Annotated in this window: 194 protein-coding genes and 1 tRNA gene (1 of these 195 cut by a window edge); 76 read left to right on the top strand and 119 right to left on the bottom strand. The window is 47.8% G+C overall.

What is annotated here, in order from left to right; all coding sequences use genetic code 11:
* Positions 1-260: 260 nt before the first annotated feature.
* Entirely contained in the window at positions 261-1547 is a 1287-nt protein-coding gene (serS, locus tag R0I52_RS05390; protein WP_317053484.1) for a serine--tRNA ligase, read from the bottom strand.
* Between the two features lie 583 nt (positions 1548-2130).
* Between serS and R0I52_RS05385 the strand changes: the two genes are divergently transcribed.
* Both R0I52_RS05385 and R0I52_RS05380 read left to right on the top strand, forming a co-directional pair.
* Positions 2131-2790 carry a YcxB family protein gene (locus R0I52_RS05385; protein WP_317053483.1) on the top strand — a complete coding sequence of 220 codons (660 nt, stop codon included), beginning with the start codon at positions 2131-2133 and terminating at the stop codon, positions 2788-2790.
* Between the two features lie 490 nt (positions 2791-3280).
* Positions 3281-3760 carry a Dps family protein gene (locus R0I52_RS05380; RefSeq protein WP_105243933.1) on the top strand — a complete coding sequence of 160 codons (480 nt, stop codon included), beginning with the start codon at positions 3281-3283 and terminating at the stop codon, positions 3758-3760.
* Between the two features lie 119 nt (positions 3761-3879).
* On the opposite strand, the gene R0I52_RS05375 is transcribed toward R0I52_RS05380, so the two are convergent.
* From R0I52_RS05375 to R0I52_RS05365, 3 genes are all read right to left on the bottom strand, one after another.
* On the bottom strand, positions 3880-4581 hold the full coding sequence (locus tag R0I52_RS05375; protein ID WP_317053482.1) for a DUF2057 family protein: 702 nt from the start codon (positions 4579-4581) through the stop codon (positions 3880-3882).
* A 191-nt stretch (positions 4582-4772) separates the two neighbouring features.
* Positions 4773-5576, bottom strand: a complete 804-nt coding sequence (gene hda, locus R0I52_RS05370; RefSeq protein WP_317053481.1) for a DnaA regulatory inactivator Hda — start codon at positions 5574-5576, stop codon at positions 4773-4775.
* A 314-nt stretch (positions 5577-5890) separates the two neighbouring features.
* Positions 5891-6997 carry an AI-2E family transporter gene (locus R0I52_RS05365; RefSeq protein ID WP_317053480.1) on the bottom strand — a complete coding sequence of 369 codons (1107 nt, stop codon included), beginning with the start codon at positions 6995-6997 and terminating at the stop codon, positions 5891-5893.
* Positions 6998-7391: 394 nt separating this feature from the next.
* Here R0I52_RS05365 and purM point away from each other — a divergent pair, with 394 nt between their 5' ends.
* Positions 7392-8453, top strand: coding sequence for a phosphoribosylformylglycinamidine cyclo-ligase (gene purM / locus R0I52_RS05360; protein WP_317053479.1), 1062 nt, complete (start codon positions 7392-7394; stop codon positions 8451-8453).
* On the top strand, positions 8453-9136 hold the full coding sequence (gene purN / locus R0I52_RS05355) for a phosphoribosylglycinamide formyltransferase (RefSeq protein WP_317053478.1): 684 nt from the start codon (positions 8453-8455) through the stop codon (positions 9134-9136). Before purM ends, purN begins: the two co-directional genes overlap by 1 nt.
* A 76-nt stretch (positions 9137-9212) precedes the next feature.
* Here purN and R0I52_RS05350 read toward each other — a convergent pair whose 3' ends face one another.
* On the bottom strand, positions 9213-10601 hold the full coding sequence (locus tag R0I52_RS05350; RefSeq protein ID WP_317053477.1) for an NAD-dependent succinate-semialdehyde dehydrogenase: 1389 nt from the start codon (positions 10599-10601) through the stop codon (positions 9213-9215).
* A gap of 398 nt (positions 10602-10999) precedes the next feature.
* Positions 11000-11989, bottom strand: a complete 990-nt coding sequence (locus R0I52_RS05345) for a LysR family transcriptional regulator (RefSeq protein WP_075100589.1) — start codon at positions 11987-11989, stop codon at positions 11000-11002.
* An 814-nt stretch (positions 11990-12803) separates the two neighbouring features.
* On the opposite strand from R0I52_RS05345, the gene R0I52_RS05340 reads away from it, so the two are divergent.
* Positions 12804-14390, top strand: a complete 1587-nt coding sequence (locus tag R0I52_RS05340) for an isocitrate lyase (protein WP_317053476.1) — start codon at positions 12804-12806, stop codon at positions 14388-14390.
* Positions 14391-14522: 132 nt separating this feature from the next.
* A complete protein-coding gene (locus R0I52_RS05335) occupies positions 14523-16154 on the top strand; it encodes a CYTH and CHAD domain-containing protein (RefSeq protein WP_317053475.1) in 1632 nt (543 codons plus the stop codon).
* 118 nt (positions 16155-16272) lie between these two features.
* On the opposite strand, the gene R0I52_RS05330 is transcribed toward R0I52_RS05335, so the two are convergent.
* Together R0I52_RS05330 and R0I52_RS05325 are read right to left on the bottom strand one after the other, a co-directional pair.
* Complete coding sequence (locus R0I52_RS05330) at positions 16273-16887, bottom strand: nitroreductase family protein (protein WP_100749795.1); 615 nt, start codon at positions 16885-16887, stop codon at positions 16273-16275.
* 225 nt (positions 16888-17112) lie between these two features.
* The gene (locus tag R0I52_RS05325; protein WP_317053474.1) at positions 17113-17640 is read right to left on the bottom strand and encodes a L,D-transpeptidase; all 528 of its coding nucleotides are present in this window, start codon (positions 17638-17640) and stop codon (positions 17113-17115) included.
* A gap of 146 nt (positions 17641-17786) precedes the next feature.
* Here R0I52_RS05325 and R0I52_RS05320 point away from each other — a divergent pair, with 146 nt between their 5' ends.
* Complete coding sequence (locus R0I52_RS05320; protein ID WP_317053473.1) at positions 17787-19049, top strand: hypothetical protein; 1263 nt, start codon at positions 17787-17789, stop codon at positions 19047-19049.
* 146 nt (positions 19050-19195) lie between these two features.
* Here R0I52_RS05320 and R0I52_RS05315 read toward each other — a convergent pair whose 3' ends face one another.
* Entirely contained in the window at positions 19196-20434 is a 1239-nt protein-coding gene (locus R0I52_RS05315) for an argininosuccinate synthase (RefSeq protein WP_075100583.1), read from the bottom strand.
* A 335-nt stretch (positions 20435-20769) separates the two neighbouring features.
* Here R0I52_RS05315 and pyrC point away from each other — a divergent pair, with 335 nt between their 5' ends.
* The 3 genes from pyrC (at position 20770) to R0I52_RS05300 (ending at position 23349) form a co-directional block, all read left to right on the top strand.
* Positions 20770-21840, top strand: a complete 1071-nt coding sequence (pyrC, locus tag R0I52_RS05310) for a dihydroorotase (protein ID WP_317053472.1) — start codon at positions 20770-20772, stop codon at positions 21838-21840.
* A gap of 186 nt (positions 21841-22026) precedes the next feature.
* Positions 22027-22785, top strand: a complete 759-nt coding sequence (gene rnt, locus R0I52_RS05305; protein WP_317053471.1) for a ribonuclease T — start codon at positions 22027-22029, stop codon at positions 22783-22785.
* A 488-nt stretch (positions 22786-23273) separates the two neighbouring features.
* Positions 23274-23349: transfer RNA gene (locus tag R0I52_RS05300), tRNA-Glu, on the top strand.
* 408 nt (positions 23350-23757) lie between these two features.
* Here R0I52_RS05300 and R0I52_RS05295 read toward each other — a convergent pair.
* From R0I52_RS05295 to R0I52_RS05245, 11 genes are all read right to left on the bottom strand, one after another.
* A complete protein-coding gene (locus R0I52_RS05295) occupies positions 23758-24381 on the bottom strand; it encodes a BLUF domain-containing protein (RefSeq protein WP_317053470.1) in 624 nt (207 codons plus the stop codon).
* Between the two features lie 375 nt (positions 24382-24756).
* Positions 24757-25470 (bottom strand): 2-C-methyl-D-erythritol 4-phosphate cytidylyltransferase, encoded by a 714-nt coding sequence (ispD, locus tag R0I52_RS05290; RefSeq protein WP_317053469.1) that lies wholly within the window; start codon positions 25468-25470, stop codon positions 24757-24759.
* A gap of 161 nt (positions 25471-25631) precedes the next feature.
* On the bottom strand, positions 25632-25940 hold the full coding sequence (locus tag R0I52_RS05285; RefSeq protein ID WP_100749800.1) for an FtsB family cell division protein: 309 nt from the start codon (positions 25938-25940) through the stop codon (positions 25632-25634).
* A gap of 119 nt (positions 25941-26059) precedes the next feature.
* On the bottom strand, positions 26060-27376 hold the full coding sequence (eno, locus tag R0I52_RS05280; protein WP_105243948.1) for a phosphopyruvate hydratase: 1317 nt from the start codon (positions 27374-27376) through the stop codon (positions 26060-26062).
* Between the two features lie 319 nt (positions 27377-27695).
* Entirely contained in the window at positions 27696-30044 is a 2349-nt protein-coding gene (locus tag R0I52_RS05275; protein WP_317053468.1) for a cation-translocating P-type ATPase, read from the bottom strand.
* 601 nt (positions 30045-30645) lie between these two features.
* Positions 30646-30870 (bottom strand): heavy-metal-associated domain-containing protein, encoded by a 225-nt coding sequence (locus tag R0I52_RS05270; RefSeq protein WP_100749802.1) that lies wholly within the window; start codon positions 30868-30870, stop codon positions 30646-30648.
* Positions 30871-31154: 284 nt separating this feature from the next.
* Positions 31155-31409, bottom strand: coding sequence for a heavy-metal-associated domain-containing protein (locus tag R0I52_RS05265; RefSeq protein ID WP_100749803.1), 255 nt, complete (start codon positions 31407-31409; stop codon positions 31155-31157).
* Positions 31410-31445: 36 nt separating this feature from the next.
* Positions 31446-32321 carry a 3-deoxy-8-phosphooctulonate synthase gene (gene kdsA, locus R0I52_RS05260; protein ID WP_317053467.1) on the bottom strand — a complete coding sequence of 292 codons (876 nt, stop codon included), beginning with the start codon at positions 32319-32321 and terminating at the stop codon, positions 31446-31448.
* Between the two features lie 314 nt (positions 32322-32635).
* The gene (locus R0I52_RS05255) at positions 32636-34270 is read right to left on the bottom strand and encodes a CTP synthase (protein WP_100749805.1); all 1635 of its coding nucleotides are present in this window, start codon (positions 34268-34270) and stop codon (positions 32636-32638) included.
* A gap of 187 nt (positions 34271-34457) precedes the next feature.
* Positions 34458-35519 carry a porin gene (locus R0I52_RS05250; protein WP_100749806.1) on the bottom strand — a complete coding sequence of 354 codons (1062 nt, stop codon included), beginning with the start codon at positions 35517-35519 and terminating at the stop codon, positions 34458-34460.
* A gap of 620 nt (positions 35520-36139) precedes the next feature.
* On the bottom strand, positions 36140-38338 hold the full coding sequence (locus R0I52_RS05245) for a malate synthase G (RefSeq protein WP_317053466.1): 2199 nt from the start codon (positions 38336-38338) through the stop codon (positions 36140-36142).
* 540 nt (positions 38339-38878) lie between these two features.
* On the opposite strand from R0I52_RS05245, the gene R0I52_RS05240 reads away from it, so the two are divergent.
* A complete protein-coding gene (locus R0I52_RS05240) occupies positions 38879-39580 on the top strand; it encodes a tRNA-(ms[2]io[6]A)-hydroxylase (RefSeq protein WP_410524041.1) in 702 nt (233 codons plus the stop codon).
* On the opposite strand, the gene R0I52_RS05235 is transcribed toward R0I52_RS05240, so the two are convergent.
* The 6 genes from R0I52_RS05235 to mtgA all read right to left on the bottom strand — a co-directional run bounded on the left by R0I52_RS05235 (position 39581) and on the right by mtgA (position 44280).
* Positions 39581-39811 (bottom strand): hypothetical protein, encoded by a 231-nt coding sequence (locus R0I52_RS05235; RefSeq protein ID WP_317053464.1) that lies wholly within the window; start codon positions 39809-39811, stop codon positions 39581-39583.
* A 71-nt stretch (positions 39812-39882) separates the two neighbouring features.
* Complete coding sequence (locus R0I52_RS05230) at positions 39883-40272, bottom strand: hypothetical protein (protein WP_317053463.1); 390 nt, start codon at positions 40270-40272, stop codon at positions 39883-39885.
* A 152-nt stretch (positions 40273-40424) separates the two neighbouring features.
* Complete coding sequence (locus R0I52_RS05225; protein WP_075100567.1) at positions 40425-40676, bottom strand: hypothetical protein; 252 nt, start codon at positions 40674-40676, stop codon at positions 40425-40427.
* Positions 40677-40922: 246 nt separating this feature from the next.
* Positions 40923-41111 carry a hypothetical protein gene (locus tag R0I52_RS05220; RefSeq protein WP_317053462.1) on the bottom strand — a complete coding sequence of 63 codons (189 nt, stop codon included), beginning with the start codon at positions 41109-41111 and terminating at the stop codon, positions 40923-40925.
* A gap of 233 nt (positions 41112-41344) precedes the next feature.
* The gene (gene ppk1, locus R0I52_RS05215; protein ID WP_317053778.1) at positions 41345-43504 is read right to left on the bottom strand and encodes a polyphosphate kinase 1; all 2160 of its coding nucleotides are present in this window, start codon (positions 43502-43504) and stop codon (positions 41345-41347) included.
* Between the two features lie 86 nt (positions 43505-43590).
* On the bottom strand, positions 43591-44280 hold the full coding sequence (gene mtgA / locus R0I52_RS05210) for a monofunctional biosynthetic peptidoglycan transglycosylase (protein WP_317053461.1): 690 nt from the start codon (positions 44278-44280) through the stop codon (positions 43591-43593).
* A gap of 260 nt (positions 44281-44540) precedes the next feature.
* Between mtgA and R0I52_RS05205 the strand changes: the two genes are divergently transcribed.
* From R0I52_RS05205 to R0I52_RS05190, 4 genes are all read left to right on the top strand, one after another.
* On the top strand, positions 44541-44879 hold the full coding sequence (locus R0I52_RS05205; protein WP_317053460.1) for a glutaredoxin family protein: 339 nt from the start codon (positions 44541-44543) through the stop codon (positions 44877-44879).
* Positions 44880-44953: 74 nt separating this feature from the next.
* Complete coding sequence (locus R0I52_RS05200; protein WP_317053459.1) at positions 44954-46135, top strand: alpha-hydroxy acid oxidase; 1182 nt, start codon at positions 44954-44956, stop codon at positions 46133-46135.
* Between the two features lie 154 nt (positions 46136-46289).
* Positions 46290-47162, top strand: a complete 873-nt coding sequence (locus R0I52_RS05195; protein WP_317053458.1) for a rhomboid family intramembrane serine protease — start codon at positions 46290-46292, stop codon at positions 47160-47162.
* A 151-nt stretch (positions 47163-47313) separates the two neighbouring features.
* Positions 47314-48126, top strand: a complete 813-nt coding sequence (locus tag R0I52_RS05190) for a MipA/OmpV family protein (protein WP_317053457.1) — start codon at positions 47314-47316, stop codon at positions 48124-48126.
* A gap of 169 nt (positions 48127-48295) precedes the next feature.
* On the opposite strand, the gene R0I52_RS05185 is transcribed toward R0I52_RS05190, so the two are convergent.
* Together R0I52_RS05185 and fumC are read right to left on the bottom strand one after the other, a co-directional pair.
* Complete coding sequence (locus tag R0I52_RS05185) at positions 48296-48970, bottom strand: DUF4145 domain-containing protein (protein WP_317053456.1); 675 nt, start codon at positions 48968-48970, stop codon at positions 48296-48298.
* A 266-nt stretch (positions 48971-49236) separates the two neighbouring features.
* Positions 49237-50640, bottom strand: coding sequence for a class II fumarate hydratase (fumC, locus tag R0I52_RS05180; protein ID WP_317053455.1), 1404 nt, complete (start codon positions 50638-50640; stop codon positions 49237-49239).
* A 230-nt stretch (positions 50641-50870) separates the two neighbouring features.
* Here fumC and R0I52_RS05175 point away from each other — a divergent pair, with 230 nt between their 5' ends.
* A complete protein-coding gene (locus R0I52_RS05175) occupies positions 50871-51761 on the top strand; it encodes a 5-formyltetrahydrofolate cyclo-ligase (RefSeq protein ID WP_317053454.1) in 891 nt (296 codons plus the stop codon).
* 118 nt (positions 51762-51879) lie between these two features.
* Here R0I52_RS05175 and R0I52_RS05170 read toward each other — a convergent pair whose 3' ends face one another.
* Entirely contained in the window at positions 51880-53241 is a 1362-nt protein-coding gene (locus R0I52_RS05170) for a Na+/H+ antiporter family protein (protein WP_317053453.1), read from the bottom strand.
* A 296-nt stretch (positions 53242-53537) separates the two neighbouring features.
* On the opposite strand from R0I52_RS05170, the gene lon reads away from it, so the two are divergent.
* Complete coding sequence (gene lon / locus R0I52_RS05165; protein WP_317053452.1) at positions 53538-56099, top strand: endopeptidase La; 2562 nt, start codon at positions 53538-53540, stop codon at positions 56097-56099.
* Positions 56100-56413: 314 nt separating this feature from the next.
* The gene (locus tag R0I52_RS05160) at positions 56414-56971 is read left to right on the top strand and encodes a superoxide dismutase family protein (RefSeq protein ID WP_317053451.1); all 558 of its coding nucleotides are present in this window, start codon (positions 56414-56416) and stop codon (positions 56969-56971) included.
* A gap of 197 nt (positions 56972-57168) precedes the next feature.
* Here the strand turns inward: R0I52_RS05160 and topA are convergent, their stop codons facing one another.
* The gene (topA, locus tag R0I52_RS05155) at positions 57169-59838 is read right to left on the bottom strand and encodes a type I DNA topoisomerase (protein WP_317053450.1); all 2670 of its coding nucleotides are present in this window, start codon (positions 59836-59838) and stop codon (positions 57169-57171) included.
* A 274-nt stretch (positions 59839-60112) separates the two neighbouring features.
* The gene (locus tag R0I52_RS05150; RefSeq protein ID WP_317053449.1) at positions 60113-60703 is read right to left on the bottom strand and encodes a hypothetical protein; all 591 of its coding nucleotides are present in this window, start codon (positions 60701-60703) and stop codon (positions 60113-60115) included.
* Between the two features lie 297 nt (positions 60704-61000).
* Here R0I52_RS05150 and R0I52_RS05145 point away from each other — a divergent pair, with 297 nt between their 5' ends.
* A complete protein-coding gene (locus tag R0I52_RS05145) occupies positions 61001-61573 on the top strand; it encodes a DUF2799 domain-containing protein (protein ID WP_317053448.1) in 573 nt (190 codons plus the stop codon).
* 209 nt (positions 61574-61782) lie between these two features.
* Here R0I52_RS05145 and R0I52_RS05140 read toward each other — a convergent pair whose 3' ends face one another.
* The 3 genes from R0I52_RS05140 to R0I52_RS05130 all read right to left on the bottom strand — a co-directional run bounded on the left by R0I52_RS05140 (position 61783) and on the right by R0I52_RS05130 (position 64039).
* Entirely contained in the window at positions 61783-62184 is a 402-nt protein-coding gene (locus R0I52_RS05140; protein ID WP_317053447.1) for a biopolymer transporter ExbD, read from the bottom strand.
* Between the two features lie 82 nt (positions 62185-62266).
* Positions 62267-62944 (bottom strand): MotA/TolQ/ExbB proton channel family protein, encoded by a 678-nt coding sequence (locus R0I52_RS05135; RefSeq protein ID WP_317053446.1) that lies wholly within the window; start codon positions 62942-62944, stop codon positions 62267-62269.
* 129 nt (positions 62945-63073) lie between these two features.
* Positions 63074-64039 (bottom strand): energy transducer TonB, encoded by a 966-nt coding sequence (locus tag R0I52_RS05130; protein WP_317053445.1) that lies wholly within the window; start codon positions 64037-64039, stop codon positions 63074-63076.
* 487 nt (positions 64040-64526) lie between these two features.
* On the opposite strand from R0I52_RS05130, the gene R0I52_RS05125 reads away from it, so the two are divergent.
* The 4 genes from R0I52_RS05125 (at position 64527) to R0I52_RS05110 (ending at position 68860) form a co-directional block, all read left to right on the top strand.
* Positions 64527-65579, top strand: coding sequence for a siderophore ABC transporter substrate-binding protein (locus R0I52_RS05125; RefSeq protein ID WP_317053444.1), 1053 nt, complete (start codon positions 64527-64529; stop codon positions 65577-65579).
* A gap of 219 nt (positions 65580-65798) precedes the next feature.
* Positions 65799-66740: an ABC transporter permease gene (locus tag R0I52_RS05120; RefSeq protein WP_156410090.1), complete on the top strand. Its 942-nt coding sequence runs from the start codon at positions 65799-65801 to the stop codon at positions 66738-66740.
* Positions 66741-67121: 381 nt separating this feature from the next.
* On the top strand, positions 67122-68018 hold the full coding sequence (locus tag R0I52_RS05115) for an iron chelate uptake ABC transporter family permease subunit (RefSeq protein WP_410524040.1): 897 nt from the start codon (positions 67122-67124) through the stop codon (positions 68016-68018).
* An 80-nt stretch (positions 68019-68098) separates the two neighbouring features.
* Positions 68099-68860: an ABC transporter ATP-binding protein gene (locus R0I52_RS05110; RefSeq protein WP_317053441.1), complete on the top strand. Its 762-nt coding sequence runs from the start codon at positions 68099-68101 to the stop codon at positions 68858-68860.
* A 163-nt stretch (positions 68861-69023) separates the two neighbouring features.
* Here R0I52_RS05110 and R0I52_RS05105 read toward each other — a convergent pair whose 3' ends face one another.
* A complete protein-coding gene (locus R0I52_RS05105; protein ID WP_317053440.1) occupies positions 69024-69779 on the bottom strand; it encodes a siderophore-interacting protein in 756 nt (251 codons plus the stop codon).
* 257 nt (positions 69780-70036) lie between these two features.
* Positions 70037-72100: a TonB-dependent receptor domain-containing protein gene (locus R0I52_RS05100; protein WP_317053439.1), complete on the bottom strand. Its 2064-nt coding sequence runs from the start codon at positions 72098-72100 to the stop codon at positions 70037-70039.
* Between the two features lie 428 nt (positions 72101-72528).
* Here R0I52_RS05100 and R0I52_RS05095 point away from each other — a divergent pair, with 428 nt between their 5' ends.
* From R0I52_RS05095 to R0I52_RS05080, 4 genes are all read left to right on the top strand, one after another.
* Positions 72529-72804, top strand: a complete 276-nt coding sequence (locus R0I52_RS05095; RefSeq protein WP_100749829.1) for a Trp family transcriptional regulator — start codon at positions 72529-72531, stop codon at positions 72802-72804.
* An 85-nt stretch (positions 72805-72889) separates the two neighbouring features.
* Positions 72890-74305 carry an anthranilate synthase component I family protein gene (locus tag R0I52_RS05090; protein WP_317053438.1) on the top strand — a complete coding sequence of 472 codons (1416 nt, stop codon included), beginning with the start codon at positions 72890-72892 and terminating at the stop codon, positions 74303-74305.
* A gap of 33 nt (positions 74306-74338) precedes the next feature.
* Positions 74339-74998: an aminodeoxychorismate/anthranilate synthase component II gene (locus R0I52_RS05085; protein ID WP_317053437.1), complete on the top strand. Its 660-nt coding sequence runs from the start codon at positions 74339-74341 to the stop codon at positions 74996-74998.
* Between the two features lie 318 nt (positions 74999-75316).
* Complete coding sequence (locus R0I52_RS05080) at positions 75317-76267, top strand: DMT family transporter (RefSeq protein WP_317053436.1); 951 nt, start codon at positions 75317-75319, stop codon at positions 76265-76267.
* Between the two features lie 150 nt (positions 76268-76417).
* On the opposite strand, the gene R0I52_RS05075 is transcribed toward R0I52_RS05080, so the two are convergent.
* The 4 genes from R0I52_RS05075 to R0I52_RS05060 form a co-directional block, all read right to left on the bottom strand.
* Positions 76418-77161, bottom strand: a complete 744-nt coding sequence (locus R0I52_RS05075) for an amino acid ABC transporter ATP-binding protein (RefSeq protein ID WP_317053435.1) — start codon at positions 77159-77161, stop codon at positions 76418-76420.
* 114 nt (positions 77162-77275) lie between these two features.
* Complete coding sequence (locus R0I52_RS05070; protein WP_025644029.1) at positions 77276-78013, bottom strand: amino acid ABC transporter permease; 738 nt, start codon at positions 78011-78013, stop codon at positions 77276-77278.
* Entirely contained in the window at positions 78013-78849 is an 837-nt protein-coding gene (locus R0I52_RS05065) for an amino acid ABC transporter substrate-binding protein (RefSeq protein WP_317053434.1), read from the bottom strand. Before R0I52_RS05065 ends, R0I52_RS05070 begins: the two co-directional genes overlap by 1 nt.
* Positions 78850-79234: 385 nt before the next feature.
* Entirely contained in the window at positions 79235-79999 is a 765-nt protein-coding gene (locus R0I52_RS05060) for a UTRA domain-containing protein (RefSeq protein ID WP_317053433.1), read from the bottom strand.
* 318 nt (positions 80000-80317) lie between these two features.
* Between R0I52_RS05060 and hutU the strand changes: the two genes are divergently transcribed.
* The 6 genes from hutU to R0I52_RS05030 all read left to right on the top strand — a co-directional run bounded on the left by hutU (position 80318) and on the right by R0I52_RS05030 (position 89046).
* Positions 80318-82051: a urocanate hydratase gene (gene hutU, locus R0I52_RS05055; RefSeq protein WP_317053432.1), complete on the top strand. Its 1734-nt coding sequence runs from the start codon at positions 80318-80320 to the stop codon at positions 82049-82051.
* A 67-nt stretch (positions 82052-82118) separates the two neighbouring features.
* A complete protein-coding gene (locus tag R0I52_RS05050) occupies positions 82119-83510 on the top strand; it encodes a YjiH family protein (RefSeq protein ID WP_317053431.1) in 1392 nt (463 codons plus the stop codon).
* A 100-nt stretch (positions 83511-83610) separates the two neighbouring features.
* Complete coding sequence (gene hutH, locus R0I52_RS05045; RefSeq protein ID WP_317053430.1) at positions 83611-85173, top strand: histidine ammonia-lyase; 1563 nt, start codon at positions 83611-83613, stop codon at positions 85171-85173.
* Positions 85174-85365: 192 nt separating this feature from the next.
* Positions 85366-86445, top strand: a complete 1080-nt coding sequence (gene hutG, locus R0I52_RS05040; protein WP_317053429.1) for a formimidoylglutamase — start codon at positions 85366-85368, stop codon at positions 86443-86445.
* Positions 86446-86735: 290 nt separating this feature from the next.
* Positions 86736-88088, top strand: a complete 1353-nt coding sequence (hutI, locus tag R0I52_RS05035) for an imidazolonepropionase (protein WP_317053428.1) — start codon at positions 86736-86738, stop codon at positions 88086-88088.
* 181 nt (positions 88089-88269) lie between these two features.
* Positions 88270-89046 carry a hypothetical protein gene (locus tag R0I52_RS05030; RefSeq protein ID WP_317053427.1) on the top strand — a complete coding sequence of 259 codons (777 nt, stop codon included), beginning with the start codon at positions 88270-88272 and terminating at the stop codon, positions 89044-89046.
* 84 nt (positions 89047-89130) lie between these two features.
* On the opposite strand, the gene R0I52_RS05025 is transcribed toward R0I52_RS05030, so the two are convergent.
* From R0I52_RS05025 to gdhA, 5 genes are all read right to left on the bottom strand, one after another.
* Positions 89131-90102 carry a glycosyltransferase gene (locus R0I52_RS05025; RefSeq protein WP_317053426.1) on the bottom strand — a complete coding sequence of 324 codons (972 nt, stop codon included), beginning with the start codon at positions 90100-90102 and terminating at the stop codon, positions 89131-89133.
* A gap of 42 nt (positions 90103-90144) precedes the next feature.
* The gene (locus R0I52_RS05020; protein WP_317053425.1) at positions 90145-91350 is read right to left on the bottom strand and encodes a hypothetical protein; all 1206 of its coding nucleotides are present in this window, start codon (positions 91348-91350) and stop codon (positions 90145-90147) included.
* A gap of 239 nt (positions 91351-91589) precedes the next feature.
* Positions 91590-92867 carry a glycosyltransferase gene (locus R0I52_RS05015; RefSeq protein ID WP_317053424.1) on the bottom strand — a complete coding sequence of 426 codons (1278 nt, stop codon included), beginning with the start codon at positions 92865-92867 and terminating at the stop codon, positions 91590-91592.
* A 30-nt stretch (positions 92868-92897) separates the two neighbouring features.
* Positions 92898-94880, bottom strand: a complete 1983-nt coding sequence (locus R0I52_RS05010) for a glycosyltransferase family 2 protein (protein ID WP_317053423.1) — start codon at positions 94878-94880, stop codon at positions 92898-92900.
* A 353-nt stretch (positions 94881-95233) separates the two neighbouring features.
* Positions 95234-96580 (bottom strand): NADP-specific glutamate dehydrogenase, encoded by a 1347-nt coding sequence (gdhA, locus tag R0I52_RS05005; protein ID WP_317053422.1) that lies wholly within the window; start codon positions 96578-96580, stop codon positions 95234-95236.
* A gap of 646 nt (positions 96581-97226) precedes the next feature.
* Here gdhA and R0I52_RS05000 point away from each other — a divergent pair.
* The 7 genes from R0I52_RS05000 (at position 97227) to R0I52_RS04970 (ending at position 102295) form a co-directional block, all read left to right on the top strand.
* Entirely contained in the window at positions 97227-97589 is a 363-nt protein-coding gene (locus R0I52_RS05000; RefSeq protein WP_105243989.1) for a roadblock/LC7 domain-containing protein, read from the top strand.
* A 74-nt stretch (positions 97590-97663) separates the two neighbouring features.
* Complete coding sequence (locus R0I52_RS04995; RefSeq protein ID WP_317053421.1) at positions 97664-98158, top strand: PAS domain-containing protein; 495 nt, start codon at positions 97664-97666, stop codon at positions 98156-98158.
* Between the two features lie 3 nt (positions 98159-98161).
* Positions 98162-98911, top strand: a complete 750-nt coding sequence (locus R0I52_RS04990; protein WP_317053420.1) for a PhnD/SsuA/transferrin family substrate-binding protein — start codon at positions 98162-98164, stop codon at positions 98909-98911.
* Between the two features lie 164 nt (positions 98912-99075).
* Entirely contained in the window at positions 99076-99699 is a 624-nt protein-coding gene (locus tag R0I52_RS04985; protein ID WP_317053419.1) for a hypothetical protein, read from the top strand.
* Between the two features lie 41 nt (positions 99700-99740).
* Positions 99741-100355 carry a hypothetical protein gene (locus R0I52_RS04980; protein WP_317053418.1) on the top strand — a complete coding sequence of 205 codons (615 nt, stop codon included), beginning with the start codon at positions 99741-99743 and terminating at the stop codon, positions 100353-100355.
* A 559-nt stretch (positions 100356-100914) separates the two neighbouring features.
* The gene (locus tag R0I52_RS04975; protein ID WP_317053417.1) at positions 100915-101568 is read left to right on the top strand and encodes a DsbA family oxidoreductase; all 654 of its coding nucleotides are present in this window, start codon (positions 100915-100917) and stop codon (positions 101566-101568) included.
* A gap of 31 nt (positions 101569-101599) precedes the next feature.
* The gene (locus tag R0I52_RS04970) at positions 101600-102295 is read left to right on the top strand and encodes a haloacid dehalogenase type II (protein ID WP_317053416.1); all 696 of its coding nucleotides are present in this window, start codon (positions 101600-101602) and stop codon (positions 102293-102295) included.
* A gap of 88 nt (positions 102296-102383) precedes the next feature.
* On the opposite strand, the gene R0I52_RS04965 is transcribed toward R0I52_RS04970, so the two are convergent.
* Positions 102384-103514, bottom strand: a complete 1131-nt coding sequence (locus R0I52_RS04965) for an S-(hydroxymethyl)glutathione dehydrogenase/class III alcohol dehydrogenase (RefSeq protein WP_317053415.1) — start codon at positions 103512-103514, stop codon at positions 102384-102386.
* Positions 103515-103714: 200 nt separating this feature from the next.
* Here R0I52_RS04965 and R0I52_RS04960 point away from each other — a divergent pair, with 200 nt between their 5' ends.
* On the top strand, positions 103715-104629 hold the full coding sequence (locus tag R0I52_RS04960) for a LysR family transcriptional regulator (RefSeq protein ID WP_317053414.1): 915 nt from the start codon (positions 103715-103717) through the stop codon (positions 104627-104629).
* A gap of 165 nt (positions 104630-104794) precedes the next feature.
* The gene (locus R0I52_RS04955) at positions 104795-105313 is read left to right on the top strand and encodes a DUF302 domain-containing protein (RefSeq protein WP_317053413.1); all 519 of its coding nucleotides are present in this window, start codon (positions 104795-104797) and stop codon (positions 105311-105313) included.
* 119 nt (positions 105314-105432) lie between these two features.
* Here R0I52_RS04955 and R0I52_RS04950 read toward each other — a convergent pair whose 3' ends face one another.
* The 8 genes from R0I52_RS04950 to epmB form a co-directional block, all read right to left on the bottom strand.
* Positions 105433-105720 (bottom strand): DUF4031 domain-containing protein, encoded by a 288-nt coding sequence (locus tag R0I52_RS04950; RefSeq protein ID WP_317053412.1) that lies wholly within the window; start codon positions 105718-105720, stop codon positions 105433-105435.
* A gap of 66 nt (positions 105721-105786) precedes the next feature.
* Complete coding sequence (locus R0I52_RS04945) at positions 105787-108102, bottom strand: DUF3488 and transglutaminase-like domain-containing protein (RefSeq protein ID WP_317053411.1); 2316 nt, start codon at positions 108100-108102, stop codon at positions 105787-105789.
* A complete protein-coding gene (locus R0I52_RS04940) occupies positions 108099-109160 on the bottom strand; it encodes a hypothetical protein (RefSeq protein WP_317053410.1) in 1062 nt (353 codons plus the stop codon). The genes R0I52_RS04945 and R0I52_RS04940 overlap by 4 nt, the downstream gene beginning before the upstream one ends.
* A gap of 84 nt (positions 109161-109244) precedes the next feature.
* Entirely contained in the window at positions 109245-110273 is a 1029-nt protein-coding gene (locus tag R0I52_RS04935; RefSeq protein WP_317053409.1) for a MoxR family ATPase, read from the bottom strand.
* 48 nt (positions 110274-110321) lie between these two features.
* The gene (locus R0I52_RS04930) at positions 110322-110780 is read right to left on the bottom strand and encodes a c-type cytochrome (RefSeq protein ID WP_317053408.1); all 459 of its coding nucleotides are present in this window, start codon (positions 110778-110780) and stop codon (positions 110322-110324) included.
* A 56-nt stretch (positions 110781-110836) separates the two neighbouring features.
* A complete protein-coding gene (locus R0I52_RS04925) occupies positions 110837-112921 on the bottom strand; it encodes an EAL domain-containing protein (RefSeq protein WP_317053407.1) in 2085 nt (694 codons plus the stop codon).
* Between the two features lie 294 nt (positions 112922-113215).
* Positions 113216-115009: a hypothetical protein gene (locus R0I52_RS04920; RefSeq protein ID WP_317053406.1), complete on the bottom strand. Its 1794-nt coding sequence runs from the start codon at positions 115007-115009 to the stop codon at positions 113216-113218.
* Between the two features lie 294 nt (positions 115010-115303).
* Positions 115304-116311 carry an EF-P beta-lysylation protein EpmB gene (epmB, locus tag R0I52_RS04915; protein WP_317053405.1) on the bottom strand — a complete coding sequence of 336 codons (1008 nt, stop codon included), beginning with the start codon at positions 116309-116311 and terminating at the stop codon, positions 115304-115306.
* Positions 116312-116505: 194 nt separating this feature from the next.
* Here epmB and efp point away from each other — a divergent pair, with 194 nt between their 5' ends.
* Complete coding sequence (gene efp / locus R0I52_RS04910; RefSeq protein ID WP_075100517.1) at positions 116506-117078, top strand: elongation factor P; 573 nt, start codon at positions 116506-116508, stop codon at positions 117076-117078.
* An 84-nt stretch (positions 117079-117162) separates the two neighbouring features.
* Here the strand turns inward: efp and R0I52_RS04905 are convergent, their stop codons facing one another.
* From R0I52_RS04905 to R0I52_RS04865, 9 genes are all read right to left on the bottom strand, one after another.
* Entirely contained in the window at positions 117163-118926 is a 1764-nt protein-coding gene (locus R0I52_RS04905; RefSeq protein ID WP_317053404.1) for a GAF domain-containing hybrid sensor histidine kinase/response regulator, read from the bottom strand.
* Positions 118927-118961: 35 nt separating this feature from the next.
* Positions 118962-119777, bottom strand: coding sequence for a tRNA threonylcarbamoyladenosine dehydratase (locus R0I52_RS04900; RefSeq protein WP_317053403.1), 816 nt, complete (start codon positions 119775-119777; stop codon positions 118962-118964).
* A 103-nt stretch (positions 119778-119880) separates the two neighbouring features.
* On the bottom strand, positions 119881-120888 hold the full coding sequence (locus tag R0I52_RS04895; RefSeq protein WP_317053402.1) for a TatD family hydrolase: 1008 nt from the start codon (positions 120886-120888) through the stop codon (positions 119881-119883).
* A 516-nt stretch (positions 120889-121404) separates the two neighbouring features.
* Positions 121405-123648, bottom strand: a complete 2244-nt coding sequence (gspD, locus tag R0I52_RS04890) for a type II secretion system secretin GspD (RefSeq protein WP_317053401.1) — start codon at positions 123646-123648, stop codon at positions 121405-121407.
* Between the two features lie 205 nt (positions 123649-123853).
* Positions 123854-124747 carry a type II secretion system protein N gene (locus R0I52_RS04885; protein ID WP_317053400.1) on the bottom strand — a complete coding sequence of 298 codons (894 nt, stop codon included), beginning with the start codon at positions 124745-124747 and terminating at the stop codon, positions 123854-123856.
* 9 nt (positions 124748-124756) lie between these two features.
* A complete protein-coding gene (gspN, locus tag R0I52_RS04880; protein WP_317053399.1) occupies positions 124757-125587 on the bottom strand; it encodes a type II secretion system protein N in 831 nt (276 codons plus the stop codon).
* A gap of 162 nt (positions 125588-125749) precedes the next feature.
* Positions 125750-126073: an H-NS family nucleoid-associated regulatory protein gene (locus R0I52_RS04875; protein ID WP_105244013.1), complete on the bottom strand. Its 324-nt coding sequence runs from the start codon at positions 126071-126073 to the stop codon at positions 125750-125752.
* A gap of 468 nt (positions 126074-126541) precedes the next feature.
* Positions 126542-127144 carry a single-stranded DNA-binding protein gene (gene ssb, locus R0I52_RS04870; protein WP_317053398.1) on the bottom strand — a complete coding sequence of 201 codons (603 nt, stop codon included), beginning with the start codon at positions 127142-127144 and terminating at the stop codon, positions 126542-126544.
* 138 nt (positions 127145-127282) lie between these two features.
* A complete protein-coding gene (locus R0I52_RS04865; RefSeq protein ID WP_317053397.1) occupies positions 127283-128647 on the bottom strand; it encodes an MFS transporter in 1365 nt (454 codons plus the stop codon).
* An 823-nt stretch (positions 128648-129470) separates the two neighbouring features.
* Here R0I52_RS04865 and uvrA point away from each other — a divergent pair.
* Positions 129471-132377 carry an excinuclease ABC subunit UvrA gene (gene uvrA / locus R0I52_RS04860; protein WP_317053396.1) on the top strand — a complete coding sequence of 969 codons (2907 nt, stop codon included), beginning with the start codon at positions 129471-129473 and terminating at the stop codon, positions 132375-132377.
* A 117-nt stretch (positions 132378-132494) separates the two neighbouring features.
* On the opposite strand, the gene R0I52_RS04855 is transcribed toward uvrA, so the two are convergent.
* Together R0I52_RS04855 and R0I52_RS04850 are read right to left on the bottom strand one after the other, a co-directional pair.
* The gene (locus R0I52_RS04855) at positions 132495-133349 is read right to left on the bottom strand and encodes a M48 family metallopeptidase (RefSeq protein WP_317053395.1); all 855 of its coding nucleotides are present in this window, start codon (positions 133347-133349) and stop codon (positions 132495-132497) included.
* 206 nt (positions 133350-133555) lie between these two features.
* On the bottom strand, positions 133556-133837 hold the full coding sequence (locus R0I52_RS04850; protein WP_317053394.1) for a DUF503 domain-containing protein: 282 nt from the start codon (positions 133835-133837) through the stop codon (positions 133556-133558).
* A gap of 158 nt (positions 133838-133995) precedes the next feature.
* Here R0I52_RS04850 and R0I52_RS04845 point away from each other — a divergent pair, with 158 nt between their 5' ends.
* From R0I52_RS04845 to gorA, 3 genes are all read left to right on the top strand, one after another.
* Positions 133996-134811, top strand: a complete 816-nt coding sequence (locus tag R0I52_RS04845; RefSeq protein ID WP_317053777.1) for a threonine/serine exporter ThrE family protein — start codon at positions 133996-133998, stop codon at positions 134809-134811.
* 1 nt (position 134812) lies between these two features.
* On the top strand, positions 134813-135265 hold the full coding sequence (locus R0I52_RS04840; RefSeq protein ID WP_075100506.1) for a threonine/serine exporter family protein: 453 nt from the start codon (positions 134813-134815) through the stop codon (positions 135263-135265).
* A gap of 142 nt (positions 135266-135407) precedes the next feature.
* The gene (gene gorA / locus R0I52_RS04835; protein WP_317053393.1) at positions 135408-136763 is read left to right on the top strand and encodes a glutathione-disulfide reductase; all 1356 of its coding nucleotides are present in this window, start codon (positions 135408-135410) and stop codon (positions 136761-136763) included.
* 104 nt (positions 136764-136867) lie between these two features.
* Here gorA and R0I52_RS04830 read toward each other — a convergent pair whose 3' ends face one another.
* The 4 genes from R0I52_RS04830 to R0I52_RS04815 all read right to left on the bottom strand — a co-directional run bounded on the left by R0I52_RS04830 (position 136868) and on the right by R0I52_RS04815 (position 140512).
* Positions 136868-137338: a DUF4870 domain-containing protein gene (locus R0I52_RS04830; protein WP_317053392.1), complete on the bottom strand. Its 471-nt coding sequence runs from the start codon at positions 137336-137338 to the stop codon at positions 136868-136870.
* 65 nt (positions 137339-137403) lie between these two features.
* Positions 137404-137772 carry a hypothetical protein gene (locus R0I52_RS04825; RefSeq protein ID WP_317053391.1) on the bottom strand — a complete coding sequence of 123 codons (369 nt, stop codon included), beginning with the start codon at positions 137770-137772 and terminating at the stop codon, positions 137404-137406.
* A gap of 413 nt (positions 137773-138185) precedes the next feature.
* Positions 138186-138782 (bottom strand): GNAT family N-acetyltransferase, encoded by a 597-nt coding sequence (locus tag R0I52_RS04820; protein ID WP_317053390.1) that lies wholly within the window; start codon positions 138780-138782, stop codon positions 138186-138188.
* A 92-nt stretch (positions 138783-138874) separates the two neighbouring features.
* Entirely contained in the window at positions 138875-140512 is a 1638-nt protein-coding gene (locus tag R0I52_RS04815; RefSeq protein WP_317053389.1) for an FAD-dependent oxidoreductase, read from the bottom strand.
* A gap of 362 nt (positions 140513-140874) precedes the next feature.
* Between R0I52_RS04815 and truD the strand changes: the two genes are divergently transcribed.
* The gene (gene truD, locus R0I52_RS04810; RefSeq protein ID WP_410524039.1) at positions 140875-142068 is read left to right on the top strand and encodes a tRNA pseudouridine(13) synthase TruD; all 1194 of its coding nucleotides are present in this window, start codon (positions 140875-140877) and stop codon (positions 142066-142068) included.
* On the opposite strand, the gene R0I52_RS04805 is transcribed toward truD, so the two are convergent.
* Both R0I52_RS04805 and R0I52_RS04800 read right to left on the bottom strand, forming a co-directional pair.
* Complete coding sequence (locus R0I52_RS04805; RefSeq protein ID WP_317053387.1) at positions 142065-143528, bottom strand: GGDEF domain-containing protein; 1464 nt, start codon at positions 143526-143528, stop codon at positions 142065-142067. The two genes, truD and R0I52_RS04805, sit on opposite strands and share 4 nt — an antisense overlap.
* A 289-nt stretch (positions 143529-143817) precedes the next feature.
* Positions 143818-144699 (bottom strand): PHP domain-containing protein, encoded by an 882-nt coding sequence (locus R0I52_RS04800; protein ID WP_317053386.1) that lies wholly within the window; start codon positions 144697-144699, stop codon positions 143818-143820.
* Positions 144700-144931: 232 nt separating this feature from the next.
* On the opposite strand from R0I52_RS04800, the gene ispZ reads away from it, so the two are divergent.
* The 6 genes from ispZ (at position 144932) to R0I52_RS04770 (ending at position 149826) form a co-directional block, all read left to right on the top strand.
* Positions 144932-145483 (top strand): septation protein IspZ, encoded by a 552-nt coding sequence (gene ispZ, locus R0I52_RS04795; RefSeq protein ID WP_317053385.1) that lies wholly within the window; start codon positions 144932-144934, stop codon positions 145481-145483.
* A gap of 191 nt (positions 145484-145674) precedes the next feature.
* Positions 145675-146001 carry a YciI family protein gene (locus R0I52_RS04790; RefSeq protein WP_317053384.1) on the top strand — a complete coding sequence of 109 codons (327 nt, stop codon included), beginning with the start codon at positions 145675-145677 and terminating at the stop codon, positions 145999-146001.
* On the top strand, positions 145998-146435 hold the full coding sequence (locus tag R0I52_RS04785) for a hypothetical protein (RefSeq protein WP_317053383.1): 438 nt from the start codon (positions 145998-146000) through the stop codon (positions 146433-146435). The genes R0I52_RS04790 and R0I52_RS04785 overlap by 4 nt, the downstream gene beginning before the upstream one ends.
* Positions 146436-146476: 41 nt before the next feature.
* Complete coding sequence (gene mnmC, locus R0I52_RS04780; RefSeq protein WP_317053382.1) at positions 146477-148564, top strand: FAD-dependent 5-carboxymethylaminomethyl-2-thiouridine(34) oxidoreductase MnmC; 2088 nt, start codon at positions 146477-146479, stop codon at positions 148562-148564.
* A 103-nt stretch (positions 148565-148667) separates the two neighbouring features.
* Positions 148668-149102 (top strand): secondary thiamine-phosphate synthase enzyme YjbQ, encoded by a 435-nt coding sequence (locus R0I52_RS04775; protein WP_317053381.1) that lies wholly within the window; start codon positions 148668-148670, stop codon positions 149100-149102.
* A gap of 82 nt (positions 149103-149184) precedes the next feature.
* Entirely contained in the window at positions 149185-149826 is a 642-nt protein-coding gene (locus R0I52_RS04770) for a hypothetical protein (RefSeq protein WP_317053380.1), read from the top strand.
* A gap of 139 nt (positions 149827-149965) precedes the next feature.
* On the opposite strand, the gene R0I52_RS04765 is transcribed toward R0I52_RS04770, so the two are convergent.
* From R0I52_RS04765 to ffh, 7 genes are all read right to left on the bottom strand, one after another.
* Positions 149966-150634: a DUF4112 domain-containing protein gene (locus tag R0I52_RS04765; protein ID WP_317053379.1), complete on the bottom strand. Its 669-nt coding sequence runs from the start codon at positions 150632-150634 to the stop codon at positions 149966-149968.
* Positions 150627-151544 (bottom strand): 4-hydroxybenzoate octaprenyltransferase, encoded by a 918-nt coding sequence (gene ubiA, locus R0I52_RS04760; RefSeq protein WP_317053378.1) that lies wholly within the window; start codon positions 151542-151544, stop codon positions 150627-150629. The genes R0I52_RS04765 and ubiA overlap by 8 nt, the downstream gene beginning before the upstream one ends.
* 104 nt (positions 151545-151648) lie before the next feature.
* Positions 151649-151843: a hypothetical protein gene (locus R0I52_RS04755; protein WP_317053377.1), complete on the bottom strand. Its 195-nt coding sequence runs from the start codon at positions 151841-151843 to the stop codon at positions 151649-151651.
* Positions 151844-151919: 76 nt separating this feature from the next.
* Positions 151920-152813, bottom strand: a complete 894-nt coding sequence (locus tag R0I52_RS04750; RefSeq protein WP_317053376.1) for a class I SAM-dependent methyltransferase — start codon at positions 152811-152813, stop codon at positions 151920-151922.
* A 51-nt stretch (positions 152814-152864) separates the two neighbouring features.
* A complete protein-coding gene (locus R0I52_RS04745) occupies positions 152865-153707 on the bottom strand; it encodes an undecaprenyl-diphosphate phosphatase (protein ID WP_317053375.1) in 843 nt (280 codons plus the stop codon).
* Positions 153708-153788: 81 nt separating this feature from the next.
* Complete coding sequence (gene tsaB / locus R0I52_RS04740; RefSeq protein ID WP_317053776.1) at positions 153789-154487, bottom strand: tRNA (adenosine(37)-N6)-threonylcarbamoyltransferase complex dimerization subunit type 1 TsaB; 699 nt, start codon at positions 154485-154487, stop codon at positions 153789-153791.
* Between the two features lie 239 nt (positions 154488-154726).
* Positions 154727-156265: a signal recognition particle protein gene (gene ffh / locus R0I52_RS04735; RefSeq protein WP_317053374.1), complete on the bottom strand. Its 1539-nt coding sequence runs from the start codon at positions 156263-156265 to the stop codon at positions 154727-154729.
* A 397-nt stretch (positions 156266-156662) separates the two neighbouring features.
* On the opposite strand from ffh, the gene R0I52_RS04730 reads away from it, so the two are divergent.
* The gene (locus R0I52_RS04730; protein ID WP_288996274.1) at positions 156663-157454 is read left to right on the top strand and encodes an inner membrane protein YpjD; all 792 of its coding nucleotides are present in this window, start codon (positions 156663-156665) and stop codon (positions 157452-157454) included.
* Positions 157455-157562: 108 nt separating this feature from the next.
* Here R0I52_RS04730 and purU read toward each other — a convergent pair whose 3' ends face one another.
* Both purU and R0I52_RS04720 read right to left on the bottom strand, forming a co-directional pair.
* Positions 157563-158528: a formyltetrahydrofolate deformylase gene (gene purU, locus R0I52_RS04725; protein WP_317053373.1), complete on the bottom strand. Its 966-nt coding sequence runs from the start codon at positions 158526-158528 to the stop codon at positions 157563-157565.
* A gap of 209 nt (positions 158529-158737) precedes the next feature.
* Complete coding sequence (locus R0I52_RS04720; protein WP_317053372.1) at positions 158738-161077, bottom strand: Ig-like domain-containing protein; 2340 nt, start codon at positions 161075-161077, stop codon at positions 158738-158740.
* 486 nt (positions 161078-161563) lie between these two features.
* Between R0I52_RS04720 and rpmB the strand changes: the two genes are divergently transcribed.
* Both rpmB and rpmG read left to right on the top strand, forming a co-directional pair.
* On the top strand, positions 161564-161800 hold the full coding sequence (gene rpmB, locus R0I52_RS04715; RefSeq protein WP_075100488.1) for a 50S ribosomal protein L28: 237 nt from the start codon (positions 161564-161566) through the stop codon (positions 161798-161800).
* Positions 161801-161838: 38 nt separating this feature from the next.
* Entirely contained in the window at positions 161839-161994 is a 156-nt protein-coding gene (gene rpmG, locus R0I52_RS04710; RefSeq protein ID WP_075100487.1) for a 50S ribosomal protein L33, read from the top strand.
* Positions 161995-162170: 176 nt separating this feature from the next.
* On the opposite strand, the gene R0I52_RS04705 is transcribed toward rpmG, so the two are convergent.
* The 12 genes from R0I52_RS04705 to ispH form a co-directional block, all read right to left on the bottom strand.
* Positions 162171-162488 carry a hypothetical protein gene (locus R0I52_RS04705; RefSeq protein WP_075100486.1) on the bottom strand — a complete coding sequence of 106 codons (318 nt, stop codon included), beginning with the start codon at positions 162486-162488 and terminating at the stop codon, positions 162171-162173.
* Positions 162489-162687: 199 nt separating this feature from the next.
* Positions 162688-162999 (bottom strand): hypothetical protein, encoded by a 312-nt coding sequence (locus tag R0I52_RS04700; protein WP_075100485.1) that lies wholly within the window; start codon positions 162997-162999, stop codon positions 162688-162690.
* 172 nt (positions 163000-163171) lie between these two features.
* Complete coding sequence (locus R0I52_RS04695) at positions 163172-163531, bottom strand: hypothetical protein (RefSeq protein WP_241900745.1); 360 nt, start codon at positions 163529-163531, stop codon at positions 163172-163174.
* Between the two features lie 66 nt (positions 163532-163597).
* Positions 163598-164290, bottom strand: coding sequence for a ribulose-phosphate 3-epimerase (rpe, locus tag R0I52_RS04690; RefSeq protein WP_075100483.1), 693 nt, complete (start codon positions 164288-164290; stop codon positions 163598-163600).
* Between the two features lie 54 nt (positions 164291-164344).
* A complete protein-coding gene (locus R0I52_RS04685) occupies positions 164345-164566 on the bottom strand; it encodes a TIGR03643 family protein (RefSeq protein WP_410524038.1) in 222 nt (73 codons plus the stop codon).
* A 330-nt stretch (positions 164567-164896) separates the two neighbouring features.
* The gene (gene fghA, locus R0I52_RS04680; protein WP_317053371.1) at positions 164897-165787 is read right to left on the bottom strand and encodes an S-formylglutathione hydrolase; all 891 of its coding nucleotides are present in this window, start codon (positions 165785-165787) and stop codon (positions 164897-164899) included.
* Between the two features lie 94 nt (positions 165788-165881).
* Positions 165882-167351, bottom strand: coding sequence for a C13 family peptidase (locus R0I52_RS04675; RefSeq protein ID WP_317053370.1), 1470 nt, complete (start codon positions 167349-167351; stop codon positions 165882-165884).
* 397 nt (positions 167352-167748) lie between these two features.
* A complete protein-coding gene (gene htpG, locus R0I52_RS04670) occupies positions 167749-169728 on the bottom strand; it encodes a molecular chaperone HtpG (RefSeq protein ID WP_317053369.1) in 1980 nt (659 codons plus the stop codon).
* A gap of 304 nt (positions 169729-170032) precedes the next feature.
* Positions 170033-171559: a catalase gene (locus tag R0I52_RS04665; RefSeq protein ID WP_274539914.1), complete on the bottom strand. Its 1527-nt coding sequence runs from the start codon at positions 171557-171559 to the stop codon at positions 170033-170035.
* A gap of 366 nt (positions 171560-171925) precedes the next feature.
* Positions 171926-172741 carry a thioesterase family protein gene (locus tag R0I52_RS04660; RefSeq protein WP_317053368.1) on the bottom strand — a complete coding sequence of 272 codons (816 nt, stop codon included), beginning with the start codon at positions 172739-172741 and terminating at the stop codon, positions 171926-171928.
* Positions 172742-172800: 59 nt separating this feature from the next.
* Positions 172801-173046 (bottom strand): hypothetical protein, encoded by a 246-nt coding sequence (locus R0I52_RS04655; protein WP_317053367.1) that lies wholly within the window; start codon positions 173044-173046, stop codon positions 172801-172803.
* A 50-nt stretch (positions 173047-173096) separates the two neighbouring features.
* Positions 173097-174053, bottom strand: a complete 957-nt coding sequence (gene ispH, locus R0I52_RS04650) for a 4-hydroxy-3-methylbut-2-enyl diphosphate reductase (RefSeq protein WP_317053366.1) — start codon at positions 174051-174053, stop codon at positions 173097-173099.
* A 328-nt stretch (positions 174054-174381) separates the two neighbouring features.
* Between ispH and gmk the strand changes: the two genes are divergently transcribed.
* The 8 genes from gmk (at position 174382) to R0I52_RS04610 (ending at position 185700) form a co-directional block, all read left to right on the top strand.
* Positions 174382-175005, top strand: a complete 624-nt coding sequence (gene gmk, locus R0I52_RS04645) for a guanylate kinase (protein ID WP_317053365.1) — start codon at positions 174382-174384, stop codon at positions 175003-175005.
* Positions 175006-175196: 191 nt separating this feature from the next.
* The gene (gene rpoZ, locus R0I52_RS04640) at positions 175197-175457 is read left to right on the top strand and encodes a DNA-directed RNA polymerase subunit omega (protein ID WP_068403827.1); all 261 of its coding nucleotides are present in this window, start codon (positions 175197-175199) and stop codon (positions 175455-175457) included.
* Between the two features lie 394 nt (positions 175458-175851).
* Positions 175852-178050 (top strand): RelA/SpoT family protein, encoded by a 2199-nt coding sequence (locus R0I52_RS04635; RefSeq protein ID WP_317053364.1) that lies wholly within the window; start codon positions 175852-175854, stop codon positions 178048-178050.
* Positions 178051-178331: 281 nt separating this feature from the next.
* Positions 178332-178712, top strand: coding sequence for a RidA family protein (locus tag R0I52_RS04630; protein ID WP_075100471.1), 381 nt, complete (start codon positions 178332-178334; stop codon positions 178710-178712).
* A 222-nt stretch (positions 178713-178934) separates the two neighbouring features.
* On the top strand, positions 178935-181211 hold the full coding sequence (locus tag R0I52_RS04625) for a primosomal protein N' (RefSeq protein WP_317053363.1): 2277 nt from the start codon (positions 178935-178937) through the stop codon (positions 181209-181211).
* A 310-nt stretch (positions 181212-181521) separates the two neighbouring features.
* Positions 181522-182691, top strand: a complete 1170-nt coding sequence (locus tag R0I52_RS04620) for a cation diffusion facilitator family transporter (RefSeq protein ID WP_317053362.1) — start codon at positions 181522-181524, stop codon at positions 182689-182691.
* A 344-nt stretch (positions 182692-183035) separates the two neighbouring features.
* Entirely contained in the window at positions 183036-183740 is a 705-nt protein-coding gene (locus tag R0I52_RS04615) for a hypothetical protein (protein WP_317053361.1), read from the top strand.
* 73 nt (positions 183741-183813) lie between these two features.
* The gene (locus tag R0I52_RS04610; RefSeq protein WP_317053360.1) at positions 183814-185700 is read left to right on the top strand and encodes a monovalent cation:proton antiporter-2 (CPA2) family protein; all 1887 of its coding nucleotides are present in this window, start codon (positions 183814-183816) and stop codon (positions 185698-185700) included.
* 110 nt (positions 185701-185810) lie between these two features.
* On the opposite strand, the gene R0I52_RS04605 is transcribed toward R0I52_RS04610, so the two are convergent.
* A complete protein-coding gene (locus tag R0I52_RS04605; RefSeq protein WP_317053359.1) occupies positions 185811-186740 on the bottom strand; it encodes a DUF2628 domain-containing protein in 930 nt (309 codons plus the stop codon).
* Positions 186741-187015: 275 nt separating this feature from the next.
* Here R0I52_RS04605 and trmB point away from each other — a divergent pair, with 275 nt between their 5' ends.
* The 3 genes from trmB to R0I52_RS04590 all read left to right on the top strand — a co-directional run bounded on the left by trmB (position 187016) and on the right by R0I52_RS04590 (position 191088).
* Complete coding sequence (gene trmB, locus R0I52_RS04600) at positions 187016-187849, top strand: tRNA (guanosine(46)-N7)-methyltransferase TrmB (protein ID WP_317053358.1); 834 nt, start codon at positions 187016-187018, stop codon at positions 187847-187849.
* 1097 nt (positions 187850-188946) lie between these two features.
* Positions 188947-190005, top strand: a complete 1059-nt coding sequence (gene recA / locus R0I52_RS04595; RefSeq protein WP_100749980.1) for a recombinase RecA — start codon at positions 188947-188949, stop codon at positions 190003-190005.
* A 30-nt stretch (positions 190006-190035) separates the two neighbouring features.
* Positions 190036-191088 (top strand): regulatory protein RecX, encoded by a 1053-nt coding sequence (locus R0I52_RS04590; protein WP_317053357.1) that lies wholly within the window; start codon positions 190036-190038, stop codon positions 191086-191088.
* 29 nt (positions 191089-191117) lie between these two features.
* Here R0I52_RS04590 and R0I52_RS04585 read toward each other — a convergent pair whose 3' ends face one another.
* From R0I52_RS04585 to R0I52_RS04555, 7 genes are all read right to left on the bottom strand, one after another.
* Entirely contained in the window at positions 191118-192575 is a 1458-nt protein-coding gene (locus tag R0I52_RS04585; RefSeq protein ID WP_317053356.1) for an anion permease, read from the bottom strand.
* Positions 192576-192802: 227 nt separating this feature from the next.
* Complete coding sequence (locus R0I52_RS04580; protein WP_317053355.1) at positions 192803-193513, bottom strand: YidB family protein; 711 nt, start codon at positions 193511-193513, stop codon at positions 192803-192805.
* Positions 193514-193788: 275 nt separating this feature from the next.
* Positions 193789-194247, bottom strand: a complete 459-nt coding sequence (locus R0I52_RS04575) for a hypothetical protein (RefSeq protein WP_317053354.1) — start codon at positions 194245-194247, stop codon at positions 193789-193791.
* A 37-nt stretch (positions 194248-194284) separates the two neighbouring features.
* Positions 194285-194575, bottom strand: coding sequence for a succinate dehydrogenase assembly factor 2 (locus tag R0I52_RS04570; RefSeq protein ID WP_317053353.1), 291 nt, complete (start codon positions 194573-194575; stop codon positions 194285-194287).
* A gap of 28 nt (positions 194576-194603) precedes the next feature.
* Positions 194604-195551 carry a dihydropteroate synthase gene (folP, locus tag R0I52_RS04565; RefSeq protein WP_317053352.1) on the bottom strand — a complete coding sequence of 316 codons (948 nt, stop codon included), beginning with the start codon at positions 195549-195551 and terminating at the stop codon, positions 194604-194606.
* A gap of 196 nt (positions 195552-195747) precedes the next feature.
* Entirely contained in the window at positions 195748-197643 is a 1896-nt protein-coding gene (ftsH, locus tag R0I52_RS04560; protein WP_317053351.1) for an ATP-dependent zinc metalloprotease FtsH, read from the bottom strand.
* 305 nt (positions 197644-197948) lie between these two features.
* The gene (locus tag R0I52_RS04555; RefSeq protein ID WP_317053350.1) at positions 197949-198581 is read right to left on the bottom strand and encodes an RlmE family RNA methyltransferase; all 633 of its coding nucleotides are present in this window, start codon (positions 198579-198581) and stop codon (positions 197949-197951) included.
* Between the two features lie 341 nt (positions 198582-198922).
* Between R0I52_RS04555 and R0I52_RS04550 the strand changes: the two genes are divergently transcribed.
* Positions 198923-199234, top strand: coding sequence for a YhbY family RNA-binding protein (locus tag R0I52_RS04550; protein WP_075100455.1), 312 nt, complete (start codon positions 198923-198925; stop codon positions 199232-199234).
* 297 nt (positions 199235-199531) lie between these two features.
* Entirely contained in the window at positions 199532-200221 is a 690-nt protein-coding gene (locus tag R0I52_RS04545) for a hypothetical protein (protein ID WP_317053349.1), read from the top strand.
* A gap of 124 nt (positions 200222-200345) precedes the next feature.
* Here the strand turns inward: R0I52_RS04545 and R0I52_RS04540 are convergent, their stop codons facing one another.
* Complete coding sequence (locus tag R0I52_RS04540; RefSeq protein WP_317053348.1) at positions 200346-201074, bottom strand: CHAP domain-containing protein; 729 nt, start codon at positions 201072-201074, stop codon at positions 200346-200348.
* Between the two features lie 240 nt (positions 201075-201314).
* Here R0I52_RS04540 and R0I52_RS04535 point away from each other — a divergent pair, with 240 nt between their 5' ends.
* A complete protein-coding gene (locus R0I52_RS04535; RefSeq protein WP_317053347.1) occupies positions 201315-201830 on the top strand; it encodes a DciA family protein in 516 nt (171 codons plus the stop codon).
* A gap of 298 nt (positions 201831-202128) precedes the next feature.
* Here the strand turns inward: R0I52_RS04535 and lpxC are convergent, their stop codons facing one another.
* From lpxC to R0I52_RS04475, 12 genes are all read right to left on the bottom strand, one after another.
* Entirely contained in the window at positions 202129-203046 is a 918-nt protein-coding gene (gene lpxC / locus R0I52_RS04530; protein ID WP_317053346.1) for a UDP-3-O-acyl-N-acetylglucosamine deacetylase, read from the bottom strand.
* Positions 203047-203344: 298 nt separating this feature from the next.
* Positions 203345-204544, bottom strand: a complete 1200-nt coding sequence (gene ftsZ, locus R0I52_RS04525; protein WP_075100743.1) for a cell division protein FtsZ — start codon at positions 204542-204544, stop codon at positions 203345-203347.
* Between the two features lie 280 nt (positions 204545-204824).
* Positions 204825-206117, bottom strand: a complete 1293-nt coding sequence (ftsA, locus tag R0I52_RS04520; protein ID WP_317053345.1) for a cell division protein FtsA — start codon at positions 206115-206117, stop codon at positions 204825-204827.
* A gap of 223 nt (positions 206118-206340) precedes the next feature.
* Positions 206341-207132, bottom strand: a complete 792-nt coding sequence (locus R0I52_RS04515) for a cell division protein FtsQ/DivIB (RefSeq protein ID WP_317053344.1) — start codon at positions 207130-207132, stop codon at positions 206341-206343.
* Between the two features lie 390 nt (positions 207133-207522).
* Positions 207523-208491, bottom strand: a complete 969-nt coding sequence (locus R0I52_RS04510; RefSeq protein ID WP_317053774.1) for a D-alanine--D-alanine ligase — start codon at positions 208489-208491, stop codon at positions 207523-207525.
* 168 nt (positions 208492-208659) lie between these two features.
* Positions 208660-210099, bottom strand: a complete 1440-nt coding sequence (murC, locus tag R0I52_RS04505) for a UDP-N-acetylmuramate--L-alanine ligase (RefSeq protein WP_317053343.1) — start codon at positions 210097-210099, stop codon at positions 208660-208662.
* A 100-nt stretch (positions 210100-210199) separates the two neighbouring features.
* Complete coding sequence (murG, locus tag R0I52_RS04500; protein ID WP_317053342.1) at positions 210200-211285, bottom strand: undecaprenyldiphospho-muramoylpentapeptide beta-N-acetylglucosaminyltransferase; 1086 nt, start codon at positions 211283-211285, stop codon at positions 210200-210202.
* Between the two features lie 292 nt (positions 211286-211577).
* A complete protein-coding gene (gene gshB, locus R0I52_RS04495) occupies positions 211578-212549 on the bottom strand; it encodes a glutathione synthase (RefSeq protein ID WP_317053341.1) in 972 nt (323 codons plus the stop codon).
* 112 nt (positions 212550-212661) lie between these two features.
* Complete coding sequence (pyrE, locus tag R0I52_RS04490) at positions 212662-213369, bottom strand: orotate phosphoribosyltransferase (RefSeq protein ID WP_075100446.1); 708 nt, start codon at positions 213367-213369, stop codon at positions 212662-212664.
* 58 nt (positions 213370-213427) lie between these two features.
* Positions 213428-214432 (bottom strand): hypothetical protein, encoded by a 1005-nt coding sequence (locus R0I52_RS04485; RefSeq protein WP_317053340.1) that lies wholly within the window; start codon positions 214430-214432, stop codon positions 213428-213430.
* Between the two features lie 105 nt (positions 214433-214537).
* A complete protein-coding gene (locus R0I52_RS04480; protein ID WP_317053339.1) occupies positions 214538-215374 on the bottom strand; it encodes an SDR family oxidoreductase in 837 nt (278 codons plus the stop codon).
* Positions 215375-215383: 9 nt separating this feature from the next.
* Complete coding sequence (locus R0I52_RS04475; protein ID WP_317053338.1) at positions 215384-217489, bottom strand: DUF4105 domain-containing protein; 2106 nt, start codon at positions 217487-217489, stop codon at positions 215384-215386.
* A gap of 142 nt (positions 217490-217631) precedes the next feature.
* Between R0I52_RS04475 and ampD the strand changes: the two genes are divergently transcribed.
* The 3 genes from ampD to R0I52_RS04460 all read left to right on the top strand — a co-directional run bounded on the left by ampD (position 217632) and on the right by R0I52_RS04460 (position 220664).
* A complete protein-coding gene (ampD, locus tag R0I52_RS04470; protein ID WP_317053337.1) occupies positions 217632-218231 on the top strand; it encodes a 1,6-anhydro-N-acetylmuramyl-L-alanine amidase AmpD in 600 nt (199 codons plus the stop codon).
* Between the two features lie 137 nt (positions 218232-218368).
* Positions 218369-219919, top strand: a complete 1551-nt coding sequence (murJ, locus tag R0I52_RS04465; protein ID WP_317053336.1) for a murein biosynthesis integral membrane protein MurJ — start codon at positions 218369-218371, stop codon at positions 219917-219919.
* A gap of 109 nt (positions 219920-220028) precedes the next feature.
* On the top strand, positions 220029-220664 hold the full coding sequence (locus tag R0I52_RS04460; protein WP_317053335.1) for a hypothetical protein: 636 nt from the start codon (positions 220029-220031) through the stop codon (positions 220662-220664).
* A 111-nt stretch (positions 220665-220775) separates the two neighbouring features.
* Here the strand turns inward: R0I52_RS04460 and R0I52_RS04455 are convergent, their stop codons facing one another.
* Positions 220776-221423, bottom strand: a complete 648-nt coding sequence (locus R0I52_RS04455; protein ID WP_317053334.1) for an N-acetyltransferase family protein — start codon at positions 221421-221423, stop codon at positions 220776-220778.
* Positions 221424-221725: 302 nt separating this feature from the next.
* Here R0I52_RS04455 and ribF point away from each other — a divergent pair, with 302 nt between their 5' ends.
* Complete coding sequence (gene ribF, locus R0I52_RS04450; RefSeq protein ID WP_317053333.1) at positions 221726-222766, top strand: riboflavin biosynthesis protein RibF; 1041 nt, start codon at positions 221726-221728, stop codon at positions 222764-222766.
* 393 nt (positions 222767-223159) lie between these two features.
* On the opposite strand, the gene R0I52_RS04445 is transcribed toward ribF, so the two are convergent.
* From R0I52_RS04445 to R0I52_RS04430, 4 genes are all read right to left on the bottom strand, one after another.
* On the bottom strand, positions 223160-223399 hold the full coding sequence (locus tag R0I52_RS04445; RefSeq protein ID WP_105244085.1) for a DUF2789 domain-containing protein: 240 nt from the start codon (positions 223397-223399) through the stop codon (positions 223160-223162).
* 222 nt (positions 223400-223621) lie between these two features.
* Positions 223622-224611, bottom strand: coding sequence for a malate dehydrogenase (locus R0I52_RS04440; protein ID WP_178379285.1), 990 nt, complete (start codon positions 224609-224611; stop codon positions 223622-223624).
* A gap of 407 nt (positions 224612-225018) precedes the next feature.
* Positions 225019-225645, bottom strand: coding sequence for a ribonuclease T2 (locus R0I52_RS04435; RefSeq protein ID WP_317053332.1), 627 nt, complete (start codon positions 225643-225645; stop codon positions 225019-225021).
* A 542-nt stretch (positions 225646-226187) separates the two neighbouring features.
* Positions 226188-228200, bottom strand: coding sequence for a transglycosylase SLT domain-containing protein (locus R0I52_RS04430; protein ID WP_410524037.1), 2013 nt, complete (start codon positions 228198-228200; stop codon positions 226188-226190).
* Positions 228201-228651: 451 nt separating this feature from the next.
* On the opposite strand from R0I52_RS04430, the gene miaB reads away from it, so the two are divergent.
* A complete protein-coding gene (gene miaB, locus R0I52_RS04425; protein ID WP_317053330.1) occupies positions 228652-230145 on the top strand; it encodes a tRNA (N6-isopentenyl adenosine(37)-C2)-methylthiotransferase MiaB in 1494 nt (497 codons plus the stop codon).
* Positions 230146-230271: 126 nt separating this feature from the next.
* On the opposite strand, the gene R0I52_RS04420 is transcribed toward miaB, so the two are convergent.
* Positions 230272-230686: the 3' portion of a LysE family translocator gene (locus R0I52_RS04420; protein ID WP_317053329.1), read on the bottom strand. 323 nt of this gene lie beyond the right edge of the window; only the last 415 of its 738 coding nucleotides appear in the window; the start codon falls outside the window, past its right edge; its stop codon occupies positions 230272-230274.

Here is a 230686-nt window from a genome sequence, read left to right as displayed (position 1 = left end):
CAGAAATGTGGAGCATAAGAGGAGAGTTTACTCGAGGATAGTCTGCCAAAAACGCCTAACGCATCATCGACAGACAGACGATAAAGTCAAAGTGCTATATTAACATATTTGCCATCAGGCACGCTAAAAATGCGCTGATAGAATCGTTTGTATTTAATCATCATTTGTATCAGTTTTTTCAAACCAACACGGATCAAAAAAAACCGCGAGTCCATTGATGACCCGCAGTTTAGATAGCAGCTTATAAAAACATCACTGTATTAAACCAAAATGGTCTCAGCTCCGCCCATATATGGACGCAGCACTTCTGGAATGCTAATACTGCCATCAGCATTTTGATGGTTTTCCATCACTGCCAGCAGCGTACGGCCAACAGCAAGGCCTGAACCGTTTAGCGTATGAGCAAGGCTGGTTTGTTTACCATCTTTGACTCGTGTGCCCATGCGGCGTGCCTGAAAGTCACCGCAGTTTGAGCAGCTAGAGATTTCGCGATAGGTGTCTTGGCTTGGTAGCCATACTTCGATATCGTAAGTTTTTTGAGCCGCAAAGCCCATATCACCTGTACATAGCTGTACCACGCGATAAGGTAGATTTAGCTGTTGCAAGATATCTTCGGCTTGACCTGTCATCGCCTCAAGCAAATCATCTGACTGCTCGCTAGTAGCGATATTGACCATTTCAACTTTTTCAAACTGATGCTGACGAATCAGACCACGGGTATCACGGCCATGCGAGCCAGCTTCACTACGGAAGCATGGCGTATGGGCAGTAAACTTCAATGGCAGCTCTTTGATATCCAAACGCTCGCCGCGTACCAAGTTGGTCATCGGCACTTCTGCAGTCGGAATCAAATAAAAGTCCATCTCATCGTTATTGGTATGATTGGTCAGTTTAAACAAGTCTTCTTCAAACTTTGGTAGCTGACCGGTGCCTTTTAGGCTCTCGCTATTGACGATATAAGGCAAATAAGTCTCAAGATAGCCGTACTTGACCGTATGGGTGTTCAGCATAAACTGAATCAAAGCGCGATGCATCTGCGCCAGCTGCCCTTTGAGCACATTAAAACGACTACCGGTCAGCTTGGTAGCCGCTTCAAAATCCAGCATGCCCAAGGTTTCACCGATATGGGTATGGTCTTTGATGTCAAAATCAAACTGACGCGGCGTCCCCCATTTGCGCACTTCGACATTATCATCTTCTGACGTCCCGACAGGCACATCTGCTGCTGGAATATTGGGGATTTGCATGGCCGCTTGTGTGATGCGCTCTTGCAGGGTGCGCAGCTCATCTTCTGCCGCCTTAATCTCACCACTGATGCTTTGCATTTGGGCCAGTAGCTCGCTGGCATCTTCGCCTGATTTTTTTAGCACGCCCACTTGCTTTGCCCCCGCATTACGGCGCGATTGTAGCTCTTCGGTTTTGACTTGTAGCGATTTACGCTCGGTTTCGATATTTTGCCAAAAAGCCATATCAAGCTCGTAGCCGCGAGTGGCTAGCTGCTGTTGTAAATCACTTAAATCGCCGCGCAAGAGTTTCGGATCAATCATAATAGTCGCCTGTAACGCTAAATGTGGGTAAAATTTTAATAGGGCGTATTGATAATCAGATCAGCCAATCAGAGCATTCTGTCAGGCCAATTTCGCTAAGATAATAGATTTACATGGCCTGTTAAAGGACCATCGCATTATCCTAAAATGGTTCTGATGATTGTCTTAATGACGCACTGATGGATATCAAGCCGCCTGATGTACCATGCTGGTTATAAGAATATATAATAGCCGCTATGATACCAAGACCCAGCAGATTTGACCATGTTTTGCCTATATTTTGGCGATGTTCTCAGTGATATTACGATAACGCCCTAACAAGACTTTTGTGGTGCCATATTCACGCCGTAGCGCTTGTTATGCTGGAGTGGTTTTTATTTTATATAAATACCACCTGCGCACAGCGCATCCATAGAAATATAAGACCAATCCCGCCATCGCACCGCTTATATGTTTCATTTAAGAGCGCTTTTCGGTAAGATAAGCGCATATCTTTTTTCTGTCTTTAGCCAAGTACGGCGACGCTGTCCTGCTTTGGCGATCGAAACCCAACGCTGTTAACACAAGTATCTGAGAAACCTCTATGGCCCTGTACCCTTACACGCTCCAACCCATCGCCTTAAACCTTACCGAAGCCGAATTTCATCAAGCACAGTATGAGCTGTTTGCCAGTGCGAGTCCCTCGTTTGGTCTATCCAGTTTTAAGACCAAAGAATGGGTCGTCATGGCCGTGGTCGTGATACTAGCGATTGCAGGTTTGGTGTTTGTCACGGGCTACTCTACGATTATCTTTTGGTTGATGCTAGTGGCCGTGGTGATTTATGTACTGGTGCGTACCCTTGGTTTTAAATGGTACGTCAAAAGAGAGTTTGAAAAACAAGTGGCCGATCAAGAAATGCCCGATGAGATGCGCCAGATGAAGCTGGGCGTACAAAAGCACGGATTGGTGATGGCCATGCCTGTCAATCAACCAGAGATGTTTAATAGCAATCAGATGCGCGGCATGCAGATGCGTGCAGGCCAAACCCAGCAGGCCGTCATTCCATGGTCTGCTGTCAAAAGCTGGGATGAAACCGACGATTACATTTTTATGATGTTTGAGGTCAAAGGCCAACAAGGCAGCCAGATCGTCCCAAAACGCCTACAAGCGCAAAAGTTTCCGATCGATACCGTGCGTCAGCATCTCCAAGAAGTGGTGCCCGTTAAAGGCTTAAACCCTGAAAGCTTGCAACCGCCTGCTTAATAATATTTTTTAGCAGCTTATGATACAAAAGCGCTCTATACCTCTAGGGCGCGCCTTAGTTATAGACAATCAATCATATAGTTAAAATTAATCAATTTAACCTATCCATGATGTTTTGCTATGATAGTCATCAGTAGAGGAAGGAAGGGTTTAGAAGTCACAAGAAAGTAGGTATGAGGATAATACCTACTTTTGATAGTAAATACCTTTGTTTATGATACTTGCCATCGGTAGCCTTATAGGCAACTGGCAGTTGGTTTGATGCGAGCATCGCCATATCATTTATATTGTTATTTTTTTTGGCAAAACGGCTATATTATATGAATGAGCATAGCTACGTAGCCCATGACTTGCTACACTCTTAGTCTTCTTTATTATCAAGCTTTTTAGTGATTTTTTTGGTCATCTTTTTGGTGACTAAAGATTACGTATGCTACTAGGCTTTTTAATACGACTTTTTATTGAACACTCAAACTATAAGGATAATATCATGAGTAATAATGCAACCAACCAGATTGGTCTAGAAAAAGCAGACATGAGCGAAGTCATCAGCAAGCTAAATGACTTACTATCAAGCTATCATATGTTTTATATCAACGTCCGTGGCTATCACTGGAACGTCAAGGGCGAGCACTTCTTTACTTTGCACCCACAGTTTGAAGAGCTATATACCAGCCTACAAGTAGAGATCGACGAGATCGCTGAGCGTATCTTGACATTAGGTGGTACGCCACTACATGCTTATAGCGACTTTGCTCAGCACACCAGCATCTCTGAAGACAAAAACGTCAAAGATGGTAACGCTTGTGTGAAAGGTGTGGTTACTGGTCTAAAAGCTTTGATCGAAGAGCAGCGCGACGTGTCATTAGTGGCCGAAAAAGCTGAAGACCAAGGCACAGCAGACTTGGTCGATGAATACGTACAACAGCAAGAAAAACTGATCTGGATGTATAATGCGTTTTTGGGCTAAGGCTATAAAATACGATGCCTATACTTATACATAAGCACTAAAAATATAAGTACGAAAAACATAAGCACTAAAAAAGCACCCAATGGGTGCTTTTTTTTGGTTCAAAACACTTAGGCTGCTTATTTTTGAATCCACTGACGGATTTTTTCGCGCTCCGCAGGGGTCGCCTGTAGCCATAGCTGCATAAAGCTATCAAGAGTATTACCAGTTTGCACAGCCGCTGGCATAGGTTGCGCGGTGCCTGTATCGACACTGCTCTGAGGCGACTGAGTCGCTGGCTGCTCTAAAGCGGCAATCGCTCGCTGGTTTTGTCGCTCGGCGTCACCTGCACCACCAAACACGCCGCCGATGGCTTTACCCAAGCCTGAGAACAGCCCGCCTTGTTGATTGCCGAGGCTTTGCTGGCTGGCGATCACGGTATTGTTTTGCTCTACAGCCAATGTCGGACGTTTGGCATACTCTCTCGCCGCTTCGTACGCTTCTGGCTGGCTTGGCATGGTCAGGCGATAGGTTTGATTGTCTGCTAATTGCGCGGTCACACTGACATTGCCTGAGCGCAAATAGTCGTGCTCATCACGGCGCAAGTTGTACAAACGGTCGTATTTGGCCGTAATCGCATGCGTACCAGGCTGCAACGTAAACTTCTTTATGAGCGGCTGAAAAGCACTCTGCTGCACTTCTTGACCATTGATGGCAGTGACCTTGATATGATCATCGACCAACAGCGTCACGGCCGCGTGCGATAGCATAGAGACAGAACCTGCCCCTATAAGCAAAGCACTGATAGTCAGTTTTTTTAACAAAGAAGCATTTGGTTTCATAAGTGAGTCCAGTAGTCATGTGGCGTTTTAGAGAATAAAGCGGGTTGGCAAACAGCTGGCAAACAATGGGTAAAAAACCGTTGTTTTCTGTATGACAGCGTATTGGGTTACTCATAACATACGCCGTTATTTATCGTGCAATCAAACTTAGAAGCAGTAATCAAACCCATTAGCAGTAAGAAACACACCGCCTAAAAGTCGAGTGGCATGGTATGTTGGTCTTGCTCTGCTGTGCTGTTATCTACTTGCGTTTCTTGAGCAATATCTGCCAGCTCAGCGGCCAGCGTTTGCTCATCGATGGTACGCAGCGCATCACTGATGACGGCTTTGGAGATATTGCTGCGGCCAAGATTGGAAAACATGGGCTGAATATAATTGAGCACGTCCATCATCGCACCGATACGGTGTGGCCCGTCAGTCAGCAAGTGATCGATGATACGGTCGTCAAACTGCCAGCCGCGGCGGCGCAAGATAGACTGCAGCAGCGCCTGACGGTCAGCGAAGTCATGGCCATTAGGAACCTTAAAGGTCGGCGATTGAGCCAAACGCGTCAGCAAGTCCCTCAGCCCAAACGGTAGCTCACTTGCAGGTTTGTCGGCGGCAAACAATAACTGGCGCTGCCCTTCTCGGCTACGATTGATCAGATGGAACAAAGCCTCTTGCCACTGGGTACTTTGCTCTAGCACCTCTAAGTCATCAATGGCGATTAAATCAAAGTTTTCTAACGACGAGAGGACATGGACATCTGTATGAATCAGCTCATTGAGCGACAAGCAGATAGCCGTCTTATCCATTTCTATATATGACTCACAAATAGCGGACAACAGATGAGACTTACCCGTCGCAGGGCTGCCAAATAGGTATAACTGACCGATCAGGCCGACATGTAGCTGCCTGACTGCATCAATAATCGACATCCAACCAGGACCTGCAAAATCGCTAAGACTTGCATCGTGCTTAATGTCCAGATTGAGACTTAGCTGTGCTTCTGCCATGAATCATCAACTCGGTTTGCGTAGCGCAATCACTAAAAAGGCTAAACGACTAATATTTTTAAACTGACTTGGGTAGCTTGTGCTTTTATGAACGCTAATCCAAGCCAACCTAGGAACGATAAATACCGTGAATACTGCGCCTATATATAACATATTTGTAAAATGACTGACAAGTCTTTTACCCTTTACCTTGCATCAATCGGCATTCACGCTCATACAATCCACGGTATAACTGTTATCACTCATCATTCGGGCGCATCCTCATTTTAAAATAGTGATGATAACGAGAGGAATAAAACCCTAAGACACATGGATCATTGATCCTTAAACAATGTCAGTTGCTTGTGGCCTTTATACAGATCGGTTGAGCGATAATAATCATACAAATGGCGAAATAACACATTCAGGACAGCTGACACAGGCAGTGCAATCAGCATCCCGACAAAGCCTAATAAGCTTGCCCCTGCCAATACCGCAAAGATGACCCATAACGGCGATAGACCAATCTTATCCCCCAACAACAGTGGCTGCAGGATATAACCCTCTGCTGCTTGCCCCACTAAAAACGCCCCTACAATCAATGCCAAATAGGTCCAGTCTAGCCCAAACTGAAACAAACAGGCGACAATGGCTGCAATAAAACCGATACCAAACCCCAAATAAGGCACAAAGCTTGCGATACCTGCCACCATCCCGATGATCAGACCCAGCTCAAGGCCGATAAGCTGCAACTGCACTGCATATATCGCGCCCAGCAATACCATGACCAACAGTTGACCTTTGATAAATGCCATCAATGCACGGTCGCACTCATGCGCCACCTGTATCACTTTTTTGCAATAGGGTGCTGGTATGGCCATCTTCCAAGTCTGCAACCGCTGATCCCAGTTGAATAAAAAATAAAAAGTCAAAATTGGCACCAGTACGATAAGACCTGCATTGTTGATAAAATTCATACTAGAGGCGATGATTTGACTCATCATCGTACTGGCATCTGCAAACTTATAGTTCGTCTGCATATAGTCGACCAACGTTTCAGAAAACCCTTTGGCTTCTAACTCAGGCAAACGAATACGGCTGTTATTAGCAAACCATTCACGCACGACTTGATTGTACCAATTTAGCACCTTTGGCAGATATTCCCAAGCCGCTTGCAACTGATGCCATAACGTCGGTACCAGCCACCAAAGCAGTAGCACCATGCCCAGCGTGATGGTGGCATAGACAATGAGAATCGCCACCCAACGCTTGATATATTTTGATAGGCGCTTGACCAGCGGATTAAACAAATACGCCAGTACAAAAGCAAAAGCAAACGGAATGATGACTGGCATCATCAAATACAATAAAAAAAGCGCCACCACCATCGACGCCACGATAAATAAGCGCCGGAAAAAAGGATCTATGGTTTGATTTATCATGGTGGGTAACCCTGCGATTGGTCAATAAAAATAGTGAACAGTGATTGACAATGATTTTGCGTTCTATTATCGCAAAGTACAGCAAAAAATCCGTCATTTTTTGTTTCTTATATGATTGTAAGTAGTAACATGCCAGCAAAACCATACGGAGCAATTACGGGCAACTGTCACTTTTAGTCGTTCACTATAGTCAGGATGCTTTATGGTTTAATCAGAGTTTTTTGGCAAGCGCTGACGATCTGGCGCAAACTGATGCAAATATAGCGAATAAGTGGCAAGTTGCTTTGCGAGTCAGGGCGGTTTTTGGGTATAATGCGCCCACGACCTTCAGAGTTATCACAACCAACTCGCTTTTTGACCCACCTTCATTCCTTATAAATTTTGTGAGATGACCATGAGTAACAAGCCTTCTTTAAGCTACAAAGATGCTGGCGTTGATATTGATGCTGGCGATGCGTTGGTTCAACGTATTAAATCAGTGGCAAAAGCCACCTCTCGCCCTGAGGTTGTGGGCGGACTTGGCGGCTTTGGAGCGCTTTGTCGTATTCCGACTGGTTACACCTCGCCTCTACTGGTATCAGGGACGGATGGTGTTGGCACCAAACTTAAATTAGCATTGCAGCTACAACGTCACGACACCATCGGTATCGATTTGGTCGCTATGTGCGTCAACGATTTGCTTGTATGCGGTGCTGAGCCATTGTTTTTCTTAGATTACTATGCGACAGGCAAGCTGGACGTCGATGTCGCGGCGACTGTGGTCACTGGTATTGGCGAGGGCTGCAAGCTGTCAAACTGTGCGCTTATCGGCGGGGAGACCGCTGAGATGCCTGGCATGTATCAAGACGATGATTATGACCTAGCGGGATTCTGCGTCGGTGTGGTCGAAGAAAGCGAAGTCATCACAGGCAAAAACGTCAGCGAAGGCGATGTATTGATTGCCCTTGCCTCTAGTGGCGCACACTCAAATGGCTACTCATTGGTACGTAAAGTCATCGACGTAAGCGGCGTGGATGTCACCACCAGCGACGAGATGCTTGACGGTCAGCCTATTCAAGATGCCTTGATGGCACCGACTCGTATCTATGTCAAAGCCATCAAGGCGTTGCAAGATACCCTTGGCAGCTCAGCCCTGCATGCCATGTCGCATATCACCGGCGGCGGCCTCACAGACAACCTACCCCGTGTGCTACCGGATGATCTGGCCGCTAGTATCGACACGGCAAGCTGGCAGTTCTCGGAGCTGTTTACTTGGCTTCAGACCCAAGGCAATATCGAGCAAAGCGAGATGTACCGCACCTTTAACTGCGGCGTTGGGTTTGTCATCGTGGTACCAAAAGACAAAGCGCAAGCAGCCATCGACACCTTAAATGCTGCCGGCGAAACCGCATGGCAATTGGGGGAAATGGTCAAACGCAGCACTGATGAGCAGGCAGACGCGGTGGTGTACCGTTAATGTCAGATAGCCATCATACAGCTCACCATCAGCCACTACGCGTGGCGGTACTGGTCTCTGGTAGCGGCAGTAACCTGCAGGTTTTGATAGACGCTATGCACGCAGGGACGCTACCGATTGAGATTGTCGGCGTCATCAGTAATCGCGAAGATGCCTACGCTGTCACACGCGCAAAAGACGCAGATATTCCTGTCACCGTGTTGTCACATGTGGCCAGCGGCAAGCGCATGGGCATCAAGACTTTCGAGGCTCATGCCAGCACGCAACTGAGCGCTTGGCAGCCAGACTTGATTGTATTGGCAGGCTTTATGCGGGTACTAAGCGCTGGGTTTATCGACCATGCGCCTGCGCCGATGATCAACCTGCACCCTTCGCTATTACCTGTTTACAAAGGCCTTGATACTCATCAGCGCGTCATACAAGCAGGCGATCGCCATCATGGCTGTAGTATCCATGTCGTCACCGCCGAGCTTGACGCAGGTTCGGTCTTAACCCAAGCACTGCTTAGCGTTACACCTCAGGACACCGCTGATGGCCTGCAAACAAGGGTACAACAGCTCGAGCATCAGCTGTTGCCTTGGACGATTCAGCTTATCGCAAAAGGCGTCATCGACCTTAATATAGCGCAGACCACCCCCTCTGTCTTACCTGCTCTACCCCTAAAACTTTGGCTAAATGACTAAATCAAGAATCCCCTCGTTACTCAAGTAACGAGGGGATCATAATAACAGTAATAAAAATTATGTAGAAGCTGAGGCTTTAAGCTGGTTTCTTATTGACCACATGCACAGCCTTAATATTCACAAACTCTTTAATACCAAAGCCACCATGCTCACGGCCATAGCCAGAATCTTTAACCCCACCAAATGGCAGTCCTGGATGGACTAGATTATAGCCATTGATATATACCATACCAGTATCGAAGTGATCTTGGGCAAGACTTATTGCTTTTTCTTCGTCTTTAGAAAAGATAGCACCCCCTAGCCCATAACGACTGTCATTAGCGATTCTAAACGCATCCTCTTGATCCTTGGCACGTATTAAAGAGGCAACTGGACCAAATAGCTCATCTTTATACGCTGGCTGATCTGGCTTGATATTCTCCAAAATCGTTGGTGGATAAAACGCGCCAGGTTTTTCTGGCACTTCACCCCCTAGAGTAATGGTTGCGCCCTTATTGACACTCTCTTGTACTTGTTCATGCAGGGTATCACGCTGTTTACTACTCGACATTGGACCGACGTCAGTAGATTCTTCCATTGGATCACCGACTTTGTAGGCCTTAAACTTTTCGATGACCAAATCACGGAACTTATCATAGACGCTATCAACGACCACAAAACGCTTGGCTGCGATACAAGTCTCACCATTGTTATAAAGACGAGCATGGGCACAGGTCGCCGCCGCAAGATCTAAGTCCGCATCCTCTAATACGATAAACGCATCATTAGAACCCAGTTCCATTACCGTCTTTTTGAGCACTTTGGCAGCCTGCTGTGCCACTACCCTACCGGCCGCATCACTACCCGTCAGCGTTACGCCACGTACTTTCTCATGCTCAATCACTTGCTCAGACTGATCGTGATTGATAATCAAAGCACGAAATAAGTCGTTTGGTAAGTCTGATTCATGCATGATTTTTTCAATAAGCAGGCCTGAGCCTGTGACGTTTGAAGCATGCTTTAGCAAGATACTGTTGCCCGCCATCAAGTTGGCAATGGTGTAGCGAAACACTTGATAAGCTGGAAAGTTCCAAGGCTGAATACCATAAATGATACCAATAGGGTCATAACTGATAAGGCCTTTTTTAATCCCTTCGATCTCACGCTCGTCATCGGCTAGAGCGGCAACACCCTCTTGCGCTGTAAAGTCACAAATGGCTTTACATAGATCGACTTCTGCTAAGCTGGCTTTGAGAGTTTTGCCTCGCTCCTCGGTCATCAGTTTCGCCAACTCATCTTTATACGTCATTAGCGTATCACCAATTGACTTGATGACTTTAGAGCGCTCTTCTGCGCTTACCAGACGCCAATCCATAAATGCTTTATGAGACGCTTCGATAATCTTATTGACTTCATCATTACTCATGTAGTTGTAGTCTTTGATGTTTTCGCCCGTTGCTGGGTTTACTGTCGTAATATCTGCCATGATATATATCCTTGTTGTTATAGATGATAATGGTCTATTTAAATCAATTTTAAAGTATTGATCGACTTATAATCGGCTCTGATGATGAAATAGAACCGTCTGTATAGTGTGATAAAAAACAGTGTTATAAAACTTAACAATAGCCTTGTTTTTTTATTATCTTTATTAAATCTCATTTATCATAGCAAAATGCTTGGTGAGTAGGTTTACAAGATATAAAGAAGTGTGCGTAAGATGTTAAGAGTATCACTGAGATATTGCCCCCTCTTATCTAATAGAGATTTAGGAGATGTGTGCTCACTTTCATCGGCGATCATCTATCGAGTTAAAAACAAAAAACCAGCCTTATGGCTGGTTTTGAGAGAGTAAGCTAATGAGTAGAGGCAAGATGTATTAAATCAGAACAAATGATTGATAACAGGTATGTTTTGTGGCGGGTTTTCTTCTTCAGCAACCACCTGACGCGCCACGTGCATGATCAGCTGACGCAGCCAGCGATGGGCTGGATGATGCTGGAGTAGTGGTGACCAAGCCATCGTCAGCTCAAATTCAGGAATGAAAAACGGTGGCTCTTCCATAATGATACTGTCGTTGTTGGCCTGCATACGAGCCACGCGCGTCGGCAAAGTAGCAATCAAGTCTTTATTTGCTGCAAGCATGGCTGGCATCTGATAATGGCGGGTAAAAACGCTGATTTGCCGTTTTTGACCCAAGCGCTGCAATGCTTGATCGATAGAACCAAGACCGCCAGACTTTTCAGGGTTGACCCCAAACCCGACCCCCATACCTGTTTTGGATACCCAAACGTGCTGAGCTTTTAGGTAGTTTTTTAGATTAAAGCGGTTGGCATAAGGGCTTTCAGAGGACAGCAGACAACTAAATGTATCACGCCAGACCAGCACTTGGTGAAAGCTTTGCGGTATCTCATTAAAGCGGTTTATCGCCAAATCCACACGGCCCTGCTCCATATCACGGTAGGAGACATCAGAGGGCGTCAAAAAGTCCAAAATCACATTGGGCGCCTCAGAGCGCAGCGCTTTGACCAGCTTTGGCACCAGCGTCGCCTCGGCGTAGTCTGAGGTCATGATACGAAACACGCGTGAGGTGCTATAAGGGCGGAATTCTGTGCGTGGTTCCAGCACTTGCGTCAAGTCAGCCAATATCTCACGAATACGTGGCTGCAGCTCTAATGCACGCTCCGTTGGTGTCATGCCCTCAGACGAGCGCACCAATAATGGGTCATTAAACAGCTTGCGCAACCGCCGCAAAATATTGCTCATGGCAGGCTGGGTAATGCCAAGCTGCTCGGCTGCCCGCGTAACGTTTTTTTCTCGTAACAACACATCTAAATGTACCAATAAATTTAAATCTACCCGCTGCAAATTCATATATATTTCTCTTGGCTTTTGAATAAACGCCTTTTATAAGCTTGGCATTTTTTGTGCAATTATGCTGACCATCAGCCTGTAACTGCATAATATCGCTATTTATTTTATATTTTGCGTTAGGGCCCACTGATGATAACGCGATTTACCAGTCGTAAGCCGCTGTTATCTATACATTATAACCCATAAAAATACTAAAGATAACTATCATAAATTAGATAAATCTTGGTAAGGCAGTTATAGTGAATCCCGTAGATGATTTGCAACACGGGCCACAACCATTCTGTTTGTGCGCTATTTATGTCGGTCTATCAGACTCTGATGAGCAGGTCGTACAAGCCGCCAAACCGTGTTGATAAAAGATACATTTATGAAAGTTATCGCTGCGACAACGTTATAAAAATTCCAATCGCAGGCCTGTTATCTAGAGGATAGCGGTCATGGATTGCAACCAAACCCAGCGATTACGGCATTGAATATTGTAACATCTCTTATCGCCAATAATGACACTGCTGTCTAATAATTTAGCGTAAGCCCCTGAGCGATATATGGATACGCCCCATTGTTATCGATATTTTACCCACCATCTGTCGACGACCAAGTTTAGTAGCTTACTTGTATTCGCGAGCAGGTTTGTTTAGGGTAATTAAGGCTTGAACAGATGCTCGAACGGATGACTGATGATGGTCTCTGCTCTGATAAGCCGCCGATAACACTCAAATAAAGCATCACGATGCGCTTATCTGGTCAGATGCCATTAGCGTTATTTTAACATGGAATTTTTCGTTTTTTTTACACCCCACCAAGGAGACTATAGATGTCAACTGCATATAAATCAGCGATCGACGTAGTACGTGAATTAAAGCAAAAGCACGGTAACTGGCAGAATATCAGCGAGACTGATGCGGCACGTATGATGATGCAAAACCGTTTTAAAACCGGTTTGGATATCGCCAAATATACTGCAAAAATCATGCGTCAAGACATGGAAGACTATGACAACGATACGTCTCAATACACACAGTCTTTAGGTGCTTGGCACGGTTTTGTCGCTCAGCAAACCATGTATGCAAAGAAAAAATACTTTGGTACTACGTCTAAAACCTACATCTACCTATCAGGCTGGATGGTAGCTGCCCTACGCTCTGAGTTTGGTCCACTGCCAGACCAATCAATGCACGAAAAAACCTCAGTGCCTAAGCTAATCGAAGAGATCTACACGTTCTTGCGTCAAGCCGATGCTAAAGTACTAAACGACTACTTCCGTGAGCTAAACGCAGCTGAAGAAGCGGGTCAAGATACCTCAGCTATCTTAGAGAAAATCGAGAACTTCGACTCGCATGTTGTGCCAATCATCGCCGATATCGATGCAGGTTTTGGTAACGAAGAAGCCACTTACTTGCTAACCAAGCAAATGATCGAAGCCGGTGCTTGTGCCATTCAGATCGAAAACCAAGTATCTGATGCCAAGCAATGTGGTCACCAAGCAGGTAAAGTCACTGTACCGCACGAAGACTACATCGCCAAAATCAATGCCATTCGTTACGCATTCTTAGAGCTTGGTGTCGAAGACGGTGTTATCGTTGCTCGTACTGACTCTGAAGGCGCATCTTTGACGCAAAAAATCCCAGTATCACAGGAGCCAGGCGACCTTGCTTCTAAATACATCGACTTCATCGACGTAGAAGAAATCGACATCGCTGATGCAAAAGAAAACGACGTCCTTCTGAAGCGTGACGGTAAGCTGGTTCGTCCAGTACGTCTGGCTAACGGTCTATACCAGTTCCGTGAAGAGACCAACATCGATCGCGTCGTACTTGACTGTGTGACTGCGCTTGAAAACGGTGCCGACCTACTTTGGATCGAAACACCAACGCCAGATGTTGCCCACATCAAATCAATGGTAGATCGCATCAAAGAGCAGCAGCCAAAAGCCAAGCTCGTATACAACAACAGCCCATCATTCAACTGGACGCTAAACTTCCGTAAGCAAGTAATCGCTCAGTGGGAAGAAGAAGGCAAAGACGTATCAAGCTATGACAAAGATAACTTGATGAGTAGCGATTACGACGGCACTGAGCTTGACGCTGCCGCTGACGTTGCTGCACAAAACTTCCAGCGTGATGCATCACGTGAAGCAGGTGTCTTCCATCACTTGATCACCTTGCCAACTTACCACACCACAGCGCTTAGCGTACATGAGCTTGCTAAAGGCTACTTTGGTGAAGAAGGCATGCTTGCTTATGCAGCTGGCGTACAGCGCAAAGAAATCCGCGAAGGTATCTCTTGTGTTAAGCACCAAGCCATGGCAGGTTCTGACTTAGGTGATGATCACAAAGAAATCTTCTCAGGTGACAACGCGCTAAAAGCTGGCGGCGAAAAGAACACCATGAACCAGTTCTAATCATCGACTACTTTTAAGTATAATTGATACAAAAAGCCGTCCTACATACTGTAGGGCGGCTTTTTTATTGTCCTATCATCACGCATAGGATGGTAGACTAATAAGCATTCGTCGTCATTATTAGGAGTCATTATGCAAGAGATCGAACTCAAGTTTTTGGTCCCAGAGGCACGGCTTAAAGGCTTGATGCGTCAAGCAAAAGTCAAATCCTCTCAAACCACACAAATGGCTGCCCACTACTATGACACCCCTGATCAGCAGTTGGCGCAAGCAGGAATTGGCCTACGCATTCGTAAAGAAGGCGATACATGGGTGCAAACCATCAAAGCTGGTGGCGATGGTCTGGCAGCTCGCCTAGAGCACAATGCCACCTTAGACCCTGAGCACGTACAAGCCATGCTCGCTAACAATGCGCTTATGCCTGATTTGAGTATATATAAAGACACCGCCATCGCCCCTGCTCTTGCGTCCTTTAAGCTCAAAAAACTCACCAAAAACCTCACTCAGCTGTATATCACTGATGTCGAGCGCACCACCCGCCTATTGGTAGAAGACAATGATGAAGGCGCAGACAATCAGCTGGAGATGGCCTATGACTATGGAGAGATTGTCCACGGTAATGATGATGCGCTGCGTGATCGTATTCAAGAAATTGAATTTGAGCTGGTGTCAGGCGATATTGATTTTTTATTTACGACAGCCAAAGTCTGGTGTAAGCGCTATAAGCTGTGCTTATCTACCATCACTAAAGCCGAGCGCGGTGGTCTATTGATTACAGGACAAGCGCATAACCCCGCTGTCACTGCTGCCACTCAGCTTTCTCATATCGACAACCATACCAGTATGCCTGCGTTTGTACGGGCGGCGGTACATCATTGCCTACTACATATGCTGCCTAATAGCAGCGCTATCGTCTCTGGGCGTTATGATAACGCGCATGTCTTGCAGCTAGCGATTGGTATCACTCGCCTGCACGCTGCTCTGCAAGCGTTTGCCAGCTTTTCTGATGAGATCAACCCTGATTGGTCTCCTATACTAGAGCAAACTCAAGCGTTACTCAGTGACTATCAGCACCTTACTCATCTGGCCTCTACTGTAGAGCCACATTTACAGCAATATGGCGCGCCTGCTATAGAATGGGCGGCTGATATTGACGCTATGAAGGTACGGCCTATGGACGCTGTCTGTGCCAATGACTTTCAATTAACCTTACTGGAGCTGATTGCCTTTGCGATGAGTGATCCAGCGCTTGAGCCGCACGCGGACAAAAGCGCAAAAGATGCGCTAACAGCCGTGCTCCTCAAGCAGCAAAAAGCGTTCTTGCAGGCCGAAGAGCGGCTTCAACATAAAATACATCCATGCTTAGATGGCGCTGAGTCAGAAGAGAGCGCTACCGACGATACCAAGAAAAACGGCGGCGCCCAAGACACGCAAGAGAGTCAGCAAGCCCTGCTAGCGTTAAACCAGCAGGTGACGACCTTATATCATGTCCATGAGTTTGCCGCGCCTTTTCTCAAGAAAGGCCACAAAAAAAAGAAAGTAAAAAAGAAGCTCAAGCGCCAGCGTAAGCACTTGCTCAAAGCAAAACAAGCACTGAGCCACTATGACGACGCCATGCGTTATGGCCAGCACTATCAGCAAAAATCAGCGACAGAGACACCTGCGCTATTTGGCGCAGGCTGGTTTGCTGCTACCCTAAAGACCCAATATAAACCTCTTCAAAAACGTTTGGCCAAAGTCAAAAAATCGCTGATATCAATCTAAACCATTATATTACATACAAAAAAGACAGCTCATGGTCGATGAGCTGTCTTTTTATCATTGATATTGGTAACACAAGGCCACGTTATCATCAGGTAGGCCTAAGGCGTGTCTGACTCTCTTATAGACCCAGTACTTTCATACGCTCACTGACCGGCTGATAGGTTTTTTCGCCAGCAGGGGCTTTGATATTACCAAATGGCATCTGTGCTATCAGCTCCCAACTGTCGGGAATAGCAAACGCTGCCGCGGCATCTTCATCTACTAGTGGATTATAATGCTGTAGGTTGGCACCGATATCCAGCGTACGCAGCTCTGTCCACATGGCATACTGGTGCATGGCTGAGGTTTGCTCTGCCCAAATAGGGAAACGCTCAGCATATAAAGCAAACTGCTCTTGCAATGACTTGGTCACGTTTCGGTCTTCATAAAACAACACGGTACCCGCCGCTGCTCGAAAGCCGTCCAGCTTTTGCTGACTGCCCGAAAAGTCACCGTCGCCGACCGCTGCACGCAGTTTTTCTTCAGCGATGTCCCACAGCTTTTGGTGCTCGTCACCAAACAACACCACCAGACGCGAAGACTGCGAGTTAAAGGCTGAAGGCGTATGCAAAAGCACACGCTCTGCCATGTTGATAATCGCTTGCGGCGCGACTGGTAATTCATTGCCCAATGCATATACCGAACGGCGCTCATCAAAAGCTTGTTGTAGCGTGACTAGACTTTCTTTAGACATTATCGTTATCCTTATCATAAAAGATGTCAAAAGTGAGCGGTATCTGGCACGACACGTTCACTTTTAGTAAGGCAATATTATATCAATACGCTAAATAATATCTAGCCTCTATAAAGTTGATTTTATCAATCACTCTATAAAGTTATTCTGCTTGATGTTGCAGTGTATCTGACACGCTTGCTTGGCTAAAGCCACTATCTGCCCTCAGATAGGCCACCTACCCATCTACGCTGCCACGATAGACACAGGCGTGCCTTCTTTGACTTGCGCAAATAACGCTACGATGTCGTCATTGCGCATACGCACGCAGCCATGCGAGCGCGCAACGCCCATCGGCTCGGTGTTAGGGGTGCCATGGATATAGATATAGCGCTGATAGGTATCACAGCCACCTTGGGCATTACAGCCTTTATTGTACCCTTCCTCGAGACCACTTAACCATAAAATGCGGCTTAGTATCCAATCTCGCTCAGGATACTGCTTTCCGAGCGCATCATCATAGATCTCCCCAGTTGGCACCCGCCCAACAAACACAGCATTGATCGGCGCATCGCCTCCTATTTTTTGAGCAATGACATGCTCGCCAAGCGGCGTACAGCCGCTATCTTGCTGACTGCCGATACCATTTTTTGCGGTAGATACGGCGTATTGCGCTATTTTTTTATCATATTGGTAGAGTGTTAAGGTTTGCTGAGCAATATTAATCACCAAATGCATATCAACGTTTTTATTAGCGTTTTCATTATTTTTCATAGGATATATCCAGCGGTCAGCCATCTAATTGACATCTGTGTCAACCGTGTTGTGAGTCAATGAATTGAATTTTTCTATTATTAAGGGATTGTGCCGAGACATTTGGCACCGTAATATAGGGGCACACTTTTTGATGCTAGCAGATTATGACGACTATTTCACCGACACGTGTGTCGATGTATGATTTTTTATATCATGATACCCAGCCGATGGTGTCGCTTTTGGCAGATGCCGCCCAGCTTTCGCTACCGCAGGCGCGCTTAGCGATGGATGCCAGCCTACAAGCTATTGTCAGTGCACTCCTTGCCTATCAGCAGCGCTATCAAGGACAGGCGGTCAGCAAAAAGCTATTTGGGCGCGGCGCGGTCAAAGAGCTACGCCAATACAACTCGATGAACTTTGCCACGTTAGGGGCGACTTTGTACCATCGCCACGACGCTGCTGATGCGATATTTAACGATAATGCCCGAGTCATCAAAGCCAGTGAGCGCATTGCTTCTCAGATAAAAGCCACCTCGCCACAAGTACAAGTTTTGCTCACGTCTTTGTGCGTGATTGCACTACGTGAGCTGGCTATCTTAGCAGATTATAGTCAGCTAGATAATGATGAGATCGATAAGTGGTTTGCGCTGCAGCCGCAGTTTTTAGCAGCTGAGCGTTTTGCGCAGGCTCGTACGCCCGAGACGGTCGCCGCACAAGAACCGAGCCAACATGATAGTATAGACACGCCGTCTACTGCGACAGAAGCGTCATCTGTAAGTGCCGCCGAGCGCCGTCTATTGAGTAGCGCGCAGCTATCTAGTACGCCCCCGATTTTTGACCCTTACTGGTATGAGCTGACTGGGTTTAGACCTGACAATCAAAGCCCTGTACAAGATATGCAGCTGGCCACTGGCAACTACCTTAAGGCCATCGGCCGCTCACCTGACAATGTCCAGCAAGGTCATCACAATGATATGCTGGTCTTTGCCCAAATGCCTGCCGTCGCGCTACCGCATCAGCGCTGGCTATTACAGCTGGCAAAGATATCTGATATCTATTTGAGCCGCAATCGCCTACGCATAACCTCTGAGCCTGCCAATCCACCAAAGCCGCCTTTGGTCAGCTTAGGGTTAATCGGCGGTAATAACGACAACACCCCAGCCACCATCAGCGAAAAACCAATTGAATATGACGCGGCCACGCCACTTTGGAAAAACCCCGTTATCCTTTTGATCGTCGCTGTGATCGGTGTCCTTGGCGCTCTTGCGATGCTCAAGTATCAAAACCAAAAGTCAGACGGTATGGTGCTGGCAACTGAGGAAGTCATAGAGCAAGACCGCCTAAAAGAGCGTCAACAGCAAGATGTCGCCATCGTTCGAGTAGACGATGACGAGACTACACCCGCAAATGACCAACAAACCAAATAGACAACCCTTTTTATGATCACCCTCATAACATCCTCATAACACCGTCATAAAAAAAACAAAGGCCGCTATCGATAGCGGCCTTTGTTGCATATTTTATATGATGACGTGCTTTTTGATGATCAAATTATCAAAAACAGCGTAAGCGCTTATTTTGATAAATCACGACCGCGGCTGGCTTCGATGGCCAAACGCAAGCCGTTTAGACGGATAAAGCCTTCTGCGTCTTTTTGATCATACGCGCCCGCATCATCTTCAAACGTGGCGATTTTTTCATCAAATAGTGAGTCATCCGACTTACGGCCAACCACGCTCACCGCGCCTTTATACAGCTTCACACGTACCGTCCCATTGACATACTCTTGTGATTTGTCAATCAATGCCTGTAGCATCATGCGCTCAGGGCTAAACCAGTAGCCGTTGTAGATGATTTTTGCATAGCGCGGCATCAGCTCATCTTTTAGATGCGCCGCTTCACGATCTAGGGTCAGCGACTCGATACCGCGATGCGCTTTTAGCATGATGGTACCTGCTGGCGTCTCGTAGCAGCCGCGTGACTTCATACCGACATAGCGGTTTTCGACGATATCCAAACGACCGATACCGTGCTTGCCGCCTAGCTCATTTAGCTTAATCATCACTTCATATGGCTTGAGGCGCTCACCATCAATCGCAACGATATCGCCTTTTTCATACTCTAGCTCTAGATACTGTGCCTCGTCTGGGGCATCTTCTGGGCTGACCGACCAGCGCCACATATCTTCTTCTGCCTCGGCGTATGGGTCTTCTAAGATACCGCCTTCATAAGAGATATGCAGTAGATTGGCATCCATTGAGTAAGGCGATTTTTTCTTATTGCCAGCATAGTCAATGGCAATATCATGCTCTTTAGCATACTGCATCAAGCTCTCACGGCTTGACAAGTCCCACTCACGCCACGGCGCAATGGTCACAACATCTGGCGATAACGCGACCGCACCAAGCTCAAAACGTACCTGATCGTTCCCTTTACCTGTCGCACCGTGACTAATGGCATCGGCGTTGTGCTCTTTAGCAATCTCAACCAAACGCTTGGCGATGAGCGGACGAGCAATAGACGTGCCGAGTAAGTACTCGCCTTCATAGATGGCGTTGGCACGGAACATCGGGAAGACATAGTCACGCGCAAACTCTTCGCGCAAATCTTCGATATAGATATTTTTGATACCCATGGCTTGGGCTTTGGCACGGGCCGGCTCAACCTCTTCGCCTTGACCGATATCAGCGGTAAAAGTAATCACCTCAGCATCATAGGTTTCTTGCAGCCATTTAGCGATGATGGAGGTATCAAGACCACCTGAATAAGCCAATACGATTTTATTAATATTTTTTGGATCAAGTTGAGCCATGAATAACTCCTATTATAAAGTTTTGATGATGAGAATTGAGTGGAGATAAAAGCGCTAATCGTAGACAAAAAAAATAAACCACCTGCTCAGTGTACATCATATTTACTATGGGCAAAAGTACCACTGCCCCGTGTGGCGCGCTTTTGCGTTAAATCTTAAATAAATATATTTTGGCGGCGGTTATTTGGCATGCCAGCTGGGTCATTGCCCGCCTGTCTCTTCTATTGACTATATCTGGTCACATATTTAGTCAAGTAGGCAAATCTGTTATGATAGTCGGGCAGTATCACTCCCTTTTATTTCCCGTATATGACGATATAGAGCGCGACGACCTTATGACTGATTCGATTAGAGAGTTGACCATTCTTCAGCCAGACGATTGGCACATTCATTTGCGCGATGGCAAGGCACTGGGCACGACCGTGCCACATGCTGCAGATAGCTTTAACCGTGTCATTTGTATGCCAAACCTTGTCCCCCCTGTCAAAACTGTCGATGATGCCCGCGCGTATCGTGAGCGTATCATGACGCACTTGCAAAACAGCGACATAAGCGCTGAGCGCATTGCAGCGTTTAACCCCCGCATGACGTTATACCTCACAGACAACACCACGCCGCAAGACATCGAGATGGCTGCAAAATCTGGTATCGTCCAAGCGGTCAAGCTTTATCCAGCAGGCGCCACGACCAACTCGGCTGATGGTGTCACTGACATCAGTGCGTGCGTCGATGTGTTTGAAGCGTTAGAAAAATACGACTTGCCTTTATTGTTACATGGTGAGGTGACGCAAGATCATGTGGATATTTTTGACCGCGAAAAGCGGTTTTTAGACGAGGTATTGGCACAAATCATCGTCAAATTTCCCACTCTAAAAATCGTCGTCGAGCACATTACCACCAGTGACGCCGCTGATTTTGTCTTGGCACAAGGCAACCATATAGCCGCGACCATTACCCCGCAGCATCTGATGTTTAACCGCAATCATTTGCTGGTCGGTGGCATCAAGCCGCACTTTTACTGCTTACCTATCTTAAAGCGTGAAAGCCATCAAAAAGTCCTGTTAGACGTGGCAACAAGTGGCAATCCAAAGTTCTTTTTGGGCACTGACTCCGCCCCGCACGCAACCGACAAAAAAGAAGCCACGTGCGGCTGTGCCGGCTGCTATAGCGCCTCTATCGCTTTGCCGTTATATGCCACCGCCTTTGACAGTGTCGGCAAGATAGACAAACTAGAAGGGTTCGCCAGTCGTTTTGGCGCGCAGTTTTATGGCTTACCTGTCAACCAAAGCACCATCACCCTTATAAACACACCAATGCAAGTGCCAAACGCTTACCCGTATTTTGACGGCACTTCATTGACACCGCTGCTAGCGGGCGAGACGCTCCCTTGGTCGATTAAAGACTAATTCGATTAAAGACGAAGCCAACTTAAGAGTAAGTGGCAGCGGACGCCAAAACCCGCGCTTTTATTTGCTATCCGACGATATCGACGCTACCTTGTTACCTAAAGCGTAGCTGAGATCGTAGGACGGTTTTTTAGTGATTATTTATTCAATATAACAGCACGACTGACAAAAGTGATTTAACGTGATATGACCATTCAAAACGATACCGCTTTACCCCGCAACCCTGAGCACACACCGGCGACTAGCGCAGATAGCACTGCAGGTTCGTCAGATGAGCAAGCACCACTGAGCCTAAAAGACCGGTTTCGTAAATTTTTGCCTGTCGTCGTCGATGTGGAGACAGCAGGGTTTAACGCGCAAACAGATGCGCTACTAGAGATCGCCTGTATCCCTATCTTACTCAATGAGCAGGGCGTGTTTTATCCAGGAGATGCGCTCAACGCCCATATCGAACCCTTTGAAGGGGCAAACCTAGAGCCAAGTGCGCTGGCATTTACTGGCATAGATCCCAAAAACCCTATGCGCAAAGCCATCGCCGAAGACGAAAAGACTGCTTTACGGCGTATCTTTAAAGGTTTAAAAGAAGTCAGACGTGCAGAGGACTGTCGTCAGTGCGTGCTCATCGGTCACAATGCCCATTTTGATTTAGCGTTTTTAAATGCCGCAGTGCTACGTACCAATAGCAAAAACCATAATCCTTTTCATAACTTTTCGGTATTTGACACCGTGACACTGTCGGCCCTTGCTTTTGGTCAGACGGTACTGGCACGAGCTTGTAAAGCGGCAGGGTTAGGGTTTGATGGTAAAGACGCACACTCAGCGCTGTACGATACGCAAAAAACTGCCGAGCTCTTTTGTCATATATTAAACAGCTACCCCATGCTCGCAAACGCTATGGCTACTGAGCCTACCGAAGCTGACACCGCTACGCAAACTGACAAATAAGCCTTTAATCACATATCCTATATTGTTATGCCCTCATAATAATGCTATTGGTAAGACTAGCTGACTTTACCCTCTTGGTGTTTCAGTCGAAAAGGATATGAGAATAAAAACAGTACGCTGACGAGCCATACCAGCCTACTGCTTAGTGGTCTTATCATCCTACAGATGGTCAAAGTCGCCCACACGTCCTTGCAGTATATGAGTCATCACTGCAAGGCTTGATAGGAGGGACTCTATTATGGATCCACAGCTTAAATTATGGTGCACCATCCTCGGTTATGTGCTACTAGCCCTGACCATTAGCGCTTGTACTTCTCTATGGATTCGGCATCACTTAAAGCGCAAAGACCTACATCCGCGCCGCGCCATCAAAAAAAGATATTTAATTTTAAAAAGACGAAGAAAAAGGCTTGACAGAAAACGTAGACGCCATTAAAATACGCACCACTTCAGCATAAATGGTGAAAGCAGCTGAGGTGTTGTTACTAGTCCCCATCGTCTAGAGGCCTAGGACACCGCCCTTTCACGGCGGTAACGGGGGTTCGAATCCCCCTGGGGACGCCACTATAAGGCGTCACTTATTAGCCCTTTTGCTTAGCATAGCTTTTACTTAGCATAAGATAAGACTGATAAGCGTACCACCGAAAAGCCCCACTCATAATATCTTATGAGTGGGGCTTTTTTTATGCTGGTTTTTTGACTCAATGACTTGGTTTAGCCAAGCAAACCACACCCTTCTCTGCTAATGAGTCACCCTTTTTCTAACTTTTAAGCTCTAGACTCTATTGACCTACTCCTGCCATCAAAATTAAACGCTATCTGTCTGATAGATAGCCACAAAAAAGCCAGCAATGAATGCTGGCCTTGCAAGTTTAAAGCTAACTACACACTGCTTATATTACGGTCAGATAAATAGGATATAGAGAGACTGGAATAAATGTTTTGCCGCACCTGTCGACGCAAGCGAACTTCCTACCAGATTTTATCTGATAGCATCACCCACAACAGCGCGATGACTATCATCGAGCCCAATACCGTTTGAATCAAAAAGAACGCTTGATGCTGACCGACTACTTTACTTAAGGTTACCCCTAAGGTGCTGTACTTAATCGGTTGGGTGTCAATATTACCTGTTCTGATTTGCTCTTCGTAGTAGCCTTGTAGTACATCCAAAAACCTACGCCACTCATCAGCATTCCAGTTATAGGGCTTAAATGGCATTAATTTTTTCAATGCAGGGTCTCTCGTCATCCAGCGTTCAAGCGTGATAGAGCGTAATGACCAGCTCGAAAAACGTCGCTTATCAATCGCTGAAAAGTCCAAGACATTCATGTCTTTATGCCGATCATCTACTAGCAAGCGATTTTTTAGATTGGTCAAATCCTGCTCTGACCCCTCTACACATTGCAAGAAATACCCGTTGCCATAGCAAAGAATACCAGTAATCTTATCAGTTTGGTTACGCTCAATCGCTACCTCTGAGATGTCATTGAGCGTACTAGGACTTGATAGACCAGTCGAAGTAATCCGGCTGATATATACCAGCTGGTAAAGATCTGTCGTTACTGGATTTGTCGAATCATTGATTATTGACAATCCGCTTCTCCCTATATTTAGGTTAATGTAGCTAAAACAACCATACTAACGTTGGAAAAAATCTAGAGACAAGACAATCAAAAGTCATCAACTGGCTTGTTATATTATTGATTTTATAAGTGTTTATATAAATTGTATTAAGTTAGTTACATAATAGGCTAGTTCAGTCATCAAAGCAACCTATGTTTACCTTATAAGTTTGATTATATATAAATAGACATATATTAGCGCACCTTTATATTTGATTAATCAAATATAAAAAGTACAATGCTTTGAATTTTTTGCAGCAATAATATACGGACATACCAAAAAAACAAGCGGTTTAATAAGCTGATGGTTCTAGCGTCTACGTAAAGGCTTGCCAGGTAAAAGCTACTAAGCTTGCAGACTCAAGATAGCAGAAAGCAAGACAGCATCATCAGGATACGTCAATTTGATGTTTTGGCGACTGCCAGCTACCAAACGAATAGGCAGCCTCAGAGACTCAAAAGCACTGGCTTCATCCGTGATTGCTATCTGCTGTTCACTGACATGCTGTAGGACTTTTCTTAACTGATCTAATCGAAAGACTTGCGGCGTTTGTGCTTGCCATATATTGCTGCGATCAAGCGTTTGCGCAACATAAGCAGGCAGCCCCGCGTCTTGCGTATAGGAGTGCTTGAGAGTATCAGCGACTGGCGTCGCTAAGATGGCGCCATACGGTTCATGCATCGCTGCCGTAATGACTTTATCAATATCACAGCTGGGCACCGCTGGGCGCGCAGCATCATGAATCAAGACCAAATCGGTGTCTGCAGCACCCGACTGCCGAATGGCCTCCACGCCCGCCTGCACCGACTGCCAACGCTCAGCACCGCCAGTGGCATATTGTACCGGCATGGTAAAATCGAGCGTTTGCGCGGTGGTGTCGTCTGCAGCGATGACCAACCAGCACTGCTCGATAAAGGCACTACAAGCGAGCCGCGCCACGCTATGCTGCAGCAATGTCTGGCCTTGAAACAAGGTATACTGCTTGGCCATAGAAGCACCAAAGCGACTGCCGCGACCAGCAGCAACGATCATGGCATGTATGCGAGGAGTGGTATTCATGAGCCAAGGCCTATCAAAGGAAAATCACGGCGAGCCATGATGTGTCGCTAAAAAAAAGAGAGGAAGATAAAAAAAGAAGGGGTTAAAAACTATCTATATGTCATCGTAATTATAATGAAAAGAACAAGGTATGGCCAAACGGCTGGCTTAATGCGCCCACCTTAATAACGACTGTGCGTCGTCGGCGCCGTGGACACCTGTACAAAGGTTTCATTGGGTTTGATAAGACCTAAGTCTAAACGAGCATGCTCTTCTACCGCCTCAAGACCATTTTTTAGGTCATGAACATCCGTACGCAATAAATTATTTGCTGATACTTGATTGTCATTTAAGCGCTGCTGCTCTTCGATTTGTGTCAGCAGTTTTTGATGCTCAAAATGACCATTTTCACCCAGCCAGTACTGATATTGCAGACCTAAAAGCACTGCAACGGCTAAGGCAAGTAGCATAAATTGGCTAAAGTATTTCATAAAGGGTTTGCGCCAAATAAGACAGAGAGAATCAACACAGCTCGGTATGCTGAACGATACCGCAAAAGCAGCCTATCGTCCAGCATACACTTACTTATCAGCTGTAACTATGAGAGCGTTTAGCCACGTAGGCCGATAAACTCTTCACGGCCACGGTAGCTGGCGCGTACTTGCTGCTCGATACGCAATAGCTGATTATACTTTGCCACACGATCCGAGCGACATAGTGAGCCTGTTTTGATTTGACCGGCGGCGGTACCGACTGCCAAGTCTGCAATGGTGCTGTCTTCTGTCTCACCTGAGCGATGCGAGATAATCGTCGCATAGCCATTTTTCTTCGCCAGATAAATGGCGTCTAGGGTTTCTGACAGCGTGCCGATTTGGTTAAATTTAATCAAAATCGCATTGGCAATGTGCTTGTCGATACCTTCTTGCAAGATAGCAGGGTTGGTCACAAACAAATCATCACCAACCAACTGAACTTTATCACCGATTTGCTCAGTTAAGTACTTCCAGCCGTCCCAATCTGACTCATCAAGGCCATCTTCGATAGAGATGATCGGATATTGACGCGTCAGGCCTACGAGGTAGTCTGAGAAGCCTTGACTATCAAAGGCTTTGTTGCCCTCACCTGCCAAGACATATTGTCCGTTTTTATAGAACTCACTAGCCGCACAATCTAACGCCAAATGAATCTCTTCACCAGCCTTATAGCCGACCTGCTCGATCGCTTGCATGATGACAGTGATGGCCTCTTCGTTGCTACGCAGGTTGGGTGCAAAACCCCCTTCATCGCCGACCGCAGTATTGAGGCCTTGTGATTTTAGGACAGACTTTAGGCTATGGAAAATCTCTGTACCCGCGCGCAGGGCTTCTGAGAAGCTGGTAAAACCAACTGGCTCAATCATAAACTCTTGGATATCAACGGTGTTGTCGGCATGCTCGCCGCCGTTTAGGATATTCATCATCGGTACCGGCATGGTCAATGATGTCTGATTGCGCAAGTTGGCAATGTATTGATGCAGTGGCAAGCTTTGTGACTTAGCAGCGGCTTTTGCCGTGGCAAGAGAGACTGCTAGCATGGCATTTGCGCCAAGGTTGTCTTTGTTTTCTGTGCCATCTAATGCAATCATCGCATCATCAATGGCTTGCTGCTCGGTGACGTCCTTGTCCATAAGCGCACTACGGATCTGGCTATTGACGTTGGCCACGGCTTTTTTGACACCTTTGCCCATGTAGCGATCTTTGTCGCCATCACGTAGCTCGAGGGCTTCACGTGAGCCAGTAGACGCGCCACTTGGTGCAGCAGCACGGCCGATAGTACCATCAGCCAAAATGACGTCAGCTTCGATGGTTGGGTTACCGCGCGAGTCTAAAATCTCACGGGCGCGAATGTCTTTAATTGCGGTGACGTTGGTGGTTTCTTCAGCGTACATAATGTCTGTTAATTCCTTTGGTCATGCCAAGTTTGTGGGGTAAATAACGGCAACTAGAATACAAAAAAGATAAAATAAAATATCGTATAGCGCAGACCCAAACCTGTCTTGCCTACTTAGTATAATCGGCTGGGTTTGGACAAAATCAAGCGTTTATTTACGGCTTTCATGAGCGGCTATCGTACGTGGCATCATAGCATAAATTTCGCCAAACTTCCCTTCTCTTACACCGACTGACGCTCATAAAGTCATACAAACGCTCGGTTATCCGCCTATCTGGCTCACGGCGATATCGGCTAAAGTGACTGCCCTAAAAGACTTATGCACTTGGCAAGCGCTTATCATCAGTGTGATGAGTAGAGACGGTATTATCTAGCTCAACTTCAGTGCGAAAACGGGTCAAACGCAGCGCGTTCATCAGGACAGAGATGGAACTCAACGCCATTGCCGCCGCGGCAATCATCGGGTTTAAAAACCCAAACGCTGCCAGCGGTATGCCCAGCGTATTATAAAGAAACGCAAAAAATAAGTTTTGCTTGATATTGCGCAGTGTGGAGTTGGCGATTTTTTGGGCCGCATCGATATGCATCAGCGACTCGCCCATCAAGCGAGCGGAGGCGCTATGCTGCGCGACATCAGTACCCTCAAACATGGCAAAGCTGGCATCGGCAGTGGCCATTGCTGGCGCATCATTGACGCCATCACCTGCCATGGCCACTTTATGGCCTGCAGTTTGCAACAGCGCGATTTGACTGGCTTTATCCCGCGGGCTCATTTGGCCATATGCCTTGTCGATGCCCAGCTGCCCTGCCACGTGATCGACCACAGACTGCTTATCACCACTCATCAAGATGACTTGGATGCCGCTCTCTTGTAACGCCGCTATCGCCTGCGGGGTGTCTGCCTTTAGATCATCTGCCAAAGCAAACGCCCCGATTGGTTCGTCATTAATACTAAGCGCCACGGTACTGGCAATTTGCCATACTTTTGGCATAAATTTGGGCAAAGTTAGATTGGCAAATTCTGCCGTGCCGACTTTTACCAGACCCAAGCCTTCGATATTGGCTTGGATACCCGCGCCTTTGATGACACTGATGTCAGTGACATTCATCAGTGGCAAATGACGCTCGGCCGCAGCATTGATCAAGGCGGTCGCTAAGGGGTGACTGGCATGCGCTTCAACGCTTGCCGCAATTTGTAGCACATCATCGACAGCGATAGAGTTGTCCACCATGACATGCTCGACGATAGACGGCTTACCGACAGTCAATGTGCCGGTTTTATCAAGCACGACCGTGTCGATATTGCCTGCCGCCTCGAGGCTTTGCGCGTCTTTAAACCAAACGCCATGGCGCGCGGCCACGCCCATGCCCGCCATGATAGCCGCAGGCGTGGCCAGACCGAGCGCACAAGGACACGCGATAACCAATACCGACACCGCATGCATCAAGGCGGTATCCACCATGCCGGTCAGCCACCACGTTAGCCCAAAAGTAGCCAAAGCGATGGTCACCACCACTGGTACAAAAACAGCCGTCACTCTATCGGCAAGCCTTGCCAAGTCAGCCTTTGAGCCTTGGGCGTCGCTAAGGGCTTTGACCATATCGCCAAGCTGGGTATCGCTGCCTTTGGCACTGACGCGATACAGCAAACTGCCGTTTTCAACCAATGCCCCTGCCAGCAGCTCGTCGCCTATTTGTTTTTTGAGGGGCACAGACTCGCCCGTCAGATGACTCTCCACGCACCAGCCGCCGCCATCTATGACCACCCCGTCGGTCGCCACACGGCTGCCTTGCTTGGCACGCAGGATGTCACCGACTTGCACCGCCTGCAATGCGACATTATGAAAGTCGCCGTTGGGCTGCTGCTGCTCTACTTCATCTGGCGTCAGTGACAACAATAAATCGATACTGTTTAGGCTGTGCTTTTTGGTGCGCTCCTCCAAATACTTACCCGTTCGCACAAAGGCGATAACCATCACCCCGGCTTCAAAATACACAGCAGGGCCATGTCCGCCAGCATATCCACTTTGCAATAGGCTACTTAACGTGCCATCGCCATGAGTCAACCACAGATAAGTAGAATACGCCCAAATAGTCACCGTACCGATGACCACCAGCACGTCCATATTGGCAAGGCCGCCTTTGATAGACGCCCACGCACTTTTATAAAAGGGCAATGCCAGTCCAAACTGGACAATGGTGGCTAGGACAAACTGAATCCAAACAGGCGGCATCCACGCCATACCAAACCCCGTTAGCATACCCGCCATACCAACCAAAAACGGCAACAGACAAATCCATAGCCCGATCAAGCGCCATGGATACTCGGTTGCAGTGTCTTTATCCGTCTGTGCAAACAAGCTGTCATCGGCTTGCAGATTGGCGACAAAGCCGGTTTTGTTGACCCATTCTGTGACTTGCTCGGGGGTGGTCTGCGCCGGATCATAATCGATATTGGCAGTCTCACCAGCGAAGTTCACACTTGCCTCATATACCGCCGGCTTTTTGCTAAGTACCTTCTCAATCCGCGAAGCACACGCCTGACACGTCATGCCATCGATCGCCAGCTGCAAGTGGGCACGCTCAGGCGCTATCGCAGTCTTGGACTCAATATCAGTCGCCACCTCATAAGACGGGTCAGTACTGGTGCGGGTAGAATCTTTCATAAATAAAACTCGTGGTTGCGTTATAGCGCATTACATAGTCGGTTTACTCTAAAAGCGGCCAAGGCATCTATAAAGGCAACTGCCATCTCTTAAATGACAGGCGCTTCGTTTTGGGTAGGCGGACTATAGCGTTTATAAATGTATAATAAAATCGGTGAAAAATCTAAATATCAGACGTCAAAATCAGAAAAAAGCGTCTGCAGGCAAATAGACTATGCTGGGGCGTGTCCTCATTCTCAACATGAATGATAGGGTCAATCTTAAATAAAAGAAGTACATGGTTTTATCACGCGCGACTGGTATTAATTTTTCTTGCTTGCTGTGCCTACGCAGACAGAGGCTGCGCAAAATTACTCCCAGTCGCACTGTATTTATTTTATAGTGGCTCAATGATAAAAATAAGAACACGCCCTAATCTAATGAGAGATAAATCCTACTCAAGCGTGGCTATTGCCTCATACCTAGTAAATGGCTACGACTATTCTCTATTCAAGCCCTGCAGCCATGCTTAGCAAAGTTGTCAAAGCAAGTAGACTGACCGCAAGGCTCTCATGAAAAAAAACCAGCCATGACAGCTGGTTTTGCGTTAAAGCGGTAAGACTTATGAGTTGGCGACGGTTGCATCAAAACCTGCCTCTTCGATCGCGGCGGCAATGGCTTCTGCGCTGGTTTTGCTATCATCAAATGTCACCGTTGCCAGCTTGTCAGCCAAATCGACAGTCATGGTATCTAAACCGTCGATATCACCTGTGGCTGTATGAACGCTTGCCACGCAGCCGCCACAAGTCATGCCATCGATATTGATAATACGAGTCTGGGTTGCCATGAGGGCCTCCTTATTGTTATATAATTAACCTAGTTTAAAGTAAATACAGTCATTTACTAAGGGCGTGTCCTAGCATAAGCCCTATCAGAGCCAACAACAAGGCGCTTTGGTATGACTTTATTATCTAACGCCTTCATACTTTATATAATCAAGCTTTATATAATCAAATCCAAATAAATCAGATCCACGGCTGTCACGTCGTTTTTATATTGGATTGACTTTGTCCAGCAGGCGATGCCCGACGCTCACTTTGCGACGTCAGTATCTTTTAATTATGATAACTTTTAATCATGATAGCGTGGATTTTGCGGTGCATCGATAGGATATGGCTGCGTCACATAATCAACCATGCTAATCGCCGCCGTTAAGGCATGAATACTGGTATCGGTATCATCATAACGCACGGTTGCTATACTGCTTGCCGCATCCAGCTCTATCGCGGTCACCCCTGTGATGTTTTTCAGCGCGGTCATCACACTGTCCAAGCCTTCGGCATCATCGATGTTTTCGATGCTGACTTGTGCTGTCTGAATCGCCATTATCCTATCCTCCTATCATGGATTCCATTGACGGTATTAGTGAGTATCTAATACCTCAAAACCTTTGACCAAGTCATCAATCTGCTTAAGCTGACGCAAAAACGGCTCCAACTGGCTGGTTCTGAGCGCACAGGGGCCATCACATTTTGCCACCTCTGGGTTTGGATGCGCCTCCAAAAACAGCCCCGCCAGTCCCGTTGCCATCCCTGCACGGGCAAGGGTGGTGATTTGTTCACGGCGGCCGCCAGCACTGTCACTGCGCGCGCCTGGCTGCTGCAAACTGTGGGTCACATCAAAAAACACCGGTACATTCATTTGTTTCATGGTATCAAACCCGAGCATATCCACGACCAAATTGTTATAACCAAAGGCACTGCCGCGCTCACAAAGTATGAGCTTATCATTACCGCCTTCCAAGCATTTATTAATGATATGACGCATCTCATGCGGCGCTAAAAACTGCGCTTTTTTGATATTGATGATGGCATCTGTCTTTGCCATCGCATGCACCAAATCAGTCTGACGCGACAAAAACGCAGGCAGCTGAATGATATCGGCGACCTCTGCGACCGGTGCGGCTTGATACGGCTCGTGTACATCGGTGATAATCGGTACTTGAAACTTTTCTTTGATTTGCCCCAGCCAGTCGACGCCTTTTTCTAAGCCTGGGCCTCGATAAGAATGCAAACTAGAGCGATTGGCTTTATCAAAGCTGGCTTTGAACACATAGCCGATGCCCAAACGCTGACATATCTCGACATACTGCTCCGCAATCTCAAACGCCATCTCTTTCGATTCTAAGACATTCATACCGCCAAACAACACAAACGGCTGATCATTACCGATCGTGATGGTGCTGTGACTGGAGGTGGTGAGCGTGATATGCGATTGCGCTGTGGTTAGATTGTCCATACCGCTGTTTTCCTCTTTATTATAGTGATGTCTCTGCCTGATATTGTAACCGATAACCCAATGAAAGAAAGTATCCTAGCGTAATTAGACATGATCAAGCATTGTTATTGTCACTGCTCGACCAGCTAGGCATAACCCCCTGCATGTATAAAAGCAAAAAAGACCAATCCGAAGATCAGTCTTTTTACAGTAATACTGTTATCGCATAGCATTTATGATTGATGCGAGCACAATTCTTACTCGGTCACTCATAGCTTTTTTAATAGTAGCAACTCTCTCTACTAAGCAGCGGTTACTTCCTACTAAACTAACCGCTACTTCGTTTCGCTATAGTCTTTTGCCGCTTTGACAAAGCTATTAAACAGCGGATGGCCACCACGAGGCGAGCTGGTAAACTCAGGATGGAACTGTACCGCGATAAACCATGGATGATCTGCAATCTCAACCGACTCAACCAAATGCTGTTTGGCAGAATAACCCGAGATACTCATACCCGCTTGCTCTAGTGGCTCGATATAACGATTGTTCATCTCATAACGATGACGATGACGCTCAGTGATGTTTTTGGTGCCGTAGATCTGTGATAGCTTGCTACCAGCAACCAACTCCGCTTGTTGCGCGCCTAGGCGCATCGTGCCGCCAAGGTCTGAGTCATCGCTACGAATCTGTAGCTCGCCGCGCTCATCTAGCCATTCAGTGATCAGCCCGATGATAGGCTCAGCGGCAGTACGATGAAACTCAGAAGAGTTGGCATCGATATGCAGCACATTACGGGCGTATTCAATCACCGCCAGCTGCATACCCAGACAGATACCCAGATACGGCACTTTGTTTTCGCGGGCATAAGTGATGGCTCTCATTTTACCAGTGGTACCGCGCTCACCAAAACCACCTGGTACCAAAATCGCATCGGCATCGTTTAGACGCGCATACAGCTCATCGTCCGTCTCTAGTAGCTCAGCATCGATATAGTCAATTTTGACATCTGACTGGTGCACGATACCGGCATGTAGCAACGCTTCGTTGATTGACTTATAAGCGTCTGGTAACTCGACATATTTGCCGACCATCGCCACCGTCACTACCGCTTCAGGGTTGAGCTGGGCTTCGACCACTTTGTCCCAATCGCTCAAGTCCGCTTCTGGTACATCAAGACCAAAACGCTCGCAGATTAGATCATCAAGATCTTGCTCATGTAGCGTGCGCGGGATTTGATAGATGCTTTGGGCATCTTCACACATGATGACTGCGCGCTCTTCGACATTGGTAAACAGCGCAATCTTGCGGCGGTTGTCTTGCGAGATATGGTGCTCAGAGCGGCAGATGAGAATATCTGGCTGCAGACCGATAGAGCGTAGCTCTTTGACTGAATGCTGGGTCGGCTTGGTTTTGGTTTCGCCGGCACTGGCAATATAAGGCACCAGCGTTAAATGCATGAGCATAGCGCGATTACGACCAAGCTCTACTTGCATCTGACGTACCGCTTCCATAAATGGCAGCGACTCAATGTCACCGACTGTACCGCCAATCTCGATAATGGCGATATCGTAGCCTTCGCCACTGGCAAGAATCTTACTTTTGATTTCATCAGTGATGTGCGGGATGACCTGTACGGTACCGCCCAGATACTCACCGCGGCGCTCTTTGTTTAGCACGTTTTGATAGATACGACCACTGGTAAAGTTGTTGCTCTTAGTCATCTTAGAATGGCGTAAGAAGCGCTCATAATAGCCCAAATCTAAATCCGTCTCTGCGCCATCTTCGGTGACAAACACCTCACCATGCTGAAATGGGCTCATCGTACCTGGATCGACGTTGATATACGGATCCATCTTGGTCATCGTGACAGTCACGCCACGCGCTTCTAAGACCGCAGCAAGAGAAGCGGCGGTGATACCTTTTCCTAGTGAGGACACTACCCCACCGGTCACAAATATAAACTTGGTCATAGTACTCTTTCGGTAATTGGTAAAGAAGGATTTTACTAAAAATACGCCATAAAATATAGGGCAAAAATGCAAACTGTCTGAAACTCTTGTTTTCTACCTCAGCGGTAGACTTTTGTCACAAATAATACATACAACAAAAAAACCCACCCCGAAGGATGAGTTTTTTATTTAGATTCTAATGGTTAGATTAGAATTTGTATTCGATACCACCACCGATACCAAAACCATCAAACTCGCTCTCAACTTTTACAAGAGGTGCAGTTACTGTAGCCTCTGAGCTTAAATAAGCACCATATAGGTGACCAGTCGTTGCCGCGTTAAACGCATATTTGCCGCCTACTACCGCACGGAAAGCTTCAGCATCGTCAGCACCACCAACGTTGTTTACGAAATCACCTTGAGCATAGGCAGTCCAAGGAGTCGCTGTCGCCATCTCACCACTGATAGTGAATGCATTTTCGTTGTCATCACTGTCAAAATCAGTGTTTTGATATAGAGCGCCTAGTGTCACTACTGGGCTGATAGCATAGTTACCACTGACACGAGCAACTTTAAAGTCGCCTGCTTGGATGTACGTAGCACCAACGTTCATTGGACCTGCTTCGTATTTACCACCAACACCAAACGCATCGCGGCCTAGTGTATCAGTATTGTTGTCTTCATCCATGGCGTACATCGCCATGAACTGCATGCCATTGATGTTAGGCGAGAAGTAGTTGAAAGTGTTGTTAGTACGCGGTGCGTCAAAGCTTGCAAGTACGACATCACCACCTAGTACGCCACCTTGAGTCACGTTAGCAAAGTTTACGTAGTCATCGATAGCTGATAGACGACCAGCAAGCAATGTACCGTACTGAGCGTTTTTCAAACCAAGATAAGTGTCACGTGAGTAAAACTGATCAGACTTCTCCATACGGCCACCGTCGGCATCTACAAAAGCATCACCAGCGTCAATATCGATACCGTACTCTAGTTGATAAACTAAGTCAGTGTTTGCAGTTAGTGCTTCAGAACCTTTTAAACCAATACGTGAAGCATTTGAGTTTAATTGGCTACGACCATCAGCGTCTACTGAAGTTTTAACAACACTATCAACGCTTCCATCAGTGTTATAAGTCGTTGTAGTTGTGTCATTGTCACCAGTGTTTACATCTAAAGTTAAGAAGCCTTTACCGTAGACAGTTGGAGCGGCATTGGCTGCAGAAACAGATAGAGCAGCAACGGCTGTAGCTAAAAGTAGTTTTTTCATGGGGTATCTCCACTTTACAATTGTAGTAATGAGCGAGCTATTATTAGCTGGTGCCCAATTGGTATCGTCACAAATCCTCAAAGATATAATGTGTAACTGGCTACCGAGATTAGTCAGAAACAAGTGTGGCGAAGTTTTATTACAGTAAGATGAAAAAACCATGACTTACATAACCAGCATCAAAAAAAGTAACTGCCATGTAAACGTTGGTCTTTATCCTTCTGCTGCGTAACATCCGTTACCAAACTCATACTTCGAGTACAAGCATAACAACTTTGACATAATTTGCAACATATTTTTTTGTACTTTTAACGCGATATCTGGCGCACTCCATATCTTTTATAGCGCTCAGACGTTGAAAAAAATAGCCATACAATGCGCTTAAATACCAATGGTTTATCGTAAGTTTTATGACAAACCACTCTATTATAGCCACTGTATTGTGTACAAAAATAAAACGCTACTTATTCACTGATAAGTAGCGCTTATAAGCGAAACAGCATTATCGCTATCTACTATCGACCTACTATCGACATCGGGTCAATATAGCCATGTAGCAATATATACATGCATCGACACAGCTTTTATGCCGATGCAATGAGACAGCAAAGCACACTGGCTTAGACGTTGGCTTTTAGATCCAAGCGTGCTTGGTGCAATAGTGGCTCAGTGTAGCCGCTTGGCTGCTCGCGTCCTTTAAAGACGAGGTCACAGGCGGCTTTAAAGGCATAAGACTGCTCAAAGTTGCTTGCCATAGGCTGATAGCTACTGTCGCCGGCGTTTTGTTCATCGACGATCTTCGCCATACGCTTCATGGTATCCATGACTTGCTGCTCACTGACCACACCGTGATGCAACCAGTTGGCGATATGCTGGCTTGAGATACGCAAAGTCGCACGGTCTTCCATTAGGCCCACATCGTTGATGTCAGGCACTTTTGAGCAACCGACGCCTTGGTTTACCCAGCGTACCACGTACCCTAAGATGCCCTGCGCGTTGTTGTCCAGCTCTTGCTGCTTCTCTTCCTCTGTCCAGTTGGTATCTTTGGCCAATGGAATGGTCAGGATATCGTCTAGGCTAGCACGCTCGCGCGATTTTAGGCTGTCTTGTACCTCGGCGACATTAACTTGATGATAATGCATGCTATGCAAGGTGGCGCCTGTCGGTGATGGTACCCAAGCGGTACTGGCACCAGATTTTGGATGCGCCGCCTTGGTCTCTAGCATCTCTTTCATCTCGTCAGGCTTGGCCCACATCCCTTTACCAATCTGCGCCACGCCCTGCAGGCCAGTTTCTAGACCGATATCGACGTTCCACTGCTCATAGGCGGGCTGCCATGCTTGCGACTTCATCTCGCCTTTGGGTACAAAGGCACCTGCGTTCATACTGGTATGCATCTCGTCGCCTGTACGATCCAAAAAGCCGGTATTAATAAAGATAACGCGCTCTTTGGCTTGGCGGATGGCTTCTTTTAGGTTTACCGTCATGCGGCGCTCTTCATCCATGATACCTATCTTGAGCGTATGGCGCTCTAGGCCAAGCAAGTCCTCTACCGCATTAAACAAATCATTGGCCATTTTGACTTCATCAGGGCCATGCATTTTTGGCTTGACGATATACATCGAGCCTTTGCGTGAGTTTGATAGCGCGTTTTTGCCTTTTAGATCATTTAGCGTCAATAGTGGCGTGATCAAACCATCCATCAGGCCTTCAAAGATTTGCTCTTGACCATTGCCCAAATCGACCAAAATCGCTGGGTTTTGCATCAAGTGACCGACGTTACGAATCAAGAGCAATGAGCGGCCTGGTAAGATCAGTGTGCCGCCCTCTGGTGTGGTGTACTCACGATCTGGGTTTTGCTTACGGGTACGGGTTTTACCACCTTTTTCAAACGTCTCTTGCAAATCGCCATTCATCAAACCGAGCCAGTTGCGATACACTTCGACTTTTTCTTCGGCATCGACCGCAGCGATTGAGTCTTCACAGTCTTGAATCGCGGTAATGGCGGACTCTAATAGTACGTCTTTGATGTTTGCTGGGTCATCTTTACCTACTGGATGGCTGGCATCGATTTGAATCTCTGCATGTAAGCCATTGTTTTTGAGCAAAATACCAGAAGGGCTATCTGCCTCGCCGACATAACCGACGAATTTTTCGGCGTCTTTTAGCTCAGTGCTGCTATCACCTAGCTTGACTTCCAGCTTGCCATCGACGACGCTAAAGCCTGTAACATCGGTATAGGAGCCTGAGGCTAGCGCAAAATGCTCATCCAAAAAGGCTTTGGCATAAGCAACAACGGCGGCGCCGCGCGTGGGGTTGTAGCTGCTGCCCGCTTCTTGACCATTTTCATCGCTGATGACATCGGTGCCATACAAGGCATCATACAAGCTGCCCCAACGGGCGTTGGTGGCATTTAACGCATAGCGCGCGTTGCGTACGGGGACGACTAGCTGTGGACCTGCAATATGAGCAATCTCGTCATCGACGTTTTGGGTGCTTACCGTAAAGTCATTGCCTTCTGGTAACAAATAGCCAATTTCTTGCAAAAAAGCCTTGTACGCTGGGAAATCAATCTCACCTTCTTTGGCAGGATTGTCTAGATGCCATTGATCGATTTGCGCTTGAATGCTGTCACGAGTCGCAAGCAGCGCTTTGTTGCGCGGCGTGAACTCTTTGATGACTTTTTCAAAACCTGACCAATAACTGTCTGAGTCCACACCGACTTTTGGCAGCACTTCGTTTTCGATAAAGTCATACAACTGCTGGTCGATGGCAAGAATACCTTTTTGAATCCGATTGGCGTTAGAAGATTGGCTCATGCTGTTATCCTTATCTATCTGTGATGGGTGTACCTACGAAGTTGCTACCATTTAGCGGTAGTAGATGGCGTGCATTTCTCTAAAATGGCGCGTCCTTGATATTGGCGGGTGATCTGCGTGATAGCTGTGCCTTTTCGTCGATAGTGATATCTGCTTTATATCGCGCTGGCAGTTGTTATAATGTTTGCCATCTCGAATGGGCGCTCATCGCTCCTTGATCGCTCCTTTATTGAGTCATCAAACAAAATGCCGCCTAAACAAAATATCATCCTACTATCAAATAAAGAAATAAACAAGAAAACACCATTCACCAAGTAAATACTGGGGTTGTATAATAATGATACCCTACAGCCTATCGGCGCTTAGGCTGTTTATCCTCAAATCGTGGTGATCGTTTTTTTGAGCTTTTATATAGTCAATTTATTATAAAAACGATGGTTAATACTTAATAAGCTCAGGCGACAAACCTAAACCTTTAAAACAACCTTTTATCTTATCCAATACTTTTTGACCATGACACAGACTATGAGTAAACCGACCATGCCAACCAATTCCCATGCTATACATGACGACAGTACAGTAGAAGGCAGTATAGGAGAAGACAGCGTAGATATCTCGCAGCTACGCACACCGAACAAAGTAGATTTATCTGCGGTTTATGGTTTTTTGGGTGCACGCACCACACCAGACTGGGTAGCCGCCGCTATCGCTGATCTACCTTTGATCATTCAAGATCATGCCAACTGCGAAAAAAAAGCCGCTGGCACCGCGATGAATCTACTATTTCGCTATGAGTTTTCTTATGATTTGCAGCGCAAATTGGCGCAGCTGATACGTGAGGAGATGCTGCACTATGAGCAAGTGCTGGGTATCATGAATGAGCGTGGCCAAGAATGGCGGTACTTAAGTGCGGGGCGCTATGCAAAAGGCATGCTCAAACACAAGCGCACTTATGAGCCTGCGGCAATGATCGACGTGCTGATCATCGGCGCGTTTATCGAAGCGCGCTCCTGTGAGCGCTTTGCAGCATTGGCTGAGGTGATTGATGATGAGCGATTGGCAAAATACTATCGCTATTTGCTCAAGTCAGAGAGTCGTCATTTTGAGGATTATTTGGCATTGGCACAGTCACTATCGACAGAGAATATCGATGAGCGAGTGGCATTTTTTAGAGAAGTAGAAGCAGAGCTTATCACCAGCCCTGATACCGAGCTACGGTTTCATAGTGGCACGCCCGCTTAGCTATTTGTCGTCTTCCATCAGCGGGCTATCATACTGTTTATGGTCTTTGGCGACGTGGTGCGGGTCGTGATCATCTGTGACACGCTCTGCAGCCGCAGGATTGGCTTTTTGCAGCGCATCATTGGGCACGATACCGTCATTATCGTCAGCATCTTTTAGCTCATGTTGCTGGTGTTTTGGCGATTGTGCTGTCTCTGCTGATTCTAATGAGTGATCATTGGGGTTATTCATAGCATCTCCTTATGATAGAAAGATGAAAGTAAATCAATTGAATGAAGGACGTGTCCTAGCTCATAAAAAAACTATCTGTCTTTTTTATGATCTTTTTCGTCAGGGTTTAACACCCGTGTCTGGGCATTATCGACAGTGGCATAGCGATTTTTATTGTTAATCTTATGGCTATCAGGGGCTTCGCTACTGACGGCCCTTTCATTGACGTTATCATCAAACGCAGTGCCTTCTTGATCGCGTCGATCTGGCTGGCGCGCAGGGTTATCATCGTCATTGACATGCTCTGTCTCTACGATGCCCTCTTTAAAAGTATCTGTGCCTTTATTCTCTGTCGTGTTTTCTTTAATTTCATGATCTTCGATATCATGTTTTTTGCCATTATTGCTCATATCGTGGCGACCAAGCGTATCTTTACGATTATCTATGGGCGTTTTGGTTAATGCTGGATTTTTGGTTTGCATCATTTTATCCTTGTCTTTTTTATCGTTATTGTTTTTCGTTAATACTTGATGGTCGTAGCTACTTCTTTAGCATGGCCACAAAATAACGTGCTCAACACTCGACCTTATGCTTCATAATAGCTTATATGGGTCTAACCTATATTGATAACGAACTATCCATTGCCTTTTTGGCTCAAATCATGAGCATTGAGATCAGCCACGTTTTTGCCGCCATCAGGTAGGTTTTCTTCTTTGCGTGGGTCGACATAGACTTCGTCTGTCTCCTGTGAGGCTTGTTCTGGCCCATCTATATTTGGCTGGTACTTTCGGCCTTCATAACTGCCTTTTGGGTTGTCTGGCTGCTTGATGGCAGGATCGTGGATCGGTACTGCTTCTTCATTATTCGGGCGTGTATTATCTGACATGCTATATTCCTCACGTATGTATTGGCGTGGACGTGTCCTCAATTTAATCGATAGTCATCTAAATGGGCTAAAAATGGCTAAATCTGGCCAAACGGTGTCAAATAGCTAATTAATATCTCGATATTACCTGCGCTATCTTCCTTGTTTGACGGCGACTTATCTCATTTTTATCACCATTTTTAAAATGAGGACACGCCCTATTAAGTGGAGTAGCTATTTATCCTGTTATTGTTATTTGTTATCCTCTTATTTATCTGTACGCAAATCCTCTTCGATGAAGGCGGTTTGCTCTTCTTCGCTTAGCTGTTTAGGCGCATCGACTCTCTTGTCTTCCTTGAGGTTTTGCTGAATCTTTTGACTGTCTGCCTGTTCGGCTGCTTTTTTGATGTCTGATTTTGTATCAGAATTATCAGGCGTCGTATCGTTATTATTCATAGAGGCTTCCCTTTTTTCCTATGCTTTTATAATTGAGTGTATTTTTATTATAGAAACAAGGCTCGACCAGACACCAGTGTGCTGCGGTATCAATGTGTGAATAAATGTGAGGTTACAAGACAGTTTGTAACTTCCTACCAGCAGCACGCAAATAACGGTACCCAAATGCACCCATAAAAAAACCAAACGCCAGTCATCGCCAGCGTTTGGTTTGAGTCAATATTGGAGAGTTGTTAAGACGACGCCTCTACCCCGTTGATGAGCGTTAATAAGTGCTCTTGAGCGGCATGTGGCGGCGTGCCAGCAGCAGGCTGTAATTGCTGCCAGACGCCGTCGCCATTAAGCGTCCACGCTTGGGTATTGTCTTGTAAGTAGTTAATCAAACCATCTTGATATATCTGCTGAAACAGTTTTTTATCTTCAATCGGAAACGCCACTTCGACACGATGAAACAAGTTACGATCCATCCAGTCGGCACTACCACAATACAAACGCTCGTCACCGTTATTATAAAAATAGTAAATGCGTGTGTGCTCTAAAAACCGGCCAATCACCGAGCGTACTGTGATGTTTTCCGACAAACCTTTGACCTGTGGACGCAGACAGCACATTGAGCGTAAAATCAGCTCAATTTTTACCCCTGCTTGAGAGGCATCATAGAGCTTGGCGATCAGGCGACGCTCCGTTAGAGCATTGACCTTAACCATGATATGAGCACGCTTGCCTGCCTTTGCGTGAGCGATCTCAGCATCGATAAAACTCATCAACTTATCATGCAGGGTAAAGGGCGCATGCAATAATTTTTTGAGATTGGCAGGCTTGCCCATACCCGTTAGCTCTTGAAATATCTTGTGCACGTCTTCTGAGATATCAGGATCGGCGGTAAACAAACCGTAGTCGGTATAGACCTTAGCATTGGCGGCATGGTAGTTGCCTGTCCCTAGGTGCACATAGCGGCGAATGCGATCATCCTCGCGGCGTATGATTAGCATCAGTTTTGCATGGGTCTTGTAGCCGACAATGCCATACACCACCACCGCCCCTGCTTCTTGCAGATAATTGGCGACTGCGATGTTTGAGGCTTCATCAAAACGGGCGCGCAGCTCGATGACGGCAGTGACTTCTTTGCCATTTCGAGCAGCAGCGGCCAGTGCTTTGACGATTTCTGAATTGGTGCCTGAGCGGTACAGCGTTTGCTTGATTGCCAAAACTTTTGGATCGTTGGCAGCTTGCCATAATAGGTTGACGACAGGCGAGAATGCATGAAAAGGGTGATGCACCAGTACATCTCTTTTGCGCATGGCGGCAAACATGCTACTGGTTTTGTCCAGCTTTTTTTCTTCGCGGCGAAACGCTTTGGGTATCGCTTGCGTAAAGGGCTGATAGCGTAGCGCTGGTATATTAAAGTCAAACAATAAACGCGTGAGGTTGACCGGGCCATTGACACGGTACAGCTGATTGTCGTGCAGCTCAAACTCATTGAGCAGATAGTCGCTGATGGGCGTCGGGCAGTCGGTGGTGACCTCTAGGCGCACCTTATCACCGAAGCGGCGATTTTCAAGCTCACCTTCTAACGCTTTGGCGATATCCTCGACATCGTCCGCCAAGTCCAAGTCCGCATTACGCGTTAGTCGAAACTGATGACAGCCGGTGACATTCATCCCCGGAAACAGCTCGCCAATATGCTCATGAATAATGGCCGATAGCATGACATGATGCTCTTTGCCACCAGTCAGTTCATCAGGTAAGCGTATGACACGTGGGAGACTGCGCGGCGCTGGGACGATGGCGAGATTGATATCACGACCAAAGGCGTCTTTGCCCTCTAAGGTGGCGATAAAGTTGAGGCTTTTATTGACCAAACGCGGAAACGGGTGGGCAGGATCAATACTAATCGGCGTCAGTACAGGCGAGACTTGTTCGGTAAAATAGCGCTTCATCCATGCCGACTGCTCGCTATTTAGCTCATCACGTTTGAGATAACGGATGTCTTCTTTGGCCAGCGCAGGCAAGATGTCTTCATTGAGAATGCGATACTGCTCAGCGATGGCTTCATGTGCTACAGCAGAGATATCATTGAGCACTTCACTGGGCCGCATACCGTGCGCGCTGGTCGACACATCACCGATATTGAGCTTTTGCATGATACCGGCCACGCGAATTTCAAAAAACTCATCGATATTTGATGAAAAAATAATCAAAAAAAACAAACGCTCAAGCAGCGGATGGCGCGGACTGGCAGCCTGCGCCAGTACCCGCAGATGAAACTGCAACAAAGACAGGTCGCGATTGATATAACTGCTGGGCGAATAACTGCCATCCTCAAACCGCTGCCATGCGATGTGGGCGAGATCATCCTCTTTTTCCCCATGCGCCCCATCGTTTATGCTCATCACGGTGGCGCTATTGTCAGTCTGATACTGCTTATCATTGCTTTTGGTATCTGCCACGTCCCTACTCCTTTTGTCTTATCGATACGTCATGATGCGGATTGTGGTAAGACCGCATTTTTCATGCGTTTTTTGATGATACGCTGTTTGTTACGTAGCCGTCTATCGCCTTGGTTGTTTTCATAGTATTTTGGATTGGTCAGCATACTGATGAGCAGCGCGGACTCGTCACGGTTGAGATTGGACGCAGTTTTATTAAAATAGTGGTGTGCAGCCGCCTCGATACCGTAGATACCATCGCCAAACTCAGCCACATTAAGATAAGCGGTCAAGATACGCTGTTTGTCCCACAACGTCTCTATCATCACGGTAATAATCGCCTCTTCGCCTTTACGAATATAGGAGCGGTGCGCGGTCAAAAAAAGATTTTTGGCCAACTGCTGCGTGATGGTCGAGCCGCCAGCCGACATTTTGCCTGTTTCTTCGTTTTTTTTGCGTGCAGCCTCGATACCCTTTAAGTCAAAGCCATTATGCTGGCTAAAGGTTGCGTCTTCACTGACGATCGCTGCTTGCTTGGCAGATTTGGCAATGGCGTCGTACTCTGCCCAGTTTTGCGTCACGGTACCGCCTGTTAGGCGATGCGTGAGCATAAACATGCTGTTGTTAATGGGCTGGGTTTTCCAAATCAATAATAGTCCTGCGACCAAAACATGAAAGACCACGACCAACAACATAAACGCCAAAAATACTCGTTTGATAAATGTGCCAAAACTTGCCATGCGCGATATCCAAGTGATTGAAAAGATAAAAGGTAGCCGCTTATCCAAAAACAGCCCAAGCAGTTAACTCAAATAGCAGGTCATCTTACCTAATCTCATAATCGCTGTCATTATTTACCCCACTGCTTTATCATGTCAGTAGCACAATGCAATATAAGCTTTTTTACGACCTATCCAAGTAAACGAAGCGGTTGTCACTCACAGAAAAAAAACGCCAGACATAGAACGCTAGATATAGACAATAGAGCACGAGTATAAACATGGATTATGATAATAATATAGCAGAGCAGGATATAGCAGAGCTGCGGACGCGCATAATAGCCGCCAACCCTAGCCTTGGCACTAGTGAAAATATCGATAATTGGTGGCTGCTTGGTACCACAGGCTGCCATCTGTGTGATGTCGCTGAACAAGTCATCGCGCAGTTTCAAACCGTACAGCGGCTGACCTATCAGTATGTCGACATTGCCGACTTCGATGAGCCGCTGATGATGACATTTGCCACTACCATTCCTGTGATAATCACACCGACAGCGCGCTTAAATTATCCGTTTTCGGTGCTGGATTTGCAGCAGTTATTTATGTCTGCGCCGTCGTAGGACAGCTTGCCATAATAATAAGACATCTATGAGCGCCTCATACCCAACATTAAAAACTGCCTGAGTTAAGAAAGATGACTAAATTAAAGAAAGTGACTGAGATTGAAGATTTGCGCCGCGTCGCTGAGCGCAAAGTGCCGCGTATGTTCTATGACTATGTCGATTCAGGCTCGTGGACTGAGACCACCTATCGTAATAACGAGACCGACTTTGACCGCATCAAGCTGCGTCAGCGTGTCTTGGTCGATATGGACAATCGCAGTCTGGCGACACAGATGATCGGCGAGCCGGTCAAAATGCCAGTCGCCATCGCGCCGACAGGCTTTACTGGCATGATGTGGGCCGATGGTGAGATTCATGCGGCGCGCGCCGCGGAAAAATTTGGCGTGCCGTTTTCGCTGTCGACCATGAGTATTTGCTCTATCGAGGACGTAGCAGAAAACACCACCGCGCCGTTTTGGTTTCAGCTATACGTCATGCGCGATCAGGACTTTATGGCCAATCTGATTCGCCGTGCCAAAGCCGCCAATTGCTCTGCGCTTATCTTAACTGCCGACTTGCAAGTGCTCGGTCAGCGCCACAAAGACATCAAAAATGGACTTTCTGCCCCGCCCAAACCGACACTGACCAATCTCCTAAACCTGATGACCAAGCCGCAGTGGTGCATGAACATGCTCGGCACACGCCGCCGGACATTTGGCAACATCGTCGGCCACGCCAAAAACGTCGAGGACATCTCCTCGCTCTCAGCGTGGACGGCAGAGCAGTTTGATCCAAGCCTGAGCTGGGATGATGTCGCGCGTATCAAAGACATGTGGGGTGGCAAGCTGATTATAAAGGGCATCATGGAGCCTGAAGATGCGATACTCGCCGCCCGTAGCGGTGCCGATGCGCTGGTCGTCTCCAACCATGGCGGTCGTCAGTTGGACGGGGCGCTGTCTTCTATATCCGCCCTCTCTGACATCGTACAGGCAGTCCATGCCGAAAACAGCGACATTGAGGTGTGGCTCGATAGCGGAATTCGCTCAGGTCAAGACGTCCTAAAAGCCATCGCCTTGGGCGCAAAAGGTACGATGATTGGCCGCGCTTTTCTGTATGGGCTGGGCGCTTATGGCGAAGATGGTGTGCGCCGCGCGCTTGAGCTTATCTATAACGAATGTGATATTAGTATGGCGTTTTGTGGTCATACCGATATCAACACAGTCACAAAAGACATCTTAGTAAAAGGCACTTACGAAAACCTCAAAGTAAGCTGAGCCATAATGGCTGATTGGCTTTTGATACAAGCGCCGTTTGACAAACGGGCACGCTGGCAAACGACTTGCTCTACGCATCGTCTTTGTGCTTTATTTATCGTTATCTCTACTGCTTATTTATTCTATTTATAACTTGTCAATAAAACTGGCGCTTATGACCATACAACAACTGTTAAAGACAGCACCTGTGACCACCTTACTGTTAATCAGCTTTATTGGGCTGTTTCTCCTGCAGGTGCTGACAGGCGTCGATGCCAATAACCCCTCGACTGAGGATTTGCTCAAATGGGGCGCCAATGCGCTGCCCTTTACCATGATTGACGACCCATGGCGGCTGCTCAGTAGTGCGTTTTTGCATATTGGTTTGATGCATCTATTGTTTAATGGGTTTGCCATGTATTTTTTCGGTCAGGTGGCCGAGCCGATGTTTGGCTCCGCGAAGTTTTTGGCGTTGTTTTTATTGGCGGCCATCGGTGGCAACTTACTCAATAACTATGTCACTTGGCAAGGGATTTTAGATGGCACGGGACAGCCTGGCATATCGGCAGGTGCCTCTGGTGGCATCATGGGTATCGGGGCGGCGTTACTCATCGCCGCCTTATTCAAAATCTCAGTCAACGGCCTTGTCCTTAATCTCAAAAGTTTGATATTTATTATGGGTATCAATTTGGTCTATGGTTTTGCTGTCCCTGGTATCGACAATGCTGGTCATATCGGCGGCGCGGTGACAGGTTTGGTGATTGCACTGGCCTTTGCCATTGCCTATCGTCAGCGTGCCAAGGCGACACAGATAAGCCCGCCTTTTGATGCAAGCTTGCACATCCATCCCACTTATCAGCAGCATACAGGGTATAATAACTATCATAATAATAGTCATCACCGTGCTGACTCAAATAAGGCAAAAAAACCTGCGATACTATGGCAGATGCTCCCTTGGCTTGTGATGGTCGTCATAAGTGTTGGCTTTGCCTACTGGTGGCAAGACATGCATCAGCAGCTATTACAAGTGCTCGCCGCCATTGAATAGTGCTCATTGAATAGCCTTCTTGCCAACAACTTGTGTAATTTGTTCACCAGCAACTTTTTACTTATGTTACTTATTTCTATTTGCTCAAATTCTGACGATATTGTTTAGTCGTTTTACCAATTACTAGTCCAACCACTGATGAGAAAAACCCATGTCTAATGTATCTGCGCTACCTCATATCGCTACCCGTACAACCTTTAACGCTTTGGCAGCTACTGCCTTACTGGGTGTCGCCAGCATATCTCATGCCGCGATTTTTAAAAACAACTTACCGACCGATCCAGACGCGGTACTTAGCGTCGGCGTCAACGTCATGGCAGTCAATTCAGCTTATGATATGGAAGACAGCACTGATGTACACGTACTGCCGGGCGTGTTTTATGACAACAACAGAGTCTATGCGCGCGGCGCTCAAGCTGGCGCTTATCTCATCAATGATGGTACCAATCAGCTTTCGGCATACGCGCAGCTGTCTGGTAGCAAGTTTGACCCTGATGATGCACGCGGCGCGCTACAAGGACTAGATGAGCGTAAGGCCTCGGCAGCGGCAGGTTTGACGTATTTACGTCGTACGCCAGTCGGGGGTTTTCGTGCGCAGATCGCAACAGACGTATTGGATCGTAGCGGCGGCAACACGGCACGGCTGACTTATCTGGCGCGTATCACTCAAGGTAAGCTCACCGTCTATCCGAGTGCAGGGTTTGAGTATCATGATGCAGATTACAACGAGTATTATTATGGCGTTAGTGAAGAAGAATCTGCCAAGACCGGCCTTGCTGCTTATAAATCCAATTCAAGCTTAAACCCTTATATCAATATCAGTGCCAACTATGACTTCAATGAGCGCTGGGCAGGCTTTGCCAACCAAAGCTTAAGCTATCTGCCAAATGAGCAAAAAGAGAGCCCAATGGTCAACTCGCGTACTGATGCTACGACGACGCTTGGTTTGCTTTATAAGTTTTAATTAAGATTAGAAGTTTGATACAAAAAAGACCTTACCGCGTGATGTGGCAAGGTCTTTTTATTGAATGATTTTGAATGTAGGGTGTGGCTAACGCACCGATAATATAGCTATTTCTTGAAACTAGTATGTGAGACGCAGCCTAATCTAGAAAACCCTTTTAAATAGATAGTTAAAGATTACTAACTTTGGATTTAGCATCTTTATCTTCTGCAGATTTCCTTGGACCTTCTGGAGTGAGTTGGTACAAAGCGTCTAGTTCTTTTGGTTCTGAAATCCCTTTTTTTACTATAAAATTAAGCAGGTCAAACATTTTAGATGCTACAAAATCAAAATCTTCGTCTTTCATTGTTCCTGGATGTACAGCATTATTACCTGTAATACGTACAGTGTCAGCCACCCTAACGACCATTGGAGGTAAGACATTTTTAGCAGCAAGACTACGGATATCATTATTTATATTACTTCCATCCTCACCGAGATGCTTACATAGTTTCTGCAACCCCAATCTAAGTAAAGCTGCTGCTCCACGGGGAGATTTTGAAAATATTCTCGCTGCCTCAACGTAATCAGTTTTTACATCTTTAGGCATATCATCTTCAGGTAATGCCGCCAATCCATTGTCTGGAAATATAAGCTCTGCTTCTTCAGGAAACTTTCCAAATTGTGATACATTATATTTGGTTATTCTCCATAGACTAGGTTCGCTACAATATGAGCAAAGCGACTCATAATAGTTTGTAGAACTTGTACCATTCGATAGCCTTGACCAATTCATATGAGCATAAGTTCCACATAAAGGACAGTGGAAACCATCTTTCTTAAATTCCGGTGCAATAAATTTCATTATTATTAGTTACTCCGATATTCATAAATACCAAATAATTTATTATACTGCCATACTAGCATTTAAATTATATTTTAGAAAAAAGATATCGTATCAACATAAAAAAGACCTTGCCACATTCTCATATAAGAAATGACAAGGTCTTTTTATTTCTAAATTCTCAGTAAAACAAATATGACGCTGCTACCAGAAAGACGAGTGTAAATTGTATTTATCGTATATTAAGCGAGTCTGACGCCGTAGCAGGTCATTATTTGGTCTACTGCTTACTTAGGATGCACCATATCAGCGGGGGTTACCCACTCATCGAACTGCGCTTCGGTCATTAGATCCAGCTCAACGGCAACTTGCTTGAGCGTTTTGTTTTCTTTATACGCGGTCTTGGCGATTTTTGCCGCGTTTTCATAACCGACATGACGGTTTAGAGCCGTCACCAGCATCAATGAATTGTGCAAGAAGTCATCGATTTTTTCTTTGACAGGCTCGATACCAACGGCGCAGTTTTCGTTAAAGCTGTTGCACGCATCGCCCAGTAGCTTGATAGATTGCAATAGGTTAAAGGCAATTACAGGCTTATACACGTTTAGCTCAAAGTTACCTGACGCGCCCGCCATGCTAATAGTCGTGTCGTTACCCATCACTTGAGCCACAACCATGGTCATCGCTTCTGACTGCGTTGGATTGACTTTACCTGGCATGATAGACGAGCCTGGCTCGTTTTCTGGAATGGTCAGCTCACCGAGGCCACAGCGCGGGCCTGAAGCTAGCCAGCGTACGTCGTTCGCGATTTTATTGAGGCTACCCGCTAGGGTCTTTAATGCGCCAGAAGCAAAGACTTCGGCATCACGCGCCGCTAGTGCTTCAAATTTATTCGGTGAGGTGACAAATGGCAAGCCTGTTAATTCAGCCAATTGCTCAGCTGCTTTGACTGCATAATCAGGGTGGGCGTTTAGACCCGTGCCAACTGCGGTACCGCCTAGTGGCAACTCATATAGACCTTGTAGCGCATTGTCGATGCGAGTCAATGCATGGTCAAGCTGGCTGACATAACCGCTGAACTCTTGGCCTAGGGTCAAAGGCGTGGCGTCTTGTAAGTGCGTACGGCCGATTTTGACGATGCTATCGAACTCGCGGGCTTTGGCATCTAGCGTATCGCGTAGTGCTTTTACCGCTGGGATAAGCAAGCTGTTGATCTGACGAGCAGCGGCCACACGAATCGCGGTTGGGAAGCTGTCGTTGGTAGACTGAGCGTGGTTGACATGATCGTTTGGGTGAATCGGCGTGTAGCTGCCGCGCGCGTTCCCTGCAATCTCATTAGCACGGTTGGCCAGCACTTCGTTCATGTTCATGTTTGACTGCGTACCAGAACCGGTCTGCCATACAACTAATGGAAACTGGTCGGTAAGGCCACCATTGATGATTTCATCTGCTGCTTGTACGATGAGGTCGCGCTTATCGCTTTCAATACGCTCTAGGCTGGCGTTGGTGATAGCAGCGGCTTTTTTTACCAGTGCCATCGCTTCAATCATCGGACGCGGCAAAGTCTCGCCACCAATTTTGAAGTTTTCACGGCTACGCTGGGTTTGCGCGCCCCAATAAGCGTCGGCTGGGACTTCCACGTTGCCCATTGTGTCTTTCTCAAGTCGTGTTGCCTGATTCTGTGTCGACATAACTACCCTCTTTGGTTTTATTGAGCCATAAAAAGTGCAACGCACGCTGCACATAAAGGAAAATACGATGTAAAGTGGCGTTATGATAGCATGACTTATCACAAATTTCTCCACGTCCGTGAGGCTAACTGATGTCCAAAAGTACCAGCCAATACCCATCTGCCACGACAGCGCCTAAAGCATCGCCTAAGTCATCATCTAAGGGCGCTGACATAAAAACAAAGGATAAAATGGCAGCTACTATTGTCAATCCATCCAGACGGCAATTTACCCGCCAGCGCCGCCGATTGACAGACGGCGAGCGCAGACAATACGCGCGCATGGCGAGCTTACATTTACCCAAGCTCCAGCAGCGCCTACCACCGCGTGCGCGTATTGGCTTGTATTACGATGGCTTTGGTGAGCTGCCCACTCAGCCACTGCTCGACTGGTGTAAGCGCTTAGGCTATTTGCCGTATTTGCCAGTGGTCGGCTCGCTCGGTCGTGATACTACGGGTAATATTGATAAACACCTGCGCTTTGTGCCGATTTATCATTCTAAATGGGTAAACGTACCGACACGGATTCATAACTTAGGCATGAAGCAAAACCATCATCGCAGGTTACGCTGGGCACGAGAGTTAGACGTCATTATCTGTCCACTGGTAGCAGTGGATAAACGTGGCAATCGTATGGGTATGGGCGGCGGCTTTTATGATACGACACTTGGTAAAAGCCATCAGGCAGGGTTAAAAAAACCGTTAAAAATTGGCTGGTGTTATGATTTTCAAGTGGTCGAGCAGCTAGCGCGTCAGCCTTGGGATGTGCCGTTAGATGGCCTGATAACGCCAAGTGGTATAAGGTGGTTTCAACCAAATAATAGCGCAAAGACTAACCATAGTGCTGAGCAAGAAGCCTCTAGCGCTGATACCGTTGAAACGTATTTAAAAGCGTTAGGAAGTGATGACAAAAGAGAAATGCTTTACTACAGTCAAGAACAATCCTTTGGCTCTGATGAATTGGCTAATGTCATTAATGAGGCGCGTTTGAATGAGTTGCTGGCACAAAGTGATGCGTTTTTGGCTAGTTTAACTGGTGAGATTGGGGATTTTGATGAGGGTGGTAATACCAGTGAAAGATGATTTATATCAAACAACAGACTGAAAAAGGTAAATTCAACCTTTATAAAAAGCCAAAAAGGCGGATGATTATCAAATCACTCGCCTTTTTTGATTTGGTAATAGCTGTTTAGAGTATTGGCTAAAGCACCATCGCCGCAATCCAACCAAAGACCAATAATGGGATATTGTAATGCAAAAAGGTCGGCACCACGCTGTCTTTGATATGGTCGTGTTGGCCATCGATATTCAGGCCAGAGGTCGGCCCGAGTGTCGAATCTGAGGCAGGCGAGCCCGCATCACCAAGCGCGCCAGCCGTACCGATAATCGCCACGGTGGCGAGCGGTGAAAACCCTAAAGAGATACAGAGCGGCACATAGATCGCAGCCAAAATAGGGATGGTCGAAAACGATGAGCCAATCCCCATCGTCACCACTAGCCCAATGAGCAGCATAATAAAGGCGGCAATGGCCTTGTTACCTGCGAACAACGACGCGGCACCATCGACCAACGGCTGAATCTGCTCCGTCGCTTTCATAACTTCGGCAAAGCCTTGCGCGGTAATCATGATAAAGCCAATCATCGCCATCAGTTTGATACCATCATTAAACACCGTATCGGCATCACGCCATTTGACCACGCCGGTCGCCATAAAGACCCCAAAGCCAAACATCGAGCCGAGCAGCAGCGAGTCGGTATAAAGCTGCACCACAAAGGCGGTGACGATAGCCGCTAGCGCCACTAGGGTTTTGAGCTTGCTTTGTGCCTTAGCGCCAGCAGCGGTTTTGCTCAAGGCATCATTGGCCACCACGGCGTCATGCGCTTCTTTATCCACTGCGACTTGCTGATAATCACGCGGCTTACGATAGCTGATAAATATCGCTGTTAATAAGCCGACCAGCATCCCTGTCGCCGGAATGGCCATCGCTTGTACAACTGAAATATCAGCGACATCGATGCCCGCTTCTCCAACGTTTTTTAGCATGATTTGATTGAGATAAATATCACCAAAACCATAAGGGATAAACATATAAGTGGTGACCAAACCAAAGGTCAACAAGCACGCGATCAGACGGCGATCTATCTGCATACGATTGAACGCCAGTAGCAATGGCGGCACCAGCAGCGGGATAAACGCGATATGAATGGGGATTAGGTTTTGGCTAAAGCAGCTCATCATCACCAAGCCGGTAAACAGCAGATACTTAATCATCGCGCTGGTGCCACCAGCATCGATACGCTTGATGACCGCCCCTGCAAGTGACTGCGGCAATCCAGAGTGAGCAATCGCCACGGCAAAAGCCCCAAGCAGCGCATAGGACAGCGCGATTTGCGCGCCGTTGCGGATGCCTTCTTGAAAGGCGTTGAGGGTATCGGTCATACCCAGACCTGCGATGAGCCCACCTGCTAGCGCGCCGATTAACAAACTCAGTACCACGTGTACCCGCGCCAAAGATAGTCCTAGCATGATGACTACCGCCAACAGCACTGCATTGATGGTCATATTTTCGCCCCTTACCCTATGTTTTTAGCCCCATGATGGCGCTTTTGCGTATTACCCGCTCTGCCCTATAAATAGCTTTGACTATCGATTGCGGATAAGACGCGCGTCATTTTACCTGATTTTGTCAACAAAACCCACGCGCAGAACCCCGCAGACAAATAAAACCAAGCAAATAAAGAGACAATATCCTCGTTTCTGTTGGCAATAGAGCCTTGCAATTTTGTATAGCAGCACCATTTATCTAAACATGAACCACGAACTTGACTTTACAAGTCTGGTGAACGAGGAAGGAATATATGAGCGAACACAATATTGATCAAGACAATATCGACATCGATGTCGACGTTTCGACCGCAGCCACTGACGGCGATACACCGAACGATACCCAAGAGAGTGTCGCGGCGACCGCAGATCCAGCAAAAGAGCATAACGATACATCGGCAGAAGAATATTTGCCGCTATTAGCACTGCGCGATGTGGTAGTCTATCCGCACATGCAAATCGCCCTATTTGTCGGCCGCGTACCCTCCGTCAAAGCCGTCGAATTGGCGCAGGCGGAGTACGGCAACAAGGTACTGGTCGTAGCACAAAAAGACTCACTCACCGAAGACATTGATCAAGACAACTTGTATCAATACGGTACCGTGTGCCGCATCGTCAGCACCATGCCGCATGACAGCGACGAGAGCTGCATTAAAGTGCTGATCGAAGGTCAGTACCGTGCGCGTGTCGATACGATCGAAAACCACGATGCGCTATTGATGGCGAGGTTTGAACGCGCTGACCTTGATGTAGCGATGGATGAGAGCCAGCAAAAAAACACCATTCAAGCGCTGACTACCCTGTTTGAGAGCTATGCGGATGCGCGCTTACGTAATGCGCGTGAGCTGACGCGCGTGGCGGGGCGTATCGACGACTTATTGGAGTTGGTCTATTTTATCTCGACCCGCGTATCGATGGATTTAGAGATCAAGCAATCGTTTTTAGAAAAAGACGACATCAAAACCCATATCAACACCTTGACCGAATATCTCGTCAAGCAAAGCGCGGAACAAAACATCGAGCAAGACATCCAAGAAGCCGTGCGTCAGCAGATGGAAGACAACCAGCGCGAGTACTTCTTAAACGAGAAGATGAAAGCGATCAAAAACGAACTATCAGGTCTCAATGATGGCGCGTTCGATGGTGAAGATGATGTCGCTGAGCTAGAGCAGCGTCTAGAAGATGCTGACTTGCCAGAAGATGTGCGCAAAAAAGCCGAGCAAGAGTTGAAAAAACTCAAAATGATGCCGCCTGCTTCCTCTGAGTCGTCTGTGGTGCGCAACTATATTGAGTGGATTTTGGACACGCCGTGGAACGCCACGACCAAGGTTTCGATCAATCTTGATAAAGCCAAAACGGTGCTGGACGAAGACCATTATGGCTTGCAAGATGTCAAAGACCGCATCTTAGAGTACCTCGCTGTCCAATCACGAGTGAAAAAACTGCGCGGCCCTATTCTATGCTTAGTCGGCCCTCCCGGTGTTGGTAAAACGTCACTAGGTGAGTCGATTGCCCGTGCTACTGGCCGTAAGTTCGTACGTATGGCGCTTGGCGGCGTGCGTGATGAAGCAGAAATCCGTGGTCATCGCCGTACTTATATCGGTGCGATGCCGGGTAAAATCGTCCAGTCATTGGCCAAAGTCGAAGTCAAAAACCCGCTATTTTTACTCGATGAAATCGATAAAATGGCGCAAGACTTCCGCGGCGATCCAGCATCAGCGTTGTTAGAGGTGCTAGACCCTTCGCAGAACGATACCTTTAACGACCATTATCTAGACATGGACTTAGATTTGTCGCAAGTGATGTTTATCTGTACAGCCAACAGCATGGATATCCCGCCTGCCCTGCTGGACCGGATGGAAGTCATTCGTCTGCCGGGTTATACCGAAGAAGAAAAGATCAACATCGCGCAGAAGTACTTGGTGCCAAAAGCCATCAAGCAAAATGGCCTCAAAGAAGGCGAGATTGAGATTGTCGAAGCGGCATTGCATAGCATCGTGCGTAGCTATACGCGTGAAGCCGGCGTGCGTAACCTTGAGCGCGAAGTCAATAAAATCTGCCGCAAAGTGGTACGCGGCGCGGTCGAAACCCACGGCGCCCGCGCTCCGAAAAAAGCAGAGCGTCAGCTGGTGGTGGTCGATGACAAAAACATCGATGACTATCTAGGTGTCCATCAGTACGACTATGGTCTGGCAGAAGAAGAGCCTGAAATCGGCCGCGTGACGGGCCTTGCTTGGACACAAGTTGGCGGTGAGCTACTGACCATCGAAGCGGTGGCCATGAAAGGTAAAGGCGAGCTGAGCTTTACCGGATCGCTTGGTGACGTGATGAAAGAGTCGATCCGTGCGGCCATGAGTGTGGTACGGGCGCGTGGCGACAGCCTAGGTATCGACTACGAAACCGTCAAAACCACTGACATCCACGTGCATATGCCAGAAGGCGCGACACCAAAAGACGGGCCATCGGCTGGTGGTGCACTGACCACAGCGCTGGTCTCTGCCCTAACTGGCATTGCTATTCGCCCGGATATTGCCATGACAGGTGAGATTACCCTGCGCGGTAAAATCTTACGCATCGGCGGTCTAAAAGAAAAGCTGTTGGCCGCGCATCGCGGTGGCATCAAGCATGTCTTGATTCCAGAGAGTAACGAGCGCGACCTAGCTGATATCCCCGACAACGTCAAAGAAGGCTTGAAAATTCAGCCAGTGGCGACGATTGATGAGATATTAAAAGTAGCGCTGGTCAGTATGCCAGTGCCACTTAAGCCTGCCAAAGTCACGGTCGATAAAACCTCTGGCAAAGCGCTACATAACTGATTTGATTGATTATAAATCTAGCCTGATAAAAAAACCGCTCATCGTCATGATGGGCGTTTTTTTTGCCTCATACTTTTTAAACCCATACGATACTTACATTTATTAACCGATTGTTGCGCATTTGATGAATAACTATATCTAACGCTTGGCTATACTGATTGCGACACTAAGCAATGCTTGAGCAATTAAGCAGTGTTTGAGGAAAGTTTTTGAGTACAGTGTTGGAATACAGTATTTGAGTACTTAGAAAACATGAGTACTTTGAGAAAACAGTAGACATTCATCACAACGAATAAATATAAATGGAGAGAATAATGAATAAGACAATGCTTGCAAGTGCGCTACTATGTGGTTCGGCTCTTGCCATGACTGGCTGTCAAACGGTCGAAGGTCAAATGCAAACAGGCAACCCTGTCAATCAGCCAGCACTAAAATCTACCATCAAAGCCGTCTCTGGTAACCAAAATGAAGTCGGACAAGTGTTCTTACGTCCGGTAGATGGCGGCGTACAGGTGTATGGTAAGCTGATGCACTTGCAGCCTGGTAAGACCGTATCGCTTCATATTCACGAGACAGGCAGCTGTGCCAATATGGGTAAAGCGGCAGGCGGCCACTTTAATCCAGACAACAAACCGCACTCTAACCCCGATGACATGAATGGTCATGCAGGCGACCTGCCTAATTTGACAGCAAACGAAGATGGCGTTGCTACCATCAACTACGTCAACAAAAAAATCTCTGCGGCAGAAGCTGGCAAATACAGCGTCAACCGCTTAGCATTTATCGTGCATGGTGGGGTTGATGATTATACCAGTCAGCCTGCGGGTAATTCAGGTGACCGTGTGGCATGTGGTATCATCGAAAAGAACTAATCGCAGTAGTTCGGTCGTAAAACATAGCCGTTTGCTCATGAAAAACCTCTTAGATCATCTAAGAGGTTTTTTTATGGATATTAGGGCGTGTCCGAACATCGCAAAGTATGGTCGAATCCAGATAAATCAGATACGCGGCTATTAGGTCGCTCACTGTATCGGTATCGAAGATTGGCTATCGTTTGGACTGGTATTGATTACTCCTCAACCCACTCGCCATTGCGCCAGTACACACCCCAACGCGTGGCTTTGCCGTTTTTTTCAGAGCCGATGTATTGCTCTTTTTTCTTACGTGACCAGCGCAGTATCGTTGGATTACCGTCTGGATCTTCATCTGGCCCTTCAAACAGATACTGGAATTTATCTTCCATCTTATCCTTGATAGGTCGCAGCTCAGCCAGCTTGGGCGCACGGGTTTCACGCACTTTTGGGAACTTCGAGGCGGCGAGAAACATGCCTGCAGCGCCTTCACGCAAGATAAAATAGTCATCATGCTTGGTTGATTTGAGCTCTGGCAGATGAATCGGATCCATACGCGGTGGCGCAGCTTCACCGGTTTTTAGCACTTTACGGGTGTTATCACACTGCTGACAGGCAAAATAAGGGCCAAAGCGTCCGGTCTTTAGCTCCATCTGTCCATCGCACTTATCACAATCAATGGTTGGCGCATCTGAGCCTGGGACTTCAAACTTACCTTCTTCTAAGATATAACCGTCGCAGTCAGGATTGTTACCACAGATATGCAGTTTCAGGCCACCATCGACGATATAGCCGTTCATCGCTGTACCACATTTGGGGCAGCGCTTTTTCTCCATCAGGTCTTTGACTTCCGCCACTTCATCGGCCGCGTCGCTTTCATCAAGATTGGCAAAAGCTTCGACTGGCATCAAGTTTTTGGTGCCTTTGCAGCGCTCTTTTGGCGGTAAGTTATAACCGGTGCAGCCTAAGAACACCCCCGTCGAGCCGGTACGCAGCTGCATCGGACGCGAGCATATATCGCAGTGCACATCGGGTACATCGGTCGGGTCATTGGGGCGCATGCCATCTTTTTCTTTGGCGCGCTCGAGCGTCTTTTTAAAGTCGCCATAGAAGTTATCTAGCACATCTTTCCAGTCTTGATCGCCTTCTGCGACGTGATCTAGCTTGTCCTCTAACGCAGCAGTAAAGGTATAGTCCATTAAGTCTGGGAAGCTTGCGGTCAATCTATCGGTGACGATATCGCCCATTTTTTCGGCAAACAAGCGCTTGTTTTCGAGCTTGACATAGCCGCGGTCTTGAATGGTGGAGATGATAGAGGCATATGTCGATGGACGGCCGATGCCTTTTTTCTCCAGCTCTTTGACGAGGCTGGCCTCAGTATAGCGCGGTGGTGGCTTGGTAAAGTGCTGGCTTGGGTCGAGCTTATCTAGGGTCAACTGATCGCCTTTTTTGACATCAGGCAGTAGCGTATCGTCCGTCTTGGCAGGTGGCATGACTTTGGTATAGCCATCAAACACCATGGTACGGCCGCGGGCTTTTAGCTCGACATCGCTTGCTGCCACAAATAAATTCACCGATAGATACTTTGCTGGCAGCATCTGGCAGGCGACGAACTGACGCCAAATCAGCTCGTACAGACGTATGGCATCGCGCTCAACGCCTTTGAGCTGGGTAGATTTCATATGGACATTAGATGGGCGAATCGCCTCATGCGCCTCTTGTGCGCCTTGTTTGTTGCCATAAAAGTTTGGTTTTTCTGGCACATATTTATCGCCATAGCTGTCTTCGATATAGCCACGCACCGCCGCCAAGGCATCACCAGACAAAAAAGTCGAGTCGGTACGCATATAGGTAATGTGACCCGCCTCATACAGACGCTGCGCTAAAATCATGGTCTTCTTCACTGAAAACCCTAAGCGTGTGCTGGCCGCTTGCTGCAAAGTCGAGGTGATAAACGGTGCACTCGGACGCGACTGCGTGGGTTTTTCCTCACGCTCTTTGACGATAAAATCGCTGGTTTTGAGTACTGCTAAGACTTTATCGGTCTGCTCTTTATTGGCCAGCTTAAGCGTTTTGCCGCCTTGCTTGGTCGCCTCTAGGCGAATCGAGCTTTGCTCTGCGTCTGTCGGTGCTTTGGCATTATTAGCAGTAACGTGGGTATCGGCATGGATTTGCCAGTATTCTTCTGGAATAAAAGCGCGAATCTCATGCTCACGCTCGACCACCAAGCGCATCGCAACCGACTGCACACGGCCCGCCGACAAACCACGTGCGATTTTTTGCCATAGCAGCGGCGATACCATAAAGCCGACGACACGGTCTAAAAAGCGCCGCGCTTGCTGGGCGTTGACACGGTCGATATCGAGCTTTGATGGCTCTTTAAACGCATTTTGAATGGCGGATTTGGTAATCTCATTAAAAACCACACGCTGGTATTTGCTATCAGGGCCGCCGATGACTTCTTTTAGATGCCAAGCGATGGCTTCCCCTTCTCTATCCATATCCGTGGCCAGATAAATTTTGTCAGCGTCTTTGGCCAGTGCTTTTAGCTCTTTGATGACTTTGGTTTTGTTTGGCAGCACTTCATAGACGGCCGCCCAGTCATGCTCTGGATCGACACCCATACGGCGCACCAGTGCTTGCTGCGCTTTTTCTTCTTTGCTCAGCGTCTCATCTTTTTTGGCAGCGGTTGTCTTTTTTGCACTTTTACTGGCACTAACGGGCAAATCACGGACATGACCGATACTTGAGCGTACGATAAAGTCATCACCAAGGTATTTATTAATGGTTTTTGCTTTGGCGGGTGACTCGACAATCACCAACGACTTGCCTTTTTTTGGGTTATCGGTCGCGGATGCTGGAGTTTTTTTGGTTGTGGTTTTTGCCATATGTGACGACACCATAATATAAGTAGATGAAAAGTAGGTTTAAATTCAGCAGCATGGCAATTTATGGTAGCTAAGTATATTCGCTCAGCGATTTATTGTAGTAATGGCTGCCAATCAAAACGGTTATGAAACAAACACTAACCATAATACAAAGCGCACGTTATAAAGACGTTACACTGCTAAGTATTAAGCTGTCAACTGCAAATGACTGAGAGTTTGCCAAAAGTGCTTGCATATTGCTATTAAATGGAGACGAAAAATTGCTTTACCAGCTTTAGGGTTTTTTTTGCATTTGTCGCGCCCATTTGTCTAGGTTTGCCTTTAGGACTAATAGATCAGTCTCAATCATTTTTTGTTGATAGGCGGGGTTGGTCGCTGGACGCACATAGGCGATATCTTCCCAGTAAATCACGATGCTATTGGCTTTGGTCAACAGTCCTTTGACAAAAGGCTCGATGCTCGCAGGCAAGTCCAGCGGCGCTTTATCCAAAGCAAAGTTGGCCGGTTTGATGACAGGCTTGCTATGAGTCGCGCGAATCGCACTTGGCACCACAAGCTTGCTGTCATCTGCACTCGTATCGACAAAGCTACTATCTGGTCGCCACTGTCCATCAATCACCTGATAGCGCGCATGGGGCAGCTGGATATCGTCCAGTATGAGGCAGTACTGCCCAAGCATGCCGCGGCCATACTCGTTGTCACGGCCTTTGATCCAATCAGGGCAACTGACCAGCTTTGGGTTGAGCTGCAAGCGGCGCGCTGTCATGCGCAGCTTATCCAAGCGCTGATCAATACCGTTCGGTTTGAGCGCCATCATACTCCCTAACACAAATAGTACAATGATAACGCCGATCAATATTCCCATGGTGGTCTGGCCTTTTGACTAAAAACAATGATATGAAAAATATAACGCTCACCGCTGGCGGCTAAAAAGCGAGCAGATAGACACTTATAATGCGTATCAACACCTAAAAATCAAGCAAGCCCTACACAGTAGCCGCAAACGCTTGTAGCGCGCCTGCGTGCTATCGCTCTTATAGATACACTGGTATATCAATTACTTATCGATATATAAAAACACCAATACTCACAAGATACAAAAAGCTGGTAGCGCTAAAAGGTGCTATGATAAACCATAATTTTAAACGCGCGCAGGTTTATTATGAATTATCTTCTTCAGCAAAACTCATCGAGCACCGCGTCACGCCGCAAAGTCGCCACGCTAGCAAGCGATATACAAACCAGCCGACACGGTATACAAAAAAGCCGAGCAAGCCTGAGCTTGGCGATGATAGGTATGGCCGTGCTACTACTATCAGGCTGCGCCACGACTCAGAGCCTAACGCCGCAGCAGTGTCAAGCCAGCAATTGGCAGGAGGTCGGCTACGCAGATGGTATCCGTGGCCGTTCAGGGGCGTACTTTGGACACTATACCAATCAATGCGCAAGCGTCGGCGGTGCGATGCCCAATCGCATCCAATGGGAGCAAGGACGCCAGCAAGGTCTAAAAACCTACTGCACCGAGCTCAACGCCTATAAGCTGGGCCGCGAAGGCTACGACTGGCAGCCTGTTTGTCCGCTGGAGGGCATTGAAAAGCTAGAAGAGGCCTACTCGCAAGGGCGCTACTATTATATTCGTCAGCGCGACCTCGACTATCTGCGCACGCCTTATCCATTCGGCTATGGGTCTGGACGCTTGGGCTATGGTTATCGTCCTTTTGGTTACGCTTGGTAATAGGGTCTACCAAACCCAAAATAAAGGAAACCTCGCAAGGTTACCCGAGCGAGGCTGGAGAAAGCATTTATTATTTTAATTTTTCTTATTGTTGTTTTGGTGGTTTTTCTGTTGATCGGCGCGCTGCTACTTTTTGCCAATCTGCTGCTATAACTGCTCGTTTACCCGCACTTTATACCGCCTACTTTATATGACCTACCTTATATAGGCTACTCATTGACAAAGGCTATCTTGGTCAGTCCTGCTTGGCTAGCGGCGGCCAGTACTTGTGCCACGGTATCGTACTTGCTGTCTTTGTCAGCACGTAGCTGCACCGAAGGATCCTCGCCTGTTGCACTTTGCTCTTGTAGCTTTACCTCTAGCGTCTCCATACTAATTGGATCGCTGTCCCAAAATATGCCAGCGTCTTTGTCAATACTGATTTGAATGGCTTTTGATGGCGGCTCAGTGACTGCTGCGCTGGTTTTTGGCAAGTCCAATGGCACCGCTGGATTGAGCACCGTCGCCGTCAATAAAAATATAATCATCAAGACCAGCATGATATCAATCAGCGGAATGAGGTTCATCTCATTCATACTCTGACTATCATCATCACCCAGTTGAAATGCCATAATTATCCTCAATACGTTTGGTTATTGATGCACCGTTTGTACTCGTTTGGCGCACTGCTGCCCATTTATGCCCCAGCAGCGACTAGCTCTGCGATGGCGCTGAGCTACGATAGTGCGTGGCGTGTGGCGCGTCTCTTTGGGCAATCTGCTGATCTTTTGCGGCCTGAGTCGCAGTGACAGTAGTAGGACGGCTATTGGTCGCTACCTGCTTAGCAGATGTCGCCAACAAATCATGGGCTCGGTCATTGGCATGGTACATCACTCGGCGATTGATACGCACTGAGAGGTTATAAAACACCACCGCTGGGATGGCAACGGCGATGCCAAGGCCTGTCATAATCAGCGCCTCACCGACAGGCCCTGCCACTTGTCCGAGTCCTGCCTGTCCGGTCATGCCGATATTGTGCAGCGCATGAAAGATGCCCCATACCGTCCCAAATAGCCCGATAAAAGGCGCAATCGCAGCGGTCGTGCCAAGGATAGGCAGGCCGCGCTCACTGGCAAAGCGGTAGCGGCCGATATGCTTGAGCAATGTCTGCTCGGTGACTAGGCGACGCTGCGCGGCATCACAGCCGGCCAGCTCAGGCTGCTTAGCGGTAATCTGCTGACTCAAATCGTCTGCGACAGTAGCGGCCAGTTTGCGGCTTTGTAGTACGCGAATAACCCCCGTCACCCAAGAGACGATAGACAAGATAAATAGCAAAAAAAACAAGGTTTTGGTCACCATGTCGCTGATTTGCCAGTAATGCATAAAGTCCATGCCAGACTCCTTAATGTTTAATATCATCCTATGATAGCGCGGCGTATATCACAGCTAGCCTTATCATAAAGAAATATAAAATTATAAATATCTTTTAAAATTAATGAGATGAATTCAATAAAATGCGCGCTAAGGTACATCGTAGCTAAATGCTAGTGTTACATTGCCCACCACGGGCACGCCATTTTGTGTAAAGGGTTTAAACTTGCCAGAGCGAACTTGACGCTGCGCTGCTATATCCACAATTGGATTGCCGGACGGCTGCGACACTCGTACACTATCAATGCCGCCTTGCTTATTGACCCTCAACACCAACACCACATTAAACGTATCACCTGATAGAGCATTTCGAGCAGCACGCTCAGGAAAGCTCAATCTCGGCGGCGATGCCCAATCAGCATTACTGGCAGTAAAGTTCACTGGCGTATTGCTTGCTGCAGCTTTTGCTTGAGCGGCTCTTTGCGCGGCTTGCTGGGCAGCCAGTGCTTCTGCTTTTTCTTTAGCCGCTTTCTCTGCCGCCAACCTCTCAGCCTCTTGCGCTGCTGCTCTATCACGGGCTTCTTGCTCAGCCTTCTGCTGTTCTTGCTCTCTTCTACGACGCTCCTCGGCTCTACGACGCTCCTCGGCTCTGCGACGCTCTTCAGCTTTGCGTTGTTCATCAGCCGCTTGGGTATCGACTTTAGGTTCAGTTGCCGGTGTTTTTGGCGCTTCTGTTTTAATGATATCAGGCTGCTTTTCTATTACTTTTTTAGGCGGCGCTGCTTTCTTCGGTGGCATTGCTTTAGGCGGTTTTTCTTTGATAACCGGCTCTTTGATCGGTTTTGGTTGAGCCTTGACGATAGGCGCGGCTTTAGGTTTTGGCGGCGCTGGCTGCACATTTGGCGCCTCTTGCTCTACCACGGCGACAGGCTCTTTTTGCGGCAATGTCACAAGCTCTATCTCAATGGGCGGCGTTTGGATTTTTGCTTCTACTGGTTTTTCAGGCACTTTCATCGCCACTAGCGCGGCGACAGTCAAGGCATGAAGGCCGACGACGACCACGGCAGCGGCGAGCGTCAGTTTGGGAGATGGCGCGTCTAAAATCGTTGAACTCATAACACTCTAATATTCGGTGACCGAGGTAGAATGGTGTAGATGATAGTGCAAACGATAATTATTATCAATAATAAATTGTGTTAATTTCATTAGCGAAGTTTGTATCAGTCGCACCTAAGAAAATAACATGCTTATTTATTTGTGATTGATAATACGTTAATAAAAACCATTATCATTTATATTGATAATGAGTCTCAATTAATTTATCATGACCGATTATCTATCCGATAAGAGCGCTTGACCACACTTAACTTATAACAAACATCAACGAGCGCTTGGATAGTGAATGTACAAATGATAATAATACCGCTGAGCGTCGTCTTGCCTATTCACCCTATGTGATACATCTGCAAGACCAGCTCTTTTTTTATATGAGCCGTGTGATGACTGTGATGGTTTTCAGACCGTCATTGACATTTTACAAGCTGACTACTTTGTCTCTACTTTGTCTCTACACCGCTCACCCAGCCGATTTACCGAGTTATTTATGTCTACTACTGTATTATCCAACCGCTTCTCTAGCACTTTTTTTAAACGTCCCTTATGGACGGCGATGGCCACCGCCCTTGCCGCGACGATCAGTGTGGCAGGCTGCAGCTCTCCTGAGTCCAACGACTCAGAGCCTGCGGACGCTCAGACCGAAAACCCAACCGCTGACCATGCCGAAAACGTCGCCAATAACGATGCTGTCTCGACGCATACCATTACTGTCGATACCGCCAGAGGGGATATGGATCTGGCAATGAATCCATCGCCATTGGTCGTCTATGATATGACCTTGCTACAGGACTTGGCAGCGCTGGACGTGGCTGTCGATGGGGCGCCAAGTGGCCTGCATTTAGATAACTTGCATTCAGAGACGCAGCCTGAACCAAAAGAAGTGGGCACGGTATTTGAGCCAGACCTTGAGGCTCTAAACGCCATGCAGCCCCAAGCCATCTTGGTCGGCTCGCGGATGGCCGAAAAATACGATGCGCTCTCAAGCATCGCGCCAACCCTAGATATGACCATCGATACGGCCAACATCTATGAGTCGAGTAAACAGCGTTTGCACGATCTTGGCGCGCTGTTTGGTAAAAGTGCGCAAGCGGCCAAATTACAAAGCAATATCGACAGCCTAATCACAGAGACCAAAGCCGTCACCAAAGACAGTGGCACCGGTCTGGTGGTGATGGTCAATGGCAATAAAATGTCTGTCTATGGCGCTGACTCACGCTATGGCTTTATTCATAATGTCGTCAATGTGCCGATCGCTGATGACCAAATCAAAGATGGTCGTCATGGTCAGCCGATCTCTTTTGAATATCTACAAAAGACCAACCCTGATTGGCTATTCGTCGTCGATCGTAGCGCCGCTATCGGTGAAGACAGCGTGGGTGCCAAAGCGGTCTTAGACAATCCGCTGGTCGCCCAAACCACCGCGTGGCAAAAAGACCAAGTGGTTTATCTAAGCCCAGATTCTTATCTCGCCTTTGGCGGTTATTATCAGTGGATACAAGATCTGACCACGATAAAAAATGCGTTTGCAAGCGCACAATAAACGTGGCAACCATACCAGCTATTTTTTGACCTATTATTTAATGAGCCAGTAGCCGTTATGTCGTTATTTTCATCGCGTGCCCAGACCCGCGCCAATAGTCTTGAGACCAGTCCCGCTTTGCCCACATCACCATCTTGGCAAACCGGCAGCAAGGCTCTGAGTCATACGCGTCGGCGTGCAGCCATACCGCCATGGCTTATCAACACAGTCAGCCTCATCATGATGGGGCTTTTGGTGTTATTAAGTTTGTCCATTGGGGTAGCGGATTTTTCGTGGTCTGGTATTTTTCATAGCCTCATCAACCATAGCGCCAACTCAGACAGCTCGCTACTACTGGTGAGCCGCATACCGCGTACCATTGCCATTATTTTGACCGGTGTCGCCATGGCGGTGGCAGGGATGATCATGCAAGTGGTGCTAAAAAACCGCTTCGTCGAGCCATCGATGGTAGGGGCTACCCAAAGCGCAGCACTGGGTTTATTAGTCGTCAGCCTGCTGTTCCCTGCCAGTGCGCTACTGGTCAAAATGGGGGTCGCCACCATCGCGGCAGTCGGTGGCATGATGCTGTTTATGCTACTCATTCACCGCATTCCGCCGACGGATTTTTTGATGATTCCGCTCATCGGTATCGTCTTTGGCGGTATCATCGAGGCGGTGACGACCTTTATTGCCTATCAGACCGAGACACTACAGATGCTTAGCGTTTGGCAGTTTGGCGACTTCTCTGGTGTTTTGGCAGGGCGTTATGAGCTGCTATGGCTGACGGGCGCGCTGTGCGTGCTGGCTTATATCATCGCTGATAAGCTAACCATCGTTGGGCTAGGCGATAATATCGCTCTAAACTTAGGCATTAGTAAGCGGCAGGTCACTTGGCTTGGCGTCGGTATGGTGGCGATGATGAGCGCGGTCGTCGTCGTGACGGTGGGCATGATTCCTTTTATTGGCTTGGTGGTGCCCAATATCGTCAGCCGGCTGATGGGCGATAAGCTGCGCCGTAGCTTGCCAGCTGTCGCGCTACTGGGCGCATCGGCAGTATTGCTCTGCGATATCATCGGGCGCTCTATCCGCTACCCGTTTGAAGTGCCGGTCGCCACGGTGTTTGGTGTGGTCGGCACGGTGCTGTTTTTATGGCTGTTATTACGCGCGCCCGCTGAGCGATAAGGCGTCTTGTAATAAGGCGTTTTGTAATAAGGCACCTCATAACAATGTAGCGCATAATCACGCATCTGGCAATAAAGCAGCTGACTCACCACCATTGACCCTTTTCTTTATTTATTCGTCCTGTTGTCTGCTTAGATAAGCGTGGCGTTGTTACTATTACAGGTAGCATAGTAGGATTTACGTATGTTTTCACCCTCTAAGTATGGCTCTATAACTGGCCGCTCTACAAAGACTGACTCAGCAGAGAAGCGTCGTTTAAAAAACAATAATTTAGATAACGAGAACCACGCAGCCCCCTCTACCCAGAGTCGCTTGGCTCAGCTTTGGGCATGGATCAGCAATCACCCAAAGTCGATTGCCGCTGTTATTTTGCTGGTCTCGATGACGCTGTTTTTGACGCTCAATGTCAATGGTCATTGGGATTTTGCCTTACCACTACGAGGTAAAAAACTGCTGGCGCTCATGGTGGTCGGCTATGCGATTGGCGTATCGACTCTGCTCTTTCAAACCTTAACGCACAATCCTATTTTGACCCCTTCTCTACTGGGCTTTGACTCTCTATATATACTGCTACAAAGCTTATTGGTGTTTTTTTTGGGCGCGATGAGCTTTACCAGCATCAATCCTATTGCCAAATTCGCCCTTGAGATTGTCCTGATGTTTGGCGCATCATTATTATTGTTTCGAGTTCTGTTTTCAAAAAGCAGTCAGGATTTGACGCGGCTGATATTGGTGGGCGTTATCTTTGGGGTGTTGTTTCGCAGCTTATCGGCATTGATTGCGCGCCTGATTAACCCCGATGATTTTGTCGTGGTGCAGTCAGCCAGTTACGCGCAGTTTAATACCGTCAACCCGCAGCTATTGGGTATCAGCTTCATTATTTGCACCATTAGCGCGCTGTGTATTTGGCGCTGGCGCTATCAATGCGATGTCTTGATGCTCGGTAAGGCGCAAGCGATTAATTTGGGCATTAATTATCAACACCTCGCATTTGGGCTATTAACAGTCATTGCGGTATTGGTCGCCACCGCCACGGCACTGGTCGGGCCGGTGACTTTTTTTGGCTTGCTGGTCTGCGCCTTGACCAATCGCATTGCACGGCATATGTATCATAGCGAGCGCCTGATATTGGTCAGTTTGGTGGCGATGATTTGTTTGGTTCTTGGTCAGACGCTGTTTGAGCGAGTACTGGGCATGGCGGGAGTGTTATCCGTGGTGATTGAGCTGGCGGGCGGCTTGGTGTTTTTGCTACTCATATTTATGACCCAGCGTCGTTAATAACATGCCGTCTTGACCTATATAAAAAATCATAAACTATTTAAAACTGATTAAAATCTATCTAAAAAATAAGAATTATTATGATTAAACTCGATAATATCTCCCACCATATCGGCAAACAACAAATCCTGCATGACATCAGCTTATCCTTACCAAGCGCCCAAGTGATTGCCCTAATCGGCCCCAATGGCGCGGGCAAATCTACCTTATTTTCGGTCATGGCAAGGCTACAACCGCTACAGTCTGGGAAGGTGATGTTTGGTGAGCATGACATTGTCAGCTGTCCTGCGCGCACTTTGGCTAAGACGGTGGCGATGCTTGGGCAAGACAACCAAGTGCAAGGTCGCCTACGCGTGCATGAGCTGCTGATGTTTGGCCGTTATCCGTATCATCAAGGACAGCCGAGCGCACAGGACGAGCAAAAAGTACAAGAAATGATCGAGCGTTTTGAGCTTGAGCCATTAGCCGAGCGTTTTTTATCGACGCTATCTGGTGGTCAGCGGCAACGCGTGCTGATTGCGATGATTGTCTGCCAGGACACGCCGTATCTACTGCTCGATGAGCCGCTAAACAATCTGGATATGTACCATGCAGGGCGCCTGATGCGTGAGCTGCGCGAGCTTAGCTGCAGTCAGCAAAAAACCGTGGTCATCGTCCTACATGATATCAACCAAGCCGCGCAGTTTGCCGATACCGTGGTCATGATGAAAACTGGCCAAGTAATGGCGGTTGGGCAGCCTGTCGATGTCATCACCAAAACTGCCATGAAAGACTTATATAACGTCGATGTGACGGTACTTAACCATCAAGGTCGGCCAGTGATTGTCGATACATTGTTATAGTTAAGCAAGACTGTAGCCACGTCACCTTATATAGTCAATTGAAAATAAAACTGTTATATAAGTTTAAACGCGCTACTGGTATAAATTTTACTTGCGTGCTGCGTTCCCAGAGGCTGCGCAAAATTCATCCCAGTAGCGCTATACTCTTTTTAGAGTGCATCGACTATAACCCTAATGCAGCATCTTCGCGTTTGACGATTTTATGCTCATCTTCATTGCTATCAAGTTTCCAGTAGCTGGAGATATAAAGATGACTCTTAGCCACTTCTTTTTGTTTAAAGTACTGACGCAGCGCTCGCATACTGTTGAACTCGCACGCCGCCCACACTGCCACTTCACCAGCCGGCCAGCCTAGCGTCTTAATACGCTCAAGAATGGGGTAATGACCGCTGCTTGCTTCGGCATTGATTACCCACTCAAGCGTTATATTCTTCGGCTTTTGTAGCGGCTGGATATCATCCTCACGCAGCACCTCGATGACGGCATAGCCCTCGGCATCCTCAGGCAGCTGTGCTAAGTTTACCGTGATGGCGGGCAGCGCGGTCATATCACCCGCCAATAAAAACCAATCCGCCTCGTGATTGATAAGCTTTTTGGCACCAGGCCCACCGATCAAAATAGTATCACCGATTTGTGTGGTTTTGGCCCAATGTGAGGCAGGACCTTCAGCGCCTTTGTGGTTGAGATCATGTAAGACAAAATCGACATCGATTTCATCGTCACGTTGCTGAATAATGGTATAAGTGCGCATGATGGGCTTTTGCCCTGCCTCCCCTGCAAACATCAATTTGATATAGGCGCTTTCTTGCTCGACTGGGAAGTCTTGCATGCCCGCTCCGCCAAGCGTAATGCGGCGCATGTTTGGGGTGATATCGGCGATGCCTTTTACTTCTAATACTCTTGGATTAGGTTTGGTCATTTTTTATCCTTTTAGCTGTCTAGTTAACCCACTTTAAAAACGATACAGTGCTACTGGGATGAATTTTGTGCAGCCTCTGTCTAAGCAGCACGCAAAGAAAATTTATACCAGTAGCACAGTCATACAACTATCTTGGTGAGGTCTAAAATTACGATAAGAAAAGCCAGCTCTCCTCGTCAGACAGCTGGCTTTTTATTTTTCATCAGTCACACTACGGTTATGCAGTCAGAGCTGATGGATTTTAGAGTTGACGACTTTTAGAATTGATAGGTCAAAGAGGTTTTGATATTACGACCCATCTCAAAATCTGTAGCCGTAGCATCAGCTGGATTTAAGCGTGAAGCGTGGCTAGCATAAGTTTCATCAAACAGGTTATAAACCCCAACTGTGGCTTTTAGACCATCAAACTGACGTGGTGAATAGTTCACATACACATCGTGCACATCATAGCTTGGCTTGGTGTCTTGGTTGTTATCGGTGAGCGACGCGACATAAGTACTGCGCCAGCCTAGTCCCACCTCATCACTTGGCTCGTAGTTTAGATTGAGCATATAGCGATCGCCCGAGTCAGCACCGCTGCCACTCACTGATGGGATGCTATCGCCTGTTTCACTGCCTTCACTACGGGCGCGCGCATAGCTAAGACCCATGCCAAAGTCACGAGTGCTATAGTTGGCTGCCAGCTCAACCCCTTTAATTTCGTAATCCTCGGCACTGTTGTACATACCTTGGCATTCACCGCCGATTGCTCCAGTATCGCAGTCAAGCCCAAATCTTCCTGGGCGACTACCAGTTCTCATAAACAGCTGATAGTTTTCGATATTTGATTTAAAGTATTTTGCACTTAATTGTAGCGCATCATCGGCAAGCGTCAGCCCTCGTAGCGTAGTCGCGACACCTACTTCAGAGTTATAGCCTTCTTCTGGTTTTAGGTCATCATTGACATAGATACCATCGCCATTGCTGTTAAATATCGCTTGGCCTAAATCTGGACCATTAAACAGCTCTGTGTAGCTGGCAAACACTTGGGTACGCGGCGCAATCTCATAGCTTGCAGCAAACGCACCAACCACATTGTCATACGTTTTGCCATCCGATACAAACTCAGGAGACTCGTAGCGGTCGTAGCGTACGCCTGGTGTTAGAGTCAGTTTGCCCGTTTGCCACTGGTCTTCTAGATAGACTGAGGTGTTTTTGGCTTCATCCTTACCCGTACGCGCACCGTCGCGTGCCATCTCTGACTCTTTTTGGTAGTGCTCAGCACCTGCGATCAGCTTATGGCGACCCGATGCACTCTCAATCACACTGGTGTTCTCAACTTTCGCGCCAGTGGTTTTTATCTTAGCATTCCAATCATAGCCAGGTGTGACTTCAGTATCGTTATCACGCAAGATCTCGGTCTCGGTCTGATAGATATTGGCATCGACATCAACCAAAGGGTTTACTGGATTAAATTTATAATCGACAGTGTAAGTATCTCGGCTTACCTTTTGCGGTATTCTCTCATCACTCAAACTCGGAAAATCCGGGCGAAATGGGAAAATACCTTCTTTTTCGGTACGGCTAAAGCTGGCGCCCACTCGGTGATCGTCAAGGATCGAAACCCCTGCTTTTAATAAGATGTTTTCGCTTTCGCTGTCTTCAAAAAGCTCACGGCCGCTACCATCTTCACCAGAATCTGCATCGCGTTTACCATAATAGGCCAACAAGTCGATGTTGTCAGTTGGTGCACCATAGACGGTGGCGGATGTCAGTAGCTCGTCGTTATTACTGCCGTATCCTGCGTGTAGCTTGGCACCGACCTTTTGACCCGGCTTTAGTAAATCTACTGCATCGACCGTTTCAAATGCCACTGCCCCGCCGATGGCATCGTTACCTAGCGTCACAGAGTTATTACCCACTGCCACTTCTGCTTGTTTTAATAGGTCTGGATCGATGGTGATATCACCCATGTGATAAAACATCGCGCCTTCTTGACGCGCGCCATCGATCGTCACTTTTAGGTTGGTGTCATCAAGACCACGCACGCGCACGCGCTGATTGACTGATGAGGTGCCACCGACCTCAACCCCTGGTATGACATCCAAAAAATCACTTAAGTGGCTTGCCTGTGCAGCTGGTGTATAGTCTTCGACATACACGCCATCCTTTTGTACTTTATCTCGTACTGAGCTATTGGCCGTGACGGTAATGGTCTGTAGTGTGGTACTTGGCATGTCTTCTGCTGCCGCACTGGCTGCCTGCGTCCACAATATGGCTGCCACGCCCATAGATAACACGGTCAATTGATTGGACGAGATTGGTAACTTTACTTCACGCATAACACACTCACTTTGATGACGATCAATATTAGATTTTAGCTGTGACTGTATCTGTCTGGCATTTGTCAATGCATTGCTACATCTCTACATTGACAAACAACAAGGCACTACAGCACGGCTTATATACGAATAACATTACGAACATTAATGATAATTATTAGCATTTAAATAATGACAGGCATCATAACCAAGTATTAACAATTTGGCAATAATGAATGTGAGAAATTCAGCGTTTTAATGATAATTTGTAAAGGCCGTCGAAAAACCTAAGGGAGGAAGATGGCGATTGACGCATCAACGTCATAAACCAATATCATAAAAAGATAGGCAGATACCTTGTTTTTCCTGTACTACTATACTAGAATGCTGAAACAAGAGAATTTGTTCTGTTATTTATTATCTGACTGATTATTATAAGACGACATACCATGAGTACCAACCCTTATCACAGCTTATTACAGCATTTGGCAAACTGTCCTGATAGTGCGGATATCGAGGCGTTGTTTCGCGCGCTGCTGACAGAAAAAGAGCAGCAAGAGATTGCCAACCGTATACGTATCTTTGATTTGCTAGCGCGCGGCGTGACCCAGCGTGAGATATCTGAGCAATTAGGGGTTGGTATCGCCACTGTCTCACGCGGCGCCAAGGCGATGCAGGCGCATGACGTCAGCGCTTTATTGGCGACGCATAGAGAAAATGCATAAGCGATTAGCCATTATATCGGTTTTGCTTAATATCAATTTTGTCTATCTCTATCTGACACCAATCTAAATCACTTTGGACATCACTATGACACCTACCCTACAGCACAATCCGCCTGCGGCGATTGAGATTCCCAGCAAACCAAAACGCATCAAACTCACCCAAGATATCGATTTTTTTGCGTTATTTAAACGTATTGAGCGTGCGTTTGAGACCTGCTATCTGCTTGAGTCACTAGGCGAAGATGGACATATGGCGCGCCATCATGCTATTGGTTTTGACCCTGTGATGACCATTGCCGCTATTGACCGCAAGACTTTGGCAATTACTGACAATCAAACCGCCAAAACCCAGCACTATCAAACTGACAACCCTTATGAGCTTCTACGCAGCATCACCCCGCAGCACGTCATCGCTCGTGATCAGACAGGCGGACTGGTCGGCTACTTAGGTTATGACAGTGTCAATTTTTTTGAGCCAAGTCTCAATGCAAAGGCAAGCGATGATTTTGAACCCTTTAAGTTTGGCGTCTATCTCGATGGTCTAACGCTTGATAAGATGACCGGAGAAATCTTCTATTTTTACTATCCTACCGAGCAGCAAGACAATCGTATCGAGCGCATCAAGGCCTTGCTTGATGCGCCCGTTCCCAGCTATGAGCCGCCCTCGGTTGAATTTTTGGCTGATGGCATGAGCCAAGATGAGCATGCGCGCGCCGTCATGCAAGTCAAAGAAGACATCATCTCTGGGCGTATCTTTCAGTGCGAGGTGGGCTTTAAATCCAAATATCGTATTAGCGGCGACAAAATGCCGATTTATGAAAAGCTGCGCGCGGTCAACCCATCACCGCACATGTACTTTATGAAATTTGCTGAGCAGTGCATCATTGGTGCCTCCCCCGAGCTGCTGTTTCGCCTGCGACAAGGTGAGATGGAAACCTATCCACTGGCTGGCACCGCCAAACGCGGCGCCGATGTCGCAGAAGACCGTCAGCTTGCCCGCGCGTTGCTAAACGATGCCAAAGAGATCGCCGAGCATAATATGTTGGTCGACTTGCACCGTAACGATATCGGCCGTGTCGCGCGCTTTGGTACGGTGAAGGTGCGCAGCCTAATGGACATCAAACGCTTCTCACACGTGCAGCACATTTCCTCTGAAATCGTTGGGATTTTGCACCCTGATGAAGATATGTTTAGCGCGCTTGCCAGCAACTTCCCTGCCGGTACTTTATCAGGTGCGCCAAAAGTCGAGGCAATCAAAGTCATCAACGAGCTAGAGCCTGATGGCCGCGGTGCGTATGGCGGCGCGCTTGGCTCGTTTAATTTTAATGGCGATTGTATTTTTGCCATTCCTATTCGTAGTCTATTTATCAATGGTGAGTCCGCCTACGCGCAAACCTGCGGCGGCAATGTCTACGACTCCAACCCTGCTGATGAATACTTAGAAATCCAGCGTAAGCTCTCTGCCATGAAAGTGGTATTAGACAGCTTTATGACCGCCTAAACCCCTCTCTATTTCAGCAAAGAGTGATGACTTATGAATGTTTTGATTATCGACAACTACGACTCGTTTACCTTTAACTTATATCAATATATCGGCGAGATTTTGCAAACCATGGAGGATGATAAAGACGGCGCTAGCGCTGCAAACGTCATCGTCAAACGCAATAATGAAATTACCTTGGCTGACGTACAAGCGATGAATCTTGACCGCATTATCATCTCACCTGGCCCAGGCGCACCTGATGATCCTGCTTACTTTGGTATTTGTGCAGAAGTTATCAAAATCATGGGAAAAACCACGCCGATATTGGGCGTCTGCCTAGGCATGCAAGGTATCGCCCACGTATTCGGCGGCGATGTGATACGAGCTCACGTACCGATGCATGGCAAAGTCTCTGCCATTCGCCATGACGATGCAGGTGTTTATCAAGGCTTGCCGCAAGAGGTAGAAATCATGCGCTATCACTCGCTTATGGTAAAGGCGGATACGCTACCTGACTGCTTAACCGTCACTGCTGTCGTTACCAATGACGCCCATCATCACTTGAGCCTGACAGAGGCGGCGCTCGCAGGCGATGAGATAATGGGACTTGCCCATACTGACTATCCGATTCAGGGCGTACAGTTTCATCCAGAGTCATTTGCCACAGAAGGCGCCAAACGTTTACTAAGCAATTTTTTACGACAAGTTTAAACGCCTTACTTGTGTATCTAGCGATATGAAAAAGACGCAAAAATAGGCTTAGCGCACAACTTAACACGCATAACATCAGCACGCGCCAAACCAACCAGCTATCTTATCAACTATATATCGGCGACAGCTATGTCGTAGATATTTATCAAGAAGGGTTTGCACATGAGCCATGCTTTCGTGATAGACTTAAAAATCAACAAAAGACAGCCTTTATCAGGTTGTCTTTTGTTATTTTAGGCGCGTAGTGAGCAAACAGCACCTACTAGGCTGCAAGCTGCTCGCTTATTTTTGGATTTGATGATAGATGTAGAGAAGGATATGGCACACACCGATAGCGCGATGACAACGCGGCAGTCATGGATAGGCACCATTCAAATCATTAGCGCTGCGGTCTGTTGGGGCACGCTTGGGATATTTTCCACCTATCTAAACCAGAGCGGCTTTAGTGGCTGGCAGATTACTATTTTGCGTATCGTGAGCGCCGCTTTTTTGGTGCTGGCCATGCTACCAACGCTCTGGCCCCATTTGATTAAGCTACGTCCAAAGCAGTGGCTGGGGCTGACGCTGCAGTCCTTGATAGGCGTGCTTGGTATGTCGCTCTGTTATTTTTTTGCCGTCATCTATGTCGGCGCTGGCCCTGCGGTTGCTTTGCTATATACCGCACCGGTATTTAGCCTACTATTTTCTGCGGTTTTACTCGATGAGCCCATCACCCGCCTGTCTGCACTACTGGCGCTGATGGCAGTGTTTGGCGTGGGTTTGACGATGCTAGGTGATGAGGCAAAAGTCAACTGGGGTATCGCGCTTGGGCTGCTATCTGGCGTGTGTTATTCGCTCTACGGCGTCCTTGGCAAACGCGCGATGCACTATGCCCACCCTGCGCCGTTGGTGTTTTTTACCTCGATTATCATCAGTGCTGGCGTACTGCTGTTGTTGCCTGAGACGTATCGTACTTACGGGCAGCTATTTGCCTTACCGCTGGCCACCTGGGGCTACGCACTGGGGCTTTCCTTGATTGGTACGGTGGTGCCGTTTGCGCTGTATATGAAAGCATTAGAGAAACTGCCTGCCACACGCGCTTCGGTGTTTACCATCTTTGAGCCATTGACCGCCATTGCTTTGGCGCTACTGCTCCTGCATCAGGCGCTTTCATGGATACAATATGTGGGTGTGGTACTGATTTTGCTGGCAGCTTTATTAAATGCCATGTTAAATGGTACGACCACTCGCGTACCACGCTGGCTCAGACGACGACCAAAGCCTTTTTAGCGAAACAAAAGCCTTAGTGAGAGATGAGCTGAAAAGTTAGCATAAAAAACAAATAAAGCCCCAACCATGATGTCATCGTTGGGGCTATTTTTTGCGTAAAGACTTATTTAAAAGTAGTGAATTTGCGCCAGACAATATCTATTGCACCTATTACTGCTCGATACGCTGTAAAAACGCTTGCGTGCGAGGGTGGGTAGAGTCTTCAAACAGCTGCTTGGCGCTGCCCTCTTCGACCACATGGCCGCCCTCAATCAAGACCACATGATCGGCCACATCACGAGCAAAGTTTATCTCATGGGTCACCACCACCATCGTCCAACCCTCTGAGGCCAACTGTTTCATGGTACCAAGTACGTCTTGTACCAGCTCTGGATCAAGCGCTGAGGTTGGCTCATCGAACAATAACAGCGACGGCTCAATGGCCAGCGCCCGCGCGATGCCGATGCGCTGCTGCTGCCCGCCCGAGAGCTGAAACGGATACAAATCTGCTTTGTCTGCCAAACCCACCTTATCGAGCAAGGCCAGCGCCTGCGTACGCGCTTGGGCTTTGCTCTGCCCTTGTACCACCGTCGGCCCAAGCATTAGGTTCTCTATCGCTGTTTTATGCGGAAACAAATTATAAGACTGAAACACCATGCCAGACTTACGCTGCAGTGCCAGCAAATCTTTTTTCTTAGGCTTGGTGGCAAAGTCTACCGTCAAACTACCGTCTTCAAAAGCAATAACGCCCTGATCGGGTATCTCTAGCGCATTTAAGCAACGCAAAAACGTGGTTTTGCCCGACCCTGACGGCCCAAGTATCACCACCACCTTGCCTTTTTCGATGGTCAAGTCGATGCCCTTTAGTACTTGATTGTCACCAAAGGCTTTGTGAATATTACTGACTTGAATCATAGAGGTTTCCGCTGACAGATAAAGAATAATAACAAAACACGAGTAAGCAAATAGCTACTACCATACTTGGCTCGTCGCTTGAGTGAAATGGCGACAGTGGCCAATACTTGTCGCTTATTTGGCCACATAACGATCGAGTCTGGTCTCAAGCTTGCCTTGGATAAAGGTCAAAAACAAACAAATGGCCCAATAAATAAAAGCCGCTTCGGTATAAACCAGCATAAACTCATAGTTGCGGGCGGTAATGATCTGCGCTTGCTTAAATAGCTCTGTGACCAATACCAGCGATGCCAATGACGTGTCCTTGACCAGACTGATAAAGGTATTGGACAACGGCGGTACCGATACCCGTAACGCTTGCGGCAAAATCACGTGGCGAAAGGTCTGCAGATACGTCAAACCAACCGTCGAGCCTGCTTCCCACTGACCTTTTGGAATCGACAAAATCGAGGCGCGCACTGTCTCTGAGGCATAAGCACCGATATTGAGCGAAAAGGCAATAATCGCTGAAGGAAACGGGTCGAGCTTGACGCCGACGCTTGGCAGGCCATAAAAGATAATAAACAACTGCACCAGCATCGGTGTCCCGCGGATCGCTGAGACATAGATACGGGCCAGACGGTAGACAATCTCATGCAGCCAGCCTGTACGTGGCACGATACGAATCAGCGCCACGACCAGCGCAATCATCATACCGATGGCAAACGAAATCAAAGCCAGCGGTATCGAATAGTAGATACCGCCCTTGAGCATCGGCCAAAACGAGTCGATGACGATTTGTGCCCGATCAGGACTCATAAAGGGCAGCAGTGCCAATAAATCGGTTAACGCTGAGGTAAGAGACGCTAGCATTATTTTTGTTGACTTATATCAGCACCAAAGAATTCTTCGCTAAGCTTGGTCAGCGTGCCGTCGGCATGCAGCTCGCTCATGGCTTCATTTAACTTCGTCACGACAGCGTCATTGCCTTTTAGCAGTACCAAACCTGAACCGCGCTGCTCGTCGGCCGGGGCAACCAGTTTGATCTCAAGGCCACTGTCTGGGAATTTTTTTAGATAATCGAGTACGGCCAAATTGTCATTCATGGTAAAGTCAGCGCGGTCTTGCTTGACCAACTGAATCGCTTGCGCCATACCATCGACAGGGACGATTTCGGCTTGATAGCGTTCGGCCAGCTCACCATAGTTACTGCTTAACGACTGGGCGCTACGTAGGCCTTTTAGGCTATCCCATGAGCCATAACGATTGTCGTCGGTGGGCGCTAGTACCACGGCACCAGACCAGCTATAAGGCTGCGCGAGGTCATACTTTGCTTGGCGCTCAGGCGTCGTTAGGCTGACTTGGTTGGCCACCATATCAAAACGCTTTGAGTCTAAGCCTGCAAGCATCGCATCCCACTGGGTTTCTTTAAACTCGACCTCAACGCCTAACTTATCCGCCACCGCACGGGTGACTTCGACATCGTAGCCGGTCAGCTTGCCGCTTTCATCGTGATAGGTAAACGGCGGATAGGTACCCTCTGTACCCACATTGATCGTGCCGCCATCGTTGATGCGTTGCAGCATATCAGAGCCACCGCTCGCGGCGTTATCAGTCGCATTGCTATCGGCGTCATTGGTAGTAGACTGACCACAAGCAGCGAGCAGGACTGTGCTGGCGGCGAGGGCTAAAAGAGTACGACGTTTCATAAGGCGTCCTTATAAGATGAATGAATAAGTCTAAAAGTGTCTAGCAAGAGTATAGGGTGCCCGTGCTGTATGCAAAAGCTGTATAGGAAAACAGTATGATAAAATTATGCAGGCAAACACTCTTACAAACAAATCGTATTTGGACAGTGTCCGCACAGCGCGCATCGGCTTTAGCTGCCCGATTTGAGGATTGTAGATAAATTTTTCAATACTGCGTTGGCTACTTTCTGCATTTTCTTATCACAGCCTGTCCCTATCTTTCAAAAAAAGGTTTTCAAACAAAAGGGTTTAAAACACAAAAGCTCAATTGTTTCTATATTAACGCACTTAGGTAAGAATAAACGTACAAAAACAGTGAGCAGCAGCCAATTTTGCTCGTTTGTGGTTACAGCTCGCCTGCGAACTGATAGCGCTCCCCTGCGTGCCACATTTTGACAAAGGTCAACACCTTCCCTGCTGAATATGTCTGACGGCGCAGCACCAATGTAGGCGACTGCGGGGCAATCTGTAGCAGCGCGGCGATGTCATCTGGTGCTGCTAGCGCCCGAATGGTATAGCTACCGCGCTCCAGTGGACTTTTGGCAATCAAGTACTCACTGGTGTTGATAATACTAAAGTCTTGCTCGATAAACTCAGGCAGCTTTTGTGCATCGACCCAGCGCTCTTCAAACTGTATGGGCTGAGCATCCGCAAAATGAATGATTTTCACTTCGTATAAGACCGCTGCACTACTATCCGCCGCACTACTATCCGCCGCGCTCCTCTCGCCTGTGGTTGCCGCACTGTCGATAGCAAACTTACGGCGCAGCTCATCATCTAGCATACTTGCGGTGATCACACGTTTGCTCACCACCTGCGCTTGATAATCGCGGTTGGCCGATCGCAAGTCCTGCGCGATATTGCGCACCTCTACAAAGGTATGATTAAACTGCTGCTGGGCGACAAAGGTCCCTGAGCCTTGCCGGCGCTCTAATACTCGCTCCTCGCTCAGCTCTTTTAGCGCGCGGTTGACCGTCATGCGCGATACACCAAACTCCTCAGCCAGCGCCATCTCTGTAGAGATGGCCTCACCTGCTTGCCACTTCCCTGAGTGAATATTATCCAAGATTGCGTTTTTGATCCGCTGATAAGCGGGAACTTGTTTTGTCATGTCCGTGTTTTACCGTCAGTTTTAGCAAAATAATAGCTTCATAATACCATGACCATCAGTCGCCGCGGCAGCCCTCATCCATTAATCACTACCTGCGTTGGATCACCAACCACAGAAGACAAAGAAAAGCCGTCACCAAGACAGACGTACGTCAAAGATCTTACCCCATACAAAAAAATGCTTGCATGAAAAATAAATCTTTGATAATTTGTATATACAACTTATTAGGTACTTTCAATATTATTGCTAAATGCCGCGCAAATAGACCACGCAAATACGTAGTGTAAATAAGCGATGCACATTCAAAAGGATCTGTTCATGACTACTGCCAAGGAAACCACCACAGACACCGCCCATAAGGCAAACACCTTTACTCGCCGTGATGACAGCCGTGATATCGCTGCGCCCACTGGCAGTACACTGAATTGTAAAAGCTGGCTGACCGAAGCGCCGTATCGTATGATTCAAAACAACCTGCACCCTGATGTGGCCGAAAACCCAAAGAGCCTAGTCGTCTATGGCGGGATTGGCCGCGCTGCCCGTAACTGGGAAAGCTATGATCAAATCCTCGCCTCTCTTAAAGCGTTAGAAGACGATGAGACCTTGCTCGTACAATCTGGCAAACCGGTTGGCGTCTTTCAAACGCATGAAAATGCCCCACGTGTGTTGATTGCCAACTCCAACCTCGTCCCACGCTGGGCGACATGGGAGCACTTTAACGAGCTTGATCGTAAAGACTTGTTTATGTACGGGCAGATGACCGCTGGGAGCTGGATTTATATCGGCACCCAAGGCATCGTCCAAGGCACTTATGAGACCTTTGTCGAGGCAGGCCGCCAGCATTATGATGGCGATTGGAGCGGACGCTGGATTTTGACCGCGGGTCTTGGCGGTATGGGCGGCGCACAGCCATTGGCCGCAAGCTTTGCTGGTGCAACTTCTTTAAACATCGAATGTCAGCAATCCAGCATTGATTTTCGTTTGCGCACCGGTTACGTCGACAAGCAAGCGGATGACCTTGACCATGCTTATGAGCTGATCAAGCAGCATACCGCCGCCGGTGAAGCCGTCTCTATTGCGTTACTTGGTAACGCCGCAGATATCCTACCTGAGATGGTCAAGCGTGCGAACGCAGGCGAGATAAAACCTGACTTAGTCACTGACCAAACCTCCGCTCACGACTTAATCAATGGCTACTTGCCAAGTGGCTGGAGCGTTGATGAGTGGAAAGCGGCGCAAGAAAACCCAGAGCAACATGCGGCGTTGAGCAAAGCTGCTGCCGCCTCTTGTGCCGTACACGTACAGGCCATGCTGGATCTACAAAACATGGGAATACCTGCCACTGATTATGGCAATAACATCCGCCAAGTGGCCTTTGATGAAGGGGTAAAAGACGCCTTTAATTTCCCAGGTTTTGTCCCCGCTTATGTGCGCCCGCTGTTTTGCCAAGGTAAAGGGCCGTTTCGCTGGGTGGCGCTATCAGGCGATCCAGAAGATATCTATAAAACCGATCAAAAAATCAAAGAGCTGTTCCCTGAAAACACCCATGTGCATCGCTGGCTGGATATGGCAAAAGAGCGTATTCAGTTTCAAGGTCTGCCAGCCCGCATTTGCTGGTTAGGTCTAGGCGAGCGTGACAAAGCAGGACTTGCCTTTAACGAGATGGTCAAAAACGGTGAGCTCAAAGGCCCTATCGTTATCGGCCGTGACCATTTAGACACCGGCTCCGTTGCCAGCCCAAACCGTGAAACTGAAAGCATGAAAGACGGCTCAGATGCGGTGTCTGATTGGGCGCTATTAAATGGTATGCTAAATGTCGCAGGTGGCGCTACTTGGGTATCCCTCCATCATGGCGGCGGCGTGGGCATGGGTTATTCGCAGCACTCTGGCATGGTCATCGTCGCCGATGGTACAGATGCTGCTGCCAAGCGCTTATCAAGAGTACTGGTCAATGATTGCGGCTCAGGGGTGATGCGTCATGCCGATGCCGGCTACGAGCTGGCAATCAAAACCGCTAAGGACTATGGTTTACATCTGCCGATGATTAGATAGCTTGCTCCTGTCCTTATATGCTCGGATGATATAAGGACATCATCAACACTTTATCAAGGACGATAATATGTCTGAACGTGATATTTTGCCTCCAGGCAGCTCTGTACCTATAACGCCTCTAGACAGTCCAGCACCTGCTAGCCTACGGTCTGAAAAGCTGCTATCCAAACCCATAGCACTCTTACAACTTATTGTCTTTAGTGCTATTGGCTTGGTGATGTTTTTTGTGCCCTTTACCATCGGTGACAAAAGCACGATTTTGTTTGATCATGGGGCCACTTATCTGGTCACTCAGCAACACACCTTGTCTGTGACCTTGTTGTTTTTGCTGATGATATTTGGTGTTGGCAAGCCATTCATAGACGGTTCATGGCGCAAAAACCTTACCCACAAGACCCTGACCGTGTTTAAGATAGTCGGTTTGGTTTTGGCGGTGATGTATATGACTGGCACCGCCCCTGCTTATATGATGGAAGCTGACATGCTGCCATTTTTGTTTGAAAAGCTGGCATTACCGGTGGGTATGATTGTCCCTATCGGGGCATTAATCTTAGCATTTTTGGTGGGTTTTGGTTTGCTTGAGATGGTCGGTGTGCTGATGCAGCCGATTATGAAACCGATTTGGAAAACGCCTGGCTCATCAGCTATTGATGCCGTTGCGTCTTTTGTGGGTAGTTACTCTATTGGTTTATTGATTACCAATCGTGTGTACCTACAAAAACAATACTCAGCGCGTGAAGCCGTCATTATTGCTACTGGGTTTTCTACGGTATCGGCAGCGTTTATGGTGATTGTTGCCAAAACCTTAAACCTAATGGAGTTTTGGAACGTATTTTTTTGGTCAACACTAGTGATTACCTTTATCGTCACCGCTATTACCGCTCGTATTCCGCCCATTAGCCTTTTTGACAATGACGTTGAACGCCCGCCACTCGATCATACCCGTGGCAAACGGCTGGCCGCCGCGTTTGATTTAGGCTTAGCGACGTCGCGTCAGGCAACTGATTTAAAACAGATTTTATGGTCTAATTTTCGCGATGGTCTGATGATGGCTGCTGCCATTGTGCCCTCTATTATTGCTGTCGGGCTAACCGGTCTTTTGTTAGCCAAATACACCCCAGTATTTGATGTATTGGGTCTGCTTTTGTATCCATTTACGTGGCTCGGCGGCTTGCCAGAGCCTTTAGTGGCTGCTAAAGGTATGTCTGCTGGGCTCGCTGAAATGTTTTTACCAGCATTACTACTCAGTGAGGCAGATATCCTAACACGCTACGTCGCTGGGGTGATATCGATTAGCAGCGTGCTGTTTTTTTCTGCCATGATTCCGTGTGTACTCGCAACAGAAATTCCAGTATCGGTTGGCAAAATGATCGTCATATGGTTTGAGCGTGTGGCCCTTAGCGTCCTACTCGCAGCCGCGTTCGGACATTTTGCTATGTATGTCGGCTGGATGGCTTAAATCGCGTCATCTGCCAGCATCAGCGCCGAGCCGATACCATTAAGTAAATCAGAACACTAAAGCATATTATTCATATTGTTTTTAACTTTAGGACTCTCCTATGACCGCTATCAAAACTCTGACTCTCCATCCACGTAAGCTAAGCTTTGAGATGCTACGTGATATCTATAATCACCCTGTCCACCTCACCTTACCCGCCAGCGCTTATGAGGCAATCGATGCCTCACATGAAGATGTACGTACCATCATCGCCCGTGATAAGAGCGCTTATGGTATCAATACTGGTTTTGGCCTATTAGCCAAGACTCGTATCAGCGACGACCAGCTTGAATTGCTTCAACGCAACCTGATCATCTCACACTCAGTCGGTACGGGTGAGGCGCTACCGGATAACGTGGTCAGGCTAATCATGGTGATGAAAGTAGCCAGCCTTGCTCAAGGCGTCTCTGGCGTTCGCCGCGAGGTCGTCGATAGTTTACTTGGCTTAATTAATCATCAAATTACGCCAAACATTCCGGCCAAAGGTTCTGTTGGTGCTTCTGGCGACTTAGCGCCTTTATCGCATATGACGCTGGCAATGATGGGCGAAGGCGACGTCTACGTTGACGGCAAAAAAATGCCTGCCGCTGAGGCATTAACGCAGCATGGTCTTGAGCCCATCACCCTAGCAGCCAAGGAAGGCCTTGCCCTTATCAACGGTACACAAGTCTCAACAGCACTGGCATTACGTGGTTATTTTTTAGCACGAGATTTACTTGAAACAGCAACCATCGTCGGCTCTATGTCTATTGATGCCGCCAAAGGCTCGGATGCGCCATTTGATGCGCGTATTCATGAAGTGCGTGGTCACCATGGTCAGATAGAGATCGCCAAAGCCCACCGTCAACTAATTAAAGGCAGTGCTATTCGTGCTTCGCACAATGACGAGCAAGATGATCGAGTACAGGATCCGTATTGCTTACGCTGCCAGCCACAAGTGATGGGCGCTTGCCTTGATATCATCAACCAAGCAGGCAAAACGTTATTAATTGAATCTAATGCGGTGACGGATAATCCGCTTATTTTTAACAATGAAGATGGCCCTGTTGCTATCTCAGGGGGTAACTTCCATGCCGAGCCAGTGGCCTTTGCCGCAGATATGCTCGCTTTAGCAATCGCTGAGATTGGCTCTATGTCTGAGCGCCGTGTGGCACTATTGATTGATGCAACCTTATCAGGTGGCTTACCGCCATTTTTGGTGGAAAATGCGGGGGTAAACTCCGGCTTTATGATCGCTCACGTGACGGCAGCAGCGCTGGCTTCAGAAAACAAGTCCATGGCTCACCCAGGCAGTGTCGATAGCATCCCAACCTCTGCCAACCAAGAAGACCATGTGTCGATGGCCACCTATAGCGCCCGCCGCCTATATGAGATGGCGCAAAATACCGCTACCATCGTTGGCATTGAGCTATTGGCTGCTGGTCAAGGGATTGACTTCCACCGTAACCTTGCTACTTCCGAAGCATTACAGGCCGCCCACCAAAAGTTGCGTGAGCAAGTGACTTTTTATGACAAAGATCGCTACCTAGCCCCTGATATCGAAGCGGCAAAACAGCTGGTATTAAATGGCGCACTGACAAAGCATTGGCAGGCACTGCGTAGTGACTGGTACGAGTCTAAATAAATAGCATCCTTTTATAGTAAGTGCTAAACAAAAAGAGTACAGCTTTTATGGCGTGCTACTGGGATGGATTTTATGCAGCCTCTGGAGTGACGAAGTCACACAGCAAGCAAAGAAAATTTATACCAGTCGCACTGTACTTATTTTATAGCGGCTCAAATATACACAAGCAATACGGATTAAAGGAAATCAGCGATGAGCCTATCAATGCCTGACACAGCCGTTAGCCACAGCACTGCTGATATGAGCCGCTGGACTGGACGTGCAGAGCCGTTTGAGTCTGCACGCGCCCGCTACTGGTATCAGATAGCGCAGCCTTATGCCTTTGATAGCAGTAGTCAACAAAACAACCAGCAAAACGGCCAGCGCATTGGGCTGGTCGGCTTCGCTTGTGACCAAGGTGTCAGACGCAATCAAGGACGCGTGGGAGCCAGAGCAGCGCCGCCTTTGATTCGTCAAGTATTTGCGGCGTTGCCCGTCATCGCTGAGCTGCAACAACGCTTTGATGGGCAACTATCAACGCTACTGGGTGATGCTGGTGACATACATTGTCATGATAATGATGACTTTGCCGAGCGCACCCTCGAGCAAGCTCAATTAACCTACGCTGATAAAGTCAGTCACATTATCCAGCAAGGCGGGCTACCCATTGGAATTGGTGGCGGTCATGCCATCGCTTATGGCAGCTTTTTAGGATTATGGCAGGCGCTACAGCAGACAGATGCTACCAGTAACAACAATGCGCCGCCGCGTATTGGCATTATTAACTTTGATGCGCATCTGGACATTCGTCAGTCTGATGTCGCCACCTCTGGCACGCCCTTTCGCCAAATTGCCGAGCACCTTGAGGCGCAAGATCAGCCATTTCACTATTGCTGTATCGGCGTCAGTCGATTTTCTAACACTGCCGCACTCTTTGACCGTGCTGAGCAGTTAGGCGTGCATATTATCAGCGACGAAGATTGCGCCAATAAAAAATGGAAAAAACTTGCGGCGCAAATAGAGAAATTTATCAATGACGTTGATGTCATCTATTTAACCATTGACATGGATTGCTTGCCAGCGAGCGTGGTACCGGGCGTCAGTGCACCCGCTGCTTATGGCATTAACTTGGCATTCGTTGAGCGCGCGGTCAAATGTATCATGGCATCAGGCAAAGTAAAAATGGCTGATATCGCCGAGATTAATCCGACCTTTGATATTGATGCACGCAGCTGTAAAGTCGCCGCTCGCCTCTTAGCCACTATTATCGAGCAGCATTTACTTTTAGTATAAATAAATCGATATAGAATCAAAATGTGGTTGCTATTGATATAAGTGACTGGGATAAATTTTTCGAAGCCTTTGTCTCGCTTGCGCACAACAAGCGAGCAAAATTTATACCAGTCACGCTATAACATTTTTAAAATAAACCAACCATACAAGGTTACTGAAGTAAATTTTGCACACCCTCTGTCAGCAGCACCACAGCAAGAAGCGTTTTTACCAACGACACACTGTCTATTTTAAAATAAACGGACGATGGATGGCTGCACTAAATCTATACTAATAAGCAGGAGCTCACCATGACTCATACAATAAATCCTACAGATCAAATGCATATAAACGACTCCATCCTGACTTCATTTGATCACCTCATTATCAATGCCAATCTTGCCACCTTTTCAGCGCAATACGGCTTTGATATTTACAGTGAAAATCAAAGCGCCAATCAAAGCGCCAATCAAAGCAATGATCAAAACAAAAGCACCCCTTATGGTCAATTAGAAAACGCTGCTATCGGTATCAAAGACGGCAAAATCGCATGGGTTGGTACGCATGAGCAAATCAAACCGCATCTAACTCATTATAAAAGCGATCAAATCAAAGACGTACATGGCAACTGGATCACGCCCGGACTTATCGATTGCCATACCCATATCGTGTATGGCGGCAATCGCAGCAACGAGTTCGAAGCACGCTTGCAAGGTGCCAGTTATCAAGATATCGCCGCGCAAGGTGGCGGCATCGTCTCGACAGTGAGCGCTACTCGTACAGCAAGTGAGGAAGAATTATTTACCCAAAGTGAAAAACGTCTGCTCGCCCTCTTGCGCGAGGGCGTGACCAGTATCGAGATCAAATCAGGCTATGGGCTGGACTTAGACACTGAGCGTAAAATGCTAAAAGTCGCTCGTGCGCTCGGCGACAAACACCACATTCATGTTAGCACCACGTATTTGGCCGCCCATGCGCTACCGCCTGAGTATAAAGACCGTGCCGATGACTATATTGAGCAAGTTTGCCAGTGGTTGCCCATCTTACATAGCGAGGGCTTAATCGATGCGGTCGATGGTTTTTGTGAAAACATCGCCTTTAGTAGTGAGCAAATTAAGCGCGTCTTTGATGTTGCTCGCTCATTAGACTTGCCTGTGAAGCTACATTCTGAGCAGCTCTCAAACATAGGTGCCAGCGCTTTGGTAGCAGAATACCAAGGGCTATCAAGCGACCATCTTGAGCACTTAGCAGAAGACGATATTAAAAAAATGGCCGCAAGCAAAACGGTAGCCGTGCTATTACCGGGGGCTTTTTATACGCTGCGTGATACCAAGTTGCCACCGATTGAAAAGTTGCGCAAACATCAGGTGCCGATGGCTATCTCAACCGATTGCAACCCCGGTACCTCGCCGCTCACCTCGCTGTTATTGGCGATGAATATGGGCTGTACCTTATTTTATCTCACTACGGAAGAAGTATTGGCAGGGGCGACCGTGCATGCAGCGCAAGCATTAGGCCTCGCCAAAAAAGGCAAGATAGAAGTGGGCTGTGATGCTGACTTGGTATTATGGGACATCGCCCGCCCTGCTGACCTTGCTTATCAAATGGGATTAAACCCTATCGCAGGTATTATGGTACAAGGCAGATGGCGTGAAGCGGTATAACAAACCCCTATAAAAGCCTATTCATAACAAAAAATCTGGCAATACCTTATTGCCAGATTTTTTCTATTTTCAAAACTCAAACAAGCCTGAGTACCTTCTTCTTTATACTGTAATGAGCACATGAGAAAAATCTCACTCACCGTCTATACCTTTATACCTTAATTACATTGGTATGCCAGATATGCTTGATCAATCACTACCAAACATCAGTAGCAGCCATCTTGCTGCAGAAGCATTTGCCGCTCTACCGCCTATCACGCAGGCGCAGTTAATACGAAGCCAGCGTGTGATATTTATCGCCAATAATCCGTCGATAGACACAGCAAGCTTAGAGACGCTATTGCAGCCTACTGATATGTTGGTGTTATTTAATGACTTTATTCATGCAGATTTCTTTGCCCATCATCCGCTCGCCAAAGATTTACCAAAGCTGCTATTTTTTAGACAAATCGGTGACAGTAAGCTGCATTTTGGCCTACCACCGCGTAGCAATAATGTGACAGCGATGCTCGATATGACCAAGCAAGCACCGCTTGGCATCTTGTTTGGGAATACTGCCTATCAGTTTCCCATGCCATGCGATGATCCAAACCCTGCTGATGATCCTATAACGGCTAACCGAGTGCTAGAGATTCCAGAACCGCTTGAGAAACTATTACGCAGCGATGAGTATTGCCGCATGTTGTCAGAGCAGCATAAAGTAGTGGCGGATTATCCTATCTTTGCAGATATCCATTCGTCGGCGCCGACGTCAGGGTTTTTATTATACCGGTTACTCTTATCTGCACGCCTGCATATTCAGCAAAAACAGAAAGCTAAGACGCCGCTATCGATCATCATGTTAGGTTTTAATAATGATGATAAGACCGCGCATTTTTGGGAAGGACATAACTGGGCGTTTGAGCGGCAAGCGCTTGCAACGCCGCCTACAGGGGTGGAGATTATTCGTCAGTATTAGTTGCTCATCAAAATTCACTATTCATTGATACTAACTGCTCATTGATACTAATGATGCATCGGTATTAGCAGAACTAAGAACCGTCTACACATAAGGCGCATCTGGACAATGTGCGGCGTCAATCTCAGCGCTACTTGGTTGCCGAAGAATCTCAATGGGCACTGTCTGCGCCTCTTGCCAGTCAATCAAACCTAGCTGCACAAACTCTACCAGCCAGCCTGCCATCGGCCAGTGTTGCCACTTGTCATAAAAGCGATTGGCATTGATGACTATGCTATCGAGATGATTGAGTGGCGGGCGGTAGACGCTATGCTGTTGATGGTAAACCACGTCATTGGTCAGATAAAAATCAATGTCTAAAGCACGTGCCATAAAAGCAAAATCGGTGTCTTCAGCGCCGTAGCCGACATAACCGGTATCAAAGCCGCCAATCCGCTCAAACTGATGACGCATTATGGCAAAGCATAGACTCCAAAATGAGCCATAATCTTGCGTTTTTTTAATATTAGCATCGACATTGTCATTGCGATGTTGGGTAAAGTTATCACGATAAGGGTTAAATACCGATAGCTTGTCCAAGGCGGCGGCCAATTTACCTTGCTGTAGCTGACTACCCTCATCATCCGTCAAAGGGCGCGTTAAATAACGTGGCTGGCCCATCAGTAGCGCATCAGGATACGTTTGCAATTTATCATATAGCCCGTCGATAAAGTCATAGGCGACGATACAATCCACATCCAAGAAAATCATAGCCTCATAACTAGCACATGCAGCGCCAAGATTACGGTTACGACCGATATCAAACGAGGCGCTACTCGTCAATCCATGCTCAGTCGCTGTAGTCGTTGCTATCTTAATAATATTTAAATCGTAATCTGCCAGACGTTCAGCCTCGGCGTCATCATTAACGATAACCACCTCGCGCGGCCTGACGCTGCCCTGCGCCAGACTAGCAAGTAGATTGTAAAGATGTCGATTGCGCCCATAGCAAGTCGTTATTACACTCACGGGAATGGTGTTATGTGCGGCGTCTTGAGCTCTGGTTGTCGTTGTCATGGAAATATTTGCTCTTATTATTATAAATTTCTTTGTTATTTCTTATTTTTTGGGTTTTAAGTCCAACTGCGGCAATAGCCAATCTTGAAACCAATCTTTTACAGAAATATAGTTAGCAATGCTATTCATAAAACGTTTCGCCGCCAAATTGGCTTGCCTATCTGTCAAAGCAGTCTGCTCATGGTCAATTGACTTATTATTTATGGAGAGAGAAGACAATAGGTTCTGAGTATCCATACTAGAGGCTGTGGCGATAAACTGTGGCCAACTAAGCGCACGACCTTGTTCGATTAATGCTTCTGCCATCACTTCTTGCTCACGGTGCGGGCGCACATCAGGCAATACAATAAGCGGCGTGGCATAATCATAGGCCTGCGCAATTGCGTTCAAGCCACACGCCATCAATAGCAGATGACTATAGGCGATAAATGGCGTCACATCATCGACGTGGGCGGCAATATCGACACAATGCCGTACTTCATCATTGATAGGACCAAGAGAGACAACTATAGCGTTTGGTAGTATTTGGCGTAGCTTTGGCAACTTGGCATCAATCGCTTCGTGCCCGCCATAGCCTTTAATCACAGTAACGATAGAAGACTTATCGACACTGGCGACCAGTTGTTTATGAATAGCATCATCATGGGTCAATGTCATAAGCTCGTCCATAAACTCACAAAAGCTAGGCAAACCTTGGGCGTTACTTGGTAAAAAATCAAGATACAGCGTTTTTCGTCGTACCCAGTCCGGCGTGGCTGCCGCCTCTAATGCTTTAGGATAAGGGGCTAATAATCCAAGCGCGCCCGCAAAGGCGTTTAAGTGCGGCGCATCATCACGCTCGCCTGCCAGCCGTACATAGAGATAAGGCACACTAGCGGTACGGCATAGCATAGCCACTTCGGCGCTCACATCAATAATCATCAGGTCAATCTGGCGCTGATGTATCTCATCAAGCAGCTGCCAACTGCGTCTCTGAATGTCTTTGTTGCCTACTGGCGAGTAGTGCAAACAGCTTGGCTGCCAATACTCGCCTGCTCGCCCCGCTAGCACATCATCTGGTCGCTCATCCTCAGCGTCTAAACGTACGATGTGCTCATCATTTATACTGCTAAAGCGATAACCATCGGCAGGTAAGCTGGTAAACACCGTCATTTGCGAACGCAGCTCTGGTGGTAGTAAGGCGGTCAGTTTGTCTGCTTGCCGGCAGTGCCCCGAGCCGTGATGATGAGCATAGTAGCCGATACGCATGGTAAATAGTTCCTAACAAATTAAGCCAGTCATTGATATTCACTACATAAAGAAAAAGGAAAGAATGCTAGGGCGTGTCTTCAATTCACTCGATAGTTATCTAAATGGGCTAAAAATGGCCAAATTTTGCCAAACATCGTCAAATAGCTGGTCAATATCCCGATATTAACGGCGCTATTTTCCTTGTTTGACCGCAATTTATCTCATTTTTATCACCATTTTTGAAATAAAGACACGCCCTAGACAAACGCCTCTTGGATGCTATCGCTGTCATCAACCGCTACTGCCTGCTCATATAAACGCAGATAACCATCGACCATTGCAGCGACTGAACAAAACTGCTCAGCGCGAGCACGACAGGCTGCTCGTGAAATATGCTGAATGTCAGCAAACGCTTGTATAAATGCCTTTTTATCCTTTTTGGGTACGATAATACCTGTCTGATGCGTGATAATCTCAGCACTGGCACCGACATCGAAGCCAATCACAGGTGTACCGCAAGCGAGGCTCTCAGCGAGCGTCAGACCATAAGGCTCATCCCAAGTACTGGTAAATAGCATGGCGGTCGATTGGCTTAACTGCTCGTTGATTTGATCCTTACTTAAATGTCCAACATAATCAAATAACGGCGCAGCGCTCGCTCTATCGGCTTCTAATAACGGTGCCACATAGTCATCGAAGTATTCCTCATTACTTTTGGGTCCTGCAATAATCAGGCGCTTGCCTGCCGCTTTGCAGTAGTCCATCGCTAAATGCGTGCCCTTTTCAGGACAGATGCGCCCGTACCAAAAATACACTTCATCAGCAATTGGGTTTGTATTGGCATTAAATGAGTGGACATCGATGCCGTTATAGACCACATGCGAGGGCACAAACTCAGCAAACAACTGCTGCTGATGACCACTGATCGCTGTAAATTGAGTTTGAGTGCCTTGCCGTAGCGTCAGTAGTGCCAGACGCAGCTGCGGAAAAATCGGCGTATGAAACGTGGTAAAAAACCGCGCGCCAAACGCCTGCCCCATCATCATCGGCACATGGTGCAAGCTATGATTGTGTACCACATCTATCATTCCTTGCTCATCACGGCTGATGATATCGCGCAGCGCCTGCTGATAGACCAGATACTGATACAGCTCCTCGCGGCTCATCTCTACTGACTCATGCTCATCGGCATAAACTGTTTTTTCAAACTCATCACGGGTCATAAAGGGTACTAGTGTGGCATGGGTTTGACTGTCCGCATGAGCGTAGAGCAGCACCTGATGACCTTGCGCCACCAACTCATCACAGATCAGCTGAGTGATCATCTCAAGACCACCTGCATAAGGCTGGGCAATGGGATATAACGAGTGAGCGATGATGGCAATACGTCGTGGTTTTCTTTCTTTAACGTTTGCCCCATCGGTTGTCTCACACGCCGCCGGTGACTCAGGCAAGTCGTATATTTTATCCATAACGATATTAGGGGTTTTAGCTTTTATATGACTATTTGGGTTGGTTTTGATAGAAGTCAGCATACGTCATCCATTTATTATTTTATTATTCAGCTATATATTTTTTATTGGATCGGTGTTATTTGGGCGCTTATTTTTAGTAATATTATCTCTAGCGGTATTTTTATTTTTAGCGATATTATTTTTAATCACACAGCTTTGGTTTACAGTGTTATTGATCTCGTCATACGTATCATGCTCATCAGCATAGCGGTCATCCACCTCAGGTGGATACCCATAATTATCAAAAGCCACTTTTGCTGACCATAGCTTGAGGACAGTGACCACAAGCGCACTGACAAATAACAAAGGCGAATACAGCGCTGATAGCGGTGAGGTCACGGCTAAGGTAATGACATTAAGTATGAGTAGCCGTTTTGGTAAGGCACAAACATTGGCCTGCCATACGCTGCGGCGGCTACTAATCTCCGCCTGTTTGGGCGTACACACAAATGGCTTGTCGCGGCCCCACAGCACAGGCCACCATGACAAAGCGCCGATTTCCCAAAAGTTTAGGTGTAGTGCCCACGCTCGTCGCTTATTGGTAAAGGTTGGCGTAACGTGCTGAGCTACCTGCTGATTAAGCGGTGAGCGGTCTTGCGCATAGGCCCACAGCCGTCGCAACAAAAACACGCCGTAAGCGGCATAAACCACATATAAGGGCGTAAGCAGCATTGCCATATCCACCTGTGCGCCTATTACCAGTGCCGTCAGCACGATAAGCAGCGTACAGACATGCAGCACGATAAAAATCCCCGTGAAATTAATCCAGGCACTCAGCTGCGAAAAATGAGCACGCATATACTGCAAACGCTCGCCCATCGTCTGGCTTACATTTGTATTTGCGCTGCTATCAGCGGTTAGAGATGACGGCGTAACAAAGTAACAGTTGAGCACCTGTACATTGCCATATACCCAGCGCTGCCGCTGAGCGATCAGATCACACAGCGTGGTGGGCAATATACCGGTAGCAATCACCTTGGGTATAAAACGACTGTGCAGACCCATACGATGGAGCAGCACCCCCATCTGCGCATCTTCAGTAATGGAAGCTCCTGACCAGCCGCCTAAACCCACCAAAGCATCTCGGCGTATCACCGCGTAAGTACCGGTAGATAACGCCCGCTGACGGTTAAAAGAGCGATATAGATGATGGTTAAAATAATGATTTAATTCGCTATGGACATCCGCTTTATCTGCATCACGATAAAACTGCGGAAATTGCAATAGAGCATGCTCAGGATATTCCTTGATAGCGCTGATGATGGCATCACGAGCATGTGGCAATGCTTGATAATCACTATCGACCACCACCACATGACTGGCGCTAGGGTCCATCAGCCCCAGTGCCAAATTGAGCGCACCTGACTTAAACCCTGCCACCGCATCGATATGATAAAAATGCACGTTGAGATGCGGCTCCAAGCCATGACAAAAATCTGCCAAAGGCTCATAAAGCTCACGCTGAGTATGGTTGTTATCTATGATTAATATCTCATCGTCGGCCGCTTTGATGGCTAGCAACGATTTGATGGTCGCAATTACCATTGCCGCAGGCTCAGCACGGGTCATCAACTGAAAGCTCAAGCGTATCGGCTGCGCGCCCACTGCATGAGTCGTTGCCTGATTGATAGTACCGACCGCATCGCCTGCTAGACACCCCACCCGCTCAAGTTTGCCGACAGGTTTTATACCATTTTTTGTATCATTTTCTATATTCCTTCGGATATTTTGGCGGTAGGGTTTTAGGCGATCATTGCTACGTAGATGGTTGGTTACTTGCTCGCTTACATGATTATTTATATGGTTATTTAATACAGGGTACTTATACCAGCTGGTCTGCGCGCGTTTAGAGGTTGATAGATAAGAGCCAAAGGCATGCGCCGCTCGATTACTAATAGCCTCACTGCCATTATTGTTATAATCTTGACCACCGCTGTAAGCAAACCGCTCCGCATTTGGTTTATCCTGTATCATTGGATATAAACCTGATACACCTGAGTGGCCATCAGGATAGACCTCCTTATTGACTGTCATGATTCATCCTTTGATAAACATATCGTCATTGTCAGCGGCATCGTATGCTCGTGACATGAATGATTGATGATATAACTCCGTGCGATAAACACTGAGATAATTGATGATAGTCAAAAAGATCGACGATGATTATTTATAAACTGTCTAAAAAAACAGATTAATGTAACTTCAAGTAAAAAATGTAAAAACTTTTATAAATTAATACCTTATAATCTAGAAATCTTTAGCTGGCGTCTATTGCCTCGGGCTTACAATCAGTCTTTGCGCTCATAAATATTTTATACAAACAAAAAAATACCGCGCTTATATATGATAAGCGCGGTATTTGACAGTGTCTCAGCAGCGAGAAGGCGTTAGTTTAAGATACCATAAGCGCACAGTGCGTCCGCCACCCGCTTAAAGCCAACGATATTGGCCCCTGCCATATAGTCGATATAGCCGTTGTCCGTTTGACCATAGTTTGCTGACGCTTCAGCCGAGCAGTCATGGATGTTTTTCATGATGCACTTTAGGCGCTCATCTATTTCTTCAAAGGTTTTGTATTGACGTACCGAGTTTTGTGACATCTCAAGACCTGAGACCGCCACGCCGCCTGCGTTTGCTGCCTTACCTGGCGCATAATGCACACGGTGCAAGCGGATATGATCGACTGCCTCTGCCGTCAGTGGCATATTCGCGCCTTCGACGATATATCTGATGCCGTTTTCGACCATATGTTTGGCATCGTCTTCGTTGACTTCATTTTGTGTGGCTGATGGAATGGCGATATCACCTTTGATATGCCAAGGTTTTTGCTGCGCGAACCACTCCCCTCCATAGACATCGACATAATCGCACAGTGGCTTGCTCTGGGCTTTTTGCGCTTTTAGCCAATCGATTTTTTCTTGATTTAGACCGTTTGCGTCATAGAGCGTCCCTTGTGAGTCAGAGACCGTCAGGACTGTCGCACCTAGCATGCAGGCTTTTTCGGCGGCATGGAGCGAGACGTTGCCTGCCCCTGACACCAGTACTTTTTTGCCTTCGATACTCTCGTTTTGAGCAGCGAGCATGTTTTCTAAGAAGTACACCGCACCGTAGCCTGTCGCTTCTGTACGCATCAAGCTACCACCGAATCCCACCCCCTTACCTGTCAACACGCCACCGTATTCACGCGTTAAGTTTTTGTACATGGCAAACATATAGCTGACTTCACGGCCGCCGACACCGATATCACCAGCTGGCACATCGATGTCTTTATTGACATAGTGGTGCAGCTCACGCATAAACGCATAGCAAAAGCGGCGAATTTCGCTGTCTGTTTTACCTTTAGGATCAAAATCAGCGCCCCCCTTACCGCCGCCCATCGGCAGACCCGTCAAAGCGTTTTTGAAAATTTGCTCAAAGCCCAAAAACTTAAGCACTGATTGGTTGACGGTTGGATGAAACCGTACGCCGCCTTTGTAAGGACCAAGCGCGTTGCTGAACTGGACACGCCAGCCGCGGTTGACTTGTACTTCACCTTTATCGTTTTCCCAGTTGACGCGAAAGCAGATAATACGATCCGGCTCAACCAAGCGCTCAAATATCTTCATTTTTTGAAATTCAGGATGGGCGTCGTATAAAGGCGCGATAGTCAGTGCCACTTCTTTTACGGCTTGGACAAATTCAGGTTGATGGGCGTAACGCGCTTCGACTTTTTCGATGGCCTGACTGATACTCATATAGGTTCCTTAGGGTAAAAATGGTGGACGTGTTTATTTACATCGATGTCGCGTCGTATGGCAACAAACGAAGGGGATTATGGACATTGATGTAAGACTACAATCGCCCCTATACACTGCGGTATATAGAAGCTTGCGGGAGTAGAAAAGCGGGATAATGTGACACCTGAACAAGACGCTCAGTAGCAATGACCGTTTCTATCCTATAACTATATATCATTTTTTTAGGGTATAAGTCTAGTGAATATCACCATCATGAAAAGTTATGGTCAACGTTTTTTGTATAAATTATTCGTTTATCTAGCCGCTGCGTAAGTTGCTAGGTATTGAAAGCATGAAGTAAAACGCTAGGCAAATTAGGCAAAAATTGATACAGGACTACTGCTGATTGCAAGTGGCTGAACAAAATAGAGAGAATAAAGCTTTGCTGCCGACCTTAGTTTGGCCAGAAATTAAAAACAACAGATAAAAGGTTAATAATGGCAACTAGACGGTCAAAAATTAGTAAAACCTAGCCATTTGTTTGCTGTAACATATATCAATATAAGTAGTAAGGGTTTATAATGACCGGCTTTCGCTTCAGCCCTTTTTTAGGGTCGCTGATAGTGATCCCATTCATTCAATAACCCGTCATAGAGAAAGTGATATGCGTACAGATTCGTTCCAGCAAATCTTAGAAGACTTAAACAGCTCATCTGCCGATGTCGAAGCATCTGCCCTAATTTCTAACGATGGTCTGATGATTGCATCAGCCCTACCATCAGGCGTTGATGAAGACCGTGTTGGCGCTATGTCAGCTGCTTTATTGTCGTTGGGTGACCGTGCAGGTCGCGAGCTGGCGCGCGGTAGCATCGATCGTATTATGATCCAAGGCGAAAAAGGCTATGTCATCATGACCTCATCAGGCGATGAAGCGGTATTGACTATCATGGCCAAGCCAAATGCCAAGCTCGGTTTGATCTTTTTGGACATCAAACGCGCCTCAGAAGCCCTAGCAAAACTTATTTAATCAATCATTGTTTGCCAGTCAATCATGACGAATACAATGATAGATAAATACAACAATAAATAAAGGAGATTACTATGGGTTCTCCAATCCCTGATGCACCAAAGCCGGATATGCCAGCTGAGCAGATGACGCTGACTTACTATGACGGCTCCTCTCGCACCATTTATGATACGGGTGTTGAGCGCCCTTATCCTGATGGTAAGCTTATCGTCTCGCGTACCGACTTAGACGGTATCCTAACCCACGTCAACGATGCTTTTGTCGAGATTAGTGGTTACACCAAAGACGAGCTACTTGGCCAGCCGCAGTCTATCCTGCGCCATCCTGATATGCCAAAAGCGGCTTATCAAGACTTGTGGGACACAGCAAAAGCTGGAAAGAAGTGGCATGGCTATGTCAAAAACCTATGTAAAGACGGCAGTCACTACTGGGTCTATGCTACGGTGGTGCCAAACGTGCGCCGCGGTGAAACTGTGGGCTATACCTCAGTACGCCGCAAGCCATCACGTAGCAAAATCGCAGCCATGCAGGCGCAGTACGCTGATATGAAACAAAATGAGGAAGGGTAAATCATGACGACACACAATATGTTAATCGCCCCTGATTTTTCGCCTGAGCGTTTTGCAGGTTGGCATATGTTTAACACCTTGATTCAAAAGCGTGCCAACTTAAACATGCACCTAAATACGCCAGCCTCACACGCAGAGCAACAACAAGTCATCACGGCTGAGGACATTCAAGTCATCTATGCCAACCCTTTTGATGCGGCAGCTTTGATCCGTGAACAAGGCTACAAAGCGGTCGCACGCCCTATCGGCAAATCTGACGAAATGGTCATCGCCGCTGGTGCCAATAGCGACATCAATGCCTTAGAAGATATCAAAGCTGGTGCTACCATTGCGATGGCAAACAACCGCGATGTCAAGCTGATCGGTTTGCGCCTGCTTGAGGCTGTCGATATAGAAGAATCTGACCTGAGCTGGGATGTCACCGAAACTTATCAGGCTGCGGCGCGTAAAGTCATCAAAGGCGAGGCGCAGGCAGCGTTCTTTTTGGCAGAGGTATTTCACGGTTTTTCTCGTCTGACCAAAGCTCAGCTATCGGTGCTGATCGAAAGTGATTTGGCTGATATCAGTCATGTACTGCTGATCAAAGACGACTTCCCAGATACCGATATCTTTATGAATGCCATACTCAACCTTCACAACGATCCAGACGGTCAAGAAGCATTGGCCGAGCTTGGTATGCCGCAAGGGTTTGAGGCCATGGATGAAGAAGACGCCGAGTTTATGATTGATTTGATGGAAACCTTGCTTGATTAGTCGTTACTTGCTATCTTGCTTTGGCTAATTTTATTTTTTCATGGTCGGTGACAACCGTCATCGCCGTGATTATTGGGTCATGTCCATACAACGCAACACCATAGGCGCAGCCGCTATCAAGGCAAGAATAACCGCAACGAAGATGTGACCTAAAGGATCCTATTATGTCTGATGTAGATCTGAGCAAAGAAGCCGAGACCGAGGCGCGCCGTGCGTTTCGCTTTTACTCACGCAAAGTGTTTTTGGCACCTGCCAATCGTCACTTTCATGAGCAGCGTATCAACGCTGCCTTACTGTTGAGCGAAAAAGAGCCGCTACAGGGCGCGGTGGCAGATTTTTTTTATGGCTGCTGGTACGATATTCCTTACGATGTCAATAATCTATTTACCCGTATTAAAGACCGTCTGTACCCTCATGTTGCACAAGGCTTTCGCGACTGCATCGACAAAAAACGCTACATCCAGCGCAACAGTATGCTGGCGACGCGTTGGAGTGTATTGATATCGCCGTCGCTCAATGAGCAAAAACAGCGACTGCGCATCAGTAGCGACGATGCCAAAGAAATCTCCAAAGACATCACCGCCGAGCTGATGCAAGCACGTGCCGAGGAGGACTGGGGCACGATTGAACAAATCGAAAACGAGTTTTTTGCCCACTGTATCGCCCGCAATGACCGTCTGGCTTTTTCTTTGGTTTGGTTTCGCTTAGGCAAAAGCGACTGGCACTTTGATGAGCGCTGGAACAACTGCCAACAACGTCTTGACCAAACCAAAACCATTAAAACTTAACTTATCGCCTATTTTATAATTTCATCACAATGGTAGCCGCTATGTCCTCTTACTTAAATGCTGATAAAACCTATCTTACCCTAACCCCAGCCGGTATTTTTGAGGCATTTTCCCAAAGCGAACCTACAGAGGAGCAGCTATCGTTACAAGACCTACTCTCTTATGAGCAAACTCTACTCGCCGCTGATTGGCTAGAGCGCTACTCTGAGACGTGGTTACAGCGCTTTATAGAGGCCGGCTGGATCGAAAAGTTGTCCCTGTTTTTGCCCGCGCCCAACTTACCATTGGATCAGTTTTTGCCTTATGTCGTCGCTAGCCTATCTGGTAAGCGCCGTGCCGCTATCGGCTCTGATGAGGGTTTTTGTCTGGCGCGCATCGGCTATAGCCAAGAAGAAGCGGATATGTTGAGTGTGGCGGCAGCTGACTTTTCAGGCTTTATGCTGCGCCAAAAACAACGCGGCTGGGCAGTAGAAAGCCAAGCAATTTCGTTTTTTCAGCAGGTTGACTTGTTGATTCCTGAGACCAGTTTTGTGTTTTTGTGGATTGATGGCTCAGGATATGTGCTGATCATCGATGGCGAGCCACTCACCAATAGCCGCGCTTTTGTAGAGCTGGTGTGGGCACTCAAAACCTCTGGGCTCCGATTTTTAAATTAAGCATCTGTGGCGTACTTGCTCATAACTCGTGACGGTCATGACTTTTATAAAAATAGACATAGATATAAAAATAGACATGGCTGACATACCATATTTTCATTGAAGACACGCACCACACCTTTATGTCTGCATTTATAGCAGACAACTCGGTGTGGTGCGCGCTCCTTTTATCCACAACGCCCTTCTTTATCTTTATACCATACCGCCGTACTTCTATATAAGCAACGAAATAACTAACAGCAGCTGCTGATTGCATGACCCACCACTTATATTCACCAGCTCCCTACACACTACGTCACGGCATAAAAAACCCAGCCTCTGAACGTGGCGCTTCTTGCCAAACCTTGCACTCTTGCTTATTTTTTAGGACAGTTTATGACTCCGCTGACGACTGTGCGCGTGCGTTATCAATCTAAAAAATAAACTAAAGTTTATTTATTAATAGTGATTGCAATCTCAATATCATTCTTCTAGCATGGATTGATAGATAGCAATTGAGCATGAACCTCAAATAATCTTAAATAATATCAGGCATATAAATAATATTAGGCAGATAGATATGAAAAATACCAACAATCCCCTACGTATCGACATCGTCTCAGACGTGGTGTGCCCTTGGTGCGTCGTTGGCTACCGCCAATTGGCCGCGGCGCTCGAGCAAAGCAATACAGACCATGAGATACATTGGCACCCTTTTGAATTAAACCCCAAAATGCCAAAAGAAGGACAAAATATGCGTGAGCATATCATGGAAAAGTACAGCTCAAGTAAGGCAGAATCAGATGCCAGCCGCGCCAGAATAACAGAGGCGGGAGATGAGGTCGGCTTTCAGTTTCACTTCAACGACGACACATGGATGCATAATACCTTTAATGCGCACCAGCTCTTGCACTGGGCCGAAAAACAAGGCCACAGACATGAGTTAAAACAAGCGCTTTTTGCAGCGCACTTCACGAACAACCGCAATATATCGGATAATGCGGTACTGGCCGATATCGCAACAGAGGTCGGCTTAGATCGAAACGAGGCACTGGCGGTCTTAGCAGACCAGCGGTTTGCTCGAGAGATACGCGCAGAAGAGCAGCACTGGCAGCAGCAAGGCATTCAAAGTGTGCCAGCGATGATTTTTAATGAGCGCCATTTGGTAAGCGGCGCGCAAGGGGTAGACAATTATCTCAATATCTTAGGGCAATTGGCCAATATGCCCGACTAAACCCTACGCACTGTCGATGAAAGGATATCTTATGCACGCTCATCTAACACCTTCGGTTATCGTCTTTGATGTCAACGAGACGCTACTCGACATAACCACTTTAGCGCCGTTATTTGCCCATCTATTCGGTGACGAAAACATGCTAAGAGAATGGTTTGCCCAGCTGGTGCTATACTCGCAAGCCATGACGTTATCAGGGCTGTATACGCCTTTTGGTGCGCTGGGTATCGGTGCATTACAGATGAGCGCTGATATCCACCAAATCACGCTGACAGAGGACGATATCGATGAGTTTAAAGCGCGTATGAGCAACATGCCTGCGCATTCTGACGCTGTCCCAGCATTGACCAAACTACGTGGGGCAGGGTTTCGTCTGGTGACACTGACCAACTCAGCACCCAGCGCCGCCCCTACGCCACTAGACAAGGCAGGATTGAGCGTATTTTTTGAGCAGTCTTTTAGTGTTGAGCAGGCCGCAAAGTTCAAGCCGGCGCCTGAGACCTATGAGCTAGTCGCTAATGAGCTGGCTGTCCAGACGTCAGATTTATGCCTAGTCGCCTGTCATCTTTGGGATACCATCGGCGCGCAAGCTGCTGGCTGCCAAGGGGCGTTTCTCAAACGTCCTTATAATGCCTTGTTATCTGCCCCCAATGTGCCAACACCGGACTTTATGGCCACAGACTTGATCGCGCTTGCAGAGCAAATCATTCATCGCGCGCAAGGCTAATCGCTATGGTTTGTCTTGAGCATAAAAAAATACCGCTCCATAATAGGCGCGGTATTTTCAGCTTATCGTTTGCCGCTTAACTTAATGTTTACTCAGAAAAGTGCACCACCGAACGAATGCTCTCACCTTTATGCATCAAATCAAAGGCATCGTTGATGTCTTCTAACGGCATGGTGTGAGTGATAAATTCTTGTAGCGGAATCTCACCTGCTAGGTAGCGCTCAACGTAGCCTGGCAACTCGCTGCGGCCTTTGACCCCGCCAAAGGCTGAACCTTTCCAAACACGGCCTGTCACCAGCTGGAATGGACGGGTTGAAATCTCTTGCCCTGCGCCTGCGACCCCGATGATGACCGACTCGCCCCAGCCTTTGTGGCAGCACTCTAGCGCTGAGCGCATGACGTCGACGTTCCCGATACATTCAAACGAATAATCCACGCCGCCGTCAGTCAATTCGACGATAACATCCTGAATAGGCTTGTCATAATTTTTTGGGTTGATGCAATCTGTCGCACCAAGTTTTTTGGCCAGCTCAAACTTACTCTCGTTGATATCGATAGCGATGATACGGCTGGCTTTGGCCATTTGCGCGCCGATGATAGCCGACAGTCCGATACCGCCCAGCCCAAAGATAGCAACCGTTGCGCCCTCTTCGACTTTGGCAGTATTCATTACAGCGCCCATGCCCGTGGTCACGCCGCAGCCCAGCAAGCACACTTCTTCTAATGGCGCTTCTTTATTGACTTTTGCCAATGAAATCTCTGGCAACACCGTGTATTCAGAAAACGTCGAGCAGCCCATATAATGGTAAATCGGCTCACCATCTTTATAAAAGCGCGTGGTGCCATCTGGCATCAGACCTTTACCTTGGGTTTCGCGTACTGCCGAGCATAGGTTGGTTTTACCTGAACGACACATTTTACAGACGCCGCATTCTGCGGTGTACAACGGAATGACATGATCGCCGACTTCTACGCTGGTCACACCTTCGCCGACTTGCTCGACGATACCGCCACCTTCGTGACCCAAAATTGCTGGAAACACGCCTTCTGGATCTTCACCAGATAGCGTAAAGGCATCGGTATGGCAAACGCCGCTGGCGACGATTTTTACCAGCACTTCGCCTTTTTTGGGCAGCATCACATCGACTTCTTCGATAGATAGCGGCTCATTTGGCCCCCACGCGATGGCGGCTTTGGACTTAATAAAATTATCTGACATAGTATTCTCTCTTTTTATCATAAATAAGTAATGGCATGAATCACGCTCAGACCAATTTAGCTTATAGCGCTTACACCATAGAGGCAAGCACTAGTTTGACTCGTCTGTAGGCATTGACTTTATACTGTCCATTATAGTTGTTTCTGCTGTGATAACAATGTGTTATATTTGCAAATATCTTTTTCACAGTGGTAATAATCATGCGCTGGGATGGTATTAGTGAGTTTGTCTATGTGGCTGAATACGAGAGCTTTACCCGAGCGGCAAAGGAGCTGGGCATCTCCACCGCGCAGGTCAGTCGGCAGATCAGCGCGTTAGAAAAACGCCTGAATATTAAATTGCTCTATCGTACAACGCGGAAGGTGTCGCTCACAGAAGAAGGGCGGGTGTTTTATCAGCATTGCCGCGGCGTGCTCGATGGCTTAGATGCCGCCGAGCAAGCGGTGAGTAACTTACAATCAAAACCCCAAGGCAGAATCAAACTCACTGCCCCTGTCACCTATGGCGAGCAGCAACTATTGCCTCTGGTCAATGACTTTATGGTGCAATACCGCGATATCGAAGTGACGGCCTTTTTGAGCAATCAAAAAATAGATTTAATAGAGGGTGGTTATGATTTAGCGGTGCGTATTGGCAAATTAAGCGACTCAACCATGATGGCAAAAAAACTCAGTCGCCGTACCAACTTTGTCTGCGCTGCCCCTGCTTACCTCAAAAAATATGGTACGCCGCACACGCTGGCCGATCTGCACAAACATAACTGCCTGCTTGGCACACGTGATTATTGGCACTTTATCGAAAACGATAAACACGCTAACAAGGCAGTGGGTCAGCAAGCGCACAAACCAACGGACACAGAAAAAAACCTACGCGTCTCAGGCAGCGTGCAATACAACAGCGGCCACAGCCTAGTAGATGCAGCATTAAAGGGTCTGGGTATCGTGCAGCTGCCTGATTATTATGTGCAGCAATATCTGGCCTCAGGAGCGCTGGTCAGCGTACTGGATAACTATAGAGAGCCTGAAGAAAGCATTTGGGCGGTTTATCCGCACAATCGTCATTTATCGCCAAAGATTCGCTTGCTGGTGGATTATCTGGCAGCACGTCTGGCATAGTTGGCGCTCTTATATCATCGCTGATGAGATCCATTTGCCACGCGCGCCTTTACTATGCATGGTTTATTACGCACAATGCTCTAAAGCATCACGCTCTGATACACAAAGCGTACTGATATAGCCAACCATGGTTTACCAAACAACCACCATAAAAAAGGACTTTTTATGTTTAAAATAATTGCTATCACTGCCTGCGCATTGGCGATTTCGTCTTGCGCCAGTGTTAAAAATATCGTAAACGCGCCTGACACGATGCCGCCAACACCCAAAACCACGCCTGCTATCAATGCCCCAAAAGGCTTGGTAACCATGCCAAGCCCGCACTCAGTACAAGACACTGCCGATAAGCTGGTCGCCATTATCGAAAGTAAAGGCATGAAAATATTCGCCCGCGTCGATCATCAAAAAAACGCGCAAGGTGCCGACTTAACCTTAAGACCGACGCAAGTGATCATGTTTGGCAATCCAAAAGTCGGTACGCCATTGATGAATTGTGAGCAAAGCGTCGCTATTGACTTGCCACAAAAAATCCTCATCAGTGAAGACGCGGCGCAAAAAGTCTGGCTGTCGTATAACCATCCAACATACCTAAAAGAGCGTCATCATCTAACAGGCTGTGATACCCAGCTCACCAATATCGCAAAAGCCCTTAATGGTATCAGTAAAGCCGCTACTGCACAGTAGTGCCAAACCCACAATACAATTGGTAGCGTCAAACGCGCTACTGGTAAACGTATAAGCAAATAAAAAGGTGGGCTGTAAACGCATAACCCACCTTTTTCATGTTTTAGAAAATCAACTTATTAGGAGTTCTCAGATTGTGCGATTTGCTCATGTAATTCTATTTTTAGCTTCTTTGCACATTCAATAATCTTTTTTCGATTGGCAGGTATGGCACCATATTCAATCGCCGTTTTGCGCATTTGTACTGTCACATCATAATGCGGATAGCTGGCGTCTCGGTGAAACAACCGCGTATCTATCTCAATCAAGGCGGCAAACTCATGGAGCTCTTGCAGGCTATCTGCCAGCATGTGGCACCATTTATAGCCTTTATATTCTATCTGCATAAAATCGACGTATATCGCCATCGCCCTGCCCCCTTTATCTCGTAAGCACATTATCCTATGCTCAATCATGCTGTCACAAATCCGCCATCAAAATAACTCACGTGCATCTTTCTTAAGCTGCTTTAGGACAGTTTGGTACTCGCTATCATTGGTTTCAAGGCTGCTTAGACGGCCATAACGCAGTTGCCGATAGTCTTGTTTCATTTGCAAGATTTTTGCTTGTACACTCTCTGAGTGCCCACTATTTGTTAGCTTACTCACTTTACTGCTCTTATTACTACTTTCAGCATTGGTATCGGCGTTGATATCAGTATTTGAATCATTTTCTCGGTCCTCAACCGCTATTGCCAAGCGCTCAAGCCAAGCCAGCTGCCCTTCACTCTCTTGACGAGCCAACTCTTTATCACTTTTACCAATGCGTTTTGATAGCTGTACCAGCGGCAGTTCTACTGGATGCCAACGCTGACGGCGACGGCGACGTTGCCAGATGATTAAGATGACTATAGACATCACTATGATAGCACTAACCGCCAGCCATACAATCTGCTGCATGAGTGTGCGGATATTAAACCATTTGAGTAGCGAGTCGGCTTGCTTGTCCTGATCATAGCCAACGATGTCTTTTTGCCAATAATAACTGGCTTGATCTGAGAGGCGGCGTAAGGTTTGTAGTAGCTGATACTGCTGATAGCTGACTTGGGCGGCAGCGCCCTCGCCAAACATCGCCGCGCCCTGCGACCGCGTCAGAGCCTCCATCCCTTGCTCGATGCGCTCAGGCGCGACAAAGGCGGTCGGATCGACACGTAGCCAGCTTTGACCTTCAAGCCAGACCTCCGTCCAAGCGTGCGCGTCTTTTTGCCGCACTTCCCAGACATTGCCGCCGCGGCTGGGCTCACCGCCTTGATAGCCTGCCACGACGCGCGCAGGAATACCAGCGGCGCGCATCATAAAGGTGAAGCTGGAAGCATAATGCTCACAAAACCCCGCTTTGGTCTCAAACAAAAACCCATCGATACGGTTACTAGCTAAACGCGGCGGAGACAGTGTATAACGAAATTCCGTTTGGTTAATCCAGCGCTCCAGTGCCTGCATATAGCGCACAGGGTCTGAGCCTGACTGAGCGAATAACTGCTGCGCCAATATTCGCGCTTGCGGGTTGCCGTCAGCTGGCAGTGTAAGATTGAGACGGCGCGACTCATCAGAGAGAATCGGATCGATACGCATCGGTGCAAACTGCAATACCTCGTAGCGCAACTGCTGAGTCAACGGTTGATCTTTTAACAAAGTAAAATCTGAGGTGATTTTGACGTCTTGGCGCTGCGTAAACGGATAATCAAGCCCAAACAGCCAGCTTTGCTGCGTTGGCTCTAGGATAACCTCATAGTTGGTCGGCGCAACTTTTGCCTTATCAGGGATAGTTGCAAAGGCATTCTCAATCCAAGCAGGTGCTTGCGGTGCAGGCTGCCACTCTTGTTGCTGAGGGCTAGGACGCCACGTCACCCCATCAAAGTCGCTAAAGACCAAGCCGCGCCAATAGAGCTGCTGCTGCGGGGGACGCTTGTCTGCAAACTCTACCCGAAACGCCAGCTCGGTCGATTGTCCCAAATTGGCAAAATCGCCAGGCGACATACTATCAGAGACACCCGTGGTCGCCTGCTGACCTGAGAGCTGCACTGACCAAAGCGGCGGCAGGCGCGGAAAAAACAAAAACAACACGACCAATAATGGCAATGCGCCGATACCGAGCACGCCCAACGTACGCAGACGCCCATCACCGCGCGTATTGCCGTCGTCATTTAACGCAATAAAGGCCAGCAGCACCGTCACCGCCCCCACGATTACCTCAAGCGTCGTGACCAAGCCTTGATCCATCAAAAACAGCGCGGCGAGGACAAATAGCGATAAGTTTAATACCACATAGGCATCACGGCGCTTATAGAGCTCCCACAGCTTACTAATCAAGCACAGCACCAAAAACGCCACACCCATATCGAGGCCGAAAGCGGTGTGATAAGTCAGCCATAGCCCTGCCAGCCCTAACAAAAACCCGAGCATCTGCATGCCCTGATAGACGCGTTTTAGATGTGCTATTTTTTTAAATTGCGCTTTGACGCCGGGCATCTGAGCAATGATACTGACCACCGCAAATCCCATTAGCCATAATGGCAGATGGGCTGCATGCGGTAAGATAATGACCACTTGGGCGATCAACACCCAGTAGTAGGCAGGCAAAGCAAAAAACTTGGCATATCCGCTTGGCCTTTCACCGCGTACTATCTGTGCGCTGCGATGATCACCCAAGGCCAACTGCTCAAAGCTGGCAGCGTTTATAGCGTTTGCTTTATCAAAGCGACTCGATGACGCTATCGTTTTTTTTGATAGAGGCTGCGTAGAGTTATTCATGGCGCTTTTGCCAACCTTAGCAAGCACGCTTGTACAAAGCTGTCACCAGCCCCCATCGCCGCGCCTTCAGGCTTATCTTGCGGTAGTTGCATCGTAAAGGGTACGCCCAGCTCACCCAAGGTCTGTACGCCATAAGCCAGCTGTGCCAGTTTTTGTTCATGATGCGCGGCTGGCATATCGGCATAATCCAACGCTTGCTCATGACCGACCGGATCGGCGAAATGCTTGGTAAACATGCCTTGACCTCGTGCCACATGCCCCCACGACACACGGGCCAGCGACTCACCTTCGATATAGTTGTCGAGCCGCTCAAAATCATCTTGACCTTGCTGATATTGCCCGCCTGTTGGCAGATCTTTTTCATTGGCTAGCGCATACTGTGCTTGCCAATCAAAAGCCTCAGGTTTAGGATACACCCAAGCGCGACGGGCAAAATACACATAAGACCAGGCGCGCATAATGCCGAGCGGGTAGACGGTTTTGATGGTGAGTCTGGGGAGCACCAGCTGGCCGCGGCTATGCGTTTGTACTGGCAGGCGAATCGTTTGCTCGCCTTGCAGTCGTGTCACTAGTATCGACTCTAGGGTACTAGCGCTATTCTTGATTTTCTTATTGGCTTTTTTATCTATCTTGCCATTAGCCTTACTATTCGCTTGGCCGTCAGCTTGCTCAAAACCAAATAATAGTTGCCGTTTTGGTTGACGGCTTTCACTAATCAGTTGCAAGGTCACCCAGACAGGCGCACCCGCCTCTGCCATAGTGACATCTATCAATTGCACCTTGAGACCTGAGACATGAGCAAAGGTCACATGAAAGCTGATCAGCCAAACGCTAACCAAATAAAAGCACAAACCCAGCACCAAGTTGTTGCCATAATTGATGCCAGCAATAAAAGTGATGATTAATAAAACGGCAAACAGCAGGCCTTCACGGCTAAAAAAAATATAGACATTACGCAGCGTGAGGGTGGCGCTATCGCTTTTGGGCGCACGCGCGGCAAACCAGCGGCGTAGTGCAGAGTCCGCTGGTACAGTAAAGGCATTTGGCAACAGACTCATAACGACCCTATCCTCAAAATTAATAGTCTTATCGCTAATAAACGAGCAACTTTAGAAGTGAGTCTATTATGAGTAAACAGACGGTCAAACAATAACAGCCACTTCTGCCAAAATACGTTGGGCGATGGTCTGCATCGCTTGTCCACCAGTCACATGCGCGGGCACAAAACGCTGACCAAGGCGATGATCGGTGACGGCAGCAAACACCGCTTGGATGTCCTCTGGTGCCACCTCCTGATGCCCCGATACATACGCATAAGCCTGCGCCGCACGCTGTAGCGACAGCACACCTCGCGGCGACAAACCATGATACTCCGAGCTGGCGCGTGTCTTTGCAACCAGCCGCTGCAGATAGTCCAAGACCACATCGGCGACATACACTTGCTTGACGCCTTGCTGCGCCAATAGTACCGCTTCGGTATCAAGTGCAGCAGGCAAGCCTTTGAGCAGCTCGCGGCGATCTTGACCTTGCAAAAGCTCACGCTCAGCGGCAGGCGATGGATAGCCAAGCGATATACACAATAAAAACCTGTCAAGCTGCGACTCAGGCAGTGGATAGACGCCTGCTTGCTGTAATGGGTTTTGGGTGGCAATGACAAAAAACGGCTGCGGCAGCGTATAGGTTTGCCCATCTTGTGTGACTTGCCGCTCCTCCATGGCCTCTAGCAGTGCGCTTTGGGTTTTGGGGCTAGAGCGGTTGATTTCATCCGCAAGTAACAACTGCGTAAAGATCGGCCCTGGCCGAAACTCAAAGCGCTGGTTTTTTTGCTCAAAGATACTCATGCCCAAAATATCAGCGGGCAGCATGTCATTGGTAAACTGCACACGATTAAAGCTTAGGCCAAGCAGCTGGGCTAGCCCTTGTGCCAATGTGGTCTTGCCCATACCAGGCAAGTCTTGTAGCAATAAATGACCACCCGCCAATATACCACTAAGCGCCAGCTTAATCGCCTGCGGCTTATCTAAAACGATGTGGTTTAGTTGCTCAAGCAGCTGAGCTATTTTTTGCTGATTGTGCTGATAGTCAGCGGCACTCAAGGCCGCCGTATCTGCCAGCTGCGTGGCTGGCTTAGAGGTGGTGGGAGAAGCGGGGTCGATCGCGGCATGGCTCATAGTCAGTTACTGGCTCATTTTGGAAGAATAAACATAACAAGTCTGCCATCAATTGGCATCATCGGTCACAGGCGGCGCGGCCCTTAGGGTTGACAGATAAGCAATCACATCTGCTCGCTCTTTTGCATCCGGCATCGGGTCTGAGAGCATTTTTGAGTCTGGCATACTCTTTTGCGCATCGGCGATATAAGGGTCTAGTGTCTGTGCATCCCATACCCAGCCTGACGCCTTTAGTCCTTCACTATAAGTATAATCCTCGAGGGCGGCGGCAGGCGCGCCGTAGATATTCATCAGCTGCGGGCCTTTTTTGTTCAGTCCTGCATTTAGCTGATGGCACTGACCGCAGGCATCTTGATAAATGATCGCACCGTTGTCGGCATCGCCCTCAGTATATAGCGGCAATGTCACAGGGTCACGGTGATCAGCAGGCACTTGCTCTCCGCACGCACTGAGCAATAAAACAGCGGCAACAAGGCCGCACAAACGATACTGACGAATCATAAACATGTTTGACAATCTTCAGTTAAAAGGTATGACAGTTAAAAACAGGATGAGGCATGACGTTATGAGACTTTTATGGTCGCACTGGGCGCTTCTAGATAGTATCCTTGCAAATAGCGTGCGCCCACACTCCACGCCACCGACATCGTCGCGGCATCCTCGATATATGGCATGAGTACGTCAGCATGGACCTCAGACGTACGCATAATCAAAGACTTAACCGTGTTTAGGTTATCCGCAGAATTGATGTCTTGGATATAGCTTCGCGCTAAACGCACCATATCTGGCTGTACAAAGCTGGCGATTTCGATAGACTTAGCAGATGAGCCAAAGTTATTGATACCTAACTGACAGCTGACTTGTGTCAACGCCGAAAACTGGGTTTTGGCAACGGTCAGATAGTCTAAGATGTCTTTTTCATTAAACTGCAGTGTCAAGACTCCAGCAGCACCGCCGACCGCCTTGATCAACTGACTGGCCACATTTGGCAGTTTTTTGTCGACCAGCGACGCCCCAGTGAGCTGCACCAACAGTCTGGCCTCAGGATGGGTCTTACGGACTTCGTTTATTTTTTTGCAGGCATTGATTAGTACCCAGCGGTCGATTTTTTCTAATAAATTATGCGTCTTGGCGACAGCCATGAACTGATCAGGGGTGAGTACGGTATTGTCAGCATCTGCCAGCGGTAAGCGCAGATACACCTCAAAAAAGTCGCTACGGTCTTTGTTAATGTCATATATGGGCTGAAATGACAGCTCAAAACGATTGTTGGTAATGGCATCGACCAAAGATTCAGCCAATGCATGATCATCGCTGTTGGCATGCTCACTTGGGTCATACAAGTGGTACGTCCCACCATGATTGGAAGTCTCTATCATGATTTGATTGATGGCATCGATAGCACGCTCGAGCAGTACATTGGGCTCTGCAGCGCTTTTCTCTATCTTCACGATACCAATACTGACGGTGGTACTGATGGTACGCTTATCGACTTCGATAAACATCTCACTAATGCGTGTGACAATGTGCTGTGCCAAATATTTTAGCTCGCTGGCGCTTTTGTCTTCGACAAGCACCGTAAACACCGTATCACTAAAGCGGCTCACATGCCCGTCTTCTATCAGCTCATCTAACATATAGGCGACTTGCTTGACCGTCGCATCGACCCCTTGTAGGCCCAAACTGCTTCTTATTTTACCCACATTATCGAGCTGAATATACAAAAGCCCTGCTGTCAGTAGCCCTTGTCTTGCCTGCTCGTACACCAGCGCCATTTGTTTTTCAAAACCATGGCGATTATCGATACCGGTTAGCTTGTCTTTACGCTCAGCCTCCGCTAAACGCTTGGCCACCTCAGCGCTGTTATTGGTGTTTTGCTGAATGATAACTTGGGTGACAGGCTCACCGTCTAAGGTGGCTGAGGCAAGCTGTAGTTTGGCCTCAAAGGTGCTACCATCTGTACGTTTGCTTTCAAACTCAAACTCCACCTCTTGTCGATTGCCTTTGTCAAACTGCCGCAAAAACTGTTTAAAGCCTTTGACACTATCCCCGCCTGAAATCAAATCAACGACTGGCACGCCGATGGCATCATTCATAGTTTTAAAGCCAAAAAGCTGCAAATAAGGGTCGTTGGCAAATATATGGATGCCTTGATCGATATAGGCGACCGCGCTTTTGGAGTTTTTAATCAAGACGTTCGCGCGTTGCTCCGCCTCAGAGATGACATGGCGCAGCGTCTTTAGCTCACGGCGGCTGCGCAAGTTGTCATGTTGCAAGCAAATGGCCATCACCACTGCCATCTCTTGCTCGGCTTTGAGCGCCTTGACCATTGTACCACTGACGATAGCTGGCAAGCCGTCGTCATTTTGTGCGGTGGCTGCCGCCTCATCATGAAACAAGCAAATCATCGGCAGATCAATACTCTGCTCTTGCACGATGCCCACCACTTCGGTGAAGTTCATGTCATAAGCACTGCCAAACACCAATACATCCCATGGCTGACGCAACAGCCTTAGCAGCTCTTCTTTATCGTCCAAAAATCCCAAATTCACACTGTCATAATAAGCGCTCAATAACTGCACAAGTCGCTCAGCATAGAGCTGATCATCATTGATGACTAACAGGTTTAGCATAGACTGAGTGCGCATAAATGGCCTTTTAATCTTATGATCATACGATCGTATTTTATCAGTGATGTTTGATACCTGAGCTTGCTTGGTCGATGCTTGGTCAGCAGATTGGGTATCGCATCAATAGAGTAACAATTTGTGCCATTATAGACAATAACTGCACCCCCTGCAGGTGGACTTCATTAGGCAGTGGTCCACGCAGCGCTTTTTAGTACTTATCTATAACTCAAACGCTCAAAAAAAAGCTTTATAGCGTCTATTAAAGGCTTGCTGGAGCTTACTTTCAATCGAACAGCAGTGCTGGTAGTCAAGCTATAAGCGCAGCACTTCATATTGGCTAAACTCATCAGTCATTAGTAAGCGTCGCCCCAAACGTAACGGCGTCTGCTGCTGATTGATACGCATGATGACCCGATCATCGGCCTGAAAATGGGCGGTTGGGACAATGAGGCTTGCCACAGTTTGGAGCTGCTCGTCTTTCCCCATGATAAAAGCTGGCACAAAGTGCCGGTCACGCGTGTCATCACCATCGACACGTAGGCCGCAAGCCGCGGGATTGTGCCCGAGTACCTGCCACTCAATCTCTGGCGTAGCGCCATCGGCATTGACCCAGCGAGTCAGCCCTATCGAGCAATCAAGGGTGGTCGCGGTTTCAGTACGACATAACAGAAAAAGCCTCATGATCTGTAATGGTGGCGGTGTGGCCGCGCGCTCATCACGGGTTTCATGACTGGTGTCATACTGGATACCTGCATCTATAGGTAGAGGACTCAAATCGAGCTGCCCAGTCCGCGTCGGTGGTTGACGATCTGGTGGCATACTCTCTGGCTCAGCGCGCAGTCGCAAGATACGAAACAACGATAAGGTATCATTGCCATCAAATGTCTCAACGTTCAGCCGCGTATGAGTGTTAGTGGGCAGCTGATGGGTATCATAATGAGGCCGGTGTGCCTCTGGCAGCTCGTTTGCTACAATCAATCTGGTGAAGCTGCAGCCCTGACTGACTCGGTAATGCATGTCGTTAAATCCGCTAATCACCACAGCGTCTTGCTTTGAGCTATACTTGGTGGGCAACGTCAGCTGAGGTTGCAAATAGCGATACGTGAGCGTCATGATTACTTTATTGAGCAGCGCGCACGCCACCGCCTCCCGGCCTTCTTTTATCAATACCTGCCTGCGTGCCTGCAGATAGGTAATCATCGGTGTCAGCTCTATAAATAAGCACTCATACCGATCCTCATAGGGATTGATGCATGAATGAGCTGTCAAATAAGTGGGCGGCTGACTGTCTTTTAAATTGACAAACACTCGGGTTTCGCTCTCAGGCTCTATGGTGGCTAGCAGATGCTCGGCCCACTCAGGCAACAAGCGCTGCACCAACAAGATATTAGGGCGACGCATGGCACGTACGTTCAATAAACTGTGCAAACATAGCTGACAGTACAGGCGGTGAATGCTATCTGCGCGCTGAGTGAGCGTATGAGCGCTCAGATTCATCAACGTTAGGCGCTGCTGATGAGCAAGATAATACAGCTGATTGATCTTAGACCATAAGTACGATGACGGCTTTTGGTAGCAGAGCGCCGCCTCGCCTAAGAGCTTTTGATACATCAATAGTGACTGATAGATAGCAAGGGCGAGCACGACTGATGCGCGCTTTTCATGGTGAAAATAACGCTGCCAACCGTTTTTTAGGACAGAGTCAGCAGGACTCATTGACACGGCCATCTCACGCTGTATGACACCATCATAGATCATGATAATCAAATAGTATAACGACCGAACTTGAGCCACGTACGCCATCTGTGCCTCACTAAAGGCGGCGGTCTCATAAATATAGTGTTGGCGCAGCGCTACAATCAATTGCTCAGCGGCCTCGATGACACGAGCGGTGAGATTAAGGCGCTGCTCTTCCTCCATATCTACCGCCTGCAAGCCCTTCAAAATCTCTTCTAGCCGCTCAGCTTGCGCCTCATGTGTCTGTGACGGCAGGCTGGTCAATAGTGTCTGCAAATAGCGCGCTTCACTATCAACAGAACGCCTTGCTGTCGTTGACTGCAGTTTTGTAGTAGACAAAAACTTTTGAAACGTCGATAGGGTAATCATCCAGATTCCTAATAACTTTTAATCCTAATAACTTTTAGTGATATCGAATAGTTTGGCAGCAAAGCAGTTTTGTCAGACAGGCAAGCAAGAAAAGCTGATGCCAGTTGCACGTTAATATCAGCGTATCGATTTTACTTCGAATTGACTATACCTTAATACCATCCTTACCCGCACGCTTGATAAATCCTTTACCAAGCGTCACTATTGATATTGATTATTTGGTAGTCAGCAGCTCGCCCACTCTTTATTAGTCATTCTTTGTTTACTAATTTTTAATATAGCATATTTTGCATATCAAGCATCATGGTAAATGTTAACCGGCACTTTAAAGGGTTTATTCGGTAATTCTCTGACCAACTTGGGTACCAGATACCCTGGCAAAGCCGCCAGCAGCGACCAGTATAGCCTTACAGCGCTGTGCTCATCACTATCAAAATGGGCAGCGCCTGCCACTTTATCCAAAACGTGTAAATAATACGGCAGCACACCGGCGGCAAACAGGCGCTGACTGAGCTGCGTCTGTATCGCCACACTATCATTGATGCCTTTTAACAACACCGCTTGGTTGAGTAACGTAATGCCAGCGGCTCTTGCACGCTGTAGATACTCCGCCGTCAGCGTGTCAATCTCATTGGCATGATTGCAGTGGATGACCATCACAATTTGACAGCGGCTTTGGGCTAGCCTATCTAATAGCGGCGCATCCAAACGCGCAGGAATCACAAGCGGTAAGCGCGTATGCAGACGAATGGTGGTCAGCTGCGGGATAGCTTCAAGCGTATCCAGCCATGCAAACAGCCGCCTGTTGGTCACATTTAGGGGATCACCGCCACTTAAGATAACCTCATTGATTTCAGGGTGCGCTGTGATATAGTCAATGATATGTGCTTTGGCATCGGCGGTGGGCATGTTGGCACTATAATCAAAGTGCTGACGAAAGCAGTAGCGGCAATGAATCGCACAAGCCCCCGTGATGGTCAGCAGCACTCTTGATTGGTATTTGTGCAGCAGGCCTTTGATAGGGTTTTGGTCGTTTTCCGCTAGCGGGTCCGCCACGTAGCCTGTGACCTTGATTTGCTCTTGCTGATCGGGCAAGACTTGTTTGAGCAGCGGGTCCTCGCGGTCACCGACTTTCATTTTCGCAACAAAAGCACGCGGCACACGCAGCGCAAAGTGTTTCGGCACATAGACCTCTGTGCGTAGCGTCTCGAGCTTTAGGATGCTAAGCAACTCATCCACGGATGTAATGGCTTCGGATAATTGCGTTTGCCAGTTTTTTTGTGTGATTAAATGGTTTATCATGACAGCCTATTACCTGTGCCCAAAAGCCGCTATTATACGCCCTTAGTGTCTACCCTATCAAAGTATCCCGCCTAGCCTATTTTGCTAAGTGCGACAGACACAAGTGATGGTATAGGTTTTGGCGCAACAAGCCCTGCAACCACCAGCACATAGCATAGTGATACCCCCTACTTACAAACCCTTAGGAGTCTCTTGTGGCAAGTTTTTCTACCAATGAATTTAAAGCAGGTCTAAAAGTCATGCTGGATGGCAATCCTTGTGCCATTCTCGAAAACGAATTTGTCAAACCAGGTAAAGGTCAAGCCTTTAACCGCGTCAAACTGCGTAACCTTCGTAGTGGCAAAGTGCTTGAGCAAACATTTAAATCAGGCGAAAGCTTGGAAGCCGCTGACGTACTAGACACTGAAATGAACTATCTATACAACGATGGTGAATTTTGGCACTTTATGCATCCAGAAACCTTTGAGCAGCTGCAAGCTGACAAAGCGGCTGTTGGTGATGCGCCAAAATGGCTAAAAGACAACAGTAACGAGCTTTGTGTCATTACTTTGTTTAATGGTGTGCCTTTGTCTGTCACGCCGCCAAACTTTGTCGAATTGCAAATCACAGAGACCGATCCTGGCGTACGCGGCGACACCTCAGGCGGCGGCGGCAAACCTGCCACGCTAGAGACTGGCGCGGTTGTACGTGTACCATTATTTGTCCAGCAGGGCGAAGTGGTCCGTGTGGATACCCGTACTGGCGACTACCAGACCCGTGTCAACTAGTCGACACTTACTGTTTACTGATTATTACTGAGTACAAAAAAAGCTTAACCTTTATCATAAAGGTTAAGCTTTTTTATTGCCCCGCTATTCTTGATTGGATGATTGCTGAATCAGCCAATACTGCACCAGTGCATTGAGCTGCTCTTGTTTAAAGGGTTTGGTGCAATAATCCTGCATCCCAACCTTGAGGTATTTTTCACGCTCGCCGTCCATCGCGTTGGCCGTCAAAGCGATGATTGGCGGCAAAGACTGCGGATCATAGAGCTCGTGTAGCTTGACGGTGGCCTGCACCCCATCCAAAATCGGCATATGGTGATCCATCAAAATCAGATCATAGCGATCAGGCGATACGGCAAATATCTCAAGCGCTTGCTGTCCATCCGTGACGTGGGTGACGACATGCCCACTGTTGGTCAGGGTTTTTTTGGCAATAATGGCGTTTACCGCATCGTCTTCGACCAGCAAGATATGACCTGCCCGCTCATGACTTGGCTCATCTGTGATGAGCTCATTGGAATCCTGCCAAGTTTCATATTTGGCAGCATCGATGGTTGGCAGCGGTAGCAGGACACTAAACGTCGTGCCAACGCCCACTTCGCTGTCGACATTGATTTCACCGCCCATCAAGTCTACCAACGACTTACAGACAGATAGCCCAAGCCCTGTACCGCCATAAAGCCGGTGCGTCGACTTATCCGCTTGATCATAGGCATCAAATATCGCCTCTAACGACTCAGGCTTGATGCCTACCCCCGTGTCGGTCACCTCGATACATACGGTCATATAGTCAGCAGACACTGCCGTATCATCGGCAGTATGGTCAGGGTGTTCGGTGTCGTCGGCACAGTGGCAGTTGGGCACGTGCTTGACCGCGATACTCACCCGACCCCCTTCACGGGTAAACTTGATGGCATTATTGACCAGATTGGCGATGATTTGTTTGAGCCGTATCGGATCGCCTTGTACATAAGGCGATAGCGATTCAGTATAGTGATAATCTAACATCAGCCCGCGCTGACGCGCCTTTATCGCAAAGAGGCTCACCACCTCGTTGCATAACGTGGAGAGGTTGAGCGGAATGGAGTCAATAGTCATTTTGCCAGATTCAACTTTTGATAAGTCCAAAATCCCATTGATAATCGCCATCAAATGCTCATTGGATACCTTGATATTGTCCACGTATTCTTGTTGCTCGTCACTAAGCTCCGTCTCGCTTAGCATCTCCACCATACCGATGATGCCATTCATCGGTGTCCGTATCTCGTGGCTCATATTGGCCAAAAAATCCGATTTCATCTCATTGGCATGCTTGGCATCGCGCTGCTTGTCTTGTAGCTGTAACGCATCTGCTGCGATCATGGCAAATTGCGCCAGTACTTTGGCTTGCGACTCATCAAAGTCGTAGTGCGGTTTGGTATCCATCAGGCACAAAGAGCCCAAGCGAAAGCTTTTATGATCCTCGTGTAAGATAATGGGCGCCCCTGCATAAAACCGTAAATGCGGTGACTCGGTAATCAAAGGGTTTTGGCTAAAGCGGCTGTCCTTTGATAAGTCTGCTACCACAAATACGTCATTGGAGAGCACCGTATAATTACAGATTGCCACTTCACGTGAGGTTCGGCATACTTCACCTAAGCCATGAGCAGACTTGAGGTATTGCGTCTCCTCGTCCATAAAAGTGATGGTGACAATCGGCATACCAAAAAAAGACTTGGCCAGCTCTACCAAACGCTTAAATGCAGGCTCATCATTGTCATTGAGCACTTGATACTTTCTTAGCTTGTTGATACGCGCAGCGTCATCGACTGCGACCGGATAGCTGAGCGTTGGCAAGTTGGTTGTAGACAAGATGGACTCCATTTAATAATCTCAGACGATTGGCATTACGCGGTCTGCTTTATCAATAATTGTAACGCTTCGCTCACCATGACCATGGCCACCACTGAGGTGACGACGACGGCTGAGCCATAACCACCACAATGCAAGCCACCTGTTTGACAGCTTTTATCTACTCGCGGCGGCTCTGTAGAGTAGACACATTTGATACCAAACTTATCTTTTAGCTCGCGGTTGATGCCTTTTTCGTGTCGGAGCTTGTTACGCAGTTTGGCCAGTAGCGGGTCTTGATAGCTCTCACGCAAGTCACTCACTCGAATTTGGCTTGGGTCTATCTTACCACCAGCGCCCCCAGCACAGACCAGTTTCAATTTATTAAAACGGCAGTGCAACGCGATGGCCAGCTTAGCATTCATATCGTCCACACAGTCGAGCACCACAATCGGCTTGCCCTGCTGGGCGGCTGTTTTGGCCGTATCGCGATTGGGCAATAACGCTGCAACATTCTCTACTGTCAAAAAATCATCGACCAAGTTTATGGTGATTTTTGGGTTGATTTCATGCAAGCGTGTGGCCATCGCTGCAATTTTACTTTGACCAAAGGTACTGTCTAGTGCCGGCAGTTGACGGTTGACATTGGAGGCGACCAACACGTCCAAATCTATCAAGGTAATGGTGCCGACCGCAGTGCGAGCCAGCGCCTCTGCCGCCCAAGAGCCGACACCGCCCACCCCGATGACATAGACGTGAGCGGCGGCAAAGGTGTCTGCCGCTGCTGCGCCATAAAGCGTCTTGGTACCCTGAAAGCGGCGCTCATACTGCCCATCTTCGGCCGCTTGCACCGCCAAAGGTGCGCTGCTCATCGCTTCATTTATTTGCTCAAAACTTTTTGTATCACTTATCACAGATTCAACGCTCTTTTAGATTAAAATGACTTGTCTACATGATGCTTGATTTTCTACCCCATTATACGGGATAAGGCCAATGCGTTTGTAAAGCATCATTGCTGTTTTGCCATAACTGTTTGGCAAGCTCCTCGATGGGTATCTCAAGCAGCTCACTGAGACTCGCCAGCACCCATGGCAAGTTGGCCGGTACGTTCCTATTGTGAGCGCATCCTGCAGTAGACGTCGCGCCCCACTCATCATCTGGAGATTGGCCTAATGCCGATGCGCTGTCACCTGCTGTCTGACACATGATGGGCGTCATATCAGGGCAATCCGTCTCTAACACCAAACAGCTGATGCCATGCTCTTTTACCGCCGCACTAATCGCACGGCGCAGTTTTTTGGCATTGGGATTGGTGACTTGCCCTGTCACTCCCAGCTTAAAACCGAGTTTGACAAAAGCCTTGGCTTCTTGCTCGCCGCCGCTAAAGCTATGAGCGATACCACCGAGCTGCTGCGCGTCGTAGTCGTGCGCTTTTAAAATAGCCAGTGCCTCTGCATGCGCCTTACGGATATGCAACATCACAGGCAACTGATGCGCCACTGCCATGTCCAGCTGTGCGCAAAAAAACTGCTGCTGCTTGGCAAACACGGCAGGGACTTTCATGGCATCTGTAAACGTATCTAGTCCAATCTCACCGATGGCAATAGGACGCTGCTGCTCCAGCATCTGAGCCATATCCGCTAAGTGCTGGTCAGTATGCTGCTCAATATAAAAAGGATGCAAACCTAACGCAATATGCGTGACAGGCATCGGCGGGTGGTCGCAATTATCCCAGTCTTTATCTTGAGCTGCATCAGTCGCCGTGAGTGCGTGCTTGGTCTCATACATACGCTCGAAATGACGCGCCAAATACCCCACCAGTACCAAATGACGCACCCCTCGCTCATAGGCTTGTTGCGCAAGTGCTATGCGGTCATGGTCAAATACAGGCGCATCAAAGTGCGTGTGCGTATCGATGAGCGGGTAGATAGTAGATATCCTCTCATGGTCATGGCTCAGGGTTGATGAATCGCTAGCGGTCATAATTCGTCACTCCACGGCACGCATTGGGTCTCTGGCAGCTATCTTTATCTTGGTTTTTTGTATCGCCGCTTGATTCGGGCATGTCATAAGTGGTCTGCGCAGCCCTCATGGCAGCTCGTGTCAGACTGTCGGCTACTACGCCGAGGGATAAGTAACAAAGCCGCCGCGGTTAGCCCCAATGCCAGCCATTTTTTTGTTGTCTGTTTATGGTCTTTGTACTTATTGTCTCTATGCTTGTTGTCTTTATGCTTGGTCATTTTGATGCTCTGACATGATAGCTGCTCTTGATACTTGCTTAGTTTTTTGGTAATTGATACCAAAAATTACTTATTACCCATTATTATACGGCGATATCAAGTGTGCTATGTGTATCTGTGTTATGAATGCGCAAGCTAATGTACGATGTTATGTGCGTGATTACATCATGATCCGGCCTCGTAAGCGCGTTCGCTTTATGCCGGATTGATGATAGTGAATTAAAAAATTGGTGAATTAAAAACCAGCTACCATCTGCCATCAGCGCTTTAACGGATAGGTGGTGATACCGCTACTTGGGCTGTCTACTTTTGTAAAGCCTTGCGGCGCAGCAGTTGGGGTTTGATCGCGCTTGGGTACGAGAGGGTTGAGCGGCATCAGTTCATAGTCGGCGCTGACATCGCCATTCCAGCCTTCTGTACCACTCAGGGGCAACTGTTTGATTGTGCCGTTTTTATCAATGACCAGCTGTAGCACGCGCATCTGATTGTATTTACGCTCAGTGACACTCGCGACCGCACCGCCATCACGTAAGATGGTGGGCTGCAAAAATATGATTAGATTGCTTTTTTGGGTGCTGTCGTTGTCTGAGCGAAACAACCGACCAATCACAGGGACATTGCCCAGCCCTGGGACTTTTTGTTGGCGGGTGGTAGTGTTGTCACGCATCAGGCCACCTAAAGCGATAGTCTGCTGATCGTCTGCCAAAATCGTGGTATTAATCAGGCTTTTATTGGTAATCAGTCCGCTCGCGTTGCCAGTACTGCCAGGCACCACCGATGAAACCTCTTGTGAGACCTCAAGGCGTACCGTGCCATTGTCACCGATATGCGGAATGACATTGAGGTTGATACCGATGTCCTGACGATCAATGGTCTGAAAAGGATTGGTCGAGGAGTTACCACTGGTCGTATAAGAACCTGTGACAAAGGGTACGTTTTGCCCGACCAAGATACTGGCTTTTTCGTTGTCCAACGTCAAGATAGAAGGCATCGACAGCAGATTGGCACTGGTCGTCGAGTCAAGCGCTTGTAAGATTGCGCCATAAAACTGAGTGTTGCCTTGGCTGTCTTTGCTGCTATCACCGATACCGACCAACGCGCCTGCTATCGAGCCGGCAGCGGCACTGATACTCGACCCACCTGCTAAAGCGGCGGCGGCAAGTGATGTGGCACTAGCGCCTACGTTATTGAAGTTGACCACACCGTAGCCGCTATTGGCATTGCCCAGCGCCCACTGTACGCCAAGCTGGGTAGCATCATCGCCTGAGACTTCGACGATCGCTGCCTGAATCAACACTTGCGCGCGGCGACTGTCTAGCTGGTTGACGGCATCTTCGATCTCAAACATCAGCTCAGGGGCGGCGTTGACGATAACGGCGTTTTGGGTTTCATCAGCGATGATACTAAAGGGTCGACCATTTGCACTGGCGCTGCCAGTACCAGCGCCTGCAGAAGACAACGCCGATGCAGCCGTACTATTCGTACTGGTATCGTTGGCAGCACTGCTCAGTCCTGCCCCGGCACTACTGGCGTCGTTTAGGGAGGCAGATTCTAAAGTAGAGGTCGCCCCTGCACTATTGATCGACTGATTGGCCAGCAGTCCGCGTAGCATCTCTGCAATATGACTGGCACTGGCATACTTTAGACGAAAGACCCGTAAGCCGCTAAGACGCCTGCTAGGCGTGGTATCTAGTTGATTTACCATCTCTTGTACTTTGGCGATCATCTCAGGGCTACCCTTGACCAATAGCCTATCGCTGGCACTATCAGCAATCACCTTCAGCTGATTACTACCGCCTTGTGCTTGCCCGCTGCCTGCACTAGAGACCAATGCACTGATCAGCTCCATCATACGCTCAGAATCGACATGGCGTAACGGTATCACGCGCAAGCTATCATTGACATTGCTGTCCAAATCGCGGATGAGCGCCGTCAGCTGATTGAGGCTATCGGCGCGATCAGACAACACCAGCGCATTGACACCAGGTACCGCAGCAGCATGGGCAGACTGCGGCATCAGGGGCCGAATGACGCCCAATACTTCTGCAGCCTGAGTATTGGTCAGATAAATCACGCGTGTGGCCAAAGACTCACCGACACTATCTCCGCGCAAATCGACGGCGACGCCAGATTGCTTGGCGACATTATCAGGCACCAGCTTGACCGTCGTACCAGAATCAATCGCGGCAATGCCATTGACCTGCATCACACTCAAAAACAGCTGGTAAATCTCATCACGTGATAAGGCTTTGTTTGAAATCACCGTTACATTGCCATTGATACGCGGGTCGAGGACGAAATTTTGATTGGTGATGGTCGCCACTTCATTGATAAACGCCTTGATATCAGCGTCTTGTAAGTTGACCTTCCAGCTCTCAGCACTCGCAATCCCTGTACTGGCAGCCCATAGCGGTATCGCCAGACATAAAGGACGACACATACGCATCAGACGCTGCATAATACGCTGCAAAGGTGTGACTGAAAATTTGTGAGAACTGACCATATTGATAATTACCTGCAGTGATATTGCTAAATATGTACTGGCTTTAGGTCAAAACCTACCTAGCCAGCATTTAAAACCACTATGTGAGCGTGAAGACTCAAACACAACGATACAACTGAGCGAACGCCTAATCCATCTGGTGATGGGCTTACTATAAATGCGATAAATCCAAAGTCGCAACCTTGCCGCAACCTGTTAGATGGCATCAAAACTGCTGACGAATGGTGATCACTTGCTCGCCGCGCTGCACTTGTATCTGCGCCTCGCCAGTTTGCTGGACTTGCTGCAATATGCCCGCGTCTTGGGCAGGATTGTTGCCCACACTTTGCCCATTGACCGTGATGACCTTGTCCCCTGGCTCAAGACCCAAGCGATTACGCAGTTGCGCTGGCATCGCCGCCGTCACTTGATAGCTCTCTCCTGATGCCATTACCCCCATTCTACTCAGATAGCTGGCGGGGTTATCTTGCAGCTCGTTGATCGCCTCGGCGATGGCTGATTGCGGACTACTGGCACGAGCGTCGCTGCCTGTCATGGCCGCCTCATTATTTATATCAGCTGGCAGCGGCGCGGTGGGCAACATCGTATGATCTGGCAAACGCTGGTTGCTCACAGCGCCTGCTATGTTATCGCTTTGATCCAGCGCCATCGCCTCAACCATTCTAATCACAGTTTGCTTGTCAAAGGCATCAGCGATGACGACAGCATTCCAATCGACGGCCACCAATGCATAGTCGCTACCTGTCAACGTATCACCGATACGATAGTTTTTTACCTCACCATTGACATCGAGTAATGCCGATGACTGGCTCTCTGGCATAGCGAGCAGCACCCCTTTTAACTCGACATTTGGGGGCGGCTGTGCAGGCGCTGCACTCGGCTCAGGATCAGCGAAGATCGCAAACAAACCTGCGTTGTCATTGCCTGAAGCCGTGCTGCTTTGTAATGGCGCTAAGGGCAAGGCTGGTGCGAGCGGTGCCGCCAGCAAGAGCCAAAACAACCGCGCCGCTGTCCAGCACAGCCATACCATGGCCAAAAACAGCAACCAACCCGAAAAACGATTTAGGATATTGAGGACAGGCTTGAGATTTGCGCTCATATTCAGCATTTACTGCGCCCCCAAACCAGCCAATAACGGCTGACGCACACTGACGACTGGTGTATCTTGCGGCGCTTGTCCTTTATAGTCGGGCATGTTTTCTAGCAGACGTTGGGTCAAACTGACATCTAGCATATTATCGCCATCGATATATAAGTCACCCAAGCGCTTATCTTGTTGGTTTAGTAGATTGATATGCAAAAGGTTTTTGTTGTTTTTTTGCTCAGCGCTCAGCTCAGCACGCAGCGCAGGCATAGTGATATAAAATACCTTCCCGCCACTTGGATAGCCAACCTCGCCACCCACCCACGTAAGCTGACCATCTGCTTGGCTAAAGCCTGCCGCCTTGGCGCTGGTCGCTGACTCATCGGCGGTGGTACCGCTAGCTGTCTGGCGTTTGAGCGAGACATTATTGACCTGAATTGGTGTATTGGGCAGTTGCCAATCGATGATACCGGCAAGGGTGGACGGGGCAATTTTGCCACTCATATTATCTACCTGCCACGAGTGCCAGCCTATTTTTACTTGCCCATGCAGGCGGGTTTGCTCTGATTGGATCTCAACCTTGGCACCGAGCTTACCGAGCAGCAACTGCCAAGGCTGCCATGACCAGTCGGCTGTCCCCGTAAGCGAGCTTGCTGCCACAGGCATCTGCCAAATAGCAGACCCTTGCCAGAGATTGCCCGATACGTGCTGCACATAAGGCGTATCTGGCGCATACTTGTTGAGCACCCATGCGGCAGGCATTTGCAGTACCGCAAATAGCGCAAAGAGCACCAGCCCAACGAGCCACCACAGCTTACGGGGACGCTTATGAGACGACGCAGATACTTGGGGCACAGTGTGATAACTCTTATATAAGACAAAAACGTCATTATCATAACAAACAATGGCATACAGATGACAGAAAAAAAGCCAGTATCTTTTTACCAAAAGACTGGCAAAAAAGATACTGGCTTTTATCTGATGCTTGGCTCAGCAACCAGACGCTGGCTGTGCTAATTAAACAGCAAAGTCTTCAAGTTTGCGACCTGCGGCCAACGCCTCTACCAACCAGGTAGGCTTGCGGCCACGGCCCGTCCACGTCTCTTCGCTGTTGTCGGTATTGCGGTATTTAATACTGCGTTTTTTCTCCAGCGTCTCACCGGCTTTTAAAATCTCTTCGATAGTGGTATTGCTGTCTTCTGCAATTTTTTCGAACTGCATATAAGCGTCATATAAACGCTGATGCTGTTTTTTAGCGATAAGTTGCTGAGCGTTTTCGGTAATGGCACGTAGCTCATCAACGCCTAAACTATCTAAATCAATAGCACTATTTTTAGTCATAATAAATCCAACTCTATAATAAAATAACAATCTCAATGATCTCATGAATCATTAAGGACGTAACTGACTCAGTATCTGAGTTAGCACTTAATCATATGATAACGGCGTTAAGATTATAAACCCATTCAATGTCATCTGATTTAAAATAGCTCGATATCGCCATACTCAAACCAAGAAAGGTTTTGGGTCATAAAACTTATCCGTAAAAGTAATATAAACAAAAACATCGCTTATCACAACAGTAGTTTTTTATACGTTTTTGTATAGGCTCAGCAGACAGTAAACTTAAGTAAATTTTTAATTCGCTATTACTCCCAATTATTTCTTAATCTTATAAACAATCGCATTTAATAACGAACAAACTTTTTTTATTAAAATAAAAAACTTCAATAATAAAAACAGATATAAAAAAGGGTCTATTGATATAGACCCCTTCTGATTTAATCGACATTATTAGATTACGTATTCCTAGAACGGAATATCATCATCGACTGGACCATCAGGCATCGCTGTTGGCTTAGGCTGAGAGGCATTTTGCGCTGGCTGATTGAATGGGTTTTGCTGAGGGTTGCTTTGGTTGTTATAAGCATTTTGATTGTTATAACCCCCTTGATTACTGCCTTGCGCCATGCCTTGAGCTGCCACGCCGCCCGCTTGGTTGTAGCCGCCTTGCTGACCAAAGCTGTTTTGGCCGCCTTGATTACCATAGCTCCCGCCTTGGCTTTGACCGCCACCGCTGGCGCCATCGAGCATCTGCATTTGCTCAGCGCGAATCTCGGTGATATAGCGATCTTGACCATTTTGGTCTTGGTATTTACGCGTGCGCAAACTGCCCTCGATATAGACCTTACTGCCTTTACGAAGATACTGCGCTGCAATCTCGCCTAGACGATTAAAGAGTGAGATACGATGCCATTCAGTTGCTTCTCTTTTTTCGCCGCTTTGCTTGTCTGTCCACTGCTCTGATGTCGCAACCGAGATATTGGTCACGCTACCACCGTTGTTAAACTGACGCGCCTCAGGGTCTGCTCCAAGGTTACCGATGATGATAACTTTATTAACTCCGCGCATGGTACCGTCCTTTTATTTATGAATAATTTAGTGAATCGTATCTATTATGATTCAATGAAGCCAATGTGCCCCATCATCGTTAATGCTATCGACAATACGATTTTACAGTAATTTGATTTTACTTTAACCAATTTTTATTTAAATATCTAGTGGGCTTTGTGCCAGATGCGACAGTGCTTGTCGCGAGTCGTCGGTGAGCTGGGTTTTGTCCAGCTTAAGATAGGCTACCTGCTCTTTTGCCATCACCACCAGCTCATCTACGCCATCTACCGCCAGCATTTGTCGCGACCAGTCTTGGATATTGATGTTTTTAGGAATGGTAATGGTGGTACTTGATAGATACGGCGGCTGGGCGATCGGAAATATCAGTAATAGCGCCGCGCCCATAATCAGCGCCAGTACGCCCCATGCCAGCAAATTTGGCTGCGTCAAGAGTAAGCCGCCCAGCGCCCCGCCGACAAATGCACCAAAAAACTGACTGGATGAGTTTAGTCCCATTGCTGTGGCTTTATTGGCGACTGGTGCACGCTTGGATATCCAAGACGGTATCGTCGCCTCAAGCAAGTTAAAGCCCATAAAGTATAAGAGCAAACCCAAAACAATCCCAACGCCCACATGGCTACCCAGCGCCAGTAACGCCAGTGCCGCGGTCATCAGGCCAATCGCACCCAAAAACACCTGACGCATTTTGCGCTTTTTTTCTGCGATAATAATAAAGGGTATCGCCACCGCAAAACCAATAAACAACAGTGGCAAATACACCAAGCCCTGCTGACGAACCGACAAACCCAGCACTTCAGAGAGCTGATGCGGCAAAAGAACAAATATCGCCGTCATAGTCAGGTGTAGCGCAAAAATACTGATATGCAGACGGTTTAAATCGCCGATTTTTAGCACACTGGCCAACTGCTGACCGATAGATTTGTTGTCCAAGTTATGTTTGAGCACTCGTAGCGGCGTCGGCACCACAAACAGTAGCATCATTGCCAATACTGCAAAACCCGATGTCAGCCAAAACAAGCCTGACATACCAAGCGACCCCACCAATAAAGGACCAAAGGCAAAGGCCAACATAATAGAGGTGGCAATGGTCAAGCCCATCGTCGCCATCGCTTTGGTACGCATCTCCTCGCGCGTGACATCGGCGAGTAGCGCCATCAATACCGCCGACACCGCACCGCTTCCTGCCAGCGCCCGACCGATGATGACCTCATAAATATCGGTGGCGTTGGCTGCAATCATACCGCCCAAAGCAAACAATATCAGACCCAAAAAGATAATCGGCTTACGCGGAAACTTGTCAGCAGCAAGGCTCATCGGTATCTGAAAAATCGCCTGACCCAGCCCATAAACCCCAACCGCCAAACCAATCAAAAACGGCGTAGCATGCGCATAATTGTCGCCATACACCGAAAACACAGGCACAATCATAAACAGGCCAATCATACGCAGGGCAAAGATGCCGCCGACCCCGAGGATTGCCCGTTTTTCTACGCTATTCATACTTGCCTCACAGGTTTATCATTGCTGATATAGTCGATTCACTCTAAAAATGACGACCAGTAGGTCTATACTTATTTTAAAATAGATTAGCCATATATCAATATCACAGTCGATCTATCAGGGCATTCGCCTACAAATCAAGCCCTCTAAATTAAGGCCCCTAGTATAAGACATTCGCCGTTTGGTTGCCGAGACTTTTGTTTTTTGTTACCAAGTACGTCTCTAGCGGCTTTTTGCCTTGAATAATGCACGCATCATGACAATAAAGTACAACGTTATCAATAAGGTTGCGGATTCGCTTGAGCCATTAAGTACTGACTAAGACAAGCGTACTGGTCAAAACCATAACAAAGGATACCTGTTACGTAACACAGATTTGCTTTAGATTGGCTAAGCCTAACAAAACTTGTGAGATAAAAACGGCCTAGATGGTTTAGCGGCCTTAAACGGTTTCGTTAAAGATTACTCAGCTTATAAAAAACGCGCGCGAAAAAGCACCCACTAAAAAATAGCGTAAAAATCGCAGCGAGGCCTGACAAAGACACTATAAAAACCGAAGCAATAAAAAAAGCGTATCATCTATAAAAGCATCGCTTATAAATCGCTTGTAAATAGTTATCGTAAAAACATAGCTTACAAAAACGCTGTTTATAAAAACCAGCTATCTTTTGCGTCACTATTTTGACCCTCATACACTTTAAAAATAATATAGCGCGACTGGGATGCTGTTTTACATGGCTGGTTTAAATGTAGGTTGCGCTCACTACTTCTTATACATCAGTATTTTTATCCATCACTTTAGCAAATAGGAAACCTATCACCGATGGCAAATGACCACATTGCAATACGCGGCGCCCGCACGCACAACCTAAAAAACATCGATCTGGACATCCCGCGCGATAAGTTCGTGGTAATCACAGGTTTATCTGGCTCTGGTAAATCGTCCTTGGCGTTTGACACCTTGTATGCTGAAGGGCAACGCCGCTATGTCGAGAGCCTGTCTGCCTATGCGCGTCAGTTTCTCTCACAAATGGAAAAACCAGAAGTCGATAGCATCGAGGGACTCTCCCCTGCAATTGCGATCGAACAAAAATCCACCAACCACAACCCGCGCTCGACGGTCGGTACCATCACCGAGATCTATGACTATCTGCGCCTACTCTATGCCCGTATCGGCACGCCTTATTGCCCTGAGCATGGTGAACCCATGGTGGCGCAGTCTGTCACTGAGATGGTCGATCAGATCATGGCGCTGCCGACAGATACCAAGCTTATGATCCTGGCTCCTGTGATTCGTGAGCGCAAAGGCGAACATACGGTCTTACTTGAGCAATTGATTGGGCAAGGCTTCGTCCGTGTGCGTGTCGATGGCGACGTCTATGATACCGACGAGCTACCCACGCTCGATAAAAAGAAAAAACACACCATCGAAGTCGTCGTCGATCGTTTTAAAGTCCGTGACGATTTGGGTAACCGCGTCGCCGAAAGTTTGGAGACTGCCCTACGCTTAGGCCAAGGTCTGGTCACACTACACTTTATGGATGGCAACCCAAACGCAGACAGTGCTGACGACCAAGTGATGTCAGCCAAGCACTCCTGCCCTGTCTGTGACCGAGCCGTGCCTGAGCTTGAGCCGCGGATGTTTAGTTTTAACAACCCGTACGGCGCTTGCCCAAGCTGTGACGGTCTGGGTAAACGGCAATATTTTGCTGCCGAAAAGCTCATCACTCATCATGAAAAATCGCTCAACCAAGGCGCAATCAATGGTTGGGACAAGCGTCATGCCTATTATTTTGGCCTGCTCTCTACCGTCTGCAAGCACTTTGACATCGATATGGATGCGCCGTGGCAAGCACTGCCAAAAGCGCAACAAGACATCATCATGCACGGCTCTGGTAAAGAAAAACTGAGCTTTAACTTCACCGATGAGCGCGGGCGCAAGACCAATAAGACGGTACCATTTGAAGGCGTATTACCCTACCTTGAACGCCGTTATGCCAAAACGCAAAGTAACCTTGTGCGTGATGAGCTAGCAAAATATCTGGCTGACACCACTTGTAACGTCTGCGATGGCGCGCGCCTCAATGAAATCTCGCGCAACGTGCGTGTCGATGAGCAGACCATCGCCGATATCGTCAAGCTATCTATCGGTGATGCCGCTGACTATTATAAAACCTTAAAAATTGGCGGCCATAAAGGCGAAGTGGCGGAAAAAATCTTTAAAGAAATCAATGAGCGCTTAAACTTCCTCGTCAGTGTCGGGCTAGATTATTTGACCCTTGCTCGCTCTGCTGAGACGCTATCGGGCGGGGAGGCACAGCGTATCCGTCTTGCCAGCCAAATCGGTGCCGGTCTCATGGGCGTTATGTATGTGCTCGATGAGCCGTCCATTGGTCTGCATCAACGCGATAACGACCGCTTGCTGAAAACTTTAACGCGCCTGCGTGACTTGGGTAATACGGTACTGGTCGTTGAGCATGACGAAGATGCGATTCGTCAAGCGGATCACGTCATCGATATCGGTATCGGCGCAGGCGTGCATGGCGGTCATATCATCGCCCAAGGTACGATCGATGAGATCATGGCGACCCCAGACTCGCTGACCGGACAATATATGTCTGGCGAGAAAAAAATCGAGATTCCCAAAGTACGGCATAAAGCCAAGACCATGGAAGTTGAGACCAAAGGTAAAGCCAAACCAAAGCAGGTGCCAATGACAATCGAGCTAAAAGGCGCGTCAGGTAACAACTTAAAAGGCGTCGATCTGAGCTTACCAGTCGGTGTGATGACCTGTGTCACTGGTGTATCCGGCTCGGGCAAATCAACCTTGATCAACCGCACCTTGATGCCGATCGCAGCGACTCAGTTAAACAATGCGTCTACCCTTATCGCGGATAAGCATGACAGCATCAGCGGGCTTGAGCATTTGGACAAAATGGTCGATATCGATCAAAGCCCAATCGGTCGTACCCCGCGCTCAAATCCTGCCACTTATACTGGCGTGTTTACCCCTGTGCGTGAAATGTTTGCTCAAACGCCTGAGGCGCGCGCCCGTGGTTATAAACCCGGCCGCTTTAGCTTCAACGTCAAAGGCGGACGCTGTGAGATGTGTCAGGGCGATGGCCTGATTAAAGTTGAGATGCACTTCTTACCAGATATGTATGTGCCGTGTGATAGCTGCCACGGCAAACGCTATAACCGCGAGACGCTAGAGATTTACTATAAAGGCAAAACCATCGCCGATGTGCTAGAGATGACGGTGGAGGATGCCACTGAGTTTTTCTCAGCCATTCCTGCGATTCATCGTCGTCTGCAAGCGCTGATGGATGTGGGGCTAAGCTACATTCGCCTAGGTCAATCCGCGCCTACCCTATCAGGCGGTGAAGCGCAGCGAGTCAAACTGGCGCGTGAGCTGGCCAAGCGTGACACGGGACAAACGCTCTATATTTTGGATGAGCCGACCACTGGCCTGCATTTCCATGATATCGACAAGCTGCTTAATATCCTGCATGCGCTACGTGATAAAGGTAACACCATCGTGGTCATCGAGCATAACTTGGATGTCATCAAAACTGCCGATTGGGTGATTGATCTTGGCCCTGAAGGCGGTAAAGGCGGCGGCATGATCATCGCTGAAGGTACGCCTGAGAAAGTGGCAGAAGTCAAAGGCTCATACACTGGTGAGTTTTTAAAGCCGATGCTTACGCAGGCGGTGTCTGAGGCGGGTTAAGTTTTACTTTTAGTTGTTATTTAACGGCTGCTCTTTTGAGCTGCCCCATAAGTTGGATACAACTAACTTATGGGGACAGTTCAGTTTGACTTACCCTTTTTGATGTTATGTACTGATTTATTTATGTTTAATCGTCCGAGTCACTACCCCAGTCGTGGTGCCACTCATGGTATTGGTCGGCGCTTTTACAGCGGCTTGATAAATCGGCATCACGTCAGGTAGCAGTGCTTGAATTTTGGCGATACGCTGCCCTGAGTTTGGATGCGTAGACATCAACGTGACTAAGGTGTTGCTGCGACCATTTGCCGCTTCCATTTTTTTCCATACTGCAATGGCAGCTTCTGGATTGTAGCCTGCTTGCGCCATCAAACGTAAGCCACCTGCATCGGCTTGTGATTCTTGACTACGAGAAAACGGCTTATCAATTCCAAAGTCACTAATCAAACCCAGCGCCTCATTACTCAGCCCTGTTTCCGCCTGTATCGCAGCACCCCCTAACTGAAGTGCTAGGCTTGTCAGAATTTTTTGCCCAGCATCCTTTTTGCTGTGCTCAGCTAACGCATGGGTCATTTCGTGTCCCATGATTGCCGCGATCTCTGCATCTGTCAACTGTAGCTTCTCTACAATACCGGTATAAAATGCCATTTTACCACCAGGCATTGCCCAAGCGTTTAATTCAGGCGAGCGTATCACAGTGACCTGCCAATCAAAGGGCACCCCTGTTGTGTTAGCGCGTATAGCATAGGGCTTCATACGATGAAAAACCCGATTTACTCGCGCGGCGGTGGCAGAGGTATTGTCTACCGCGCCTTGACTATGAGCGCTAGAAACCACTTGCGAATAGCTTTTTGCCGCATCGATATTCATGGTAGCAGTATCATATCCTGCAATATCAGCAACCGTGGTGCAGCCTGCTAAAGTAGTAACCGTAGTCAGCAATAGTGCATTTTTTATTTTTTGAAACGTTGTCATCAGACGTCCTATTTGAGAGCCATAACCATTACAATGTAACCAATATGTAACTAATGTGTCTAAATTGCACAAAGAGATTATCATGGTAAAAAACAAAAGTCTATCAATTTAACAGTCTATTGTTTGGTTATATTAAGATTGTACGCTCATCCTAACCGCTAAGTTAGGTTTTTCTTCATTGCGGCAAAATGGATAACGGACTTAATCTAAACAAACTCCCGCTCCACATTCATCACCCGCGCATCTACCGTGCGCTCTATCTTCTCCTCAATTTGACTACATTGCGACTCGACCTCACGTTTGGATAATCCAACGATCACAAACGTCCACTCGCTGGCGTCATGCCGATCACGCTCACCGCTCTCACAGACGGCGACGCTTGGCGTATTGCCAAAGCGCGCATGCAAGCCGCCCATACGTTGACGTTTTTCTTTAAGTGAACGACAGCCAGCTAGCGCAAAAGTCAGGGTTAAGATAGCGATATGCATTTTATTCTCCTTGCGGCAAGGGTTTACGCCTTATAATAGTAGCAAATCAATAGCGCAAGTTATGCTATCGTTACCTTACTGTATCGATACGTCATCACTACTTCTCATCCCTTATAACCCTCATAAGAGCGACAGTAGCCAACATGCCCAGCTTACCCATGACTTCTATCAGCTACGTACAGCAGCAGCGCATCACTCGGCTATGCGTGCGCTGCGGATTACTTCTTATGCAGTATGGCGCAGAGTCTGCGGTGGTGGTGGATTTATCCAAACGCTTGGGGCTGGCCTTAGGCATGAACAGCGTCGAATGTTCGCTGAACTTTAACGCCATTACCTTGACCACCATCTGTGATGAGCGCTGTATCACCACCACCCGAGACACCATTAACCAAAGCATCAATGTCAATTTACTCGTACAAATCCAGCAAATCATCAATAAAACCGAAGCCAATACCAATAGCGGCAAGCTAGGTAGCAATACGCTAAAGTCTGAGCTGACGAACCGCACCATCCTTGCCTTTGATGAGCTAGATAAAGCGGTGTACCCAACATGGTTGGTGGGCATATTTGTAGGGGCGTCTTGCGCCGCATTTGCCTATTTAAACGGCGGCAGCTGGGCAATTACTGGGGTGACCTTTATCGCCGGCATGGTGGCGATGTTTACTCGTATTTATTTGTCCAAGCATCATTTCAACCCCTTTATCACCGTCATTGCCACCGCTTTTATCGCTTCCTTAATCGGAGCGACGACTTATTATTTTGATATTGGCAATAATGCCGATATTGCGGTGGCCTCTAGTGTACTGCTACTGGTGCCCAGCTTTCCTTTGATCAACTCCTTATCCGATATCTTAAAGGGCTATGTCAATATCGGCGTTGGGCGGGCGGTGTTTACTTATATGCTGACCTTGTCCGCGTGCGTGGGCATCGTCATGGCGCTGGTGTTACTGCAAATACAGCATTGGGGGTTTTGATATGTGGCTCATTGAGACTGTCGCGCTATCATGCATCATCACTCTTGGTTGGACGCTGATGTTTACCGTGCCCAAACGCTATATTTTGCCGTGTTTGCTGATGACGGCGTTTGGCTTTGGACTAAAAACCGCCCTTGTCTATCAGCATGTCCATCTGGCGGTGGCCAGCTTTTTTGGGGCGATGCTTGCCAGCTTTTTGGGCGTATATTTTTCTAAAAAATACACCCTACCGCCCAAAGCGCTGATCTCCCCTAGTGTCATCTGTATGATGCCCGGTATCGCCGCTTATAAGGCAATGGTGAGTATGGTACAGATAGGTTATTTTGGTTTTTCGGACGAGTTATTTAGCCAAATGATGGTGTATTTGTTTGAGGCCTTGTTTGTAACCTCAGGGTTGGTGTTGGGTCTGTCCATTCCTGGGCTGTTATTTTATAGACGTCGCGCCATTGTTTAGGTATCGTTTATAGTATGTTGGGTCTTTGCCCATTCTCTTAATAGCGGCTGTTTATGTTGTACCATACCCACCGTGGTCGGTTGCACCCTGCCGCGACAATACTCAAGACAGCACTTATCAATCATACATACAAGGATAAAACATGAGCAAACATTATGATTATATCGCCATTGGCGGCGGTAGCGGCGGTATTGCTTCAATCAACCGCGCGGCCAGCTACGGCAAAAAATGCGCCATTATCGAAGCGGAACAATTAGGCGGTACGTGCGTCAACTGGGGCTGCGTGCCCAAAAAAGTGATGTGGTACGGCGCGCAAGTGGCCGAAGCGATTGAGAAGTATGCACCAGATTATGGCTTTGATGTGGAATTAAAAAACTTTGACTTTCAAAAGCTGGTACAAAGCCGCCAGCAGTATATCCAAAATATCCACCGCGCTTATGACAATAATTTGGCCAAAAACGGCGTGGAAGTAATCAAAGGCTTTGCTAAGTTTGTCGATACCAATACGGTCGAAGTCAATGGCGAGCATATCACTGCCGATCATATCCTGATTGCGACGGGCGGTCATCCGATTAAGCCTGATATCAAAGGCGCAGAGCACGGCATCGATTCTGATGGTTTTTTTAAATTGACTCATTTGCCCAAACGCGTCGCTATCGCGGGCGCAGGTTATATCGCAGTCGAAATCGCGGGCGTGCTCAACAGTCTCGGCGCTGAGGTACATCTCTATGTCCGCCAGCATTCGCCGCTGCGCTCGTTTGATCACACTATCGTCGAGGCGCTGCTGATAGAGATGGAGCAAGACGGTATTCATCTGCATACCAACACCACACTCACCGAAGTCAATAAAAACGAAGATGGCTGTTTAGAGCTGTTCACCAAAGATGGCACGCTTGATACGGTCGATTGCTTGATTTGGGCAATTGGGCGCGCGCCTTCAACCGACAACATCAACCTACAGGTAACGGGCGTAGAAACCACCGAGTTTGGCAAAATCAAAGTCGATAAATTCCAAAATACCAATATCGATGGTATTTACGCGGTCGGTGATATTATCGAAAATAGTATTGATCTGACACCAGTCGCTATCGCCGCTGGTAGGCGTCTGTCTGAGCGCTTGTTTAACGACAAGACCGATGAGCATTTAACATACGAGCTGGTACCGACGGTGATTTTTACTCACCCTGCGATTGGGACGGTTGGCTTATCTGAGATCGATGCGGTGGCGCAGTATGGTAAAGACAATATCAAATGCTACACCTCGACCTTTACCTCAATGTATAGCGCGGTGACGCAGCATCGCCAAAAGTGCGTGATGAAGCTGGTGTGCTTAGGTGAGGAAGAAAAAATCATCGGCTTACATGGCATCGGTTACGGTGTCGATGAGATGCTGCAAGGCTTTGCAGTGGCGATCAAGATGGGTGCGACTAAGGCTGACTTTGACAATACCGTCGCCATCCATCCGACAGGTGCAGAAGAGTTTGTGACGATGCGTTAGTAGATACTGCTAGGTGCTGCTGTGCTGATTTTAGCACAGCAGCTTCATTGACAACACAATGTCAAAATTTAGCATCTACGATAATTTTAATATGAAGGCTGATGTTACTTAATCAGACGAATATTAAAGGGTACTCGAAAGTCTTGACCAGAGGAACACTTGATGGCGCCCATCACACAAAACACCAGATGCGAAAAGCCAAACAGCACCAGTGCTAGCATTGGAATCATCGCTAAAGGCGCAAATATAAAGGTCAAAATAAAACCAAGTATCATCGCCACAACCCATAACACAACATAGACGACTAAAAAGGTGATGGACCAGTTTAGCGCTTCTTTGGCTTGCGTTTGGACATAAGCGTCTTCTTTTTTCATCAGCATGATGACAAGTGGCGGGATAAAACCGAAGAACAAACACCCCAACCAGTTTAGTAGGGCCATATTCGTAGAGTCTTGTTTTAGCTCAGCACCAGACGCTTGGATAATCGTCCCAGCGTCAGTTGTTTGAGCGCCACTTTGATTTGCGCCTAGATCTTTATTGATATTTGTCTGCTGTTGTTGGGTACTGTTGGGCATCGCTAATGACTTCCTATTTGGGTCAAATGAATCGCACGTAACATTGTAGCTGTGTCGCTGTCGTTTTAGTTACCTAGTGCCCATTCATCGTTGACTTTATATACTAAAGAATTGGTGCTGTTGGTTTGGCTATTACCGCCGATACTGTGTGTGATGCTGGCTGTGCATCGGTAAGTGTCTTTTCCATCAGCCGCGTCGCAATTTACATCACTCACATTCTCAAGGGTTGGCATCATGCCAGCCATCATACTACCTACCGCTTTTGCCATCTCATCATCCCCAGCTTGTGACATGGCCCCTTCCATCATACTATTGGCTTGTTGATACTGATCTTCTATCAGTCCTTCAACCGTACTAGCAGAAGGCGCATCCGAACATGCCGCGAGTAACGGGATAGATATGGCTAGCACCAATAATGTCTTAAAATGTACCATGTCATTCTCATTGTATCTAATATGTTTCTCGATTATACAGACACCTTACTAAAAACCAAACATAATTTCTAGATATTTGCCGATAAATATAAAAAATAGCCTTTGTATTTAGGTTCAAGAAAATGTTTAACGCATCACAGATACAGACAGCACAATCCTGATGCTGCTATGATGCGTTTAATAATGACCGTTGCGAGATGACTGTGTGGCAGATGTACCTTTTTATATTACCCGTGGGCTTAGGCATCATGACCTTGGCAGGGAGTTTGCTATTTTTATTCGCTTTTCTTATGTCTGATGATAATGCCACGCGCGTACCAGCTTTTACTTGGTTTAAGCGCTTGATTATCGTGGCATTTATCTTGTTGAGTGTCGGCCTGTTTATGACCTTTGGGCATTTTTGGGGTTAGGGTTTACGCACTCACCACTTTTTCTAATTCCAATAACTCTAAATCCTGACGTTTTGGTTCGCCATTATTGCCGTCATCTGGGAATGGCATTTTATTACCATTTAATTGATATCCTCGGCGCTGATAGTAGGCTAATAGCTCAGGACGATGGCTCAAGATAGACATCGTCAGACGACTGGGTCGATCGTTATCTGCTAGGTGCCGCGTAGCAAACGTCTCTGCCGCTTGTAATATCTCATTGCCAACGCCGCACCCTTGCAGCTCTGGATGCACGGCAAACATACCGATATAAGCACAAGTGGCTACATTGTCATCTGTTTTTATGTCCACTGCGATGCAGCCTAGCAGCTCACCTGTTTCTGCGTCATCACGTGCGCCTGTCGTGGTTTTTGGATAAACAAACAGGTAGTGTTTTGGATGATCGATGACGCTTGCCAACTCGTCTGCCGTGGTACGAATACCGCCCACCAGATCCGCTTCATTCGTCCAGCCTGCGCTCTCTCGGTAGCAGCGGTTTAGTAGCTGCTCAAGCGCGGCGATATCGGCGCGGCGGGCTTGCCGCAAAAAAACAGCATCCTTACTTATAATCTCTTTATTCATACTCTGTGATATCCTTTTACTATTACGATATAAAAAGCTGACTTGAATAATCAAGCCAGCTTTTTATAGTAAACCTTATCCGCCTCTAAATGCTAGCGCGACAGTAGTTGTGCTTGCTCAATCATGTCAAATCCGGCACTGAGCTGCGCGCGCGTTGGCGCATGACCACGGCGTAATAGCTCAGAAAACGCGATCAGCGCTTTGTCTCGTCCAAGCGAGCTTGCAGCACTGGCGCGGGTGTCTTCCGCCTCATCATCAAAGTAGTATTCGATGTAGTCTAGACTATCTGGCGAGCCAAACAACATGCCATTATCAGGGGTTGCGGCATGTCCGCTGTAGCGTAGGCTTTTGCCATACTGTCCAGTCCAAAAAAACGGAATACGCTCCTCTAGCGAGTTTATATTGTCTTCATTTAAAATAGCAGCAGCCGTTACCATGCCATGCTGTAAGGCCATGCGCCAATGCTCAATACGCATGCGCCCCATCTGATTGGTGGCTTTGGCAATATCGCCCAGTACATAGACGCCGTCGCGTAGCTGTAGGTGCTTATCGACTTGCACGCCATCGGGGTCATTTACTTCATTTAATATCTCGGTACGTGGTGCCACGCCCGTACCCAAAATCACCACATCTGCGGCCAGCGTACTGCCGTCTGACAGTGTGACACCGCTGACGTGACTGCCATCTCCATTGATGCTCTCAACACCAGTACCAAATACAAAGCGCACCCCATTTTCTTCATGCAGTTTGATGAGCGCATTACTCACCGCCTCAGAGACGATATTGCTCATGACGCGGCGACTGCGCCCGACGATAGTGACGGAGGCGGCATTACCCGCCTGCATCAGCGCTGATGCTGCCTCCATGCCGATAAATCCTGTACCGACGATCAGCACGTGCTTGTCTGTTGTTGCAGTTTTGATCGCTTTAGCATCGTCCATACTACGTAGCGTATAGACGCCCGCTAGCTCAGCACCTTGAAATGGCGGTATCTTCGGCTCAGCGCCTGTTGCCACCACCAAAAAATCCGCAGTCTGCTGCTCGTGGTTACCATCGCCGCCTTCAATGACAATCGTACGCCCATTGGGCAGTACTGCGCTGACGGTTTGGTTTAGGCGCAGCTCAATGTTGTTGTTACTGGCCCACTCGCGGCCACCTAGTATCAGATACTTCTCATCCATCTTGTCTGCCAAAAACATTTTGGACAATAAAGGACGGTTGTAAGGGGCGTAACTGTCCTTACTAATTAAGGTAATTTTGCCGCCATAACCCGTATGACGTAGCTGATTGGCGGTCATAAATCCTGCACCACCACCGCCTACGATGATGGTATGCGTGTCGGTCAGCTTGTCATTTTCGGTACGGCTATCTATCTTGGCCGCGGTATCCACCACCAACCGCTCGCCCTCATCGATCAGCTCATATTGAGTCAGGCCGCGCATCGCGACAGGCTCTAATAGCGTACCGTCGCGGCTGTCAAAACTACCATGATGCCATGGACAGATCACTCTATCGCCGCAGCGCAACCCCTCACCTAAATCGGCACCGGCATGGGGACATTTGCCATCAAATGCACTAAACTCATCACGGTCACGCGTGACTAAAATGATGCTATCGTCCTCTTGTTTATAAGACTTCATGCCACCATCTGGGATGTCGGACTTATTGATGGTCACTAGATTTTTGGCGGCGATTTTGTCAGCGGCTTGATTATTGTTTGTTTGGCTCATAGGTCATCCTTAACAGTTATCATTGATAGGCTGGCATCCGTATTGGCTTAGGCGGGCTTGGGCAGGATTGTATTAGCTCAAACCAAAAGTCCATTTATAGACATTTAGACACTACATTCAAAAATACGTATTATCTGATAGTAGCAAGACCCCTTGGCTGACGCTGTTTATTTGTATGCTTGCCTCGTTGCAAAACGTAACTTTTTTGCTGTCATTTTCATGACCTATATTCTCATTACTTACTTTTGTCTCGCGTACGCCTCCTTACCCTTATCAAAACAAAAGACACCTTTATGACTTCCCAAGATCAAGATAATCAGAACAATACAAAGACACATCAGCCATCCACTCATGAGCGGGCTATGAGCGACGCGCTGACAAGCACTGATATACCGACCAGCACTGATATAAAAGCGGCAACAGACACCGAGCGGCTGCCGCAGCCTATGCCGCAACCTTTAAGGCAGGCAACTTATAAAACCCAAAACAATGACTTCATTGTCAATGAAATATTGCCGCTTGACTTCACAGGCGAGGGTGAGCACTTGTGGCTACATATCGAAAAATCAGGGATAAATACGGCCTATCTGGCCAAGCTACTATCAGAATGGGCAGAGATTCCGTTGCGTGATGTCGGTTATTCGGGGCTCAAAGACCGTCATGCGCTGACGACGCAGTGGTTTAGCTTAAGAATCCCCAAAAAACAACTGCCCGACTCGGATTTTGCCCCAGTAGACATCAGCGACAACGAGTCCGTCACCATCATCGCCCAGCATTGGCACCACAAAAAGCTCAATCGCGGTACTCACCGTGCCAATCAATTTACCATTACCCTACGAGAGATCGAATTTGCCAGTAATATCTCAGCTATTGACGCCAAGCAAGCGACCGAACAGCATCTGGCTACTATCAGCAAAACAGGCGTGCCCAATTACTTTGGCCCCCAGCGTTTTGGTTATGAAGGCAACAACATCGCAGAAGCCCTACGGCTATTTGCTCGTCCCATACCGGCGAGCAAACCAAAAACCAAAAATAGTAAACGCAAACGCGCGCCACGTGAGCAAAACGCCATGGAGCTGTCTGCGGCTCGTAGTCTGATATTTAATGAGATATTGGCAGCCAGAGTCCGCGTAGGCAACTGGGATAATGGGCTGGCAGGTGAGGTATTTAACTTAGACGGCTCAGGCTCGATATTTGGCAGTGAGGCAATAGACGATGCCTTACGCGCACGGATGATGAGTGGTGATATTCATCCGACTGGCGTGCTGTGGGGCGTGGGTAACGATAAGGTCAGCGGCATGGCAGCGCAGCTTGAGAGCGACATTGTGAAAAACAACGCCTTATTGACACAGCTGGCTAAGGGCTTAGAGCAGCGCGATGTCAAAGCCCAGCGCCGAGCACTGCGTTTGCCAATTGAAGCGCTAAGCTGGGAGTGGTTAGATGCGTCCGAGAGCAATGAGCAAGCGCTGATACTAAGCTTTACCTTGACGACTGGCAGCTTTGCCACCAGTGTATTGGCCAGCATCGTCCAGCATTTACAGTTGGGCTCAGCTTAGATACCACACAGCATCACATGGCGGCTATTTTCGCTGACGAACATGTGATTGGCACTGACCACTTGGTCGCGGCCACGGTCTTTTGCTTCATAGAGCGCCTTGTCCGCTGTACAGATTAAACGCTGGCAAATATCAGGTGGCAAAAGGGTCTGATACTCTGGCGATAAGGCGGATCTGTGGTGGCGGGGTTTGCCTGCGGGCGCTGGTTGCAGCGCCGCCTCTAACTGTAGCTGCTCTGTACGGGCTTGTTTCATACACACGCTTTGTTCGTGAGTGAACGTGTATAGCCCCAAGCTTGCGGTGACGCTAAACGCCTCATTATCATCGACCTTGATGATGTGCTTGCTGATGTCTTTGCGGAGCTGTTCGGCGATGAGCATTGCCCCATCGTGACTCGTGGCTGGCAGGACAATCAAAAACTCTTCGCCGCCATAGCGGCTCACGATGGCCGAATCGGTCAATGCCTGCGTCAGCGTCTGCGCCACTTCAAACAACACCTGATCGCCGACCTCATGGCCATAGGTGTCATTGATGTCTTTAAACCAATCCAAATCTAGCAAGATAACGCTAAAGTCCTGCCCATCTTGTAGCTCTTTTAGCGCTTGCTTCATCTGCGTCAAACCGTATCGACGATTTTTGAGCTGGGTTAGCTCGTCTTGATTGGCATGCTTTAATATCTCATTTTTGCTGTCATCTAATATCAACAACAACGTACGAAACATATAAACGATAAAGATTGCTTTGGGTAAGGCCAGTAGCACGTGGGTTGCGCGCCAAAAAAACGTCGAAGAGCGCTGTAGCTCACTGATACTCGACCAGTCTAACGTCACCCCTTTAAACACCGAGGTGGCAAGCGTGTTTTCAATCGCCATCAGCTCGTTGTACGTCAGGTAGTTTTGGCTGTCTAAAAATGGATAAACAAACGTCAGTTGGCGCAAGTTGGGCAGATGAATACCGAAGTAAGGCGCCAAGATAGCCAATAAAATCAGAGCAATCTGTAGCAAAAACACGCGCCACGCATAGCGGCGTTTGATCAGCATCATCCCAAGCATCGCACCGCCTACCAGCGAGACACCCGCAAACAAACTGCTATAACCGACCATGACGATCACAGTGGCGATATAAAAAGTATAAGGCACCACCAACAGCAGCTGCCATTTGTTTAAGTTTTTGTTTTTTATGGCAGTCGTTTGCCGTTTAAGATGCGACAGATGGCGTGCGATACCCCAAAAAAACACACCCATCACCGTGATGCCAAACCACAGCGGATACAACAGATGGATATAAACATAAGCGCCTAAGGCATCTTGATACCACCAGACAAACGCACACCAAAGCCAGTGTAAAAACACCTCCATCAAGATAAATACTGCCAATAAAGCAGTCCTATCAGCAGCTTGCCATTCAAAGATTGCTCGTGAAAGTCGCTTGTAGCCTAAATGAGGAACCGATACAGACATAGTTTGGCTACCGCAAAAAATATAAATACACCAGACATAACATGAGTGAAAGCAACCAACGACTACAACTGCTATATAAGAATAAGCGTCTATTAAAGATAAGCTCAGATAACTGCATGGGTAAGAGATAAACATTCTACCCATCGTACAAACGCTGGCCACCACTTAAGTGTGGCAAGATTTTTCTGAGGTTTCAATCTGTTTTGGCTATTTATTAGACAAACGCTCACCTCAAAATGTAACCAAATAAGCGGCAGCAGCGCGCTTCTAGACAAATGTATATGAGCCGTTAGCCAAGCGTGGTAAACGACTGCCAGACGCCTTGTTGGTCAGGTGTCAATACAGGAACGTCGCCCAAGCGCCGCCACGGCATATTGCTACCATGAAAGTCACTACCAACCGAGGCCACCAAATTGTTGGCAGCGATACTACGATCGACCATGCGGCGGGTGCTGATAGGCTCACTAGTGGCAGGCAGCTCACAACCATCACCGCCCAGCCCAGCAAACTCTTCGATCAGCTTACGCACCCGCGTGGCTGATAGATGATAACGCGTCGGATGCGCCAATACAGCCTTGCCGCCACACGCATGTATTAGCTCGATACCCTCAGCCATGCTCAGCGCATCGATTGCCACATAGGCAGGTTTATTATCTGCCAAGTATTTATCAAAGGCCTTTTGTACCGTTTTGACATCGCCGCGTTCAAACAATACCTGACCGATATGGGCGCGCCCGACCCCTTGCGGGTTGCCACCGGCTTTACCCAGTACAGCTTGCCACAGCTCCTCATAATCGAGACTTAATAACTCACTAAGCTTCTCAGTGATTTTCTGACCGCGACTGGCGCGGCTGTCTTGTAATTGCTGCAAAGTTACGTGCATTTTATCTCGGTCAGTAAAATCCAGCCCCAGCACATGGATGATTTTTCTGGTTGATTTGTTTTTGCCATAGCCGCCGCTCAGCGTATGCTCACAGCTAATCTCAACCCCATTAATCAGCTGCATACCGCAGGCCGTCGCCGCTGCCCGCGCCTCATCAATCCCCGCCAGCGTATCATGATCGGTCAGTGCCAATACATTGACGCCAGCTGCGTGGGCACGTTGCACCACTTCAGTCGGTGCATAAGTACCATCAGAGCAGGTACTGTGACAATGTAAATCAAATTTCATAAAATAAGCCTTAGCTTTAATAGTATATAAAAGTATAAAAAGTCAGTAATAACTCGGCGCGCCCGCGCATCAGCAACAACCCTTTAGATATAGCAGTAACACGACTGATCAGCCGCACTGACTATTGGCGCGCAGGCTTGTGATATCGTATGATTATCGCGTTGTTTGCTTTTTTTTGCCGCAGTAGACGTGTAAACTACCCCATACGTTTTTGTTGGACATCCCACTTGCTATGAAAGCCTTATTAGACTTTATTCCTTTAATTGCCTTTTTTATCGCTGCTCGTTACAGTGGTATCTTGGCCGCGGCGGGTGCGCTACTGATCGCCACCATCGTCGTTTATGCCATTCACTTCATTCGGCAAAAAGGCAAATTTGATAAACAGCAATGGGTCGTTTTATTGTTGACCATTTTGTTCTGTGGTGGCACGTTATTGCTGCGTGATGATGTCTATCTACGCTGGAAGTCGCCAATCATCAACGGCATCTTTGCCTTGACGCTGATTGTCAGTGCCGCGCTCAATAAACCCTTGATGCAGCTGGCCATGAAAGATGTCTTTTCACTGACGATGAGCGGCTGGAAAAAACTGACTGTCGCGTGGGGGTTGTTTTTTGCCTTTATGGGCATCTTGCATTATATCACAGCGTTTATGATGTCAGATGAAGCCTGGATCAACTTTAAAACTTATGGCTGGATTCCAATTATGTTGGTGTTTGTCGTCGCTCAGTTTGCAGTACTAAAAAAGCATCTCAATCCAACATTGACGGATAAGTCGGCAAAGTAGCAAAGTCGCGCGCGTTATTATTTCTATAATTTTATAATAATTTGCAGCGCCAGCTAAATGCCAATCGCGACCATCATGATGCCATCTTGGCACGTTTGTATCGATACTCGCGATTTTTTATCAGCTCATGTGGTTAGGGCGTGTTGAACATTCATCCCTTTTATTTACTGTTTATTTTATGAGGAAATCTCATGTCCTTATTTGCCATCATCGGTCATGACGTAGCCGATAGCCACGCGCAGCGGCAACTCACCCGCGCTGAGCACGTCGCCCGTCTGCAGGCACTCGACCAAGAAAACCGCCTAATTATCGCAGGTCCAACACCTATCGAGCACGGTTTGGAGGCAATGTCAGGCAGTTTAATCATCGCTGACTTTGAGTCTATCGAGGCGGCGCAGGCGTGGGCAAACGACGAGCCCTACCTACGTGATGGCGTCTATAGCCATGTCGATATCAGACCTTTTATTCATACGTTGCCAAAATCTGGTAACGGCGCTGCACAAGTGATCAAACCGTGAGCCGATACCCCTCTGTACTAAATACGCTTGGCCCTACGTCTGCGCTTGCTAGAGTGTTGTTGGTCATGGCGCTGGCCGCGCAGTCTGCTTATGCAGCACCGAGCGTCACCGATACGGCTGCTACCACTGCCGCCCCTTTGGTAGAGCAAGCCGCACCACCTGCAGCGGGTACCAACGCCAGCCTTGATATCAATAACACCTTGGCCGCGCAGTTGCAGCCGTCCAGTCAAGCGCTCTCCGATGCCAATCAGCAGCTCCTTAGCCGCAATGCCCAATTACAGCGGCAAGTGAATGACTTACAAACCCAAGTCAATGTCTTGATATATGAGAGTAAGGGCCAGTTGTTTTTATATGGCGCTTTTACGGTTTTGATCAGCTTGCTTGTGGGTATTTTTATCTCGTGGCTTGTGTTTGTCCGCCGTGAGCGCTGGTAGCTTTATTTATCGTCTTTTTGCTTTGTCGAATGTGATCGTCTATGTCTAACCTCACCTCCAAAAATAACAGCGCCGCTGCGACGCTTGCGCAGCACTCTACCGATCCCAGTACCTCTGCATCCGCTATCACTCCTGCCAAAATCGACTGGCAGATGGATGATACGGGTAATAAAGTGCCGGTATCTGGTGAATTTGGTGATGTGTATTTTTCGCATGCCGACGGTCTCGCAGAGTCGCGTTATGTGTTTTTGGCACACAATCAACTCGCCGAGCGATTGACTAATCTTGCGCCAAATCAATGCTTTAGCATCGCGGAGTTGGGACTTGGCACAGGGCTAAATTTATTGGCAACGTGGCAGCTCTGGCGTGCGCTGCGTGACATGCATCCGCACTTAGCCACAGCGAAGCTGCATTTTATTACCACAGAAAAATTCCCGATACCGCTCACTGATCTCACTCAAATTTTAGCCTTATGGGCACAGCGTGCGCCTGAGCTGGCCGAGCTGATTGAGCAGTTTTTGGCCGCCTATCCGCCGCTCATCGCAGGCTGTCATCGTTTGCGTTTTTTTGATGACAACTTAACGGTCGATATATGGTTGGGCGATGCCGCTGACAGCTTGGCAAAATTGGCATCAGGGACGCACCTAACGCCAGCACCTGCTATCGATGCTTGGTATCTGGACGGATTTGCGCCGTCTTGCAACAGCACCTTATGGGCTCAAAATATCTTTGCACAGATACAGCGGCTATCGTCTCCCAGCACGACCGCGGCCACTTATAGCTGCGCCGGCATCGTCAAACGCGCGCTAAAAGACTGCGGCTTTGAGATCAAAAAAGTCAAAGGCTTTGGTCGCAAGCGTGAGATGCTCACTGCCATCATGCCAGCGCTACTAAGCGATGAGACATTTGGCGATACTGATAACCGAGCGGCTGACCACCAAGCTATAGATAATGGCCATAGTATCGTCATTGGTGCTGGTATCTCAGGGCTGATGATGGCGTGGACGCTGGCCAATCGCGGCATCCAGGTGACCTTGCTGGATAAAACGGCACCGTTGGCAGGGGCGTCAGGCAACCCGCGCGCCCTACTCGCGCCTAAAATGACCCCGATTCATCATGTCGACGAGCATTTGCATAGCATCGGTTATCTCTATAGCAGCCGTCTATATCGAACGCTCAATGACAAGGCCGCGCAGCAGCAGCTAGCACCAGTACTTGAGCCGACGGGCGCGCTCGATTTGCTGATAAAAGCCAATATCGGCACCGAGCAAATTGCAGACTATCCGGACGAGATGGCCACCACGCTACCACATGCGCAGGCAAAAAGCATCAGCGGATTACAAAAGCAGGATTTATCAGAGAATTTGTACTTACCACAATCTGGTTTAGTCAATCCGCACGCCTTAAAAGACATCATACTGTCGCACTCGCTCATTCAATTTCAGCAAATAGACGTTTACGATATTAGCGAGACGGCGCAAACCGCTACGATTAAAGGTAATGATCAGGCAAACAACACCGTCTCTCTTGATGCCGATAACGTGGTGATTTGCGCCGCATTTGAGAGTCATAAGCTAGATCGACGCATTTTTGATTGCCGTAAGATTCGCGGTCAGCTCTCTTGGTTTACGCCGACCGCCACCGAGCTTACAAGCTTACCGAAAATACCGCTTAAATATAGCGGTTACTGTGCCCCCTTTACCGCGCACGCTGGCGATAACGAGTTAAACGATGTAGCAGAAGGTGCAACGCATTTATTGTTAGGGGCGAGTTTCGTGCGTAATGACACAAGCACCGATATTCGTGATGAAGAGCATCAGATTAGCCGTGACAAGCTCGTCACTGCCATTCCTGAGATGGCAGCAGTGATTCCAACAGATACCACTCTGTGGCGGGGACGTGCAGGCATTCGCACGCAAACGCCTGATTATCATCCAATGGTTGGGCTGTTGGTAGATAGTAAGCGGCTTTGGACAATGAGTGCAATGGGCGCAAAAGGCTATGCATTAGCCCCCATATGTGCTGAGGCCTTGGCAGATATGATGCTTGGCTCGTTTGCACCGTTGTCGGCAGCGATGCTCGCACGCCTATCGCCTAATCGTACACGCTTGCAAACGCCGCTTACTTAAAGCCCAAACCTAGTTTCAGCTTTGTTATGACTGAGCTTTTCACGCTCATGGCTATCTTGTATTATGAATCTATAAAGTTGATTCCAATGACAAGAGGTATGCAATGCCCTATCACCAAGCCACGCTTACCCTACCCGCCTATGCGCGCGGCATCCATGTCATCACGCCTATCATCGAGGAAGCCATCGCTCAGCTCCTACCGTCCAGCGCCAAAGCGGGGCTGGTTCATTTGTTTTTGCAACACACGTCAGCCAGTCTCGCCATTAATGAAAATACTGACCCAGATGTAAGATTGGACACAGAGGATTGGCTCAATAAAATCGCCCCAGCCGATCAGCCAGAGTACCGTCATACCTTGGAGGGCTCTGATGATCTACCAGCGCATCTCAAAAGCATCATAATAGGTGTCAGTTTGACCATTCCTCTGATAGATGGTGTCTTGGGTTTGGGGATGTGGCAAGGGGTTTACTTATGTGAGCACAGAGACATGAAGGGTTATGGCGGACAGCGTAAGCTGGTCATTACAGTCAATACGTAATACTATATAGTGATGAGATGGCAGGTTGACCCTTGCAAATTGCCACATTGATATAGCGCGCTATTAACGGATAAACCTGACTATGAAAACCTCTTTACCAAGACGGCTCAGCTTTTTGAACGCTAACACTTACTGCCTCAGTGCACCTGCTATTTTTTTGAGTGTGTTTTTGCTGACTGCCTGTCAAGAAACGCCAGAACCCGAAGAATCTGCCGAAACACCATCTGAAACGTCAACACAGACAACGCCAGTAACGACAAACATCAATGTCAATGAAGCGGCGGATGACAGTATAGAAGAGGTACCGAACTCAGCGCAGACTGCTACTGATTCAGAGCGCGATGTGAGCTTGACCGAACTGGAACAAAACCTTGAAGAGACTAAAACGGCATCAAATAACGCTGTAACCCCTAGTCCAGAGCAGGCCATCAAAGGCGCACAAATCACCGACGTGCGTTATATAAGCGCAGCTGGCGAGTCATTATCCGTCACTTTTGAGACCTCGGCGGCGGGCGTACTCAATGCCATCGTCACTCGCCCTAATCAGCCAAAGTTGACACTCAGCGCACCAGAAGGTCAAGGTAACAACCCCACATATCGCTCAGCCGATGGTAGCATCCAATTGGTGAGTCATGCAGGTGGCGGCACCATTGATCTTATCCAAAACAATACCGTCACTAGCTTTGATGCTCTTAGTGCTGACGCAGAAGTGATCACTGAATAGAAACGGAAAACGTCCTTTATCTGATACAGTATTTAAGACCAAGAAAAGCGGCAAACGTTACTATCGTTGCCGCTTTTTTATTGATGTTTGATGACCTTTAGTGGCTTACACTGACTTAAAATTTCAGTGCAAACAGTGTTTATCCAAAACCCGTTGTCTTGCCAAATACCTCGACCAGCCAACTAATAAGCGCCCACAGCCCCCACACGAACATCGCGATGACGATAAGGCCGATGATGTCTGGGATATGCAGATATACCCAAGCCACAATAGGATTACGCCAAAAGCGACTTTGCCGCTGCTTATCTTCTAATGATTGATGTAAAAACGGCCGATCCATATGCATGGTTTCGATGATGCCATACTCATTATGTAGATGCTCATGCACGATGCCCAAGGTTTTGCGGCTGGGACGTATAAAGATATCCAGCAATGTGCCGATACCAGGGACGATACCGACCACCATATCGATCAGTGCCAGTCTCACTGCAGGCGTCATCTTATGTGCCGGCACGCCTAGCTGACGGCCTAATATAAAGGCATAGCTGGTCAACGCCAGCCCCGCCAAATCTCCTGCCAGCGGAATGGTTGACAGAGCGGCATCAGCGCCCATGCCTTGTTTGGTAAATGGCACCCGCACCAATGAGTCCATGGTGTTGGCAAATTTGGCCAGTTTACGCTCGGTGGCGATGACCTGCGCGCGCGTCAATCCATGCTCAGCCAATTTGGCTTGATAATCGACGCTTGGGCCGTTGGGTTCTACCCGTTGTCCCGCTTTTGACTTTGAGAGCTTGTTGAATTCATCCATTAAAAGTCGTCCATAGACACGCAATTGCGATAAGTGCAAAGACATAGCGCCCGACCCAGATATTGGCCAAAAACGCCTGAAAGCAAGAAATTGCACGACGCGTGGCACAAGCGCTGTTTTGCTTAGCAAACATCATCGCCACCAACGCTAGGCCAAATACTGGCGTGATGCCAAGCGACGTCGGCGCAAAGTAGTGCCACATCACCACGCCCATAATGAGCAAAAATAGCATCTGTAGTAGCGAGATGATAACGACATCATAGCGGCCAAAGAGTATCGCTGTAGATTTAACCCCAATCTTTAGATCGTCCTCACGATCCGCCATGGCATACTGGGTATCATATGCTACCGTCCAGCACATATAAGCGATAAACAACAGCCAACACCAAATATCCGGCGCGCCTTGTATCGCAACATAAGCCATCGGTATCGCCCAGCCAAACGCGGCAGCCAAAAACACTTGCGGCAAATGCGTAAAGCGCTTCATAAAGGGGTAAATAAAGGCCAATATGACTGCCCCTAACGACCAATAAAACACTGCGATAGGCAAAAAAAACAATAAGCTGGCACTGAGTAAGACAAGTATCACAAAAGCTGCGATGGCTTCTTTGGCAGACAAGCGACCATCTGCTAATGGTCGGCCTTTGGTACGAGACACATGACCGTCGACCTTCCGATCGGCAAAGTCATTAATCGCACAGCCTGCCGCCCGCATAAAAATCGCGCCCAGTGCAAATAATACAAATACTTTTAGGCTGGGCAAACCTGCCGTTGCCCCTTGCTGCTGCGCCTCACCCATCGCCGCCAGCATCACGCCCCACAGCGTCGGCCAGAGTAGCAGCTCTATACCGACTGGTTTATCAAAACGTGTTAACTGCAGGTAGGCATGTAGTTTGTCTGAAAAAGTCATGGTTTTTTAATTATCATCAATAAAAAGTTAGGTAACCAGCTTATGTGCTCGGATAAGTTTACTGGATCTGCTGCCATAATTTATTGGCCTCGATCAGTGATAGCTCAGGATATTTTTTTGCGTAGCGCTTTGATAGCCGCGACGTCACCTTTAGCAGCATGCTGACGTAGGTAAGCCAAATAAGCTTGCGTGCCTGTTTGCTCACGCAATCGTGCTTTTAGTTGCAGTATCTGTGTGCGTAGCGCGATGTTATATAACAGTAGGCCCGCGCCCATGATCCATATGATTAACGCTGACATTCCTGCTCCTAAATTCATTAACTCCAAACACTCAAGCGGATTAACTGAATCCATTCATCATAATAATAAACATCTATCACACGAAGTAACCATCAAAGCGCAATGCTTCGTTATGCCAACTCTCACTAGGCTGTTGATTAGCAAGTGACGGCGCAAGCTGCGGACGCTTTACCACCACGCGGCCTTGTTTATCACTATCTCCAACGATAGCTTGCGCATGTTGTAGCATTTGGCGCTCTTCCTCCAGTGTCGGCGGGCTTGCCAACTGGTGCAAGGCTTGCATATGCTTGCCGACTTTAGCGCCTTTGCCGGTCTTGCTGTCTTGGTAGCTGTCTTCTGGAAACATCGGATCTAGATAGACCACATCGACGGCTTTAGTCTCATTTGTTATATCAGCTGGTAAGGTGGCAAAGTAGCTGAGCGCATCGGTGTTGATGATTTTTAGACGGCTCATCAGTTTTTGCCAATTGGGCTGTGCACTCATGCGCTGCTGCTCTACCAACAATAGCAATGCCATCAACGGCTGCTGCTCGAGCATGGTGACTTGTGCACCGGTGCTGGCCAATATCAAGCTGTCATGACCAAAGCCTGCGGTGGCATCAATCACACGACTATCTACTGTGACCTTCGCTGCTTGCAGCAATAGCTCAGATTTGCGCCCAGCGCTTACCACGCGGCGCTGCAATTTATCCCATTCTGGCGCCACGCTTAGGCCATCGCTTAGCCACGATAGCTTGTCTTTTTGATCCAATACTAAAACAGGTACGCTGGAGGTTTGGCTTAACTGCTGGCGGCGTTTTTGAGTGAGCTTATCGTGCAATCGCTCAGCATTTAAGACAATGGGCAACTGGTGCTGTACTATCAAGGCTTGCAAGCCCTCAATCTGTGCTTGCTGGCTATCGCTGATATAAAACAGTTGACAGTAACTTTGCACATTAGGAGGGTTAGCTGCTGGTCGCGACGCGTTCATGACTATTTCTCTCTATTTATTGCTTGTATAACCACAAATCATCGCCCACATTTAGCCTGCCATTTGATAGCCAAATAACCAAGACGCCAACAGTACGATGACTCCTGTGATAATCCGTAGCCATGCAAAAATCGTAAAATCACGGCGACTGACCCAAGCGACCAGCCAGCGAATACAAAGCAGGGCGACGATAAATGACACCACTGTGCCTACGCCCAATACCAGCCAGTCTTCGCGATGGGTCAATACATCACCGTGTTTGAGCAAGTCTAATAATGCAGCACCCACGATGACAGGAATCCCCAAAAAGAATGAAAACTCAGCCGAAGCCTTGCGCGAGACGCCAAGCCAAAGCGCACCGATGATGGTCGCCCCTGAGCGAGAGGTGCCCGGAATAAGTGCCAGACATTGAAACAACCCTATCATCAGCGCTGTCTTTAGACTGACGTCTTCGGCCTCACGCGCAACGATTGTTTTTGGGCGTTTTTCGACATAAAAAATCAGCACACCACCGATGATGAGCATGATGGCGACTGTGATCGGATTAAACAGATAAGTCTTAATCTCATCGGCAAAGGTAAAGCCCACCAGCATCACCGGAATGGTAGCGACAATCAGACTCAGCCCCAGCTGCCGTGGGTTGCTCATGCCAGCGGCATTGCCAGTCAGCAGGCCCATAAACGCTTGCCAGAGCCGCCCCCAGTAGTCGTAAATGACTGCCAAAATAGCACCAAGCTGCACCACCACCACAAACAAATCAACTTTGTCTTTGCTCCAAAAACCCATGACATCGGCTGATAAAATCATATAGCCGGTACTAGAGATGGGCAAAAACTCAGTGATACCTTCAACGATACCCATGATGACAGCTTGAATTAATAAAATGATATCCACGGTGGTATTCCTAAACCCAGATTGACAGGTGACTGAGTATAATGTTTGCGGTGTTGTTATCGTCTATACGGCTAGCCGCAGTTAGGCCTTGCCTTGCTCTTTGAGGGTTTTCCATGCTTGGTTGCGTAGATACTTTGGTAGCGCATGTGCCGCATCGGTACCGCCAGTATGCATAAATTGGGCGATACCAATCTGCCCTATCACCACGGCGTCCGGCCAGACATCATCATGACACACCTGATCGTCTTGTGGTTTGAGTAATACCGAGCCATTACCAGCGATAGGTAAATTCAGCGCCGTCTGACTGTCATAATCGAGCAGCTGCTCTGTGCTGTCGTCATCCGCCGTCGACACTGGCTGCATAATGGCGGCTGTCTCTTCGGTCTGTTTTATCTTATAGTGACCAAAATATACTTGCTGCATCCGCGCATCAAGGGCGCTATAAACCTCTGTCACGCCATACTGCTGATACGCGCACTGGGCAATGGCCTGCAGGCTTGAGACGCCGACGCAAGGCAAATCATGCGCCACAGACAACGCTTGCACCACGGCGGTATTGATACGTATGCCGCTAAACGCGCCGGGGCCACGGTTAAATATCAATACTTGTATATCCGCAAGTTTTAGATTGGCCTCCAACAAGGCGGCATCAATCATCGGCAAGATTTGCTGGGTTTGCTGACGTTTGCCGCTCTGCGTATGAGCGGACAATACCTGTCCACTGGCATCTAAAACGGCGATCGAACACTGATCAAACACGGTATCCATTGCTAAAAACATCACAACCTCGATTTTGTCGCTCGGCACAAAACTTATGCCCTAATAAATCAGCGCCTATCATAGCATTTAGGATAGGCAAGTTTTATGAATTTCTACGTTTTTCATACTTTCTTTATCAGTACCAACTCACGCTTGGCAAATATAAAAGACCCCAAAGCCGTCACAGCTTTAGGGCCTCTTTGATGGTCGTTATACTTGCCGTATTTATAATACTGACGACCATGACCGCCAATCAAGGCTTAAAAGCGCGTTTTGAACTTTTTGGGCGCTTGGTTTTGTAGTTCTTGCATCTGCTTTTGCATCTCTTCGGTGCTCGGCATGTTGTTTGGATCCAGCCCCATTTGCTTTGCCATCTGTGCTGGGTTCACGTCTTTAGCGCCGCCTTTCTGACCACCGCCAAACAGTGGGCCGCCGCCAGATCCACCGCCGCCCATCAAGCCTTGCATCGACTTCATCATTTTACTGATGCCTTCTGGCTTTGAGATCATTTTCATCATTTTTGCCATTTGTTTGTGCTGCTTTAGCAAACGGTTGACGTCTTGAATCTCGCGCCCAGAGCCTGCGGCAATACGGCGCTTGCGGCTTGGGTTGATCTTATCTGGGTTTTTACGCTCAAACGGCGTCATAGAGTTAATCAACGCCTCCATTTCACGTACTTTTTCTTCAGGTTTGGCATCCTCGACCGCTTTTTGTATGTCTGAGCCGCCCATGCCTGGCATCTTGTCCAAAAAGCCTGCCATACCGCCCATGCTCTTCATTTGCTGGAATTGGGTCAACAGATCCTCAAGGTCAAAATCGCCGCCCTTTTGTATCTTTTTCGCCATTTTTTCGGCTTTATCACGGTCGATTTTTTGTTCGACCTCTTCGACCAGACTCAGTACGTCACCCATACCGAGGATACGCTGGGCAATACGCTCAGGATGAAAGAGCTCTAAGGCGTCCAGCTTTTCGCCGCGACCCAAGAACTTAATCGGCTTGCCTGTGATGGCACGTACAGACAACGCCGCACCGCCGCGCGCATCACCATCGGTCTTGGTGAGGATAACGCCTGTCAGCGGCAGCGCATCATTAAAGGCTTTGGCAGTGTTGGCGGCATCTTGACCCGTCATCGCATCGACGACAAACAACGTCTCAGACGGATTGACCGCAGCCGTTAGCGCCTTAATCTCATCCATCATGGTGTCGTCAATGTGCAAACGACCCGCGGTATCGATGATCAAGATATCTTGGTATTGGATTTTGGCTTCTTCGATAGCGCGGCGGGCGATATCTATCGGGTTTTCATCCGTGCTTGAGTTGACAAACTTGGCATTGACCTGACCGGCCACCTGCTCAAGCTGCTTAATCGCGGCTGGACGATAGACGTCCGCTGAGACCAGCATGACTTTTTTCTTTTGCCGCTCTTGTAAGTACTTGGCAAGCTTACCTGCCGTGGTGGTTTTACCCGCCCCTTGTAGGCCTGCTAATAGATAGACAACCGGCGGTTTGCCCGTCATCTCTAATTGCTGGTTGGCACTGCCCATCATCTCGGTCAGCTCATCATGGACGATTTTGACAAAGGCTTGGCCCGGCGCCAGCTCTTTTAGCACCTCAGCACCCAGTGCCTGCTCTTTGACACGTTTGACAAAGTCACGGGTGACAGGTAGCGCCACGTCAGCCTCTAGTAATGCCATACGCACTTCGCGCAGCGTGTCTTTGATATTGTCTTCAGTCAGTTGTCCAGATCCTACGATATTACGTAGACTCGACGATAAGCGTTCTGTTAAGGTATCAAACATAAATAACTCTCAGTTAAAATAATACAGTTAAAATAGTTGTTCGTTAAATCAGCGCTTAGTAAACCAGTTAACCGATTTATCAATAATATCAGGGTGTCTGAACATATTAAGGGATGCTCTTAGCATAAGCCCTTATGAGATGGCCACAAAAAACAGCAGATAATCCTTACTATACCATTAAGACGACACGGTACTTATGGTCGTTTTGCAGAGGTTTAAACCCTCTTGCTGCGGATAACGCGGCCACCAAGCATTTATAAAGAATAAGTAAGATGGTGCTCAATTGCCACCCATTTTATGATAAATTGGAGGATTATTCTAATCATTCCGATAATACCACTTTGGTGATACATTGAGCGGTCATGTTGCGCTCAGTATGAGATGAGGTTTTATATCTGTGCACTTTGCATTCTTACTTGCTAGCCTGACTTATATAGCGGTCAGCGTTTACATCGGTTGGGCGCTGATTGCTGATAAACCTATCTACAAAGGCCGCAGTCTCGGCTTATTGCTGATCGGGATGGCCGCGCATGCCGCACTACTTTATCCATCTGTGGTGACGTTGTATGGTCTAAATTTTAATTTGTTTAACGTCATCAGCCTGATCAGCTTATTTTTCTTGTGTTTTTACGTGCTGTTTAGCCTGTATCGCCCGATTGTCAGCCTCGGTATCTTGGCGGCGCCTACTGCATTGCTAGGCATGACCGCAGGCTATGTCGGCCGTGCCCCCTATCAGCCCATTACCGATATCAGCCTCGGGCTTGAGACCCATATTTTACTGTCACTGGCGGCCTATTGTGTGCTCTTGATGGCGGCGGTACAAGCGCTGTTTTTACGCCTACAAATTCGTGAGCTTAAGCACAAAACCATCCATCGCTTTTGGGTCAATAAACTACCCTCCCTACAAAGTATGGAAGGTTTACTATTCGATATGATTTTAGTCGGCTTTGTACTGCTGAGCGTAGCGCTAGGTATCGGGTTTATCTACGTTGAAGACCTGATGGCACAGCACATCGCCCACAAAACCGTATTCAGCGTCCTGTCTTGGTTGCTATTTGGCTTATTATTAATAGGCAATTGGCGCGGCGGCCTACGCGGCAAACGTGCTGCCAATATGACCATTTATGCGTTTATCTTATTGGCAATTGGCTTTGTTGGTAGCAAGTTTGTATTAGAGATGCTGCTATAGTTGGTATTTTCAAGCAGCAAACATAAAAAGGCCGTCAGTCATAATAGAAAATGACTGGCGGCCTTTTTACTGACTTACAGTGATTTCACCACTATTTAATTAAATACCTTAATTAAACACCACGGTTTTATTACCCGCTACAATCACGCGGTTTTGTACATGCCAGTTGACTGCACGTGCCAAGACATTGCGCTCGATATCACGGCCAATAGCGCGCAGCTCCGCCACGCCCTGACGATGGGTGACGCGGTGTACGTCTTGCTCGATGATAGGCCCTTGATCGAGCTCAGCGGTGACATAGTGCGCTGTTGCGCCGATAAGTTTGACACCTTTGTCATAAGCCTGACGATACGGGTCAGCACCGACAAACGCTGGCAAGAATGAGTGATGGATATTAATCACCTGCATCGGCCAGCGTTTGACAAAATCGGACGACAATATCTGCATATAACGCGCCAATACCAATAGGTCATTGCCTGCCATCAGCGTATGAATCTGCTCTTCGGCATCTGCTTTGTTGTCCTTCGTCACCGGCACATGATGGAAAGTGATGCCAAAGTTTTCTACCGCTTGGCGCAAGTCTGGATGATTGCTGACTACACAAGTAATATCACAATCGAGCAAGCCGCGCTGATGACGCCATAACAAGTCCAATAACGCATGATCGAACTTTGACACCAAGATACCGACCTTGGTTTTGATGGCATTGTTGTGTAGCCGCCACGTCATGTTGTGGCGCTTAGCAACCGTATGCGCAAAGCTGGCCTCAAAGTTATCCATAATTTCGCTCAAGCCTGCCAAAGCAAACTCTAAACGCATAAAGTACTGCCCGCCCTCATGCGCGGTGGAGTACTGATCCAAGGTAATGATGTTCGCGCCATAACGATGGATAAACTCGGATACCGCTTGAACGATGCCCGCTTGGTCGCGGCACTTAATGAGTAACGTCGCCGTATCGATAGCCGCTGTCGTTTGCGAAGATTTTGCTGATGTACTTGGCAATGACACAGCTGGCGAGGACACAGCTGCATTGTCGCTTGAGGTGGTGTTACTTGGTGTTGTTTTACTTAGCATAATGCGCCCAATTCAAAAAACAAAGCTATCAGCTTTACATGGTCATGCTGATAGCAGAAATCTAATAAAAGTATAGGAAACCGACTATTCTAATCGTTTTTGCAAAACTTTGCTGATTGAGTTGCTTGTATTTGGTTATTAAGATTATAAATGCAAAAACCCCCAATGCAGGGTTGGGGGTTTCGAAAATGCGAAGATAACTATAGTTACTATCTAATAGTATAAGTATAACTAGTTACATTACCACTTGGAGCAGTAGCAGTAATTTTAACCTCATCAGTTGCTTGACAATCTTTCAGCTTAAAGGTTGTAAATGTTCCTAAGTTATCACCTGGTGAACCAGTTGCCACATTGGCAGGTACCTTCCCTACACCAGAATACATTTCAGCTGAACAAGAGCCTTCTTCGCTAACGATTTCTATGTCATCAGCTGTTGGCGCAGTGTCTCTTGCCAAACCTTCAAAAACATATATGCCATTGCCATTATCTATAGCTGAATATGTTTGCTCATCAAGGATGAATTCTAAGATATTGCCAGGCTTAGCACCGCTAAACATAATATTATATCTATTAGCTTGACCAGCTGGACTCACATTAATATTAACCGGAGCCGATGTGTCAGTATTGTCAGTCGCAGAACCGCTGATAGTAGTACCAGAAGGCATAGGACTTAAGTCGTAAAACCCGCCACTATTGACGCGAAAAGTCACTAGTGTATCACTACTGAAAATAGCTTGGACTGGACGTACTGTAAAGTTATTAGCTTGATCTAAACTTCCGACAGTAAAGCGTGCATCATTACCATTAGAGAGTAAAGTAACAGCTTGATAGCGTACCACGGCATCTAAATCAGTATTACAAGTATTTGCTTTGTTTGGAGAAACAAACTCACTTATATAATTAGCTTCGTATTGACGCTTTTTCAGCTCAGACAATGATGGAAATTTTAGATTGATATATCTATCAAGGTTGTTATCACACTGATTGTTCGCCCCAGTGGTCAACGGATAAGTAAATTCACCAATATCGAATACTCCATTTTCATTATCATCACGGAAAGTATCTCCAATATTATGAACCAAAATATCAACACCTTCATCCCAAGCATTGTTTTCGTTCATATCAATATACTCTTTTTCACCTTCAGCAACCGCTAGAACGCTTACACGACCATCACCAGGGCGAGGGTTTTGCGTTGTAAAATTGACAGTACAGTTACCATCGACTGTGGCACAACTAGAGGTAACCTTACCACCTTCGGCAGTAAAGTTAATGACAGTACCATCAGGCACTTTATTGCCATTACGATCTACCATTCTTGCATTTATTTGAGTGCTATCGCCATCATAAGACCAATCTAAAACGTTCTTCTCCCATGATAAACTAAGGCCCGTCTGAGTGACTCGTGAGCTGGCTACTGTTATATTTTTTGACAAAGCATTTATTAATGGATCGTCTACTAAAGAAACCTCAATCTCTACTGGGCCAGGCGTTGTACCAGGAAATATAGGCACAATAATCTGACCATTAGCATCAGTGGTTGCTACATAAGACTGCTGGTTTCTATTCGGCCCAAAAGTAAGCCCAAAAGGTGACTTCTCTAAAGAAACTCTAACTTGTTCATTTGCAAGGGTAGTAGATCCGGAATATACTGTAAACTCCGCTTGTCCTGTAGAAGATGAACCACTACCTCGAATACCTAGACTTAGGTCATTAGAGGTATAAATAATTGAAGTAGCTTCAGCAGAGGCTACAGTAATAGTCGTTGATTTAGTTTGATTACCTGTACGTGCAGATACCCTCACTAAACCACTACATAGCGTGGTATCCAAATTGATGGCTTTAAAAACTGCTTTAACCATTCCTTCGCTATCAGAAGTAACTTGCTCTGGTATTTGACCGCAGCCACTATTGAAGTTTACTAAAACGCCACTCAGTGCATCACCTGCTTCATTAGTAACCTTCAAACTGATGGGCGTTTGGCCTCCTGATGCCAAACTATTGGACCCGACCGTTATTTCTGATAAAGTCACATTTGTTGCCTGAACGGAGAAGGTCGTATCGGTTGTGGCCGTTTGCTGATTATAGGTTGCATTCGCTGATATAGTATATGCACCTAAAACCTCTGCGTTATCAGGCTTTAAAAATATTTGTGCTATGCCTTCCGCATCTGTCAAAACTGCGCCTGATGTCGTTTGAGAAAGGCTTATCCCTTCTGCATCAATATCAAAAACAACTTTTGCATTTATAATAGGGTTTTTAGCGTCATCAACAACCTTTATTTGATAGTAAGCTCCCTCTAAGTTAACTGAATTTATAACATTACCATCAGCATTATAGAGTGCGCTTTCAACAATATTGATTTCTTCGACATTTTGCTCGCCACCGTCAGAACCTCCTCCATTACCAGGCTGCTCAGGACCCAAGTCAGGCGCTGGTGCAACCACATCTGTACCATCACCGCCGCCACAGCCAGCCAATGTAAGTGCTAAAGTTAGCGCTGTCAGTTGAAACAACTTAGAAGAAAGTGGACGTGAACTATGAGACATATTTGGAACTCCGCATCGGCAGTAATTTATTCGCGCAAATAAGCAAAATATCATTGTCTAGAATCATGACAGACTGATAATGATACATAGAATTACAGTAAGGTTGGTTGTATTAACAGATTGTATTAAATATATAACAGCAACTTTACTGACTTTTGTTATAACTTACAACTAAAAAATGAATCTTTACTATTAAATAATCAACAACATAGACGGCTCATTTCAGGGTATAATAGCTACCCTTTAAACCGACGATAATCACAAAAATATTTGAGTATTCATCTGTTTTATGGTATAAATGTTGGCTTTAAAATTTTCTGAATTGGTGGGTCTGTTATTTGCCTTTAGTAACAGTCATATCAGCTCAACCTTCATATAGTTTTGTTTGGTGCAAAGCTGCCGCTTGCTGTGTCCATGCCGCAAAAACGCGCAACTTGCCCAGACTGGTATGAGAATCCCTCATGCCTCATAGATTAGGAGTTCGCCATGTCTCGAGTTTGCCAAGTGACTGGAAAGCGCCCTATGGTGGGTAATAATGTTTCGCACGCAAACAACAAAACCCGTCGTCGCTTTCTACCAAACCTTCACAACCATCGTTTTTGGGTAGAGTCAGAAAACCGTTTTGTACGTCTACGTGTGTCTACCAAAGGTATGCGCATCATCGACAAAGTTGGTATTGATAAAGTGTTAGCAGATTTGCGCGCACAAGGTCAAAAAGTTTAAGCCACGCGCTTATCACCACCATCTAAAGGAAAGCTATCATGAGAGATAAAATCAAATTAGTATCGACTGCTGGTACTGGCTATTATTACACCACGACCAAAAACAAGCGCACAATGCCTGGCAAAATGGAGATCAAAAAATATGATCCTAAAGTCCGCCAGCACGTGATCTTTAAAGAAGCAAAAATCAAATAATACGGCAATGCTGATTATTTGAATATAAAAAAGGGCTTATCGATTGATAAGCCCTTTTTTTGTCTGTTTTATCTGCTACTTTTTCTACTGTCGCTCGCATGGCGCTTTGGCCGTAGTTTTTCAGCTGACTATCTGTCTATAGTACATCGGCCAGCTTAGTGCAATACACCAGCCAGCTAGCTATAGTGCGCCGGCTCTTTGTCATAGACATGGGCGTGCCACTGGCTCATTTGTTTTTGCATAATCACCTGAATGGCAGCATGAATCATATGCTGACCTATCGCCTGCGTATCACTACCGAGGATGTCTTTGAGTTTTTCAGAAAAATCAATGGTCATGAGCGGTGCTTCATTTTGCTCAGCATCACGTAGTAGCAGTCGCCCATCATCGGCCTCTACCAGCTCAAGCGTGGTTTCTCTTCCAAATCCTGCGAATTGATCGCTATTCTCGTTATCTACTTCTATCTCATTATCGATATCGATGTCGTATGGCATTCATGTGTTCCTTATTGTCCCGTGATGAAGTACTGGCAAAATACGTCGCGTCTGGCCACGTGATTACGCTAAGTAATACGGGTAAAACTGTCTTATGCATACAATGGACGCTTTGGCCCTGAAATTCAAGGGCTGTCACGTAAGTCTTCTATTCTAGAGTCCGCTTTTGTGTCAGGTATTTGCGTCAGCACATGCGCGATCAGCGCCAGTAGCGCAGTTTTGCTAAGGTAAATAAGAAAGCGACAAACATACCCAGATAATACATGAGCTTGAGCTCAAGCGATGGGTCACGGTATTTAAATGGCAGGGCAACAGTCGCTGTCGCCGTAGGAAATATCAGCAGCATCAGTAGCCAGTTTTCGATGACATTGAGCCAGCCTTGCAAGTCGGTGCCATGACGTAAGGATGACAGCCCAAGCAGCAGACAAGCCACTATCAGGATGATAAACAAACTATTGGGTAAATCTTTGGGAAAAATAAGATCAAAGATTTTATCAGAAGGTTTTGACATGCAAGCGTCCAGTCACGCCCAAACAGCGTAACGTATTTATGAATAAAAAGTAAGCAGTCACAAAAGGGTGAATTGCGCTCATACACACTAACCTGTACTCATAACAGGGTATTTGATATGCACGATACGCAAAACCCTTTAGTTTATGCAGTATAGCGAGGCACATAACAACTTAACTATAAGTCCCCATCAGCCACAGCATGGCCACGCACGCGGTCAGCCAGCCAAGCGTTAAGGCATTACGAGTTTCGATATGCATGCCTTTGACTTTGTTGAGCAGGCGCGAACCCAGCCAAAAAAACAGCGGAATACCCAGCACAAAGGCTGGGACGATGACCGCTGCATGGCGCAGCACCGTCTCTACATCTTCACCGAGCATCAGCCGAAAGCCATAGCCGGCTAAGCTGAGTACAAGCGCAAATACAGCAAGACCAATGGTAATGCCTTTAGGTACCAAGCTGCGCTGTCGTGGCGCGTGGCTATTTACAGAATCAGGCGGCACTGATGCGTGTGGCGGTTTGTTTGTGTTCATATGTCACCTTTTTACCTTTGTAGGGCGCTCACGCTCACAGTAGTCGTGAGATGTGCCCCATCTCAGCTATGCGCTCGCGTTGGCCAATGCCAGCTCTGCACGCATGGCGTCAATTGCAGCTTTATAATCCGGCTGATTAAATATCGCCGAGCCTGCGACAAACATATCAGCGCCCGCTTCAGCGATCGCACGGATATTACTGGCCTTGACGCCGCCATCCACTTCAAGCCTGATATCACGGCCACTAGTGATGATGCGCTGACGCACCTCACGCACCTTGCCCAGCGTACTGTCGATAAACGACTGACCACCAAACCCTGGATTGACACTCATCAGCAGGATTTGATCGACCTTATCCATCACGTAGTCTAAGTAGTGTAAAGGCGTTGCTGGGTTTAATACCAAACCGCACTCAGCGCCGCCATCTTTGATTAGTTGCAAAGAGCGGTCTATATGCGCGCTGGCTTCTGGATGAAAGGTAATGATGCTGGCCCCTGCGTCCAAAAACTGCTCAATCATACCATCGACAGGCGACACCATCAGATGCACATCGATAGGGGCATCGACGCCATAATCACGTAGCGCTTTACAGATCATGCTACCAAACGTTAAGTTGGGTACGTAGTGATTGTCCATGACATCAAAATGGATGACATCAGCGCCAGCCTCTAATACTTTTTCGACCTCTTCACCAAGTCTGGCAAAGTCAGCCGATAAGATAGAAGGCGCAATAAGATAAGGCTTAGAAGGACTGCTCATAAATAAACTACCTGATTGATGATTGTATAAAAATAACAAGGCTAAAAACAAAAGCTAACGCGGCTTATATTGCGTTTTGCAATAAGCGCATCCTACGCTAAAGGAGCGTTTGGCGTCATGTTTGGTAGCACAGCAGCGGACACGCCGACGCCATAGTCGAAAAGACGACGGTTTTAGCGCGTGGCGCATCAGCTTAATGACTGCTGTCTCATTTAGACCATAACCATGCTCTATCGCTGAAAATGGTGTCCTATCCTCCCACGCCATCTCTATCACGCGTGATATCTGCGCCTCATCTAGCACACTCAGACTACTACCTGTATGCTGAGGATAGGGCTACGGCTCAGTTGACGCCCGATTACCACGTTGCTTGTTTTGTAAGGCGGCAATCATATCAGCGTGCATGATGACAAGCGAGGCTGAGGTACAAGCAGCCTGCGATATAGCAGGCTTGGAAGTTATAATATCTTGATAACTTCCATTGTATTTTAACCTCAATACACATAAGCAATCTACCGTACAGCACCTATATGAAAACCCAAGCACAAAAGACAGCCCACGCACAAAAGACAACTCGGGACAAAACAAGCACGTCTCTACTAGACACTAGCCAAACTGCGCCATACGCCAATGGTGCTCGATATGATCATTAATAAAAGTTTGAATAAAGTAATAGCTATGGTCATGCCCTGCTTGATAACGTAATGTTAAGGGCTGTTTGGCTTTTTCACAAGCGTCAAGCAACTTATTGGTCTGTAGTTGGCCGTCGGCCAAAAAATTGTCCGCCGCGCCTTGATCGACCAAAATACTTGCATACTGCTGACCGACTTTTTCTATCGTTTTTGCCGCATCTGCTTGCGCCCACTGCGCTTTATCATCACCAAAATACTCTGTAAAAGCAGCTTCGCCCCATGCCGACTCGCTGGCAGCGCATACTGGCGACAGCGCTGATACGCTGACAAACTTACTTGGGAATTTAAATCCTAATAGTAGCGCTCCATGACCACCCATTGAGTGTCCTGTCACACCGATGCTATCGATAGGAAACTCTGAGCGCAGTAAGTCATATAGCTCATCTACGATATAACTTTGCATATTAAAATGCTCGGACCACGGTGCCTGTGCAGCATCGACATAGTAGCTGGCGCCCTGCCCGACAAAATAACGCTCATCATTTGGCACATCCACCGACTCACTACTTCTCGGCGAGGTATCTGGCGCGATAAATATCATCCCAAGCTCGCTGCATTTTTGTTGAAAATGCGCTTTGTGCGTGACGTTATCGGCATTACACGTCAAACCTGATAAATATAAAACAGCTGGACAGCGGCGACCTGCGAGCGCCTCATCTGGCAAGTAGATACTAAATGTCATCGCAGTCTTTGTCGCTGTCGACTGATGGCTATAATAGTGCTGCTCGCCATCAAAACAGCGATTGACACTCAGCTGCGTGAGCTGTGAGCTGGTAGAGAGGCTATGATGATAAGAGTTATTCATAAGTCAGATCCTTTTTATCTAAAATAAAATATCGGTCAAATATATGACGCTTAACGAAAAAGCACATGGGCCGTGCTGTCTTATATTGATCAGATCAACGCATCTCATCAATAGCGGCGACCGCTGGACGGGCAGCGCTTTTAGGTGTGGCATCGATGCCCGCCCCCTCTATAATGCTTGCCACTGGCGGCCGCGTTTTATCAAACAGCACTTGCTCAAAGGCTGGCAGTGCCGTCTCCATTAGACTACCGATGGCCATTTGCGGCTCGGAGGGCTCAAAGCCCATCAGGTTTTCGCGCTTACTAACGCGCCGCCTTGCGTCTTTAAAGGCCGCCGCAAAGCTGGTATTGCTACGTAAGCTCTCGGCAAAAAACGCCTGCCCAAAGTAAGTCATCTCAGCGGTGTTGGTACAACCAAACGACATCTTATCAGCGGCTGAGGCGGTAATCACCACTGTAGTCGGCGATGCCAGCTCGTCGATAAACGACCCAGAATAACAGGCAGACACCACAATCACTCGCCAGCGAATACCAGACGCATCCAGTGCCTCACGCAGCCATGCCGCGTCGAGGTTTTCCATGGCGAGCGGCGGGTTGGCCAATTGAATCAAGTCTTCGGTACCGTGTGATGAGAGCGTCATAAACAGCACATCTTCATCAGTATTCATCTGCTGGCCAATTTTTTTAAGCCCGCGTAAGATACTGGTCTTGGTCGCCACCGGCTCATCTAGCCAGCTATAAGTATTATTAATCAAAGCAAGCGAGCGACCGCTGGTGCCAAACCGCACATCAAACAGCTCACGGACTTTATTGATCTCCGAGCGAAACACATTTTGCTCAGAAAACCCCGCCACACCCATAAAGTACCAGTCGGTTTTTCCCGTGATACCCGGATCGATACTGTTTAGAGCGTTTTGGAGCAAACGCGGCTGCTTATAGAGCGCCGCTTCCTCTAGCACAGGCTCAATAGGGATTGGTTTAAATATTGGCTGATCAGCGACGTTACGCTGCCAGATAGTCAAAAGCGCCACCGCACCGAGCAGCACAAGGATACGCTCCCACCACGGAATACGCAGGCGCCGCGAAAATATCCAAAGCAGTGCCAATGTCTGCCACAAAAAAAGCAGCAAAAATAAAATAGGTAAAAACGAATAGCTCCAATCAGGTAGCCAGCCGTGACTGCCCAAAAACTGTACCAAGCTTTGTAGCAGCGCCGATAACGTATCTGCGACCAGCCATAGCACTACGGGCACAAACACCAAGGCTTGATTGCTCGCTCGCCGTGCCAAGATGATACCACTGAGTAAGATAATCATCGGCCAAATAAGATAGCTGACCAGTCCTTGCTCATTAAACACGCTGCCGTTTTCAGCTGCCAGCCACGAAAACAGCACATTACTACCCAGCGCCAACAGCGCAAAAACAGCAAACTGTATAAACGTAGGCTTGACCCAAGAAAACGCCCGCGTTGAGCCTACTAGCATCCATAAGGTTGCAATAATATTGGCCGCGAAATTGAGCGAAAAACGCTGAAGCGATACGGTTTTTAACGACGCAAGTGACAAAGACTTAGACCTCTAGCCAGTCGAGAGAAATAACGCAAATCAAGGATAGCATGCTTTGCTGTCAGCGTTTTTTAATAGACCACTTTATAGACTTTATCTAGGGCGTGTTGAACAGTCACAAATAGGCACTGTCAGTGCCATGGTTGAAGGTTCAACACGCTCTAATGTTTGTACGGTATACCGACAGCAGTTTTATCCCTAATTTACGATAAAATAGGGTTAAAAATAAAAAACCTAGCCAAATAGCTTAGCGCGCTAATCTATCGCGATTGTAACGGATTGTCGCCTAAGAGGATAAGGCTGATTTGTAAAATTCGGCTATATTTACATAAAAACATATAAAAAAAGAGGCCTTGAGTACAAGACCTCCTTTATTAGTCACTGATATCAGTCGTGTTTACTTCATCAACAGCTCGTTGACGCGTTTTAGATACGCGGCTGGGTCGTCAAGTTGACCACCGTCGGCCAATAGTGCTTGATCAAAAATCACTTGCGCCAGCTCATCAAACTGCTCGCTGGTTTCTAGTTTTTTGATCAATGGATGCTCTGGGTTGACTTCAAGCGTGGGCTTGCTCTCTGGCACCTCTTGACCCATTTGCTTGAGCATCTGAATCATCTGCGGGGAGAGCTCACCTTCGCCGACCACCAAACACGCTGGGCTGTCGACCAGACGCGTTGAGACTTTGACATCTTTGGCACGTGCGCCTAGGGTCGTTTTGAGTTTATCAACGACTGGCTTCATGGCCTCTTGCGCCTTCTCCGCTTCCGCTTTTTCTTCTTCGTCTTGCAAATCGCCCAAATCTACCGCACCTTTGGCAATGTTTTGTAGCGGCGTGTCATCAAACTGGGTCAAGAAGTTCATCGCCCACTCATCGACGCGGCTGGTCATCAAGATCACTTCGATGCCTTTTTTCTTAAACAGCTCAAGCTGCGGGCTGTTTTTGGCAGCAGCGAGGTTGTCAGCCGTGAGATAGTAGATGGCTTTTTGCCCATCTTTCATACGCGCTTTATAGTCCTCAAAGCTGGTCTCGATCTTATCATTGGTGCTGGTGGCATAGCGCAGCAACTTGGCAATACGCGCTTGGTTGCCCATGTCCTCGCCTAGGCCTTCTTTGATGACATCGCCAAACTCGCTATAGAACTGCGCAAATTTTTCTTGCTTGTCGCTGTCCTCGCTGTTGGCAAGGCTCGCCAGCAAAGTCAGTACGCGGCGCGCGTTACCATCACGGATAGATTTTACATCGCGTGACTCTTGTAACAGCTCACGGCTGACGTTCAGTGGTAAGTCAGCAGAGTCGATCACCCCTTTGACAAAGCGCAGATACATCGGTAGTAGCTGCTCTGCTTCATCCATGATAAAGACGCGTTTGACATATAGCTTTAGCCCATGCTGCTGCTCGCGTGTGTACAGATCCATTGGCGCTTTTTTAGGAATATATAACAGCTGGGTGTACTGCACGCGGCCTTCGACACGGTTGTGTGTCCATGTAAGCGGATCGTCCATGTCATAAGTGATGTTTTTATAAAAATCGACATATTCATCATCTTCGATTTCAGATGCTGAGCGTGTCCACAGCGCACTGGCTTTGTTGATGGTTTCCCACTCATCGGTCAAGACCATCTGGCCGCCGGCTGGTGCGTCGCTATTATCATTTTCGTCCGCACCTTCCTCTTTGACATCTTCTTGCCAAACTTCTTTACGCATCTGAATCGGCAAGCTGATGTGATCTGAGTATTTGTTGACCAAACGCTTGATCTTTCCGCGGTCTAGGTAGTTGTCTTCACCTTCACTGTATTCTTCTTTTAAGTGCAGCGTGATACGGGTGCCGCGAGTGTCTTTTGTGATGGTCTCAACCGTAAAGCTTCCCGTGCCATCAGATACCCAGCGAACGCCTTGATTGGCAGGCTCACCAGCTTTGCGCGACTCAACGGTGATGGTGTCGGCCACGATAAACCCTGAATAAAAGCCCACCCCAAACTGACCAATCAACTGACCGTCTTGTTTTTGTGACTCAGACAGCTTATCTAAGAAAGCTTTGGTGCCGGATTTAGCGATGGTACCTAGGTTTTCGATGGCATCGGCTTCATTCATACCGATACCATTATCGATAAAGCTGATGGTTTTGGCCTCGGTGTCGACATCGATGCGAATCTTAAGCTCGCCGTCGTCTTCATAAAGGCTGTCATCGTTGGTGGCTTCAAAGCGCAATTTATCACAAGCGTCCGAGGCATTAGAGACCAGCTCACGAACAAAAATATCGGCATTAGAATATAGCGAATGGGTCACCAAGTGCAGTAGCTGGGCGACTTCTGCTTCAAAACTGTGTTTTTTTACATCAGCGGAACTTTGATTGTCCACTTGGGTCTGCTCACTCATAAAAACTCCTATTATTCATACCAAAGATGCTGTCATCAGCAGCGGTGAATCACAAATTTTCCAATACCAACAGCATGGCATCTCTGGCCATAAAGGCTGGGCGATAAATACTGTTAGTCTGGTTAATCAGATAGGGGCACAGGCAAAAATTTCAAGCCAAAATGCCGCAAAAACCAAGATTGGCCATAAAAATCGTCCACAAAAAAACCGCCTAAGTTGACTTAAGCGGTTTTTATGATTTTTTAGCATTGAGTGGCATTGCCTCGCTTGCCACCTCTAGGCGCGCCAAGCGATGCGTCGCGGCTTATAGACAGCTTGGCAGATGACGCGCTGGATCAGCGTCACGGGCAGCCATCGCATCTTCGACGCTCAAGCCCAAAGCCTTGGCCACGCCCTCGCCATACGCAGGGTCACACCAGTGGCAGTTGCGAATATGACGATACTGGATAAAGTCTGGCACGCCTGCCATGTTTCTGGCGGTATTATCAAACAAGACCTGCTGCTGCTCAGCACTCATCAAATGAAACAACGCGCGCGGCTGGCTAAAGTAGTCACTGTCGTCTTCGCGAAAATCATAGTGCGCCGCATCGCCATCAATCTTTAAGGGTGGCTCAGCATAATCCGGCTGCTCCTGCCACTGGCTAAAGCTGTTTGGCTCATAGTGTGGGCGGCTGCCATAGTTGTCATCGACGCGGCCTTGACCATCACGGTGGTTGCTCATCACAGGACAGCGCGGCTTGTTGACAGGGATCTGCTGATGGTTGACACCGACACGGTAACGCTGAGCATCGGCGTAGTTTACCAGGCGGTTTTGGAGCATTCTGTCTGGTGAGACGCTAATACCTGGAACTAGGTTGCTAGGCGCAAACGCAGCTTGCTCGACATCGACAAAATAGTTGTCAGAGTTTTTGTTAAGCTCAAACTCACCCACTTCGATAAGCGGATAATCCCCTTTTGGCCATACTTTGGTCAAGTCAAACGGATGATAAGGGACGGTATCTGCCTCAGCTTCTGGCATGATTTGCACGTACATTTTCCACTTCGGAAAATCGCCGTTTTCGATAGCATCATACAAGTCTTTTTGATTGCTTTCGCGGTCCATACCGACGACTTCACGAGCTTCGTCATCGGTTAAGTTTTTGATGCCTTGCTGCGTACGGAAATGAAACTTCACCCAATAGCGCTCGCCCGCTTCATTCCAAAAGCTGTAAGTGTGCGAGCCAAAGCCATGCATGTGTCTGTACGAGGCTGGGATGCCGCGATCACTCATGACGATGGTGACTTGGTGAAAGGCTTCTGGTAATAAAGTCCAAAAATCCCAGTTGTTGGTCGCTGAGCGCATGTTGGTACGTGGATCGCGTTTGACCGCTTTATTTAAATCTGGGAATTTGCGTGGATCGCGCAAAAAGAATACAGGCGTGTTATTGCCGACCATGTCCCAGTTACCCTCTTCGGTATAAAACTTCAAGGCAAAGCCGCGAATGTCACGCTCTGCGTCGGCCGCGCCGCGCTCGCCTGCCACAGTACTAAAGCGCGCAAACATCTCAGTTTTTTTGCCCACTTCGCTAAAAATAGCCGCGCGGGTATATTTGCTGATGTCGTTGGTCACGGTAAAGGTACCAAACGCGCCTGAGCCTTTGGCGTGCATACGGCGCTCTGGAATCACTTCGCGGACAAAATTGCCAAGCTTTTCATTGAGCCAGATATCTTGAGCCAATAATGGGCCGCGCTTGCCTGCGGTCATGCTGTTTTGGTTGTCAGCGACTGGTGCGCCATTACCCATGGTCAATTGAGTTGGGGCGTAGGGGCATTTTTTATCACTCATGGTCATACTCCTGTAAAAACAAATGAAAGTGCCAAACTTATTCTGAATACGCTTCTAGCAGTATATCTAGAATGCTCGTCAGTTTGTTTGAAAAGCGGTGATCTTTGTTCAGATGAATTTTGTTCATAGTAATCTGCCTGTGCAGCTATCTTGCTTAGCCTTTACTTGATTACTATTACAACTGATTTAGATTGTTTTGTATAATTAATTAATCACATGCTTTCATTTTATTTTACAGAACTATAAGAGGCTTTGCGATAATCGGCATGGTTCTGGCTCTGCCCTGCTCTCGTTAACATGGCCAACATGGTTAGCATGGTCGCGAATGCAGCGTATATGCTTGCTTACCTACGCTCGCTTACCTTTTTTATGCTAGCGCGGCATCGGGCGGATGGTCAGTATTTGCTCACTACGACCAAAGGGGCCATGCACATCGTGGAGCACAGCACTGGTCAGCCCGATACCATCAGCGCCATACTGCTGTACCGCCTCGATACCGAGCCAGCGGCCTTTAGGGACACGGTGCATGTGGATTTGCAGGTCTGTATTGGGAAACATCCACTCTAGTTCTGACAGCCCTAAACCCAGTCTTGGTACCACGCCATTGGCGGTATCGACCATGCCCAACAGATGCACCATATCATCAGTGGGTACGCCCTCTACCATCTCGACCTCGTTGGTTATCCACACCATGCCGCGACCTTCTCGGCGATCTGGAGCGGCCACCAAGCGCACACTTTCAATAAAGCCGCCCGGCCAGCCTTTCATATCATCCCAAGCAGGCAGCGTTTCTGGCTTATGCTGTGCTGGTTGATCTTCTATGCCAGCGATGGCGCTAGTGTCTTGCGTCAGCAGTCGCCATGCTCTAGCAATAATAGCATCTCGACCACAGCTGCTCATTACCGCCTCGACAAGCTCGATGGTCTTGCCTGGACGAATACAGCGCGTGGTGATGGTAAACTCATCAAGCGGTATCAGCCCCAAAATATCTAAGCTAATACGAGCAATGCGCATGTTTTTTTGCGGCGCATACCCTTGTAGCTCAGCGCTCAGCACCCCAGTGGCTGGTGCCATATGTTGCTCGTGCTCGTTCCATGCGCCCTGGGCATGCTGGGTCGGCTGATAATGCGCGACACTGACACCCTCTGCCAATGGTTCGCGTTTGACCAGTTTGTAGTACGCTGACATAATTTTCCTTAATATTTTCGATTCTCTTTTTTATTTACTTGGACTTTAATAAAGGCGTGTTATTTGATCAGCTCTCGCTTTCTCATCCTAAGGAGCTTACGGCTTTTTAAGATTAAAAACAGCAAGCCAATCATGATGACCACAAGTGCACCATAAAAAAGACTGTATGTTTCGATAAATTGCGCTATATCTAGTGCAAGCATCATCACCAATATACCAATGACAAACATATTGATCTTCAATTGTTTATTGACTTCTTTAAGATTGGCTTCTGCTAGTACGAACCTTTTTCTTTTTTTATTCACTACCCCTCCTATGTTTTATAGGCTCTCGAGTTAGTCAACCACTCTATATATTATTTGCCTACTTGAGTGACCGGAATGCGCAGCGCTTTTGGCAGGCTAAACGTCACGTTTTCTTCGATACCCGATAGCTCGCTTGGCAAATCGCCACCCCAGTCTTGTAGCTGCTTTAGCACTTCTTGGATCAGGACTTCCGGCGCTGAGGCACCAGCCGTCACCCCGATACTCTGCACACCCTCCAACCAGCTTTTGTCCATCTCGTTGGCATTATCTATCAGATACGCACGGCAATCCATGCGTTCGGCCAGCTCGCGCAGACGGTTGGAGTTTGATGAGTTTGGTGAGCCAACGACCAACACCACTTCACAGCGGCCTGCCAAGTCTTTGACCGCATCTTGGCGGTTTTGGGTGGCGTAGCAGATATCGTCTTTGCGCGGGCCTTGAATGCTTGGAAACTTATCGCGCAGTGCATCGATGACGCGCGCGGTGTCATCCATCGATAGTGTGGTTTGGGTGACAAACGCTAGGCGCTCAGCATCTTGGACACTGAGTGCAGCCACATCACTTTCGTTTTCGACCAGATGAATCTGACCGCCATGCCTACGGTTAAACCGCCCCATGGTGCCTTCGACTTCTGGATGTCCAGCATGGCCGATCAGCACAGCATCCATGCCCTCTTGTGCAAACTTTGCCACTTCGATATGCACTTTGGTGACGAGCGGACAAGTGGCGTCAAATACCGTCAAATCGCGGCGCTCAGCCTCATCCTCGACCGCCTTTGATACCCCGTGTGCTGAAAAGATAACGATAGAGCCATCTGGCACTTCATCCAATTCTTCAACAAATACCGCGCCGCGATTGGCCAAGTCTGAGACCACAAATTTATTATGTACCACCTCGTGGCGGACATAAATGGGCGGCTCAAAACGTGTCAATGCTTCGTTGACAATCGCAATAGCGCGATCGACACCAGCACAAAATCCCCGCGGATTGGCAAGATAAATTTGCATAAAAAGGCCTATCATTAGATAATTTGTATTTAAGACTATATAAAACGTCTCACAACAGCTTGGATTAAGCTTTGATTGAAGGTTTGGGATAAAACCCATGCGTTACTGTAGCATAATTTGCTTTTATTGCCTTTGAAATTCCCGCGCCGGTCACAGTTAGTACGTAGTAGTCATGTGACTACCGCCTACTGATGGGCAGGGGCTTTATTATGCGTAACGGCTGTTTATCACGGTACCAATCAAGCTTGCTATCGCCATAAATGATGGCGATTTTTCTTTTTACCAGCTTTTTATATTTATTAGGGCACTCGCTACTAGGACACACTGTATGACAGGTTCACTATTTATCATCACCGCCGCTTCAGGTACTGGCAAGACCTCACTGGTAAAACAGCTACTGGCTACCACCAATGACTTGACTGTCAGTGTGTCACATACCACGCGCGCGCCGCGTCCAGGCGAGGTCGATGGTCAGCATTATCACTTTACCGATGTCGACAAATTCGTCGCCGCCATCCATGACAATCAGTTTTTGGAGCATGCCGAGGTGTTTGGCAACTATTATGGCACCTCAGAGCAAAGCGTACGAGCACAGTTAGACGCAGGCGTCGATGTCATCTTAGAGATTGACTGGCAAGGGGCGCTACAAGTCAAAAAAATCTTTACTGACGCGGTGATGATTTTTATTTTACCGCCCAGTATCGACACCCTGCGTCAGCGTCTATCGACGCGCGCGCAAGACTCGATGGAAGTCATCGAGCAGCGTTTGGCCGGTGCAGTGACGGAAATGGCGCAGTACGTCCATTTTGATTATGTGATTATAAATGACAACTTTGAGGTGGCATTGACTGAGCTAAAAGCCATTATTGTCGCTGACAGACAAACCCTAAGCCGCCAGCAGCAGCGCTACCATCGCACCATTGCCAATTTGCTCGGCACTCAAGCAGACTAAAACGTCAGACAAATTAACGCGTTAAAAGGGCAGCGTGCCAGATTTTGCTCAGTAGAGATAAAAAAGCAACGACGCGGCGGGGCAAAAAATGCTATAATGTCTAGCTATCCCCCTTTATATATTTTTGATATTATTTTTATTGAGTGGCGTCCATCTTCGCTACTTAATAAAAACAACCGAGGTAGCTATTTATGGCACGAGTGACGATTGAAGATTGTTTAGATAACGTAGATAATCGCTTTGAGCTGATTTTAGTCGCAAGCAAGCGCGCCCGTCAATTGGCCAAAGGTATCGCTGAGCCAATGGTTGATGTCGATAATGACAAACCAACGGTGTTGGCATTACGTGAGATTGCTGCTGGCAAAATCACTCGCGATATCTTAAATCAGCCAGAGCATAACTTTGCAACCAGCTCATTAGACTTAGCCCTGTCAGGTGATCATAGCTTTTAATCTTTAATCGTGGTTTGATAGACCAACCAGATTAAGGCGGGCTATATTGCCCAAAAAGCCGTTATATCACCATGACAAAAGAGACCACAGCATAGGCTGTGGTTTTTTGGTTGTATCAGTTGTAATAACCACTGAGACTCCAAAATATACCACTGAGTAGGATTTTTTAGATTTTTTGCCGCGCGATTTGCTTAGCTGTTGACATTGAATGCGATTTACGATTAATTAGAAGGTGCACGGCTCCCGCTCTCGCGTTTTCTATAAAGAGTTCATATTTTGTCAGCCGCCGTTTATCTTAATCGATGATTGATTGTTATCGCAGTTGCCTAGCCATAAAAAGCAGCCATAAAAACTGGTCATAAAATCCAGTCATCAAACATAGGATCGTCACTTTATGATTCAAACTTTGCCCAAACTCAGTCATCACCTAGTCGATGATGCTCAATATAACTTATTGCGCTCAGTAGGCTACCTCACTGCCGCCGAGCGCCGTGATGTTATTGATGCCTGTGAGTTTGGTGACATCGCCCATATCAAGGATAAACGCAAATCAGGGGAACCTTATATCACCCACCCTATTGCGGTCGCTGAGATATTGGCAGGTTTTCGCTTGGATCGAGATACCATCATTGCGGCGATTTTGCATGATACGGTGGAGGATACTGAGGTCAGTGATGAGCAAATCGCCGAGCGCTATGGTAAAACGGTGGCCAGATTGGTCGACGGCGTCACCAAGCTCAAATCCTCGGCACACAATAAGCAAGAAAACAAAGCCGCCACTTTTCATAAGATTTTGACCGCGACCCTCGCGGATCCACGAGTATTGATCATCAAGCTGGCAGATCGCCTGCACAATATGTCGACATTGGATGCGGTGCGCCCAGAAAAACAGCGCACCACCGCACAAGAAACGCTGGATTTTTATGTGCCCTTTGCGCGGCTAATGGGTCTCAATGACATCGCCGATTATATCGAGGTACTGTGCTATCGCAATCTCGACTCTGAGATGTACAATAAGCTCTCAGATAAGCTGTTGCAGCACGGCTTGGGGCGCAATTTTCAACGAGAAGCCATTCATCGCTATCTGAGTATCGTGTTAAATAACTTAGATCTAAACGGTCTGGTCAAGGTCTTGGACAACCGCGTGGTGATTTACCGACAGTTTTTTCGCAACCGCGGTGAAATCAGTGCGCTATTGCGTCATTATGCGTTTGAGATCGTACTCGACAATATCGAAGCTTGCGATAAGCTCGCCTATTATCTGATCAAAAAATACCAAATCGACGACACCCATATCGCTGATAATATTCGCCGCCCGCTGCCAGGTGGCAATCAGTCGCTAACGCTCATCTACGAGCGCGACAATGACGTGGTCAAAGTCACGATTTTGACCAAGCAAATGCAAAGCGCGGCAAGGCTTGGGGTCATCGGTGCTGAGCACGCCTCTGATGTCAGTCAATCGGTCATTCAAGCGTCCTTGCGTAACATGAAGGACTTGGTCGAAGAAGACAGCTTAAATGATGGCAGTCCTGACTTTTCGGCGGCCGTTTCTACCATTAACGAGCTGATGGATTATCTACACTCTAGCAAAATCATTTGTTATAGTCCCAAAGGCCGAGCCTACGAGCTGCCGCAAGGTGCCACCGCCCTAGACTTTGCTTATGCTGTCGGCCCGATGGTCGGCAACGTCGCTGTCGGTGCCAACATCGATGGCAAAAACGCCAAACTGGGCACGGTGGTCAAAAATGGCCAACTGGTTGAAATCGAGGTCGACAACCACTCAGAGCCAAAAGCAGAGTGGCTTGGATTTGTGGTCACCAACAAGGCCCGCGAAGAGATATTGCGCTGGTTTAAGGACTTGTCCGCCGCTGACAAACAGCATCACGGAAAGCAAGCCTTAGACCGCGCGCTTAAGACCTATCAAAAAAGCCTTGACGATCTGACAGACAGCGACTGGAAAAACCTAACCGAATGGCGCGGTTTGACAGAAAAAAACGCCTTATTTGAGCAAATCAGCTCTGGCACATTGCTGCCACAGCTGGTCGTCACCCGTTTATTTAGTGACGAAGTCAACGACCTACACGCGCAAGAGCATAGCGACGATATGACCCAGCCGCAGCAGCTGATCGTCAACGCCTCAGGGGTTGAGATTAACTTTGCCAACTGCTGTCATCCAATCTATGGCGACCCTATCGTCGGCCATTTATCACGCCATGGCCTGGTCGTCCATCGTCATAAATGTTTTTCACTTGATGATATTCGTAAAGACAATCCTTATCAGGTCATTCAACTGCGCTGGCGCAGCGATAAAGCTGTTAACCAAGGCGAGACTAGTGAGACAGGAATCAAAAATAACGGTAAGGTTCGTTTCCCCGCTTATCTTAAACTCTCTATCGCCTTGAGCGATGAGCAAATCAGTGAAGTGATTTATCATTTACGCCAGCTCAATATGGGTGTCGAAAAAATCGATGTACGCAGCAGCGATACCATCCTCCATATCGTGGTACGTAGCCGCAATCACTTAGCACAGGGTATACGCGAGCTGCGCTCATTACTCGGCTTCCCCAATATTATCCGTCTCTATCAGCTATAGCGCTAAATGGCGACCAGATGTGTCGCTCTATCGTCGAATTCGAATAAATCAGACACATGGCTATCAAGTCGTGTTTATATTGGATTAATTATCGCGCAAACGGCTTTTAATAGCTTTTGACGACGCGACAAATTATAAAATGCGGCGCGATGCTCAGAGGTTTTTAGAAAGCAGTAAACAATGCTAAACTGGGCAGCTTGCAGTAAGACCATACAGGCTGCCACTGTATGCTCAAAACCCAACTGATAAACCCATCTAACAACAGATAACAAGGATATCCTATGACTCGTCAAACCATCCAAACAGACAAAGCACCTGCCGCCGTTGGCACTTACTCACAAGCCGTCAAAGTTGGCAACACCGTCTATGTCTCAGGTCAGCTGGGTTTTGATCCAGACACCATGGAGCTAAAAGAAGGCTTTGAAGCACAAGCCAAGCAGGTATTTGCCAATCTAAAAGCCGTTTGTGAAGCCGCTGGCGGTAGCTTAAGCGACGTGGTGAAGTTCAACGTTTCTTTGACCGATCTAAGCGACTTTGCCGTGCTCAACGATGTGTTTGCCGCCAACCTAAGCGAGCCATACCCAGCGCGCGCGGCGGTACAAGTCGCCGCATTGCCAAAGGGCGGCGTGGTTGAAATCGAAGCCATCATGTATATTGAGTAAGCCTACCACTCATATCTGTGTTGTAACAAAACGATAAGCTTAGCACCCTGCTAAGCTTATTGGTTTTTAGCAGTGAATAGCTGAATAGAGTCTATTGAACATGCAAATATTTTTGGTTAATGCGGCGTTATTTCGACTGTAATGCCGAACGCTGCCTATGCCGACCATGTAAATCATCGTCTGTGGCAATGATATTTTTCTAATAAGACGGCGACGCCTTTTATGTTGGTACAAGTTGCTCTACCTGTGCCCCTTTACCGGGTATTTGACTATCGCCTGCCAGCAGCTACGCAGGCCACCGCTGAGCCTAGCGCGCGTCCAGCAATCGGTAGCCGTGTCGAAGTTCCTTTCGGTCGCCAGACACTTATCGGTATCGTGGTTGCTCATATCGCTGCCGCCGATAGCAGCGTACCACTAAATAAGCTCAAATCTATCTATCGAGGCTTGGATGACGAGCCTATCTTAAACGCTACGATGCTAAAGCTTGCTTACTGGCTGGCACGCTACTATCACTATCCACTGGGCGATGTGTTTGGCGTGATCTTGCCGACGCTGGTGCGTCAAGGCAAACCGCTAGACCTTTTGATCACGCACTGGCGCATACTGCCGAACATCACTGATGACGACTTTCATCCCAATGCCAAAAAACAAAAACAGCAGTTTGATATGCTCAAATTGCACGGCGAGCGCGGTGCCAGCGAAGACGTTTTATTATTAGAAGGCATGCAGCGGCCTTTTTTAAAAACACTGGAAGAAAAAGGACTCATTGAGCGCTATATCGAGCCAAAACAAGCACCGACGCCTGTCAAACTGGCCAAACTGCCACTTGATCTCAATGATGAGCAGCAACAGGCGGTCAGCACCATCATCGCCGCTCACAAAGCTGGCCGTTATACTGGTTTTTTATTAAACGGCATTACTGGTAGCGGTAAGACCGAAGTGTATTTACAAGTCATGCAGGCGGTACTTGAGGCGGGCAAACAGGTTTTGATTTTGGTGCCAGAGATTGGCTTGACACCGCAGACGCGCGCCCGTTTTGCCAGCCGTTTTGCCGCAGATATCGTGCTGCTACACTCTGGTATGAACAACACCCACCGCCTGCAGGGCTGGCAAGACTGCCGTACAGGACACGCCCAAATCATCATTGGTACACGCTCAGCAGTGCTCTATCCTTTTGCCGATTTAGGGTTGATTGTCGTTGACGAGGCACATGATGGCTCGTATAAGCAGCAAGACACCCTACGCTACCACGCTGCAGATGTCGCGCTTTATCGCGGCGTGCAATACAACATTCCCGTCATACTTGGTACCGCCACCCCTTCGCTTGAGCATCTAAAACTGGTCGATGATGGCAAACTCATAGAATGTCAGCTATCGTCACGGGCAGGCAATGCCAAGCCTGCGCCCATGCAGCTTATCGATGCGCGTCTGCAAAGTACGCACCAGCAGACAACGGACGACGGCGCTCGCTACGATACAGGACTGACAGACGCCATGATTGGGGCAATACGTCAAACCCTAGGAGCTGGCGATCAGGTGCTGGTGTTTTTAAATCGGCGTGGCTATGCGCCTGTTTTATTGTGCGAAGCTTGCGGCTGGCAAGCAGATTGTCCGCGCTGCGATGCGCACTTAACAGTACATTATAGCCGCCAAAACAGTAGTAATTCCTATCTCAAATGCCACCACTGCGACTGGCAAGCTTATATTCCAGCGGTGTGCCCTGACTGCGGCAGTCAAAACTTGGATGCCAAAGGTATAGGCACGACAAGGCTTAGCGAAAACTTGCACGCGATTTTTGCCAATCCGCAAACCAGCAAAGAGCTGTACCCCATTATTCAAATCGATCGTGATACCACAAGGCGCAAAGACAGCTGGGAAAATATTTATCAGCGTATCAATCAAGGTGATCCTGCCATATTAGTTGGCACGCAGATGGTCGCCAAAGGTCATCACTTTCCAAACGTTACCTTGGTGTGTTTGCCCAATGCCGATCGCGGCTTTTTGTCCGCGGATTTTCGCTCGCCTGAGCATACCGCGCAGCTGATGATTCAGGTCGCCGGTCGAGCAGGACGCGGAGACAAAGCAGGACGTGTGTTAATCCAGACGCTACAGCCTGACAATGCGCTACTGCTAAAACTGGTAAAAGACGGCTACCTGTCTTTTGCGCGGGAGCTACTACAAGAGCGCAAAATGATGGGACTGCCGCCTTATACCCATGCCGCGTTGATTCGATGCGAAGGCAAAACCCTAGCCGCCACCATGCAAGCGCTCAAAGATGCCATCGCTATCTTGCCCAGTAACCACAATTTGGCCGTGCTCGGCCCCATCGATGCGCCCATGAGCAAAAAAAACAGCCGCTACCATGCCCAGCTACTCCTCATCGCCAAAGAGCGCGGGCAACTTCACCAAGTACTAAGCCACTGGTGGCAACCCGTACTGGCGCTACCTAGCGCTAAATATCTAAAACTGACTTTAGATATCGACCCTGTCGGCTGGTAGGATGTTACCTCACACCTATCACCGTTTCCTCTTATCATTACTCTTAGGCTCCTAAACGTATAGTCAATTCAAAATGACATGGTTATAAATTGAAGAGTGCTACTGGAATGAATGTTGCGCAGTATCTGTGATAACAGTGCGCAAGAAAAATCTATACCAGTAGCACCATGTCACTTTTACAGTAAATCGACTATAGCTTACTGGCTGCATTTTTACCTCGTCGTTACAGCTTCTAATACTCGACTATGTTAGATTTATTGTTAATCCTTGAAGTTATTTACCATAAATCTTAATAAATTTGAGTAACATTATGAGTCAAGAAGATCCCAGTCATAAGCAAAATAAGCATTTGCCTGCAAGTGAGTCTATTGATGTGCATAAAAATGACGATAGTAACTATACTGCTGACAATCAAGACGCTCATGATCACGACACTCACCTAGAGCAAAGCACCGCGCCAAGAGATACCAAAGGCTATCAGCGTACGTTGTTGATTAGCTTTGTGATCATCACAGGCTATATGTTTATCGAGGCGATTGGTGGCTTGTTAACTGGCAGCTTGGCACTACTCTCCGATGCCGGTCACATGCTCAGCGACGCCATCGCCCTTGGTGCGACGTTGATGGCATTTAAAATCGGCGAAAAGACAGCCACTCATCAAAAGACCTTTGGCTATAAACGCTTTGAGATTATCGTGGCCACCGTCAATGGTGCGACGCTGGTAATTATCGCCTTGATGATTTTTTATGAAGCGATCAAACGTTTTAACTCACCGCCAGAGATTGCCACCCAAGGTATGCTGATCGTCGCCACCATCGGTATGCTGGTCAATATCTTGGTCGCTTGGCTGATGCATCGTGGTAGTAGCGGCAGCGATGGACACACCCACAGTCATGGAGCAAATAAAGACCATGTAAAAGCCAAAAGCGCTGACTCAAAAGAGCCTGTCAACCTCAATATGCAAAGTGCTTACTTGCACGTATTAAGTGATTTGATGGGCTCAGTGGCCGCTATTGTCGCTGCGTTACTGATGATGGGGTTTGGCTGGGTTTGGGCCGATGCCGCAGCGTCGGTGATCGTCGCCATACTTATCTTAGTAAGCGGCTACCGCGTTGTACGTGATTCGGTACATATTTTGATGGAGGGCACGCCAGAAGGCATATCGCTGATGGATGTCGAAGACAAACTGCTTGCCCATCCACAAGTAAAACAAGTTCACGACCTGCATGTCTGGAGCATCACCAGCGGGCTAAATGCGCTATCTTGCCATGTGGTGGTCGATGGGGATATGAGAATCTCGGATGCCAGCATATTGATTGCCAATCTTGAGCAAGGTTTGCTTACGCTTGGTATTCATCACGCCACCATTCAGGTTGAAAGCTTGTCACACCCGCAAACCAGCACCCATAGCGACGCATTGGTCTGCGACATATCAGAGCAGCAAAGCTCTGCAAATAGCCATATCGGGCACAGTCATTAGTTACAAACAACAGAAAACGGCGTCAATTAACGATGGTATTTAGACAGTGAGCAAATACCATCGCCAGCACGATCCACTCGATGACGTGCCCTCCATTTAATCGACAGTCACCTAAATGGGTTAAAAATAGCTCACTCTGCTTATCACTTACCCATTACCTCCAACATACCCCGCCAACCCATCTCAACAATTTCTAGCAAAACTTTACTTATCCTATTTAAAAAAATCCTTTTACTGGCGTTTATATGGTTATAATAATTATAAACTGCTATTTACTGATTGATTTGCCATGGCAGATAAACTGACTTGTTATTTTTTAACCGATTCATTGACGATGTGATCTTATGTCTAGACGTTCCGCGCCCTTTGTCGCCCCAGACTATATTGACAACCCAACGTCAAAAGAGGGCAAAAAACACGCCAAAGTTTTGCTATCGACGCTGCAAGATGATATTGCTCAGTTTCGTGACGAGCAGTTCCCGCCTGATATCTTGCGGCAGATCCGCGACATGCCCATTTACGAAGGTAACTTAGCCGAGGTGCAGGCCTACCAGCAGCGTTGGCAGCCCCTACTTGAACGCGCGATGGCTTTTTATCCTGCAGCCAACCTACCGCCCGATTATTTGCCACTGCCAGCCAGCCTTGAGATACCGCAATTTATTTATCATGTGCAGCGCCTACATCTGACCAAAACCCGAGCCAAAGAATCCAAAAGCTTTGGCTCGGTCGGCGCCCTGACTGATAAATGCGGCGATTATAGTGCTGAGGAGATTGCGCGCATGTCAGCAGTATTTGATAACGATGATGAGGCAAGATTGGTGGCGCATCGTGAGTTTATCGATCTACGCGCTTATGTGTTTTGCCGCGATAGTAAGGGTGAGATGATGGAGCCTGAGCGCGTACGCTTTTATCGTACCGGTCTTATCGTCCATGCGTTGCCTGATTTTAAAGTCGTCGATAGCAGACAGACACCGCGTAAGCGCCGTAACGATGCTTATAATAACCCCATCGCCGACAATGGCGTTTGGAAAATTTACCGTAAAAAATAACGCAGGTTTTTGATGTTTTTTTGACTACGTTTTTGATTATGTCTTTAACCTTGCCACTATTTGAGGATACCAGATGTTCGCTGCCGCCGCCGGCTCACCAAATTTGATGTTACAAGCTACAATCTTTTTAGGAGCAGCGCTGCTGTTTGTACCCCTTGGTAAACGATTTGGTATCGCGACGGTTTTAGGGTATCTCATTACTGGTTTGATTTTGGGGCCAAGTGGCTTGGATGTGGCAGGTGATGCTGAGAGCTTGCTGCATTTCTCTGAATTTGGCGTGGTCATGCTGCTGTTTATCATTGGCCTTGAGCTACAACCATCGCGGCTTTGGGCACTACGGCGTTCGATCTTTGTCCTCGGTGGTTTGCAAGTTGGCCTCACTGGCATGCTGTTAATGTGGCTTTTGCATCAATTTTTTTCTTTGGCATTAGATACTGCCTTTATCGTCGGTTTTGGCCTTGCGCTCTCCTCCACCGCTTTTGTCTTACAGATACTGACCGAAAAGCAGCAGCTCTCTAGCACTCATGGCCGTGAAGCCTTTACTATTTTATTGTTTCAAGACATCGCCGTCATTCCTTTATTGGCGGTCATTCCTTTTTTGTCAGGGGTGCGTGAGCAAAGCTACGACCTGCTGTACTTTGGTAAAGTGTTTGCCGTATTTGCGGGTCTGATTTTTGCCAGCCGTTATGTAGTACGCCCATTTTTTAAGTTTGTGGCCTCCAGTGGTGCCTCTGAACTGCTCACAGCAGTGGCGCTTTTTATTGTGATGGGCGTGTCGATTTTGATGGGTCAGATTGGTCTATCAATGGCACTGGGCGCGTTTTTGACGGGCGTATTGCTGGCCGACTCTGAATATCGTCACGAGCTCGAAGCCAGTATCGAGCCGTTTAAAGGCTTGCTTTTGGGCTTGTTTTTTATGTCGGTTGGCATGCTCACAGACGTCAAGCTTATCTTAGCGGAGCCTATTTTTATTATTGGCTGCGCCATTGCGCTGATGGTGATTAAGTTTGCCGTGATTACCGCCATCGCCAAAGTCTCAGGCAATCGCTGGCCGACTAGTATTAGGCTGGGCGTGACACTGGCACAAGGCGGTGAATTTGCCTTTGTCCTCTTTAGCGTGGCGAGCGCCCAAAACGTCTTGCGCCCTGAGCTTGCCAACACCTTAAACCTCATTGTCACCATCTCTATGGCGCTCACACCGCTGGCGTTTTTATTGCTAGAAAAAATCGGCGAGCCATTATTTGCTAAGAACAAGCCCAATCGTGAGTACGATGCGATTCCTGATCATGAGCATCAAGTCATCATTGCAGGGTTTGGCCGTGTCGGGCAGATTATCGGGCGCGTACTGCGCATGCACAATATCGAATTTACCGCCATTGAACGCTCAGCCAACCGCGTCGACTTCGTGCGTAAATTTGGTAACCAAGTCTATTACGGCGACCCAAAAAACCCTGAAATCCTCCGCGCTGCTGGTATCAAAAAAGCACGGGTGTTTATATTGGCGATTGACGATTTGGAGCGCTCTATCACCACCGCCCAATATTTGCGCAAAAACTACCCCGATATGATCGTCTTAGCACGAGCGCGGGATCGTCAGCATTATTATCGCTTGCGTGAAGTAGGCGTACGTCATATTTGGCGCGAGACTTACCTGTCGTCGTTAGATATGTCGCGCGAGTCGCTACAGCTGCTGGGCATCTCTCCAGAAAAAGCCCGAGAAACGGTGCAGACATTCCGTGATTACGATGATGACTTGATTGAGCGCCAGCAAGCCATTTATGGCGACGAAGCCAGCCTGATCGAGTCGGCGCAGTCAGCCATGGCAGAGCTTGAGAGTCTATTTGATGAAGATATCGATAAAGCGCGCAAGATGGACTTGACTGATTTTTATGAAGCACTAAAGAGTCAAGCAACGCCTGTCGATGACCAAGATGCCAGCGCCGCTGATTCCAAATCCTAAAGCATTGTCATTATAAATTATTGCCACTCTAAAGCATTGTCCTTGACTACATTGACGACATTGACTGGGATACATGCTCGATAGCACACCCTTGAGCCGATATCGATGCATCAGTCAGCTAGGCAGCTTTTTGGGGATTGTTTTTTATTGAGTGAGCTGGTGCAAGCCCAATCATTGCTATCTGGCAGATGATAAAAGACCAAGGTCTGATCATTTAAGTAGCGCACTGGAAAGCTGACGTTTTGAATGGTCGCAATAATGGCGCAATCGGTATTGGTCACCCCTGGCGCTTGGGCTGCGATATGCATGCGCACCTGCTGATCCTCGGTACTAAGCGGCAGATTCACAGGACACTGCCCAGTCTGCTGATAGATCAGCGCCACCCGGTTTTGGGCGTTTTTAGCGATATCATAGGTATCAAACAACACCGCGTTTTCTTTTGGTTTGGCAACGATAGGCAAAAACTGCACTTTAATCACCAATAGCGCAAATGCAAAAAACCCAAAGCCAAGCCCCAAACCAAACAAGCTCACGCCGCCTTCTTTTTTTAGGTGCGCCTTTTGCGCCTCCTCATCACGCGGATAGTCATTGATAGCATCCGCAATCTCACGACGCGCCATACGATAATAATAGGCATCCGTCCAGCGCGCCACCATAAACGACCAAAACAGCCAAATAGCCGCCGCAATACCGATACGGGTGGCCATTTGATACGCATCAGGGACATAAGACATCGCCACAAACTCAAATGCGACCAAAACCAGCGCCACATTGAGCTGAATAAACGACCAACCCGCCACACTATAGACAATGGCGTCCATATAGCGCTTGCGGTATAGCAGCCAAGGAAAAGTGATGAAAAATGCCGCCCAGTGCCATTTGGGCGACAAATACCCTTGCTCATCAAATTCCTCAAAGCGTTTTAGATAATAACGCTGGCTACGATGGCCAATAAACCATTTGTCCAGCTGCCTGCGCTTGGCTGCTGTGAGCTGTTCTTGATAAAACGGTGGTGGCGAATCCGTTTCGATAAATAACATGAAAGTACGCTCTAAGTTTTAAAAAATATCAATCGTTATTATATGATAACGCCAACTGCCCTGCATAGAAAACCCGTGTACACCGATTTGACGTCTTTCGATATTTTAATATCCTTTATCATTGCGATAGTCTTTACTATCGTCTTTGATGTCACATCTATTCTCATCTCCTATAACCGTATAAAAACGCTTAAAACGTATTGCACATTCACAGTCGCAACAATATCACTTATAATGACGCCATCTCACTCACCTAATGAAGCACTGCACATCTTATGAGTCAACATCCTGATAGTAATGACAATCTCACCAGTACGCCAACCACTGATGAGCAAACCCTAATCGACGTCGACACAGCGAGCGCTGACGTTGATGACAACCAAAGCACGCCTGCCGCGGACAAACACATTCGTATCGTCAACACCTTTATGAAACGGCGTACACACATGAACAAAAACGCCGAGCTGGCGTTGACTGCGCCCGAGTTCGCCGATTATTTGGTCAATAACAGCTTTGGCGATGGCGATTTAACAGGCATCCATGACTTGCGCGCGCTATTTGCCGATAGCCCAAATGGCAGTGACGCACCGCTGACCTTAGAGATTGGGTTTGGCTTGGGCGACTCGTTCATCGAGATGGCCGCAGCAGAGCCGGCGCGCAACTTTGTCGGTATCGAAGTCCATGAGCCAGGTATTGGCAAGTGCGCCTATATGGCCGGCACCCAAGGCTTGCGTAACGTCAAGATTATCAATGGTGACGCCATCCAACTACTCAAACAGCTACCAGAAAACCATATCGACCGTATTCAGCTATACTTCCCTGACCCATGGCAAAAAAAGCGCCACTATAAGCGCCGCTTTGTCAGTCCTGAGCGCATGGCGATTGTGACACGTAGCCTAACCCAAGGCGGCTGGTTTCATACCGCCACTGACTGGGAGCATTATGCTTTTTGGATGCTGGATGTACTAGACAACTTTGCTGGCATCACCAACCAAGCAGGCACTGGCAACTTTATAGACAGACCAGACTTTCGTCCAATGACCAAATTTGAGCGCCGCGGTATCGCACGTGGTCATGGCGTTTGGGATTTGATTTATAGCAAAGACTAACACCAAAGATTAAAAATCTTCCCTTAGATAAAGAGCGATAAAGGCGGCTAACAGATTAGCCGCCTTTTTTATGCGCGGCGCTTTGCCAGCGAAGATGATCAAGAGCACAGCGAAATGTGACCGATATAGCTGATAAACAACGCGCCTTAACACGGCCTACTAATTATAAAAAGCTTACCATACGGTCAACTCAGCGCTTCTTGCGACCATTTTGACGGTTTTATTTTTATTAAAAAGAATAATTTTATGGCGTGAAACATCGGCGACACAAAGCAATTTTTTGGAAAAACTATACGCGTGGTATCACAAAGTTAGCTTTGAACTTTAAGAAGTCATAATAAGCGATTTGCGCAAGCATTGATGTTACAAGGGCTTGGTGAGTTCTCCCCATAAGCTGTGGATAACCCTGTGTATAAGTCAGCACTTGACAAGCATTTTCCTAGATATATTAAAGGGTCAGGTAAAATCGTTCATTTTTTGTACAATTTAAAATTTGTTTTAAATCAATAATTTATATCAACACAGAGACGCTGAAAATTTATTTTTCATATTTTTTAGAAAAACCGAAATCAGAGCCGATGTTTCACAATCAGCGAATTTTTACCGAGGATGTATTGTGGACAACTGCAAACCCTATTGACAAACAATACCATTTTCCTATCCAAAATACTTGCTAATTTTGCCAATATTTATATAACTCCAAAAACAATATGTACGCGACAACCGATGTCGTTTAGCATACCTGCGCCCTTAGTATGCTACCCAGATTTTGTTATACTATCCTTATCCAATCAACCACACATCCTTAACGCCTAGTGAAATCAACAAACGCCTTGATAATGAGAGGCTACTGCTTGCACAAGGGGTTATATCAAACTTTTATTTACTTTTATCCGTCATTAATTTTACTGTATAGTAGAATGATTGTGCTCTCGACATCATCGATACGGCATCTTATTCGTCTTGCTAGACATTGACCGTTGCCTACCACTTGGGGAGCCGTCAGTATATATGGCCCGCAGCCTTCCTATTACCCGTATTTTATCTATCATCGAATTTATCGTTTTACACTAATGATTGAAGACAAGGAATCCAGTATGGACGACAATAAAGCCAAAGCTCTCAAAGCCGCACTTGGTCAAATCGAAAAACAATTTGGTAAAAATACCATCATGCAACTGGGCGATGACTCTGCAGTCCTCGATGCCGATGTGGTCTCGACAGGCTCGCTAGGACTAGATATCGCGCTTGGTATTGGCGGCTTGCCAAAGGGCCGTATCATTGAGATTTATGGGCCAGAGAGCTCAGGTAAAACCACCATGACGCTACAGGCTATCGCTGAGTGTCAAAAACAAGGCGGCACCTGTGCCTTTATCGATGCCGAGCATGCGCTTGATCCGGTTTATGCGCGTAAGCTTGGGGTCAATACAGATGACCTACTGCTCTCTCAGCCTGATAACGGTGAGCAGGCGCTGGAGATTACCGATATGCTGGTACGCTCGGGGGCGGTCGATATGATCGTGGTCGACTCCGTCGCTGCCTTGACACCGCGCGCTGAGATTGAAGGTGAGATGGGCGACTCACACATGGGTCTACAAGCTCGCTTGATGAGCCAAGCGCTGCGTAAGATCACAGGTAATGCCAAACGCTCTAACTGTATGGTGGTGTTTATCAACCAGATCCGTATGAAAATCGGTGTGATGTTTGGTAGCCCAGAAACCACAACCGGTGGTAACGCGCTGAAATTCTACGCCTCAGTACGTATGGATATTCGCCGTATCGGGGCGGTCAAAAATGGTGATGAAATCATCGGCAACCAAACCCGTGTCAAGGTCATCAAAAATAAAATGGCACCTCCCTTCCGCCAAGCTGAGTTTGAAATCACTTATGGCGAAGGCACCAATCACCTAGCAGAAGTCATCGACTTAGGTGTCGAAATTGGCGCTGTGGGTAAAGCAGGCTCTTGGTATAGCTATGGCGATGAAAAAATCGGTCAGGGTAAAGCCAACTCTGTGCTTTTCTTAAAAGAAAACCCTAGTATTGCTCAAGAAATCGAAGATAAGATCCGTGAAGAAAAGCTTGGTAGCAAAAAAGACGCCAAAGATACTGACGCCTCTCAAAAAGATGAAAACCTAGCGCCTGAGCCAGTACAATAACGGCACGCTTATTTATCGTTATGATTGATTATGAACATTAAAACTTTAGCTGAAATACTCGCTGAATCGGACGCCGACTCAGCGAGCGCCCCTGCTAGCAAGTTCAAAAAAACCTCTAAAACCTCCCAAACGCCCAAAGCGCTCAGATCGCCTCATGCAGCACGGGTCGATAAAAAAACGTCTCAGAAGTCGGCGTCTACAGCCAAACGTAAAAGACGTGAAAAACGCTTTCATCCAGCCGCGAGCTATAGCCCTGAGCCTAACGACGCACCTGCGTATCAGCCACCAAAAGCGCAAAGTATCAAAGAGATGCTGGCCGAGGTAAAGCATCGTATTCATGGTCATCCGGACGATAGCGCCTCTACCATCACCGCTGATAGCGATGCGCGCCTAGAGGGTGCAGATTATTTAGAGAGCACAGAAGGCTCAGCGCCACTGCCTGACCCTATAGCTGCCCATAGTCACCGTGCAGACGCGCAAGCAGACAACTTACCTGCTGCTCTAAAAGCGTACCTTCGCACCCCTGAGCAAAGACAAGCCGAGATTGACGCTATCAAGGCAGAGAGCCGCCTGCGCTGGCTGGCTTTTTATTATCTGTCGCGCCGTGAGTACGGTAAAGCAGAGCTAAAGCAAAAACTGCTCGATAAGGAGCAAGACCCAGACAAGATTGATGCCTTACTCGATGAATTTGAAGAAAAAGGCTACCAAAGTGATTATCGCACTACCCTTATGCTGATTCGTGAAAACATTCGTAAAGGCCGCGGCCGTCAGCGTATCAAGCAGGAGTTTTATAAAAAGCAAATCACTATGCCAAGCAATATTGATGAGCTCATTGATATGGCAAATGCAGAGTCTGAGGAATTTAGCGAATTTGTCGAGGATGGTGATGACAATCTGGTCGAAGGCGTTGACTGGCTAAAGCTAGCGGTGACCGCTCGCACCAAAAAATACGGCAATACCTTGCCCCGTGAGCCAAAAGACAAGGCTCGTCAATTACGGTTTTTGCAGTATAGAGGTTTTAAGAGTGACATCTGCTTTGCCGCCCTTGACTACACGCTTGAGACATTAGATGAGCGATTTTAACCGTGACTCATCTAACACTCAGATACCTATTAATAATAGCCAAGCACTTTCCACCATATCATACCTGCCCCTATCCAAATCACCAGATTGACCACACTCATGATAGCGCCGATGCCCCACCACTCTTTTAGGGTCACATACCCTGAGTTAAAGATGACGGGGGCGGTGCCGGTCGCATAATGAGTGAGGGTCATCATAATGTTGCCCGCTGCTGCCAAAATCAGCGCATATAGCATGGGCGGCGCTCCTAAGCTCAGCCCAACGGCATAAAAGGCGGCAAATAAAGCGGTGATATGCGCAGTCGTACTTGCAAAAAAGTAATGAATGTATAAATACACCAGCGTCAAAATCGCCACGCCACCTACCCAGCCTAGACCTGTCGTACCAATCATCGCCTCGATATTGTCAGAAAACCAGCGGATCAAGCCAAGCTCATTAAGATAAGCGGCCATCATAATCAGGGCACCAAACCAGATGATGGTATCCCAAGCAGATTTTTCTTTGAGAATATCCTCCCACGTTAGCACTCCAGTCAATATCAAGGTCGTCAGACCGATAAAAGCTGTCGTCGTGGCATCGACGCTGTATTGCTCACCTAATAGCAGCGCCGGGATATTGGCCCAGAGTAGTAGCATCAGGCCAAACACACCGAGCATGATTTTTTCTTGGCGGCTGATGCTACCCATGTCTGCTAGATTGTCTTTTGCAAAGCCTTTAGCGTCGGGTGTGACTTTGACATCAGGTGGATAGATCAGATAAATCACCAAGGGCATCACCACCAAGCACAGAATACCCGGCACAAACATCGCTACCGCCCATGTTGTCCACGACAGCTGAATGTTGCCGCCTGTGGCTTTATTTACCAGGTCTACCACTAAAGGGTTGGGCGCAGTCGCGGTGATAAACATCCCTGAGGTAATCGGATTGGCGTGGTAATTGACCATTGCCAGATAGCGACCAATTTTATTTTGCGTGCCTTCCTCTGGCGTTGAATGAAAGCTTTGGGCGATAGATTTCATAATAGGATGAATAATACCGCCACCACGCGCGGTATTCGACGGCGTGATAGGCGCTATCATCAGCTCAGCCGCCGTCAATGAATACGCGACTCCGATGGTTTTTTTGCCAAAAATAGAAATAAAATAGTAAGCAATGCGGCGACCAAGACCAGTCTTGATAAGGCCGCGCGATATCATCACTGCGATACCAATCAACCATATCAGCGGGCTTGAATAGCTAGAAAGCGCATCATTGATGGCTTGTTTTGGGCTGTCACTGGTCACCCCCGTCAAGGCCACAAGCGTCACGGCGATGATCGCTATCGCCCCGATGGGTAGCACTTTACCGATAATGGCAACGATGGTGGCGATAAATAAAGCCAGCATGTGCCATGCTTCAGAGGTGACGCCCGTCGGTACAGGAATGACAAACCATATGATAAGACCTACGACGATAGCAATAGCGGCTTGGATCGGCTTAAACGGCATGCGTCAGTATCCTATAAGGTGGCTGATACCCTCATCTTATAAGATTACCGGCGCCGTTGCGCATTTGTTCACCATTTTTAACATATCTATGTAGCATGTATTGTTGAATTCCTCACAACAAAAAAGAGCACGCTATACAAACGTGCTCTTTTGACCGCTATTAGCTGTCTGTTTCAGTAACGGCAGACTACACAGCTAAAGGTAGATATAACACAAGCATGGGGCTATTATCGTAAAGTGCCTAGACGGTTGGATAACTGGCCGATGATTTGATCAATCTCTTCGTTAGCCTCCGCTTCGGTATCTAAATTACCTTTGGGGGTAAGCTGATTTACGACTTCAGGCAACAGCTCTGCAATGCCTTGGCGCACCTCGGCTTCGTTGGCACCGGTATGCGCTGCCACTTGTTGAATCTCACTTTCATCAAACAATCGATTGACATCGTTTGGATCGAGATTTTCATTGTCTTGCTGATTGCTCATCCAAGAGCGTGCTTGGTTTTCATAGCCCATTCCAGTGATTTTAGATAACGCACCGCTCAGACCGCCATTACGCTTGATCCAGCTGAGCACCATTGGCATGAGCGCGGCGATAAGCATGCCTTTACCGCCAAAGCCGCTTTGAGTACGCTGACCACCCAGTACGCTTCCTAAGATATCGCCCAAACCACCAGCGCCTGCGCTGACGCCACCACGCTGCGCGCCGCCAGTAAAACCGCCGATGATATCATCTAGGCCAAAGCCATTATCTGATTGACGATCGTATTGACGCGGATTATAGCCGCCTGCCTGACTGCCGCCCAGCACACTTCCTAAGATATCACCCAGACCGCCTGTCCGCCTTGTATCAGCACGCTGATTGACTGGGTTATGTCGGGCATCGGCAGGATCCATGGCTTGACGAGCAACCTGACTGACTAAATTCCCTAATAAACTCATATTGTCCTCCTTTTTTTATCATTATCGTGGTCTAGCATAGTATTTTTTTGGCCGCTATTTGTCGGTAGCCATTTTTTAATGGCCCTGCCTCATAACGTGCATTATCACCATATTTCTCTTAACCATACTTCCTATAACAGCGTTGTTAGTTAGTTGTTAATGAATAGTGCTATTAATATAACAAGCTTTTTTGACAATCGAGATAGGTATTTTGTTATGACATGTAGGCGCTTGTAAGCCTACACATAGCTACCAAGGGAAAAGAAGATAAGTATTTAGACAGTATTGCCCCTGCTCATGGCGGCCAAAACATTTAGCTCTCGCCACTGCTCGGGGCTGACTTGATCGCGAAAAACTGTCACGGCCAACGAACGCTGATAAGGCTCGATGATATCAAATTCAAAACTGAGCGCCCACTCAAAACGGTGAATGGCTTGTAGGTTTGCCACCCATAAGCCCTCCCCCTGCGCCGTACGCATCAACAGCTGCCAGTGTTGATCAAGGCGCTGATTCACTGGCGGCTGGCTTAGATGTAGCAAGATCGGCCGCGATACGGTCAAATAACCAACCACGGCGGCTGCCACCGCTAAGACCAGCACGTACTGCCAAAGCGCCAAAGACGCTAATATACCAAGCCCTATCATGATACTTGCTAAGCTCAGATGTAACAGCAAGCGCAATCGGCTCTTAGGCTCGATAGCAGTATCAATACGCAGAGCAGTTATCGAATCCATGATATCGCGGTAATCTCATAATGGGTCTGGTAGCGAATTAGGGCATCAACTCTTTGGTATGACGCCATGTTTTAATTTTATTGACCAACTCCCAGATTGCATCATCTTCAGGTCGCGATTGATTGGTAAAATAATCCAATAAATCTGGGTCTTCATGAGTGAGCATTTCGGCAAAGGTCGCCTGTTCAGCAGCATCTGCGGTCAAATACTGCTCCTTGACGTAAGGGTCGATATAAAAATCCAGCTCTTTTAGGCCGCGGCGGGCTTGATAGATGACGCGGCGCTGCTCATTGGTTGGCTCAGGTTGCTTGTTTTCAGATATGCTCATAGGAAACGCCTTATAGCTAGTAGGTACATTATTTAGTGGATTGATAGTAAGGGTTGTTGGTCGTAATAACAGAGGTTTGATGATACTCGGTTAATTGCTGCCAGAGCGCGGCCGCTTGCTGCATCATCGCTACATTATGAGTACGGATGATACTCGCGCCTTGCTGCAATGCCAACAATCCCGCCGCAGTACCGATCGCATCTCGCTCGCTGGCTTGCGTAGTGGCAACTGCTGGCACACCGCTCTTAGTGAGTACCTGTGCCAAAAAGCGCTTACGCGAGATACCAAACATCAATGGCAAACCAAGTGTTTGTAATTTATCAAGCTGGGTCAATAGTGCACAATGATGCTCGTAATCTTTTGCAAAACCAAAGCCTGGATCGATGATGAGGTTTTCACGCTTCACGCCAGCACAAGTCACCTCATCAATACGAGCAAGCAGCTCGCGACTGACATCACCGATTACCTCGTCATACTGCGCCAACTCATTCATGGTCGCGGGCTCGCCGCGCATATGCATAAGCATCACCGGTATATCCAGTGCTGCTGCTAATTGGGCCGCACCCTCACGTCTGAGCGCACGTACATCATTCCAAATATCAGCGCCTGCATCAAACGCTGCTTGCATCACGGTCGGGCTGCTGGTATCGATCGACAGCCAAATATCCTGACCCATTTCACCTAACTGCTGACGAATGGCTGTCACCACAGGCACCACACGCTGCACTTCTTCATCCGTCACTACAGGCGTGGCATTTGGACGGGTAGACTCGCCGCCGATATCGATAATCGTCGCCCCTTCATTTATCAGCTGTTTACAATGCTGCAGCGCTTTATCTACCGCGGTAAACTGACCACCATCTGAAAACGAGTCTGGCGTCACATTTAATATTCCCATTACCTGCGGCTGCGATAAATCCAAAACTTTGTTGCGGCTGCGAATGCGATAAGTCGGTAAAGGCTGAAACAATGACATAGGCCATCCATTATCAATAAAAGGGACTAAAAAAGGAGTAATCGGTATTGGCTACCGTTTGCTTATGATACCAGTAAATCCCATACGGTTCTAAATTCTGAATAAAATATGAGCCATAAAAAAGCCCTTTATAAAAAGGGCTTTTTAGCTTCAACAGTGATCTGCCAGCGGTCTTTTGCAGTTTTACTTGCTTGCTCTACATTGCTGGTAATGGCGGCGGTGTCGGACCCGTTGTTTTAACGTCATTTTTTGACAAGTTCACTTCGTTGGGCTGATACACTCTTGGTGGACGTGGCTCTTCACCTGCCAAAATGTCTTGCAACTGATCCCGATCGATGGTTTCCCACTTCATCAAGGCATCGACCATCGCATGCATCTTGTCTTGGTTGGCTTCGATTAGCTCGCGAGCGATATCATATTGCTCTTCTAACATGCGGCGCACTTCTTCATCGACCTTTTGCTGTGTGGCCTCTGAAATCGTACGGCTGCTAGAGCCAAAATAACCTTGTGAGCTGTCTTCATCTTCATACACCATGATGCCTAGCGCATCAGACATACCATATTTAGTGACCATCGCTCGTGCCATTTTGGTAGCACGCTCGAAGTCGTTAGACGCGCCCGTTGACATCTGATTGATAAAGACTTCTTCAGCGATACGGCCACCGAATAAAATAGCAATATCATTGAGCATTTTTGACTTATACATGCTGGTCTGGTCATGCTCAGGTAGCTGCCAAGTCACACCAAGGGCAAATCCACGCGGCATGATCGTTACTTTATGCACAGGGTCGGTACCTGGTAGTAGCTCAGCAACCAAGGCATGACCTGCTTCATGATAAGCAGTAGCACGGCGTTCTTCTTCGCGTATCACCATCGATTTGCGCTCAGGACCCATATACAGCTTGTCCTTTGCGTCCTCAAAATCATTCATATCGACGCTGGTTTTGTTACGACGGGCGGCAAATAGAGCCGCTTCGTTGACCAAGTTGGCCAGCTGGGCACCACTAAAGCCAGGCGTACCACGCGCAAGCGAGCTGGCATCGACGCCGATAGTATTTGGTAGCTTTTTTAAATGTACTTTTAAAATCTGCTCACGGCCTTTGATATCGGGCAGGCCTACTTGTACCTGACGGTCAAAACGTCCTGGACGCAGTAGCGCTTTATCGAGTACATCAGCGCGGTTAGTCGCGGCAATCACGATCACGCCTTCGTTACCTTCAAAACCGTCCATCTCAACCAATAGTTGGTTCAATGTCTGCTCACGCTCATCATTACCGCCGCCCATACCAGAGCCACGGTGGCGACCAACGGCATCGATCTCATCGATGAAGATGATACAAGGGGCGCTCTTTTTCGCTTGCTCAAACATATCGCGTACACGCGAGGCACCCACACCGACAAACATCTCGACAAAGTCAGAGCCTGAGATAGAAAAGAACGGTACTTTGGCTTCACCAGCGATGGCACGCGCCAATAGCGTCTTACCTGTACCAGGCGGTCCAACCATCAAGATACCGCGTGGGATGGTCGCACCTAACTTGGTAAACTTGTCTGGATCGCGCAAGAAGTCAACGACCTCGACCACTTCTTCTTTGGCCTCTTCACAGCCTGCGACATCCTCAAAATTGACGTTGATTTGGTCTTCGGTGAGCATTTTGGCTTTTGATTTACCAAAGCTCATCGGACCACCGCCCTTGCCGCCAGCGCCGCCTTGCATATTACGCATAAAGAATAAAAACAGACCAATAATCAATAAAATTGGGAAACTGGCTATCAGCAATTGCATCAAGACGCTTTGGCGTTTCGGAGCAGTTCCTTGAACTTCAACCTGATTTTCACGCAACAGCGGCATCAGCTCGTCGTCTGACACAGCGGGTCTAATGGTCTCAAAAGATGAGCCATTTTTCTTTTCACCGGTGATTTGCTCGCCGTCGATTTCAACACTGGCTACCTGGTTTTCTGACACCGCGGTCACAAACTCAGAGTAGTTAAGGTTATCCGGCTCAGAGGACTGATCAAAGCCGCTAAACACCAGCACCAAAATGCCGATTACCACCAGCCACAATAAGGTATTTTTTACCATGTCGCTCACTAGTTATTCCCATCCCTTACTTATTGGTGTGTTTACTAAACACGTGACGTCCATAAACGTTTGGCTCATTTGACGATATATAAATCTCAACGAGCATATCGGGCGTTTATTATCAGACGACTTTGCCTAAAACGCATGCTTAAAACAAAGTTAATATACCATGATATGTGGTGTTCCCCTGCATAATTCAAGCAGGTTTCACTTTTATTCAGTTAACGATTGTAGCGGATTTTCACGCATGGTATCCATCTTTTATGATGACGTATTCTCCCGCTTACAATAGCAGCAACTTATTGAAATTAAAACTATTTGATCGCCACCCAAAACATCTCTTTTGATCGTGGTCGTGAGGCAGCGGGCTTGATGCTACGGATTTTACTAAAATCACGCTGCATCTGCTGACGTAATTCTTGTGTACCCTCACCCTGAAACACTTTCATAATAAGCGCGCCATCTTTGGGTAAGGTTGCCAGCGCAAAGTCGACCGCCAGCTCGCATAGGTACATCATACGCGGCTGATCAATCGCGCGATTGCCAGAAGTATTGGGCGCCATATCTGATAGCACCACATCGACCTGCCGATCGCCCACTTCTGCCATAATCGCGTCAAACACCTCAGCCTCACGAAAGTCACCTTGGATAAAGGTGACATCTGGCAACGCATCCATCGGCAAAATATCAGAGGCGATCAAAATGCCTTTATCACCCACCAACTGCCCGGCCACTTGTGACCAGCTACCAGGCGCACTGCCCAAATCCACAACCGTCATGCCTTTTTTTATTAGGCTGGTCTTTTCGTTGATTTCTAGGAGCTTATAAGCTGCGCGGGCGCGGTAGCCGTCTTTTTGGGCCTTTTGTACATAATGGTCGTCAATATGCTCTTGCATCCAAGCACTGCTGCTTTTTGACAATTTTTTGTTTTCGATACGCGTGGCCAAAATACCTGCTCCTATTACTCTGCAAAACTTTATGCGCTTTGATAACGATACACTTTGAAACGCCTGATGACTCATTGCAACGCCTGATGCACACAAGACATAGTACCAATGAGGCGATTTATCTATAGATGCGCTTAAATCATCAAATTCTCTTGGTTAAATAACTGTTTTAAAAGGCAGTAGCGTTTATAATGTGGTCAAACCTTCAGTTTAACATTTTCGGCACGTAAAATCGTGCAAAATCCCGCCGATATCATGCAAGTTGGTCATAGATTATCTATAATGATCACTCACTGCTTTTGGCGGTAATATTTTTATTTTTATCAATACCTAGGAATTCTATGCAACTCGATAACGCTACCATCAAACGTCTAAAAGGCATCGGCCATGAGCTAAAGCCTATCGTTATGATTGGCAACAAAGGCATCACTCCCACCATCACCGAAGAGATTGATCGTGCTTTATCAGATCATGAGCTCATCAAGGTAAAACTACCGGCCGGCACCAAAGAAGAGCGTGATACCATCGGCGCAGAGCTTGCGGCGGCGGCAAACGCCACTTTGGTACATTCTATCGGTCGTATGGCTTTGCTATTACGCCAAAACCCAAATGCCAATCCAAAACTCTCTAATCTCACTCGTCACGCCCAGTAGTATGTCGGCGCAAAGAGACGATGTATATTTAGCGCGAATAAATAAATGGTTGTGCTGTGTATGACCATGCCGCAATGCGCCTGCTATCTGCTATAACCCAAAACCGCGCGGCATGTTGCTCGCGGTTTTTTGCATGACGGGTATATAATCAATCTACTCTAAAATAAATACCAGTAGCACTCTGGCACCGCAGTTTGTTTATGTGGGATTAACTGTATAAACCTCGTGCAGTATTCATACTACCTATCAAAACGGCTGCTTATCACAACTAGTGCCTATCAAAACAGTGATTACATCATGAGCCAAGTCTTTTATTTGCGTTTAGCCACCGACAGCCTCGCCACCCAGGCGCAGCAATTAGGTGTCAGTATCGCTGCGCTATCAGAGATCCGCGTGAGCGTACACGCAGACATCAGCCAGACGTCGCCTTTTTATCTACAGCTTCATTATCAAGTCAGCATGCCCACACCCTCTATGGCGCACCGACTAGAGTGGCCAGTATGGCAGTCAGACAAGGTCGGTTTTGCAGACTATCTGTGGGAGGAGACCTGCCTTGAGTGCTTTATCAGTGCCAAAACGCCGCAAGCTCCTATGGCAAAGGCAAGCGCACCTTATATCGAAATCAACGCCAGTCCAGACGGTCGTTACGCGCTTTATCAGTTTGATGACTATCGGCACCCAGATACTTCGCCGCCGCCAGCCCTGATGACCGATCTGCAAACCCGTGCCACGCTCGAATGGCCAACATCGAGCTCAAGTTCAAGCTTGGGTATAAACTTGGCCTGCTCAGTTGATTTTGAACGTTACTTGCATATACCAGTGACGCCATTGCCGCATCAGCAATACGCCGTATATGGCACCGTGATTGAGTACCTCCACCCCTGCGTTATCTTATGGCTGGATAAAACAGCGCTATATTTTGCGCCCTCTCACACCATTCCGCCTGATTTTCACAATCGCCAGCATTGGGGCCAGTTTGTACTTTAGGTCTTGTGTGCTTCGTGCTATGACAGCGCAGATAAAAAAAACTCAGTAACGTCATAAAGAGCATTACTGAGTTTGGAGAAAACTGGTAAATCAGCTCGCTATCAGCTGATTACTAAATGAATTATTATTTGTCTGCCATGGCGAGGTAGATACCACGATCTGAGGCATCATCTACGTATTTTGAGTCGCGCCAAGTGGTATAACTATGGACACCACTGTATGGGCTGATACCTTTTTGGCGGAAGTCAGATACCCAGTTGGTACCATCAAAAATCTGAATATGACCATGCGGGCGTCTTGAGCTACGGTCATAGACGATCACATCACCCACCTGATGCGGTGTGTCATTACTGATTTTGGTAAAGCCTGCTTGGGCAAGCGTGCCACGCGTGGCGTACTGATACGCTGAAGGATTTGGCGTAAACTCGTAGCCTGCTGATTGCAAGGCTTTACGGACGTAGCGGGCACAGTAGCCAGAGCTTCTAGACAACGCCACGCGTGAAGCACGTGCTGCAGCAATGGCAGGGGCTGAGTTGCTATCAGGTACACGGCTTGCTTGCTTCTGGCGCTGCTCATAAGAGAGGCGACTGGTGAGCGAAGCAAGCTGGTATTCTTTTTGCTTGGCATGAGCACTTAAATTATCAATTGCTTGACTGATTTCATCATTACTATAAACATGGGCGCCGCTATTGGTGCTATAGATATTGCGACTAGAACCGTAGTTCACAGAAGTAGAGATGTTTGTGACGGTATGACTCAAGGTATTATTTGGTTGAAAGGTCGTTTCGACAGCACCACTCGTCTGTGCTATACCCATTCCCAATACTGACAAAATTAATAAAGCTTGTTTCATAAATTTACTACCTATGGTTTATACAGGATTGCTCGTCATCCATGACGACGCATCAATTAATTTAGAGGATATCCACATCAAGCAAACATGATAAAATCCTTATCACAACCACTTCTTTTATCGTGACTCACACCGATAGTTTTGGTCTGGTCAACTGCCACATCACTCACTTGTTATATACTGCGCTTAGCATGTTTATGATAAATATCGTTTTTGTCACCTACTAGATGAGTTATCACGATGTCAAAAAAACAGCCCAATCGGCTTGCCAAGCTTATTGATCATCAAGCTTTTGCTGGTAGCGCACTACCCCAAACCCTTGCTGATAATGTGCAGTTTTATATAAAAGCGACCAATGAGATAAAAGCGCTATTGGTAGACTGTCTACCTGAGGAAATCCTCAATAGCTGCTGGGTCGTCGGACTTACTGCTGAGCAATTGGTGCTCAGTGTCAGCTCAATGACGGCTGCTAACCATATTCGCTATTTACAGAGCGCGTACTTGCAAGTCCTTAATGAGCAGTCAATTACATTTAAACAACTCAAGCAAATTCGCGTCATTGTAGCCAATACTTCTACTGAAAATCATGTATCAAAATCATCTTCAGGGCTAGCGGCGGCCTCATCAAAATCTCGTAAAGCTAATAAAAATCAGGCTCTTAGCCAAAACACAAAGCGGACTATATCACAGGCTGCAGAGCATGTCATCACTGATGAAAAACTCAAAAAAGCACTGTTGCGCCTCGCAAATCACTAAAAATCGCCCCGTTACTATGTAAAGTTATGTAAACAAAAACAGAAAATAATCCTTTAAACGCTGGGTTTTTGTAATATCGCAAACAAAAAAAATCGTCTATCGCTTTCATTCAAATAATGAATGAAAGCGATAGACGATCATAAAATTATCCACAGCTTTTATATTGTCTAGGTTAGCGCAGAATTGTTAAAGTAAGCTAAACAATATATTCAAAAATACGAATATTCTATGACTGTAAGCATGGGCAACTTATGTAATATTGCGTAAATGTTTCGATACTTCGTGTATATTCCTGTATTTATCCTTCAACGGCCAAACCATTGAGTGGCAAATATTCGATCGGACAAGTTACGTTGTCATCAAATGTTACAATTTCAAAGTTATCATGATTGGATAATATCTCACGTACCAGCAAATTGTTTAGAGCATGACCAGACTTGTAGGCATTAAAACGACCTAAAATAGGATAACCTATCAAATATAAATCGCCCAATGCGTCTAAAATTTTATGACGGACAAATTCATCATTGAAACGCAGGCCTTCTTCGTTGAGTACGCTCATATCATCGATGACAATGGCATTGTCCATACTGCCGCCTAGCGCCAAGTTGTTTTGACGCAAAGCTTCGATATCACGTAAAAACCCAAATGTACGAGCCGAGCTGAGCTGCTCGATGAAGTTTTGGGTCGAGAACTGTAATTGGGCGTGCTGAAAGTCTTTGTCGATAGCAGGATGATCAAAGTCAATCTCAAAGTTTAACTCAAAACCCTCATAAGGGCGCAACTCCGCCCATTTATCATCGACTTTTACTCGTACAGGTCGCAAAATCTTGATGAATTTTTTGGGTGCTTCTTGCTCACAAAATCCCGCTTCCAGCAGTAAAGCGACAAAGGGCGCCGCACTGCCATCCATGATAGGTATCTCTGATGCAGACACGCGAATCAGTAGGTTATCAATACCCAGTCCAGCAACCGCACTAAGCAAATGCTCTACTGTACCCACGCGCGTACCTCCAAAGACCAGATTAGAGGACATCATGGTGTCTTGTACCAAAAAGGCACTGGCTGGAATCGGTTGGCTACCGGCGATGTCTGAGCGCTCGAAAACAATACCTGTATCGACTGGCTGCGGATGAAACGCTAAGTCAACAGGCTGACCACTATGGAGACCAGTACCTGTAACGGCTATCGCTGTTTTTATGGTTCTTTGGTTCATGGCTGTCTTCTCACATATTTTGTTACAATTGCCATAGTGTACCATTTCCCGCCCCTATTTCGCTATAGTTAAAAGTAGCTAATTTACTTATCTCCTTGATTGATAACACTTATCACTGATTTTTTGCCGTTACCTGTGGTCTATTTTTTTCTCTTATATCCGTGCCTACATCTCAAAACCTGTCATACTTTTTAATACTTAAAGTAAGTGTGTAAACTACAGCAGATACAAAAAAGCCAGCAATACATGCTGGCTTTTTTAGCTATCTCTATATGACAGACAAAATCTGTATGACAAACTACTTGTTTTGCTGACGCTTTAGATAGTCTTGAATACTGTTGGTTTTGGTCTTAGGCTGCTCTTGTATGGTGTTTGCACGGGCAGCATGGTCTTGATACATTTGCGCTTGTGATTGCTTTTGACTGTTTAACGCACTGGTATGTACGTTAGGATCAACTGGCTGAGTACTGTTTACAGACGGTACTGGTTGCTCTTTCACTTCCGGCTCTTTGCCAGCGTTTTCGTCTAAAGTAAGGCCGGTTGCGATGACGGTAACATGCAAATCATCGCCCATTTTTTCATCGATCACTGAGCCATAGAAAATATGCGCGTCATCGATATCTGTGATTTCTTCGACGATTTCACTGATTTTGCTCATCTCATCGAGTGATAACGACTCAGAGGAGATAACGTTGACCAATAGGCCTTTGGCGTTTTCTAGACGTAAATCATCAAGTAGTGGCGATCTGATGGCTTTTTCTGTGGCTTGACGAGCACGATCATCACCGCTGGCGCGGCCAATTCCCATCATAGCATGGCCTTTGGCTGTCATCGCGGTGCGAATATCGTTAAAGTCAATATTAATCATACCTTCGCTGGCGATGGTCTCAGCGATACCTTGAACCGCATGCAATAATACGTCATCGGCTTTTTTAAAGGCATCCTGCATTGAGATATTACCATAGACGCTCATCAACTTGTCGTTTGGAATGGTAATGATAGAGTCTACAAAATTGGTCAGCTGTTCGATACCTGCTTTGGCCGCTTTGATGCGTTTACCACCTTCAAATTTAAATGGTGTGGTCACCACAGCCACTGTCAACACTTCCATCTCTTTTGCGATACGAGCCACCACTGGCGCGGCACCCGTACCCGTACCACCGCCCATTCCAGCGGTAATAAACACCATGTCTGAATGCTCAAGCAAGCCACGGATGGCTTCTTCTTCGCTCTCTGCTGCTTCGCGGCCTACTTCTGGGTTGGCACCAGCACCTAGCCCGCGGTTGGTCTTTGCGCCCAGCTGCAGTTTATGCGGCGCCGTCAGACGGTCAAGTGCTTGTTTATCCGTATTGGCACAGACGAAGGTTACACCTCTAATCCCTTGTTGTACCATGTGTTCAACCGCATTACCGCCGCCGCCACCCACACCGAATACTGTGAAGCTTGCTTGGCCGTTATTTTGAAGCTGGTTATCATCTGGCATGGTGTATTTTAACATAAAAAAGATTCTCCAGTTGCAGATAGCGTAATGGTCGATACGTAGTAACGCACTCATGCGGCGCGCTATCGACATACTATATATAAATGTATTTAAATAAAATAGGGTAAATGGCCCAAATAGTTTGTCTAAGACATAATATGTCGTCTTAGCACGGTATTTACTGCTCAATCTATCGTTTGTCGGTCTTGTTTTGCCTCACCGCTCTATAAGTTTATATCAGAGTATCTCGACTAAAAGCAAAAGCATGGCCCAACCGTATCAGCGGCACTTAGCAGCGTTATAGTATCTTTTTTAAGACATTGGCAAAACGCTGGCCTGCGCTTTGAAAAACGCCCGTGACGCGGCTTTTTTTGATGGCTTCAGGCTCGCTTTTTTCACTGCGGCGAAACTGCTCACTTTGACTATATAGTAGTGTACCAAATGCCGTCTGATAAGCGCGATCATTCACTTGGATATTGAGCTGTCTAAATGCTTCGTCATTATCAAAATGATTATGTGCGCTGATTGCAGGATGAGTATTGGTCAGCACCACCGGCATTTTGAGCAGCTTTTTGGTAAAGGGTATCATGCCTTTGATGGCCGTACCGCCGCCTGTGAGCACGATGCCTTTATCAATATAGCCGATTAGGTCTGCCTCATGCAATTGACGCGCCACTTCGGTAAATATCTGTATATAGCGCGCTTCAATAATGCGTGCCAGATTATAGGTACCGATATTGATCTCGTCATTCGAGCCTTGTGGCTTAAAAAGAAAAAACGAGCTGGGATCGACGCTATTGACATCGACAGTACCATACGTTTTTTTGAGCTTTTCTGCCTCAATCATCGAGATACCAAAATCTGCTGAAATATCCATCGTTACCTCATGGCTACCCGTGGCGATACAATGGGTAAAGATCAGCTTGTTTTCTTTGTAGACACAAATACTGGTAGTACTAGCGCCAATATCCACCAAACAAACCCCTTGCTGGCGCTCATCGCTCATCAAGCTATACTCAGCACTAGTCACCGCATCAAACACAATATGATCGATGCCGACATCACAGCTTTGTAAGAGTTTTTGGATATTTTGGCGGCTAGAAACCGGCATCATCATCATGTGATACATCACAGTGATGTTGTGCGCCATCATCTCAATGGCATCATCGACCATAAAGTCTTGCTCATCGACATAGATACCCTGCTGGCAGCAATGCATCAGATAATAATCTGGCGACAAATCACGGGATTTGGCATTAGATAATGCTTGCACCATGTCTTTGGCACGGACTACTTCGTCTTCGACTCGCACCTCACCTGCACTGTTGCTACTGAGGAGCTCGGGCGTGGCAAGCGTGAGCCACACACTATGCACACGGCAATTAGCCATGTCTTCTGCTTCTTGAATGGCTTGTTTGATGGCGCCTTGTAGACGTTCGCGGTGTTTAATTTGCCCTTGATAAAAATCGCTGTTTTTAACTTGTCCCACGCCCAGTATGCGAATGTCTGTTGCAGAGACGACATTGCCTATCACGACATATACTGCCGTGGCGCTTAGATGGACAACAACCAGATTTTCAGTATTTTTCATGGTACCAGACAAATTATCGCTAAACAGGAGAGCAGATGACGTCTCCATTAAATCATTAAAACCATCGCTATATTCTTTGTAGTAAATAAACAACTTGTCCTAAATAAACAGCGTCTATCTGTCGTTGGGCTATGACTGGCTGTTTATCAGGTTTATGCATGACCGCTCATGCTTTTCTTTCTGAGCCGGCTCTTATCATTTTTTTACTCAGCATCCCTACCGATTATGATGAGCGCGCTGGTGACGCGCTGATATCCCAAGAAATGGTAAAGCCGTTTTTGTAACGCAAGTCCACTGACTGTATCTCATCGCGGCGATCGCTTAACTGATTGGCCAGTAGTTGACTCAGATTAAGCAGTTTTTGCGCCGTGTTTTCATTATCGACAATCACTCGTAACCCATTATCAAAACGAATCAGCCACGTCATTCTAGGTGATAAGATGATATCCTCGACCTGTATACCTAGCGGTGCATACCAGTCGTTGACTTGCTGCATTTGCTGCATGATGACTGGTGCTTGTGATATCTCACCTTGCAGCGTTGCAAACCCCTCTTGCGCCAGATCTTTGCTATCAGCAGGCACAAAAACCGCGCCTTTTGCATCGACCAGTCGCTCTGTACCGAAGTTCGCGACCGCTTGTTTGGGCAGTGCCGTCACCACGATACCGCGTTGCCAATCGCGTGAGACACTCACTTGATCGACCCATGGCAGTCCGGTTGCGATGTCTCTGAGCGCTTGCAAATCAGAGGTAAAGAAACTACTGACTTTTTGCTGATTCATCACTTGGCTGAGCGAACGATACTGCGTCACGGTCAAGCCCTGATTGCTCACATGAATAGCAGCTGGCGGTGCATCACGCAGCGCTTTGCCGCCCATCAGCAGTATCAGTACCAACAAACCTAGTACCAAGACCATAAATAAGTATCTAACCGAAGTCGGTACTTGAAAACTAGAGGTCGGGCGACGGGTTTTATCACTCATCAAGTCAGTTGCCTCGTTGACGGTTTGAGCCATAATGACCTTTTTCCCTATATTTGCATAGATTGCTCATGCTGTTTGTTGATATAAATTTGCTCATCGACGCTGCAAACCGTTTAAATAGTAGGTTAGCAAATTCTCAGCAGAAAATGACACTTATCGTACTATCGCGCTCTGTTAAATGTAACATTTTTGTCACTTTATGAACGACTTATGACAGCTACTCATAAAAAACACAAATATCACCAAAACAACCCAATAATTACAATATTAACGTATTTTGTGGTCAAACAATAGCCTAACCCCAAAGAGTGACTATGAATTTACACAAGTTTACATGAACCTATGATACAGCAGCGCTAGCGATACATTATACGTTTTCACACCCTACTGTTTTTTAGATAAAATGGCCTTTGATAACCATCCCTACACAGTCTGAGACAAAATATGCCAGCACAGCGAGTCGAAATCCATACCGCGCGCTTTTGCTGCCATCGGCACCAAGCTATGACTGGTCATCCCGGGTACTGTGTTGATTTCTAGCAGCCAAAAGTTGCCCGCCTCATCCTGCATGGCATCGATGCGGCCCCAGCCTTTGGCATCGACGGCTCGAAATGCCGCCAAACTCAGCTCTTGTAAGTGCTTTTCGTCCGCGGCACTTAAACCACAAGGGATATAGTAGCTGGTGTCGTTACGATTGTATTTGGCCTCAAAATCATAAAAATTGGTGATATCAGCAGGCTCAAGGCGAATTACAGGGTAGGCCTCGTCATCGATGATCACGATGGTAAACTCACGACCAGTAATCCAGCGCTCTGCCATAACCGCGTCGCCGCATTGCACGGCTGTTGCATAGGCAGCAGGTAGCTCGTCGAGATTGTTGACTTTGGTCATGCCAATGCTCGAACCCTCATGCACCGGTTTGATAATGAGCGGTAAACCCAGCATATTGACCACTTGCTGCCAATCGGTGTCGGCTGTCAATAATGAAAATGGCGCGGTTGATAGGCCGCATCCTTGCCACAACTGCTTGGTGCGTACTTTATCCATACCCAGTGCCGAGGCCAAAATACCTGAGCCTGTCTGCGGAATATCGAACCATTGCAGCACGCCTTGTAGCAGACCGTCTTCGCCGCCGCGGCCATGCAAGACATTAAACACGCGATCATACTGACGCAGCTCGGTGATGTCTTGGTGCTTAGGATCAAAATGGGTGGCATCAACGCCTTGGTTTTGCAAAGCCTGCAATACAGCAGCCCCGCTGTCTAGTGACACGCTACGCTCATTACTGCTGCCGCCATAAACAACGGCCACTTTACCAAATTCACTGGCATTTTTGACTTTAGAGGTCACCGCTTTTGATGACTGCTCTTTGGTTGATTGCTTGTTTTCCATACTGCTCTTCCCTGCTTGTGCCGCTGCTGCGATGGCTGGCTCTGGGTTGATGATAATGGTTTTATCCTCAGTGATAGGCTTATCTTGTTTTAGCGTCTCTGCCAGTCTATCTGGAGTGTCTTGCTGAGTTTGTATCGTCATGAGGATAATTCCTAAAAGTCTTTTAGCTTACTGGATATAAAGGTTGTTTGCGGCCAAGTCGATAGCAATCTGCCCAACATTACCAGCGCCTTGAGTGAGCAGCATGTCATTGGCCTTTAATAAACGCTGCATAGCAGGGGCCAAATTGTCCTTATCGATAATCGTCGGCTCGACCTCACCGCGCAGACGGATACTGCGTGCTAAGGATTTGGTATCAGCACCAGCAATCGGATTTTCGCCTGCAGAGTAAACCTCTAATAACAACAACTCATCGACGCTTGAGAGCACTTCGACAAACTCATCATAGCAGTCACGCGTGCGGGTATAACGGTGCGGCTGAAAAAGCATCACCAAGCGGCGATCCGGAAAGCTTTGGCGCGCCGCTTTAATCGTTGCATCGACTTCTTTTGGATGATGGCCATAGTCATCGATGAGTAACACATCACCCTCATCGATAGGCACAGCGGCGTGCTGCTCAAAGCGGCGACCAACGCCTTCAAACTTTTGCAAAGCGCGAGTAATCGCCTCGTCATCAACGCCTTCATCGGTCGCCATGGTGATAGCGGCCAGCGCATTGTAGACGTTATGGATGCCAGGGATATTTAAGGTCAGACGCAGCGGCTCCCGGTCGCGGCGCAATACAGTGAAATGAGTCTTGGTGCCTTCACTCACCACATCGATCGCTTGCACATCATTAAAAGGTTCAAGCCCAAAGGTTAATACTGGACGGCCAATATCATCAATCATCGCATACAGCTCAGGATCATCACCGCAAACCACAGCCAAACCATAAAACGGCATATTTTGTAAAAACTGAATATAAGCCGCTTTGAGCTTATCAAAGCTGTTTTCGTAAGTGTCCATATGATCTTGATCGATATTGGTCACAATCGCCGCCATCGGATGCAAGGACAAAAACGACGCATCTGACTCATCGGCCTCTGCCACCAGATAACGACTGCTACCGAGCGCGGCGTTTTTGCCAGACGCATTGAGTTTACCGCCGATGACGTAGGTTGGGTCTAGCTGCGCCTCTGCCATCATCGTGGTCAATAAGCTGGTGGTGGTGGTCTTGCCATGTGCACCAGCAACCGCGATACCATGACGATAACGCATCAGCTCGCCCAACATATCAGCACGGCGCACCACAGGCAGGCGTGCTTCTAACGCGGCTTTGACCTCAGGATTGCTCCGATCAATCGCGGAGGACACAACGATGACATCGGCATTGGCGATGTTTTTAGAATCATGCCCGATCGATATATCGATACCAATCTGCTGTAAGCGGCGCGTCACCACACTCTCGGCAATATCAGAGCCGCTGACCTGATAGCCTTGATTGCTCATCACCTCTGCGATACCGCACATGCCCGAGCCGCCAATACCGACAAAATGCAAATGTTGTATACGGCGCATTTCTGGTATTTCGATCAATCGCTTGGGTAGATCTTTTTCAGAGGTAGACATAAGAAGCTCTCTTTATTAAAGGCGAATAAAATAGGGTAAGTCAAAATAACAACTGATTAAGACAATCAGCCTCAAAGCCTGTCGCTGACCACGATAGAAACTATAGCGTTTGCCAAATGATATCGGCAACTTGCTTGCTGGCATGGCGATTGGCAAGCGCATGGCCCTTTTTGGCCATCTCCAAACACGTCGCGCGATCCAGGGCCGCCAGCTCTTGGCTCAAGCGCTGCGCGGTCAGCTCAGACTGCGGCAATAAAATCGCAGCACCGTGGTCAGTTAACGTGCGGGCATTGGCGGTTTGATGGTCATCCACAGCGTGTGGCAATGGCACAAAAATCGCCGCAATACCGACGTTTTGAATCTCAGTGACCGTCAGAGCGCCGGCACGGCATACGATGACATCGGCCCAATTATAGGCGGCGGCCATGTCATCGATAAAAGGCTGTACCACAAACGTGTGCTGGCTCAAATCCTCATGATCGTAGGCTGCTTGCGTCGTTTGTTCATTATTACGGCCGCATTGGTGACGCACATCAAACGGCTGATCTAATAGCGCCAAAACCTTGGGCACATTGGTGTTGAGCGCCTGTGCACCCAGCGATCCGCCTACTACTAACAGCTTTAGGGGCGTGCTGTCGTGGATATCATAACGCTCAGTTGGCTTTGTGACGCCCGTAATGGTGTTGCGCACAGGGTTGCCCACCGTCTCAAGCTTAGCATCCTGCTGACTATTGGCAAATGTATCTTCAAACGCTTGTAACACCTTGGTTGCCATCTTGGACAAATAGCGATTGCTCATACCAGCGATGGCGTTTTGCTCATGAATGATCAGTGGGGTTTTGGTCAAACGCGCTGCAATACCGCCAGGCGCGGTGACATAGCCTCCAAAACCCACCACCATATCGATCTGATTGCTACGAATCACTTTGATAGCCGCCATCGTCGCCGAAAGCAGGGTCACCGGCAGCTTTAATAGACGGCCAACGCCCTTGCCACGCAGACCCTGCATATCGATTGCATGAAAGCGGTAGCCTGTCGGCTCGACCAAGCGGTTTTCCATACCAGCGGGCGTGCCCAGCCAGTGAATCACCGCGCCACGTTTGCTCAGCTCTTCACTAACAGCCAGTGCCGGAAACACGTGACCACCTGTCCCAGCAGCCATCATTAGTATATGCGGTGTTTTCATGAACCCTGCCTATCTTTTTTGTATTTATATGAAGCACTTACTGTCCTATCGTGGTCATGGATTACCGTCCAAAACGACCCGCCGAAAGCTGGCATAGTATAGTGTAAATTATGGGCTGATATATAGTACTTTATGCACGGTTAATAACAAAAATCCAAGCCATGAAAAATCACGGCTTGGGCGTTATTAGCGGGTGCTTAGAGGCGCATTTTTCGGCCCCATCTTAGCATAAGGTTTTTTTCTCATTGTGCACATACTTTAGTAATAAATTACGCTATCGTTACTGCTTTGTTTATTCAGCACACTTATGCTCGATTGCGATAATCAAATCTGTGGCAATATCGGTGCCACATTGGTCATTTATCTCGCGTACACAAGTTGGACTGGTAACGTTAATCTCTGTAATACGGCCGCCGATCAAATCAAGCCCGACAAACATAAGACCTTTTTCTTTGACGATGGGCGCGACGACCTCTGCCACTTGACGCTCCATATCGGTGAGCGGCATCGCCACCCCACTACCACCGGCCGCAAGATTGCCACGCGTCTCGCCTTTGACTGGAATACGTGCCAAGCTATAATCGACCACCACGCCATCGACGATGAGCACACGCTTATCACCCTCGGCGATTTCAGGTAAGTAGCGCTGCGCCATGATCGGCAAAGTCTCAAGCTCGGTCAACATCTCTAGCGTCACCCCGATGTTCGGACTGTCAGCGGTCAGGCGAAAAATACCGGTGCCGCCCATGCCGTCTAAGGGTTTGACGATGACGTCTTGTTGCTCGGCGATAAACTGGCGAATGTGCGCCTGTTTGCTGGTCACAATCGTCGGACTCATATAGTCGCTAAACCAAGTAGCAAACAGCTTTTCATTACAGTCGCGAATCGCTTGTGGGTCATTGACCACCAATACGCCTGCTGCCTTGGCATGATCCAGCATATAAGTGGCATAAATGAAGCGCATGTCAAACGGTGGATCTTTACGCATCAAAATCACTTCATAATCACTGATCGCGCCTGTGGCCTTGTCGCCCAAGCTATAAAAGTTTGCCGGATCACGTTTGACCGTCACAGGCTGGGTATCAGCCATCAACTGACCGCGATCCAGCCACAGATCATGAATCTGACAATAGCCAAGCGTATGACCACGGTCTTGAGCCGCCCACATCATCGCCAAGCTGGTGTCCTTTTTATAATTGACCTGCTCGATAGGGTCCATGATGACCAATATGCGTAAGGATTTCTTTTGATTTTCTTGGCTCATAATAAGACTCATTTATATTAGATTGTTTAGGCGCGCTGATATATAACTGATATACAGCCGATATGTATACTGTCCATCACAGAGCAGCAGCCACTATAGCGACAATGACTAACTATACACCGTACTGCGCGCGGTAATGCTGCATTTTTGCAAGTTGGGTAGCGTCTTTGTACTGGCCGTTTGCCGCTGCCAAATAGCTGATCAGATCGTCGATATCGACCAATGCTCGTACTGGTACGTTTAGCGTCGCGGCCAGCTCTTGGATAGCAGAGTGCTCACCTTGGCCTTTTTCTTTGCGATCAAGCGCCACGATAATACCTGCCACGCTGGCGCCCGCTTGCTCGAGTATCTCGACCACTTCACGCATCGCTGTGCCAGCCGTAATCACATCATCGAGCACCCAGACTGCCTTACCGCTGACATCTGCACCCACCAAGTTACCGCCCTCGCCATGTGTTTTGGCTTCTTTGCGGTTATAGCCCCATTTGGCGTTGATACCGTGATGCTGCCACAACGCTTGCGCGGTGGCAGCAACAAAGGGAATGCCTTTATAAGCCGCACCAAAGATGACCAGCTCTTGCATGTCCGCCTCGTCACTTTTGGTCATTTGTGCCGCCAAAGCATCTGCATAGCCGCGTGCCAGCAGAGACAACATCTCACCTGTCGCCAGCAAGCCTGCATTAAAAAAATAGGGGCTGATACGACCAGACTTTAGGACAAACTCGCCAAACTTAAGCACTTGGTTATCAAGCGCCAGCTGAATAAATTGATGAGAAGAAAAAGAGGCGGTTTGAGCGTCAGCAGTTGCGGCATTTAGCATGAGATATTCCTATTGGCAAAAAAAGGCAAAAAAGTGGCGTTATTGTACGCATTATTGATCAGCTTGACCAACCGTTGATGGCATAATCCTGCATATTGGGATAACGCATCAATAAGCCATTACGCGATGAGAGGTTAAAGTAACAGTGACCGTCATGGCTGACTTGTATGTCCCAGCCCAAATAGTAGGCGGCGACCACGATATGCCCTGCAAACACTCGAATTTGCCGATAAACATGGCGCTGCGCAGGCTCACAGATCACCTGACTGAGCAAATAGCTGCGTACGTACTGGCACACTTGCGCCGCACTATAGCGGTGATTGATGCTTTTACGCGTCTGGCACTGCTTTAGCGCATGAACCGCCGCGCTGCACGCCATGATGTCAGTGGCCAAGCTGCCTTCACCCGTTTCAAACTGCTGCGGCTGCAAGATCACCTGCCAGTCATCAGCATAGGCATCGCTTAGTAACTCGTCAGGATTATAACGTTTGATAAGAGCGCGCAAAGAGGCGGTAGAATCTTTGGTCTTCTTAGGCGAGCCTGCGCTTGTTTGGTGGGTTTTTATCGAGCGGCCAGCAGGCGCAAAACCATAACGATGGAGCGCTGGATACGCGCGCATGGCCTGATGGATATCGGCCATATCCAACAGTATCATGCCACTTAGTGGCGATAGTAGCGGCTGTTCGCTGTGGTTTTGATAAAAGCTGTCAGGCAGCTCGACAAGCTTTGCTGCCTGTAATAGCGCCAAATGCTCAGCCAACGCCTCAGAGGCAATCAGCGCCCACTTCGATAAGCTGCTGGTACAAGGCTGATAGAACCGTTTAGAGTTGCCGTAGAGCCGGCGCAGCTGACCGTTCAGCCTCCGTGCTGGCTCTGGAATATCACTTAGCGGCCGTGCAGGATCGAGCGGCGCTTGGCTTGGGTCAAAATTAGGGTGTACGATGGCAGGCTGCTGACTATCAGGCAACGTAGAGGAGCGCTCAGCATTGCCTTCTGCCAGCATGTCGCCTGCTGCGTGCTTTGCAGTAGATAAGCGGCTCTCAGAAGTAGAAGGCTGGGTCATGAAATCTCCATCAATGATAAAAAACGATAAGCGCGAAATAAGTACCAGCTGTGCTGTATCGGTTTTAAAATAACTGAACGATAGGGTTGATGATAGACGGCTATTTTACGCTTGATGGCGCAAAATATCACGGTAACCTACTTGCCAGTCAGGATAATCAAGCCACGCTAATGGTATATTGCTGTGCAGACGCTTGCCCGTGACAGCGGTTTTTTCATCCGCTATCGCTGGCGGTACTTCTCCCACTTGCTCACTGAGCCAAACACCAAGCTCCAAGGTGGTGACTGGCGCATAATCCGTCGCAATATAAAGCGGCTTTGGCGTAGCGATGGTCAAGACGTTGACGATGATATTGACCAAATCGCTATCCATAATACGATTGCTCCAGTGGGCGGCGGCGACGGGTTTTTTTTGCGGATCACGGGCTTGACGCAGGCGCATCAGACGCTCGCGCCCATAGATACCACTAGGGCGAATGACAATGGCGCGATCACCAAAGCCTTGCTGCAGTACCTTTTCTGCTTGCAAGATAATTTGCGAAGCTTCGCGCTTAGGCAGGGTCGGCACCGTCTCTTCGTCTATCCACTCACCGCTATCCTGCCCATAAACGCCCGTTGACGAAATAAACACAACGCGCGTAAGATATGGCAGTTGCTCGGCCAGCGCGGCTACATGCTGAGCAATCGCTAAATAGCTGTTTTGATAACCGCTGGCTGAGTGGTCATCCGGCGTGACGATAATCGCCAGATGGGTAAAGTCTTGTAGCTCATCAGCGCTCAAGCATAAGGCATCTGCTTGCATAAAGCTTGCTTGATCATTTAAATCATAGTGCTCGCGGGTGCGGCGGGCAAGACCGGTGACTGACAAACCGTCCTGCGCCAGTTTATTGGTCACAGGCCGTCCGATGTCGCCTTGTCCGATAATCAGTAGGTGCATGCTCATTTTATATCCTTAAAAATAGCGTCGGTATGACAGCTGTATATCGTCATTGGCATCGATACGCTCCTGCCACTCATAGCTGGCATTGATGCGCACTGCTTGATTTTTATCGATATCGTACTGTAGGCCGATGCTTGAGATTGGCTGCCAATAATGACTGCGAGCGCCTGGGTCGTCACTGCTGCCATGATACCAATATGGCAATTGCAATTGGGCCTGCGCGCGTAACTGATTGTTAATCTGATAGTCACAGCCTGCATTGACCCCAGCACCGACACGAAAGCCTTTATGGATGCCGCGGCCTGCTTGCCCCTTCCCTGACAATAGAGCGTAGCATAGCTGCGGCGGCATCTCTCCGCTGCCAGCTTTTGGGTTGCCAAGCGCCCATGACCAGCCCGTCTCGTAGCCGACACTGCCGACCAAGTGATCGCGCCCTGATGGTTGCGAGCCATCATTTACGCGGGTCGCCTCGACACTTGCGCCCCACGTTTTGCCTTGTTTGGCGGTATTGACAGGATTAAAAGAGCGACCTCGTAGTATTGTAAAATTCTCTAACACCACACGGTCCGGCTCATGGTCTTTACTGGCGTCTGTCTCATAAAAGCGCACTGTCGCAGCCAGTGCCTCTAGATTAAAAAACTGCGGAAATCCTGAAGCGCGATCCAAGGTATCATGAAACCCCAAACGCATCCCCACATCAAGGTAGCCGTTATCACCGCGCTGACCTGCGCCAATCTGAGCCACTTGCAATGGATGCCTATCAACCGGGTTGTTGTCCGAGGCAATAATACCATGATCTATGATGGTCTTTTTATCGCCAGCTGAGATACTCGATGCCACATTGCGCGCGACTGATTGAATATTACTCGCGTCATCATTGGTTAATTGTTGATAACCAAGTGCAGCCGCGGCTCTGGCTTTATTTAGCTCAGCTTGACGCACCGTACTGTCCGATGGGGTATAGCGAGCATCTGCCAATAAAGATTCGTCGTTAAGCAGCTTGACCACATCGGAGGGAATGACCACATAAGGCAGCTGGCTGAGCAAATCCTGCTCGGGGCGCACCACATCGATCAGACGCAGAATCTCAGAGGCGCAGTTGTCCGTGGTAAAATAATAAGGAATGTCTAAATCCTTAGTCTCCCACACATGCAGGATGATTTGCCGCACCTCTGCGGGCGTCAAATCCAACTGATAAGTCCACGCGTCACGCTCATCGTCTTTGAGATATTTGGCCAGCTTTTCGGGATAAGGATCAATCTCAATTCTATTATTATAACCGCCGCTGGTGGCTTTAATGGCATAAACGGCAAACGCATCGTTAGGGTCGCCATCGACGGTGTCATTGAGGGCGTAAGCATGGTGAATCTGACTGGGATCGGCGGCGCTGATCGGTGAGTCGATACGTAGCAGGGTATGGGCGAACGCGGAGATTGGATTGTCCAAGTACTCCTCAGCAAACATAATGGACAGCTGCTCGGGGTTTAGCATCGCCATCCACTCTGTCAGCTCAGGGCAGTCCGTCTGCAAGCTTGAGCTATCAATGCCTAGCCTCTGAGTGAGCCAGTGTGTGCGCGCAGGAAACCGACAAATAGCTGACTGTGCATCGCTGCTGGGTTTGGACTCAGGCGGTGCGACCATCTGCTCGGCCAATACCACTAGCAGCGCATCCAGCTCAGCGCCAGCGTCGTGCTGGCCGTCAGTGCTGAGAAAAAACGCAGGACTATCGATGAGGCTTTTGGGCGCGTCTTTATTAAAGAGTGATTTTTTATCATCCAAAAAGTACAACAATCGCCGCCAAGTGGTATGCTCGGCCAGACTGTGCGCTTGCACCTGCTGACGCCAGGTGGCTAATAACTGCTCGGCTTCGCTATCTTGACTATGCAAGGTACCATCAGTCTGCGGCATTGGGGTCTGGCTAATATCAGCCGTGGTGGTTGGCGCAGCCGCCAGCTCGCCTGTCATCACCAAGGACGCAGGCGTCGGCAGCACAGCCTGCACTTGGGCTGAGAGTAGCAGCGCTGCCACTGCAAAAGGCAAACGTGCACGCACGCAGCACGCTCGCAGGCGAGTAGCGCTTGAGGTACAATTTATAGAAAAACTCGGCTTTATAGACATGAGGAAACTCTCGCCCGTTATCATATGAATGAATATAAATCTAAATAAAAGCTAAATATGCTAACCACCATCATCGATGCCATACATCTGACATCTGCGCTCAACCTATTTATAACGAAAACGACGATACAAAGAGAACATTATGCCCAGCTCAACCATCCCATTATCCATGACTATCGATGATGGCCTACTATCGGCCGCCACTTGGCTTGCATCACCCAATTTTAATAAGCGACCTGAGCACACTACCATTGACACCATTGTCATTCACAATATCAGTCTACCACCCAACGATTTTGGCGCATGCGGCTCTGATGGTGTGCATTATGTCAAAGCACTATTTACCAATCAGCTGGACTGGGACGCCCATCCGTATTTTCAGACGATCAAAGGTGCTGAAGTGTCAGCGCACCTGTTCATAGAACGTGATGGCGCAATTACGCAATTTGTCAACTTCAATGAGCGTGCGTGGCATGCTGGTAGGTCCAGCTACCTTGGGCGACCTGAGTGTAATGATTATAGCATCGGCATCGAGCTTGAAGGGTCTGATTTTGTGTCCTTTACCGCCGCGCAATACCATACGCTTGCAGCCGTCGTCGCAGCTATATATAGTGCCTACCCCAACACCCGCCGTCACCTCACTGGACACAGCGACATCGCCCCTGAACGCAAGACCGATCCAGGCGAGTTTTTTGAATGGGCGCGGCTGCGTGAGCTTATTGCTCACCAAATGGTGAGATAGCTGCTGATGACTGGCTGGTAGCATTTCCACAGTCACTCCATTTATCTCGATAATGAAAGTGCTATAATTTGGCAGTTTTTTGATACCTATCACTCAGCAACTTCTTATCTGCAAACAACATAGCAAAACAGGTTCTTATGGCAAAAAGTCGGTTATTTCGCTCTACGATGGTCGTCAGTAGCATGACCATGCTGTCTCGTGTTTTAGGCCTGCTACGTGATGTGGTGTTATTGGGCGTGTTTGGCGCAGGTGGCCTGATGGATGCCTTTTTGGTCGCTTTTAAGATTCCAAACTTTTTGCGCCGTCTGTTTGCCGAAGGCGCTTTTAGCCAAGCATTCGTCCCTGTACTGTCTGAGTATAAGGAAAAATATAGCCTACAGCAGGTGCAGATCTTGGTCAGTCGTACCTCAGGGGCGCTGCTACTGGTCTTGTCCATGCTGACGGTGCTGGTGATTTTAATCGCGCCATGGGTGGTGACACTGTTTGCTCCAGGGTTTGCTGAACAACCCGACAAGTTTGCCATCACCGCTGAGCTGCTGCGCCTGACTTTTCCGTATTTGCTGTTTATCTCTATGACCGCCTTTGCCAGCGGTATCTTACAAAGCTATGGCCGCTTTGCCGCGCCAGCCTTTGCCCCCGTGTTATTAAACTTATGCATGATTGGGGGCGCGCTGATTTTCGCGCCGATGTTTGACACACCGATCATGGCGCTCGGCTATGCAGTGGCTATCGCAGGATTGCTACAGTTTTTGATACAGCTGCCGCAGCTTTGGCAACAAAAGCTGCTGGTCGCGCCCAAGGTTGACTTCAAGCACGAAGGCGTCAGACGTATTCTACAACTGATGCTTCCCGCTATCTTTGGTGTCTCGGTCACCCAGATTAATCTACTGCTCAATACCGTATTTGCCTCATTAATGATAGGTGGCTCAGTCTCTTGGCTCTATGCAGCCGAGCGCATGAGCGAGCTACCGCTTGGGCTCATCGGGGTGGCGATCGGGACGGTGATTTTGCCCAGCTTATCAAAGAGCGAAGCGCAAAAAGACGATGTCAGCTTTAAAAAGACCATCGACTGGGCGGCACGTCTGATTATTTTGGTGGGCGTGCCAGCGTCGGCGGCGTTATTTATCTTAGCTGATGTGCTCATGCAGGCGCTGTTTTTGCGCGGAGAGTTTACTTTGCGTGACTCACAGATGAGCGCGCTGGCGCTGCGTAGTATGGCGGGCGGTATTTTAGGTTTTATGCTGATTAAGATTTTTGCGCCTGCGTTTTTTGCGCGGCAAGACACCAAAACCCCAGTAAAAATCGGTATTATCTCTGTCTTTGCCAATATGATTTTTAGCGTGGTTTTTATCGGTATTTTCTACTTTTTAGAGCTGCCGCTGCATGGCGGATTGGCTTTAGCCACCACAGGTGCCGCCTTTGTCAACGCCGGCTTGTTGTATTATTTCTTATATCAGCGTGAGATTTTTCGCTTTGGCAATCATTGGAAGAAACTGTTTGCTCAGTTTGCGATTGCTACGATTGCCATGGTTGCCGCCCTGTACGTCATGCTGCCTTATTTTCCAACCGATGAGGCGCAGTGGCAGCGTATCATTGCTCTGCTCGTCATGTGTGCGGTGGGCGCAGCGGTCTACGGTGTGGTTTTATTGGCCACAGGCTTTCGTCCGCGCCAGCTCAAACACGGCTAAACAACGCCTTTACCAAACCAAAACAAGCCTTATATGAGAAATGATAGTGCGTGATGCGGATAGTTGTGATAATTGACGTATAACGAATACATAAATTTTAAGGGTCAATATGACAACGAAACAATCCACCTTACTACGCTTACCGACCTTACTCACTGCTGGCGTTCTAAGCACCGGCTTACTTGTGAGTGGTTGTGGCAATAATGATAATGTCGAGACAGCTGCCAATCATACTGCAGATACCGCAGCTATTGAAGAGACAGCAGCTGTTGCCAAAACCTCTGAGGACGACCTAACGACTGCAGTAAAGACAGTCGATAGCGATAATGGCGTGAAGCGTGAGCAGATAGCGGCCAATACTGAAGATAAAACCGCTATCGATAGTGATAATGTCAATCCTGTCACCGCCTCTGCCAAGCAAAAAAGCTTGGTGACTAATCCAACCCAAGCAGGTACGCCAGAAGATACGGTAAAAAAAGCGCTAGATAGCTTATATTATGGTGATGCCAAAAAATCCGCCTCATATTATGAAGTGGATATGGCAAACTTTGAAGAAGAGCTGGCCAACACGCAGTCAGCGTTTCAACAAACAGTCGATGGCGTCACCATTACGGATACCAACTATAGTGATGATAAAACGCATGCTACCATCACAGGCGAGCTGATGCTAAAAGGCCAAAGTGAGCCTGCGCCGCTGACTTATGAGCTACAAAAGATAGATGGTCAGTGGAAAATTTTGGGTTAAGACAGTTTAGGTTAAGGTGTTTTTAATCAATGTCCTTTAGATGAACCCCTTGTATATAAAGGCCGCTTAAATGATAAACATCTTCGGTCAAAAGATGCCAAATCAACGCATTTAAGACGTTTTATCTGAGATGCCATCTGACGTCACCGCTTTACCGAGCATCACCACATCAGCGACAAACCCCTGCATATCGCATACCTTTGGCATATAACCCCATTGCTCAAAGCCAAGCTTTCCAAACATTCCTAAGCTTGGCTGATTGTGCGCAAAGATTAGCGCGACGACATTATGAATACCAAGACTTGGTGCTTGCGTCAGCATCCAGCGTGTCAGCAAACTGCCTAAACCCTTTGCTTGATAGTCTTGATGCAGATAGATACTAATCTCTGTGCTGATATGATAAGCCATACGCGCATATAAATCGCTAAAACTGCCCCACGCCACGATTGGTGATGTTTTTTGACTGGTTTGCGCCGCTTGCACTGTTTGAGCTGTATCCTCGCTCGCTTGCTCCCTCGATGGCACCCTAGCTCTAACGACATAAATAGGCCGTGTCGGACTGTTTATGTGCTCGGCAAACCACGCGGCGCGCTCTTCACAGGTCACGGGTGTCAGCTGCGCTGTGGCTTGTTTGCCAGCGATACTTTGATTGTAAATCGCCACAACCTCGGGCAAGTCCTCTGCTCTAGCATGCTGTACCGACCATACATCATTGAGATGGTAAGACGGGGCCAAAGCAGGTAAAGAAGTAGCAGTCATAGAGTATCCATAGCTAAAAAGCGACACGGGGTATTTGGAGGAAAAAACATTCACCATCTAGGCCATCATCAACAGACAGTAAAGCCGCGATAGCGCAGATCAGCAAACGCGTTTTTTGCGATGCAGCCATCGCTGACACAAATCGTTTGATACAGGTTCGTTTGATACAGGTATTATCCATAGACCATAAGATGTTAGTATGGCTATTTTACTTTATAATGGCTGGTTTTAGACACCTCAATGTTTTATCTGGGCGTGTTTTTTCCTTCTTTATTTGGTCTTATTTATCATAGCTGACATTTATGAACACCTATTTTCTTGAGCAACTGATTGCCACACCAAGCGCCCTGCCTGCCCATACTCACCCAGTAGCGCTAGCGCCTTGTGTGCTCACTATCGGTAACTTTGATGGTGTGCATTTAGGCCATCAAGCGATGCTCGCCCAAGTACGCGATATCGCCGATGCACGTGGGCTTGACGCTGCCGTCATGATATTTGAGCCGCAGCCACGTGAGTTTTTTGCGCCAGAAAGCGCCCCTGCTCGCCTCACTAACTTGGCAGAAAAGCAGGCACTACTTGCAGAGTACGGCGTAGAGACACTCATTGTCGCAGGATTTGATAATGAGTTTCGCTCGCTATCGGCGCAGGCATTCGCGGATTTACTGGCACTGCGCCTAAACGTCAAAGCCTTAGTGCTAGGAGATGATTTTAAATTTGGTCATGACCGGACGGGCGACAGTGCGTTTTTGCGCAGCTATGGCTTAGACGTGACCAATCTGCATACCGTCGTCGATGATGGCGGCAAAGCGGCACGTATCAGCTCAACCCGTGTGCGTGATTTGTTATTGGCAGGAGATATTGCGTCGGCCAACGCCTTGCTTGGCCGTGATTATACAATGACAGGCGAGGTCATCGGTGGGGATAAAATCGGCCGTACTCTGGACTTTCCCACCGCTAATATCGAGCTTAAGCGCTTAAAGCCTGCGCTGCATGGTATCTTTGCCGTCGATGTGGTCAGCTTGGATGACAAAGGCGAGATAGTCGCAGATGGTTTAACAAAACTGGCTAATGATGACCATATGGGCATAACAGGTTTGCGTCCGCACAGTTTGTTTGGCACGGCCAGCATCGGCATCCGCCCCTCTGTCGACAAAGCCCACGACTGGCGCTTAGAAGTACATTTCCCCAACCTACAAGCTGACTTATATGGCCTGACGCTACAAGTACGCTTTTTGCATTATTTGCATGGCGAGCGCCATTATGAGAGCTTAGACGCCCTAAAAACAGGTATCCATAATGATGTCAAAGAGCTGATTGCTTGGCGCGCGCAGCAGCCCGATTGAGTAGGGCGTGTTGAACATTCACAAATAGGCACTGCTGATCGCTAAAATTGTTCCAGACAAGGCGCAAAGCGACGATAATGCAGATGCCTTAGCTAGATTTGCAACGCAGTATGGCGCAATTTTAGCATCAGCCGTAGGGACAGGACTCTTTTTTGCCGCTTCATTGGTAAAAATAGACGCTTAGAGCGACTAAGCTTACTATTTTTACCTTCGAATCGTCTAAAAAATAGTCTCTGTCAGTGCCATGGTTGAATGTTCAACACGCCCTAGTATATTCAGATGTGACAGGTGTGAAGCTAAGATGTTTAGACATAAAACCCCCACAGTCGATATTTTACTGTGGGGGTTTTATGCTTTTCTAATACTTCTATATTAGGTTTTTTATATCAGCTTTTAGGCATCTGGATGCATACGGACATTTAACTCATCAATCGTTTCTACCCAAGCGGCGTCTTTTTGCCATTCTTCTTGCAAAAACATACGCTGATTGTCCGTCCAGATATCAGAATCTACCAGTTTTTCATCTTTGGCCAATTTGTTTTTTTCGATAAACTGATTAATCGCCTCATCAGAGCTATCGAGTCCTAACTGGGCAAATAGCTCATTCATATTATATTCAGGTTCACCTAGCATACTGTCTCTCCTTAAATGGTGCAGGTTTAATTGTACTTATTATTGCAACGAACCCATTTATTGTAGCAAGCTTTTTTTTGTTCGCTGTTAATCCACGTTTATCTAACGTTATCAATTGTATTGATGAGGGTATCAATAGAGGTCAACGCACAAAAAAAGCCCTCTTTCTTAAGAGGGCCTTTTCTATATGGCTGTCTGCCATACTTTTAGCAAAGTCATGGCTTATGGTAGTAGGTGTGCTACCGCATCACGCTCTTCGCTCAGCTCTTGCTCAGTGGCGGCCATTTTCTCTTTTGAGAATTCTGATGACACATCAACACCGTCTACGATAGACCAGTCGCCGTTTTTGCATGTGCATGGGAATGAGTAGATAAGGCCTTCAGCGATACCGTATTCACCATTTGAGTAAACACCCATAGAGACCCAATCGTTCTCGTCAGTACCAAGTGCCCACGTGCGCATATGAGCGATAGCAGCGTTGGCAGCAGAAGCTGCAGACGAGGCGCCGCGAGCTTTAATGATGGCCGCGCCGCGCTGCTGTACTTCTGGGATGTACGTGTTTTCGTACCAATCACGATCAACCAACTCTAGCGCTGGTTTGCCATTGACAGTCGCAGCCGTTAGGTCTGGATACTGGGTCGATGAGTGGTTGCCCCAGATGGTCATGTTTTTGATGTCATTGACAGTGCTGTCAGTTTTTTCGGCCAGCTGTGCCATCGCACGGTTATGATCTAGGCGAGTCATGGCAGTGAAATTACGTGGATCTAAATCTGGTGCGTTACGCTGAGCGATTAGCGCGTTGGTGTTGGCAGGGTTACCGACGACCAATACTTTTACATCACGGCTAGCCACTTCGTTCAATGCTTTGCCTTGTGCTGAGAAAATCGCAGCGTTGGCTTCTAGTAAGTCCTTACGCTCCATACCTGGGCCACGTGGACGGGCACCGACGAGTAACGCGTAGTCAGCATCTTTGAATGCCACATTTGCATCATCAGTTTGAACGATACCTGCCAACAATGGGAATGCGCAGTCTTCTAGTTCCATGACCACACCCTTTAGGGCGTCAAGCGCTGGTGTGATTTCAAGCAATTGCAAAATAACTGGCTGATCTTTACCTAGCATCTCGCCAGATGCAATACGAAATAGCATCGCGTAGCTGATATTACCAGCGGCACCAGTGACGGCAACACGTAAAGGCTGTTTCATTGACATTGAATACTCCCTAATTGATGATTAGATCATTCATGATTGTAATAGATGATTATCTTTTTAGATATCGACTTGTTTGCTGCACAAAGGCAGCGCTAAACCGAGAGCTAGTGTAGCACTTCGTTTGGCAAATCGTCTAGAGACAATCAGAGGCTCGCCGCGGATTCTCACGGATTATATTGTTACATTTTATACAGGATAATCGACGAGGTCACAAAAACACTGTGGCTACTAGCACTTAAAAAATCGGGCAAAAACAAGGTAGAAACAAGATAAAAGACAGCGAATAAAGGCTAAAACACGGCCATAAACAATCACCAAAAAGAGAGGATGACAACACAGCCTGCAAAAAATAGCGCTCACACCCTAATAGTATAGCGCTCAGTGTCCATGTTGGATTACGGCAACATCTAATTGCCGCCTGAGATGATAAACTTACTACCGCAGTTATTTACCACTTGATAGCACTTACCAAAATCACTGCCATCATAGCAGACATGGATGTCAGTCAAAATCGACTGACGACGATTGCCAGCCTGACAGATCAGATCAATGCCACTGGCGGGCATACCGCTATTTAAGCGCGTCATTTGACTGATAAATCGCGCTTTAGAGACAGTGTAGCTGTTACCCGTATTAAGCTCGTTTGGGAGTTTTAGCGCACCGGCGTAGTTGGTGATTTGACGAAAGTAGCTGGCTGCACTCAGAGGGCTACAAGCGCCGTAACGCTGCCAGGCCTGACTACGAACCGTGGTATCAGGCATGACACGATTGACGACTTTTAGCTGTAGCGGTGTCAGACGCGGCTCACTACCCACGCCGCAGCGCTCACCATAGCCCATATCTAGCCCCGACACCGTCAAAGAATAGCCTTCTAGACATTGACGCATGCGCGCGCGTGTCGGCTGGATGCTGCATAGCGCAGGGGTCATCTCAATCATCAACACTCGCTGCCCTGTCTTGACGGTGCTAGCAGCGTGCGCGGGTAACAACATCACGCCTTGCAATACGATCAGCGCGCCTATACTAGATGACATCGTAACAGCTCGGCCAGACGAGCTATGTTTGGACGCCGATTTATAAGACAAGTGCATTTTCATCTGTGATGATGAGGGATGCCTCACTTTTGATAATACAGACAGGGTAAAACGTTTTTTGATCATAGGAGGCTGGAAACATCTAGCAATGACAAAACATGAACTATCACTTAGGCCTGCACAAAGACGTCGATATCAGACATCGCAAGGCTTACTAAGCATAGCGGCAACAAAAAATATGAGTGCTTACCAATTGATAAACACAAAACTTTGGCGCTAAACAACAGGCCAATAACCACAACACAATAAAGTCATGGTAGCAAACCGTTTTTTTTAATCTATAGCAGAAACGTAAACATCGGAGCAAGGCGGCGGCAGTAACACCGCCATATATGCGGCTCCCTGATAAAGTCAGCTCTGTGCCAAAGCGGCAGCACCAAGAGCAAGAGCCATGTTGTCGCTACATCTGTCCTAAAATAAGCCACCAAAGGCAAACCATCAAAGACGACGCATTGATGGCTATTAAAGAATACAGAAAAGTATTAAAACGCTGCTGGCACAGTACCCATACGCTGCGAGATCGGCTGACTGCGGCCAAGCAAACTGCTATATACCGTCGCGTTTTCCATCACATGCTTGACATAGTTACGAGTCTCAGGAAAAGCTATCGATTCCACATACTGGTCAGCAGCAAGCGGGCCATACACAGGCTGCCAGCGTTTGGCGTTGTTGGGTCCCGCGTTATAGCCTGCGGTGGCCAGTACTGGCTGGTAGTTGAGCTTACCTAAGATATCACCCATATACCATGTGCCATAGCGGATATTGGTGTCGCCGCTGTTGGCACGGCTGGCGCTATAGCTCTCGCCCAAATGGCGAGCGATATACTTTGCCGTACCTGGCATGATTTGCATCAAGCCGCTGGCACCAACGTTTGAGCGTGCCGACGTCACAAAACGGCTCTCTTGACGCATGATACCATAAGCCCACGCAGGGTCGATGCCCGCCGACTGGCTATAGCGTACCACTGCGCTCTGGTGCGGCATCGGATGCGATAGCGCCAGACTGTTTACGCTATCGGTATTATCAATCGCATAAATCGCCCGATCCAGCCAGCCCATGTCGTAGGCCTGCCGAGCGGCAGCAATGATGAGGCTGTCATCACGATTGTCTCGGGCCTGCTTGACAGCCCAGTTCCACTCGCGGTTGGCATAGCCTCGACTCGCGTCAGAGGTGTACAGTGCAAATGCACGAGCGAAGTGTGGGTTTTGCATGACGCGGGCGCGATCTGCGGCGCTGACAGTGGGCAAATTATTGCCGCCCAAACGGCTGGCATCAAAACGCTGACCGACTTTATCTTTTGCTAGCAGGCCATAGTAATCATTACTCTTGGCGATATTTTGATACATTCTTTTTGCTAGGCCGCGTTTACCTGCATCACTTGATTGCTCATAAGCGCGTGCCAGCCAATATTGCCACTGATTGCTTTTTTGGGTTTCGCCATCCATCTTTGAGATGGCTTCGACCACATCGTCCCAGCGGCTAAAGCGAATCGCGGCCATGGCATAATCTTCGGCTTCTTCAAAGTTAAAATCATCATCTAAGCTTTTACGAAACCAGTCTACCGCCTCAGCATTAAACCCATCATCGGTATTATGATTCATACGCTGTACCCCAAGGATACGATAGGCGTAGCGGCGGGTTTCGTCATTGAGCAAGCGTGTCGCGCGCTGATTGTCTTGTTTGATATCAAAGTCCAACTGTAGCGCTGCTTCACGATAAGACTTATCGGCGACGCGGCCCAATGCATATAAGTACAAGTATTGGTTGGTTTGGCTGGCAGGCTCACGACCAAAACGCGTAAAAAACGCCGATGGGTTGAGCTGAATCTCACTCAACGCCGCATAAGCAATGGGCGTCCCTAAACGCGATGACAAAGCCATGATATCGCCCGTCTTGCCTTTACGTAGCATACGCTTGAGGCGCGCGGCGCGATCTTGGTTGCTAATCAAGGCGTTATTGTTCATCTCCATCGCCAGCTGATCACACAGTGCGGGCTGCTTTTTGGTGGTCAGCCATACATCAGACTTGGCCGCCATGGCACGCATGGTATCGCCGCCATTATTAAAGCCAAGCGCCACCGCACAGCGCTCAGAGCTATCGGCATTGGTTATCAGATTGGCCACTTGCCGTACAGCGGCATAGTCATTGGCTGCCGCTTTGGTCTCAGCAAAGTCCGCCACCAGCTTTTCGGCCATGACCGTATTAGGATACTGACGGACAAACTGTGCCACCGCCGCCGAGCTTTGTGAGCCCAAATCCAGATTCATGCGCCAATAGGTCGGGTACATCGCAAACAACCCACCACTCATCAACTGTTCGTAATTATACAGTGCGCTGACATCTCCCCGATCGGCTGCTATCGCCGCCGCCATAAACGAGTCAATGCTGTTGTCTTGTTGATAACTGGGTTTTTGCTCAAAGCGGTCATCCTCGCCCCACGTCAGCTCCGCACAAGCGACTTGTGATAGGCCAAGCGCACCAAGGGCTGTCGCCATTAAGACGCCAAGCCGCAGCGTACTGGTGGTCAACCGCGATGGACGGTGTTCTCGATGAACAGAGGCTCTATCCTTGATGCTATGAGCGGCGCGCAACTTTGTCATACTGACTCTCTTTCTTATGTCTTTATCAATAGGTAAACAGCGGTTTATCACGTACCGCTAAGCGTATGCCACTTATCATACTATACCCGTTGCACTTTCAACCATCACCTTTACCTTTTGTTAATAAATACGACAGTACGGTGTAACATAAAAGTGATAGTAAGCGGTGTTATTTTGCAAAGTGGCGATTAATCGCAGTAAACAATTGATACTGTTAGAAATAACTCACCCTATCGCCGCTTAATAACCCTTGCTAATTTTTCACATTGGCACAGGGTTGTGATAAAATACGCCACCTGTTAATCGGCTACCCTGCTATATTTTAGTCAATCATGGACTTATCCTTATGAGTGTTACTGTATTTAATCCCCGCCTCGATGACGCTAATGTTACCCCAACAACGGCGAGCGCGCCTACCGTTGCGGCACTCAAAGACTCAAGTTCTGCCAGCATACCTGCCGATCAAGCCCCGACCAAAAAAGTCTTTGTCACCACGCAAGGCTGTCAGATGAACGTCTATGATTCTGGCAAGATGCTCGATGTGCTCGGTGATTCACACGGCATGGAGGTCACGCACAACATCGATGAAGCAGACGTCCTGCTGATGAATACCTGCTCTATCCGCGAAAAAGCGCAAGAAAAAGTATTTTCAGAGCTAGGCCGCTGGCGCAAACTAAAAGAAAAACGTCCTGACCTTGTCATCGGTGTCGGCGGCTGCGTGGCCTCACAAGAAGGCGATAATATCCAAAAGCGCGCCCCCTATGTCGACATGGTGTTTGGTCCGCAAACCTTGCACCGTCTGCCAGAGCTGTATGATCAATCAAATGAGCAGCGTAATATCGCACCCAAAAACCGTATTGGCACCATTGATGTCTCTTTTCCGAGTATCGAGAAGTTTGACTTTTTGCCGGAGCCGCGTGTCGAGGGCTACAAAGCCTTTGTCTCTATCATGGAAGGCTGCTCGAAGTATTGCTCGTTTTGTGTGGTGCCTTATACTCGCGGCGAAGAGCTCTCGCGCCCGCTTGATGACGTCTTGGCCGAGATTGACAGTCTTGCCGAGCAAGGCATTCGTGAGATAAACCTACTTGGTCAAAACGTCAATGGCTATCGCGGCGAAAAAGACGACGGCAGTATTTGCCGTTTTGCAGAATTGCTGCACTATGTCTCGCACGTCGATGGTATCGAGCGTATTCGCTATACCACCAGCCACCCGCTGGAGTTTACTGACGATATCATCGATGCTTATGCACAATTGCCAGAGTTGGTATCACACTTGCACCTACCAGTTCAAAGTGGTTCAAATGCCATCTTGGCGGCGATGAAGCGTAACCATACCATTGATGTTTATATCAATCAGATCAATAAGCTCAAAGCCATTCGCCCAGACATTCACTTATCAAGCGACTTTATCATTGGCTTTCCTGGCGAGACTGATGAGGATTTCCAAGACACGCTAAACTTAGCAAAAGAGCTGAATTTTGATCACTCGTACAGCTTTATCTACTCCAAGCGTCCGGGCACGCCAGCCGCTGAGCTGCCTGACGATGTGAGCTTTGCTACCAAAAAAGCGCGCTTGGCAGAATTTCAAAAAGTCATTGTTGAATCAACGCTAGCCAAGACCCATGAGATGGTCGGCACCACGACGCGTGTCTTGGTCGAGCAAGTGGCCGATCGTCACCCTGATTGCTTGATTGGTACTGCGGATAACACCCGCACGGTGATGTTCCCTTATAATGAGGCACAAATGAACGAGTTACTCGGTAAAATCGTCAGCGTACGCGTGACCGACTTTGTCAGCCCGCACATGGTCAAAGGGGAGCTGGTCGAGGTATTGGCGTAATATCGCCTGCGTAGATATCAGCCTTCTGCTTCTTAAACGCTCATCAAAAAGCCGCTCTCTACCTCAGTAGAGAGCGGCTTTTTTTAACAGTAGCTAGGTCATTTTGAACATTCAACCTTGGCAAGGTTAAACCATAAATCCATTTAACACCTCAGCCAGCAGTGCCGCTGCAATAAGGATAAATATCACCCCGCAACCACGGTTGAGCCACGCCAAGCGACTACCAACATCTAGCCAGCTGGCCAACTTTTTGCCACCAAGCGTATAGACCATCTGCCAAATCGTCTCACTCAAAAACAGCCCGCAAGTCAGCATAAGATACTGCGGCCCTAGTGGCACACTAAAATTGATAAACTTGGGGAAAAAGGCAGCAAAAAACAAAATGGCTTTGGGGTTGGACAACGATACCCATATCCCAGTACGAAATAACGTCATATTGCTCGGCGAGACCTTTACCGCGGCGCTAGAGAGCGAACGCGGCCGAGGCGTGTCGTGCGCGGCCAAGGACGGCATGCTCTCTGGATAATCGGCCGCCACCTCT

The sequence above is a fragment of the Psychrobacter sp. CAM01 genome (assembly GCF_032842965.1).
In the GTDB taxonomy this organism is placed as follows: domain Bacteria; phylum Pseudomonadota; class Gammaproteobacteria; order Pseudomonadales; family Moraxellaceae; genus Psychrobacter; species Psychrobacter celer.
Note: the sequence above shows the minus strand (reverse complement) of the source record. Positions and strands in the feature narration are given on the sequence as shown.

Coding starts and splice junctions, on each gene's coding strand:
- R0I52_RS04625 (WP_317053363.1), top strand. CDS start 178,935: ATGTTGGTACAAGTTGCTCTACCTGTGCCCCTTTACCGGGTATTTGAC.
- R0I52_RS05375 (WP_317053482.1), bottom strand. CDS start 4,581: ATGAAACCAAATGCTTCTTTGTTAAAAAAACTGACTATCAGTGCTTTG.
- R0I52_RS05115 (WP_410524040.1), top strand. CDS start 67,122: ATGACGCTGTTTTTGACGCTCAATGTCAATGGTCATTGGGATTTTGCC.
- R0I52_RS04950 (WP_317053412.1), bottom strand. CDS start 105,720: ATGGCGATATACGTCGATTTTATGCAGATAGAATATAAAGGCTATAAA.
- R0I52_RS05095 (WP_100749829.1), top strand. CDS start 72,529: ATGAGTACCAACCCTTATCACAGCTTATTACAGCATTTGGCAAACTGT.
- R0I52_RS04825 (WP_317053391.1), bottom strand. CDS start 137,772: ATGGTACATTTTAAGACATTATTGGTGCTAGCCATATCTATCCCGTTA.
- R0I52_RS05175 (WP_317053454.1), top strand. CDS start 50,871: ATGGCAGCTACTATTGTCAATCCATCCAGACGGCAATTTACCCGCCAG.
- purN (WP_317053478.1), top strand. CDS start 8,453: ATGTCAGATAGCCATCATACAGCTCACCATCAGCCACTACGCGTGGCG.
- R0I52_RS05325 (WP_317053474.1), bottom strand. CDS start 17,640: ATGAAAAATAATGAAAACGCTAATAAAAACGTTGATATGCATTTGGTG.
- R0I52_RS04480 (WP_317053339.1), bottom strand. CDS start 215,374: ATGAGCATGCACCTACTGATTATCGGACAAGGCGACATCGGACGGCCT.
- murJ (WP_317053336.1), top strand. CDS start 218,369: ATGGCAAAAAGTCGGTTATTTCGCTCTACGATGGTCGTCAGTAGCATG.
- gmk (WP_317053365.1), top strand. CDS start 174,382: ATGACAGGTTCACTATTTATCATCACCGCCGCTTCAGGTACTGGCAAG.
- trmB (WP_317053358.1), top strand. CDS start 187,016: ATGAGTCAACATCCTGATAGTAATGACAATCTCACCAGTACGCCAACC.
- ispD (WP_317053469.1), bottom strand. CDS start 25,470: ATGAATACCACTCCTCGCATACATGCCATGATCGTTGCTGCTGGTCGC.
- lpxC (WP_317053346.1), bottom strand. CDS start 203,046: ATGAACCAAAGAACCATAAAAACAGCGATAGCCGTTACAGGTACTGGT.
- gshB (WP_317053341.1), bottom strand. CDS start 212,549: ATGAGCCAAGAAAATCAAAAGAAATCCTTACGCATATTGGTCATCATG.
- R0I52_RS05385 (WP_317053483.1), top strand. CDS start 2,131: ATGGCCCTGTACCCTTACACGCTCCAACCCATCGCCTTAAACCTTACC.
- R0I52_RS05150 (WP_317053449.1), bottom strand. CDS start 60,703: ATGGGAATATTGATCGGCGTTATCATTGTACTATTTGTGTTAGGGAGT.
- gspD (WP_317053401.1), bottom strand. CDS start 123,648: ATGGTCAGTTCTCACAAATTTTCAGTCACACCTTTGCAGCGTATTATG.
- R0I52_RS04845 (WP_317053777.1), top strand. CDS start 133,996: ATGACTTCTATCAGCTACGTACAGCAGCAGCGCATCACTCGGCTATGC.
- R0I52_RS04695 (WP_241900745.1), bottom strand. CDS start 163,531: ATGAACACAAACAAACCGCCACACGCATCAGTGCCGCCTGATTCTGTA.
- R0I52_RS05220 (WP_317053462.1), bottom strand. CDS start 41,111: ATGAATAATAACGATACGACGCCTGATAATTCTGATACAAAATCAGAC.
- R0I52_RS04610 (WP_317053360.1), top strand. CDS start 183,814: ATGTTCGCTGCCGCCGCCGGCTCACCAAATTTGATGTTACAAGCTACA.
- R0I52_RS05235 (WP_317053464.1), bottom strand. CDS start 39,811: ATGAATAACCCCAATGATCACTCATTAGAATCAGCAGAGACAGCACAA.
- R0I52_RS04665 (WP_274539914.1), bottom strand. CDS start 171,559: ATGACCATGAGTGATAAAAAATGCCCCTACGCCCCAACTCAATTGACC.
- ribF (WP_317053333.1), top strand. CDS start 221,726: ATGAACACCTATTTTCTTGAGCAACTGATTGCCACACCAAGCGCCCTG.
- R0I52_RS04850 (WP_317053394.1), bottom strand. CDS start 133,837: ATGCATATCGCTATCTTAACCCTGACTTTTGCGCTAGCTGGCTGTCGT.
- serS (WP_317053484.1), bottom strand. CDS start 1,547: ATGATTGATCCGAAACTCTTGCGCGGCGATTTAAGTGATTTACAACAG.
- ispZ (WP_317053385.1), top strand. CDS start 144,932: ATGAAAGCCTTATTAGACTTTATTCCTTTAATTGCCTTTTTTATCGCT.
- R0I52_RS04475 (WP_317053338.1), bottom strand. CDS start 217,489: ATGTCTATAAAGCCGAGTTTTTCTATAAATTGTACCTCAAGCGCTACT.
- R0I52_RS04935 (WP_317053409.1), bottom strand. CDS start 110,273: ATGAGCCATGCCGCGATCGACCCCGCTTCTCCCACCACCTCTAAGCCA.
- htpG (WP_317053369.1), bottom strand. CDS start 169,728: ATGAGTGAGCAGACCCAAGTGGACAATCAAAGTTCCGCTGATGTAAAA.
- topA (WP_317053450.1), bottom strand. CDS start 59,838: ATGGCAAAAACCACAACCAAAAAAACTCCAGCATCCGCGACCGATAAC.
- R0I52_RS05170 (WP_317053453.1), bottom strand. CDS start 53,241: ATGACCATCAATGCAGTGCTGTTGGCGGTAGTCATCATGCTAGGACTA.
- R0I52_RS05320 (WP_317053473.1), top strand. CDS start 17,787: ATGACGACTATTTCACCGACACGTGTGTCGATGTATGATTTTTTATAT.
- R0I52_RS04790 (WP_317053384.1), top strand. CDS start 145,675: ATGTCCTTATTTGCCATCATCGGTCATGACGTAGCCGATAGCCACGCG.
- R0I52_RS04775 (WP_317053381.1), top strand. CDS start 148,668: ATGCCCTATCACCAAGCCACGCTTACCCTACCCGCCTATGCGCGCGGC.
- R0I52_RS04570 (WP_317053353.1), bottom strand. CDS start 194,575: ATGAGCATATCTGAAAACAAGCAACCTGAGCCAACCAATGAGCAGCGC.
- R0I52_RS04855 (WP_317053395.1), bottom strand. CDS start 133,349: ATGACAACGTTTCAAAAAATAAAAAATGCACTATTGCTGACTACGGTT.
- R0I52_RS05135 (WP_317053446.1), bottom strand. CDS start 62,944: ATGGACTTTATGCATTACTGGCAAATCAGCGACATGGTGACCAAAACC.
- R0I52_RS04940 (WP_317053410.1), bottom strand. CDS start 109,160: ATGAGTCTGTTGCCAAATGCCTTTACTGTACCAGCGGACTCTGCACTA.
- truD (WP_410524039.1), top strand. CDS start 140,875: ATGAGCGACGCGCTGACAAGCACTGATATACCGACCAGCACTGATATA.
- R0I52_RS05145 (WP_317053448.1), top strand. CDS start 61,001: ATGAATTATCTTCTTCAGCAAAACTCATCGAGCACCGCGTCACGCCGC.
- R0I52_RS05130 (WP_317053445.1), bottom strand. CDS start 64,039: ATGAGTTCAACGATTTTAGACGCGCCATCTCCCAAACTGACGCTCGCC.
- murG (WP_317053342.1), bottom strand. CDS start 211,285: ATGAAAACACCGCATATACTAATGATGGCTGCTGGGACAGGTGGTCAC.
- ubiA (WP_317053378.1), bottom strand. CDS start 151,544: ATGACTTTTTCAGACAAACTACATGCCTACCTGCAGTTAACACGTTTT.
- tsaB (WP_317053776.1), bottom strand. CDS start 154,487: ATGTTTTTAGCAATGGATACCGTGTTTGATCAGTGTTCGATCGCCGTT.
- fghA (WP_317053371.1), bottom strand. CDS start 165,787: ATGAATAACTCTTATCATCATAGCCTCTCTACCAGCTCACAGCTCACG.
- purM (WP_317053479.1), top strand. CDS start 7,392: ATGAGTAACAAGCCTTCTTTAAGCTACAAAGATGCTGGCGTTGATATT.
- R0I52_RS04930 (WP_317053408.1), bottom strand. CDS start 110,780: ATGTTTATGATTCGTCAGTATCGTTTGTGCGGCCTTGTTGCCGCTGTT.
- R0I52_RS04750 (WP_317053376.1), bottom strand. CDS start 152,813: ATGAACGCGTCGCGACCAGCAGCTAACCCTCCTAATGTGCAAAGTTAC.
- R0I52_RS05335 (WP_317053475.1), top strand. CDS start 14,523: ATGCAAGAGATCGAACTCAAGTTTTTGGTCCCAGAGGCACGGCTTAAA.
- R0I52_RS04435 (WP_317053332.1), bottom strand. CDS start 225,645: ATGTCATCTAGTATAGGCGCGCTGATCGTATTGCAAGGCGTGATGTTG.
- R0I52_RS04985 (WP_317053419.1), top strand. CDS start 99,076: ATGTCTGATGTAGATCTGAGCAAAGAAGCCGAGACCGAGGCGCGCCGT.
- R0I52_RS05190 (WP_317053457.1), top strand. CDS start 47,314: ATGTCTAATGTATCTGCGCTACCTCATATCGCTACCCGTACAACCTTT.
- R0I52_RS05275 (WP_317053468.1), bottom strand. CDS start 30,044: ATGAAAGATTCTACCCGCACCAGTACTGACCCGTCTTATGAGGTGGCG.
- R0I52_RS04955 (WP_317053413.1), top strand. CDS start 104,795: ATGTTTAAAATAATTGCTATCACTGCCTGCGCATTGGCGATTTCGTCT.
- R0I52_RS04800 (WP_317053386.1), bottom strand. CDS start 144,699: ATGAAATTTGATTTACATTGTCACAGTACCTGCTCTGATGGTACTTAT.
- R0I52_RS05160 (WP_317053451.1), top strand. CDS start 56,414: ATGAATAAGACAATGCTTGCAAGTGCGCTACTATGTGGTTCGGCTCTT.
- R0I52_RS05020 (WP_317053425.1), bottom strand. CDS start 91,350: ATGCGTATCGGCTACTATGCTCATCATCACGGCTCGGGGCACTGCCGG.
- ppk1 (WP_317053778.1), bottom strand. CDS start 43,504: ATGAGCATAAACGATGGGGCGCATGGGGAAAAAGAGGATGATCTCGCC.
- R0I52_RS05340 (WP_317053476.1), top strand. CDS start 12,804: ATGTCAACTGCATATAAATCAGCGATCGACGTAGTACGTGAATTAAAG.
- R0I52_RS04995 (WP_317053421.1), top strand. CDS start 97,664: ATGGGTTCTCCAATCCCTGATGCACCAAAGCCGGATATGCCAGCTGAG.
- R0I52_RS05250 (WP_100749806.1), bottom strand. CDS start 35,519: ATGAAAAAACTACTTTTAGCTACAGCCGTTGCTGCTCTATCTGTTTCT.
- R0I52_RS04510 (WP_317053774.1), bottom strand. CDS start 208,491: ATGGAAAACAAGCAATCAACCAAAGAGCAGTCATCAAAAGCGGTGACC.
- gorA (WP_317053393.1), top strand. CDS start 135,408: ATGAGCAAACATTATGATTATATCGCCATTGGCGGCGGTAGCGGCGGT.
- hutH (WP_317053430.1), top strand. CDS start 83,611: ATGACCGCTATCAAAACTCTGACTCTCCATCCACGTAAGCTAAGCTTT.
- hda (WP_317053481.1), bottom strand. CDS start 5,576: ATGGCAGAAGCACAGCTAAGTCTCAATCTGGACATTAAGCACGATGCA.
- uvrA (WP_317053396.1), top strand. CDS start 129,471: ATGGCAAATGACCACATTGCAATACGCGGCGCCCGCACGCACAACCTA.
- R0I52_RS05185 (WP_317053456.1), bottom strand. CDS start 48,970: ATGAAATTTATTGCACCGGAATTTAAGAAAGATGGTTTCCACTGTCCT.
- R0I52_RS04820 (WP_317053390.1), bottom strand. CDS start 138,782: ATGAATAAAGAGATTATAAGTAAGGATGCTGTTTTTTTGCGGCAAGCC.
- R0I52_RS05380 (WP_105243933.1), top strand. CDS start 3,281: ATGAGTAATAATGCAACCAACCAGATTGGTCTAGAAAAAGCAGACATG.
- purU (WP_317053373.1), bottom strand. CDS start 158,528: ATGCTAAGTAAAACAACACCAAGTAACACCACCTCAAGCGACAATGCA.
- R0I52_RS04550 (WP_075100455.1), top strand. CDS start 198,923: ATGCAACTCGATAACGCTACCATCAAACGTCTAAAAGGCATCGGCCAT.
- R0I52_RS04980 (WP_317053418.1), top strand. CDS start 99,741: ATGTCCTCTTACTTAAATGCTGATAAAACCTATCTTACCCTAACCCCA.
- R0I52_RS04635 (WP_317053364.1), top strand. CDS start 175,852: ATGATTCAAACTTTGCCCAAACTCAGTCATCACCTAGTCGATGATGCT.
- R0I52_RS04770 (WP_317053380.1), top strand. CDS start 149,185: ATGAAAACCTCTTTACCAAGACGGCTCAGCTTTTTGAACGCTAACACT.
- lon (WP_317053452.1), top strand. CDS start 53,538: ATGAGCGAACACAATATTGATCAAGACAATATCGACATCGATGTCGAC.
- R0I52_RS04460 (WP_317053335.1), top strand. CDS start 220,029: ATGACAACGAAACAATCCACCTTACTACGCTTACCGACCTTACTCACT.
- R0I52_RS05050 (WP_317053431.1), top strand. CDS start 82,119: ATGTCTGAACGTGATATTTTGCCTCCAGGCAGCTCTGTACCTATAACG.
- R0I52_RS05120 (WP_156410090.1), top strand. CDS start 65,799: ATGATGGGGCTTTTGGTGTTATTAAGTTTGTCCATTGGGGTAGCGGAT.
- hutU (WP_317053432.1), top strand. CDS start 80,318: ATGACTACTGCCAAGGAAACCACCACAGACACCGCCCATAAGGCAAAC.
- R0I52_RS04815 (WP_317053389.1), bottom strand. CDS start 140,512: ATGAGCCAAACAAACAATAATCAAGCCGCTGACAAAATCGCCGCCAAA.
- R0I52_RS05010 (WP_317053423.1), bottom strand. CDS start 94,880: ATGACAGTCAATAAGGAGGTCTATCCTGATGGCCACTCAGGTGTATCA.
- R0I52_RS04705 (WP_075100486.1), bottom strand. CDS start 162,488: ATGCCATACGACATCGATATCGATAATGAGATAGAAGTAGATAACGAG.
- R0I52_RS04960 (WP_317053414.1), top strand. CDS start 103,715: ATGCGCTGGGATGGTATTAGTGAGTTTGTCTATGTGGCTGAATACGAG.
- R0I52_RS04585 (WP_317053356.1), bottom strand. CDS start 192,575: ATGCCGTTTAAGCCGATCCAAGCCGCTATTGCTATCGTCGTAGGTCTT.
- R0I52_RS05265 (WP_100749803.1), bottom strand. CDS start 31,409: ATGGCGATTCAGACAGCACAAGTCAGCATCGAAAACATCGATGATGCC.
- R0I52_RS04805 (WP_317053387.1), bottom strand. CDS start 143,528: ATGTCTGTATCGGTTCCTCATTTAGGCTACAAGCGACTTTCACGAGCA.
- hutG (WP_317053429.1), top strand. CDS start 85,366: ATGAGCCTATCAATGCCTGACACAGCCGTTAGCCACAGCACTGCTGAT.
- R0I52_RS04975 (WP_317053417.1), top strand. CDS start 100,915: ATGAAAAATACCAACAATCCCCTACGTATCGACATCGTCTCAGACGTG.
- R0I52_RS04620 (WP_317053362.1), top strand. CDS start 181,522: ATGAGTCAAGAAGATCCCAGTCATAAGCAAAATAAGCATTTGCCTGCA.
- miaB (WP_317053330.1), top strand. CDS start 228,652: ATGAGTGTTACTGTATTTAATCCCCGCCTCGATGACGCTAATGTTACC.
- R0I52_RS04765 (WP_317053379.1), bottom strand. CDS start 150,634: ATGGATGAATTCAACAAGCTCTCAAAGTCAAAAGCGGGACAACGGGTA.
- murC (WP_317053343.1), bottom strand. CDS start 210,099: ATGTCTACCTCTGAAAAAGATCTACCCAAGCGATTGATCGAAATACCA.
- R0I52_RS05015 (WP_317053424.1), bottom strand. CDS start 92,867: ATGCTGACTTCTATCAAAACCAACCCAAATAGTCATATAAAAGCTAAA.
- R0I52_RS05060 (WP_317053433.1), bottom strand. CDS start 79,999: ATGACAAAACAAGTTCCCGCTTATCAGCGGATCAAAAACGCAATCTTG.
- R0I52_RS04590 (WP_317053357.1), top strand. CDS start 190,036: ATGAACATTAAAACTTTAGCTGAAATACTCGCTGAATCGGACGCCGAC.
- R0I52_RS04945 (WP_317053411.1), bottom strand. CDS start 108,102: ATGAATAACTCTACGCAGCCTCTATCAAAAAAAACGATAGCGTCATCG.
- hutI (WP_317053428.1), top strand. CDS start 86,736: ATGACTCATACAATAAATCCTACAGATCAAATGCATATAAACGACTCC.
- ampD (WP_317053337.1), top strand. CDS start 217,632: ATGCCCAGCTCAACCATCCCATTATCCATGACTATCGATGATGGCCTA.
- ispH (WP_317053366.1), bottom strand. CDS start 174,053: ATGCAAATTTATCTTGCCAATCCGCGGGGATTTTGTGCTGGTGTCGAT.
- R0I52_RS05065 (WP_317053434.1), bottom strand. CDS start 78,849: ATGAAACGTCGTACTCTTTTAGCCCTCGCCGCCAGCACAGTCCTGCTC.
- R0I52_RS05205 (WP_317053460.1), top strand. CDS start 44,541: ATGGATTATGATAATAATATAGCAGAGCAGGATATAGCAGAGCTGCGG.
- epmB (WP_317053405.1), bottom strand. CDS start 116,311: ATGATAAACCATTTAATCACACAAAAAAACTGGCAAACGCAATTATCC.
- R0I52_RS05225 (WP_075100567.1), bottom strand. CDS start 40,676: ATGTCAGATAATACACGCCCGAATAATGAAGAAGCAGTACCGATCCAC.
- R0I52_RS04700 (WP_075100485.1), bottom strand. CDS start 162,999: ATGTCAAAACCTTCTGATAAAATCTTTGATCTTATTTTTCCCAAAGAT.
- mtgA (WP_317053461.1), bottom strand. CDS start 44,280: ATGGCAAGTTTTGGCACATTTATCAAACGAGTATTTTTGGCGTTTATG.
- R0I52_RS04970 (WP_317053416.1), top strand. CDS start 101,600: ATGCACGCTCATCTAACACCTTCGGTTATCGTCTTTGATGTCAACGAG.
- fumC (WP_317053455.1), bottom strand. CDS start 50,640: ATGTCGACACAGAATCAGGCAACACGACTTGAGAAAGACACAATGGGC.
- R0I52_RS05100 (WP_317053439.1), bottom strand. CDS start 72,100: ATGCGTGAAGTAAAGTTACCAATCTCGTCCAATCAATTGACCGTGTTA.
- R0I52_RS04755 (WP_317053377.1), bottom strand. CDS start 151,843: ATGTCAGCGTTAATCATATGGATCATGGGCGCGGGCCTACTGTTATAT.
- kdsA (WP_317053467.1), bottom strand. CDS start 32,321: ATGGACAATCTAACCACAGCGCAATCGCATATCACGCTCACCACCTCC.
- R0I52_RS05030 (WP_317053427.1), top strand. CDS start 88,270: ATGCTTGATCAATCACTACCAAACATCAGTAGCAGCCATCTTGCTGCA.
- R0I52_RS04865 (WP_317053397.1), bottom strand. CDS start 128,647: ATGAATAGCGTAGAAAAACGGGCAATCCTCGGGGTCGGCGGCATCTTT.
- ffh (WP_317053374.1), bottom strand. CDS start 156,265: ATGTTTGATACCTTAACAGAACGCTTATCGTCGAGTCTACGTAATATC.
- R0I52_RS05105 (WP_317053440.1), bottom strand. CDS start 69,779: ATGACCAAACCTAATCCAAGAGTATTAGAAGTAAAAGGCATCGCCGAT.
- R0I52_RS04840 (WP_075100506.1), top strand. CDS start 134,813: ATGTGGCTCATTGAGACTGTCGCGCTATCATGCATCATCACTCTTGGT.
- R0I52_RS04535 (WP_317053347.1), top strand. CDS start 201,315: ATGTCAAAAAAACAGCCCAATCGGCTTGCCAAGCTTATTGATCATCAA.
- R0I52_RS04455 (WP_317053334.1), bottom strand. CDS start 221,423: ATGACTGCTACTTCTTTACCTGCTTTGGCCCCGTCTTACCATCTCAAT.
- rpmG (WP_075100487.1), top strand. CDS start 161,839: ATGAGAGATAAAATCAAATTAGTATCGACTGCTGGTACTGGCTATTAT.
- R0I52_RS05270 (WP_100749802.1), bottom strand. CDS start 30,870: ATGGCAACCCAGACTCGTATTATCAATATCGATGGCATGACTTGTGGC.
- R0I52_RS04445 (WP_105244085.1), bottom strand. CDS start 223,399: ATGCTAGGTGAACCTGAATATAATATGAATGAGCTATTTGCCCAGTTA.
- rpe (WP_075100483.1), bottom strand. CDS start 164,290: ATGAGCAGTCCTTCTAAGCCTTATCTTATTGCGCCTTCTATCTTATCG.
- R0I52_RS05000 (WP_105243989.1), top strand. CDS start 97,227: ATGCGTACAGATTCGTTCCAGCAAATCTTAGAAGACTTAAACAGCTCA.
- R0I52_RS04485 (WP_317053340.1), bottom strand. CDS start 214,432: ATGACCCAGCCTTCTACTTCTGAGAGCCGCTTATCTACTGCAAAGCAC.
- R0I52_RS04720 (WP_317053372.1), bottom strand. CDS start 161,077: ATGTCTCATAGTTCACGTCCACTTTCTTCTAAGTTGTTTCAACTGACA.
- R0I52_RS05200 (WP_317053459.1), top strand. CDS start 44,954: ATGACTAAATTAAAGAAAGTGACTGAGATTGAAGATTTGCGCCGCGTC.
- R0I52_RS04925 (WP_317053407.1), bottom strand. CDS start 112,921: ATGCGCACTCAGTCTATGCTAAACCTGTTAGTCATCAATGATGATCAG.
- R0I52_RS04580 (WP_317053355.1), bottom strand. CDS start 193,513: ATGAGTTTATTAGGGAATTTAGTCAGTCAGGTTGCTCGTCAAGCCATG.
- R0I52_RS05085 (WP_317053437.1), top strand. CDS start 74,339: ATGAATGTTTTGATTATCGACAACTACGACTCGTTTACCTTTAACTTA.
- R0I52_RS05345 (WP_075100589.1), bottom strand. CDS start 11,989: ATGAATTTGCAGCGGGTAGATTTAAATTTATTGGTACATTTAGATGTG.
- R0I52_RS05350 (WP_317053477.1), bottom strand. CDS start 10,601: ATGGCAGATATTACGACAGTAAACCCAGCAACGGGCGAAAACATCAAA.
- R0I52_RS05090 (WP_317053438.1), top strand. CDS start 72,890: ATGACACCTACCCTACAGCACAATCCGCCTGCGGCGATTGAGATTCCC.
- R0I52_RS04830 (WP_317053392.1), bottom strand. CDS start 137,338: ATGCCCAACAGTACCCAACAACAGCAGACAAATATCAATAAAGATCTA.
- R0I52_RS05245 (WP_317053466.1), bottom strand. CDS start 38,338: ATGAGCCAATCTTCTAACGCCAATCGGATTCAAAAAGGTATTCTTGCC.
- R0I52_RS05140 (WP_317053447.1), bottom strand. CDS start 62,184: ATGGCATTTCAACTGGGTGATGATGATAGTCAGAGTATGAATGAGATG.
- pyrC (WP_317053472.1), top strand. CDS start 20,770: ATGACTGATTCGATTAGAGAGTTGACCATTCTTCAGCCAGACGATTGG.
- R0I52_RS04515 (WP_317053344.1), bottom strand. CDS start 207,132: ATGGCTCAAACCGTCAACGAGGCAACTGACTTGATGAGTGATAAAACC.
- R0I52_RS05240 (WP_410524041.1), top strand. CDS start 38,879: ATGCCAACCAATTCCCATGCTATACATGACGACAGTACAGTAGAAGGC.
- R0I52_RS04440 (WP_178379285.1), bottom strand. CDS start 224,611: ATGTCAATGAAACAGCCTTTACGTGTTGCCGTCACTGGTGCCGCTGGT.
- R0I52_RS05025 (WP_317053426.1), bottom strand. CDS start 90,102: ATGACAACGACAACCAGAGCTCAAGACGCCGCACATAACACCATTCCC.
- R0I52_RS04660 (WP_317053368.1), bottom strand. CDS start 172,741: ATGTCAGCGTACTACAAACTGGTCAAACGCGAACCATTGGCAGAGGGT.
- R0I52_RS05365 (WP_317053480.1), bottom strand. CDS start 6,997: ATGATAAATCAAACCATAGATCCTTTTTTCCGGCGCTTATTTATCGTG.
- mnmC (WP_317053382.1), top strand. CDS start 146,477: ATGTCTAACCTCACCTCCAAAAATAACAGCGCCGCTGCGACGCTTGCG.
- R0I52_RS04575 (WP_317053354.1), bottom strand. CDS start 194,247: ATGGATTCGATAACTGCTCTGCGTATTGATACTGCTATCGAGCCTAAG.
- rpmB (WP_075100488.1), top strand. CDS start 161,564: ATGTCTCGAGTTTGCCAAGTGACTGGAAAGCGCCCTATGGTGGGTAAT.
- folP (WP_317053352.1), bottom strand. CDS start 195,551: ATGTCATTGTTTCAGCCTTTACCGACTTATCGCATTCGCAGCCGCAAC.
- R0I52_RS04430 (WP_410524037.1), bottom strand. CDS start 228,200: ATGGCGACAGCCCTTGGTGCGCTTGGCCTATCACAAGTCGCTTGTGCG.
- rnt (WP_317053471.1), top strand. CDS start 22,027: ATGACCATTCAAAACGATACCGCTTTACCCCGCAACCCTGAGCACACA.
- eno (WP_105243948.1), bottom strand. CDS start 27,376: ATGTACGCTGAAGAAACCACCAACGTCACCGCAATTAAAGACATTCGC.
- R0I52_RS04900 (WP_317053403.1), bottom strand. CDS start 119,777: ATGAGCAGCGCACCTTTGGCGGTGCAAGCGGCCGAAGATGGGCAGTAT.
- R0I52_RS04630 (WP_075100471.1), top strand. CDS start 178,332: ATGACTCGTCAAACCATCCAAACAGACAAAGCACCTGCCGCCGTTGGC.
- R0I52_RS04885 (WP_317053400.1), bottom strand. CDS start 124,747: ATGAGCGCAAATCTCAAGCCTGTCCTCAATATCCTAAATCGTTTTTCG.
- R0I52_RS04545 (WP_317053349.1), top strand. CDS start 199,532: ATGAGCCAAGTCTTTTATTTGCGTTTAGCCACCGACAGCCTCGCCACC.
- R0I52_RS05070 (WP_025644029.1), bottom strand. CDS start 78,013: ATGCTAGCGTCTCTTACCTCAGCGTTAACCGATTTATTGGCACTGCTG.
- R0I52_RS05110 (WP_317053441.1), top strand. CDS start 68,099: ATGATTAAACTCGATAATATCTCCCACCATATCGGCAAACAACAAATC.
- R0I52_RS04540 (WP_317053348.1), bottom strand. CDS start 201,074: ATGAAACAAGCTTTATTAATTTTGTCAGTATTGGGAATGGGTATAGCA.
- R0I52_RS05315 (WP_075100583.1), bottom strand. CDS start 20,434: ATGGCTCAACTTGATCCAAAAAATATTAATAAAATCGTATTGGCTTAT.
- pyrE (WP_075100446.1), bottom strand. CDS start 213,369: ATGCTAAATGCCGCAACTGCTGACGCTCAAACCGCCTCTTTTTCTTCT.
- R0I52_RS05330 (WP_100749795.1), bottom strand. CDS start 16,887: ATGTCTAAAGAAAGTCTAGTCACGCTACAACAAGCTTTTGATGAGCGC.
- R0I52_RS04920 (WP_317053406.1), bottom strand. CDS start 115,009: ATGATTACCCTATCGACGTTTCAAAAGTTTTTGTCTACTACAAAACTG.
- R0I52_RS04895 (WP_317053402.1), bottom strand. CDS start 120,888: ATGACCGCTAGCGATTCATCAACCCTGAGCCATGACCATGAGAGGATA.
- R0I52_RS05255 (WP_100749805.1), bottom strand. CDS start 34,270: ATGACCAAGTTTATATTTGTGACCGGTGGGGTAGTGTCCTCACTAGGA.
- rpoZ (WP_068403827.1), top strand. CDS start 175,197: ATGGCACGAGTGACGATTGAAGATTGTTTAGATAACGTAGATAATCGC.
- ftsA (WP_317053345.1), bottom strand. CDS start 206,117: ATGAAAAATACTGAAAATCTGGTTGTTGTCCATCTAAGCGCCACGGCA.
- R0I52_RS04615 (WP_317053361.1), top strand. CDS start 183,036: ATGTCTAGACGTTCCGCGCCCTTTGTCGCCCCAGACTATATTGACAAC.
- R0I52_RS04990 (WP_317053420.1), top strand. CDS start 98,162: ATGACGACACACAATATGTTAATCGCCCCTGATTTTTCGCCTGAGCGT.
- R0I52_RS04965 (WP_317053415.1), bottom strand. CDS start 103,514: ATGTCAGATAATTTTATTAAGTCCAAAGCCGCCATCGCGTGGGGGCCA.
- R0I52_RS04875 (WP_105244013.1), bottom strand. CDS start 126,073: ATGACTAAAAATAGTGCTATTGATTTAGATAGTTTAGGCGTTGATGAG.
- R0I52_RS04605 (WP_317053359.1), bottom strand. CDS start 186,740: ATGTTATTTATCGAAACGGATTCGCCACCACCGTTTTATCAAGAACAG.
- R0I52_RS05080 (WP_317053436.1), top strand. CDS start 75,317: ATGGCACACACCGATAGCGCGATGACAACGCGGCAGTCATGGATAGGC.
- R0I52_RS05285 (WP_100749800.1), bottom strand. CDS start 25,940: ATGAAATACTTTAGCCAATTTATGCTACTTGCCTTAGCCGTTGCAGTG.
- R0I52_RS05195 (WP_317053458.1), top strand. CDS start 46,290: ATGACCATACAACAACTGTTAAAGACAGCACCTGTGACCACCTTACTG.
- R0I52_RS05230 (WP_317053463.1), bottom strand. CDS start 40,272: ATGCAAACCAAAAATCCAGCATTAACCAAAACGCCCATAGATAATCGT.
- ftsZ (WP_075100743.1), bottom strand. CDS start 204,544: ATGTTAAAATACACCATGCCAGATGATAACCAGCTTCAAAATAACGGC.
- R0I52_RS05125 (WP_317053444.1), top strand. CDS start 64,527: ATGTCTACTACTGTATTATCCAACCGCTTCTCTAGCACTTTTTTTAAA.
- gdhA (WP_317053422.1), bottom strand. CDS start 96,580: ATGAGTATCAGTCAGGCCATCGAAAAAGTCGAAGCGCGTTACGCCCAT.
- R0I52_RS05075 (WP_317053435.1), bottom strand. CDS start 77,161: ATGATTCAAGTCAGTAATATTCACAAAGCCTTTGGTGACAATCAAGTA.
- recA (WP_100749980.1), top strand. CDS start 188,947: ATGGACGACAATAAAGCCAAAGCTCTCAAAGCCGCACTTGGTCAAATC.
- ssb (WP_317053398.1), bottom strand. CDS start 127,144: ATGCGCGGAGTTAATAAAGTTATCATCATCGGTAACCTTGGAGCAGAC.